209 protein-coding genes, 2 other RNA genes, 4 pseudogenes and 2 riboswitches (2 of these 217 cut by a window edge) are annotated in these 225069 nt (G+C 67.7%); of the genes and pseudogenes, 96 read left to right on the forward strand and 119 right to left on the reverse strand.

Annotation, left to right across the window (positions count from 1 at the left end; translation table 11 throughout):
* The 3 genes and pseudogenes from ACSQ19_RS03535 to ACSQ19_RS03545 all read left to right on the forward strand — a co-directional run.
* Positions 1-542, forward strand: partial view of a YceI family protein gene (locus tag ACSQ19_RS03535; protein WP_436000063.1) — the 3' portion only. It extends 121 nt beyond the left edge of the window; the window shows 542 of its 663 coding nt (coding positions 122-663); its start codon lies beyond the left edge, outside the window; it ends in the stop codon at positions 540-542.
* A pseudogene (locus tag ACSQ19_RS03540) lies at positions 539-1105 on the forward strand (cytochrome b); the annotation flags it as partial. The gene ACSQ19_RS03535 and the pseudogene ACSQ19_RS03540, both read left to right, overlap by 4 nt.
* Positions 1106-1151: 46 nt before the next feature.
* Positions 1152-1712, forward strand: a complete 561-nt coding sequence (locus ACSQ19_RS03545; RefSeq protein WP_299346029.1) for a YceI family protein — start codon at positions 1152-1154, stop codon at positions 1710-1712.
* Here the strand turns inward: ACSQ19_RS03545 and ACSQ19_RS03550 are convergent.
* Both ACSQ19_RS03550 and ACSQ19_RS03555 read right to left on the reverse strand, forming a co-directional pair.
* Positions 1681-2304 (reverse strand): hypothetical protein, encoded by a 624-nt coding sequence (locus ACSQ19_RS03550; protein ID WP_436000065.1) that lies wholly within the window; start codon positions 2302-2304, stop codon positions 1681-1683. The genes ACSQ19_RS03545 and ACSQ19_RS03550 overlap by 32 nt on opposite strands.
* 91 nt (positions 2305-2395) lie before the next feature.
* Positions 2396-2623, reverse strand: coding sequence for a glutaredoxin family protein (locus tag ACSQ19_RS03555; RefSeq protein WP_436000067.1), 228 nt, complete (start codon positions 2621-2623; stop codon positions 2396-2398).
* A 71-nt stretch (positions 2624-2694) separates the two neighbouring features.
* Between ACSQ19_RS03555 and ACSQ19_RS03560 the strand changes: the two genes are divergently transcribed.
* The 4 genes from ACSQ19_RS03560 (at position 2695) to ACSQ19_RS03575 (ending at position 9081) form a co-directional block, all read left to right on the forward strand.
* Positions 2695-4077: an L-serine ammonia-lyase gene (locus ACSQ19_RS03560; protein WP_436000069.1), complete on the forward strand. Its 1383-nt coding sequence runs from the start codon at positions 2695-2697 to the stop codon at positions 4075-4077.
* A gap of 5 nt (positions 4078-4082) precedes the next feature.
* Positions 4083-4490 (forward strand): DUF4279 domain-containing protein, encoded by a 408-nt coding sequence (locus tag ACSQ19_RS03565; RefSeq protein ID WP_296278440.1) that lies wholly within the window; start codon positions 4083-4085, stop codon positions 4488-4490.
* Between the two features lie 450 nt (positions 4491-4940).
* Positions 4941-8027 (forward strand): two-component regulator propeller domain-containing protein, encoded by a 3087-nt coding sequence (locus tag ACSQ19_RS03570; RefSeq protein WP_436000072.1) that lies wholly within the window; start codon positions 4941-4943, stop codon positions 8025-8027.
* A 91-nt stretch (positions 8028-8118) separates the two neighbouring features.
* Positions 8119-9081, forward strand: coding sequence for an alpha/beta fold hydrolase (locus tag ACSQ19_RS03575; protein WP_436001081.1), 963 nt, complete (start codon positions 8119-8121; stop codon positions 9079-9081).
* A 110-nt stretch (positions 9082-9191) separates the two neighbouring features.
* Here ACSQ19_RS03575 and ACSQ19_RS03580 read toward each other — a convergent pair whose 3' ends face one another.
* The 3 genes from ACSQ19_RS03580 to metX are packed head-to-tail and all read right to left on the reverse strand — an operon-like array spanning position 9192 to position 12531.
* Positions 9192-10268 (reverse strand): homoserine dehydrogenase, encoded by a 1077-nt coding sequence (locus ACSQ19_RS03580; RefSeq protein WP_436000074.1) that lies wholly within the window; start codon positions 10266-10268, stop codon positions 9192-9194.
* Positions 10265-11488, reverse strand: a complete 1224-nt coding sequence (locus ACSQ19_RS03585) for an O-succinylhomoserine (thiol)-lyase (protein ID WP_436000076.1) — start codon at positions 11486-11488, stop codon at positions 10265-10267. The genes ACSQ19_RS03580 and ACSQ19_RS03585 overlap by 4 nt, the downstream gene beginning before the upstream one ends.
* Positions 11485-12531 (reverse strand): homoserine O-succinyltransferase MetX, encoded by a 1047-nt coding sequence (gene metX / locus ACSQ19_RS03590; RefSeq protein ID WP_436000078.1) that lies wholly within the window; start codon positions 12529-12531, stop codon positions 11485-11487. Before metX ends, ACSQ19_RS03585 begins: the two co-directional genes overlap by 4 nt.
* Positions 12532-12618: 87 nt before the next feature.
* A riboswitch (SAM riboswitch) is annotated at positions 12619-12735 on the reverse strand.
* A 114-nt stretch (positions 12736-12849) separates the two neighbouring features.
* Between metX and ACSQ19_RS03595 the strand changes: the two genes are divergently transcribed.
* The 6 genes from ACSQ19_RS03595 to ACSQ19_RS03620 all read left to right on the forward strand — a co-directional run bounded on the left by ACSQ19_RS03595 (position 12850) and on the right by ACSQ19_RS03620 (position 19776).
* Positions 12850-13944, forward strand: a complete 1095-nt coding sequence (locus ACSQ19_RS03595; RefSeq protein WP_436000080.1) for a phytase — start codon at positions 12850-12852, stop codon at positions 13942-13944.
* A gap of 2 nt (positions 13945-13946) precedes the next feature.
* Positions 13947-14867, forward strand: coding sequence for a peptidoglycan DD-metalloendopeptidase family protein (locus tag ACSQ19_RS03600; protein ID WP_436000082.1), 921 nt, complete (start codon positions 13947-13949; stop codon positions 14865-14867).
* A gap of 73 nt (positions 14868-14940) precedes the next feature.
* Complete coding sequence (locus tag ACSQ19_RS03605) at positions 14941-16557, forward strand: peptide chain release factor 3 (RefSeq protein WP_436000084.1); 1617 nt, start codon at positions 14941-14943, stop codon at positions 16555-16557.
* Positions 16558-16745: 188 nt separating this feature from the next.
* Positions 16746-16943, forward strand: a complete 198-nt coding sequence (locus tag ACSQ19_RS03610) for a hypothetical protein (RefSeq protein WP_296278447.1) — start codon at positions 16746-16748, stop codon at positions 16941-16943.
* Between the two features lie 103 nt (positions 16944-17046).
* The gene (gene trhA / locus ACSQ19_RS03615) at positions 17047-17739 is read left to right on the forward strand and encodes a PAQR family membrane homeostasis protein TrhA (protein ID WP_296278448.1); all 693 of its coding nucleotides are present in this window, start codon (positions 17047-17049) and stop codon (positions 17737-17739) included.
* 87 nt (positions 17740-17826) lie between these two features.
* Positions 17827-19776 carry an AsmA family protein gene (locus tag ACSQ19_RS03620; protein WP_436000087.1) on the forward strand — a complete coding sequence of 650 codons (1950 nt, stop codon included), beginning with the start codon at positions 17827-17829 and terminating at the stop codon, positions 19774-19776.
* 6 nt (positions 19777-19782) lie between these two features.
* Here the strand turns inward: ACSQ19_RS03620 and ACSQ19_RS03625 are convergent, their stop codons facing one another.
* The 3 genes from ACSQ19_RS03625 to mtgA are packed head-to-tail and all read right to left on the reverse strand — an operon-like array spanning position 19783 to position 21984.
* On the reverse strand, positions 19783-20211 hold the full coding sequence (locus tag ACSQ19_RS03625; RefSeq protein ID WP_296278450.1) for a CBS domain-containing protein: 429 nt from the start codon (positions 20209-20211) through the stop codon (positions 19783-19785).
* Positions 20171-21208 carry a glycosyltransferase family 2 protein gene (locus ACSQ19_RS03630; RefSeq protein ID WP_296278451.1) on the reverse strand — a complete coding sequence of 346 codons (1038 nt, stop codon included), beginning with the start codon at positions 21206-21208 and terminating at the stop codon, positions 20171-20173. Before ACSQ19_RS03630 ends, ACSQ19_RS03625 begins: the two co-directional genes overlap by 41 nt.
* Positions 21205-21984 (reverse strand): monofunctional biosynthetic peptidoglycan transglycosylase, encoded by a 780-nt coding sequence (mtgA, locus tag ACSQ19_RS03635; protein ID WP_296278452.1) that lies wholly within the window; start codon positions 21982-21984, stop codon positions 21205-21207. Before mtgA ends, ACSQ19_RS03630 begins: the two co-directional genes overlap by 4 nt.
* A gap of 51 nt (positions 21985-22035) precedes the next feature.
* Between mtgA and ACSQ19_RS03640 the strand changes: the two genes are divergently transcribed.
* The 4 genes from ACSQ19_RS03640 to ACSQ19_RS03655 all read left to right on the forward strand — a co-directional run bounded on the left by ACSQ19_RS03640 (position 22036) and on the right by ACSQ19_RS03655 (position 26801).
* Positions 22036-23328 carry an aspartyl/asparaginyl beta-hydroxylase domain-containing protein gene (locus tag ACSQ19_RS03640; RefSeq protein ID WP_436000090.1) on the forward strand — a complete coding sequence of 431 codons (1293 nt, stop codon included), beginning with the start codon at positions 22036-22038 and terminating at the stop codon, positions 23326-23328.
* Positions 23325-24206, forward strand: coding sequence for an Hsp33 family molecular chaperone HslO (locus ACSQ19_RS03645; protein ID WP_436000092.1), 882 nt, complete (start codon positions 23325-23327; stop codon positions 24204-24206). The genes ACSQ19_RS03640 and ACSQ19_RS03645 overlap by 4 nt, the downstream gene beginning before the upstream one ends.
* A 149-nt stretch (positions 24207-24355) precedes the next feature.
* Positions 24356-25189 (forward strand): hypothetical protein, encoded by an 834-nt coding sequence (locus tag ACSQ19_RS03650; protein ID WP_436001083.1) that lies wholly within the window; start codon positions 24356-24358, stop codon positions 25187-25189.
* A 1-nt stretch (position 25190) separates the two neighbouring features.
* Positions 25191-26801: a sulfotransferase gene (locus ACSQ19_RS03655; protein WP_436000094.1), complete on the forward strand. Its 1611-nt coding sequence runs from the start codon at positions 25191-25193 to the stop codon at positions 26799-26801.
* Here the strand turns inward: ACSQ19_RS03655 and ACSQ19_RS03660 are convergent.
* From ACSQ19_RS03660 to sucC, 8 genes are all read right to left on the reverse strand, one after another.
* Complete coding sequence (locus ACSQ19_RS03660) at positions 26795-28351, reverse strand: methyltransferase regulatory domain-containing protein (RefSeq protein ID WP_436040763.1); 1557 nt, start codon at positions 28349-28351, stop codon at positions 26795-26797. The two genes, ACSQ19_RS03655 and ACSQ19_RS03660, sit on opposite strands and share 7 nt — an antisense overlap.
* Positions 28352-28415: 64 nt before the next feature.
* Entirely contained in the window at positions 28416-29960 is a 1545-nt protein-coding gene (locus ACSQ19_RS03665; RefSeq protein ID WP_436001085.1) for a tetratricopeptide repeat-containing sulfotransferase family protein, read from the reverse strand.
* 100 nt (positions 29961-30060) lie between these two features.
* The gene (locus ACSQ19_RS03670) at positions 30061-32682 is read right to left on the reverse strand and encodes a TonB-dependent receptor plug domain-containing protein (RefSeq protein ID WP_436000098.1); all 2622 of its coding nucleotides are present in this window, start codon (positions 32680-32682) and stop codon (positions 30061-30063) included.
* 313 nt (positions 32683-32995) lie between these two features.
* Positions 32996-33889, reverse strand: a complete 894-nt coding sequence (locus ACSQ19_RS03675; protein ID WP_436000100.1) for a DUF4097 family beta strand repeat-containing protein — start codon at positions 33887-33889, stop codon at positions 32996-32998.
* A gap of 10 nt (positions 33890-33899) precedes the next feature.
* The gene (locus tag ACSQ19_RS03680) at positions 33900-34382 is read right to left on the reverse strand and encodes a hypothetical protein (RefSeq protein WP_436000102.1); all 483 of its coding nucleotides are present in this window, start codon (positions 34380-34382) and stop codon (positions 33900-33902) included.
* Entirely contained in the window at positions 34379-34969 is a 591-nt protein-coding gene (locus tag ACSQ19_RS03685; RefSeq protein WP_436000104.1) for an RNA polymerase sigma factor, read from the reverse strand. The genes ACSQ19_RS03680 and ACSQ19_RS03685 overlap by 4 nt, the downstream gene beginning before the upstream one ends.
* A gap of 97 nt (positions 34970-35066) precedes the next feature.
* A complete protein-coding gene (gene sucD / locus ACSQ19_RS03690) occupies positions 35067-35945 on the reverse strand; it encodes a succinate--CoA ligase subunit alpha (RefSeq protein ID WP_056878046.1) in 879 nt (292 codons plus the stop codon).
* A gap of 27 nt (positions 35946-35972) precedes the next feature.
* On the reverse strand, positions 35973-37142 hold the full coding sequence (sucC, locus tag ACSQ19_RS03695; RefSeq protein WP_296278461.1) for an ADP-forming succinate--CoA ligase subunit beta: 1170 nt from the start codon (positions 37140-37142) through the stop codon (positions 35973-35975).
* 200 nt (positions 37143-37342) lie between these two features.
* On the opposite strand from sucC, the gene ACSQ19_RS03700 reads away from it, so the two are divergent.
* The 10 genes and pseudogenes from ACSQ19_RS03700 (at position 37343) to coaE (ending at position 49370) form a co-directional block, all read left to right on the forward strand.
* A complete protein-coding gene (locus ACSQ19_RS03700) occupies positions 37343-38965 on the forward strand; it encodes a sensor histidine kinase (RefSeq protein WP_296278462.1) in 1623 nt (540 codons plus the stop codon).
* Between the two features lie 201 nt (positions 38966-39166).
* Positions 39167-40570 carry a sigma-54-dependent transcriptional regulator gene (locus tag ACSQ19_RS03705; protein WP_299346382.1) on the forward strand — a complete coding sequence of 468 codons (1404 nt, stop codon included), beginning with the start codon at positions 39167-39169 and terminating at the stop codon, positions 40568-40570.
* Positions 40571-41247: 677 nt separating this feature from the next.
* Positions 41248-41619, forward strand: coding sequence for a prepilin-type N-terminal cleavage/methylation domain-containing protein (locus ACSQ19_RS03710; protein ID WP_436000108.1), 372 nt, complete (start codon positions 41248-41250; stop codon positions 41617-41619).
* 222 nt (positions 41620-41841) lie between these two features.
* Positions 41842-42885: an isoprenylcysteine carboxylmethyltransferase family protein gene (locus ACSQ19_RS03715; protein WP_436000110.1), complete on the forward strand. Its 1044-nt coding sequence runs from the start codon at positions 41842-41844 to the stop codon at positions 42883-42885.
* The gene (locus ACSQ19_RS03720; protein WP_436000112.1) at positions 42882-43955 is read left to right on the forward strand and encodes a serine hydrolase domain-containing protein; all 1074 of its coding nucleotides are present in this window, start codon (positions 42882-42884) and stop codon (positions 43953-43955) included. The genes ACSQ19_RS03715 and ACSQ19_RS03720 overlap by 4 nt, the downstream gene beginning before the upstream one ends.
* Before the next feature lie 112 nt (positions 43956-44067).
* Positions 44068-44170: pseudogene (locus tag ACSQ19_RS03725) on the forward strand (prepilin-type N-terminal cleavage/methylation domain-containing protein); the annotation flags it as partial.
* Between the two features lie 354 nt (positions 44171-44524).
* On the forward strand, positions 44525-46258 hold the full coding sequence (pilB, locus tag ACSQ19_RS03730) for a type IV-A pilus assembly ATPase PilB (RefSeq protein WP_436000114.1): 1734 nt from the start codon (positions 44525-44527) through the stop codon (positions 46256-46258).
* A gap of 311 nt (positions 46259-46569) precedes the next feature.
* Positions 46570-47835: a type II secretion system F family protein gene (locus ACSQ19_RS03735; protein WP_436000116.1), complete on the forward strand. Its 1266-nt coding sequence runs from the start codon at positions 46570-46572 to the stop codon at positions 47833-47835.
* Between the two features lie 3 nt (positions 47836-47838).
* Positions 47839-48702, forward strand: a complete 864-nt coding sequence (locus tag ACSQ19_RS03740; RefSeq protein ID WP_436000118.1) for a prepilin peptidase — start codon at positions 47839-47841, stop codon at positions 48700-48702.
* A 50-nt stretch (positions 48703-48752) separates the two neighbouring features.
* Positions 48753-49370: a dephospho-CoA kinase gene (gene coaE / locus ACSQ19_RS03745; protein ID WP_436000120.1), complete on the forward strand. Its 618-nt coding sequence runs from the start codon at positions 48753-48755 to the stop codon at positions 49368-49370.
* Between the two features lie 46 nt (positions 49371-49416).
* Here coaE and ACSQ19_RS03750 read toward each other — a convergent pair whose 3' ends face one another.
* The 3 genes from ACSQ19_RS03750 to ACSQ19_RS03760 all read right to left on the reverse strand — a co-directional run bounded on the left by ACSQ19_RS03750 (position 49417) and on the right by ACSQ19_RS03760 (position 54355).
* Complete coding sequence (locus ACSQ19_RS03750; protein ID WP_436000122.1) at positions 49417-50367, reverse strand: Nudix family hydrolase; 951 nt, start codon at positions 50365-50367, stop codon at positions 49417-49419.
* A gap of 115 nt (positions 50368-50482) precedes the next feature.
* Positions 50483-53233, reverse strand: coding sequence for a preprotein translocase subunit SecA (gene secA, locus ACSQ19_RS03755; RefSeq protein WP_436000124.1), 2751 nt, complete (start codon positions 53231-53233; stop codon positions 50483-50485).
* 171 nt (positions 53234-53404) lie between these two features.
* Positions 53405-54355, reverse strand: coding sequence for a M23 family metallopeptidase (locus tag ACSQ19_RS03760; RefSeq protein ID WP_296278471.1), 951 nt, complete (start codon positions 54353-54355; stop codon positions 53405-53407).
* An 8-nt stretch (positions 54356-54363) separates the two neighbouring features.
* Here ACSQ19_RS03760 and ACSQ19_RS03765 point away from each other — a divergent pair, with 8 nt between their 5' ends.
* A complete protein-coding gene (locus tag ACSQ19_RS03765) occupies positions 54364-54831 on the forward strand; it encodes a DUF721 domain-containing protein (protein ID WP_296278472.1) in 468 nt (155 codons plus the stop codon).
* A gap of 201 nt (positions 54832-55032) precedes the next feature.
* Here the strand turns inward: ACSQ19_RS03765 and lpxC are convergent, their stop codons facing one another.
* The 15 genes from lpxC to mraZ all read right to left on the reverse strand — a co-directional run bounded on the left by lpxC (position 55033) and on the right by mraZ (position 71750).
* On the reverse strand, positions 55033-55947 hold the full coding sequence (lpxC, locus tag ACSQ19_RS03770; protein ID WP_296278473.1) for a UDP-3-O-acyl-N-acetylglucosamine deacetylase: 915 nt from the start codon (positions 55945-55947) through the stop codon (positions 55033-55035).
* Between the two features lie 215 nt (positions 55948-56162).
* Positions 56163-57389 carry a cell division protein FtsZ gene (gene ftsZ / locus ACSQ19_RS03775; RefSeq protein WP_296278474.1) on the reverse strand — a complete coding sequence of 409 codons (1227 nt, stop codon included), beginning with the start codon at positions 57387-57389 and terminating at the stop codon, positions 56163-56165.
* A gap of 85 nt (positions 57390-57474) precedes the next feature.
* Positions 57475-58710 carry a cell division protein FtsA gene (ftsA, locus tag ACSQ19_RS03780; RefSeq protein ID WP_055940270.1) on the reverse strand — a complete coding sequence of 412 codons (1236 nt, stop codon included), beginning with the start codon at positions 58708-58710 and terminating at the stop codon, positions 57475-57477.
* Positions 58707-59489 (reverse strand): cell division protein FtsQ/DivIB, encoded by a 783-nt coding sequence (locus ACSQ19_RS03785; protein WP_436000128.1) that lies wholly within the window; start codon positions 59487-59489, stop codon positions 58707-58709. Before ACSQ19_RS03785 ends, ftsA begins: the two co-directional genes overlap by 4 nt.
* Complete coding sequence (locus tag ACSQ19_RS03790) at positions 59486-60448, reverse strand: D-alanine--D-alanine ligase (protein ID WP_436000130.1); 963 nt, start codon at positions 60446-60448, stop codon at positions 59486-59488. Before ACSQ19_RS03790 ends, ACSQ19_RS03785 begins: the two co-directional genes overlap by 4 nt.
* Positions 60445-61896, reverse strand: coding sequence for a UDP-N-acetylmuramate--L-alanine ligase (gene murC / locus ACSQ19_RS03795; protein WP_296278571.1), 1452 nt, complete (start codon positions 61894-61896; stop codon positions 60445-60447). Before murC ends, ACSQ19_RS03790 begins: the two co-directional genes overlap by 4 nt.
* A complete protein-coding gene (murG, locus tag ACSQ19_RS03800) occupies positions 61896-62981 on the reverse strand; it encodes an undecaprenyldiphospho-muramoylpentapeptide beta-N-acetylglucosaminyltransferase (RefSeq protein ID WP_436001087.1) in 1086 nt (361 codons plus the stop codon). The genes murC and murG overlap by 1 nt, the downstream gene beginning before the upstream one ends.
* A gap of 8 nt (positions 62982-62989) precedes the next feature.
* Positions 62990-64303: a putative lipid II flippase FtsW gene (gene ftsW / locus ACSQ19_RS03805; RefSeq protein WP_436000132.1), complete on the reverse strand. Its 1314-nt coding sequence runs from the start codon at positions 64301-64303 to the stop codon at positions 62990-62992.
* Positions 64303-65388: a phospho-N-acetylmuramoyl-pentapeptide-transferase gene (gene mraY, locus ACSQ19_RS03810; protein WP_296278478.1), complete on the reverse strand. Its 1086-nt coding sequence runs from the start codon at positions 65386-65388 to the stop codon at positions 64303-64305. The genes ftsW and mraY overlap by 1 nt, the downstream gene beginning before the upstream one ends.
* A complete protein-coding gene (locus tag ACSQ19_RS03815; RefSeq protein WP_296278479.1) occupies positions 65378-66757 on the reverse strand; it encodes a UDP-N-acetylmuramoyl-tripeptide--D-alanyl-D-alanine ligase in 1380 nt (459 codons plus the stop codon). Before ACSQ19_RS03815 ends, mraY begins: the two co-directional genes overlap by 11 nt.
* A complete protein-coding gene (locus ACSQ19_RS03820) occupies positions 66754-68226 on the reverse strand; it encodes a UDP-N-acetylmuramoyl-L-alanyl-D-glutamate--2,6-diaminopimelate ligase (RefSeq protein ID WP_436000135.1) in 1473 nt (490 codons plus the stop codon). The genes ACSQ19_RS03815 and ACSQ19_RS03820 overlap by 4 nt, the downstream gene beginning before the upstream one ends.
* Before the next feature lie 8 nt (positions 68227-68234).
* Complete coding sequence (locus ACSQ19_RS03825) at positions 68235-70082, reverse strand: peptidoglycan D,D-transpeptidase FtsI family protein (RefSeq protein WP_296278481.1); 1848 nt, start codon at positions 70080-70082, stop codon at positions 68235-68237.
* Positions 70079-70342 carry a cell division protein FtsL gene (gene ftsL / locus ACSQ19_RS03830; RefSeq protein WP_296278482.1) on the reverse strand — a complete coding sequence of 88 codons (264 nt, stop codon included), beginning with the start codon at positions 70340-70342 and terminating at the stop codon, positions 70079-70081. Before ftsL ends, ACSQ19_RS03825 begins: the two co-directional genes overlap by 4 nt.
* On the reverse strand, positions 70339-71307 hold the full coding sequence (rsmH, locus tag ACSQ19_RS03835; RefSeq protein WP_436000138.1) for a 16S rRNA (cytosine(1402)-N(4))-methyltransferase RsmH: 969 nt from the start codon (positions 71305-71307) through the stop codon (positions 70339-70341). Before rsmH ends, ftsL begins: the two co-directional genes overlap by 4 nt.
* Positions 71304-71750 carry a division/cell wall cluster transcriptional repressor MraZ gene (gene mraZ, locus ACSQ19_RS03840; protein ID WP_296278484.1) on the reverse strand — a complete coding sequence of 149 codons (447 nt, stop codon included), beginning with the start codon at positions 71748-71750 and terminating at the stop codon, positions 71304-71306. Before mraZ ends, rsmH begins: the two co-directional genes overlap by 4 nt.
* 320 nt (positions 71751-72070) lie before the next feature.
* On the opposite strand from mraZ, the gene ACSQ19_RS03845 reads away from it, so the two are divergent.
* Positions 72071-72841 (forward strand): NRDE family protein, encoded by a 771-nt coding sequence (locus ACSQ19_RS03845; RefSeq protein ID WP_436000140.1) that lies wholly within the window; start codon positions 72071-72073, stop codon positions 72839-72841.
* A gap of 204 nt (positions 72842-73045) precedes the next feature.
* Here ACSQ19_RS03845 and rnpB read toward each other — a convergent pair.
* The 5 genes from rnpB to rsmI all read right to left on the reverse strand — a co-directional run bounded on the left by rnpB (position 73046) and on the right by rsmI (position 79224).
* Positions 73046-73394: RNase P RNA component class A (gene rnpB, locus ACSQ19_RS03850), an RNA gene on the reverse strand.
* A gap of 32 nt (positions 73395-73426) precedes the next feature.
* On the reverse strand, positions 73427-74656 hold the full coding sequence (gene chrA, locus ACSQ19_RS03855) for a chromate efflux transporter (RefSeq protein ID WP_436000142.1): 1230 nt from the start codon (positions 74654-74656) through the stop codon (positions 73427-73429).
* 41 nt (positions 74657-74697) lie between these two features.
* Complete coding sequence (locus tag ACSQ19_RS03860) at positions 74698-76479, reverse strand: DUF885 domain-containing protein (protein ID WP_436000144.1); 1782 nt, start codon at positions 76477-76479, stop codon at positions 74698-74700.
* Positions 76480-76582: 103 nt separating this feature from the next.
* Positions 76583-78388, reverse strand: coding sequence for a DUF885 domain-containing protein (locus ACSQ19_RS03865; RefSeq protein ID WP_436000146.1), 1806 nt, complete (start codon positions 78386-78388; stop codon positions 76583-76585).
* The gene (gene rsmI, locus ACSQ19_RS03870; RefSeq protein WP_436000148.1) at positions 78385-79224 is read right to left on the reverse strand and encodes a 16S rRNA (cytidine(1402)-2'-O)-methyltransferase; all 840 of its coding nucleotides are present in this window, start codon (positions 79222-79224) and stop codon (positions 78385-78387) included. The genes ACSQ19_RS03865 and rsmI overlap by 4 nt, the downstream gene beginning before the upstream one ends.
* Before the next feature lie 216 nt (positions 79225-79440).
* Between rsmI and ACSQ19_RS03875 the strand changes: the two are divergent.
* The 3 genes and pseudogenes from ACSQ19_RS03875 to ACSQ19_RS03885 form a co-directional block, all read left to right on the forward strand.
* Positions 79441-80706: pseudogene (locus ACSQ19_RS03875) on the forward strand (penicillin-binding protein activator); the annotation flags it as partial.
* Positions 80696-81085 (forward strand): YraN family protein, encoded by a 390-nt coding sequence (locus ACSQ19_RS03880; RefSeq protein WP_299346440.1) that lies wholly within the window; start codon positions 80696-80698, stop codon positions 81083-81085. The pseudogene ACSQ19_RS03875 and the gene ACSQ19_RS03880, both read left to right, overlap by 11 nt.
* Before the next feature lie 12 nt (positions 81086-81097).
* Positions 81098-82477 carry an FAD-binding oxidoreductase gene (locus ACSQ19_RS03885; RefSeq protein ID WP_436000150.1) on the forward strand — a complete coding sequence of 460 codons (1380 nt, stop codon included), beginning with the start codon at positions 81098-81100 and terminating at the stop codon, positions 82475-82477.
* A 150-nt stretch (positions 82478-82627) separates the two neighbouring features.
* Here the strand turns inward: ACSQ19_RS03885 and thiL are convergent, their stop codons facing one another.
* The 12 genes from thiL to ACSQ19_RS03945 all read right to left on the reverse strand — a co-directional run bounded on the left by thiL (position 82628) and on the right by ACSQ19_RS03945 (position 91807).
* On the reverse strand, positions 82628-83581 hold the full coding sequence (gene thiL, locus ACSQ19_RS03890) for a thiamine-phosphate kinase (protein ID WP_436040765.1): 954 nt from the start codon (positions 83579-83581) through the stop codon (positions 82628-82630).
* 7 nt (positions 83582-83588) lie between these two features.
* Positions 83589-83840, reverse strand: a complete 252-nt coding sequence (locus ACSQ19_RS03895) for a helix-hairpin-helix domain-containing protein (protein ID WP_436000152.1) — start codon at positions 83838-83840, stop codon at positions 83589-83591.
* 1 nt (position 83841) lies between these two features.
* Positions 83842-84309, reverse strand: coding sequence for a transcription antitermination factor NusB (gene nusB / locus ACSQ19_RS03900; protein ID WP_299346448.1), 468 nt, complete (start codon positions 84307-84309; stop codon positions 83842-83844).
* A 22-nt stretch (positions 84310-84331) separates the two neighbouring features.
* Positions 84332-84799: a 6,7-dimethyl-8-ribityllumazine synthase gene (gene ribH / locus ACSQ19_RS03905; protein WP_296278494.1), complete on the reverse strand. Its 468-nt coding sequence runs from the start codon at positions 84797-84799 to the stop codon at positions 84332-84334.
* A 64-nt stretch (positions 84800-84863) separates the two neighbouring features.
* Positions 84864-85958: a 3,4-dihydroxy-2-butanone-4-phosphate synthase gene (gene ribB / locus ACSQ19_RS03910; RefSeq protein ID WP_299346451.1), complete on the reverse strand. Its 1095-nt coding sequence runs from the start codon at positions 85956-85958 to the stop codon at positions 84864-84866.
* Positions 85955-86557 carry a riboflavin synthase gene (locus ACSQ19_RS03915; protein ID WP_436000155.1) on the reverse strand — a complete coding sequence of 201 codons (603 nt, stop codon included), beginning with the start codon at positions 86555-86557 and terminating at the stop codon, positions 85955-85957. Before ACSQ19_RS03915 ends, ribB begins: the two co-directional genes overlap by 4 nt.
* A 138-nt stretch (positions 86558-86695) precedes the next feature.
* Positions 86696-86894: riboswitch (FMN riboswitch) on the reverse strand.
* A gap of 83 nt (positions 86895-86977) precedes the next feature.
* Entirely contained in the window at positions 86978-87739 is a 762-nt protein-coding gene (locus tag ACSQ19_RS03920; RefSeq protein ID WP_436000157.1) for a class I SAM-dependent methyltransferase, read from the reverse strand.
* An 8-nt stretch (positions 87740-87747) separates the two neighbouring features.
* Positions 87748-88854: a bifunctional diaminohydroxyphosphoribosylaminopyrimidine deaminase/5-amino-6-(5-phosphoribosylamino)uracil reductase RibD gene (gene ribD, locus ACSQ19_RS03925; RefSeq protein WP_436000159.1), complete on the reverse strand. Its 1107-nt coding sequence runs from the start codon at positions 88852-88854 to the stop codon at positions 87748-87750.
* 6 nt (positions 88855-88860) lie between these two features.
* Entirely contained in the window at positions 88861-89364 is a 504-nt protein-coding gene (locus ACSQ19_RS03930; RefSeq protein ID WP_436000161.1) for a GNAT family N-acetyltransferase, read from the reverse strand.
* A gap of 2 nt (positions 89365-89366) precedes the next feature.
* Positions 89367-89900, reverse strand: coding sequence for a transcriptional regulator NrdR (gene nrdR / locus ACSQ19_RS03935; protein ID WP_296278500.1), 534 nt, complete (start codon positions 89898-89900; stop codon positions 89367-89369).
* Positions 89901-89909: 9 nt separating this feature from the next.
* Positions 89910-91178: a serine hydroxymethyltransferase gene (glyA, locus tag ACSQ19_RS03940; protein ID WP_296278501.1), complete on the reverse strand. Its 1269-nt coding sequence runs from the start codon at positions 91176-91178 to the stop codon at positions 89910-89912.
* A gap of 122 nt (positions 91179-91300) precedes the next feature.
* Positions 91301-91807 (reverse strand): RcnB family protein, encoded by a 507-nt coding sequence (locus tag ACSQ19_RS03945; protein WP_436000164.1) that lies wholly within the window; start codon positions 91805-91807, stop codon positions 91301-91303.
* Positions 91808-92023: 216 nt separating this feature from the next.
* On the opposite strand from ACSQ19_RS03945, the gene ettA reads away from it, so the two are divergent.
* Positions 92024-93691 carry an energy-dependent translational throttle protein EttA gene (gene ettA, locus ACSQ19_RS03950; RefSeq protein ID WP_296278503.1) on the forward strand — a complete coding sequence of 556 codons (1668 nt, stop codon included), beginning with the start codon at positions 92024-92026 and terminating at the stop codon, positions 93689-93691.
* Between the two features lie 53 nt (positions 93692-93744).
* Here the strand turns inward: ettA and ACSQ19_RS03955 are convergent, their stop codons facing one another.
* Entirely contained in the window at positions 93745-94542 is a 798-nt protein-coding gene (locus ACSQ19_RS03955; RefSeq protein ID WP_436000166.1) for a DUF3667 domain-containing protein, read from the reverse strand.
* 195 nt (positions 94543-94737) lie between these two features.
* On the opposite strand from ACSQ19_RS03955, the gene ACSQ19_RS03960 reads away from it, so the two are divergent.
* On the forward strand, positions 94738-95823 hold the full coding sequence (locus tag ACSQ19_RS03960; protein WP_436000168.1) for a methyl-accepting chemotaxis protein: 1086 nt from the start codon (positions 94738-94740) through the stop codon (positions 95821-95823).
* Positions 95824-95835: 12 nt separating this feature from the next.
* On the opposite strand, the gene ACSQ19_RS03965 is transcribed toward ACSQ19_RS03960, so the two are convergent.
* Complete coding sequence (locus ACSQ19_RS03965; protein ID WP_436000170.1) at positions 95836-96159, reverse strand: Rieske (2Fe-2S) protein; 324 nt, start codon at positions 96157-96159, stop codon at positions 95836-95838.
* A 90-nt stretch (positions 96160-96249) separates the two neighbouring features.
* On the opposite strand from ACSQ19_RS03965, the gene ACSQ19_RS03970 reads away from it, so the two are divergent.
* From ACSQ19_RS03970 to ACSQ19_RS03985, 4 genes are all read left to right on the forward strand, one after another.
* The gene (locus ACSQ19_RS03970) at positions 96250-96525 is read left to right on the forward strand and encodes a hypothetical protein (protein ID WP_296278509.1); all 276 of its coding nucleotides are present in this window, start codon (positions 96250-96252) and stop codon (positions 96523-96525) included.
* A gap of 64 nt (positions 96526-96589) precedes the next feature.
* A complete protein-coding gene (locus ACSQ19_RS03975; RefSeq protein WP_436000173.1) occupies positions 96590-97297 on the forward strand; it encodes a fumarylacetoacetate hydrolase family protein in 708 nt (235 codons plus the stop codon).
* 77 nt (positions 97298-97374) lie between these two features.
* Entirely contained in the window at positions 97375-97779 is a 405-nt protein-coding gene (gene mscL, locus ACSQ19_RS03980) for a large-conductance mechanosensitive channel protein MscL (RefSeq protein WP_296278511.1), read from the forward strand.
* A gap of 92 nt (positions 97780-97871) precedes the next feature.
* A complete protein-coding gene (locus tag ACSQ19_RS03985) occupies positions 97872-99275 on the forward strand; it encodes a M28 family peptidase (protein ID WP_299346486.1) in 1404 nt (467 codons plus the stop codon).
* A 3-nt stretch (positions 99276-99278) separates the two neighbouring features.
* Here the strand turns inward: ACSQ19_RS03985 and ACSQ19_RS03990 are convergent, their stop codons facing one another.
* The 7 genes from ACSQ19_RS03990 to cysD form a co-directional block, all read right to left on the reverse strand.
* On the reverse strand, positions 99279-100121 hold the full coding sequence (locus tag ACSQ19_RS03990) for a TrmH family RNA methyltransferase (protein WP_299346489.1): 843 nt from the start codon (positions 100119-100121) through the stop codon (positions 99279-99281).
* Position 100122: 1 nt separating this feature from the next.
* Positions 100123-101622 carry an alanine/glycine:cation symporter family protein gene (locus ACSQ19_RS03995; protein ID WP_299346491.1) on the reverse strand — a complete coding sequence of 500 codons (1500 nt, stop codon included), beginning with the start codon at positions 101620-101622 and terminating at the stop codon, positions 100123-100125.
* A gap of 117 nt (positions 101623-101739) precedes the next feature.
* Positions 101740-102291, reverse strand: a complete 552-nt coding sequence (locus ACSQ19_RS04000) for a GNAT family N-acetyltransferase (RefSeq protein ID WP_436000176.1) — start codon at positions 102289-102291, stop codon at positions 101740-101742.
* The gene (locus ACSQ19_RS04005; protein WP_436000178.1) at positions 102284-105418 is read right to left on the reverse strand and encodes an efflux RND transporter permease subunit; all 3135 of its coding nucleotides are present in this window, start codon (positions 105416-105418) and stop codon (positions 102284-102286) included. Before ACSQ19_RS04005 ends, ACSQ19_RS04000 begins: the two co-directional genes overlap by 8 nt.
* Positions 105419-105423: 5 nt before the next feature.
* Positions 105424-106524, reverse strand: a complete 1101-nt coding sequence (locus ACSQ19_RS04010) for an efflux RND transporter periplasmic adaptor subunit (protein ID WP_436000180.1) — start codon at positions 106522-106524, stop codon at positions 105424-105426.
* 165 nt (positions 106525-106689) lie between these two features.
* A complete protein-coding gene (gene cysN / locus ACSQ19_RS04015) occupies positions 106690-108564 on the reverse strand; it encodes a sulfate adenylyltransferase subunit CysN (RefSeq protein WP_436000182.1) in 1875 nt (624 codons plus the stop codon).
* Entirely contained in the window at positions 108564-109475 is a 912-nt protein-coding gene (gene cysD / locus ACSQ19_RS04020; RefSeq protein ID WP_436000184.1) for a sulfate adenylyltransferase subunit CysD, read from the reverse strand. Before cysD ends, cysN begins: the two co-directional genes overlap by 1 nt.
* A gap of 202 nt (positions 109476-109677) precedes the next feature.
* Here cysD and ACSQ19_RS04025 point away from each other — a divergent pair, with 202 nt between their 5' ends.
* From ACSQ19_RS04025 to ACSQ19_RS04050, 6 genes are all read left to right on the forward strand, one after another.
* Entirely contained in the window at positions 109678-111543 is a 1866-nt protein-coding gene (locus tag ACSQ19_RS04025; RefSeq protein ID WP_436000186.1) for an assimilatory sulfite reductase (NADPH) flavoprotein subunit, read from the forward strand.
* Between the two features lie 94 nt (positions 111544-111637).
* On the forward strand, positions 111638-113341 hold the full coding sequence (gene cysI, locus ACSQ19_RS04030; protein WP_436000188.1) for an assimilatory sulfite reductase (NADPH) hemoprotein subunit: 1704 nt from the start codon (positions 111638-111640) through the stop codon (positions 113339-113341).
* Positions 113338-114051 carry a phosphoadenylyl-sulfate reductase gene (locus ACSQ19_RS04035; protein WP_436000190.1) on the forward strand — a complete coding sequence of 238 codons (714 nt, stop codon included), beginning with the start codon at positions 113338-113340 and terminating at the stop codon, positions 114049-114051. The genes cysI and ACSQ19_RS04035 overlap by 4 nt, the downstream gene beginning before the upstream one ends.
* A 140-nt stretch (positions 114052-114191) precedes the next feature.
* Positions 114192-115454, forward strand: coding sequence for a sensor histidine kinase (locus ACSQ19_RS04040; RefSeq protein WP_436001091.1), 1263 nt, complete (start codon positions 114192-114194; stop codon positions 115452-115454).
* Positions 115451-116221 carry a LytR/AlgR family response regulator transcription factor gene (locus tag ACSQ19_RS04045; RefSeq protein ID WP_296278522.1) on the forward strand — a complete coding sequence of 257 codons (771 nt, stop codon included), beginning with the start codon at positions 115451-115453 and terminating at the stop codon, positions 116219-116221. The genes ACSQ19_RS04040 and ACSQ19_RS04045 overlap by 4 nt, the downstream gene beginning before the upstream one ends.
* Positions 116222-116334: 113 nt before the next feature.
* Positions 116335-116703: a hypothetical protein gene (locus tag ACSQ19_RS04050; protein WP_299346515.1), complete on the forward strand. Its 369-nt coding sequence runs from the start codon at positions 116335-116337 to the stop codon at positions 116701-116703.
* 6 nt (positions 116704-116709) lie between these two features.
* Here ACSQ19_RS04050 and ACSQ19_RS04055 read toward each other — a convergent pair whose 3' ends face one another.
* From ACSQ19_RS04055 to ACSQ19_RS04065, 3 genes are all read right to left on the reverse strand, one after another.
* Complete coding sequence (locus tag ACSQ19_RS04055) at positions 116710-117093, reverse strand: DUF2809 domain-containing protein (protein ID WP_299346517.1); 384 nt, start codon at positions 117091-117093, stop codon at positions 116710-116712.
* Complete coding sequence (locus ACSQ19_RS04060) at positions 117090-117407, reverse strand: hypothetical protein (protein ID WP_296278525.1); 318 nt, start codon at positions 117405-117407, stop codon at positions 117090-117092. Before ACSQ19_RS04060 ends, ACSQ19_RS04055 begins: the two co-directional genes overlap by 4 nt.
* A gap of 108 nt (positions 117408-117515) precedes the next feature.
* Positions 117516-118499 carry a LysR family transcriptional regulator gene (locus ACSQ19_RS04065; RefSeq protein ID WP_296278526.1) on the reverse strand — a complete coding sequence of 328 codons (984 nt, stop codon included), beginning with the start codon at positions 118497-118499 and terminating at the stop codon, positions 117516-117518.
* Between the two features lie 172 nt (positions 118500-118671).
* Between ACSQ19_RS04065 and cysG the strand changes: the two genes are divergently transcribed.
* Positions 118672-120126 (forward strand): siroheme synthase CysG, encoded by a 1455-nt coding sequence (gene cysG / locus ACSQ19_RS04070; protein WP_436000194.1) that lies wholly within the window; start codon positions 118672-118674, stop codon positions 120124-120126.
* Positions 120127-120144: 18 nt separating this feature from the next.
* Positions 120145-121119, forward strand: a complete 975-nt coding sequence (gene cysK / locus ACSQ19_RS04075; protein ID WP_296278528.1) for a cysteine synthase A — start codon at positions 120145-120147, stop codon at positions 121117-121119.
* A 6-nt stretch (positions 121120-121125) separates the two neighbouring features.
* On the opposite strand, the gene ACSQ19_RS04080 is transcribed toward cysK, so the two are convergent.
* The 12 genes from ACSQ19_RS04080 to gap all read right to left on the reverse strand — a co-directional run bounded on the left by ACSQ19_RS04080 (position 121126) and on the right by gap (position 135771).
* Complete coding sequence (locus ACSQ19_RS04080) at positions 121126-121563, reverse strand: DUF6265 family protein (RefSeq protein ID WP_436000197.1); 438 nt, start codon at positions 121561-121563, stop codon at positions 121126-121128.
* 254 nt (positions 121564-121817) lie between these two features.
* Entirely contained in the window at positions 121818-122204 is a 387-nt protein-coding gene (gene gloA2, locus ACSQ19_RS04085) for an SMU1112c/YaeR family gloxylase I-like metalloprotein (RefSeq protein WP_436001093.1), read from the reverse strand.
* Between the two features lies 1 nt (position 122205).
* On the reverse strand, positions 122206-123759 hold the full coding sequence (locus tag ACSQ19_RS04090; RefSeq protein WP_436000199.1) for a DHA2 family efflux MFS transporter permease subunit: 1554 nt from the start codon (positions 123757-123759) through the stop codon (positions 122206-122208).
* A gap of 140 nt (positions 123760-123899) precedes the next feature.
* Entirely contained in the window at positions 123900-124991 is a 1092-nt protein-coding gene (locus ACSQ19_RS04095; protein ID WP_436000201.1) for an HlyD family secretion protein, read from the reverse strand.
* A gap of 8 nt (positions 124992-124999) precedes the next feature.
* Entirely contained in the window at positions 125000-125473 is a 474-nt protein-coding gene (locus tag ACSQ19_RS04100) for a MarR family winged helix-turn-helix transcriptional regulator (RefSeq protein WP_296278533.1), read from the reverse strand.
* 202 nt (positions 125474-125675) lie between these two features.
* Entirely contained in the window at positions 125676-126680 is a 1005-nt protein-coding gene (locus ACSQ19_RS04105; RefSeq protein ID WP_296278534.1) for a class I fructose-bisphosphate aldolase, read from the reverse strand.
* A gap of 137 nt (positions 126681-126817) precedes the next feature.
* Positions 126818-128287 carry a pyruvate kinase gene (gene pyk, locus ACSQ19_RS04110; protein WP_296278535.1) on the reverse strand — a complete coding sequence of 490 codons (1470 nt, stop codon included), beginning with the start codon at positions 128285-128287 and terminating at the stop codon, positions 126818-126820.
* 276 nt (positions 128288-128563) lie between these two features.
* Positions 128564-129205 (reverse strand): HAD hydrolase-like protein, encoded by a 642-nt coding sequence (locus ACSQ19_RS04115; RefSeq protein WP_299346537.1) that lies wholly within the window; start codon positions 129203-129205, stop codon positions 128564-128566.
* Entirely contained in the window at positions 129202-130377 is a 1176-nt protein-coding gene (locus ACSQ19_RS04120) for a phosphoglycerate kinase (RefSeq protein WP_296278537.1), read from the reverse strand. Before ACSQ19_RS04120 ends, ACSQ19_RS04115 begins: the two co-directional genes overlap by 4 nt.
* Positions 130378-130446: 69 nt before the next feature.
* Positions 130447-131799, reverse strand: a complete 1353-nt coding sequence (locus ACSQ19_RS04125; RefSeq protein ID WP_436000205.1) for a DUF3999 family protein — start codon at positions 131797-131799, stop codon at positions 130447-130449.
* Complete coding sequence (locus ACSQ19_RS04130; protein ID WP_436000207.1) at positions 131796-134546, reverse strand: DUF2339 domain-containing protein; 2751 nt, start codon at positions 134544-134546, stop codon at positions 131796-131798. The genes ACSQ19_RS04125 and ACSQ19_RS04130 overlap by 4 nt, the downstream gene beginning before the upstream one ends.
* Positions 134547-134766: 220 nt before the next feature.
* Positions 134767-135771 (reverse strand): type I glyceraldehyde-3-phosphate dehydrogenase, encoded by a 1005-nt coding sequence (gene gap / locus ACSQ19_RS04135; RefSeq protein ID WP_299346545.1) that lies wholly within the window; start codon positions 135769-135771, stop codon positions 134767-134769.
* Positions 135772-135936: 165 nt separating this feature from the next.
* On the opposite strand from gap, the gene ACSQ19_RS04140 reads away from it, so the two are divergent.
* From ACSQ19_RS04140 to ACSQ19_RS04165, 6 genes are all read left to right on the forward strand, one after another.
* Entirely contained in the window at positions 135937-136557 is a 621-nt protein-coding gene (locus ACSQ19_RS04140) for an OmpW/AlkL family protein (RefSeq protein ID WP_296278540.1), read from the forward strand.
* A 59-nt stretch (positions 136558-136616) separates the two neighbouring features.
* The gene (locus tag ACSQ19_RS04145; RefSeq protein WP_436000210.1) at positions 136617-137432 is read left to right on the forward strand and encodes a S1/P1 nuclease; all 816 of its coding nucleotides are present in this window, start codon (positions 136617-136619) and stop codon (positions 137430-137432) included.
* Between the two features lie 61 nt (positions 137433-137493).
* Positions 137494-138279, forward strand: a complete 786-nt coding sequence (gene modA, locus ACSQ19_RS04150; RefSeq protein ID WP_436000212.1) for a molybdate ABC transporter substrate-binding protein — start codon at positions 137494-137496, stop codon at positions 138277-138279.
* 7 nt (positions 138280-138286) lie between these two features.
* Complete coding sequence (gene modB, locus ACSQ19_RS04155; protein WP_436000214.1) at positions 138287-138988, forward strand: molybdate ABC transporter permease subunit; 702 nt, start codon at positions 138287-138289, stop codon at positions 138986-138988.
* Positions 138988-139605 (forward strand): molybdenum ABC transporter ATP-binding protein, encoded by a 618-nt coding sequence (gene modC, locus ACSQ19_RS04160; RefSeq protein ID WP_436000216.1) that lies wholly within the window; start codon positions 138988-138990, stop codon positions 139603-139605. Before modB ends, modC begins: the two co-directional genes overlap by 1 nt.
* A 40-nt stretch (positions 139606-139645) precedes the next feature.
* Positions 139646-140206, forward strand: coding sequence for a flavin reductase family protein (locus tag ACSQ19_RS04165; RefSeq protein WP_436000218.1), 561 nt, complete (start codon positions 139646-139648; stop codon positions 140204-140206).
* A 3-nt stretch (positions 140207-140209) separates the two neighbouring features.
* Here ACSQ19_RS04165 and ACSQ19_RS04170 read toward each other — a convergent pair whose 3' ends face one another.
* Genes ACSQ19_RS04170 through ACSQ19_RS04180 form a run of 3 tightly spaced genes read right to left on the reverse strand, consistent with a single transcriptional unit; the run spans position 140210 to position 142762 of the window.
* Entirely contained in the window at positions 140210-140731 is a 522-nt protein-coding gene (locus tag ACSQ19_RS04170; RefSeq protein WP_436000220.1) for an energy transducer TonB, read from the reverse strand.
* Entirely contained in the window at positions 140731-142404 is a 1674-nt protein-coding gene (locus ACSQ19_RS04175; protein WP_436000222.1) for a TonB family protein, read from the reverse strand. The genes ACSQ19_RS04170 and ACSQ19_RS04175 overlap by 1 nt, the downstream gene beginning before the upstream one ends.
* Complete coding sequence (locus ACSQ19_RS04180) at positions 142394-142762, reverse strand: BlaI/MecI/CopY family transcriptional regulator (protein WP_436000224.1); 369 nt, start codon at positions 142760-142762, stop codon at positions 142394-142396. Before ACSQ19_RS04180 ends, ACSQ19_RS04175 begins: the two co-directional genes overlap by 11 nt.
* A 110-nt stretch (positions 142763-142872) precedes the next feature.
* Here ACSQ19_RS04180 and ACSQ19_RS04185 point away from each other — a divergent pair, with 110 nt between their 5' ends.
* The gene (locus ACSQ19_RS04185) at positions 142873-144825 is read left to right on the forward strand and encodes an acetyl-CoA hydrolase/transferase C-terminal domain-containing protein (protein WP_436000226.1); all 1953 of its coding nucleotides are present in this window, start codon (positions 142873-142875) and stop codon (positions 144823-144825) included.
* A gap of 119 nt (positions 144826-144944) precedes the next feature.
* Here the strand turns inward: ACSQ19_RS04185 and ACSQ19_RS04190 are convergent, their stop codons facing one another.
* The 16 genes from ACSQ19_RS04190 to ACSQ19_RS04265 form a co-directional block, all read right to left on the reverse strand.
* Positions 144945-145448, reverse strand: a complete 504-nt coding sequence (locus ACSQ19_RS04190) for a hypothetical protein (RefSeq protein WP_436000228.1) — start codon at positions 145446-145448, stop codon at positions 144945-144947.
* A gap of 14 nt (positions 145449-145462) precedes the next feature.
* Entirely contained in the window at positions 145463-147418 is a 1956-nt protein-coding gene (locus ACSQ19_RS04195; RefSeq protein ID WP_436000230.1) for an XVIPCD domain-containing protein, read from the reverse strand.
* A gap of 15 nt (positions 147419-147433) precedes the next feature.
* On the reverse strand, positions 147434-147949 hold the full coding sequence (locus ACSQ19_RS04200; RefSeq protein WP_436000232.1) for a hypothetical protein: 516 nt from the start codon (positions 147947-147949) through the stop codon (positions 147434-147436).
* A 516-nt stretch (positions 147950-148465) separates the two neighbouring features.
* On the reverse strand, positions 148466-150463 hold the full coding sequence (gene tkt / locus ACSQ19_RS04205) for a transketolase (protein WP_436000234.1): 1998 nt from the start codon (positions 150461-150463) through the stop codon (positions 148466-148468).
* 99 nt (positions 150464-150562) lie between these two features.
* Positions 150563-151876 (reverse strand): dicarboxylate/amino acid:cation symporter, encoded by a 1314-nt coding sequence (locus tag ACSQ19_RS04210; RefSeq protein ID WP_436000236.1) that lies wholly within the window; start codon positions 151874-151876, stop codon positions 150563-150565.
* Positions 151877-152015: 139 nt separating this feature from the next.
* Positions 152016-153680, reverse strand: a complete 1665-nt coding sequence (locus ACSQ19_RS04215; RefSeq protein WP_436000238.1) for a BatD family protein — start codon at positions 153678-153680, stop codon at positions 152016-152018.
* Positions 153677-155425: a VWA domain-containing protein gene (locus ACSQ19_RS04220; protein ID WP_436000240.1), complete on the reverse strand. Its 1749-nt coding sequence runs from the start codon at positions 155423-155425 to the stop codon at positions 153677-153679. The genes ACSQ19_RS04215 and ACSQ19_RS04220 overlap by 4 nt, the downstream gene beginning before the upstream one ends.
* Complete coding sequence (locus ACSQ19_RS04225; RefSeq protein ID WP_296278557.1) at positions 155422-156444, reverse strand: vWA domain-containing protein; 1023 nt, start codon at positions 156442-156444, stop codon at positions 155422-155424. Before ACSQ19_RS04225 ends, ACSQ19_RS04220 begins: the two co-directional genes overlap by 4 nt.
* Positions 156441-156893 carry a DUF4381 domain-containing protein gene (locus tag ACSQ19_RS04230; protein WP_436001095.1) on the reverse strand — a complete coding sequence of 151 codons (453 nt, stop codon included), beginning with the start codon at positions 156891-156893 and terminating at the stop codon, positions 156441-156443. The genes ACSQ19_RS04225 and ACSQ19_RS04230 overlap by 4 nt, the downstream gene beginning before the upstream one ends.
* 2 nt (positions 156894-156895) lie before the next feature.
* On the reverse strand, positions 156896-157792 hold the full coding sequence (locus tag ACSQ19_RS04235; RefSeq protein ID WP_436000243.1) for a DUF58 domain-containing protein: 897 nt from the start codon (positions 157790-157792) through the stop codon (positions 156896-156898).
* A 31-nt stretch (positions 157793-157823) separates the two neighbouring features.
* Positions 157824-158810, reverse strand: coding sequence for an AAA family ATPase (locus ACSQ19_RS04240; RefSeq protein WP_436000245.1), 987 nt, complete (start codon positions 158808-158810; stop codon positions 157824-157826).
* A 170-nt stretch (positions 158811-158980) separates the two neighbouring features.
* Positions 158981-160906, reverse strand: a complete 1926-nt coding sequence (locus tag ACSQ19_RS04245) for a type IV pilus secretin PilQ (RefSeq protein WP_299346606.1) — start codon at positions 160904-160906, stop codon at positions 158981-158983.
* Positions 160907-160920: 14 nt separating this feature from the next.
* Positions 160921-161448, reverse strand: coding sequence for a pilus assembly protein PilP (locus ACSQ19_RS04250; protein ID WP_436000246.1), 528 nt, complete (start codon positions 161446-161448; stop codon positions 160921-160923).
* A complete protein-coding gene (locus tag ACSQ19_RS04255; RefSeq protein WP_299346609.1) occupies positions 161445-162134 on the reverse strand; it encodes a type 4a pilus biogenesis protein PilO in 690 nt (229 codons plus the stop codon). Before ACSQ19_RS04255 ends, ACSQ19_RS04250 begins: the two co-directional genes overlap by 4 nt.
* Entirely contained in the window at positions 162131-162895 is a 765-nt protein-coding gene (locus ACSQ19_RS04260) for a PilN domain-containing protein (protein ID WP_436000248.1), read from the reverse strand. Before ACSQ19_RS04260 ends, ACSQ19_RS04255 begins: the two co-directional genes overlap by 4 nt.
* On the reverse strand, positions 162895-163953 hold the full coding sequence (locus ACSQ19_RS04265; protein ID WP_436000250.1) for a pilus assembly protein PilM: 1059 nt from the start codon (positions 163951-163953) through the stop codon (positions 162895-162897). Before ACSQ19_RS04265 ends, ACSQ19_RS04260 begins: the two co-directional genes overlap by 1 nt.
* Before the next feature lie 214 nt (positions 163954-164167).
* Here ACSQ19_RS04265 and ACSQ19_RS04270 point away from each other — a divergent pair, with 214 nt between their 5' ends.
* Both ACSQ19_RS04270 and ACSQ19_RS04275 read left to right on the forward strand, forming a co-directional pair.
* Positions 164168-166591, forward strand: coding sequence for a penicillin-binding protein 1A (locus ACSQ19_RS04270; RefSeq protein WP_436000252.1), 2424 nt, complete (start codon positions 164168-164170; stop codon positions 166589-166591).
* A 99-nt stretch (positions 166592-166690) separates the two neighbouring features.
* Positions 166691-167347: a hypothetical protein gene (locus ACSQ19_RS04275; RefSeq protein ID WP_436000254.1), complete on the forward strand. Its 657-nt coding sequence runs from the start codon at positions 166691-166693 to the stop codon at positions 167345-167347.
* Positions 167348-167414: 67 nt separating this feature from the next.
* Here the strand turns inward: ACSQ19_RS04275 and ACSQ19_RS04280 are convergent, their stop codons facing one another.
* The 7 genes from ACSQ19_RS04280 to ACSQ19_RS04310 all read right to left on the reverse strand — a co-directional run bounded on the left by ACSQ19_RS04280 (position 167415) and on the right by ACSQ19_RS04310 (position 177455).
* Positions 167415-168704: a citrate synthase gene (locus ACSQ19_RS04280; RefSeq protein WP_299346621.1), complete on the reverse strand. Its 1290-nt coding sequence runs from the start codon at positions 168702-168704 to the stop codon at positions 167415-167417.
* A 260-nt stretch (positions 168705-168964) separates the two neighbouring features.
* Positions 168965-169207: a type B 50S ribosomal protein L31 gene (locus ACSQ19_RS04285; RefSeq protein ID WP_162336762.1), complete on the reverse strand. Its 243-nt coding sequence runs from the start codon at positions 169205-169207 to the stop codon at positions 168965-168967.
* 74 nt (positions 169208-169281) lie between these two features.
* A complete protein-coding gene (locus tag ACSQ19_RS04290; RefSeq protein ID WP_436001097.1) occupies positions 169282-170220 on the reverse strand; it encodes a nucleoside hydrolase in 939 nt (312 codons plus the stop codon).
* Between the two features lie 137 nt (positions 170221-170357).
* Positions 170358-172463: an ATP-dependent DNA helicase RecG gene (gene recG, locus ACSQ19_RS04295; RefSeq protein ID WP_436000258.1), complete on the reverse strand. Its 2106-nt coding sequence runs from the start codon at positions 172461-172463 to the stop codon at positions 170358-170360.
* 86 nt (positions 172464-172549) lie between these two features.
* The gene (locus ACSQ19_RS04300; RefSeq protein WP_436000260.1) at positions 172550-175000 is read right to left on the reverse strand and encodes a TonB-dependent receptor; all 2451 of its coding nucleotides are present in this window, start codon (positions 174998-175000) and stop codon (positions 172550-172552) included.
* 35 nt (positions 175001-175035) lie between these two features.
* Positions 175036-176211 carry an SO2930 family diheme c-type cytochrome gene (locus tag ACSQ19_RS04305; protein ID WP_436000262.1) on the reverse strand — a complete coding sequence of 392 codons (1176 nt, stop codon included), beginning with the start codon at positions 176209-176211 and terminating at the stop codon, positions 175036-175038.
* An 8-nt stretch (positions 176212-176219) separates the two neighbouring features.
* On the reverse strand, positions 176220-177455 hold the full coding sequence (locus ACSQ19_RS04310) for a parallel beta-helix domain-containing protein (protein ID WP_436000264.1): 1236 nt from the start codon (positions 177453-177455) through the stop codon (positions 176220-176222).
* A gap of 119 nt (positions 177456-177574) precedes the next feature.
* Here ACSQ19_RS04310 and ACSQ19_RS04315 point away from each other — a divergent pair, with 119 nt between their 5' ends.
* Complete coding sequence (locus ACSQ19_RS04315) at positions 177575-178627, forward strand: AraC family transcriptional regulator (RefSeq protein ID WP_436000266.1); 1053 nt, start codon at positions 177575-177577, stop codon at positions 178625-178627.
* A gap of 21 nt (positions 178628-178648) precedes the next feature.
* On the opposite strand, the gene ACSQ19_RS04320 is transcribed toward ACSQ19_RS04315, so the two are convergent.
* The 5 genes from ACSQ19_RS04320 to ACSQ19_RS04340 form a co-directional block, all read right to left on the reverse strand.
* Entirely contained in the window at positions 178649-179032 is a 384-nt protein-coding gene (locus ACSQ19_RS04320) for a RidA family protein (RefSeq protein WP_436000268.1), read from the reverse strand.
* Between the two features lie 160 nt (positions 179033-179192).
* Entirely contained in the window at positions 179193-181364 is a 2172-nt protein-coding gene (locus tag ACSQ19_RS04325) for a RelA/SpoT family protein (RefSeq protein WP_296278198.1), read from the reverse strand.
* A 125-nt stretch (positions 181365-181489) separates the two neighbouring features.
* Positions 181490-181789: a DNA-directed RNA polymerase subunit omega gene (gene rpoZ / locus ACSQ19_RS04330; protein WP_296278197.1), complete on the reverse strand. Its 300-nt coding sequence runs from the start codon at positions 181787-181789 to the stop codon at positions 181490-181492.
* Positions 181790-182014: 225 nt separating this feature from the next.
* Positions 182015-182632, reverse strand: coding sequence for a guanylate kinase (gene gmk / locus ACSQ19_RS04335; RefSeq protein WP_296278196.1), 618 nt, complete (start codon positions 182630-182632; stop codon positions 182015-182017).
* Complete coding sequence (locus tag ACSQ19_RS04340) at positions 182629-183489, reverse strand: YicC/YloC family endoribonuclease (RefSeq protein WP_299346888.1); 861 nt, start codon at positions 183487-183489, stop codon at positions 182629-182631. Before ACSQ19_RS04340 ends, gmk begins: the two co-directional genes overlap by 4 nt.
* 111 nt (positions 183490-183600) lie before the next feature.
* Between ACSQ19_RS04340 and rph the strand changes: the two genes are divergently transcribed.
* From rph to ACSQ19_RS04405, 13 genes are all read left to right on the forward strand, one after another.
* Positions 183601-184326 (forward strand): ribonuclease PH, encoded by a 726-nt coding sequence (gene rph, locus ACSQ19_RS04345; protein WP_296278195.1) that lies wholly within the window; start codon positions 183601-183603, stop codon positions 184324-184326.
* Positions 184327-184364: 38 nt separating this feature from the next.
* Positions 184365-184757 carry a VOC family protein gene (locus tag ACSQ19_RS04350; protein WP_296278194.1) on the forward strand — a complete coding sequence of 131 codons (393 nt, stop codon included), beginning with the start codon at positions 184365-184367 and terminating at the stop codon, positions 184755-184757.
* A gap of 6 nt (positions 184758-184763) precedes the next feature.
* Positions 184764-185357, forward strand: a complete 594-nt coding sequence (gene rdgB / locus ACSQ19_RS04355; protein ID WP_299346755.1) for an RdgB/HAM1 family non-canonical purine NTP pyrophosphatase — start codon at positions 184764-184766, stop codon at positions 185355-185357.
* A gap of 110 nt (positions 185358-185467) precedes the next feature.
* The gene (hemW, locus tag ACSQ19_RS04360; RefSeq protein WP_436000273.1) at positions 185468-186622 is read left to right on the forward strand and encodes a radical SAM family heme chaperone HemW; all 1155 of its coding nucleotides are present in this window, start codon (positions 185468-185470) and stop codon (positions 186620-186622) included.
* A 90-nt stretch (positions 186623-186712) separates the two neighbouring features.
* Positions 186713-189241, forward strand: coding sequence for a DUF1631 domain-containing protein (locus tag ACSQ19_RS04365; RefSeq protein ID WP_436000275.1), 2529 nt, complete (start codon positions 186713-186715; stop codon positions 189239-189241).
* Positions 189238-189585: a PilZ domain-containing protein gene (locus tag ACSQ19_RS04370; RefSeq protein ID WP_296278190.1), complete on the forward strand. Its 348-nt coding sequence runs from the start codon at positions 189238-189240 to the stop codon at positions 189583-189585. Before ACSQ19_RS04365 ends, ACSQ19_RS04370 begins: the two co-directional genes overlap by 4 nt.
* A 68-nt stretch (positions 189586-189653) precedes the next feature.
* Positions 189654-190994, forward strand: coding sequence for a Xaa-Pro dipeptidase (gene pepQ / locus ACSQ19_RS04375; protein ID WP_436000278.1), 1341 nt, complete (start codon positions 189654-189656; stop codon positions 190992-190994).
* Between the two features lie 58 nt (positions 190995-191052).
* Positions 191053-191490, forward strand: a complete 438-nt coding sequence (locus ACSQ19_RS04380; RefSeq protein ID WP_436000280.1) for a hypothetical protein — start codon at positions 191053-191055, stop codon at positions 191488-191490.
* 144 nt (positions 191491-191634) lie between these two features.
* Positions 191635-192189 (forward strand): hypothetical protein, encoded by a 555-nt coding sequence (locus ACSQ19_RS04385; RefSeq protein ID WP_436000282.1) that lies wholly within the window; start codon positions 191635-191637, stop codon positions 192187-192189.
* 78 nt (positions 192190-192267) lie between these two features.
* Positions 192268-192600 carry a hypothetical protein gene (locus ACSQ19_RS04390; RefSeq protein WP_436000284.1) on the forward strand — a complete coding sequence of 111 codons (333 nt, stop codon included), beginning with the start codon at positions 192268-192270 and terminating at the stop codon, positions 192598-192600.
* On the forward strand, positions 192597-193019 hold the full coding sequence (locus ACSQ19_RS04395) for an MAPEG family protein (protein WP_436000286.1): 423 nt from the start codon (positions 192597-192599) through the stop codon (positions 193017-193019). The genes ACSQ19_RS04390 and ACSQ19_RS04395 overlap by 4 nt, the downstream gene beginning before the upstream one ends.
* A gap of 24 nt (positions 193020-193043) precedes the next feature.
* Positions 193044-193439 (forward strand): YciI family protein, encoded by a 396-nt coding sequence (locus ACSQ19_RS04400; protein ID WP_299346767.1) that lies wholly within the window; start codon positions 193044-193046, stop codon positions 193437-193439.
* Positions 193440-193448: 9 nt separating this feature from the next.
* Complete coding sequence (locus ACSQ19_RS04405) at positions 193449-193886, forward strand: GFA family protein (RefSeq protein ID WP_436000288.1); 438 nt, start codon at positions 193449-193451, stop codon at positions 193884-193886.
* A gap of 7 nt (positions 193887-193893) precedes the next feature.
* Here ACSQ19_RS04405 and ACSQ19_RS04410 read toward each other — a convergent pair whose 3' ends face one another.
* The gene (locus ACSQ19_RS04410) at positions 193894-195219 is read right to left on the reverse strand and encodes an aminopeptidase P N-terminal domain-containing protein (protein WP_296278183.1); all 1326 of its coding nucleotides are present in this window, start codon (positions 195217-195219) and stop codon (positions 193894-193896) included.
* Complete coding sequence (locus ACSQ19_RS04415) at positions 195219-195761, reverse strand: UPF0149 family protein (protein ID WP_436000291.1); 543 nt, start codon at positions 195759-195761, stop codon at positions 195219-195221. The genes ACSQ19_RS04410 and ACSQ19_RS04415 overlap by 1 nt, the downstream gene beginning before the upstream one ends.
* 134 nt (positions 195762-195895) lie before the next feature.
* On the opposite strand from ACSQ19_RS04415, the gene ACSQ19_RS04420 reads away from it, so the two are divergent.
* From ACSQ19_RS04420 to ACSQ19_RS04455, 8 genes are all read left to right on the forward strand, one after another.
* Positions 195896-198154 (forward strand): putative bifunctional diguanylate cyclase/phosphodiesterase, encoded by a 2259-nt coding sequence (locus tag ACSQ19_RS04420; RefSeq protein WP_436000293.1) that lies wholly within the window; start codon positions 195896-195898, stop codon positions 198152-198154.
* Between the two features lie 158 nt (positions 198155-198312).
* Positions 198313-198534: a TIGR02449 family protein gene (locus ACSQ19_RS04425; protein WP_436000295.1), complete on the forward strand. Its 222-nt coding sequence runs from the start codon at positions 198313-198315 to the stop codon at positions 198532-198534.
* A complete protein-coding gene (locus tag ACSQ19_RS04430) occupies positions 198531-198827 on the forward strand; it encodes a cell division protein ZapA (protein ID WP_296278179.1) in 297 nt (98 codons plus the stop codon). Before ACSQ19_RS04425 ends, ACSQ19_RS04430 begins: the two co-directional genes overlap by 4 nt.
* 84 nt (positions 198828-198911) lie before the next feature.
* Positions 198912-199098, forward strand: a non-coding RNA gene (ssrS, locus tag ACSQ19_RS04435) — 6S RNA.
* A gap of 204 nt (positions 199099-199302) precedes the next feature.
* Complete coding sequence (locus ACSQ19_RS04440) at positions 199303-199902, forward strand: 5-formyltetrahydrofolate cyclo-ligase (protein ID WP_299346775.1); 600 nt, start codon at positions 199303-199305, stop codon at positions 199900-199902.
* Complete coding sequence (locus tag ACSQ19_RS04445) at positions 199899-200366, forward strand: EVE domain-containing protein (RefSeq protein WP_296278177.1); 468 nt, start codon at positions 199899-199901, stop codon at positions 200364-200366. The genes ACSQ19_RS04440 and ACSQ19_RS04445 overlap by 4 nt, the downstream gene beginning before the upstream one ends.
* A gap of 67 nt (positions 200367-200433) precedes the next feature.
* A complete protein-coding gene (rpiA, locus tag ACSQ19_RS04450) occupies positions 200434-201084 on the forward strand; it encodes a ribose-5-phosphate isomerase RpiA (protein ID WP_296278176.1) in 651 nt (216 codons plus the stop codon).
* Positions 201085-201098: 14 nt separating this feature from the next.
* Positions 201099-201767: an SH3 domain-containing protein gene (locus ACSQ19_RS04455; RefSeq protein ID WP_436000299.1), complete on the forward strand. Its 669-nt coding sequence runs from the start codon at positions 201099-201101 to the stop codon at positions 201765-201767.
* A 14-nt stretch (positions 201768-201781) separates the two neighbouring features.
* Here the strand turns inward: ACSQ19_RS04455 and ACSQ19_RS04460 are convergent, their stop codons facing one another.
* Complete coding sequence (locus ACSQ19_RS04460; protein WP_436000301.1) at positions 201782-202171, reverse strand: hypothetical protein; 390 nt, start codon at positions 202169-202171, stop codon at positions 201782-201784.
* A gap of 148 nt (positions 202172-202319) precedes the next feature.
* Between ACSQ19_RS04460 and ACSQ19_RS04465 the strand changes: the two genes are divergently transcribed.
* From ACSQ19_RS04465 to ACSQ19_RS04475, 3 genes are read left to right on the forward strand one after another with little or no spacing between them, the layout of a single operon-like run.
* Complete coding sequence (locus tag ACSQ19_RS04465) at positions 202320-202754, forward strand: hypothetical protein (RefSeq protein ID WP_436000303.1); 435 nt, start codon at positions 202320-202322, stop codon at positions 202752-202754.
* A 60-nt stretch (positions 202755-202814) separates the two neighbouring features.
* Entirely contained in the window at positions 202815-203261 is a 447-nt protein-coding gene (locus ACSQ19_RS04470) for a DUF192 domain-containing protein (RefSeq protein ID WP_299346782.1), read from the forward strand.
* A 38-nt stretch (positions 203262-203299) separates the two neighbouring features.
* The gene (locus ACSQ19_RS04475) at positions 203300-204148 is read left to right on the forward strand and encodes a SirB1 family protein (RefSeq protein WP_296278171.1); all 849 of its coding nucleotides are present in this window, start codon (positions 203300-203302) and stop codon (positions 204146-204148) included.
* Positions 204149-204232: 84 nt separating this feature from the next.
* Here ACSQ19_RS04475 and ACSQ19_RS04480 read toward each other — a convergent pair whose 3' ends face one another.
* Complete coding sequence (locus tag ACSQ19_RS04480) at positions 204233-204454, reverse strand: rubredoxin (RefSeq protein WP_436000306.1); 222 nt, start codon at positions 204452-204454, stop codon at positions 204233-204235.
* Positions 204455-204489: 35 nt separating this feature from the next.
* Here ACSQ19_RS04480 and thiE point away from each other — a divergent pair, with 35 nt between their 5' ends.
* The 6 genes from thiE (at position 204490) to ACSQ19_RS04510 (ending at position 210321) form a co-directional block, all read left to right on the forward strand.
* Positions 204490-205128 carry a thiamine phosphate synthase gene (gene thiE / locus ACSQ19_RS04485; RefSeq protein ID WP_436000308.1) on the forward strand — a complete coding sequence of 213 codons (639 nt, stop codon included), beginning with the start codon at positions 204490-204492 and terminating at the stop codon, positions 205126-205128.
* A 101-nt stretch (positions 205129-205229) separates the two neighbouring features.
* Positions 205230-206522 carry a glutamate-1-semialdehyde 2,1-aminomutase gene (gene hemL / locus ACSQ19_RS04490; RefSeq protein WP_436000310.1) on the forward strand — a complete coding sequence of 431 codons (1293 nt, stop codon included), beginning with the start codon at positions 205230-205232 and terminating at the stop codon, positions 206520-206522.
* Positions 206519-207148, forward strand: a complete 630-nt coding sequence (locus ACSQ19_RS04495) for an HAD-IA family hydrolase (RefSeq protein WP_436000312.1) — start codon at positions 206519-206521, stop codon at positions 207146-207148. Before hemL ends, ACSQ19_RS04495 begins: the two co-directional genes overlap by 4 nt.
* 66 nt (positions 207149-207214) lie before the next feature.
* Positions 207215-208339, forward strand: coding sequence for a type 1 glutamine amidotransferase domain-containing protein (locus ACSQ19_RS04500; RefSeq protein ID WP_436000314.1), 1125 nt, complete (start codon positions 207215-207217; stop codon positions 208337-208339).
* Positions 208340-208342: 3 nt separating this feature from the next.
* Positions 208343-209032 (forward strand): response regulator transcription factor, encoded by a 690-nt coding sequence (locus tag ACSQ19_RS04505; protein WP_436000316.1) that lies wholly within the window; start codon positions 208343-208345, stop codon positions 209030-209032.
* Positions 209029-210321 carry a sensor histidine kinase gene (locus ACSQ19_RS04510; RefSeq protein ID WP_436000318.1) on the forward strand — a complete coding sequence of 431 codons (1293 nt, stop codon included), beginning with the start codon at positions 209029-209031 and terminating at the stop codon, positions 210319-210321. Before ACSQ19_RS04505 ends, ACSQ19_RS04510 begins: the two co-directional genes overlap by 4 nt.
* Before the next feature lies 1 nt (position 210322).
* Here the strand turns inward: ACSQ19_RS04510 and ACSQ19_RS04515 are convergent, their stop codons facing one another.
* Positions 210323-211552 carry an acetylornithine transaminase gene (locus ACSQ19_RS04515; protein ID WP_436000320.1) on the reverse strand — a complete coding sequence of 410 codons (1230 nt, stop codon included), beginning with the start codon at positions 211550-211552 and terminating at the stop codon, positions 210323-210325.
* A gap of 105 nt (positions 211553-211657) precedes the next feature.
* Between ACSQ19_RS04515 and ACSQ19_RS04520 the strand changes: the two genes are divergently transcribed.
* Complete coding sequence (locus ACSQ19_RS04520; RefSeq protein ID WP_436000322.1) at positions 211658-212542, forward strand: ion transporter; 885 nt, start codon at positions 211658-211660, stop codon at positions 212540-212542.
* Between the two features lie 8 nt (positions 212543-212550).
* Here the strand turns inward: ACSQ19_RS04520 and ACSQ19_RS04525 are convergent, their stop codons facing one another.
* The 4 genes from ACSQ19_RS04525 to ACSQ19_RS04540 all read right to left on the reverse strand — a co-directional run bounded on the left by ACSQ19_RS04525 (position 212551) and on the right by ACSQ19_RS04540 (position 215117).
* The gene (locus tag ACSQ19_RS04525; protein WP_296282896.1) at positions 212551-213087 is read right to left on the reverse strand and encodes an isochorismatase family protein; all 537 of its coding nucleotides are present in this window, start codon (positions 213085-213087) and stop codon (positions 212551-212553) included.
* A 24-nt stretch (positions 213088-213111) separates the two neighbouring features.
* Entirely contained in the window at positions 213112-213549 is a 438-nt protein-coding gene (locus tag ACSQ19_RS04530; protein ID WP_436000325.1) for a VOC family protein, read from the reverse strand.
* 17 nt (positions 213550-213566) lie between these two features.
* A complete protein-coding gene (locus ACSQ19_RS04535) occupies positions 213567-214382 on the reverse strand; it encodes an SDR family oxidoreductase (protein ID WP_436000327.1) in 816 nt (271 codons plus the stop codon).
* 138 nt (positions 214383-214520) lie between these two features.
* Positions 214521-215117 carry a phosphotransferase gene (locus ACSQ19_RS04540; protein WP_296282907.1) on the reverse strand — a complete coding sequence of 199 codons (597 nt, stop codon included), beginning with the start codon at positions 215115-215117 and terminating at the stop codon, positions 214521-214523.
* A gap of 128 nt (positions 215118-215245) precedes the next feature.
* Between ACSQ19_RS04540 and ACSQ19_RS04545 the strand changes: the two genes are divergently transcribed.
* The gene (locus ACSQ19_RS04545) at positions 215246-217255 is read left to right on the forward strand and encodes a bifunctional DedA family/phosphatase PAP2 family protein (protein ID WP_296282893.1); all 2010 of its coding nucleotides are present in this window, start codon (positions 215246-215248) and stop codon (positions 217253-217255) included.
* Positions 217256-217363: 108 nt separating this feature from the next.
* On the opposite strand, the gene ACSQ19_RS04550 is transcribed toward ACSQ19_RS04545, so the two are convergent.
* From ACSQ19_RS04550 to ACSQ19_RS04560, 3 genes are all read right to left on the reverse strand, one after another.
* Entirely contained in the window at positions 217364-217942 is a 579-nt protein-coding gene (locus ACSQ19_RS04550; RefSeq protein ID WP_296282906.1) for an LON peptidase substrate-binding domain-containing protein, read from the reverse strand.
* 7 nt (positions 217943-217949) lie between these two features.
* Positions 217950-219308, reverse strand: coding sequence for a UDP-N-acetylmuramate:L-alanyl-gamma-D-glutamyl-meso-diaminopimelate ligase (gene mpl, locus ACSQ19_RS04555; protein ID WP_436000330.1), 1359 nt, complete (start codon positions 219306-219308; stop codon positions 217950-217952).
* A 145-nt stretch (positions 219309-219453) separates the two neighbouring features.
* Positions 219454-220032, reverse strand: coding sequence for an adenylate kinase (locus ACSQ19_RS04560; protein WP_192310496.1), 579 nt, complete (start codon positions 220030-220032; stop codon positions 219454-219456).
* A gap of 121 nt (positions 220033-220153) precedes the next feature.
* On the opposite strand from ACSQ19_RS04560, the gene ACSQ19_RS04565 reads away from it, so the two are divergent.
* The 7 genes from ACSQ19_RS04565 to ACSQ19_RS04595 all read left to right on the forward strand — a co-directional run bounded on the left by ACSQ19_RS04565 (position 220154) and on the right by ACSQ19_RS04595 (position 223836).
* The gene (locus ACSQ19_RS04565) at positions 220154-221410 is read left to right on the forward strand and encodes a 6-phosphofructokinase (RefSeq protein WP_436000332.1); all 1257 of its coding nucleotides are present in this window, start codon (positions 220154-220156) and stop codon (positions 221408-221410) included.
* A gap of 34 nt (positions 221411-221444) precedes the next feature.
* Positions 221445-221594, forward strand: coding sequence for a hypothetical protein (locus tag ACSQ19_RS04570; protein WP_436000334.1), 150 nt, complete (start codon positions 221445-221447; stop codon positions 221592-221594).
* The gene (locus ACSQ19_RS04575) at positions 221591-221980 is read left to right on the forward strand and encodes a DUF488 domain-containing protein (RefSeq protein ID WP_296282890.1); all 390 of its coding nucleotides are present in this window, start codon (positions 221591-221593) and stop codon (positions 221978-221980) included. Before ACSQ19_RS04570 ends, ACSQ19_RS04575 begins: the two co-directional genes overlap by 4 nt.
* A 69-nt stretch (positions 221981-222049) precedes the next feature.
* Positions 222050-222181: a hypothetical protein gene (locus tag ACSQ19_RS04580; RefSeq protein ID WP_296282889.1), complete on the forward strand. Its 132-nt coding sequence runs from the start codon at positions 222050-222052 to the stop codon at positions 222179-222181.
* 31 nt (positions 222182-222212) lie between these two features.
* Positions 222213-222581 (forward strand): DUF4440 domain-containing protein, encoded by a 369-nt coding sequence (locus ACSQ19_RS04585; protein WP_436000337.1) that lies wholly within the window; start codon positions 222213-222215, stop codon positions 222579-222581.
* A 148-nt stretch (positions 222582-222729) separates the two neighbouring features.
* Positions 222730-223341, forward strand: coding sequence for a hypothetical protein (locus tag ACSQ19_RS04590; protein WP_436000339.1), 612 nt, complete (start codon positions 222730-222732; stop codon positions 223339-223341).
* Positions 223342-223347: 6 nt separating this feature from the next.
* Positions 223348-223836, forward strand: a complete 489-nt coding sequence (locus tag ACSQ19_RS04595) for a DUF2846 domain-containing protein (protein WP_296282886.1) — start codon at positions 223348-223350, stop codon at positions 223834-223836.
* 51 nt (positions 223837-223887) lie between these two features.
* Here ACSQ19_RS04595 and ACSQ19_RS04600 read toward each other — a convergent pair whose 3' ends face one another.
* Complete coding sequence (locus tag ACSQ19_RS04600) at positions 223888-224409, reverse strand: hypothetical protein (protein ID WP_296282885.1); 522 nt, start codon at positions 224407-224409, stop codon at positions 223888-223890.
* 260 nt (positions 224410-224669) lie between these two features.
* On the opposite strand from ACSQ19_RS04600, the pseudogene ACSQ19_RS04605 reads away from it, so the two are divergent.
* A pseudogene (locus tag ACSQ19_RS04605) lies at positions 224670-225069 on the forward strand (sodium-translocating pyrophosphatase); its annotated part runs 1628 nt beyond the window's last position; the annotation flags it as partial.

The following is a 225069-nucleotide window of genomic DNA, read 5'->3' on the forward strand; positions in this document are numbered from 1 at the left end:
GGGTGATGTTCGCGATTTCGCATGCCGGCTTCTCCCATGCGCTCGGCACCGTGTCGGGGAGCACCGGCACGGTGGTGTTCGACCCCGATGACTGGACGCACGCGCGTGTCGATGTGCGCGTGCCGATCGCGCGCATCGACCTGGGCGATGCCGACTGGAACAAGGCGACGCTGGCGAAGTCGTTGCTGGACGCGGAAGCGCACCCCGACGCGCGCTTCGTCTCCACGCGCATCGAACCCGTCGATGCGACGCATGCGAAGGTGCATGGCGACCTCAGCCTGCGCGGCGTGACGCGCGAGATCGTCCTCGACGTCACCCTCAACGCCGCCAAGCGCCATCCGATGCCGCCGTTCCGCCGCACGGTCGGCTTCTCCGCCACCACCACGCTCAGCCGCGCCGATTTCGGCATCACCGCGTGGAAGTCGGTGATCGGCGACGAAGTGACGCTGCGCATCGAAGCGGAAGCGACCTACGATGGCAAGGCCGACGACGCCGATGCCGCGCCGCCCCCTTCCCCCTCGCCACCGGAGCCGACGCCATGACCCTCAAGAACACCGACGAGCGCTGGGGCGCCGTCAGCCAACTGTTCCATTGGGTGATCGTGGTGCTGATCCTGGTGATGGCCTACCTGGGCCTGACCATGGGCGACCTGCCCAACGGGCCGCGCAAGATCGACATCTATGCGCTGCACAAGTCGATCGGCCTGACCATCCTGGCGCTGGTCGTGCTGCGCGTGCTGTGGCGCATGTATGCCGGCGCGCCCTCCCCGGTCGCCGGCACGCCGACGTGGCAGCAGCGCGTGGCATCGGTGACGCACTTCCTGTTGTACGCGCTGCTGTTCGCCATCCCGCTGTCGGGCTGGGTGCTGAACTCGTCCGCAGGCTATCCGCTGCAGTGGTTCAAGCTCTTCAACCTGCCGGCGATCACGGGCCGCAACGATGGCGTGCACGAAGCGGCCGAAGGCGCGCACGAGCTGCTGTTCTGGGTGCTCGTGGCGCTGGTGCTGGCGCACGCCGGCGCCGCGCTGTACCACCACCTGTTCCAGGGCGATGCCACGCTCACCCGCATGCTGCCGGGGCGCCGCAGGGCCCTTGCGCCGGCACCGGCGGCAGTGCCTTCTCCCTCTTCCCCCACTCCGCAGGATTCTCCCGATGAAAACCCCTGATCGCGCACGCCTCGCGCTCGTCTCCCTGTTGCTCGCCACCGCAGGACACGCGGCAGCGGCCGACTACGTACAGGCCCCCGGCTCGACGCTGGTGTTCGCCAGCAACTACCAGGGCGAAACCTTCACCGGCAAGTTCGGCAGCTTCGCCACCACGATGAGCTTCGACCCCAAGCAGCTGGCCACCAGCAAGCTAGACGTCGCCATCCAGCTGGCCGGCACGCAGACCGGAAACAAGGACCGCGACGACACGCTGGTGTCGAGCGATTTCTTCAACGTGGGCAAGTTCGCGCAGGCGCGCTACACGGCGACCAAGTTCCGCGCGCTGGGCGGCAACCAGTACGCGGCCGACGGCACCCTCACGCTGCGCGGCGCCAGCAAGCCGGTGACGCTGACGTTCACCTGGACCCCCGGTGCGCAGCCGGTGCTGACCGGAAAGGCGACGGTGAAGCGGCTCGACTTCGGCGTCGGCGGCGGCGACTGGGCGGACACCTCGACCATCCCGAACGACGTCGCGATCAGTACGAAGGTCGTGCTGAAGCCGCGTTGATCCCTTGGGGCCGGCAGTCGCGCCGGTCCGTCGCATCCGGCGCCAAGGTGATGCGGCCCAGCCCGTAACTGAGGGCGCCCAATACATCGCCCTCGCGATGGTAGCGATGGCACGCCAGGCAATCCGGGCGGGCGCGGATGGGTCCCATCGCGCGCTCGCCGCCTGGTCCTGCCTGCACCACGATATCGGTGCCACCGATCAACCGGGCCAGGGCCTCGCGTTCCCATGCCTGCAGCGTACGGGTCGATGTGGGTAATGCGGGCATTGCGGCATCGTCGTCGCGATGCTGGAAGCCCATGAATCCCGCGCGATGGACGACGGGGGGATCGTGCCGGGCGACGCCCACCAGTTCGACGTCGAACACGCAGCGCCCTTTCTCGCCTACACCTTCGAACTGGTAGTGGCGCATGCGCGCCATCATCGGCGTGACCCGCCGCTTGCCGAATCCCTGGCTGTCGATGAAGGCCTCGACGAAGGCGTCGTGCATGCGGCGCAAGGCCGCGTCGTCTTCGCCCGGGGTTTGGCCGCGGGCGTTCTGCGCGCAGATCGCGACTACGGCCAGCGCCAGCAACGCCCATCGCATCCGACCCATCGGGAACCCCCGTGCACAGACGACGCCAGCCTAGCCCGCCACGCTCACGCCGGGATGTCGCGTGCAGCGACCGTTTCGCGGACTGACAGCTTCAGCGCTGCACAAATGCCACCAAGGCCTCGATGCCGAAAGGCCAGTCCAACTCCGCACCCGTGTCGCTGCGATGCAGCACGGGCACGCGGATGCCGTAGCGCACTTCCAGCGCGTCGTCACCGTCGATGAAAACGCTTTCGAACTCGGGAATGCGTGCATGGGCGAGCGTATCGAGTGCAAGGTCGCACAGGTGGCAATCGTCGCGCTGGTAGAGGATCAGGGACATCGTGGCCGGGAATGACGGGCGGCGCGCGTCTACCCGCTTAGAATAGCTGCCTTTCCGAAGCGGCCCGCAACATGGCAGTCAGCACGTTCGACCTGTTCAAAATCGGCATTGGTCCGAGTTCCTCGCATACGGTCGGGCCGATGCGCGCCGCGGCGCGCTTCGTCGCGCGCTGGCTGGTCGACGCCGGGCGCCTGCAGGACGTGGTGCGGATCCGTGCCGAAGTGTTCGGCTCACTCGCCCTGACCGGTCGCGGGCACGGCACCGACAAGGCGGTGCTGATGGGCCTGGAAGGCCACTATCCCAACGAGATCGATCCGGACATCATCCCGCCGGCGCTGGAGCGCATCCGCACCGGCAAGCGCATCCTGCTGGGCGGTATGCACGAGGTCGCCTTCGACGAGAAGCGCGACCTGCTGATGAACAAGCGGCAGAAGCTGCCGTACCACACCAACGGCATGCGTTTCACTGCCTTCGATGCGAACGACGAGGTGATCGCCACGCGCGACTACTACTCGGTCGGCGGCGGTTTCGTCGTCAACCAGGACGACGCGGCGGTGGACCGCATCGTCGCTGACGAGACGCCACTGCCGTACCCGTTCAAGAGTGGCGACGAGTTGCTGGCGCAGTGCCAGCGCAGCGGTCTGAGCATCGCCGCGCTGATGTTCGAGAACGAGAAGGCCTGGCGCAGCGAGGACGAGATCCGCGACGGCCTGCGCGCGATCTGGAACGCGATGCAGTCGTGCATGGCGCGCGGCATCCGCGAGGAAGGCACGCTGCCCGGCGGCCTGCACGTGTCACGCCGTGCACCGACGCTGCATCGCGAGTTGTCCAGCAAGCCGGAAGCCGCGATGCGCGATCCGCTGACCGTGCTGGACTGGGTCAACCTGTATGCGCTGGCGGTGAACGAGGAGAACGCCGCCGGCGGCCGCGTGGTCACCGCGCCCACCAACGGTGCGGCCGGCATCATCCCGGCGGTGCTGCACTACTACGACCGCTTCTGCCCGGGCAACAGCGAGCAGCGGGTGTTCGACTTCCTGCTCACCGCCGCGGCCATCGGCATCCTCTACAAGGAGAACGCCAGCATCAGCGGCGCCGAAGTCGGCTGCCAGGGTGAGGTGGGCGTGGCCTGTTCGATGGCGGCCGGCGGATTGGTCGCGGCACTGGGCGGCAGCCCGAGCCAGGTCGAGAACGCGGCGGAGATCGGCATGGAGCACAATCTGGGCCTGACCTGCGACCCGATCGGCGGCCTGGTGCAGATCCCGTGCATCGAGCGCAACGCGATGGGCGCGGTGAAGGCGATCAACGCCAGCCGCATGGCGATGCGCGGCGACGGCAAGCACAAGGTCTCGCTCGACAAGGTGATCAAGACCATGCGCGACACCGGGCGCGACATGCAGGACAAGTACAAGGAAACCAGCCGCGGCGGGCTGGCGGTGAACGTCATCGAGTGCTAGATCCGATGGGCACGCTCCACCACTCGGAGGCGACGCTTCGATTCTTCGGGGAAGATCTCGTACCCGAGGAAATCACCGCACTGCTGGGCGTCGCCCCAACCGAGTCCTGCCGCAAGGGCGATGACATCAGTCGCAGAGCCGGTGTCGTGCGCCTAGCCAAGCGAGGAAGCTGGAGACTCCACGCCGAGCGTCGCGAACCCGAGAATCTCGAGGCGCAGATCGTCGAACTCTTGGAGCAGCTCCCCTCCGATTCAGGCATTTGGGCGTCTTTGTCCCGCTACAAGCCAGACGTGTTCTGCGGCATCTTCATGGAGAGTTTCAATGATGGCTTGCCGCTTTCGGCGAAAGTGCTCCTCGCCCTGGGAGAGAGGGGTATTTCATTGGATTTCGACATCTACAACCCGAATGGATGAGAGGTTGGCCGGCACGCAGGCGATCCATTCGCGCTCACGCCAGGGTAGTCCAAGCAAGCGGAGCGCATCCGGGGTCCGATAGACCCGCGAACGTGCGGGGCATGGCCTTCCGAATTGCAGTTCACGTGGCTCACCGGGTCGGGCCTTCGGCCTTACCCGGGCCACGACGTCCCTGCCAACTCCTCACAAAGAGGTTGGTTCGACAGGCTCACCACGAACGGATCCGGCTCCCATGCAGTCCGGGTAGGACACAGCGCGACCGGGGTACTGGATCTCGGCCAGGCTGGCCACACAGCGGCACCCACCGCGTTTTCACGACCGCGAGGCGACCCTGGGTGGGCGGGGATTCCCGGCCCTTTAGCGCGGCCGCCCCGCGCCGATACCGTTCTTGGTAAACCCACTTACCGGAGACGCGTCCTGTCCGACCCCGTCGACAAGACCCGCCGCGGCATGCCCTCGTGGCGGCGCCGACTGGCGGCCTGGTGCCTGCCCCTGCTGGGCGGGATGGCCGCGCTTTGTCCGACGGCGCACGCGCTGGACCCGTCCAAGTCGTTCCATCACTACGTCCGCAACCACTGGAGCCTGGAACAGGGCCTGCCCCAGCTCAGCGTGCTGGCCATCGCCCAGGACAAGCCCGGCTACCTCTGGTTCGGCACGCAGGCGGGCCTGAGCCGTTTCGATGGCGTGCGCTTCACCAATTTCGACCTGGACAACACGCCCGAACTGCCCAGCACCTGGATCCAGGCGCTGCAGACCGACCGCGAGGGCCGGCTGTGGATCGGCACGCCGCAGGGTCTGGCGGTGCGCGAAGGCAACCGCATCCGCACGATCGCGCTGGCTCCCGGCGAGGCGCCGGGCGTGGTCGACGTACGCGCACTGGCGCGCGATGGCCGCGGCCGCCTGATCGTCGCCACGAACCGCGGCGTCATGACGGTGGCGGCCGATCGGCTGCGGATGCTCCATCCGCTCGATGATGGCGGCGCGTTGGCCTTGCACGTGGATGACGACGACGCGCTCTGGGTCGGCGGCCGCGGCCGGGTGCACGTATTCGACGGCGCGGGCGAGCGGATCCTCGCCTTGCCTGCGCGTGCGGCGCTGGCCACCGTCACGTCGCTGGCGCGCCACGATGGCCGACTGTGGGCCGGCTGCGATGCCGGCCTGTTCGCGCTCGTGGGCCAGCACTGGCAGCCGCAGCGCGACGTGGCACCGGCCAGCGGAGGCGTACAGGCGCTCTACGGGGACCGCGACGGCATCCTGTGGGCGAGCACTCGTGACACGCTCTACCGCCTGCAGGCAGGACGGCTGCTGGAACGTATCGCGGCCGAGGGTCCGTTGGCGGAAATCCGGGCGTTCTACGAGGACCGCGAGTCCAACCTGTGGCTCGGCAGCAACAACGAAGGTGCCAGCCGCGCGTGGAATGGCTGGACGCGCAGATACAGCCGCGCCGAGGGCCTGCACCAGCCGTTGCTGTGGTCGGCTGCGCAGGCCCCCGATGGCCGCGTGTGGGTCGGTAGCGACGACGGCGTGAGCGTGCTGGACGCCGGGCGCTTCCGCACGGTGGTACCCGGCCGGGCGCTTCCCCATCCCGCCGCTTACAGCCTGCTGCCCGAGAACGGGCAGACGTGGATCGGTACCCGCGACGGCGCGGCGCTGTATCGCGATGGCCGGGTGCAACGGCCGGCAATGCTGGCCGCCATGGATGCCGCCCAAGTCAACGGCATCGTGCGCGACCGCCGCGGTCGCCTGTGGTTCGCCACCAGCACGGGCCTGTACCGCGAACAGGATGGACGCCTGAAGCACTACGGCGAATCCGCGGGCCTGCGCGACGTGCGCGTGCGCGTGCTGATGGAGACGCGCGACGAACGCCTGCTGGTCGGCACGCAGAGCGGCCTTTACGAATTCGTGGACGACCGCCTGATCGCCGTGCCGTTCACCGGCACCGGTCTGGACGCGCCGCACGTCGTTTCGCTGCACGAACTCGCCGGCGGCCAGTGGCTGGTGGGGGCGCTGTCGGAAGAACTGCTGCTGCTGTTCGACGGCCAGCGCTGGACGCGCCTCGACAAGAAGCGCGGCATCCCGGCGAACGCGCCGTTCTTCTTCGCCGAAGACGCCCGCGGATTCCTCTGGGCGGCGGGCCTGCGCGGCATCTACCGCGTGCCGGTGGCGGACCTGCTGACCGCCGCCGACGACCCGGCCTTCCGCGTGACGGCGCGGACATTGCTCAACGAACGCGGCGATCGCCATGGTGGACAGAAGGGCGACTGCTGCAACGGCGCCGGCAACAGCCGCGGTTTCATGGTCGACAACACACTGTGGCTGCCGACGCGCGACGGCGTGGTGGTGATGGCGACCGACCAGTCGCTCGCGAACGACTACGTACCCGAATCGGTGATCGAGCGCGTACAGGTCCAGGGCGAGTGGCGGCCGGCGGAACGCGCCACCGAATGGTCTTTGCCGAGTGGCGCGCGCGACCTGCGCTTCGAGTTCACCACCCTCAGTTTCCAGGCCTCGGACCATATCGACATCCGGTACCGCCTGAAGGGCTACGATGACGCGTGGAAGCTGCTCGACGATCCGCACCAGCGCAGCGCCACCTACACCAACCTGCCGGCGGGGCGCTACGTCTTCGAAGTGCTCGGCACCAACAACAGTGGCGTGTCGGGGCGAGCCGCCGCCACCCAGGCGTTCTCCATCGCCCCGTACTTCTACGAAAGCCCGTGGTTCTACTTGCTGCTCGCGCTCGCACTCGCGATCCTCGTGCTGCTGTCCAACCGCTGGGTGCTGCGGCGCCACCACAACCGGCGCGTCGCGCTGGAACGCCTCGTGCAGCAGCGCACGCGCGACCTGCAGCAGGCGAACCGCCAGCTGGAAGCGATCAGCCTGACCGATCCGCTGACCGGCCTGCACAACCGTCGCTACCTGACCCGCCAGTTGCCGGCCGACATCGCCTATTACCAGCGCATGCCCGGCTTCGCGGCGGGCGTGGACGTGCTGGCGTTCGCGCTGCTCGACATCGACCATTTCAAGTCGATCAACGATGGCCACGGCCACCAGGCGGGCGACCACGTACTGCAGACCGTCGCGCACCGGCTGCGCACGCTGTCGCGCGACGGCGACTACGTCATCCGCTGGGGCGGCGAGGAATTCCTCATGGTCTTCCGCCCCATGCCACGCCACGAACTGCATGCGCTGGGGCGCCGCATCTGCCTGGCGATCGCCGCAGAGCCCGTCGACGTGGCGGGCGCGCGCCTCCAGGTGACGGCATCGCTCGGCGTGATCGGTTACCCGCCGTTCGCCAGCGCGCCGGACCTGCTGGGGTGGGAGCAACTCGTCTCGCTGGCGGACCGTGCGCTGTACGAGGTGAAGGCGCATGGGCGCAACGGCTGGGCACTGTACGAAGCCACGCCGCTGGCGCTGCCCGCGCTCGATGCCGACCAGGTCCGGCGCGATCCCGCCGAACTCGTTCGCCGCGGCCACCTCGCCCTGCGCGGACCGCATCACCCGGACAGGCTGCCGTCGCACACGCGGCAGCCTTGACGCCTCTCCACGCCGTGCGCGCTACGCTGGCCCGCCATGTCGCGGAAGATCCAGCATGAAGACCCTCCACGCCCTGCTCGCCACGGTCGCGATGTCGCTAGCCGCCGTCGCCCAGGCCGAGCCCCTGCCCCGCCATGGCGCGCGCCTGGAGGGCTTCGCCTATCCGCATCCCGTCAAGATCTTCGCCTTTACCTCGCAGGCGCAACCGCTGGAGATGGCCTACCTCGACATCGCGCCGGCCACGCCGAACGGCCGTACCGTCGTGCTGTTGCACGGAAAGAACTTCTGCGCGGCCACCTGGGAATCGGCGATCGACGCCCTGACCGGCGCCGGATATCGCGTCGTCGTGCCGGACCAGGTCGGCTTCTGCAAATCCAGCAAGCCGCCGCACTACCACTACTCGTTCGGCCAGCTGGCGGCCAACACGCATGCATTGCTTGCGGCTCTGGGTATCGAACGTGCGTCGGTGGTCGGACATTCCATGGGCGGGATGCTCGCGGCGCGCTATGCGCTGCAGTATCCCGAGGACACGGAGCGCCTGCTGCTGGTGAACCCGATCGGCCTTGAGGACTGGAAGGCCGAAGGCGTGCCGTGGCGCGGCATCGATGGCTGGTATGCGCGGGAGTCTAAAACGACTTTCGACAGCATCCGCGACTACCAGCGCACCGTGTATTACTCCGGCCAATGGAGGCCGGATTACGAACGCTGGGTGCGCATGCTGGGCGGCATGTATGCCGGCGACGGGCGCGAGGCCGTGGCGTGGAGCCAGGCACTGACGTCGGACATGGTCTTCAACCAACCGGTGGTCTACGAGTTCCCGAAGATCGCGGTGCCAACCGCGCTCTTCATCGGCCAGAAGGATCGCACCGCCATCGGCAAGGATCTTGCCCCGCCGGACGTCGCGAAGCGACTCGGCGACTATCCGGTGCTGGGCAGGCGCGTAGCAGCAGCGATCCCTGGCGCGACGCTCGTGGAGTTCGCCGAGCTTGGCCACTCGCCGCAGGTGGAGGATCCGGCGCGTTTCAACGCCGCCCTGCTTGACGCGTTGAGGTGAGCCGGCGCATCGCCTTGAAGCAGCAGTGAGCGGAGTGGGGTGCGCGAAGGCGCTTGCTCATGATCTCCCGCCCTGCCGGCTTTGCCGCGCACTCCTCACTCCCCACTCCTCTAGACTGACGCGCTGATCGCCAGCACGTCGTCCAGCAAGGCCGCCGCGGTGACATCGGCACCGGCCCCCGGTCCCTGGATGACGAGCGGCTGTTCGGGATAGCGATCGCTGTAGATCGCGACGCGGTTGTCGGTGCCGCCGCCGCCACACAGCGGATGATCCAGCGGCAGCGCTTGCAGACCCACGCTGGCGCGCGCATGGTCGAAACGGCCGAGGAAGCGCAGCCGCGCGCCATGGCGGTAGGCCTCCTTGAAGCGCGCTGCCAGCGGCGCATCCAGCTGGCTGAGCGCGGCATCGAGCGCGGGCAGCCGCAGGGCGGCGAGTCCCGTGGGTACCAGCGAATCCACGCGGACGTCGTCGGACTGCAGCGGAAGTCCTGCCGCCCGCGCGAGGATCAGCAGCTTGCGGCGGACGTCTTCGCCGGACAGGTCGAGTCGCGGATCGGGTTCGGTGTAGCCGGCCTGGCGCGCCTGGCGCACGAAACCGGAAAAGGGGCGCATGCCGTCGTACTGGTTGAACAGCCATGCCAGCGAGCCCGACAGCACGCCTTCGACGCGATGGATGCGGTCGCCTCCGTCCACCAGCGCGCGCAGGCTGCGCAGCAGTGGCAACCCCGCACCGACAGTGGCGGCGTCGCCGTACCGCGCACCGGAACCCGCCCGTGCGCGAGCGATCGCGTCGGCGCGCAGCCATGCGCCCCCGAGGCCGAGCTTGTTGGCGGTCACCACGTGCACGCCGCGCGACAGCCATTCGACGTGCCAGTCGGCCACCGAATCGCTGGCCGTAGCATCGACCACGATGTCGCCTGGTCGCAGTGCTTCGCCCTCGGCCCACGGCGGAATGGCGTCCTCGCGGGATGCCGCTTGGTTCGCCTCCTGCAGGGCGCGCGGTGCCGAAGTCCCGCACGCATGCAGGGCGCGGGAATTGGCCAGCCAGGCCAAGGCCGGCACCGGCAGTGCGCGCTCCTGCAGGCGCTGGTAACGCGCGACGAAGGCGCTGCCGACGACGCCGGTGCCGAGCAGCGCCAGCTTCGGCGCGGTACGCGGTGCCGTCGCAAGCCGGACGACCGTGCTCATGCGTCGGCGAGCTTGCGCTTGGATTCGGCGGCGACGGCTTCGGCGCGCGCGAGTGCGGCAGTGATGTCCGCCAGCAGGTCGTCGGTCGCTTCGATGCCGACCGACAGGCGCAGCAGGCCGTCGGAGATGCCGGCCTTGGCGCGCGCTTCCGGCGTCATCGCGGCGTGCGTCATCGTGGCCGGATGCGCCACCAGGCTTTCCACGCCGCCCAGTGATTCGGCCAGGGTGAAGTAGCGCAGGCCCTCGACGAAGGCACGCACGGCTTCTTCGCCACCTTCTAGCTCCAGGCTCAGCATCGCGCCGAAGCCCCTCTGCTGTCGCGCCGCTACCGCATGGCCGGGATGCGTGGCCAGACCCGGGAAGTAGACCTTCGACACCGCAGGGTGCGTCTCCAGCAACGCGGCGATGGCGTCGGCGTTCTCCTGGTGCGCGCGCAGGCGTGCGTCCAGCGTGCGCAGGCCGCGCAGCGTCAGGAAGCTGTCGAACGGCGAGCCGGTCAGGCCCAGCGCATTCGCCCACCACACCAGCTGCTGATGGGTCTCCGCATCGCGCGCGATCACCGCGCCACCGACCACGTCGCTGTGGCCGTTGATGTACTTGGTGGTGGAGTGCAGCACGAGGTCGGCACCGAACGCGATCGGCGTCTGCAGCGCCGGCGACAGGAAGGTGTTGTCCACCACCGTGCGCGCTCCCGCCTTGTGCGCGGCCTCGATGACGAAGCGCAGGTCGGTGATCCGCAGCAGCGGGTTGGACGGGGTTTCGATCAGCACCAGCTTCGGCGACTGCGCCAGCGCATCGGCCAGCGAACGCGGATCGGTCAGGTCGGCGGTGATGAGTTCGAAATGCCCCTTCTTCGCCAGCGCGTTGAACAGGCGCCAGCTGCCGCCGTACGCGTCGTGCGGCACGACCAGGCGGTCGCCCGGTTCCAGCAGCGCATTCAACACCAGCGTGATGGCGCCCATGCCGGTCGCGGTGACGACGGCGCCGGCGCCGCCTTCCAGGTCGGCCAGCGCTTCGGCCAGCAGGTCGCGCGTGGGATTGCCGCTGCGGGTGTAGTCGTATTCGCGCTTCTGCGCGAAGCCGGCGAAGCTGAAGTTGGACGACAACACGATCGGCGGCGTCACCGCGCCATAGGCGGTGTCGCGGTCGATGCCGGCGCGCACGGCGGCGGTGGCGGGACGACAGGGCGCGTCGCCATCGGTAGGGACGTAGCTGCTCATGCGGAATCTCCGGCGGCGCGCAGGGCCGAGGTCAGGATGGAATCGATTCGGTCGGTTTCTTTCAGGAAGGCGTCGTGGCCGTAGGGCGAGCGCAGCACGCGCAACTGGCCCAGCGTGCCGAGGCCTTCCACCAGCGCCACGGAATCGGACAGCGGCACCAGGCGGTCGCCTTCCACCGCGACCACCAGGGTGGCCACGCGCACATCGGCGGGGTCGACGCGGTGCAGGTCGATGGATTCAGACAGGCGCACATAAGCGGTCACCGGCGTGCGCGCGACGTACTGCGCGCCGGCGGCGTCCAGATAGTCCTCGGCAGCCACGCGCACGCGGCCATTGACGATCTCGGGCGCCGCGTCGAAACGCTCGCCGAATTCCTCCGGTGTGCGGTAGCTCAGCATCGCGAACTGGCGTGCCAGCGACAGGCCCTGCGCATCGGCGCACTGCAGCTGGCCCAGCGTCACCGCGCGACGCTGCAGCGCGCGCCAGGCAGCGGCATAGGGATGGGCGCGGTGCGCGCCGCTGACGGCGATGAGCTTCTCCAGCCGTTCCGGATGGCGCACGGCGAACTGCAGGCCCACCAGCGCACCGTAGGAATAGCCGACGAAGGCCTGCAGGCGCGCGATGCCCAGCGCCGACAGCAGCTTGGCGATGGCGTCGGCCTGGTCAGCGGTATCGATGGGCGCGTCGAGGCGCCCGTCGGCGCCGACGAAGTCGAACGCGAGCAGCTGGCGTTGCGAAGGATCCAGCGCGCGGTCGGCGCCGACCAGTTCGTTCAACCACCCGCTTTCGGCGAACACGTCGCTGGCGGCGAGGTGGCGATGCGCAGAGATGCCGCCGGCGACGAACACGACCGGGGCGCCCGTCGCGCCCTGGAGTTCGTAGCGCAAGGTCACCGCCCGCGTGCCGGCATGGCGCATGGCCAGCTCGACCACCACTTCACCCCGCAGCGCGCGCGGACCTGCGTCCTGCGGGGAAGACAGCGGAAACGCCTCGATCGGCGAGGGTTCGGGCAAGCGGTTCAGCGCGGGACTGGCGTAACTCATGGCGGCTTCCGGTGGGCATCCCTCGCGGGACGGGACTGCACCACCGAGCTTCGCGGAGCTCGCGTTCGCCGTGCGAGGGCACGGTACGAACCATCTTCCGGCAGACGCTGAGGTCCCCGCAGGATTTGGCACCACCACGGCGCTTGCGCGTCGCTGGCTGCCCCGGCTTCTTCGGGCCTGTCCCTCTGCCGGTCTCGATGGTGGAGCTACTTTGCCCCCGGCTCCGACCAATGTCAATCGCTTTATTCGGATGAAGCGATGGATTCTCGACCGCGATCCCGCTGCCGGCGGGTGCGGCAATGCCGCATAATCCCTGACATGACCTTGAAACCCCTTCTGGGCGGCCTGTTCGCGGCCTTGCTGGCCGGCTGTTCCACCGCCCCCCTGCACACCTCGACCCCGCCTGCGCCGCCGCCGAAGACCGCCGCCGACGCCATCCTTCCGGAAGCGTGGGTGTCCGCGCCGGTCGCCGGCGACGAACTGGATTCGCTGGTGGCGTGGCCGACCGAAGACGGCCCGGTGTGGCTGATCGCCACCGCCAAGGCGACCCACCACCTGGCCATCTACGATGCCGACACCGGTCAGCGACTGCGTACGGTCGGCACCCCGGGCGACGCGGTGGGCCAGTTCAACCGGCCGAACGGCATCGCCGTGTTCGGCGACCTGTTGTTCGTCGCCGAACGCGACAACCACCGCGTGCAGGCCTTCCGCCTGCCGGACTTCGCGCCACTGGGCGCGTTCGGGGCCGATGTGCTGAGCTCGCCCTACGGCTTGTGGGTGCACGAGACCGCGCCGGGCGAGCTGGAGCTGTTCGTCACCGACAGCTTCATGGCCGATTTCCGCACGATGACCCTGCCACCGATGGCCGACCTGGATGGTCGCGTGAAGCGGTTCCAGGTGCGCGTCGAGGAGGGCGGGAAGCTGGAAACCCGACTGCTCGGGCAATTCGGCGATACCGGCGCGGCCGGCGCGCTGCGCATGGTCGAATCCATCGCCGGAGATCCGGCGCACGACCGCTTGCTGATCGCCGAGGAAGACCGCCGCGTCGGATCCACCCTGCGGGACTATCGGCTGGCGACCGGCGCCTACCGCGGCCACAGCCTGCCAACATTCGACGCCGATGCCGAAGGCATCGCGCTATGGTCGTGCACCACCGAGGCCGGTTACTGGATCGCCGTGGACCAGCTGACCCCGACGCGCTTCCGCGTCTTCGACCGCGCCACGCTGGCGCCGTCCGGTGTGTTCTCAGGCAAGGTGACGTCCAACACCGACGGCGAGACCGTCTACGCCATGCCGACCAAGCGGTTCCCGGCCGGCGCGCTGTTCGCGCTCCACAACGACGTCTCGCTGGCCGCCTTCGACCTGCGCGACATCGCCCGCGCGCTCGACCTGCAGGGCGATTGCCCGCGGTGAGCATGCGCGGGCTGGCCCTGGCCTGCGGCATCATCATGCTGGTCGGCAGCGTGGGCGACCTCGCGGCTGCCCGCCTGTATCGATGGAAGGACAAGCAGGGCTATACGCAGTACGGCGACCAGCCGCCTCCGCCGGAGCAGTTGGCCGGCAGCGGCCTGGACGTCATGCGGTTCCGCAATCCGCCCAGCGCGCTGGTGCGGCTGCGGCTTGAGAAGCAGGGCACGCGCTACCAGGCGTGGGCCGACAACCTCATGCACGGGCCGGTGCAGGTGCAGCTGGGGTTCCGTCGGCAGCGCGACGTGCGCAGCGCGCCCGCCCTGCCCGCCCGTGCGGTGGTGCCGGCGCGCAGCAGCGTGCTGGTGGCCGACATCAGCGTGACCGATCCGCTGCGCGGCGGCGATTTCGAACTGACCCTCGACGGCATGCCGGGTGACCCCGCCAGCCAACCGCAGGATTACGAGTACCGCCTGCCGTTCGACTACGGCCGCGTGCGCGTGGACCAGGGCCCCGGCGGTCGCTTCAGCCACAGCGATGCGCAGAACCTGAACGCGGTGGATTTCGCGGTGCCGGAGGGCACCCGGATCGTCGCCGCGCGCGAGGGCCTGGTGATGCAGGTCGAGTCGGACTTCGACAAGGCCGGCCTGAACCGCGAGAAGTACGGTGGCCGCGCCAACTTCATCCGCATCCTGCATCCCGACGGCACCATGGCGCTGTACGCGCACCTGAAGGCGGAGGGCGCGCAGGTGCGCGTAGGCCAGTACGTGCGCAAGGGGCAGTACATCGGGCTGTCCGGCAACACCGGCTTCTCCACCGCCCCCCACCTGCACTTCGTGGTTCAGGCCAACCGCGGCATGCGGCTGGAGTCGGTGCCGTTCCGTATGTTCGGCCCGCTTGGCCAGCTGCAGTTCCCCTCGGGCCGCTGAGACGGCTGACCCGCCGCGGCCGGTATAATCGCCGCCTTCCCGCTCCTTCAGCGCCCGTCCGGGCGCCCGCCCCATGTCCAATCCGACCAGCGCCGTGGCCGATGAAGCCGCGCGCCGCCGCACTTTCGCCATCATTTCCCACCCCGACGCGGGCAAGACCACGCTGACGGAGAAGCTGCTGCTGTTCGGCGGCGCGATCCAGATGGCCGGCTCGGTGAAGGGCCGCAAGGCGGCGCGCCATGCGACCTCCGACTGGATGGCGCTGGAAAAGGAGCGCGGCATCTCGGTCACCTCGTCGGTCATGCAGTTCCCGTACGAAGGCAAGATCGTCAACCTGCTCGATACCCCGGGCCACGCCGACTTCGGCGAGGACACCTACCGGGTGCTGACCGCGGTCGACAGCGCGCTGATGGTCATCGACGTGGCCAAGGGCGTGGAAGAGCGGACCATCAAGCTGATGGAAGTCTGCCGCCTGCGCGACACGCCCATCATGACCTTCATCAACAAGCTGGACCGCGAGGGCAAGGACCCGATCGAGCTGCTGGACGAGGTCGAAAGCGTGCTGGGCATCCAGTGCGCCCCCGTCACCTGGCCGATCGGCATGGGCCAGCGCCTGAAGGGCGTGGTGCACCTGCTGACGGGCGAAGTGCACCTGTACGAACCGGGCCGCAACTTCACCCGCCAGGACTCGACGATTTTCCCGTCGCTCGACGCGCCCGGCCTTGCCGACAAGATCGGCGCCGAAATGCTGGCGCAACTGCGCGACGAACTGGAACTGGTGCAGGGCGCCAGCCATCCCTTCGACAAGCAGGCCTACCTCGACGGCAAGCAGACGCCGGTATTCTTCGGCTCCGGCGTCAACAACTTCGGCGTGCAGCCGCTGCTCGATTTCTTCGTCGAGCACGCGCCATCGCCCCAGCCGCGCGAAACCACCGGCCGCGAAGTGCAGCCTGCGGAGAACAAGCTGACCGGCTTCGTCTTCAAGATCCAGGCCAACATGGACCCGCAGCACCGCGACCGCGTGGCGTTCATGCGCGTGTGCTCGGGCCGCTTCGAGGCCGGCATGAAGACCTTCCACGTGCGCAGCGGCAAGGAGATGAAGCTGGCCAACGCGCTGACCTTCATGGCCAGCGACCGCGAGATCGCCGCCGAGGCCTATCCCGGCGACGTGATCGGCATCCACAACCACGGCACGATCTCCATCGGCGACACCTTCACCGAGGGCGAGGCGCTGTCGTTCACCGGCATCCCGAACTTCGCGCCGGAGCTGTTCCGCCGCGCCCGCCTGCGCGACCCGCTCAAGCTCAAGCAGTTGCAGAAGGGTTTGGCGCAGCTGTCCGAGGAAGGCGCCACCCAGTTCTTCCGGCCGCTGATGAGCAACGACCTGATCCTCGGCGCGGTCGGCGTGCTGCAGTTCGACGTGGTGGCCTACCGCCTGAAGGACGAGTACGGCGTGGACGCGTCGTTCGAGAACGTCAGCGTGGCCACGGCGCGCTGGATCCGCTGCGACAACGCGAAGAAGCTCGAGGAATTCCGCGACAAGAACGCCATGAACCTGGCGGTGGACGCGGCCGGCGAGCTGGTCTACCTGGCCCCGACGCGGGTGAACCTGCAGCTCGCCCAGGAACGCGCGCCCGACGTGCAGTTCCTCGCCACGCGTGAGCACGCGCACAGCGTCGATCCGGGATGAGCCCATCTCGCCACGGCACGACGGTGAGGCCGTGTCTTGCAGGTTACGTTCGGCGGACACGGGCCGCCCCGGGATGCCGACCGGCGCGTTGATCCATTAGGCTTTCCCTGGCCGCCATCCGGCGGCGTCATGGGGAGATGTCGATGTATTTTCTCGGGATAGTCCTGCTGTTGGCAGGGGCGATCTGGATGACGGTGAACGCTGCGAAGAAAGACGGCGCGCTGGCTGCCGTCTTCTGCTTCATCTGCGGTATCTACACGATCTACTACGGCATCAAGAACTTCGCCGAGAACAAGATTCCGCTGATCCTGTTCCTGGCCGGATTCGCGCTGTGCCTGGTCTTCCGCCCCGACATGGCGGCACTGAGCGGCGCGGCAGTGATCTGATCCGCCTCGAGGCGGGCTGCCGGACCCTTCGGCAGCCCGCCGCAGGCTGACTGGACGGCCGCGGAGGCATGCACCTCATGCTGCATTGCGGTAACGTTGCGACATGAACGAGCCGACCTCTTTCGAAACCCTCCGTGCACGGAAACGCGCCGACCATCTGGTCGATCTGCGCGACGAGATCGCAAGCGCGCTGACGCACGGCCTCGGCGCCGTGGCGGCACTGGCGGGAGGCGCGGTGCTGATCACGCTCGCCGCCATCTACGGGGACGGCTGGCAGCTAGGCGCGTCGATCGTCTTCGGCATCACGCTGCTCCTGCTCTATACCGCGTCCACGCTCTATCACGCCATCCAGCATCCGGTCGCCAAGGGCCGCCTGAAGGTTTTCGATCACTGCGCGATCTACCTGCTGATCGCGGGCACCTACACGCCCTTCACGCTGATCGGCCTGCGCGGGCCGTGGGGCTGGGGACTGTTCACCGCGATCTGGACGATCGCCATCGCCGGCGTGATCTTCAAGCTGTTCTATACCGGCCGCTTCAAGCTGCTGTCGACGATCCTCTACATCGCGATGGGCTGGCTGGTGGTGGTGGCGATCAAGCCGTTGCTGACCTCGGTGGATCCGTGGACGCTCGGCTGGCTGCTGGCCGGCGGCCTGTTCTATACGCTGGGCACCTTCTTCTACCATCGCGAATCGATCCGCTATTCGCATGCGATCTGGCACCTGTTCGTGATCGCCGGCAGTGTGTGTCACTTCGTCGCCGTCACCCAGCAGGTGCTGATGCCGCGGCTGGCGTGAAACGCGCGTCGACGTTCGTGTCCCGCACATGAACCGCCTGGCCTGCGTTTCGCAACCCGTGAACACGCGGTTGCCAACCATGGGCCCATGACCGCGGCTTCCACTCCTCGTCGTCGTTTCGCCTTGCGCCCCCTGTCGCGTACCGGCGCGATCGTGATCGGCGTGCTGGCGGCGATCATCGTGGTCATCGCCGTGCTGTTCGAATGGAACTGGCTGCGTCGCCCCATCGAACGCATCGTCGAATGGCAGACCGGCCGCAGCTTCCACATCGCCGGCAATCTCGACGTGGATCTCGGGCGTGTGACCACGGCGCGCGCGGAGGGGCTGACGTTCGGCAATGCCTCGTGGTCCCGTGTGCCGACCATGGCGGCAGCGGATCGCGCCGAAGTGAGCGTGGAAGTCTTCCCGTTTCTCTTCAGGCGCGAGACACGCATCCCGCGCGTGCGCCTGACCCATCCCCGGCTGCGCCTGGAGACAGGGCCCGAAGGCGTGGGCAACTGGGTCTTCGGTGACCGCTCTGGCGAGAGCCGGACGCGCTTTCGCGAGCTGTGGATCGATGACGGTCGCTTGCTGTTTCTCGACCCCTCACGCAAGACCGACTTGGACATCCAGCTTTCCAGCATCCGCCAGGCGACACCGGATGCACCGGCGGCAGTCGACCTGAAGGGCAAGGGCCGCTGGGCAGGCAATGCGCTCACGCTGCAGGGCCAGGTGGCCTCACCGCTCGCGCTGCGCGACACCGACAAGCACTACCGTATCGACCTGCGCGCCAGGGCCGGGGCGACACGCGCGCATGCACGCGGCACGCTGCTCGATCCGTTCCGCTTGCGCGACTTCGACCTGCGCTTGATGCTTGCGGGGCAGGACATGGAGGATCTGTTCCCCCTGATCGGCATCGCGACCCCTCCCACGCCCCCCTATCGCCTGGACGGGCGATTCACGCGCGACGGCAACACATGGCGCTACGACGATTTCACCGGCGTGGTCGGCGACAGCGACCTTGCCGGTACGGCCAGCGTCACCGTGGGGCGCGAACGCCCGCTGTTCAAGGCGAACCTGGTGTCCAAGCGCCTGGATTTCGACGACCTGGCCGGGTTCGTCGGCGCGCCTCCGCAGACCGACGCCCGCGAAGCCAGCAACGCAGAGCAGCGTGCGGAAGCGGCGGCGTTGGCGGCGGATGCACGCGTGCTGCCGGACACGCCCTACAACCTCGCCAAGCTGCGCGCGATGGATGCCGACGTCCGCTGGAAGGCGCATCGCATCAACGCGCCGGGCCTTCCCATCGACGACATGGACGCGCACCTGCTGCTGGATGCCGGCCTGTTGCGGCTGGAGCCGTTGAACTTCGGCGTCGCGCAGGGCGATATCCGGTCGCAGATCCGCATGGATGCCCGCAGCGACACCATCCGGACAGAGGCGACGATCGCCGCGCGCCGGCTGGACCTGGGTGAGCTGTTTCCGCAGGCCGAACTGACGAAGACCGCCATCGGCCGTATCGGCGGCGACATCAAGATCACCGGGACCGGCAACTCGGTCGCCGGCATCCTGGGCACGGCCGATGGCGACATCGCGCTCGGCATGGGCCGTGGGCAGATCAGCAACCTGCTGATGGAACTCGCCGGCCTGGACATCGCGGAGTCATTGAAGTTCCTGGTCACCCGGGACAAGACTGTGCCGGTACGCTGTGCCTTCGGCGACTTCGCGGTCAAGGACGGCGTGATGGACGCCCGGTCGCTCGCCTTCGATACCAGCGACACGATCATCGTCGGCACCGGCCGCATCAGCCTGAAGGACGAAACACTGGATCTGGAAATGAGGCCGCGCCCGAAGGATCGCAGCATCCTCGCGTTGCGCTCGCCGCTGGTCGTCGGCGGCACGTTCAAGGACCCTTCGTTCCGTCCCGACTTCAAGCGCCTGGGCCTGCGCGGCGCGGTCGCGGTGGCGCTGGGCAGCATCGCCCCGCCTGCGGCGCTGCTGGCGACGATCGAGGTGGGGCCGGGCGAAGACAGCGCGTGCGGCGGCCAGTACGCGAAGTGATGCGGCTCAGCTGGCGATGTAGCGCTGCAGCTGGTCCAGTTCCACCTGCTGGTCTTCGATCACCGCCTTCACCAGATCGCCGATCGAGATGACGCCGACGATGGCGTCCCCGTCGGCCACCGGCAGGTGGCGGATCCGGTGCTCGGTGACGACCTTCATGCAATGGTCGACGCTGTCGTCGGGCCGAACGGTGACGACTTTCGCCGTCATGATGTCGCGCACCGGCGTGTTGGAAGACGAGCGCCCCTGCAACACCACCTTGCGGGCGTAATCGCGCTCCGACACGATGCCGCACAACCGTGGCCCCTGCATGGCGAGCACGGCGCCGACGCCTTTTTCGGCCATCAGCCTGATGGCGTCGAGGACGGAGGCGTCGGGGGATACGGCGAAGACTTCAGGGGCCTTGGCCCCCAGCAACTGACGAACCGTGCGCATGGCGATCTCCGGGATAGGGAGCGGGTCGATCTGGCCCGGCCAAGGATACTCCTGCCGACGCGGGTTGCCACGCATCCACCAGGTACAGGGGTCGCTGCTTGGATTCCTCGTACAGGCGCCCCAGGTACTCGCCGATCAGTCCCAGTGCCACCAGCTGCGTGCCGCCGAGGAACAGGATCACCGTCATCATCGTCGGCCAGCCGGCCACCGGATCGCCGAACAGCAGCGCCTTCCCGACGATGTAGATCGCAAAGGCGAAGGCGAGCAGCGCGGTCAGCACGCCGATGTAGGTCGCCACGCGCAACGGCGCGGTGCTGAAGCTGGTGATACCCTCCAGCGCGAAGTTCCACAGCTTCCAGAAGCCGAAACTGCTGCTCCCCGCCACGCGCGCATCGCGATGGTACGGCACCGATTTCTGGTTGAAGCCCACCCAGCCGAACAACCCCTTCATGAAACGGTGGCGCTCGCGCAGTTCGCGCAGCGCCGCCAGGGCACGCGGCGACAGCAGGCGGAAGTCGCCGGTGTCGGCAGGGATGGGCGTCTTCGACAGGCGACCGATCACGCGATAGAACGCATGCGCGGTGGCGCGCTTCAGCCAGCTTTCGCCCTCCCGCTCGACGCGCGTGCCATGCACGTTGTCGTAGCCGGCCTGCCAGGCGCGCACGAAGTCCAGGATCAACTCCGGCGGGTCCTGCCCGTCCGCATCGAGGATCACGGCCGCACCGGTGTCCACACGGTCCAGGCCGGCGGTCAGCGCCGCTTCCTTGCCGAAGTTCCGCGACAGCCGCAACAGCGACACCCGCGGATCGTCCGCCGCCAGCGCGCGCATCACCGCCCATGTGTCGTCGCGGCTGCCGTCATCGACGTAGAGCACGCGACCCTGCACGCCCTCCAGCGCGTCCAGCGACGCCAGGATGCGCGGGTGCAGCAGCGGCAGCGCTTGCGCTTCGTTGTACGCGGCCACCACGACGGTGACCTGAGGCGCCGCGCCGATCATGGCAGCGCCTCGAGATAGGTGGTGCCGCCGATCTGCCGCACCTGGCGTTCGATGCGTGTCGCGCGCCGCTGCACGTACGGCCCGGGACGAGGGGCGCTGTAGCGGCGGGGGGACGGCAGCACGGCGGCCAGACGCGCACTTTCGTTGGACGTCAGGCGCGCGGCGTCCTTGCCCCAGTAACGTCGTGCCGCCGCCTGCCCGCCATAGACGCCGTCGCCGAACTCGGCGACGTTGGCGTAGACCTCCAGGATGCGGCGCTTCGACCACAGGGTTTCGATCAGCAGCGTGTACCAGGCCTCCAGCCCCTTGCGCGTCCATCGGCTCACGCGGTTGCTGCCCTGCCAGAGGAAGAGGTTCTTCGCGACCTGCTGGCTGATCGTGCTGGCGCCGCGCAGGCGCGTCACCGGCCTGCCGCGCTTCTCCGCGCGCTCGACCATCTTGCGGTTGTGCACGCGCGCCTTCTCGATCGCCGCCAGGTCGAAGCCGCGGTGCGTGGCGAAGTTCTGGTCCTCCGCCGCGACCATCGACAACGGCAGGCTGGGCGCCATCTCGTCCAGATCGCGCCAGTCGTAGGCCAGCCGGAAACCGACGTCTCCCTTGCCCCAGGCCTCGACCAGGCGCGCCGCCATGAAGGCGGTGAACGGCGGGTCGACGAAACGCAGCACGACGACCTGCAGCACGCTGGCCGCGGCGAACAGGAAAGGCAGGGCGAGCAGCCAGCGGAGCCAGCGGCGACGGGCTACGCGGGGAATGGAACCGTCCGATTTTGAGCGCATGGCATCCAAATGCGAGAATGGGGTCTCAACAGTCCGCTGGTCATCCGCCTTATGAACGCACGCACCGAGACGCTGGTAGCCGACTTGATGAGAGAGGGCGACCAGCTGGCCCAAAGCGGCCAGTCCGTCTCCGCAGCGGTCCGTTGGCACAAGGTGCTCGAGCTCGAGCCGGAGTTTCCGCCAGCGCTCAACCACCTGGCCATGCAGGCCATGCAGCGGGGCGATCTGTCCGTCGCGCGCGACCTGTTGCAACGCGCCGTGGCAGCGGCTCCGGACTATACGATGGCGCACGCCAATCTGTCCCGGGTCTACTCCGCCATGGGCGACGCGGATGCCGCCCTGGCCCAGATCAATGCCGCCCTCAAGGCAGAACCGGTCGCATGGGGCGTGCACATCGAAAAGGCACGCCTGCTCGAGGAACGAGGCAAGGACCGCGCGGCCGCGTCCTCCTACGGCGCAGCGATGGCCTACATGCCCGAGGCGCTCCAGCAGGAGCCCGAACTGCAGCCGTTGATCCAGCATGCTCGCCGCAAGGTGGCGGAGAACCAAGCGCAGATGCGCGAGTTCCTGCTCGCCCGGATGGGGGACCAGTTGCGCACCGGTTCGCCGCGCCAGCTCGAGCGTTTCCAGCACAGCCTGGATGTGGTGACCGGACGTCGCGACATGGCGCTGTCCCGGCCGCTGACGCTGCCGTTCCCTCGCTTGCCTTCGATACCGATCTTCCATCGCGAGGATTTCGACTGGGCGCCCGCCGTCGAAGCCGCTTTCCCCGACATGCTCCGTGAGCTCCAGTCATTGCTGGAGGAAAACGCAGAGTTCGTCCCCTACGTGGAAATGTCGGACTACGAGCCCAAGGGACAGTTCGCGCCGCTCGATCGCAATCTGGACTGGGGCGCCTACTATTTCTGGAAAAGCGGCAAACTGGACGAAGACCACGCCAGGCGCTGTCCCAAGACCGTTGCCGCATTGTCCGACCACGCCCCCATGTGCAGGGTGCCGGACCGCGCGCCAGTGACGTTCTTCTCCGCGCTCAAGCCGGGCACGCATATCGCGCCCCATCACGGGGCAACGAACACCCGCCTGACCGTCCACATGCCGCTGATCATCCCCCCCGACTGCGCACTTCGCGTCGGCGGCGAAACGCATGTCTGGAAGCCCGGCGAGTTGGTGATGTTCGACGACACCATCCTGCACGAAGCCTGGAACAACAGCGATCGCCTGCGCGTAGTGCTCATCTTCGACGTATGGCATCCCATGTTGACGCCAGTCGAACGGGAACTGGTCTGCACGACCATCCAGGGAATGCTGGATTACAACGGCCACGACGCCATGGGTGAACTGTGAACGACGGGGTGACCCGCTTCCTGCTGCCCGCCGCCGGCGTCCGCGGCGTGGCGGTGCGTCTCGAAGACACCTGGCAGACCGTCGGTGGCCGCGCCGACTACCCGCCGTCGGCCCGAGAGCTGCTCGGCGAAGCCATTGCGGCGGCGGTGCTGTTCACGGGTCATACCAAGGTCGACGGGCGCCTGTCGATCCAGCTCCGCAGCCAGGGCACCTTGCGGAGCCTGTTCGCCGAATGCACCGCGGCGGGTACGGTGCGCGGCATAGCGCAGTTGTCCACGGCCGGAGACGCGCCGCGCGACCTCCGCGACCTGGGCGAGGACGCCCTGCTGGCGATCACCATCGAAAACCCCGGTCTGGACCCGCGCGAGCCGCAGCGCTACCAGAGCCTGGTCGGCCTGCAGGCCAGCCGCCTGGCCGAAGCCTTCGAAGACTACTTCCGCCAGTCCGAGCAGCTGCCGACGCGCCTGCTGCTGGCCGCCGACGGTGACCGGGCCTGCGGCCTGATGCTGCAGAAGCTGCCGGGCGACGAGGGCGATGACGATGGCTGGAGCCGGGCCGGCGCCCTGTTCGATACGCTGGGCGAGGCCGAGCTGCTGGCCACGCCCGTGCCGGTGGTGCTGCACCGCCTGTTCCATGAGGAAACCCCGCAAATCCTGACGGAGCGCGCAGTTCGCTTCGGCTGCTCTTGTTCGCGGGAACGGGTCGAGAGCATGCTGCAGTCGTTGGGAGAAGAGGAAGCGACCGCGGCGCTGGCCGATGGGGTGGCGGAAGTGCGTTGCGAGTTCTGTGGGCAGGAGTATCGATTCTCCGCCCCGCAGATCGCGGAACTATTCAGCCAGCTGCGGGTCGACATGGAAGCGCCCAGCCGCCTTCAGTAGTTCCGGCGGTCGGCGGACAGCGTCGGGGACTTGTTAAAGAAACATAAACGGCATAGCATCGGTTCCCCTTCGGGAGGGGAACTCCGGGTCGACCCAGGAGTCTGAAGCCAGCCATGAATCTGCGTAGCCTTTCACTGCCGCTCGCCCTGCTGCTCGCCCTTGGCGGGGCGGCGGATGCGCATGCGCAGAAAAGCACGCGCAAGCCGGCCGCGGACCCGCAGGCGACCGCCCTTCCCATCTGGAACAATGACGGCAAGGTCGAGGCCGTGCTGCTGCTCGAGCCGACCGGCCAGGCCGAGGCCGGCGCGCGCTGGCGCCTGGGGCGCAACTCACTGACCACCGCATTCGGCCTGGACAGCGGCGACGCCCTGGGCCTGGTGTGCAACCGCAAGGCGGGGGTCGTCGGCAACATCGGCAACCTGGCGAGCCACTGCATGCTGGCCACGCTCGGCGACGACGATCAGGACACGGCAAGCCAGCGCGTGAGCGCATCCGCCGTCCTGAGCCGTCCCGGCGGCAAGCTGGGACTGTCGGCCGGCACCGGCCGCGACACCCTGCCGGCCTGGCTGTCCTCGGGCCGCGGCGGAAGCCGGGTCGAACAGAACGACCTGGCCGTGTTCGGGCAGAAGAACATAGGACGCGAAGGGTTCGTGTCGATCGGCGGCGCCGTGGCCAAGGCCACGCTGGTGCCCGTCTCCGACCTGCCGGCTCTCGCCGATCGCTGGAACAGCCGCAGCCTGACCGTCGGCGGTGGCTACGGCCCCTTCAGCGCCAATATCGTCGGCCGCGTCATCGACGTGCCCGGCCAGCCTGGCAAGTTCGAAGGCCTGGGCCTCGGCCTGACTTGGCGCACTCCCTGGAGTGGGCAGCTGACGGTCGGGGCCGAAAACGTCATCACCCGCGGCAAGAATCCCTTCTCGTTGACCAACGAGAACGCCGACGAAGGCACCGTGCCGTACGTGCGTTACGAGCAGGACCTCTAGTTTGTCCAGCAGCAGTGACCGTTCGTCCGCCGCGCGCGGACCTCGTCTCGATGTCGAAAACAAGCTCCTCAGGGTGCGGAGCCTGATCACGGCAGGCGATCTGGTGGGGGCGCGCAGCATCAGCGACGCCATCCTGGCCGAGCATCCGACCGATGCCGGTGCCCTCATCCAGCGGTCGCGCCTGGAGTCCATCGACGACAACTACCGGCGCGCACGCGAGTACGCGCTTTCCGCCTATCGCGTCGGCGTGCAGAACAAGCGCCAATGCATGTTCCTGTTGCGCCGCCTGAAGACGTTCAACCTCATTCCGGAGTTGCACGGATTCATTCCGCGCATTCCCGAGGGATTGCGGCACGATGTGGATGTCGCCCAGCTGGTGGCCTTGTTCCTGCAGACCTTGAACCACCCCCAGCAGGCTCTCCAGCATCTGCAACTGGCGGCGGCGCACCATCCCTCCTCTGCGCCCTTGACGTCGGATATCGGTCTGGCGCTGCTCAACCTCGGAAGGTTCGAAGAGGCGGAACAGCATTTCCGCGAATCCCTGGTGCTCCAGCCGGACCACGCCCCCGCCTGGTGGCACCTCTCCCGCTTGCGCTCGGAAAGCGGCACCGACGCGGGCCACGTCGACGCACTGAAACGCGCGGTGGCGCGCGCCGCGGAACCGGGCAATGCGGCGCTGCTGGCCTACGCGCTGCATCGTGAGCTCGACCGCCTCGAGGACTATGCAGCCGCAACGGACGCGCTCGAACTGGCCTGCACCTCCATGCGGAAGGTGGTCGCCTATTCCGGCGAAGAAGACGAGCGGCTGTTCGGACTGCTGAAATCGCTGGACGTCGGCGCCGCCGAGCGCCCGTCGTCGATGGACGCGCCGTTCACGCCCGTCTTCATCGTCGGCATGCATCGCTCCGGTACGACGCTGCTGGAACAACTGCTTTCGGCACACACCGACATCTGCTCGGGGGGCGAACTCTACGACTTCACCAGCCAGCTACGACTGGCCGCCGATCACCACTGCAGCACCGAGCTCGATGCGGCCATCGTCCAGGCTTCGGCGGACTTCGACTATGGCGCCATCGGCAGGGGCTACCTGGAATCGGTGGACTGGCGTCGCGCGGGGCAGCGATTCGTCACCGACAAGTTGCCGTCCAACTTCCTCAACCTCGGTTTCATCCTCACCGCGTTGCCTGGCGCGAAGATCCTGCACATGTCGCGCGATCCGATGGAAACCTGCTTCTCCAACCTGAGGGAGCCGTTCTCGGCCACCACCTGCCGCTATTCGTACGACCAGGCCGAACTCGCCAACCACTATCGCCACTACTTCAGCCTGATGCAGCACTGGCGCCAGCGCTTCCCGGGGCGCATCCATGACGTGACCTACGCTGCGCTCGCCACCGATCCGGCGGCGGAACTGAAGCGCGTGACCACGTTCCTGGGCACGGGCTTCCAGCCGACGATGCTGGATCCGGCGTCCGCCACTGGCAGCGTCAACACCGCGAGCGCGGTGCAGGTACGGCAGAAGCCGGGCCTGCCCCTGCGGCCCAAGTGGCACGCATACCGCGACTACCTTACGCCGCTGGCGTGGCGCCTCTCGGAACTCGGCCAGCGTTACTGACCCGCTGGTCGCACCAGTATCGCGGCGCCGGCAAGACGCTGCAGCATCTCCGCCACGCGTGCCTCCGCCTGCGACTCCGTGTCATCCGCTGCCGCCTGCGGCAGGGCAGGTAGCCGTCCCTCGCGCAGGGCGGCGGCGGCGGCGGCCACCAGACCGTCTCTGTCCAGCGAACCGTCCATCAACGGGATCAGCAACCGGTCGATATCCCCCATTTCGATGCTGTCGTGCCAGAGATTGGCCACGTGCCTGCGCGGCGGCACGAGCGCGACGACCTGGCGCCTGACCGCCGGATCCACGACCGGACGATCACCTACGCCCGTGGCCTCCACGGCTGCCAGACGAACCTGCGCCATGCCGCGCAGGGTCAGGCGCTCGCATAGTTCATCCACGGCCTCGCTCAGGATCTCCGGCGAAACCGCGTCCTTGTCGCCCTGCGTGAGCATCGCGTGGCGGAGCATATCGTCTCGCGTCACCGTGCCCGGCCACGCTCGCGCGAGTGCATCGATCGCCTGCTTGATACCGCTCAGGCTGGCGCCGATGCTCGCCGTATTCGGGAGCGCGACGAACTCCTGGTGCTGTCCGTCCAGGCGGATCGGTCCGTCGGTGGCGGACAGGTTCGCCGCGAAATGCATCCGATGCAGGGTCGCGCGATCCAGCTCCCAGCGGAGGTCTTCGGCGCGTTTCGCGTGCACCAGCAGGGTCTGGCGGAAGACACGGCTCACGGCGAAGTCCAGATACTGTTCGACGCGCACCTGATCGCCACCGAGCGCGCCGTACAGCTGCTGCGAGAGCTCCTGGCTGTAGTTGGACGGCAGCATGGTCGACGGCTGCGCTTCGCCCAGGTAAGCCAGGCCATGGCGACCTGTCCGCTCAACGAATTCATGGAAGTAGCAGGGCCGGTTGTTCGGGGCGAGATACTCGTGCGCCACGTAATCGGTGGGGCCGTTCATGATCGACGGCATGCACTCGTCGACCGCGGCGGCGGTCAGCCCCCCCGGCAGCGCCGTCTGCTTGAGGAAGTTGAGCATGGAGCGGCCGTAGCCCACCTGCTCGTCGACGGTCGGTCGCGCACCGCCATGCATCAGCATCGCATCGCGGACGATCTCCTTGGTCTTCCAGCCCGGATAGGTGTTGTAGCTGACGTAGGCGACGCCGTCCGCCGCAAGACAGCGGGCGATCAGACGCAGGACAGCGTCCTGCACCTCGGCGGGCACCCAGCTGTAGACGCCATGGGCGATGATGTAATCGAACTCGCCGAGCGAATCCGCATCGAGATCGAGCAGGTCCGCTTCGATGAGGGAGGCATTGCCGATGCCCAGGCGATCGATGGACGCCTTCCCCTCGGCGATCTGGACTCCCGAGATATCCACGCCCACCACCCTCGCTTGCGGATAGCGCAACGCGATGGGGATCAGATTGCCGCCCGACCCGCATCCGAGCTCCAGGACGCGCGCCGTCGATACCTGTCCCGACGGCAACCCGAACAGGCTCGCAACGGCGGCCAGCTGTTCCGGGGCGCTGTACTGGTAGGCGTATGAGCTGTACGGCATGTCGTCGTAACGAGCCCGCGTATCTTGGTTGACGGGATTCATGGCTCTCCGGGATACGTTGGCGTCAGCGCAGCTCGTTGAGGAGCGGCTGCAGATAGGTTTCGTAGGGCGCCCACTTGGGCACGTCGCGCGCGATCACTTTGTCGCGCACCTGCACGGCACTGGCCGTTGCCACACTCTTGCCCTGCGAATTGGGCTGCAGCAGCTTGTCGGTGAACGGGAAGCCGCAGAAGGCCGCCACCTCGCGCATGGTGGCTTCCGTGTTCCGCGTCAGGTCCGTATAGGTGATGTCCAGGATCCGGCCAGGGAACGCCTGGTGCCAGTGCTGCATGAGGTCGCGATACTGGTTGCTGTAGTCCGCCAGCTCCACCTGGTCGTAGGAATACGGCGCGGCGTGGGCAAACAATTCGCGCAGGTTGGAGAAGCAGGTCTCCCGGGGGTCGCGCGACATGTGGATGATCTTCGCGTGCGGCATCGCTTGGCAGATGAAACCCACGTTCATGTGGTTGGGCGGCCACTTATCCGTGATGTGGGTGTGCCCGTTCAGGCGCCAGGCAACGCCTTCCATGTAGTTCCGGCCCAACTCGGTGTAATCGATCCCCGACGCACGCGCCACCGCGACCGGATCCGTAGCGCTGGGAAAATAATGATCGGTCGCATAGCGGACGCGCGCCGCCATGTCGTGGAGTTCGCCTGCGTTGAACACGCCGGGATCACCACCCATCAGCTGCTCCAGCAGCGTCGTGCCGGAGCGGTACATGCCGACGACGAAGATCGGCGTGATGTCCGACGCGTAGCCCGATGCGTCGACCTTCAAGGGCATCTGCTTCAACTGCGCGAACAGGCGACGCGTCGACTCGCGGTCGTACTTGTTCGCCGCGCGGTGGATGCGGTTGGCCGTGTCGAGCGCCTGGAAAGCACCCGCGACATCGCCGATGTCGTCGAGCTCCTTGTGCAGGGCGTAGTAGAGCCTCGTCTTGTCGACCAGGCCAAGGGAAGGCTTCTGCAGCGCGCGCCGGATGCCATCGACATGGTGCGTGTCCGCACTCCACTTGCGCATCCACGCGAGAACCCAGTAGGCGTTCGCGAACCCCGGATCCATGCGCAGGCATTCCATGATGTCCGCTTCAGCATCGTCGAAACGGCCCAGGAACAACTCCATCGTCGCTCGCGCCAGGCGAAGCGACGGCATCTGCGGCTGCAGCTGCATGGCACGGGTGACGAACTCAATCGCCTGCGCCTGGTCGCCCAGCCAGCTGAGCTGTGCGGACACCAGATGCAGCGTCTTGGGGTCGGCCATGCTGCGGAGGAACGGCGAGGCATCGATGTAGCGGCGCATGGCGGCCGACTCTTCGAAATGCCTCAGGCAAAGCAGGACGCTGGGCACCAGCGCCGGGTTGCCTACCGCGGAAGACAGCGCGCGTATCGCGTACTCACGTCCCTTCCGGTAGTTGTCGTTCGCCCGCGCCTCGAAACTGGACAGGTGCAGCAATGCTTCCGCGTTGTCGCCTGCGTCCAGGACCTTGCGGTAGTGCACGGTGGCGCCGGCCATGTCCTTCGCTGCGACCGCACGCCGCGCATGCGACAGCGCTTCCTCGATTTGCGGCATACCCACGTGTGTCTTGCCCTGCTCAATTCGTCACACATTCTACACGCAAAAAAAAGGGGCCCCTTGCGGGGCCCCTCCAAGACTTACTGCAAGCTGTGGATTACCAGCTCTGGGTGTAGCGGAAGTAGATCTCGCGACCGATACCGTAGTACAGGGCGCTCTGGTAGTACGGCGGGGTGAAGCCCAGCTGGTCCAGACGCGGCTTCTTGTCGGTCACGTTGATCGCACCGATGGTGAAGCGGCCGTTCCAGGGCGTCTTGTAGCTCGCCGCCAGGTCGTGGGTGATGTACGGCTTGTTGTCGCCGCAGTTCGAGACCAGGTAACCGAAGTCGACCACGTCCTGGCAGGTGTAGCCCAGGTCGTTGACCAGGTAGTCCTCGGTATACGACACGGTCTGGTCCATCGCGTTGATGGTCCACGCCAGCGAGAAGTCGCCCTTCTCCCACTCGTTCACCAGGTTCGCACGCCACTGCGGGTTATCGGTGGTGTTGACTTGGTCCGTCGTGTCCGAGTTCGGGCCACCGGTTTCGAACTTGTTGATCCAGCTCAGGCTGAGATTGTTGCGCAGCGAACCGAAGCTGCCCAGGTCGAAGCGGGTGGTCGCGTTGAAGTCGAAACCGTCGGTCTTGATGAAACCTTCGTTGGCGTAGCCAGCGCGGACCTGCAGCAGGGCACCGTTGGCCGGGTCACGAACGCTGTACAGGCTCGACGGCAGGTAGGTGCCGTTGCGTTCGCGGTTGATGACCGTCTGTGCCGAGAAGAACCGGATCGAATTGGTCAACTCGATGTTGTAGTAATCCAGCTTCATGCTGGCCCAGTCAGTCGGGTCCCACACCACGCCGGCGCTCCACTGCTTGGAGTCTTCCGCCTGCAGGTCGGGGGTGGCGACGCGCAGACCGTCGATCTGCAGGGTCGATCCCGGCGGCTGGCCGTAGGCGATCGCGGTGGGCGCGTCGACGACGCTGTCGGCCGAGAACGCATCCTTGGAGTTCAGGATGGTCAGCGGCGGCGCACGGAAACCTTCACCGTAGCTGGCGCGCAGGGTCAGGCTGTCGATGGGGTGGTAGCGGAACGAGATCTTCGGCACGAACGAGGTGCCGAAGTCGGAGTACGTGTCGTAACGCGCCGCCAGGTCGACCTCGAAGCTGCTGGTGAACGGCATCAGCCACTCGAAGTAGGCCGACGAGAAGTTGCGGCTGCCCGAGCTCGAGTTGCCCGACGAACCACCGATGTTGCCGGCTTCGGACTGCGCGTCGTACAGATCGGCGAATTCCTGCTTGTGGTGCTCGGCACCGACGACCAGGCCCGAGGTACCGCCCGACAGTTCGAACAGGTCGAACGTGGCGCTGCCGTAGACTTCTTCTTCCTTGAAGATGCCATCGCGGCCGATGGTGGCGCGAACGGCATTCAGCACTTCCGGATCGTTTGCGAGCGGATCGAAGATGCTGTACTCGCCGCTCTGGATCAGCGCGGTCGCGATCGGGATGTTGACGTAGTTGCGACCCAGCGAGATGTACTTCGATTCGGCGCGACGCAGGCCGAAGTCCACCGCCACCGTGTCGCTGACCTGCCAGTTGAAGCCCAGGTTGGTGTCGTAGGTGTTGGTGTCGTCGAAGTTGTCGCGCGGACCGACGGCGGCGAAGCGGTGCTTCAGCACGACGTCCTGGGCGGTGGTGTTGTTCGGGGTGCCGACCGGGATGAAGATGCCGGAATCCGCGAGCGTCGGCGCGAAGCGGCCGAAGCTGCTGACGCGGGTGACGCTGGAGTTCAGGTAGACGGTCCAGTCATCGTTGATCTGGTAGTCGCCACGCAGGAACAGGCCCTTCTGTTCCAGCGACGCGGTGTCCGCCGCGACCAGGTTGTAGTCGTAACGGCAAACCGCGCCGTCCTGCCAGAAGCCCGGGTTGGTGCAGCCGCCGGGGACGGACTGGATGAACTTGCCGGGCGAGACGCGGCCGGTGATCGGGTTGGTCGCCGGGACATAGTAGTTGTTCGCGTTGGACGACGGACCACGACGGCCTTCCATCCACGGCAGGTCGCGGATGTAGGAGATGTCGCGGTTCGCGTACGACACGCCACCCAGCATGCGGCCACGGTCGCCGGAGATGCCGAACACGACGGAACCGGACTCGGTGTCGCCGCCGTTCTGGGCCTGGCCCACGCCGATGCTGGCTTCAACGCCGTTGAAGTCCTTGCGGGTGATGATGTTGACCACGCCGCCGATCGCGTCGGCACCGTAGATGGCCGACGCGCCGTCGGTCAGGATTTCGACGCGCTCGACCGAAGCCAGCGGGATCGAGTTGAGGTCGGAGCCGGCTTCGCTGAACTGCGGCGACAGCGGCAGACGGCGACCGTCGATCAGGATCAGGCTGCGACCGCCGCCGAGGCCACGCAGGCTGAGCTCGGACATCGACTGGGCCGAGGAGCCGGACGCCGGCTTGTTCGAACCGAACGAGTTGAAGGTGGAGTTCTGCAGCAGGTCCGCGACCGTGGTCTTGCCGCTGACCTCGATGGCCTCACGGGAAATGACGGTGACGGGCAGCGCGCCTTCGATTTCCGCACGCTTGATGCGCGAACCCGTGACTTCGATGCGGTCGAGGGTCTTGGCTTCCGAATCGGGGCTCGCGGCTTCCTGGGCGAATGCATTGCCCGCTGCCAGCGATGTTGCGCTGGCGAACAACGCAAACTGGATTGCGTTGGGCAGCTTCTTGAGGTTGGTCATTAGAGGCTCTCTCTCCAAATGTTCACTGAAAAGCCAAAGCCTCGCGGCCCGGGCCAATGGTTCAGACGCATGAATGCTGCGCGACTGGTGCCCAGAGCATAACGTAAATTTTACGGCGATGAAAAGAACCCGATGATTTATCGGAAGAATTTCGTTTTTTTCAGCCTCATCAGTTACTTACGAAACCTTTTTCTTGCGCACGTGCGACCATCCGTCGGATTGCGGCGCAACGAAGAAGGGCGCCCGATGGCGCCCTCCCTGTTCAGCTTTGACAACACGACGCCGCCGCGTGGGTCGCGTCAGACGCCCGCGGCTATTCGACGCGGACCTCTGCACTGCCGGAAAACGTCTCGACGGTGACGCGACCGCTGCCGCTGCCGTAGCGGGTACTGAAGCTGCTGCCGGGGCCACGCCGTTTCTCGATGCTCACGCCGGTCGCCTTCAGCGAACCACTGAAACTTTCGCCGCTGACCTGCGCGGACACGTCCTGGGGAAGGCGCAGCATCAGATTGCCGCTGACCGATTCCATGCTGATTTCGCCGCCCGGCGCCAGGCCGGTGCGCACGTCCACGCGACCGCTGACGGTGCTGGCGCTCAAGTCACGCACCTGCTGCTCGTTGACGATCACCTCGATGCGGCCGGACACCGTTTCCGCATCGATCTCGCCGCCGAGGCGCCCCCGCAACGTGATCGCACCGCTGACGGTGGCCACGCCCACGTCATCGCTGTTGAGCGTCAGGTTGGCGTTGCCGCTGACGGTTTCGACATCCGCCTTGCGGGGCGCCGCCGCGGCTGAAACGCTGCCGCTCACGGTGCTGATGGACAGCTCGCCGGACGCGACCCCCGTGACGTCCACGTCGGCGGCGACCGATTCGATGTCGAGGTCGGCGCGCAGCGGCACCATCACCACCAGCCGGGTGGGCCCGCTGTCGTCGCTTCCCCAGCCACGCTTGGGATAGCGCACCTCGATGTTCACCTGCGATCCCGATCCATCCACCTCCAGCCGCTCCACGCCCTTGCCCAGCGTGCCGGTGATCTGCACCTCGTTGCGCTCCCAGCCACGCACGTCGATGCGGCCCTTGAGATTACTGATGTCGACGCGCCCGCGGGCATCGAGCGGTCGGGTTTCGTTGATGGCGGTCTGCGCCAGGACGGCGGGCGCCCACAGGGCGGTGGCCAGCAACAGGGAAAGGGAAGCGATGCGCATGGGGAACTCCTCAGGTCATGGCCGCGCGCTGGGTCAGCTCCAGGCGGCGGGCGTAGGTACGGCGCAACTGGTCGAGCAGAAAGTGCGCATTGGGTTCGGTCGCGATGGCATGGCGGATCTGGGCGGCACTCACATCCAGCGTATGCAACGCCGGCGCGATCTCCGGCGACGCGGTCACCTGGCGGTCGAGCTGCGCCAGCGCGCCGGTGTAGTCGCGGGTCAGTGCGGCCGCTTCGCGCTGGATGAGCGCATCCCCGGTCGGCGCGCGCTGCAGCTGCCACGTCACCGTCACCGCAAGCAGCACCGACGCCGCCAGTGCGAACGGCGCGAGCCGCGTGCGGCGCGGACGGGCGGCCGCGTGCTGCGGCACGGTGGCGATCCGGGCAGCGATGTCCGGCCACAGGTCGCGCGACGGCGGCAGGTCCTGGCGCATCGCGCGCAGCTGCCAACGCAGCGCGTCGTCGGTCGACGGGGGAAGATCATGCGGGTTCATGCGGCAACTCCTAGACGCTCGCGCAGCAACTGGCGCGCTCGGTGCAACTGGGCTTTAGAACTGCCGACCGCCATGCCCAGCTCGGCGGCGATCTCTTCGTGCTTGAAGCCTTCCACGTCGTACAGCACCAGCACGGCGCGTGCGCGCGGCGGTAGCGTGGCGACGGCGCGCTCCAGGTCCATCGACAACGCCGTGCCATGGCCCGCACTGTCGGCCAGCCCCAGGCTGTCCAGCGCTTCATCATCGTCGTCGAAGCGCGGACCGTTGCGACGGCTGCGCAGTTCCATCAGTGCCGTGTTGACGGCCAGGCGGTGCAACCAGGTGCCGACGGCACTTTCGAAACGGAAACCCGGCAGCGCCTGCCACGCCCGTACGAACGCCTCCTGCGCAAGATCCTCGGCACGCACGCCATGGCTGCCCACCAGCCGGGCGATGACGCCATGCACGCGGCCGGCGTGGCGGCGGTACAGCGCTTCGAATGCCTTGGCGTCGCCTCCGGCGGCGGCCCGCGCCAGCGCAGTGTCCAGCGCGGCACCGTCATCGGCGGCGTTTGTCTCGGCGAGGGGTTCGATCACGGCGGTCAGCATACGGAATGGGATGCCGGGGGAAGCGAAAGGGTTTAGGCGGCACCAAAAAAGAAAGCCGCCCCCAGGGCGGCTTTCCGATCGGCCCGGAGGGCGCGATTTACTTCTTCAGGCGGGCCGCGATGGCGGCACCCAGGTCACCCGGCGAACGGACGGTGGTGACGCCGGCGGCTTCCATGGCTGCGAACTTGCCTTCCGCCGTGCCCTTGCCACCGCTGGCGATCGCACCGGCATGGCCCATGCGCTTGCCGGCCGGGGCCGACGCGCCGGCGATGAAGCCCACGACCGGCTTCTTGACGAATTGCTTGATGTACTCGGCGCCGGCTTCCTCGGCGTCGCCGCCGATCTCGCCGACCATGATGATGCCTTCGGTCTGCGGGTCTTCGTTGAACAGCTTCAGGCAGTCGACGAAGTTCAGGCCATTGATCGGGTCGCCGCCGATGCCGATGCAGGTCGACTGGCCCAGGCCCACTTCGGTGGTCTGCTTGACCGCTTCATAGGTCAGCGTGCCCGAGCGCGAGACGATACCGATCTTGCCCGGCATGTGGATGTGGCCCGGCATGATGCCGATCTTGCACTCGCCCGGCGTGATCACGCCGGGGCAGTTCGGGCCGACCAGCACGGTGTCCGGATGGGCACGGGTCAGTACGTTCTTGACGCGCAGCATGTCCAGCACCGGGATGCCCTCGGTGATGCAGACGATGACCTTGATGCCGGCCGCGGCCGCTTCGAGGATCGCATCGGCCGCGAACGGCGGCGGCACGTAGATGACAGACGCATCGGCGCCGGTGCTCTTGACGGCATCGGCGACGGTGTCGAACACCGGCAGGTCGATGTGGGTCGTGCCGCCCTTGCCCGGGGTCACGCCGCCGACCACCTGGGTGCCGTACTCGATCATCTGGGTGGCGTGGAAGGTGCCCTGCTGGCCGGTGAAGCCCTGCACGATCACCTTCGTGTTCTTGTTGATCAAAACGCTCATGGAAGATTCCTGGTTCGGTGACGTGGATTAGGCGGCGGCCTTGACCGCTTCAACGACCTTCTTGGCGCCGTCGTTGATGTTGTCGGCCGGGATGATGGCCATGCCGCTGTCGCGCAGCAGCTGCTTGCCTTCTTCCACGTTCGTGCCTTCCAGGCGGACCACCACGGGCACCTTGACGCCCACTTCCTTCACCGCGGCGATGATGCCCTCGGCGATCATGTCGCAGCGGACGATGCCGCCGAAGATGTTCACGAAGATGCCCTCGACCTTGTCCGAGGACAGGATCAGCTTGAAGGCCTCGATCACGCGCTGCTTGTTGGCGCCGCCGCCCACGTCGAGGAAGTTCGCCGGCTCGCCGCCGTTGAGCTTGATGACGTCCATGGTGGCCATGGCCAGGCCCGCGCCGTTGACCATGCAGCCGATGTTGCCGTCCATGGTCACGTAGTTGATGTCCATCTCGGACGCCAGCACTTCGGTCTCGTCTTCCTGGCTCTTGTCGCGCATGGCGACCAGGTCCTTGTGGCGGAACGCGGCGTTGTCGTCGCTGTTGAACTTGCCGTCCAGCGCGTACAGGTTGCCGTCGTCCAGGATCGCCAGCGGGTTGATCTCAACCAGCGCCAGGTCCTTCTCGTTGAAGATGCGGTACAGGTTCACCATGATGTTGGCGAACTGGCCCGCCTGCTTGGCGGTCAGGCCCATCTTGAAGCCGAACTCGCGGCCCTGGTACGGCTGCACGCCTTCGACGAAGTCGACGTTGAGCGTGTGGATCTTCTCCGGCGTCTCGGCCGCGACCTGTTCGATCTCCACACCGCCCTCCGACGAGGCGATGTAGGTGATGGTGCGCGTGCCGCGGTCGACCAGCACCGACAGGTACAGCTCCTTGACGATCTCGCCGGCGGTGGTCACCAGCACCAGGTTGACCGGCAGTTCCACGCCGGCGGTCTGGTAGGTGGCCATCTTGGTGCCCAGCATCTTGCCGGCGGCCGCCTTCACGTCATCGACGGTCTTGCAGAACTTGACGCCGCCGGCCTTGCCGCGACCGCCCGCGTGGATCTGGGCCTTGACCATCCAGGGGCCGTTGCCGAGGGACTGTGCGGCGGCGACCGCTTCGTCCGCCGTGGCGGCGACTTTGCCGGCCGGGACCGGGATGCCGTACTCGGCCAGCAGCTGCTTGGCCTGATATTCGTGGAAATTCATGCGTCACCGTGGGTAGGGAACAGAAGACACCGCCCGGGCCGGGGCCGTGACGGCGGCGGCTGGGCGAGCCCCCTATTGTCGCTGACCGGAGCGGGGGGCGCAAAACCTCGGGCCTAAGCCTTTGGTGGAAAAGGACTCGCTGGGCCACGCGGGGGCCGTCATGCCTATACTGTGGGCCTCGCTACAGGGGAAGTACGCGTTTGCGCCAGGCCCAGTCGCTCCTGTCCCGCATCGAATCGGTTCCGCGCCGCGAACTGTATTTCTTCGCCCTCTACCGCGTGCTGGAAGCCGGCATCCTGGCCGCGCTGATGTTCAGCCCGCTGGGCGAAGTGCTTGGCCAGCCCCGCCACGAAGTGCTGGGCATGGGCGTCGCGATTGCCTATCTGGTGCTGGCCCTGGTGTTGCTTTTCATCGGCCGCAGCGTGCGCTGGCTGGTGTGGATCGTCTTCGCGAGCGTCTGCGTGGACATCGCGGTCGCCGCGCTCATCACCCATGCCCTGCCCACCGCCACGGCCGGCGTGGCGATGATGCTGCTGTTCAACGTGTCGGCCGCGGCCCTGCTGCTGCCCAACACCCGGATGGCGCTGGTAGTGGCGCTGATGGCCATCGCCGGGCTGTTCGGCGAGTACCTTTTCACCCTGTTCCACGACCAGAATGCCAGCCGCTCGCTGGCGGAAGTCATCATGTTCGCGGTGAGCTACCTGGCACTGGCCTACCTGGCACACCAGGCCGGCCAGAAGGCGCGCAACAGCCAGGCGCTGGCCGACAAGCGCGGCGAAGAGGTCGCGAACCTGTTCGAAGTCAACGAACTGATCATCCGCCGCATGCGCACCGGCGTGCTGGTGGTCGATGCCGAAAACCACATCAAGCTGGCCAACGAAGCCGCCAGCCTGCTGCTCGGCGATGGCGGCGACGGCGCAGGCGCCGATGGCAAGGGCGTGTCGCTGCTGCACGCGGCGCCGGAGCTGGCCCGCCGCCTGCAGCGCTGGCGCAACGGCTGGCAGACCGACGAAACCCCGATGCAGCTGACCCCCGACCAGCCGGAAGTGCAGCCGCGCTTCGCCCGCCTGCTGGCCGACAGCGAGACCTCGCTGATTTTCCTGGACGACGCCACGGTGGTGTCGCGCCGCGCCGAATCGCTGACGCTGGCCGCGCTGGGCCGCTTCTCCGCCAGCCTGGCGCACGAGATCCGCAACCCGCTGGCCGCGATCAACTACGCGGTGCAGCTGCTGGAGGAATCCCCGCACGTCAACGACGGCGATCGCCGCCTGCTGCAGATCATCCACCAGCAATGCCAGCGCACCAACGGCATCGTCGAGAGCGTGCTGGGCCTGGCCCGGCGTGAGCGCGCCACGCCCGAGCACGTGGACCTCAACACCTTCGTCCGCCGCTTCGTCGACGACTACCAGCAGACCCTTTCCATCGAGACCGACACGCTGGAAACCATCATAGGCGCCAAGCCGGTGCCTGCGCTGGTCGACCCGCGCCACCTGCAGCAGGTGGTGACGGTCCTGGTGCAGAACGCGCTGAACTACGGCCGCCTGCCGGGCGAATCCGCGCGCATCCGCGTGCGCGTGTTCAATGCCGAAGGCCGCCCGACGCTGGACGTGATGGACCGCGGCCCGGGCATCCCGGACGCCGTGGCGGCGCAGCTCTTCCGACCGTTCTTCACCACGTCCGAGCACGGCACCGGCCTGGGCCTCTACATCGCCCGCGAACTGTGCCGCGCCAACCAGGCCACGCTGGAATATGTCCCGGTCCCCGGCGGCGGCGCCTGCTTCCGCGTCACCCTGCCCGGTCCGCACGCCCTGTTGCCCGCCTAGCCGAGAGGACGCGGGGCTTTGTAGGAGTGGGTCATGCCCGCGATGCTTTTGCTTGTTGGGGCCATCCGTGAAAAGCATCGCGGGCATGGCCCGCTCCTACAAAGACAAGCGCTCATGTGGCGGGCATCCTGTAGGGGTCTCGCCTACCATGTTTAACATTCACTCGGTACACTGCCGGCACAGGGGCATGAGGGGGAATGCATGAATCAAAGCCGTAGCGCCCTGATCGTCGATGACGAACGCGACATCCGAGAACTGCTGACACTGACGCTGGGCCGCATGGGCCTGCGCATCGATACCGCCGCCAATCTCGGCGAGGCCCGCGAGCTGCTGGGCCGCAACACCTACGACCTCTGCTTCACCGACATGCGGCTGCCCGACGGCAACGGCATCGACCTGGTGGGCGAGATCTCGCGCAACTACCCCGCCACGCCGGTCGCCATGATCACCGCGTTCGGCAACATCGAACTGGCGGTGGAGGCCCTGAAGGCCGGCGCATTCGACTTCGTCAGCAAGCCGGTCGACCTGACCGTACTGCGCGGGCTGGTAAAGCATGCGCTGGAATTGAACAACAGCGAACGCGCCCCGCCGCCCCCGCCACCGCCGGAACAGGCCAGCCGCCTGCTCGGGGGGTCGGCCGCGATGGATGGCCTGCGCGAGACCATCGGCAAGGTCGCCCGCAGCCAGGCGCCGGTCTACATCATGGGCGAGTCCGGCACGGGCAAGGAGCTGGTCGCCCGCACCATCCACGAACAGGGCGCGCGCGCGGCCGGTCCCTTCATCCCGGTCAACTGCGGCGCCATCCCGGCCGAGCTGATGGAAAGCGAGTTCTTCGGCCACAAGAAGGGCAGTTTCACCGGGGCCCACGCCGACAAGCAGGGCCTGTTCCAGGCTGCAAACGGCGGCACGCTGTTCCTCGACGAAGTGGCCGAACTGCCGCTGCCGATGCAGGTGAAGCTGCTCCGCGCGATCCAGGAAAAGGCGGTGCGCCCGGTGGGTGCGTCCGGTGAGGTGCTGGTCGACGTGCGCATCCTGTCGGCCACCCACAAGGACCTGGGCGAACTGGCCGCGGACGGCCGCTTCCGCCACGACCTGTACTACCGCATCAATGTCATCGAGCTGCGCGTGCCGCCGCTGCGCGAACGCACCGGCGACCTGGCGCAGCTGACCAGCGCCATCCTCGATCGGCTGGCCGCCCAGCATGGCCGCATGGCGCCATCGGTGTCACCGGAAGCGATGGAGGCCCTGGGCCGTTACCCGTTCCCGGGCAACGTGCGCGAACTGGAGAACATCCTGGAACGCGCGCTGGCCATGTCCGAGGGCCACAGCATCGAGATCGACGACCTGTACCTGCCGCAGGCTCCCGCCGGCAAGAAGTTCGGCGGCGAGTTCAGTCCGGGCGAGGTGATCGGTGACGCGCCCGGCGCGATGGACGTGGACCCGGCCGCCGGTGGCGCCCTGCCCGACTACATCGAGCAGCTGGAGCGCGCGGCCATCCAGAAGGCGCTGGAAGAGAACCGCTGGAACAAGACCAAGGCCGCAGCCCAGTTGGGCATCACTTTCCGCGCCCTGCGCTACAAGCTGAAGAAGCTGGGGATGGAGTAGGCCGCGCCGGGCGACAGCCCGGGCCATGCGCGCCCTCGGACGATGACATCAGTCGATCACCGACGCCCCTGCGGGAGCGGGCCATGCACGCTGCTTTCCAGCACGGACCGGAAAGCATCGCGCCCCGAGGGCGCTCCTGCAGAGCACTTCCGTCTGGCTTCATAGGAGCGGCCATGCCCGCGATGCGCTTGCCCGATAGCGCCAGAAAAGCATCGCGGGCATGGCCCGCTCTTGCAGGGCATGGAGCGACACTGGCAGCGGTCACACGCTATATATATGTATGTACCCTCAAATGTGCGCCGCATCCCACAGTGACCCGGGTGACGCAACGCGTCACTTGCTGACGCAGCAGGTCATCTCACCAAGGGGGCGTCAGCTATTTGGCGGTCACCCCCTTTTTCCGGCCAATCGCGCAATCTGTGACCCGGGCCGGCATTGGCCGCACTTCCCGATACACAACGCAAAGGAATGATGCGATAGTCCCGCCCGACTTCGGTGTCAGGGGTTTCCTCCCGGGGAAGTGTGGGGGAATCACTGGGGGTATCAGAAGTTGGCACGCATCCTGCTCTACATCCCTGCACGCGTCGTAAGCAGTTGTACGCGGCGCCCACGGTCCATGTAGGGACACGGGGCTTGTGTCCCTAAACCATCAAGCCAATCCTGAAAGGGGAAATACCATGAAGAAGAACGCCCAGGGCTTCACCCTGATCGAACTGATGATCGTCGTCGCCATCATCGCCATCCTGGCCGCAATTGCGCTGCCGGCGTACAACAACTATCGCATCCGTTCGGCCGAAGGCGCCTGCCAGGCTGAAGCGAAGGCTTTCGTGAACTCGTACATTGCTGCCAACCACTCGCAGATGACCCTGCCGCCGGTTCCCACGGCCAGCTGCACCACCACTTACGCTTTCACCACCGGCACCGGTACCGGCACCGCTCTGACCGGCGACGCCGTGTTCACCCCGGTCGCACCTGGCGTGCGCACCACGACCTGCGCGATGGACAGCGGCACCTGCCGTCTGGCTGCTGCTGGCGCCACTGGCGGCTGATCAGGCTCTAACTCAGCGCGACAAAGGGAGGGGCTTCGGCCCCTCTTTCTTTTGGAGTTTTTGGTGTCTACCCCTCATCCCGCCCCTCCAGCGACGGACGTGCCATGGCGTGTGGGGGTTGCCGGCCTCCTTGGACTGCTGGTGGGCGCTGGAGGGGCGCTACTGCTCAGGCAACAACCCACCTGGGCTCTCATCACTCTGATAAGTTTTACCGCTGCGCCAATGTGGTGGATCGAAGCCCGCCGCCACTCTTACCTGATTGACACATCACCCAAGGGCACCAAGCCAAGATCGAGCAGGGCGTGGCGTCTGTATGGGCTGGCAATCGGCGCCGTGATGTGGATTGCAACGCTGCAATTGCTTCCTCTCGCTCATGGTCCAGTGATCTACGGCTTCTTCCAGCTACTCGAGGTGTGCTGGCCGTTGCTGACGGCGGGGCTGTTGGTTTATCTCTTCCGCCCCACTGACTCGCCTCCTCGTGGACTGGAGCTCGTAGGCCGCTGGATCAGCCTGCGTCCTGAAAACGAGCGGTTTCCATGGCCTGCCTTGCGCGATCACTTGGTAAAAGCCTTTTTCCTGCCACTGATGCTCGGCTTCGCCTACGACTGGGCAACAGACGCAAGCCCTTGGGGTTCATCGCAAGCGCCCCGTTGGTACTTCGTTTCAATGGCCGTGCTGTACCTGATCGATACGGTATTCGCTACGGTGGGATATCTCTCCACCTCGCATCGGTTAGGGGCTGAGATTCGCTCCAGCAATCCATACTGGCTGGGCTGGGTGGCTGCATTGATCTGCTACCCCCCTTTCTTCACCTGGCTGCAGCAGAGTGGCTTCAACTACCGTGACGGCCAGACGTGGGTCGAATGGCTCAATCCCACTATGCCGCTCTACTACGCGTGGGGCGGCAGCATCCTCATCCTCACTGGCGTCTATGCCTTGTCCACCGTGGTGTTTGGCATCCGGTTCAGCAACCTCACGCACCGCGGCATCATTACCCACGGCCCGTACCGGCTGACCAAGCATCCCGCATACATCAGCAAGAATCTCTCCTGGTGGCTGATCTCGGTGCCATTCGTTTCAGGCGCCAGCGCGACGGCCGCGCTGGCTCATTGTGGGATCCTGCTTTGCATCAACTTTGTCTACTGGGTGCGCGCCAAGACTGAGGAGCAACATCTTCTGGCGGACCCAAAGTATCGTGAGTACGCAGCATGGATCGAAGAGCATGGTCTCTTCGCCAGACTGGTGCGAAAGGCGAGAGAGATGTGAACCTGCGCATGGGAACTGGCACCCGCTGGCTCGCGTTCCTGCTATTGACGGGATGTGCCATGCTTTTGTGGGGCCAACGTTACCGGGAGTCTCGACCGCCGGAATCGCTTGAAGCCCTGATGGACTCCGAGGGGATAGGGATTGCGATCCTGTCGGTCAGAACCGCCAAGGACTCAGGCCAAACGCGCGTGCTCAACCGGACGCCATGGTGGCACAGGGAGTCCATTGATCCGTCGACACGATTGCCCATTGCCAGTTTATCCAAGCCAATCACCGCCTCGGTGGTCCGTCGTCTTGTCGTACAGGGCAGACTGCATCTGGATACTGCTGCAATCTCGCTCTTGCCAGAGCTTCGGACATTGCCGGACCCCCGCGCGTCACGAATCACTGTCCGTCATCTGCTGCAGCACACGTCCGGCCTGGATCAATCCGCGGGCGACCCAATGTTCCACGCCGGGGCGCCGATCGGATGCAGGGGTGCCATTGCCGCCAGCTTGTCCCGACGACTGGAAACACCTCCCGGTACCCGCATGCGGTATTCCAACACGGGGTACTGCCTGCTGGGGGAAATCATCAGTCGGGCAACCGGAGAAAGCTACGAGATCGCGACACGGCGCCTACTCGGCGAGCTGGCAAGCGACGGGCTGGAAATGGGCACCGCAGCAGGAGCTCCCCCCGCACGTGATGGCCTGTCCAGCGACCTTGTGCGAGCGCTTGGGGCAGCAGGCGGTTGGTCGGGAGATGCGGCCACCTTGGCAACCCTCTATGGACGAGATGCGCTGGATCCCACCATACCCATGCCCACGGACGCACCCCGTGGCGACTGGTTCTACGGACTGGGGTGGCGGGTGTGGCGGCAAGGAAATGGCTATCGGCTTACGCACTTCGGCAATTTTCCCGGCACGTTCTCTGCTGCAATGGCGTATCCCGACGGCTCGTCCGCGGTCGTACTCATGAACGGACAGCCGGCGAATCCCGAGAAATTTGCGGCGCTTGTTTACCCCCTGCTTGACCAGGAGCTCGTCGTGACGCGGCGCAAGACCCGAATCTCAGCTAGAAGGGGACCTTAACTTGCCAGCCGTCACGCTTTTGCAGCCTCAGCCGCGGACATCCCCCTCCTCCGAGTCAACTGGCGCGTTCCTTGCTTATGTTTCCGCCGGGGACCCTCATTTGGTAGCTGCCATGAATCGCAACGCCCACGGCTTCACGCTGATCGAACTGATGATCGTCGTAGCCATCATCGCCATTCTTTCCGCCATTGCCCTTCCGGCTTACAACAACTACCGGATCCGCGCGGCGGAAGGTGCTTGCCAAGCTGAGATGAAGCAGTACGCGGGCTTTTCACTCGCGGTTTTACAGAATCAGGACACACCCACTGCCCCGCCACTGGCAGCATGCAGCGCCGCGGATACCGCCACAGCGGTGGGTGTCAATATCACGGGAACACCTCGTAGCCCCGGAACTCGCCTGACCCTGTGCAACATGAGTACTGGCAACTGCGCTCTGCAGTGACCCGCCGCGTCAGAAAGTCGACGATGCGGTCCGGCCAGGCCAGGCCCCAGGATTTTTACTCCATGCAAGCAATGCATGGGCAGCGACGTATTAAAGTGAAGCGGCGCCCAATCGGATTCAATGTGCTATGAACGCAGTTGCAGCTCCCAATCTCGTTGGCATTACTGGCATCGCGAGGCGCCTCGTACAGGATGGCGCCCTCGAGGAAACGGCTGCTCGAGCTGCGATGGCAAGCGCAACCGAAGCGAAAGTGCCGCTGCCACAGTGGATTTCCGAAAAGCGACTGGTTTCGGCTCCGCAACTCGCGGCCGCAAATGCCATGGAATTCGGCATGCCGCTGCTAGACGCGCAATCCTTCGATCCCTCCCACAGTGCGATCAAACTCGTCAGCGAGGAACTGCTGCAAAAGCACCAGGTGCTGCCTCTGTTCAGGCGCGGCAACAAACTTTTCGTCGGCGTGGCCGATCCGACCCGCAGCCATGGCGCACTGGACGAAATCAAGTTCCACACCAATCTGATCATCGAGCCGGTGCTGGTGGACGAGGACCAGCTGCGCCGCACGCTGGACCAGTGGCAGAACGCCGCCAATGCCCTTTCCGGCAGCTTCGGCGATGACGAAGACGGGCTAGACAGCCTGGATGTCGACGCCGGTGACGACGAGGGCGGCAGTGAGAGCGCCGTCGACGCAAAGGGCGACGACACCCCGGTGGTGAAGTTCGTGAACAAGGTGCTGGTGGACGCGATCAAGCGCGGCGCCTCGGACATCCACTTCGAGCCTTACGAAACCGACTATCGCGTCCGCCTGCGCGTGGACGGCATCCTGAAACAGGTCGCCAAGGCGCCGACCAAGCTCAAGGACCGCATCGCCGCGCGTATCAAGGTGATGGCGCAGCTCGACATTGCCGAAAAGCGCGTTCCCCAGGACGGACGCATCAAGCTGAACCTGTCCAAGAGCAAGCAGATGGACTTCCGCGTCAGCACGCTGCCCACGCTGTTCGGTGAGAAGGTGGTGCTGCGTATCCTGGACGGCAGCGCGGCCAAGCTGGGCATCGACAAGCTGGGCTACGAACCGGACCAGCAGAAGCTGTTCGAGGACGCCATCCAGAAGCCTTACGGCATGGTGCTGGTCACCGGCCCCACCGGTTCGGGCAAGACGGTCAGCCTTTACACCGCGCTGGGCATCCTCAACGACGAGACCCGCAACATCTCTACGGCGGAAGACCCGGTGGAAATCCGCCTGCCGGGCGTGAACCAGGTACAGCAGAACAACAAGCGCGGCATGACCTTCGCCGCCGCCCTGCGCAGCTTCCTGCGCCAGGATCCGGACATCATCATGGTCGGCGAAATCCGCGACCTGGAGACCGCCGAGATCGCCATCAAGGCCGCCCAGACCGGCCACATGGTGCTGTCCACCCTGCATACCAACGACGCGCCGCAGACCATCGCGCGCCTGATGAACATGGGCATCGCGCCGTACAACATCACCAGCTCGGTGACACTGATCATCGCCCAGCGTCTGGCCCGCCGTCTGTGCACCAAGTGCAAGCGCCCGGTCCAATTGCCGCCGCAGGCACTGCAGGCCGAAGGCTTCAGCGAGGCCGAGATCGCCTCGGGCTTCACCGTTTACGAGGCCGTGGGGTGTGACGAGTGCACCAGCGGCTACAAGGGCCGGACCGGCATCTACCAGGTCATGCCGATGAACGAAGCGATCCAGGAGATCGTGCTGGAAGGCGGCAACGCCTTGCAGATCGCGGAAGCGGCGCAGCGCGTCGGCATCCGCGACCTGCGCCAGTCGGCGCTGCTGAAGGTCCGCAACGGCATCACCAGCCTGGCCGAGATCAATCGCGTCACCAAGGACTGATATCGCGACCTCTCCCGAAGCGCCTGTAGGAGCGGGCCATGCCCGCGATGCCTTTGGATCAAGGACGACGGTAGTGCATCGCGGCCATGGGGCGATCCTACGGCCGCGGCGGCGCTGGATTTACGGCGCGCGCGCCTCACGGGCCTGGCACGGATAGCGCCCACTCCCGGAGCACGGGAAGGGGAAGGCCCTGCATCCCCATATCACCGAAACCCGGCCGCCGTCACAGGCGCGGCGCTTCCATTGGGCCGATTACCGGCTACCATGCGGCATTGACGTCCGGGTGGGGAAATCCGGACAGGGGACTACCGATGGCCGTGACCCGCTCCGCTGCGAAGAAGACCGTGACCGCGCCCGTGCGCGAGAACCCGCTGAACCTGTTCGTCTGGGAGGGCACCGACAAGCGCGGTGTCAAGATGAAGGGCGAGCAGCAGTCGAAGAACGCCAATTTCCTGCGCGCCGAACTGCGCAAGCAGGGCATCACCCCCAGCGTGGTGAAGGTGAAGCCGAAGCCGCTGTTCGGTTCAGCCGGCAAGCCGGTCAGCGCGAAGGACATTGCCTTCTTTAGTCGCCAGATGGCCACCATGATGAAGGCTGGTGTGCCGATGGTTTCGTCGCTTGAGATCATCGAGAGCGGACAGAAAAATGTCCGCATGAAGAAGATGGTCGAGCAGATCCGCTTCGATATCGAAGGGGGCTCTTCGCTGTATGAGGCCATCAGCAAGCATCCCGTGCAGTTCGACGAGCTCTATCGCAACTTGGTGCGTGCGGGCGAGGGCGCTGGTGTGCTTGAGACCGTCTTGGAGACCGTCGCCAACTACAAAGAAAACCTCGAAGCGCTGAAGGGTAAGATCAAAAAGGCATTGTTCTATCCCGCAGCAGTGATCGCGGTCGCTATATTGGTGACCTCTGTGATCCTGATGTTCGTGATTCCCGAGTTCGAGAAGACCTTCGCGAGTTTCGGGACGGAGCTCCCAGCGTTCACGCAGATGATCATGGGTGCTTCGCGCTTCATGGTGAGTTATTGGTGGATGCTCCTGCTCATCGTGATCGTGGGCAGCTTCAGCTTCATGTTCTTTTACAAGCGCTCACCGGCGCTACAACACACGATGGATCGGTTGATATTGAAGGTGCCGGTCATCGGCCAAATCATGCATAACTCGTCGATTGCACGCTTCGCGCGCACTACTGCGGTGACGTTCAAGGCGGGCGTGCCTTTGGTGGAAGCGCTGGATACTGTCGCGGGTGCAACGGGCAATCTGGTTTATGAAAAGGCCGTATTTCGCATGCGCGACGACGTTTCTGTCGGCTATCCCTTGAACATGGCGATGAAGCAGACGCAGCTTTTTCCGCACATGGTGGTCCAGATGACGGCGATCGGCGAAGAGGCCGGCGCACTCGACACTATGCTGTTCAAGGTGGCGGAATATTTCGAGCAGGAGGTCAACAACGCGGTGGATGCGCTGTCCAGCCTGCTGGAACCCTTCATCATGGTCATCATCGGCGTGCTGGTAGGCGGCCTGGTCATCGGCATGTACCTGCCGATCTTCAAGATCGCATCCGCAGTCGTCGGCTGATTCGTGGCATTCCTGGATCAACACCCCGAACTGGGGTATCCCGTGGTGGCAGGCCTCGGCCTGCTGGTGGGCAGCTTCCTCAACGTGGTCATCCTTCGGCTGCCCAGGCGGCTGGAGTGGGAGTGGAAGCGCGACGCGCGCGAGGTGCTGGAGGAGCCGGAGCTGTACGACCCGCCTCCCCCCGGCATTGTGGTGGAGCGCTCGCACTGCCCGCACTGCAAGACCCCGCTGTCGTGGTTCGAGAACATCCCGCTCTTCAGCTGGCTGGCCCTGCGCGGCAAGTGCCGGCACTGCAAGGCGCCGATCTCGCCGCAATACCCCATCGTCGAACTGCTGACCGCCGTGCTGGCGGTGGCGTCGGTGTGGCGCTTCGGCTTCGGCTGGCAGGGCTTCGGTGCCGCGCTGCTGAGTTGCTACCTGGTGGCCCTGAGCGGCATCGACCTGCGCACGCGGCTGCTGCCCGACCAGCTGACGCTGCCATTGATGTGGCTGGGCCTGATCGGCAGCCTCGACAACCTCTACATGCCCGCCAAGCCCGCCCTGCTGGGCGCGATTGCCGGTTATGTCTCGCTGTGGCTGGTGTGGTGGCTGTTCAAGCAGATCACCGGCAAGGAAGGCATGGGACGGGGCGACTTCAAGCTGCTCGCGGCGCTGGGCGCATGGGTGGGGCTGAGCGGCGTGCTGCCGATCATCCTGATTTCTTCACTGGTGGGCGCCGTGGTCGGCTCGGTCTGGCTGGCCATGAAGGGCCGCGACCGCGCCACGCCGATCCCGTTCGGCCCGTATCTGGCCATCGCAGGCTGGATCGTCTTCTTCTGGGGCCAGCAGATCGTCGACGCGTACCTGCGCTTCGCCGGACTGAAGTGAGCCACCGGCCCTAGGGCACGCGTCGGCGTGCCCTGCCCCATACTTCGCGCATGAGCGATTACTTCATCGGAATGACCGGCGGCATCGCCTCGGGCAAGAGCGCGCTGGAAAAAGCCTTCGCCACCCACGGCATCGTGGTGGCCGACGCCGACCTGCTGGCGCGCGAGGTGGTGCAGCCGGGGGCGCCCGCCCTTGCGGCGGTGGTGGAGCGGTTCGGCCCCGACGTACTGCGGGCCGATGGCCAGCTCGACCGCGCAGCCCTGCGTGCGCGCGTCTTCGGCAACAAGGAAGAGCGCCGTGCGCTGGAAGCGATCCTCCACCCTGCCATCCGGATCCGCCTGCAGGCGATCTGCCAGCAGGCCACCAGCCCGTACGCCATCGCCGTGATTCCCCTGCTCACCGAAGGCGGCGGCCGCGCCAGCTACCCGTGGCTGCACCGCATCCTGGTGGTCGACACCCCCGCCGCCGTGCAGAAGGCGCGCCTGATGCAGCGCGATGGCATCGATGCCGTCCTGGCCGACAGGATGATGGCGGCCCAGGCCACCCGCGCCGACCGCCTGGCCCTCGCCGACGACATCGTCGTCAACGATGGCGACCTGCACCACCTGCAACATGCCGCCGACGCCCTGCATCGGCGCTACCTCGCCCTGGCCAACGCCACCCCGTAGTCTCGCGCCGCACAGCTTTTTAGGAGCGGGCCATGCCCGCGATGCGCTATGTCGTGGGCCACAGTCCGCGGATGGCCGCGATGCCTTGTGCGCCATGCCGCCGGGCTTCGGTGATGTCGGCGGTTCCCATGCCGCCGATGGCATAGATCGGCAACGACACGCGTTCGCGCCGGTGGACGAACCCCTGCCACCCGATCGCCTGGCCGCCGGGATGGCTGGGAGTCGGATGCACGCTGCCCACGACGGCGAAATCGCACCCCAGTGCCTGCGCCTTCTGCAGTTCGTCCGGCGTATGGCACGACGCCGCCACCGGCAGACCGTCCGGCAAGGGCCGCGCCGCGAGGGCGTCGAGTTGCGAGGCACGCAGGTGCACGCCGGCCTGCAGTTCCTGCGCCAGCTCTATGTCGCCATTGAGCAGCACCGCCGCTCCGGCATCACGGCAGCGCACGACGGCATCTCGCGCCAGCGTCTTCCACGCCTCGCCCGACAGGCTGCGCGCGCGCACCTGCACGCGACGGATACCGTTCGACAGGGCTTGCTCCAGCGCGGCCAGCCAGCGTGCCGGATCGGCGGGTTCCGGCGTCACGAGATAACGGTCTGGCTGCAGCAGGGCCGCGACCACCGGGCGGTCGGCGGGCGGCATGTCGTAGCGCGCCAGCTTGTCGGGCGCGACCCAGGCCAGGGCCTGCCCCTCGTGCCCGCGCGGGGTGCCGGTCCAGCCGGTCAGGTGCCGCACGTCCAGGCACAGGCGCTTGTCGGGGTACTGCTGCGGCACGCTGATGATGGGCTCGCCCACGCGTGCCTCGATGCCGAGTTCCTCGCGCAATTCGCGCACCAGCGCCTCCTCCGGGCTCTCGCCGGGCTCCTGCTTGCCGCCGGGGAATTCCCAGCGTCCCGCCAGATCGCGCCCCTCGGTCCGGCGGGCGAGCAGGATGCGGCCGCGCGCGTCGGTGATGACGGCGGCCATGACATGGATGGAGCGCAACGGGGTGGGCATGGAGGAAGCTTGCCGGGAACCGGCAGGTAGACGCAAATAGGCGCGCAGATGCCCGGACCCGCAAAAAGAAAAGCCGCGCAGTGCGCGGCTTTTCCGACAGGCGATAGGCGATGCCTCAGTCCAGTTGGCCGTGGCAGTGCTTGTACTTCTTGCCGCTGCCGCAGGGGCACGGGTCGTTGCGGCCCACCTTGGGGGTGTCGCGCTGCGCCGGCATCGGGCCCGACTGCATGTAACCGCCCTGTTCCGCCTGGCGCTGTGCTTGCTCAGCTTCCTCGTCGGCGCTGTACCCGCCCGCGTCCTGGTGCTGGAACTGCATCTGCCGGGCCTGCGCTTCGGCCATCGCGCGTTCCTGGGCTTCCAGCGCGGCGACCTCTTCCTCGCTGCGGATGCGCACGCGCGACAGCAGGGTGACGACTTCGCTCTTCACCCGCTCCAGCATGCTGGAGAAAAGTTCGAAGGCTTCCTTCTTGTATTCCTGCTTCGGCTGCTTCTGCGCGTACCCGCGCAGGTGGATGCCCTGGCGCAGGTAGTCCATCCGCGCAAGGTGTTCCTTCCAGTTCTTGTCGAGCACCGTCAGCATGATGTGCTTCTCCAGCGCACGCATGGTCTCGTCGCCGATCGCCGCTTCCTTGTCGGCGAAATGCTGGTCCATGGCGTCCTGCACGCGGCGCTCGATCATCTCCGCATCGAGTTCCTCGGCCTCTTCGCGCCAGCGGGACACGGGCAGGTCGATGCCCATTTCCTCGCCGAGCTCGCGCTCCAGGCCCTGCAGGTCCCACTGCTCGTCCACCGAGTTCTGCGGCACGAAGCGCCCCACCGTCTCGGCGACCACGTCGCCGCGGATGCCGTCGATGTTGTCCTTCACCGACTCCGCATCGAGCAGTTCGTCGCGCTGGGCGTAGATGACCTTGCGCTGGTCATTGTTGACGTCGTCGAAGTCCAGCAGGTTCTTGCGGATGTCGAAGTTGTGCGCCTCCACCTTGCGCTGCGCCTTCTCGATCTGCCGGCTGACCAGCTTGTCCTCGATGACGTCGTCTTCCTTCATGCCGATCAGCTTCATCGCCTTCTGGACCCAGTCCGAGGCGAAGATGCGCATCAGGTTGTCTTCCAGCGACAGGTAGAAGCGGGACGAACCCGGATCGCCCTGGCGGCCCGAACGGCCGCGCAGCTGGTTGTCGATGCGGCGCGATTCGTGGCGTTCGGTGCCGACAATGTGCAGGCCGCCCGCCGCCTTCACCGCGTCGTGGCGCTTCTGCCACTCGGCCTTCACCGCCGCGCGCGCGGCTTCATCGGCGTCTTCGCCGAGTGCGTCGTATTCGGCTTCCAGCGAACCGCCCAGCACGATGTCGGTACCGCGGCCGGCCATGTTGGTGGCGATGGTGATCGCGCCCGGGCGACCCGCCTGCGCGACGATGTGCGCTTCGCGTTCGTGCTGCTTGGCGTTGAGCACTTCGTGCGGCACGCCGGCCTTGTTGAGGAAGTCGGACAGCATTTCCGACGTCTCGATCGACGTCGTGCCGACGAGCACCGGCTGACCGCGCTGGTAGCAGTCCTGGATGTCGGCCAGCACCGCCTTGAACTTGCCCTGGCGGTTGAGGAACACCTGGTCGGGCGAATCCTTGCGCACGGTCGGGCGGTTGGTCGGGATGACGATGACTTCCAGCCCGTAGATGCTCTGGAACTCGAAGGCTTCCGTATCCGCCGTACCGGTCATGCCGGACAGCTTGTTGTACATGCGGAACAGGTTCTGGAACGTCACGCTGGCCAGAGTCTGGTTCTCGCGCTGCACCGGCACGCCTTCCTTCGCCTCGACCGCCTGGTGCAGGCCGTCGGACCAGCGGCGACCCGCCAGCGTGCGGCCGGTGAACTCGTCGACGATGACCACTTCGCCATCGCGCACGATGTAGTCCACGTCGCGCTGGTAGATGGCATGCGCGCGCAGGGCGGCATTGAGGTGGTGCACGACCGACAGGTTGTTGGCGCCGTACAGCGGCTCTTCCTCGCTGATGATGCCGGCCTGCAGCAGCAGTTCCTCGGCATGCTCCATGCCCGCTTCGGACAGGTGCACCTGCTTGCCCTTCTCGTCGACCCAGTAGTCGCCTTCGGCTTCCTCGTTCTCCTGCTTGATCAGCTGGGGCACGATGCGGTTGACGCGGATGTACAGCTCCGGCGATTCGTCGGCCGGGCCGGAGATGATCAGCGGGGTGCGGGCCTCGTCGATCAGGATGGAGTCGACTTCGTCGACGATGGCGTAGTGCAGGCCACGCTGGAAGCGGTCGGCGCGCGACATCGCCATGTTGTCGCGCAGGTAGTCGAAGCCGAACTCGTTGTTGGTGCCGTAGGTGATGTCCGCGGCGTAGGCGCCCTGCTTGTCGCCGTGCGGCATGCCCGGGTAGACGACGCCCACGCTCAGGCCCAGCCAGTTGTACAGGCGGCCCATCCATGCGGAGTCGCGGCGGGCCAGGTAGTCGTTCACGGTGACGACGTGCACGCCCTTGCCTTCTAGCGCATTGAGGTAGGTGGGCAGCGTGGCGACCAGCGTCTTGCCTTCACCCGTGCGCATTTCCGCGATCTTGCCCAGGTGCAGCACCATGCCACCGATCAGCTGCACGTCGTAGTGGCGCATGCCCAGGACGCGGCGGCTGGCCTCGCGGCAGACGGCGAAGGCTTCCGGCAGGATCTTGTCGAGCGATTCCCCGCCCGCGATGCGCTGCTGGAACTCCGGGGTCTTCGCCTTCAGCTGCTCGTCGGTGAGCTTCTGCAGCTCTGCTTCCAGCGCGTTGATCTTGTCGGCGGTGCGGTGCAGCTGCTTGAGCAGGCGCTCGTTGCGGCTGCCGAAGACACGGGTGAGCAGGTTGTTGATCATGTAGGGAACCGGAAAGGAAAAGGACGCCGGGGCGGCGCAGCGTGTGCGGCCCCAAAACGAAACAGGGCGCAAGGCGCCCTGTCTGGCAACACCGTATTGTAGCTTGGGGCGCCGCCCGGGGAATCAAGGCGGGCCGTCAGACCGCCCCGCCCCCGATTGGTTCCGCGCGGATCAGCCGCGCTTGACCTGCCCGACCGGCGTCGGGCCTTCGCCCAGGAACTTGCGCGGATTGACCACGCGCCCGTTCTCCCACACCTCGAAATGCACGTGCGCGCCGGTGGAGCGGCCCGTCGAGCCGGCCTTGGCCACTTCCTGGCCCACGCGCACCAGGTCGCCCGCACGCACGCTGAGGCGCGAGTTGTGCGCATAGCGGGTCACGTAGCCATTGCCATGGTCCACGTCGATCACGTTGCCGTAGCCACCCTTCACGCCCGCGAAGCTGACCACGCCATCGGCCACCGACAGCACCGGATCGCCCACACGCGCTTTGAAGTCGATGCCCTTGTGGTTCTGGCCGCCGCCGCCAAACGGATCGGCGCGACCGCCGAAACCGGAGGTGATGTAGCTGTTGGCGATCGGCATGCGGCCCGGGGTCGCATTCTTGTCGAGCTCCCGGTTGAACAGCAGCGCTTCCAGCACAGACAACTGGCGACCGGAGGCGGCGAACTGCTGCTCTAGCTTGTCCACGCCGTCCTTCAGGTCGGCAGGCTTCATGTCGAACGACACGTCGTTGCCGCCGACGCCGACCGGCTCGTTGAAGTCGAACTCGCCGTCCTGCAGCTGGCCCACGCGGGTGAGCCGCTCGCCCAGCGCGTTGAGCCGATTGGCCTGCGCCTGCAGTTCGCCCAGGCGCGCGGCCATGGCGTTGATTTCCTGCTGCGCGCCGCGACGGACCTGGTCCAGTTCGGTATCGCGCTGCTCGGCCTTGGCCTGCAGCAGCGACACCTGGGCCATGCCGGCAGCGCTGCGTCCGGCGGCGCCGACCAGCAGGCCGGCGGCGACCAGCACCGCGGCACTGGCCAGCGGACGTGCGTGGAACGCGAGGCGGATGCGATAGGCGCCATGGGCGGACGCATGAGCCCACCAGGTACGCGAATTGTTTACGATGGTCTTAAAGCTCATAGATACCGATGTCTGATTCGAAGTCCAAGCCGCGCCGCGCCGGCATCGCGCAACCTGCCCTGCAGGCTGCCCTGACGGATGCCGCCACCGACCCGGTGCGTCGTGCCATGTGGCTCGACGCCTTGGAACAGCAGCTTCGCCCCTGCCTTCCGCCTGCCCTCGCGCCGCATTGCCGGTTGGCGAACGTGGCGGGCAAGCGGCTCGTTTTTATCGTCGACTCCCCCGTGTGGAACGCCCGGCTTCGCCTGGCGGCACCCGAATTGATCAACGTGGCCCAATCCATCGGACTGGCGGTCACCGAAGTCACCGCCAAGACAAGCCCCGCGTCGGTCATCAAGCCTGCGCAGAACCCGGTCGTACCCGTATCGGAGGCGTCCCGCAAAGGGCTGCAAGCGGCCCTCGACCTCCTGTCCGAACCGGACTCCGCCGGTACGCCTGCCGATCGCGGCAGTCATCGTGGTCGGCGGAAAAATTGACTCGGCCATCACGAGGGACGGGGCATGGTACCGGCCACCGCTGGTCGGAGCGTTAGCCAGAAGTTAAGGCCGCGTTATTTCCGGACCCATTTCCTGACCGAGGTCACAGTTTCGCCAAGGCGTAACGAATCGCGCGCGCACGCGTGACGGGGGTGGGAAACCGGGCGACAACGGATTCACCGTCCCGACGGGACGGAGGTCTCAGACGGCCAGGGCGGGGGCCGCGTACGTGACCGGCGACGGCGCGGTACGGTCTTCGAACGTCACTTCTTCCCACGCCGAGGTCTGGGCAAGCAGGGCGCGGACCAGCTTGTTGTTGAGTGCGTGGCCCGACTTGAAGCCCTCGTAGGCGCCCAGGATGGGGCGGCCGGCGAGGTAGAGGTCGCCGATGGCGTCCAGGATCTTGTGGCGGACGAATTCGTCCGTGTAGCGCAGGCCATCTTCGTTCAGCACGCGGAACTCGTCGAGCACGATGGCGTTGTCCATCGAACCGCCGAGGCCGAGGTTGCGCTCGCGCATGTATTCCAGGTCGCGCATGAAACCGAACGTGCGTGCACGTGCGACTTCCTTGACATACGCGCCGGTGGAGAAATCCACTTCCGCCCGCGACTGCGAGGCCGGAATCATCGGATGATCGAACTTGACCGTGAAGCCCAGCTTGAAGCCGTCGTAAGGCTCGAAGCGCGCCACCTTGTCGCCGTCGGTGACCTCCACCGTATGCAGGATGCGGATGAAGCGCTTCGGCGCGTCCTGCTCGGCGATGCCGGCGGACTGGATCAGGAACACGAACGGACCCGCGGAGCCGTCCATGATCGGCAACTCGGCCGAGGACAGTTCAACGTAGGCATTGTCGACGCCGAGGCCGGCCATCGCCGACATCAGGTGTTCGACGGTCTGCACCTTCGCACCTTCGCAGGTGAGGCCAGTGCACAGCGTGGTCTCGGTGACCAGATCGGCGCTCGCGGGAATCTCCACCACCGGCGACAGGTCGACGCGCCGGAACACGATGCCGGTATCCGCCGGGGCCGGGCGCAGGGTCATGTAGACCTTTTCGCCACTGTGCAGCCCCACGCCCGTCGCGCGGATCACGTTCTTGAGGGTGCGTTGCTGGGCCATCGGAGGGGATCGCAGGTGGGGGGAACCTGAGGGGGCAGCGAGAATATCACGCAGGCCACTGAATCTTAACGGAAGAACCGGTCTGTCCCACGCCTGCAACAACGGCCTGGTAGCGCCGTCGGGAAAGGGCTGCCGGACCGGCGAAGGTCCGGCAGCAAAAGGACAGGGCGATGCAGCAATACGGCCCCTCCCCTTGCGGGGAGGGTGTTGCGTGATCAGTCCGCCTGGCGGCGGAGGAACGCCGGGATGTCCAGGTAGTCGGACGGCAGCTCCGCTGCGACGGGTGCCGACGCGGGGGCCGACGGCGCGGGCGAGGCCGAACCACGGCGCAGGCCCAGGCCGCTGGTGGCGGCGCTGATCGGATCCATCGAGAAGCCGTCGTCGATCGGCATGCCGGTGGTGGCGTCGCGGACCAGCTTGATCGGCGCGCGCATCGGCTCGCGCAGGTCGCCGCCACGGCCGACCGGCTGGCGGGCGGCGTTGCGGTTCAGGCCCGTGGCGACCACGGTCACGCGCACTTCGTCCTGCATGTCCGGATCGAGCACGGTGCCGACCACGACCGTCGCGTCTTCCGAAGCGAAGCCTTCGATGGTGCGGCCGACTTCGTCGAACTCGGCCATCGTGAAGTCCGGGCCGGCGGTGATGTTGACCAGGATGCCGTTGGCACCGTTGAGGTTGACGTCGTCCAGCAGCGGGTTCTGGATCGCGGCCTCGGCGGCCGCCTGCGCTCGGTCGTCGCCGCGGGCGCTGCCGGTGCCCATCATGGCCAGGCCCATCTCGCTCATCACGGTACGAACGTCGGCGAAGTCGACGTTGATCAGGCCCGGGCGGACGATCAGGTCGGCGATGCCCTGCACGGCGCCGAGCAGCACGTCGTTGGCGGCGCGGAAGGCCTGGATCATCGTCGCGTTGCGGCCCAGCACGGTGATCAGCTTTTCGTTCGGGATGGTGATCAGCGAATCGCAGTGGTGGCTCAGTTCCTCGATGCCCTTCAGCGCGACCTGCATGCGGCGGCGGCCTTCGAACGGGAACGGCTTGGTGACCACGGCGACGGTCAGGATGCCCATCTCCTTGGCCAGCTGTGCCACGACGGGCGCGGCGCCGGTACCGGTGCCGCCGCCCATGCCGGCGGTGATGAACACCATGTCGGCGCCGTCCAGCGCGTCGATGATGCGCTCGCGGTCTTCCAGTGCGGCCTGGCGGCCGACTTCCGGATTCGCACCCGCACCCAAGCCCTTGGTGACGTTGCTGCCGAGTTGCAGCTGCAGCTTGGCGCCGCAGTTCTTGATCGCCTGCGAATCGGTGTTGGCGGTGATGAACTCCACGCCATCCACGCTGCCGTTGACCATGTGCGCCACGGCGTTGCCGCCGCCGCCGCCCACGCCCACGACCTTGATCACTGCATTCGGGGCCATCTTTTCAACCAGTTCGAAATGTGCCATGTCCTTGTCCTCGTTTATTTAGTTATGTGGTGCTGGTGGAACGAACGTCGTGACGCCTTCAACTTCGCGGAGGATGTCGCCTCACTCAGAACTCGCCGCGATACCAGTTCTGCAGTTTCTTGAACCAGCTGCCCGCCTTGCCCGTGGGCAACGACGGACGCCGGGGATGTTCGATCTGGCTGCCCATCAGCAGCAGGCCCACGCCGGTGGCATGCACCGGGTTGCCGACCACTTCGCCCAGCCCGGTGACGTGCTGCGGGATGCCGACGCGCACGGGCATCTGCAGCATCTCTTCGGCCAGCTCGACAACGCCTTCCATCTTCGCGGCGCCACCGGTCAACACCATGCCCGCGCGCACGCGCTCCTCGAAGCCCGAGCGGCGCAGTTCGGCCTGCACCATCTCGAAGATCTCCTCGTAGCGCTGCTGTACGGCCTGCGCCAGCGCGTGGCGCGGCAGGCGGCGCGGCGGGCGGTCGCCCACGCTCGGCACCTGGATGCTTTCTTCGGCCGTGGCGAGCTGGGCCAGCGCGCAGGCGTAGCGCACCTTGATCTGTTCGGCTTCCGGTGTCGGCGTGCGCAGCATGTGCGCGATGTCGTTGGTGACCTGGTCGCCGGCGATAGGCAGCGAGGCCGTGTGGCAGATCGCACCCTGCACGAACACCGCGAGGTCGGTGGTGCCCGCGCCCATGTCGACCAGCACCACGCCAAGCTCGCGCTCGTCGCTGGTCAGCACGGCGACGCTGGAGGCCAGCGAGGAGAAGATCAGGTCGTCGATCTGCAGGCCGCAGCGCTGCACGCACTTGCTGATGTTGGCGGCCGCCGACTGCGCGCAGAACACCAGATGCGCGTCCACCTCCAAGCGCACGCCCGTCATGCCGACCGGATTGCGGATGCCTTCCTGCGAGTTGTCCAGCTTGTACTCGCGCGGAATGGCGTGGAGGATCTTCTGATCGGCCGGGATCGCGACCGCCTTGGCTGCCTCCAATACGCGGTCCAGGTCGCCCCAGGTCACTTCGCCGTCGCGGATCGGCACGATGCCCGGTGAGTTGCGGCACTGCACGTGGTTGCCGGAGATCGACGCGTAGACCGAGCGGATCTCGCAGCCGGCCATCAGCTCGGCCTCTTCGATCGCACGCTGGATCGACTGCACCGTGGATTCGATGTCGACGACCACGCCGCGCTTCAGGCCGCGCGATTCGTGCGAGCCGATGCCGATCACCTCGATCGGATTGCCCGGCGCGTACTCGCCGACCAGCGCCGTCACCTTGGAGGTGCCGATGTCCAGCCCGACGATCAGCGATTTGTCACCCTTGCGATTCATGTAATGCCCTGCAGAAGACGACCCGCGACCGCGATCGGCGCAGGCAATGGAGTCGGTGTCGCGGCCGGTGGCGGCGCCTTCGGCGCCTCGCCCCAGCTGAGCGCGAACCCGTTGGTGTAGCGGAGGTCGGCGCGCACCAGCGGCTGCGCCTGGGTGGCGAGCAGCTGCGGCAGCATCCGTGCGAAACGGCCCAGGCGCGGACGCGCGTCGGCGCGGCCGACCACCACTTGCGTGCCGTTGCCCAGCAGCAGCGACCAGCTGCCGCGCGCATCCATCACCAGCGTGGTGACGTCCAGGCCCATCGGCGCGAACAGCTGGCGCGATTCGTTGTACAGCGCGGTCACTTCCTGCACCTGCGACTCGGGGCCGCCGAGCTGCGGCAGGTCCAGGCCGGTGAGCTCCTTCGGCATCGGGAAGAGGCGGCCGTGTTCGGACAGCAGCTTGTCGTCGCCCCAGCGCGCGAACGGCTTGTGTTCGGTGATGCGCACTTCCAGTACGTCGGGCCAGCGCTTGCGGACATCCGCGCGTTCGACCCACGGCAACTGTTCGACAGCGCGCTTGGCGTCTTCCAGCCGCACGGCGAAGAAGCCGCGCCGCGCGTGCGGTAGCACCGCCGCCTGCAGCTGCGCCGCATCGACGCGCGCCAGTTCGCCCTGCACGCGCAGCTTGCTCAGCGGCCACCGGTCGGCGCCGATCCAGCCGTTGACGACGGCGACGACCGGCAGCGCGACCAGCGCCAGCGCGAGCAGCCACGTCAGGATGCGCAGGGCGGCGTTCATCGGCCCGCCACCTCCGGCACCGTCTGCTCAAGGATGCGCCAGCACAGCTCTTCGAAACCGATGCCGACCTGCGCGGCTTCCTTCGGTACCAGCGAATGACTGGTCATGCCGGGCGCGGTGTTCACTTCCATCAGCAGGAAGCGGCCGTCGGCGTGGCGCATGACGTCGACGCGGCCCCAGCCGGTGCAACCCGCGGCGCGGAAGCCGTCCAGCGCCAGCGCACGGATTCGCGCTTCGTCGCCGGCGTCGTCCAGGCCCGGGCACAGGTACTGCGTGTCCTCTGCGATGTACTTGGCGTGGTAGTCGTACCAGCCCTTGGCCGGCGCGATGCGCACCGACGGCAGTGCCAGATCACCGAGGATGGCGACGGTGAATTCGCCACCGGTCAGCATCTGCTCGGCCAGCAGTTCGCCGGAATACGAAGAGGCGAAGGCCACGGCGGGCGCCAGGTGGTCTTCGCCGATGATCTGGAACACGCCGACACTCGACCCTTCGGCCGACGGCTTCACGAACACCGGGAAGCCCAGCGTGCGCACTGCGGCGACCAGATCGCCACCGGCCGGAATACGCACGAACGTCGCAGTGGGCAGACCCGCGGCCTGCCACACCTGCTTGGTGCGGATCTTGTCCATCGTCAGCGCCGAACCCAGCACGCCGGGGCCGGTGTACGGCACGCCGAGCGATTGCAGCAGGCCCTGCAGCACGCCGTTCTCGCCATCGCCGCCGTGCATGATGTTGAAGACGCGGTCGACCTTGCCCGCGCGGATCGCTTCGATCAGCGCAGGCACGCCGTCGACGGCGAATGCCTGCACGCTGCGCGCGAGCAGCGCGTCGAGCACGTTCCGCCCGGAGTTGAGCGACACCTCGCGCTCGCTGGACGCGCCGCCCAGCAGCACGGCCACACGGCCGAAGCGCGAAGCATCGGTGATGCGCAGCGGCGGAACGGTCAGGTCGTTCATGCGGTGTCCTTGCCGGTGAATCCGTGCGCGGCGATGTGCTGCGACATGTGGCCGATGTCGCCGGCACCCATCAGCAGCAGCAGATCACCGTCCTGCAGGACGTCGGGCAGCACGTCGACCAGGTCGCTGACCTGGCTGACCACCACCGGCTCGTTGCGGCCGCGGGCACGGATCGCACGCGCCAGCGACTTCGAATCGGCGCCGGCGATTGGCTGTTCGCCGGCCGGATAGACCTCGCTCAGCACCAGGGCGTCGGCTTCCGACAGCACGGCCGCGAACGCATCGAACTGGTCGCGCGTGCGGCTGTAACGATGCGGCTGGAACGCGACGACCAGGCGCTTGTGCGGCCAGCCACCACGCGCGGCGGCGAATACGGCGGCGAGTTCCTTCGGGTGATGGCCGTAGTCGTCGACCAGTTGCACGCGCGCGCCCTGCGACGTGGTGATTTCGCCGAGGTCGTTGAAGCGGCGGCCGATGCCGGCGAACTTCTCCAGCGCGGCCGCGATGTTCTCCGGCGAAACGCCCAGCTGCCAGCCGATCGCGGCGGCCGCCAGCGCGTTCTGCACGTTGTGGCGGCCGGGCAGCGCCAGGCTGACGCGGATGCTGGCGTCCTCCGGCAGGCGCAGGGTGAAGTGCATGCGACCGCCTTCCTGCTCGACGTCCTCGGCGCGCACGTCGGCGTTCTCGGCGAAGCCATAGCTCATCACGTGGCGCGGCGTGTCCGCCGCGATGGCGGCCACTTCCGGATCGTCGATGCACAGCACGGCCAGGCCATAGAACGGCAGGCGCTGCAGGAACTCGGCGAACGCCGCCTTCACGCGCTCGAAGTCGTTGCCGTAGTTTTCCAGGTGATCGGCGTCGATGTTGGTGACGACGGAGATCAGCGGATTCAGGCGCAGGAAGCTGCCGTCGCTTTCGTCGGCCTCGGCCACCAGCCACTGGCCGTCGCCGAGCTTGGCGTTGGCGCCGGCGGCGAGCAGCTGGCCACCGATGACGAACGTCGGGTCCAGGCCGCCTTCGCTCAGCACGGCGGCGGCGAGGCTGGTGGTGGTGGTCTTGCCGTGCGTGCCCGCGACGGCGATGCCGCGGCGGAAGCGCATCAGTTCCGCGAGCATGGCGGCACGCGGCACGATCGGGATACGCTGGCTGCGCGCCTCCATCAGCTCCGGGTTGTCGTGCTTGATGGCGCTGGACACCACCACGCAGTCGGTGCCCAGCACGTTGGACGCGTTGTGGCCGCGCATGACGCGCGCGCCCAGCGACGCCAGCCGACGGGTCGCGGCGTTGTCGGCGTTGTCCGAACCTGAGACTTCGTAGCCCAGCGTGCACAGCACTTCGGCGATGCCGCTCATGCCGGAGCCGCCGATGCCGACGAAGTGCACCCGGCGGAACTCCTTGGCCAGGTTGCCGGTGTGTTGCAGGCGGCGCTCGCGTGCAGCAGCCATCATCATGCCTGCGTCCTCATTTCAATGGCTTCCTCGAGAATGATGTCGGCGATGCGGTCGGCCGCATCGGTCCTGGCCAGTGCGCGCGCGGCTTGCGCCATCGCCATGCGCTTGCCTGGGTCGGCGATGAGCGGGCGCAGCGCCGCCGTCAGGGTTTCGGCCAAGGTGTCGTCCTGCTTCAGCAGCACGGCCGCACCACGCTCGACCAGGTATTCGGCATTGCGGGTCTGGTGGTCGTCGACGGCCTGCGCGAACGGGACCAGCACGCTGCCCACGCCGACCGCGCACAGCTCGGCGAGCGTGGAAGCGCCGGAGCGGCAGACCACCAGATCGGCCCACGCATACGCCGCCGCCATGTCGGTGATGAAGGCTTCGACGCTGGCCGCCACGCCCGCATCCGCATAGGCCTTTGCGGCTTCGTCGCGCAGCTTTTCGCCGCACTGGTGGCGCACTTCGAGGCTGCCCGGCGGCAACGCCGCGATCGCCTTCGGTACCGCCAGGTTCAAGGCACGCGCGCCCTGGCTTCCACCCAGCACCAGCACGCGCAGCGGACCGCCGCGGCCCGCCAGGCGTTCGGATGGCGTGGGCAATGCCGCGATTTCGTCGCGCACTGGATTGCCGACGACTTCCTCGCGCGCCGGGAAGGCGCCGGGAAAGCCCGTCATCACGCGGCGAGCGACCTTCACCAGCATGCGGTTGGTGAATCCGGCCGCGCGGTTCTGTTCGTGCACCATCAGGGGCACGCCCATCAGGCGCGCAGCGACGCCCCCGGGACCTGCCGCGAAGCCGCCGAAACTCACCACGGCGCGCGGCACCCGGCGACGCAACACGAAACCGGCGGCGCGGATCGCGCGCAGGATGCGGACCGGCGCGCCGAGCAGCGCGAGCTTGCCCTTGCCCCGCAACCCGCTGATGGCCAGCGTATCCAGCGGAATATCGTGCTGCGGCACCAGGCGCGTTTCCATCGCGCCATCGGCGCCCAGCCAGACCACCGGCACGCCGCGCGCGCGCAGCACCTTCGCCACGGCCAGCGCGGGGAAGATGTGGCCGCCGGTTCCGCCGGCCATAATCATCACGGGGGCATGCATCGGCGCGTTCATGCCAGCCTCTCGAACGTCGGCTCGACGCGCGCGTGCAGGCGGCTGGTGCCGCGCAGGGTCTGCGACAGCGAGACGCCGGCAGCGGTCGCCGGTGCGGGGCTGGCGGGACGCGGCTCGGCCGGCGCCCGCGGCGCCTCGCCGGCGCCCTGCGCGGCTTCGCCACGCAAGGCGACCTGGCGCTGCGTGCGTTCCAGTTCGTACGACACGCGCAGCAGCAGGCCCATCGCCACGCAGGTCATCAGGATGCTGGACCCGCCCGACGAGATCAGCGGCAGGGTCAGGCCCTTGGTCGGCAACAGGCCCAGGTTCACGCCCATCGAGACGAAGCTCTGCATGCCGATCCACAGCGCCACGCCGAAGGCGACGTACCCGGCGAAGTGGCGACGCATTTCGACGCAGCGCAGGCCGATCACGAAGGCGCGGCCGACCAGCAGCGCATAGAGCGCGATCACCAGGCACACGCCGACGAAACCGAGCTCCTCGCCGATCACCGAGAAGATGAAGTCGGTATGCACTTCCGGCAGGTAGTTGAGCTTCAGCACCGAACCGCCCAGGCCGATGCCGCTCCATTCGCCGCGCCCGATCGCCATCAGGGCATTGGTCAGCTGGTACCCGCTGCCGAACGGATCGTCCCAGGGATTGGTGAACGAGGTGATGCGGCGCAGGCGGTACGGCGCCGCCACCGCCAGCATCGCCAGCATCATGACCAGGCCGATGCCGGGCAGCACGATGCGCAGGATGTTCACGCCGCCGAGCACCAGCATGCCGGCGGTGATCGCCAGCAGCAGCGTGGATGAGCCGAAGTCGGGCTGCAGCAGCAACAGGGCGACCAGGGTCAGCGCCACGCCGAACGGCTTGAGCATGGCTTTCCAGGTCGCGCTGACGTCGTCGCGGAAACGTACGAGGTAGCTGGCCAGCCAGACGATGAAGAACACCTTCACCACCTCGACCACCTGGAAGTTTGACACCCCCAGGTTGATCCAGCGGTGCGCGCCCTTCACGCTCACGCCCAGGCCCGGCACGAATACCAGCAGCAACAGCACCACGCAGCCAAGCAGCAGCACCTGGTTGCGCGCCTCGATGCTTTTCAGTTCGGTACGCGTCACCCACCATGCCAGGCCCGCGCCCGCCACCAGGAACATGCCGTGGCGGATCAGGTAGTAGAACGGATTGCCGTGCTGGTAGATCGACGCGGACGCGACCATCACCACGCCGAGCGAGGCGAGCGCCAGCATGGCGCCGAGCAACCAGGGATCGAAACGGCCCCCGATGGCGTCCAGTCGCGTGGCCTGGCGTGGCGCGTCGTTCATCAGCGCACCTTCAGCGTGGCCAGGCCGACGAGGACCAGCACGACCGAAATGATCCAGAAGCGCACGATCACGCGCGGCTCGGGCCAGCCCTTCAGTTCGAAGTGGTGGTGGATCGGCGCCATGCGGAACACGCGCTTGCCGGTCAGCTTGAACGACGCCACCTGGATCATCACCGACAGCGTCTCGATGACGAAGATGCCGCCCATGATCACCAGCACCAGTTCCTGGCGGACGATCACCGCGATGGTGCCCAGCACGGCCCCCAGCGCCAGCGCGCCGATGTCGCCCATGAAGACCATGGCGGGATAGGTGTTGAACCACAGGAAGCCGAGCCCGGCCCCGGCAATGGCCGCGCAGATGATGGTCAGCTCGCCCGCCCCCGGCACCGGCGGGATCTGCAGGTAGCTGGAGAAGACCGCATTGCCGGACGCATAGGCGAACACGCCCAGCGCGCACGCCACCAGCACCGTCGGCATGATCGCCAGGCCATCGAGGCCGTCGGTCAGGTTGACCGCATTGGAGAAACCGACGATCCAGAAATAGGCGATGGCCACGAAGCCGATGCCCGCCAGCGGCAGCGCGATCGACTTGAAGAACGGCACGTAGAAGGTCGTCGCCGCCGGCACGTCGGCGTACAGGTACAGGTACAGGCCCGCGGCCAGGCCGAAGATCGACTGGAGCAGGTACTTCCAGCGCGACTTCAGGCCGTTGGGGTCGCGCTTGACGATCTTGATCCAGTCGTCATACCAGCCGATGGCGCCGAAGGTCAGCATCACCAGCAGCACCACCCACACGTACTTGTTGCGCAGGTCGCCCCACAGCAGCACCGACAGCAGCACGGTCATCAGGATCAGCGCACCGCCCATCGTCGGCGTGCCGGCCTTGGAGAAGTGCGACTGCGGACCGTCCGTGCGGATCGGCTGGCCGCCCTTCAGCTGGCCGAGCTTGCGGATCACCGCCGGGCCCAGCCACAGTGACAGCGCCAACGACGTCAGTGCGGCCAGGATGCCGCGGAACGTCAGGTAGCCGAACAGGCCGAAAAAGTTTTCCAGGCTCTGCAGCCAGCGAGCCAGTTCAAGCAGCATGCGGTGTGTCCTCCCCGGTGGACAGCAAGGCGGCGACGATCCGGTCCATCGCGCTGCCGCGCGACCCTTTCACCAGGCAGCGCACGCCCGTCCGCAGATCGGCGCGCAAGGCGGCCGCGAGCGAGGCGTGGTCCTGGAAGGCCTGCGCCCCCTCGCCGAATGCGGCGGCCGCGGCCGCGCTGAGGGGTCCCAGCGCATAGAGACGACGGAGGCCGGCAGCCTTGGCACGACGACCGGCGTCGGCGTGCAGCGCTTCGGCGTCGTCGCCCAGTTCGCGCATGTCGCCCAGCACCAGCCAGCCCTCACCGCCGGCCTGCGCGCTCGCCGCCGCCAGGGTGTCGATGGCGGCCACCAGCGAACCGGGATTGGCGTTGTAGCTGTCGTCGATCACCACTGCGCCGTTCGGCAAGGTGCGCGCGACCTGCCGGCCCGCCACGGGCTGCGCAGCGGACAGGCCCTCGGCGATGATCGCCAGCGATACGCCGCAGGCCATCGCGATGCCGGCGGCGGCCAGTGCGTTGAGCACATTGTGGCGACCGGGCAGGTGCAGTTGCACCGCGACGTCGCCGTGCGGCGCCACCAGCACGAAGTCGGAACCATCATCGGTCGCGCGGATGTCGCGCGCGGTCAGGTCGGCGGTCGCTTCCAGGCCGAAGCGCAGGATGCGGCGGTCCGGCACCCGGCTGGCGAAGTACTCGGCGAACGCATCGTCGGCATTGATCACTGCCGTGCCGTCGGCCGGCAGCGCCTCGTAGATGGCGCCCTTGGTCTCGGCCACGCCCATCAGCGAGCCGAGCCGTTCCAGGTGTGCGGCGGCGATGTTGTTCACCAGCGCCACTTCGGGCGTGACGATGTCGGTCAGATAGGCGATGTCGCCCGGCTTGCCCGCGCCCATCTCGTACACCGAGAAGTCGGCATCGTCCGGCGCGTCGATCACGGCCATCGGCAGGCCGATCTCGTTGTTGCGGTTGCCCGGATTGAAGTAGGTGACGCCGGCGCGCTGCAGGATCGACACAACCAGCGTCTTCACCGACGTCTTGCCGTTGCTGCCGGTGATCGCGACCGTCTTCTCCACGCGGTCGCGCTGCAGGCCGGCCGCGATCCGCGCCAGCGCCAGCAACGTATCCGGCACGACCACCTGCGGCACCTCGACCTTCACTTCGTGGTCCACGAGGACCGCGGCGGCGCCCCGCATGGCCGCGTCGTAGGCGAAATCGTGGCCGTCGAAGCGCTCACCGCGCAGCGCCACATACAGGCTGCCCGGCACCAGCGTGCGGGTATCGTGGGTCAGCGAACCGATCACCAGATCGTCGCCCAGCAATTCGCCGCCCGCCCAGTGCGCCAGCAGGGACAAGGGAAGCCGCTTCATCGACGGTCCTCCAGCGCCTGGCGCGCCACGGCGGTGTCGTCGAACGGATGCTTCACGCCATGGATTTCCTGGTAGGGCTCGTGGCCCTTGCCGGCCACCAGCACGATGTCGTCGGGTCCGGCCAGCGTGACCGCGCGTGCGATCGCCTGCGCGCGGTCGCGCTGCACGAGCACCGCGCCCGGGGTCGCGAAGCCGGCCATGATGTCGGCGACGATGCGGTCGCCGTCTTCGGTACGCGGGTTGTCGTCGGTGACCAGCACCACGTCGGCCAGGCGCTCGGCGATGGCGGCCATCTGCGGGCGCTTGCCGGTGTCGCGGTCGCCCCCGCAGCCGAACACGCAGAACAACCTCCCCTGCACGTGGTCGCGCAGGCTGGCCAGCGCCTGTTCCAGCGCGTCGGGCGTATGCGCGTAGTCGATGACCACCAGCGGGCGACGCTGGCCTGCCGCGTCGCTGTCGCCGCCGAGGCGGTTCATGCGACCGTGGATCGGCGCCAGCCGCGACAGCGTGCGTGCGATGTCGGCGGGGGTATCGCCCAGTGCGTGCAGCGCGCCGGCCACGGCCAGCAGGTTGTCCACGTTGAAGCGCCCCAGCAGCCGCGACTGCACCGCCTGCACGTCGTCGCCGACCATCAGGTCGAATGCGATGCCGTTGCCATCCAGCCGCAGCGCGTCTGCCCGCACGCTCGCGTCCGCCTGGCCGCGCGAGCTGACGCCGATGCGCTGCACGCCATGCGGCAGGCGCGCGAACAGGTCGCGGCCGTAGGCGTCGTCGAGGTTGATGACGCCGGCTTTCAGGCCTTCGCGCGAGAACAGCCGTGCCTTGGCCGCCCCGTAGCGCTCCATGTCGCCGTGGTAGTCCAAGTGGTCGCGCGTCAGGTTGGTGAATACGCCGACATCGAAATGCACCGCGTCCACGCGCCCCTGGTCGAGCGCGTGCGAGCTGACTTCCATCGCCACCGCCTTCGCGCCGGCATCGCGGAACTGCGCGAGCAGCGCATGCATCTGCAACACCAGCGGCGTGGTGAAACCGGTGGGCACCACTTCGCCGTACATGCCGGCGCCGAGGGTGCCGACGGTCGCGCAACGCACGCCCCGCAGGTGCCAGGCCTGCGCCAGCAGCTGTACGGTCGACGTCTTTCCATTGGTGCCGGTGACGCCGACCATCTTCATGTCGTGCGACGGCGCGGCGTGGAAACGGTCGGCCATGGTGCCCATGCGCATGCGCAGCCCGGGAACGGCGATCGCGTCGCGCGGCGCTTCCAGGCCATCGGGTACGGGCGGTTCGAACAGGATCGCGCTCGCGCCGTTCTCCTGCGCCTGCGCGGCGAAGTTCAGGCCATGCGCGCCGAAGCCGGCAATGGCGACGAACGCGTCGCCGGGCTGCACGCTGCGGCTGTCCAGCGTCAGGCCACGCACCACGATGTCGCGCGGCACATCCACGTCGGGCAGCAGTTCGGCGAGCGCCATCATCCGCCTCATCGCGTGGCCCCCGTGGCGGGCGCCGCTGCATGCGGGGTATCGAAAGCGGAGGGATCCATCGTGTCGACGGCATCGTCGGGGACCGGCGCCGGTGCCGGTGCGGGCACGCCGCCGTCCTGCTTGCCCGCGTTCTTCGCCTGCGCGGCGAGCCACGCCTCGATGTCGTCCGGCGGCACGTCCATCAGACGCAGCGTCCCGTCCATCACGTCATGGAAGACCGGCGCGGCCACCAGGCCACCGTAGTAGCCGCCTTCCTGGGAGTCGTTGATCACCACGACGGCGGCGAAGCGCGGATTGCTGGCCGGCACCAGACCGGCGAAGAACGACGCGTAGCGCCCCTTCGCGTACCCGCCACCGGACGCGATGCGCGCCGTGCCGGTCTTTCCGGCCACGCGATAACCGAGCACGCCCGCGCGCTTGGCGCCGCCCTGCGTCACCACGGTTTCCATCATTCCGACGACCTCGTGCGCGATCGCCGGGTCCAGCACCTGCGGCGCCTCGCTGCGCTGGCCCTTCACGAACGTGGGCGTCACCAGCCTGCCGCCGTTGCCCAATGCCGAGTAGGCACGCGCGATCTGCAGGGGCGTCACCGCCAGGCCATAGCCGTAGGACATGGTCGCCTTCTGCAAGCCATTCCAGCGGTCCGGCGGCGCCAGCATGCCGGCGGACTCGCCCGGGAAACCGCTGCCCGGCTTCTGGCCATAGCCGAAGCTGTGGATGCTCTCGTAGAAGTAGGCGTTGGGCAGCTTCTCCGCGATCTTGATCGAGCCGATGTTCGAGCTCTTGGTGATCACGCCGGTGACGGTCAGCACACCGTTGTTCCGCGGCACGTCGCGGATGGTGTACCGGCTGTTCAACGCCATGTAACCGGGGTTGGTGTTGACGAGCGTCGACGGCGTGACCACCCCGGCCTTCAGCGCGGTCGATACGGTCAGCGGCTTCATCGTCGAGCCGGGCTCGATCATGTCCGTCAGCGCACGGTTACGGCGCGCATCCGGCTTCACCCGCTCGATCGCGTTCGGGTTGTAGGTCGGCAGGTTGACCATCGCGAGCACTTCGCCGGTGGCGACGTCCATGATCACGATCGAGCCGCTGCTGGCCTGGTGCTCGAGCAGCGCATTGCGCAGTTCGCGGTGGGCCAGGTACTGGATGCGGCGGTCGATGCTGAGCGTCAGGTCCTTGCCCGGCTGCGCGGAGCGGATCAGGTCCACGTTCTCGACGATGCGGCCGCGGTTGTCGCGGATCACCTTCTGCGCACCCGGCGTACCGCTGAGCCACTCGTCGAAGGCCAGCTCCAGGCCTTCCTGCCCGCGGTCGTCGATGTTGGTGAAGCCCAGCACGTGGGCCATCGCGGGGCCCTGCGGATAGAAACGGCGGAACTCGCGCTGCGAGAACACGCCGGGAATCTTGTGCGCCAGGATCTTCTGCGCCTCGTCCGGATTGATCCGGCGCTTGAGGTACAGGAACTCCTTGTCGGCCTTCTGCGACAGGCGGTTGGTCAGGTGGTCGAGCGGCACGCCCAGCGCCTGCGCGAGTTCCGGCAGGCGGTCGGGCGCCTTCAGCAGTTCCTGCGGGTTGCCCCATACCGATTCCACCGGCGAGGACACCGCCACCGGCTCGCCGTTGCGGTCGGTGATCATGCCGCGCGAGGTCGGGATCGGAATCTCGCGCAGGAAACGCGCATCGCCCTGGCGCTGGTAGAAATCGTGGTTGATCAGCTGCACGTACGCCGCGCGCCCGACCAGGCTGATCGAACACAGGCCCATGGCGCCGAGCACCAGTGCCAGGCGGCCGCGCAGGTTGAAGCGCGCGCGGTTGCGGTTCTTGGCCGGCGCGGCGTTCATGGACGCACCACCACGATATCCGCCGCTTCCGGCGACTTCATGCCCAGGCGCACGCGGGCGATCTGGTCGATCCGGGTCGCTTCGGCGACCGTGGCCTGCTCAAGCTGCAGGCGACCGAATTCGACGTTCAGTTCGTCGCGTGCGCGCTCCAGCCGCGTCACTTCATCGAACAGCACGCGGTGGCGATGGCGTGCATACACCACGCCGATCGCCGAGGCGATATTCGCCAGCACCAGCACGGCGATCAGGAAGCGGCTCATGCGGCCACCTCCAGCTTCTCGGCCACGCGCAGCACGGCGCTGCGGGCGCGCGGGTTCGAGGACACTTCGTCGAGCTCGCCCTTCTGCCCACCGCCGATGGCGCGCAGGGTCGGCGTGAAGTCCAGCGCCACCGGCAGGCGGCGGTTGGCCGGCGGCGCCTTGGCGTGCCGGTTGATGAACTGCTTGACGATGCGGTCTTCCAGCGAATGGAAGCTGATGACAGCCAGCCGGCCGCCGACTTTCAGGCGCATGAGGGCCGCATCGAGACCCGCTTCCAAATCCGCCAGCTCGCGGTTGATGTGGATGCGGATCGCCTGGAAGCTGCGGGTGGCGGGATGGATCTTCTCCCCGCGCGGCATCACGGAGGCGATGACGCCTGCCAGGTCGGCGGTGCGCATGAAGGGCTGCGTGGCGCGACGGGCGACGATGGCGCGCGCGATGCGGCGACTCTGCTTCTCTTCGCCGTAGGTCCACAGCACGTCGGCGATGTCGCGCTCGTCGGCGCGCGCGATCCACTCGGCCGCGCTTTCGCCCGATTCGGGATCCATGCGCATGTCGAGCGGACCGTCCTTGCCGAAGCTGAAGCCGCGCTCGGCCACGTCGAGTTGCGGCGAGGACACGCCCAGGTCCAGCAGCACGCCGTCCAGGCCGGCCGCGGTTTCATTCCACTCGGCCAGCGACGCGAAGCTGCCGCGGAAGATCGACACGCGCGCATCGCCCGCGAACATCCGTTCGGCATGGGCGATCGCTTCGGGATCCTTGTCCATCACCAGCAGCCGGCCTCCCGGGCCGAGGTGTTGCAGCACGCCGCGCGCGTGGCCTCCACGCCCGAAGGTGCCGTCCAGATATGTTCCGTCCTCCTTCACCTGCAGCCCTTCCATGACCTGCGTGTACAACACCGGCAAGTGCAGCGCGGGGAGGTGATCGGCCGGCGCGGACTGCCGCTTGCCGTCACCCTTGCTCACAAGCGCAGCTCGAGCATGTGTGCGCTCAGATCGTCGTCGGTGAGGGACTGACGGATCTGCGCGTGGTGCGCCTGTTCGCTCCAGAGTTCGAACTTCTCGCCCATGCCGAGCAGCACGGCCTTTTTCTCGATTCCCACCGCGCTGCGATGGCTGGCCGGGATGCTGATGCGGCCATTGCCGTCCAGCTCGACCGGCGACGCGGCGCCGATCAGCTTCAACTGCAGGCTGCGGTGCGCCTTCTGGGTGCTGGGCAGCTTGCTGACCTCATCACGGACGCGCTGCCAGACCTTCTCGGGGTACAGGTAGAGGCTGCCGCCCTCGAAGGGGTTGTAGGTGATCACCAGGCGGTTGCCGCACTCGCGCGCGACGAGGTCACGGTACGCGGTGGGCACCGCGAGCCGTCCCTTGTCGTCCACTGTGATGGCGGTCTCACCCTGAAACACTGCCCCTGCCTTCCCGACGCGCGAATGAGCGATCAATTGAACCACGAAAAACCACTGAAAACCCGGTTTTCCCTCTGTTGCCCACATTAGCAGCGCGCACAGGGTTGTCAACAGGAAACGACCGCTTAAATCACTTGGCGGATCAATGGCTTGCAGCAAACTTCAGAGACTTGTTCAAGCCTTATCCACAAGTTGCTGTTTCGTCTCAAATTTTGAGATTGAGGGACGATTCAGTGAGGTGACCGTCGTTTCACATCCCGTCTCGTCCGCGCCGGCGCTCCCGGGTGGAACTGCGCAAACCGGAGGCCCAGAATCGGCCCATGTGCCTCGTCGCCCTCGCCTGGAAGGTCCACCCGCGCTGGCGGCTGCTGCTGGCAGGCAACCGCGACGAGTTCCACGCCCGACCTACGGCGGCGCTGGCGCACTGGGAGGCATCGCCCCACGTGATGGCAGGCCGGGACCTGCAGTCGGGCGGCACCTGGGCCGGGGCGGAGGCCGGCGGGCGGGTGGCGGTGGTCACCAACGTGCGCGATCCGGCCATCCGGATTCCGGGGGCTCCGTCGAGGGGTCAGCTGGCGGCCGGTTTCCTGCAGTCGCCCGACGGTGCGACGCACCGCGCCACCGGCGTGCTGGTGGCCGCCGAAGCCTTTGCCCCGTTCAACCTGCTGCTCGCGGACGCCGCCGATTGCGAATACGTGAGCAACTACCCCACGCCCCGTCGGATCACGCTCGCACCGGGTCTGCACGGCTTGTCCAATGGCGACCTGGACGAGGCTTGGCCAAAGACGATGGCGCTTAAGGAGCGACTTGCCGCATGGGTGTCGGCGGAGAGGGACGAAGTCGATACGCTTTGGAGCGCGCTGGCGGACGAAACCCCCGCGCCCGACGACCGCCATCCCGACACCGGCGTAGGCATCGACGTCGAACGCAGGCTGTCGCCGGCCTTCATCCGTGGCGAACGCTATGGAACCCGCGCCAGCACCCTGATTGCCATCGATCATGCGGGGCATGGGTGGATCAGCGAGCGGAGGTTCGGGCCTGACGGTGTGTTCGAGGGGGAGACGACGTTGCGGATCCAAACTGGCGCGTAGCCAGCGCTATCGAAGCTGGAGGCTCGCGGTTGCGACTTACGTCGCTCCTACAGGGAACCCTGTGATCGCTCGCCTTTAACTGCCCCCTGAGTCAGGGGGCGGCGAGCGCACCGCGCGAGCGGGGGTGTGGCAACGAAGGCCTGGGGCCCAAAGTTCGCAATGCGAACTTTGGGAGCTTCAACGCGCTTCGCGCGTTGAAGCTGGCGGCGGAGCCGGCCGATAAGCCGGGTTCTGTCGTGGACAGTCATTCCTCTAGGCGCAACGTCACCGTTACGCTCAAGCAACCTACCCGGAGACACTGCGGGCCGCAGCATAGCCTCCCTATTTGGTCTTGCTCCCGGTGGGGTTTGCCGTGCCGGTCCGTTGCCGGACTCGCGGTGCGCTCTTACCGCACCATTTCACCCTTGCCTGATCTCCGAAGAGCCATCGGCGGTATCTTTCTGTTGCACTTTCCGTCGGCTCGCGCCGCCCAGGCGTTACCTGGCACCGTGCCCTGTGGAGCCCGGACTTTCCTCGGCATTGTTTCCAATGACGCGACTGTCTGGCCGACTCCGCCGCGCGCATTGTCGCACAACGGCCATGCCGCTAACCCGACAGCCAGGCGGATGCGGCACCGCCGAAGCCCAGCAACAGCACCATCAACCATGGCGGTAGCTTCGCCCACATCAGCATCCCCACGCCCACCGCAATCCACGCCACGTCGCGCCAGTCACGCACGGCCGTGGTCCATAGCGGGTCGTAGAGTGCGGCCAGCAACAGTCCAACCACCACCGCATTGACCCCGGCCACTGCGGCCTGCACGCCTCGCTGTCGGCGTACGCGCGACCAGAAGGGCAACACACCCACGATCAGCAGGAAGGAAGGCAGGAAAATCGCAAGCAGGCACACCGTCGCGCCCAGCCAGCCACCCGGCCCGGCGGACATGGCAGTCCCCAGGAAAGCGGAGAACGCGAACAATGGCCCGGGCAGCGCCTGGGCGAACCCGTAACCGGCAAGGAAATCATCCGCACCGATCCAGCCAGGCGCCACTACTTCCGCCTGCAGCAATGGCAGCACCACGTGGCCGCCACCGAAAACCAGCGCACCGGTGCGGTAGAACGCATCGAATACCTGCACGGCCGGCGCCATGGAATACCGCGCCACCAACGGCAGCAGCAACAGCAGGATCAAGAACGCCACCAGCATCGCCACGCCGGTACGCGCGGACAGCAGCACCGTCATGCCCCCGGCTTCGGCCGCATCGGGCGCACGTCGCAACACCAGACCCGTCATGGCACCCGCCGCGATCAACAGCCACTGCACCCCTGCGTGTGGCCAACACACCACGACCAGCGTCGTTGCCACCGCCATCAGCACGCGCGGTGCATCGATGCAGAACAAACGCCCCATCGCCCATACGGCCTGCGCCACCACGGCGACCGCGACCCACTTCAAACCGTGCAGCGATTCGGCGGGCAATGCGCTGCCCCAATGCACGAGTCCAAGCGCGAACAGCACCATCAACACCGCGGACGGCAAGGTGAACCCGCACCACGCCGCGACGGCGCCGCGGATGCCTGCCTGCGACAAGCCAATGGCCATGCCCACCTGGCTGCTGGCCGGACCGGGCAGGAACTGGCAGAGCGCGACCAGCTCGGCGTACGCACCGTCCGTCAGCCACTGGCGTCGGGCCACGAACTCATCGCGAAAATAGCCGAGATGGGCGATGGGGCCGCCGAATGAAACCAGCCCAAGCCGAAGGAATACGCGGAATACCCGCCAGGCAGTGGCGTGCTGTCGCGGCTCCCGCGCAGTCATCCCTCGCATGAGCATCATCCCTCACCCATTTCCCGCGCCTTCCTCGACACCGGCATGATTCACGCGAGCGCCGCTGCCCCATCGAGGACATCCATGGGAAGCGGCCCGGACGCCAGGATGAAGTCGTTGTAGGCGCGCGTGTCGAACCGCGTGCCCAGGCGCTGCCGGGCCTTCTCGCGCGTCGCCAGAATCTGCTGCTTGCCGACCATGAAGCTGCAGGCCTGCCCCGGGTAGACGCAATAGCGGTCGATCTCGCGCTCGGCGGCATCGCGATGTTCGCCGGCGTTGGCCACCATCCAGTCGATGGCCTGCTGGCGGGTCCAGCGCGCGTGGTGGATGCCGGTGTCGACGACGACACGGCAGGCACGGAACAACTGGCCCTGCAGGTAGCCGATTCGCCCGAACGGATCGCCTTCGAATGCACCGATCTCATCCGCCAGTTGTTCGGCATACAGGGCCCAGCCCTCGGTCCACGCCGAAAAGCGCACCGTGCGCCGGAACAGCGACAGTCCACCCGCCTCGCGCAGCACACTGTCCTGGAAATGGTGACCGGGTATGCCTTCGTGATGCAGCAGCGTCGGGATGCGCCACAGCGCGCTCTCCGCGACCGAGCGCAGGTTGAGGAAGATGGTCGAGGGCTGGGCGGGATCGCTGCTGGCGCTGTAGAACGCGCCTGGCGCGCCGTCCTGGATCGCGGGCGAGATGCGCTGCACTTCGACCGGTCGATCCGGAATCACGCGGAACCCCCGTGGCAGCAGGCCCCTGATCCGATCAAGGTGTGCACTGGCGTAGTCGATGATCGCCTGGCGTCCCGCGTCCGTGTCCGGCTTGAGGAAGCGCGGATCGCGATCGAGGGCGGCCATGCGCTCACCCACCGATCCCCCGGTCAGACCCTCGGCGCGCAGCAGCTGATCGATCTCGGTCGACAGTTCCTCCACCCACGTCAGGCCGAGTCGATGCAGCTCGCCTGGCGCGTAGCGGGCGGTGGTGTTGGAACGCAGCGCCGAGGCGTAGTAAGCCTCGCCGTCCGGCTTGGCCCACACGCCTGCACGATCATCGGCGCGGGGCATCAAGGCTGCGAGCGCGTCGCTCTGGCGTTGCAGGGCAGGCACGATACGCCCAACCAGGATCGCCGAGGCGCGACGGTCCAGATCGGCGATCCCGGCGTCGCGCGCACGCGCGAGTGCCGACGTCGTCAATGGATTGCCGCTCGGCGCGGCATCGCGCAAGGTCGCGAGCTGCTTCAGGGCCTTGGCCAGGATGAAATCCGGGGGGATGACACCCAGGCCCGCGTCGTGGCGGACCTGTTCGGTTTCCTGGTCCAGGGCCGCGGCGAACTGGCCCAGCCTGTCCAGATAGCGGTCGGCATCCGCCGCATCCTTCATGGGTGAGCGCCCGCCGATACTGTCCGGCAGCCAGAAATAGGCACCGTTCATCTGGCTGACGACATAGGGGCTAGGGCGCAGGTTGAGGTCCGAAAATCCGTAGCGCCCGTACTGGTCCGCCATGGCCTCGTAAACGAAGCGGGCAGTGTCGTAGTCCAGGGCCGCGGCGGCCGAAAGTGCGGCGCGGTCGATCCCTTTCAGTTCGTCCAGACGCAGCGCCGTCGCCTGCCGATGACGCGCGCGAGCGGCCAGCGAATAGTCGGCCAGGCGGTCCGGTCCACCCTCCTCTGCCTTGAGGGCCTGGGCATGGCGTTGCAGCAGGTCCGCCAGGCGGACGTCCTCGGCGGGCGCATTCCCCGTCGTGTCGGCGACAGGCTTCGAACCGGCCATGCGCGCGGCCAGGGGCCACGTCAGGCCGAGCGCCGCGGCGCCGACCAGCAGTTCACGACGACGCATCAGGTGCACCTCCAAAGCAAGGCGTCCCGAGCCTCGAGTGCCGGGAGGCCGGAACGCAGAACGAGACCATGCAATCTCTCCGAACAGGACGCATACCCAAGGCCTAATGCGCGGCCCCGCTCGACATCAGCCAGCGGTCGATTTTGGCTTCCAGCACGTCCAGCGGCAGGGCACCGGTGTCCAGCACCTGGTCGTGGAAACGCCGGATGTCGAAATCCGCACCCAGGCGTTCGGTCGCACGCCGCCGGAGTTCCTGCAACTTCAGTTCACCCACCTTGTAGGCGCAGGCCTGGCCCGGATTGGTGATGTAGCGATCGATCTCCACCGCCACGTCGCGCGGGGCCATGGAGGTGTTGGCCAGCATGTAGTCGATCGCGCGTTGACGGTCCCAGTGCATGGCATGGAGACCGGTGTCGACCACCAGGCGCACGGCGCGCAGCATTTCCATGTCCAGGTGGCCGAACCATTGGTAGGGGTCGGTGAACATGCCCAGTTCCTGCCCCAGGGATTCGGCATACAGGCCCCAGCCCTCGGTATAGGCGGTGGCGGGCACCTGCCCGAAACGCAGCAGGTCCGGCAGGCTCTCGTCCTCCTGGACCAGTGAGATCTGGTAGTGGTGGCCCGGCACGCCTTCGTGCAGCTGCAAGGTCTCCAGGGTCGGGATGGGACGCGTGTTCAACATGGCCATGTTGAAGAACAGGACGCCGGGCTCCGACGCGTCCGGCGGACCGGCGCGGTAGTAGCCCGTGCCCCGCTGGTCGCCCAGCGCCGGCAGCGGACGCAGCTCGAATTCGGCACGCGGACGACGCGAGAACAGTTCAGGCATCCGCTCCCAGACCTTTTTTTCGATGCGTTCGAAGTGGTCGATGAGGTCTTCCGGTTTGGAATAGTAGAACTCGGGCCCGGTACGGACGTGTTCGAAGAAGGCCGGCAGGTCGCCGTCGAAGCCCGTCGCCTGGCGCGCCTGTTCCATCGCGGCGCGGATCCTGGCCACTTCCGCCACACCCAACTGGTGGATCTGCTGCGCGCTCATCTTCGTGGTGGTGTGCTGGACCAGCAGGGACGCATAGACCCGCTCGCCGTCCTTCATCGCCCACAGGCCGGCGCCCTCGGTGGCGCCCGGCAGATAGCGTTCGCGCAGGAACGTGCGCCAGCGCGCGTAGGCCGGTGCGGCGCGACCTTCGATGGCCTGGCGATACGCGGCCTCCAGGCGGGTGCGGTCCGCGGTCCCGATGGCGTCAGGGAAACGCGTCACCGGGGAGTAGAAGGGATTCTCCTCGACCGTCAGCTTCAGGAAGGCTTCGACCTGCGCCAGGATGTTGTTCACCACCACCTTGGGCTGGTGGTAGCCCCGGGCCATTCCCTGCTCCAGGCGATCGACCGTGCTGTCCATGTACCCGACGAAGCCTTCCAGCTGGGCCAGCCCCCTTTCGTAGTCTTCGACCGTCTTGAAGCGGACGCCCGACAGATAGTCGGGGAACTCGACGTGCAGGCCGAAGGAGGCGTTCAGCGGCACCAGGTTGCGTATCGCATGGATGCCGCTGTCGATGTCGCCGAGCGCCTGCTCGGCCTGGTAGCGGAACGCGTCGTAGGCGATCTGGTCCTTCTCGGCCAGTGAGGCGCGGTCTATGCCGGCCAGGCCCGACAGTTCGGCACGCTTGTTCGTCGCCAGCTGCAGGGCGAAGGCCTCGCTCTGGGGGTCGACGAAAACGGCCCCGGTCGGGGGCAGGCCGCGCTCGGCGAGACGCAGGGGATGCAGCGTGTCATCGGCCTTCTGGCTCTCCGCCACCAGCTGGCGGAACCGCTCACGGGCGTCCGGCGGGGTCGACGCGATCGCCGCGGGCGATGCCGCCACCATGACCAGCGTCGCGACGGCGGCCTTGAGCCGTTCACGCATTCTCATCTTCATTCCTTTTCCTTCGAGACCAGGCCGCCATACAACGCCTTCCTCGGCGCGCCGGTGATCTCGGCAGCGAGCTTGGCGGCTGCCGACGGCGGCAGGTGGGCGTTGAGCAGCGCGTAGACGCGACGACCCTCTGCGAGCTGCGCCGTCTCGTCGTCCGGCGCGCCCTGCACCATGACGACAAACTCGCCCTTGCGCTGGTTGTCGTCGGCGTCGACCTTCGCCTGCAGCTCGGCCAGGGTGCCGTCGAGGACGGTTTCAAACAGCTTGGTCAGTTCGCGCGCCAGCACCGCGGGACGGTCGTCGCCGAACGCGGCGCGCATGTCCGCCAGCGACTCCGCGATGCGGTGCGAAGACTCGTAGAACACCAGCGTGCGGGCTTCACCTGAAAGGCGCTGCAGCTGCTCGCGTCGCGCGGACGCCTTGGCCGGCAGGAAGCCTTCGAACGCGAAGCGGTCGCTCGGCAATCCGGCCACGCTCAAGGCGGCGATGGCCGCGCAGGCGCCCGGCAGCGGACTGACCTTGATGCCCGCCGCGCGCGCTGCGCGGACCACACGGAACCCGGGGTCGCTGACCAGCGGCGTGCCGGCGTCGCTCACCAGCGCGAGGGAGTCGCCGGCCAGCAGGCGTTCGACCACGCGCAGGGCCAGTGCGTCCTCATTGTGTTCATGCAGGGCCACCAGCGGCGTGGACACGCCGAAGTGCGACATCAGCTGGCCGCTGCGGCGTGTGTCCTCGGCGCAGATCGCCGCCACGTTTCGCAGCGTCTCCAGTGCCCGGGGCGTCAGGTCGCCGAGGTTGCCGATCGGGGTGGCGACGATGAACAGGGTTCCGGCAGGCATTCCAGTGGGGCTCGGTGGCTGGGGGTAGAATCGTAGCCCGGTTCCCCTGCCTGAACATCGACGATGCCCTTGGACCTGCCTGTCGCACGCACGCTTTCCGCACGCCTCCGTCCCGCCCGGGCCCTGGCGGCATTGCTGCTGGTCGCCCTGCTCGCCAGTTGCGCGACCACGCCGGGCACGAGCCCCGTCACATCGTCCGCACGCTTCGCCCCCGCGTTCGCCAACGCCGCCACGCTGGCGCGCCAGGACGGCGCCCTCACCGGTCAGGCGCGCAGCGACAACGCACGCGAAATCGACCGCCTGCTCGCCACGCTCGACGACGCCACCCTCACCCGCGACGCCGCGGCCCTGCCGGTGGGCGATCCGCTCTACAACTTCGCCGGCCGCGCGTTGCAGCGCCGCGGACTGCCGCTGCCGCGCCCGTTCGATCGTGGCGCCCAGTGGCGCTTCGACGCCGGCAACCGTCCGCCCGCCGAGGCGGACGGATACCGCCCGCCGGTGAAGCTGGCCGTGCTGTTGCCCCTGTCCGGCAACCTCGCCACGGCCGCTGCGCCCGTGCGCGATGGCCTGCTGGCCGGCTATTACGGTGAGCGCCGCCGTCGCCCCGACATCCAGTTCTACGACACCACCGGCACCGCCGCGGGCGCGACCGCGGCGTATGCGCGCGCGACCGCCGAGGGCGCGGACTTCGTGGTCGGCCCGCTGGGTCGGGACGAAGTGAGCGCGCTGTTCCAGCAGCCCCAGCTCGCCACCCCGCTGCTGGTGCTCAACCGCGGCACCGTGAGCGTGCCGGAAGGCAATGCCGGCTTCTCGCTGGCGCCCGAAGACGACGGGATCGCGGCCGCCGAGTACCTGTTCGCACGCGAGCGCCGCGCGGCGCTGGTCATCGAGGGCAGCGACGACAATGGCCGTCGTGCATCGCAGGCCTTCGCCACGCGCTTCGCCGAGCGCGGCGGCAAGGTCACCCGCGTGGTCCGCGTGCAGGACGTACCGGGTGATCTGTCGGCCGCGCTGGCCACCGCGTCGCAGGAAGGCGCCGATGCCGTGTTCCTGGCCGTGCGCGGCAGCACGGCCCGCGCGCTGACGCCGCAACTGGCCCTGGCCGGCCTGGGCGGCAAGACGCGCGTGGGGACGTCGCAGCTCACCTCGGGGACGGGCAAGCCGGAAGAAGACATGGCGCTCGATGGCATCGCCTTCCCGACCGAAGCCTGGACCTCGCGCGGCGTGCCGGCCCTGCCTGCCGCCAGCGTCACCGGAGAGCGCGTCCCGACCGCACGCGGTCCTGCCGCGCGCCTGTTCGCGTTCGGCTACGACGCCTGGCTGCTGACGGCCTACCTGGAAAAGCTGGCGACCGGCGCGAATGCCGAGATCCGCGGCGCCACCGGACGCCTGCAACTGGACGGGTTCGGCAACGTGGTGCGTACGCCGTCATGGTCGACCTTCACCGGCGGACGCGCCGCACCGATCGCGGATGGCGGTTGATCGCCGCGCGCGCGGGCAGGCCGTCGAGGCCGCGGCCCGCGCGCTGCTGCGCCGTGCAGGCCTGACCGATATTGCCGCCAATGCGGCGTACCGCGGCGGCGAACTGGACCTGGTGATGCACGACGCCACCCGACCGGGCATGCCGTCGGTGGTGTTCGTGGAGGTGCGCTATCGCCAATCGCAGGCGTTTGGTGGCGGCAGCGCGTCCGTCGATATCGGCAAGCGCCGCCGCCTGGTGCACGCCGCGCAACGCTTCCTGCAGGACCACCCCGCGCTCGCCGATGCACCCTGCCGCTTCGACGTGATCGATGCGCAGGGCGATCCGGCGTCACCGCACCTCGAATGGATCCGCGATGCGTTCCGCGCGGACGAGATCTGACTGCCCGGCACCATGGACCCTCACCTCCCTCCCGCAGTGCACGATGCTCTTGCCGCCCGGCTTGGCGATGGCTGGTTGACCGGCGAGGCGTGTCGCCCCTTCGGCGGCGATGACTCGCGACGTTGGGCCATGCCGGCGGCCGTGGCGTTGCCGCGTACGCAGGAAGATGTCGTCGCGATCGTGCGCGCCTGCCGCGAACATCGCGTGCCGATCATCGCGCGCGGCGCGGGCACCGGCACGACCGGGGCAGCCGTACCGACGCAAGGTGGCGTGGTGGTGTCGTTCGTGCGCATGAACCGCGTGGTCGAAGTGCGCGCAGCCGACCGTTGCGTGGTGGTGCAGCCGGGCGTCCTCAACGGCGACCTTCAGCATGCGCTCGCGCCGCACGGTCTGTTCTGGCCGCCGGACCCCTCCAGTGCCGAGACCTGCAGCGTCGGCGGCAACCTCGCCACGAATGCCGGCGGACCGCGCGCAGTGAAGTACGGCACTGCGCGCGACAACGTGCTGGGGCTGGTCGCGGTCACTGGCACGGGCGAACTGATCCGCTGCGGCGGCGCTTACACCAAGGACGCCACCGGTTACGACCTGACCCACCTGATCGTCGGCAGCGAAGGCACGCTCGCGCTGATCGTCGAAGCGACGCTCAAGCTCGCGCCGCGGCCGCACGCGCAAGCCGGCCTGCGCGTGCTCTATCGCGACCCGGCCACAGCAGCAGCTGCCGTGTCCCGCATCATGGCGCGGCCGACGACGCCCACGATGCTGGAGTTCATGGATGGCAGCGCCATCGCGTTGATCCGCCGCAACGGCAGCGATGTGCCGGACGCCGGCGCGATGCTGCTGGTCGAAGCCGACGGCGACGACGACACGCTGCCCTACGCGCTACAGACGCTGGCCGAAGCGGCGGAGGGTGACGGCATGATCGCGCTGGACGTGGCACAGGACGGTACTGCACGAGACCGGCTGTGGGCCGCGCGCCGTGCGCTTTCGCCGGCACTGCGCACGATCAAGCCCGGCAAGATTAACGAAGACGTGGTGGTACCGGTATCGCGCATCCCCGATCTGGTGGCCGCCATGGAGACGCTGGCGTCGGACGTGGACCTGCCCATCGTCGTGTTCGGCCATGCCGGCAACGGCAACCTGCACGTCAACATCATGTACCACGACGGCGATGCCGCCGAGACGGCGCGTGCGCACGCCGCATTGCCGAAGGTCTTCGCTCAGGTGCTGGCGCTGGGCGGCACGCTGTCGGGCGAACACGGCATCGGCCTGAGCAAGCGCGATTTCATGGCGGATGCGTTCAACGCGGCGACACTCGATGCGATGCGGGCGATCAAGCTCGCGCTGGATCCCGACGGGATCCTCAATCCGGGCAAGGTGCTGCCGCCACCCTGATCCCTTTGTAGGAGCGACGTAAGTCGCGACCGCACGTCGCCAGCGTTCGTCGACCATCAAGGGACGGGGAACCGATAGCCAGCGTGCTGCCGGCGGTTTGCGGGGCACGCAGGGGTCGCGGTCGCGACTTACGTCGCTCCTACAAAGGCATCAGGACTCGGAAAAGTGGTCGTAGCCGCGACGCGGCGGCGTCCATGGCTCGCCATCGGCGCGCATGGGATGCACGCCCTCGCCCGCCCCCATGCGGCCGATCCGGGTGATCCGCAGATCGAGCCGGGATGCCAGCGCCGCGATGTCGGCACGCGCGTCGGCAGGCGCCGTGAAACAGAGCTCGTAGTCGTCGCCACCACTCGCCTGCATCGGCAAGCGCGTGGTCGCATCGAACGCCGCGCACAAGGCGTCGGACGCCGGCAGCGCATCGATCTCGACCCGCGCGCCCAGTCCGCTACGCGCAGCGACATGACCGAGGTCAGCCAGCAATCCGTCCGAAACATCCACGCATGCGCTCGCACGTCCGACGAGCGCGCGACCTGCTTCCATGCGCGGCGTTGGCCTGTCGAGGCGGACCCGCAGTGCATCGACGGGCGTGCGTTCCAGCAGCGCCAGCGCGCCGGCCGCATCGCCCAGCGTTCCGGTCACCCAGATGTCGTCGCCGACACGTGCGCCATCTCGCCGCAGCGCGCGTCCGGGTTCGACGAATCCCATCGCGGTGACCGACACCGACAGCGGACCGCGCGTCGTATCGCCGCCCACCAGCACGATGCCGTGGTGGGTCGCCAGCGCGACGAAGCCATCGAGGAAGCCGTCGATCCATACCGGGTCGGACTGCGGCAACGACAGCGACAGCGTGCACCACGCGGGGTCGGCACCCATCGAAGCGAGATCGGAGAGGTTCACCGCCAGCGCCTTCCAGCCGATATCGGCCGCCCGCGTGCCACGGGGGAAATGGATGCCGTCGTTCAACGTGTCGGCGGTGACCACCAGTTGCCGTCCCGGTGGCGGTGCCAGCACGGCGGCGTCGTCGCCGATGCCCAGCACCACGTCGCCGCGCGCGCCGGCGCGTGCGCGGATGCGGGCGATCAGGTCGAATTCGCCGATACCCATGATGGCGTCAGTCGCGCGACCGCGCGAAATCGACGGCGGACTGGATGGCCGCGCGCGCCTGCGGGCTGTTCTTCCAGCAGGTGGATCCCGTCAGGCCTGCGGCACTGACGATCACCTCCGAGGGTTCGGCGGCGGCCAATTGCCGCAGGGAGGCAATGCCCATCTGTTCCAGCCGTTGCACCACGGTGGGACCGACACCTTTCAGCGCGAGCAAGGCGTCACGTTCGTCTGCAGAGAACCGGGCGTTGCCGCCGTGCACGTCAGCGGCGCGCCTGCGCCTCGGCCGGGCGCCAGTCGACGGCGGCGTGGTCGAGCACGCCGTTGATGTAGGTGTGCCCGTGTTCGGACCCGAACCGCTTGGCGGTCTCGATGGCTTCGTTCAGCACCACGCGGTAGGGCACGTCGAGGCGATGGATCAGCTCGTAGGCGGCGATCCGCAGGACGGCGCGCTCGATGGGATCGACTTCCTCGACCGCACGATCGAGGAAGGGCAGCAGCGCCTCGTCCAGCGACGCACGGTGCCTCACCACGCCGCGCACCAGGTCCTCGAAATATTCGAGGTCGGCGATCTCGTGCGCCTGCTCGTGGGCGAACTGCGCGATGACCTGGCCGACTTCGCCGCCCGACATCTGCCACGCGTACACGGCCTGCAGCGCGCGGCGGCGCGCGCGCGCGCGCGTGACCGGATCGACGCCGTCCTTGCGGTGGGGATGGGGGTGTCGGCTCACGTCGGCTCCTGCGGTTCTTGGGTTACGGCAACTGTTCCAGCAACTGCGCCATCTCGATGGCGGCCAGTGCGGCTTCTTCGCCCTTGTTGCCATGGCTGCCACCGGCACGCGCTTCGGCATCCTCGATGCGCTCGACCGCCAGCACGCCGTTGAGCACAGGCACGCCGGTGTCCAGCTGTACGCGCATCAGGCCTTCGGCACAACGATCGGCGACGTGTTCGTAGTGGCGGGTGTCGCCACGGATCACGCAGCCCAGCGCAATGAGGGCGGCATGGTCGCCCGAGGCGGCCAGCCGCGCGGCGGCAAGCGGGATCTCCCACGCACCGGGCACCCGTACCACGTCGATCATGTCCTCGCCCACGCCGTTGCCGGCCAGGCTCTGGCGCGCGCCGGCCACCAGCACATCGGTGATGCGCGGGTTCCAGCGGCTGGCGATGATCGCGAAGCGGGCGCCGTCGGGCGCGCGCAGATCGCCTTCGTAATGGGACATGGCGGGTTCCTTGGGGGTGGGGAAGTCTACCAGCCGGGGCGGGCGGCCGGTCTGCCGAGGCCGGTCAGGGCTGGACGTACTCGACCACGTCGAGCCCGAAACCGGCCAGGCCGACCTGGCGGCGCGGGGTGCCCAGCACGCGCAGCCGGCCCAGGCCGAGGTCGGCCAGGATCTGCGCACCGGCGCCGTTGCGACGCCACTGCCCCACATCCTTGGCGTTTGCGCGCACCTCGGGTTGCTTGCGCAGGCGGGCCAGCAGCGCCTCGGCGTTGCGGGGCTCGGAGAGCACCACCATCACGCCCTGCCCTTCCGCCGCGATCGCGCGCAGCGCATCGGTCGCATGCACGCCGAAATCGTCGCGGCGCCAGTGCAGCAGGTCGCTCAACGGGTTTTCCACCTGCACGCGTACCAGCGTGGGCGAGTCCTTGCGTGGCGTGCCGCGGACCAGGGCAAAATGCAGGTCATGGGCGATGCGGTCGCGATAGGTCACCAGCCGGAACGGACCGAACTCCGTCTCGATGTCGCGCGCGTCGATGCGCTCCACGGTGTGCTCGGTGGCCAAGCGATAGGCGATCAGGTCGGCGATCGATCCCATCTTCAGGCCGTGCTCGCGCGCGAACACTTCCAGCTGTGGACGTCGCGCCATGGTGCCGTCCGGGTTCAGCACTTCGACCAGCACACCGGCCGGCTCCAGGCCCGCGAGCAGCGGCAGGTCGCTGGCGGCTTCGGTATGGCCGGCGCGGGTGAGCACGCCGCCGGGCTGGGCGATCAGCGGGAAGATGTGGCCAGGCTGGCTGAGGTCGGTGGGCTTCGCATCGGGACGCACGGCAGTGCGCACCGTGTGTGCGCGGTCGTAGGCGGAGATGCCGGTGGTGACGCCCTCGGCGGCCTCGATGCTGACGGTGAAGTTGGTGTGGAACTGCGCCGTGTTCGTCTGCACCATCGGCGCCAGGCCCAGTTGCGTGCAGCGTTCGCGGGTCAGCGACAGGCAGACCAGGCCGCGCGCGTGGGTGACCATGAAGTTGATGTCGGACGGCTTGACCAGCTCGGCCGCCATGATCAGGTCGCCTTCGTTCTCGCGGTCCTCGTCGTCGACGATGACGACCATGCGGCCGTTGCGGATTTCTTCCAGCAATTCGGGAATCGGGGCGAAGTTCATGCGCCGCTCCTCTCGCCCAGCAGGCGCTCGACGTAGCGCGCGACCAGGTCGATTTCCAGGTTCACCGCATCGCCGACGGCGGCCTGCGAGAACGCGGTGTGCGCCACCGTGTGCGGGATCAGCGCGACCTCGAATCCTTCGCCGTCCACTTCGTTGACCGTCAGGCTCACGCCATCGACGCAGATCGAGCCCTTCTTCGCGATGTACTTCAACAGCGGCGCCGGGGCGGCGAATCGCCAGCGCTGCGCGCGCGCATCCTCGTGCACGGACAGCACGCCGCCGACGCCGTCGACATGGCCGCTGACCAGGTGGCCGCCGAGGCGGTCGGTGGGGCGCATCGCCCGCTCCAGGTTCACCAGCGCGCCTGCGGCCAGGCCGCCGAGCGTCGTCAGCGAGAGGGTTTCGGTGGAGGCGTCGGCCTGGAAGCTGGCGGCGTCGAACGCGATCACGGTCAGGCATACACCGTTGACCGCGATGCTCTCGCCCAGCCGCACCGCGTCGAACGGCAGCGTCCCCACAGCCACGGTCAGGCGGACGTCGCCACCGACGGGTTCCAGCGCCGCGATGCGGCCGACGCCTTCGATGATGCCGGTGAACATCAGCAGGCCTCCTGCAGGAGGACGGGGAAAGCGGTGGGAAGCGTGGAAGGCATGCAACGTCTCTCGCGAAAGCAAAGCGGAGACGCCTCCGGGCGCGAAGGCAGGCGCACGACGCCGCGCTTCCGCGCGGTTCGGCGATGCCGTCTTCTTTCATCCGGACTATGACCGTCGGCTCCGGCATCTGACCGGATCTGCTGACCCTTCGGCGGCTTTGGCGAGTCCGCACCGGAACGTGCGGGCTCTTGCGGGGTAATCGCATGCCGCCCAAGGCGCTCGCGGGCTCGTCGCTGGGCGACCTACCGCCGGTGGGGAATCGCACCCCGCCCTGAAGACGTCGTTGGTGGTATGCCGGCGGACCGGCCCGCGCATTCTACACGCCGCACCCGGCACCCGCCGGCGAACGGAGTGTTCCGCGGGATGTCAGGCCGGCTTGCGGCGCAGGTGCAGGATCAGCGGCCAGCGCATGGTGCGCACCCGCTGCGGATCGCCCCAGACCTCGGCCAGGGCGGGCGTGTGCGCGTAGACCGGATCCTCGCCCGTGGCCGCGCGATAACTGCCGGTGGCGGACAGGCTGCCGAAATACCCCAGCAGCGTGGGCAGGTTCCATTCCGCGGTCAGCCACAGGCGGGGCGTCGGGACGAACTCGAACGGCCACACGTAGTCGCCGTAGCCCATGTCCACGTCGGCGCGTTCCGGCGGCCAGTACGGGTCGATGTCGTCGCGGACCTTCTCGGCGACCTCGGCCAGGTCGTCTTCGAAAATGATGTCCTGGTAGGTCCAGGCCGCCAGCACGCCGCCGGGACGCAGCACGCGCTCGCAGGCGGCGAAGAAGCGGTAGCGGTCGAACCAGTGCAGCGCCTGCGCCACGGCGACCAGGTCCACGCTGGCGTCAGGCAACGCGGTCGTCTCCGCCGGTTCGACGGCGAGGCTGACGTTGCCGCCCGCCTGCCCGTGCGCCCAATGGCGCTCGATCTGTGCCGCGCTGGGGTCGGTGGCGTGCACGTGGGCGAAACGCGCGGCGAGCCCGCGCGTGGCCTGTCCACTGCCGGCCCCGGGCTCCCACACACGGGCGCTGGCGGGCACGGCGTCGGCGATCACGTCGTACAACGCATCGGGATACGTGGGGCGGGAAGCGACGTAAACGTCGGCGACCCCGGAAAAATGGTCCTTGAAGGCCACCATGGCGAGCGTCAGCGGGCAGGTTGCAGCAGGAGGCGGTGATCTTCGCCAATCATGCGGCTGTCCACAATCTCCAGCGTCAGCCGCTCCGCCATCGCCTGGATGCCCAGGCCGCCGAACAGCGGCCGGGCCTGATCGCCGAGCAGCATCGGTGCTACGTACAACAGGACCTCGTCGGCCAGCCCCGCCGCCACGAAGGCGCCTGCCAGTGTGGCCCCCGCTTCGGCATGCACTTCGTTGATGCCCCGGCCAGCCAGCAGCTCCAGCACCGCCTTCAGGTCGAAATTGCTGCCGGTGGCCGGGGCGACCACGCGCTGGACATCGACATCGCGCGGCGGTTTGGCCTCGGCCGTATGGACATAGAGCGTCGGCGCGTCGCCCTGGCGTACGTTGCCGCGCGCGACGGTGGCCAGGCCAGGGTCGAGCACCACCCGCAGCGGCGGCTCGAAGGCCGTGTCGTCACCGAAGCGCACGGTGAGCGAAGGGTCGTCGGCCAGCACCGTGCCTGCCCCGGTGAGGATGGCGCCGGCGCGCGCGCGCCAGCGCATCACGTCGCGCCGCGATGCCTCGCCACTGATCCATTTCGAATCGCCATTCGCCATCGCGGTGCGGCCGTCCAGGCTGGTGGCCAGTTTCACCCGCATCCACGGCCTGCCGCGCTCCACCCTCGATAGGAAGCCACGGTTCAGGCGTCGCGCCTGTGCTTCCATCAATCCGGCCTGCACCTCGATGCCCGCCGCGCGCAGGCGATCGAAACCCGCGCCATCCACCTGGGGAAACGGATCGCGCATCGCCGCGACCACGCGCGTCACGCCCGCGGCGACCAGCGCGTCCGCGCAAGGACCGGTGCGGCCGGTATGCGCACACGGCTCCAGCGTGACGTACGCCGTCGCCCCCTTCGCCCCCTTCGCCTGCTCGCCTGCCGCCTGCAGCGCGAACACCTCCGCATGCGGACCGCCGGCCTTCTGGTGCCAGCCTTCTCCGATGACCTGTGCACCCTGCGCGATCACGCAGCCCACCATCGGGTTCGGCCGCGTGGTGTAGGCACCGCGCTCGGCCAACCGCAGCGCCCGCGCCATGCACTGGTGGTCGAACGCGGAAAAGGCGGTATCGGTCATGCGTCGTCACGCTGCATCGGAAGGGGCGACAGTATGCGCCACGCGCTCGGCCGGCCGGATCGACATCACGACGACCGGGGTGCCGTGCAGCGACGTGCGCTCTTCCACTTGCCACCCGAGCGAGGCATAGAAGCTCTCGTGCCACAGGGTGAACAGGCGAAGCAGCGCCACACCCTCACGCGCGGCATGCGCGACCGCCGCGTCGACCAGCACGCGTCCGCCGCCACGGCCCCGCGCTTCGGGCAACACGAACAGGCTGCCCAACCACGGACTGCCACGATCCTGCAGCGCAGGCGCGTCCTCGACCAGCAGGCTGACCGATCCCAGCAGCTCCTTCCCGTCCATCAGCAGCAGCGTGGTCGGTACCGACGTGCGGGTCGCATGATCCACCAACTCGGCCGTGGCGGCATCCAGGGTCCAGTCGTCGTACAGCCCGCCCCACTCCTGATGGTGCCAGCGCGCGAGCGTTTCGATGCACGCGGTGTGCCGCCCGATCGCCTCGATGCGCACGCTCAGCGCTTCTTGTTCTTGTCCGCGTGCTTGTCGAACGGCACCACGTCGCCGCTCAACAGGGACAGTTGGCCGGCGGCGGGAAGATCGCGTTCCAGCTTCTCGATCTCGTCGCGAAAATCGGCGACGTCCTCGAAGCTGCGGTACACCGAAGCGAAGCGCACGTACCCCACATGGTCGAGCTTGCGCAGCTCGCCCATGACGAACTCGCCGATCTTGCGCGAGGCGATTTCGCGCTCACCGCTCATGCGGATGGCATGGATCACCGCCCGCACGGCAGCCTCGATCTGTTCTTCGGATACCGGCCGCTTCTGCAGCGCACGGTCGAAACCGGCGCGCAGCTTGCGCGCATCGAACGTATCGCGACGGCCATCGCCCTTGATGACCGCCGGCAGCTTGATCTCGATGTTCTCCAGCGTGGAGAACCGCTCCCCGCACGCTTCGCACTCCCGACGACGACGGATCGTCGCGCCGTCCTCGGAGACGCGCGAGTCGATCACCCGGGTATCGGTGTGCTGGCAGAAGGGGCAGTGCATCGTCGTCGGTCAGCCGTAAACCGGGTACTTCCGGCACTGCGCGGTGACGTTGTCACGCACCTTCGCCAGCACGGCTTCATCGCTCGGCGCGTCGAGCACATCGCAGATCCAGTTGGCCAGGTCGATGCAGTCCTGTTCGCCATAGCCGCGCGTGGTGACGGCAGGCGTGCCGATGCGCAGGCCCGAGGTCACGAAGGGCTTGCGCGGATCGTTCGGCACGGAATTCTTGTTGACGGTGATGTGCGCCTTGCCGAGGGCTTCTTCCGCGTCCTTGCCGCTGACGTCCTTGCCGATCATGTCGACCAGCATCAGGTGGTTCTCGGTGCCGCCGGAGACGATCTTGTAGCCGCGCGCGATGATCGTCTTCGCCATCGCCTGGGCGTTCTTCACGACCTGCGCCTGGTAGCTCTTGAACTCCGGCTCCAGCGCCTCCTTGAAGGCCACGGCCTTGGCCGCGATGACGTGCATCAGCGGACCACCCTGGATGCCCGGGAAGACGATGCTCTGCAGCTTCTTCTCGATCTCCTCGCCCGCCGGCCCCAAACCAGCACGACTGGCCACGATGATGCCGCCGCGCGGGCCGCGCAGCGTCTTGTGGGTGGTCGAGGTCACCACGTGCGCATGCGGCAGCGGATTCGGATAGACGCCGGCGGCTACCAGGCCCGCCACGTGCGCCATGTCGACGAAGAGGTAGGCGCCGACCTTGTCGGCGATGGCGCGGAAACGTGCCCAGTCCACCACCTGCGAATAGGCGGAGAAGCCGGCCACGACCATCTTCGGCTTGTGCTCCAGCGCCAGCTTCTCGACTTCGTCGTAGTCGATCAGGCCCTGGTCGTTCACGCCGTACTGGACGGCGTTGAAGATCTTGCCCGAGGCGTTGACCTTGGCGCCGTGGGTCAGGTGACCGCCGTGGGCCAGGCTCATGCCCAGGATGGTGTCGCCCGGCTGCAGCAGGGCGAAGTACACGGCCTGGTTGGCCTGCGAGCCGGAATGCGGCTGCACGTTGGCGTAGTCGGCGCCGAACAGCTGCTTCACGCGGTCGATCGCCAGTTGCTCGGCGATGTCGACGTACTCGCAGCCGCCGTAGTAGCGCTTGTGCGGGTAACCCTCGGCGTACTTGTTGGTCAGCACGCTGCCCTGTGCTTCCAGCACGCGGGGGCTGGCGTAGTTCTCGCTGGCGATCAGCTCGACGTGATCCTCCTGCCGGCGCGCCTCATGGGCGATTGCCTGGGCCAGTTCGGGATCGTAGGTTTCGATGCGGGCGTCGCGCGGGAACATCGGGTCTCCGGGGCAGGTCGGGCGGGAGGACCGATTGTAGCCCGCCCCGCCCCTGGCCACCCCGGCCCGGAAAAGGAAAAGCGCGCCGGAGCGCGCTTTTCGGGGGCATCGGGCCCGCTGGCTCAGTGGTGCAGCAGCAGGTCGGCGATGATGCCGGTGGCGATGGCGACCATCAGCAGGTTGCCGCGGTCGTCGCGCACCCAGTGGTAACCGCGGGGAGGATGGCGCACGTGGTAGCGGCTGTAGTCGTTCACCACGTAGACCGGGCCGCGGTAGTAGTCCCGGTAACGCTGGCCCTTGGCCCAGCGGTGGTAGCTGGGCGGTGCCGGGCGGTAGACGACGCGGGGCGGCGCGTAATAGCGACGGTCGTCATAGCGCCGGTCGTCGTAGCGACGGCCATCGTGGTAGCCGTGACGGTAGGCCTGGCGCTGGTCGCGGTAGTCGCGGCGGTCGTCCCGGCGATCCTCACGCCAGTCGCGGCGATCGTCCCGACGGTCGTCGCGGCGATCATGGTGGCTGGAGCGGTCCCGGTCGCGACCGCGATCGTGGTCGCGTGCAAGCACGGGGGCGGTGACGGCAAAGGCGAGGATGGCGCAGGCCATGCTCTGGAAAAGACGCTTGGTATTCATGGAAAGCCCTCTGTGTGGCACGTGGGTCCCATCATGCGGATCACATCTGAACCGATTCCCGCTGGAAAACGGTTACGGCCACGTCAACGCCATGTTGGCGAAACGTATTCAGCCAGCGGTCGGGCGGGCCGGAGCGGCTATAATCGCCGCCTTCCCCTTTGCCTCCCCGCCCGCCGTCGCACGGCTGGGCGACGGGGCCTGCGTACCGGAGCCTGCATGTCCTCGCAATACATCTACACCATGAACCGGGTCAGCAAGGTGGTCCCGCCGAAGCGGCAGATCATCAAGGACATCTCGCTGTCGTTCTATCCGGGCGCGAAGATCGGCCTGCTGGGCCTGAACGGCGCCGGCAAGTCCACCGTGCTGAAGATCATGGCCGGCGTGGACAAGGATTTCGAAGGCGAAGCCCGCCCCCAGCCCGGCATCAAGGTCGGCTACCTGGCGCAGGAGCCGGAGCTGAACCCCGAACACACCGTCCGCCAGGCCGTCGAGGAAGGCGTGGGCGACGTTCTGCAGGCCCAGGCGGCGCTGGAAGCGGTCTACGCCGCGTATGCCGAGGAAGGTGCAGACTTCGACGCCCTCGCCAAGGAGCAGGAGCGCCTGGAAGCCATCCTCGCCGCCGGCGACGCGCACACGCTGGAAAACCAGCTGGACGTGGCCGCCGACGCGCTGCGCCTGCCGCCGTGGGATGCGATCGTCGGCAAGCTGTCCGGCGGAGAGAAGCGTCGCGTCGCCCTGTGCCGCCTGCTGCTGCAGAAGCCGGACATGCTGCTGCTCGACGAACCGACCAACCATCTGGATGCCGAGTCCGTCGAGTGGCTGGAACAGTTCCTCGCCCGCTACACCGGCACCGTGGTGGCGGTCACCCATGACCGCTACTTCCTCGACAACGCCGCCGAGTGGATCCTCGAACTGGACCGCGGCCGCGGCATTCCGTGGAAGGGCAACTACACCGACTGGCTGGTCCAGAAGGATGAGCGCCTGAAGCAGGAAGACAACCAGGAAAAGGCCCGTCAGAAGGCCATCCAGAAGGAACTGGAGTGGTCGCGCCAGAACGCCAAGGGCGGCCGTTCCAAGGGCAAGGCCCGTCTGGCCCGCCTGGAAGAGCTGCAGTCGGTCGACTACCAGCGCCGCAACGAGACCAACGAGATCTTCATCCCGCCGGGCGAGCGCCTGGGCAACTCGGTGATCGAGTTCAAGAACGTCTCCAAGAAGTTCGGCGACCGCCTGCTGATCGACAACCTGAGCTTCCTGGTGCCCGGCGGCGCCATCGTCGGCATCATCGGCCCGAACGGCGCCGGCAAGTCGACGCTGTTCAAGATGATCACCGGGCAGGAGAAGCCGGATTCCGGCGAGATCATCAAGGGCCCGACCGTGCAGCTGGCCTACGTCGACCAGAGCCGCGACAAGCTGGAAGGCAACCACAACGTCTTCCAGGAAATCTCGGGCGGCCTGGACATCCTCAACATCAATGGCGTGGAGATCCAGTCGCGCGCCTACATCGGCCGCTTCAACTTCAAGGGCCAGGACCAGCAGAAGATGGTCGGCTCGCTGTCCGGCGGTGAACGCGGCCGCCTGCACATGGCCAAGACGCTGCTGCAGGGCGGCAACGTGCTGCTGCTCGACGAACCCTCCAACGACCTGGACATCGAAACCCTGCGTGCGCTGGAAGACGCGCTGCTGGAATTCCCCGGCAATACCTTCGTCATTTCGCACGACCGCTGGTTCCTGGACCGCATCGCCACGCACATCCTCGCCTTCGAAGGCGACTCGCACGTGGAGTTCTTCCAGGGCAACTACCGCGAGTACGAGGAAGACAAGAAGCGTCGCCTGGGCGAGGAAGGCGCGCGTCCGCACCGCCTGCGGTTCAAGGCGCTGAAGTAAGCGGTCGGTTTCAAACCTGACGACATGCCCGCCTATCGGCGGGCATGTTCGTTTCAACCGTGGTGGAACAGCAGGAACAGCACGAAGACGGCAGCGCCGACCATCAGGCTCTGGGCCACCATGAACATCCCAAGCCCCACCAGGGCCCGCAGCGCCGACGTCCATCCGGAGTGCCGGTTGAACAGCTGGACGAGCGAGAACACGGTGTACGTCACCACGCAGAGCAGGATCCATGCCTGCGCACTGGGTATCCAACGCTGCAACACGATGGCGATCGCCATGAAGACGAACGACTGCACCGTCAGGAATGCCGAGACGACCAGCCATTCGGGATAGTTCAATCCCCGCCCCTTGAAAGCCAGCCAGAACGCGGCCGCCTCAAGCGGCAGGCAGAGCAGCGTGAATGCCGTCATGTGGCCGTTGAGCCAGTCCTTCGCCGCGGCGAACGTCGCAGCCAGCGCGGCCGGGTCCACGCCCGCGCCCGCCTTGGGACCGGCGCTTCCCGCGAAGCCCAGCTCCATCGCCGAACCGACGATATCCCCGTCCAGCAAGAACTTCCCGAGCAGGATGACGGCGGCTGCGGAGATCATCAGCAACAGCAACGGCTTGACCTGCTTCGCGCGCCTTCCCTCCAGATACGCCCGCATCAGGTGCCCGGGCCTGAGCATCAGCTCCTTGAGCGAATACAGGATGCCGCGATCCATGTGGAGCACGCTGTGCTCCAGCTCGTGGCCGAGGAAATGCCAGTCGATGCGATGCACCGGCGTGGGTTGGCCGCAGGCGGGACAGAACTTCTGCTGGGGATCGGCGACGGCTCGGCCGCAGTTGATGCAGATGCTCGCGTCGCCCATGCCGCTCCCCTTCCCGTGGTCGGCGGATTCTAGGGAAGCGAGGTGCGAACGTCCAACGCGCGTGCGCAGCGCGCCCCACCGAGGGGAAAACCTGCACCGCGAAGGTGCCTGCTAAAGCGGCTGCGAGACGCGCCGATAGCGCCTCAATGACGGCCATGCGCGAACGCACGGCCACCCCGCCACGCAAGGAAACCCATGAACGCACGCGCCACCGACCCCACCGACGACGCCGGCATCGACGACCACATCCAGTCCGTATCGGGACTGTCGGACTCGCTGCTCAAGCAACTGCGGCAATCGCTGCAGAAGATCGACGAGATCAACCGCATCACCCGCATCATTTCGATGAACGCCCGCATCGAAGCCGTGCGCATCGGCACGGCAGGCCGCAGCTTCGGCGTGATCGCCGAAGAAATGGATACCCTCGCGCGCCGGGTCAGCGACACCGCGCAGGACATCGACCGCATGGCCGTCCGCACCAGCCATGACCTGCGGGAGCGGCTGGACCAGCTGCAGACCGACGTGCGCCGCACGCGCCTGACCGACCTCGCCCTGGCCAACATCGACCTGATCGACCGCAACCTCTACGAACGCAGCTGCGACGTGCGCTGGTGGGCCACCGACGCGGCCGTGGTCGCGGCGGCGCAGGATCCGCAACCGGCCGCGCTCGCCCATGCCAGCCAGCGGCTGGGGCAGATCCTGGACTCGTACACGGTCTACTTCGACCTGGTGCTCGCCGACCTGCAGGGCAACATCATCGCCAACGGACGGCCGCGCCAATACCGCTCGACAGGCCAGTCGGCCGCACAGCAGGCATGGTTCCAGTCCGCCATGGCCACGCACAGCGGAGAGCAATTCGGCTTCCAGTCAATGCATGCCAGCCCCCTGGCCGGCGGAGAGCGCGTACTGGTGTACGCCTGCACCGTGCGCGAAGGCGGCCGCGTGGCGGGAAGACCGCTGGGCGTGCTGGGCATCGTGTTCCGCTGGGATGCGCTGGCGCAGACCATCGTGGAACGCACCCCGTTGTCGGACGCCGAATGGCGCCGCAGTCGCGTCTGCATCGTCGACGGACAAGGCCATGTGCTGGCCGACTCCGCGCGCGGAGATGCCGCGTCGCCGCGGCTGGACTTCCCAGGGCGGGCGACCCTGTTCGCACAGGCCCGGGCTGCGACCGATCTGGTCATCGAGGGGCGCGCCTGCTGTCTGGCGCAGGCGGCCTCCCCCGGGTACGAAACCTACCGCACGGGGTGGCACTGCGTGATCCAGCAGGGCGTCGCCTGAAGACCCGCGCTCTCAGGCGAGCCATACCTCGCCATCGCGCACCTGCACCGCGACGGCGTGCAGCGTGTCGCCCCGGCATGGCCCTGCGACACAGGCACCGGCCACGAGCTCGAACGACGCACCGTGGGCCGCACAGACCAGATGACCGTCCTTGCTCTTGAGGAACTGCCCGGGCGCCCAATCGAGGCGCCGGCCCGCGTGGGGACAGACATTCAGCCAGGCGCGCACCTCTCCGCCCGACCGATAGAGGATCAACGACTCGGCATCGTCGCCGATCGTGGCCTCAACCTCGGCGAAAGCCCCGTCGGCGATGTCATTCAGTGCACTTAGTCGCATGGCACTTAACGAAGTCCTCACACGGTCATCTAACCGTCATCCGATACTGCGTGCACCGGCTCCCGCCGCATTCTGTCACGACGCACCGCCATGTACGCACGCCATTTCCAGTTCAATTCCTTCCGCCACATCTTCGCGCCGCGCAAGCCGCGCCATCCGCTCCTGCGGGTGGGACTGGGCCTAGTGGGCGTGGCGCTGCTGGGCGTGCTGGTGTTCTTCAGCGTGTTCGTCGGAGCGGCCATGATCGCGGCCGGCCTGGTCTACAAGCTGGTTCGCCAGCGCGGCAAGCCGCAGGCCCGCGATGCGCGCGTGGTGGACGCGGAATACCACGTGGTGCGCAAGCCGGTGCTCCCGCTGTCGCGTTGATCCCACCGCGGGAACCCGGTTCCCGCCTACACTTTGCGGCCGTTCCACCTGCTGCCCGGCCGCCATGACCGACCTCGTTCCCGCTCCGCCCGTGCCACGCGTCCCCGTACGCGGCGGCGGCACGTTCCCTGTCCGGCGCATCTTCTGCGTCGGCCGCAACTTCGCCGACCATGCGCGTGAAATGGGCGCGGCCGCGCCCGCTTCGAAGGCCGAACGCGGCACGCCGGTGTTCTTCCACAAGCCGGCGGACGCCATCGTCACCGGCAACGGGGACGTACCCTACCCGCCGGGCACGAACGACCTGCACCATGAGGTCGAACTGGTCGCCGCGCTGGGCGCCGACGCACCCGCGGGCACGCTGTCGCGCGAAGCGGCGCAAGACCTGGTCATCGCCTACAGCGTCGGCCTGGACCTGACCCGCCGCGACCTGCAGGGCGCCGCCAAGGCCAAGGGCCTGCCGTGGGACACCGGCAAGGGCTTCGATCATTCGGCACCGATCAGCGACCTGGTCGCCGCCGCCGAGGTCGGCGCGCTCGATAGCCGCACGTTGACCCTGCGCGTGAACGGCGATGTCCGGCAGCACGGCGCACTGCACGACCTGATCTGGGACGTGCCCGACATCCTGCACGAGCTGTCGAAGCTCTATGCACTGAAGGCCGGCGACCTGGTCTTCATGGGCACGCCGGCAGGCGTAGCCGCACTGGTGCCCGGCGACACCTTCGTGGCCTCGCTCGATGGCGTGGTGGAACTGCGCGGGCGCATCGCCGGCTGATCCTGCCTTGCACCGTCGACGCCCGGGGTTATAGTCCATCGCAGTGGCGAGTCGGCGCCGTTCCAGGAGATGACGCAATGGGCATGATCAGCGAGTTCAAGGAATTCATCGCGCGCGGCAACGTGGTCGACCTGGCCGTCGGCGTGGTGATCGGCGCGGCCTTCGGCAAGATCGTCACCACCCTGGTCGACAAGATCATCATGCCGCCCATCGGCTACCTGATCGGTGGCGTCGACTTCTCGAAGTGGGCGTGGACGCTGAAGGAAGCCACCGTCGACGCCGCGGGCAAGGAAGTGCCCGCGATCGTGGTCGGCATCGGCGAGTTCCTCAACACGGTCATCCAGTTCGTCATCGTCGCGTTCGCGATCTTCCTGCTGGTCAAGGCGGTCAACCGCCTGCACCGCAAGCCCGAGGCCGCGCCCGCAGCGCCACCCGAGGACGTGCTGCTGCTGCGCGAGATCCGCGACGCGCTGAAGAAATAACGAACGCGGCGTTCCCGATCGGCAACGCCGTCGACGGAAACACGGGGCCACGGGCTGCTAAGCTCGTGGCCTTCGTTTTTCCGGGACTTTCCATGCGCCTTGCTCCGCTGCTGCTCGCCCTGGCCGTCACCGCTCCCGCTTTCGCCGCGTCGCGCGAAACCCGCATCCCCGACGCCGCACTCGCCACCGCGGCGCAGCTGCGCGAACAGGCGCTCGCCGACCGCACCGGTTGGAACGTCGTCGAATCGCTGACGACGGAGGTGGGCCCGCGCCTGGCCGGCAGCGAGGCCGATGCGAAAGCCGTGGCGTGGGCACAGGCGAAGTTCAAGGCGCTCGGCTTCGACAAGGTGTGGATCGAACCGGTGACGTTTCCGAAGTGGGTGCGTCGCAGCGAGCGGGCCGCCGTACTCGGTGGACACGCGCAACCGCTGACGGTCACCGCACTCGGCGGCAGTCCGAAGGGCAGCGTGGAGGCGGAGATCGTCCGCTTCGCCGACCTGGCTGCACTGGAAGCGGCGCCCGCGGGATCCCTGGCCGGGAAGATCGCCTTCGTCGATTACCAGATGACCTCCGCGCGCGATGGCAGCGACTATCGCAACGGCGGCGCGATCCGCTCGAAGGGCCCGTCGGCCGCGATCCGCAAGGGCGCGATCGCGTTCCTGATGCGCTCGGCCGGCACGGACAACCATCGCGTCGCGCATACCGGCATCACCCGGTTCGACGAAGGCCTGACGCCGGTACCGTCGGCATCGCTGACCATCCCGGATGCCGACCAGTTGGCGCGCCTGCTGCAGCGCGGTCCGGTGCGCGTATCGCTCGCGCTGGATTGCGGCTGGGACGGTGAGTACACCTCGCACAACGTGATCGGCGAGATCACGGGGCGCAGCCTGCCGAAGGAGGTCGTGGTGATCGGCGGCCACCTGGATTCATGGGACCTCGGCACCGGCGCGATCGACGACGGCGCCGGCATCGCCATCACGATGGCCGCCGGCCACCTGATCGGCCAGCTGAAGCAGGCGCCGAAGCGCACCATCCGCGTGATCGCCTTCGCCAACGAGGAGCAGGGCCTGTACGGCGGCAAGGCGTATGCGGAGAAGCACCTGGGCGACATCACGCGCCACCAGATCGGTGCGGAGAGCGATTTCGGCGCCGGTCGCATCTATGCGTTCAACACCGGCGCGCCGGACCACGCGCGCAAGGCCACCGAGCAGATCGCGCAGGCGCTGGCGCCGCTGGGCATCGAGTACGCGCCCGGCAAGGGCAGCGCGGGCCCGGACATCAGCCCGTTCGCGGCAAAGGGCATGGCGTGGGCGTGGCTGGCGCAGGACGGCAGCGACTATTTCGATCTGCACCACAACGCAGACGACACGCTCGACAAGATCGACCCGGCCGCGCTGGCGCAGAACGTGGCGGCTTACACGGTGTTCGCCTACCTGGCGGCGGACGCCGAGGGCGACTTCGGCAGCCAGCTCAAAGAGACCGCGGCTACCGAGTGAGGCTCAGCGGGCGCGCTGCGCCCACTGCGCCAGGAACACCGCCGTCGCGGCGGCCACGTTGAGGCTCTCGACGGCGCCGCTGCCGGGGATCGACAGTCGCGTATCGCAGGCATCGGCGAGGCGTGCATCCATGCCTTCGCCCTCCGCACCCATCACGTAGACGAGGCGCTGCGGCAGCTTGGCGGCGAACAGGTCGTCGCCACCGCGCACGACGGTGGCGGCCAGCGAGAAACCTGCATTGCGCAGCTGGGCGGCGGCGTTGTCCGGCTGTCCCATGCGCACCAGCGGCACCTGCTCGGCACCGCCTTCGGCCACGCGCGCCGCCGCGCCGGAGATCGCCAGCGTCGAATCACGCGGTAGCAGGATGCCGGCCACGCCGAAGTGCGCGGCCGAGCGCAGGATCGCGCCGAAGTTGTGCGGGTTGCCCACGCCATCGAGCCACAACGCGGCGACGGGCTTGCCTTCGGGCAATGCGCGCAGCCAGTCGGACATCGGCAGCGGCTCGACCTTGCGCACGTCGGCCACGATGCCTTCGTGGTGCGTACTGGCCGCGAGCCGGTCGAGATCGCCCTCTTCCACCACGCGGTAGCCGACCCGCTGCTTCACGCACCACGCCAGCAACGGCTTCAGGGCCTGGATACGCGACTCGGTCAGGTAGACCTTGCGGATCGCGTCCGCGCGCCGCGCGAAGACCGCCTGCACCGCATTGAGACCGTACAGGCGGAGTTCGTCGCGCGCGCTGCCCGCGGGGCGCTCTTCGCGCGGCGAGGGCGCTTGCGGCGGCCGCCGCCGATCGGGCGGATTGCCCGGTGGCCGTGGCGGCCGGCTGTTCCAGGGATTACTCACGTCAGGCCTTCGTCTTCCAGAAGTCGGCGTTGCGGATGCCCAGCGCATCCGGATCGAACGTCGGGTCAACGCCCAGCTTCTTCTGCCGCTCGTAGTCGCGCAGCGCGATCAGCGCCGGCTTCTGCAGGATCAGGATCGCGATGACGTTCAACCACGCCATCAGGCCGACGCCGATGTCGCCCAGCGTCCAGGCCATCGCGGCGTTGTGGTACGCACCGAAGATCACCATGCCCACGATGCCCACGCGCAGCAGCAAGGTTGCCAGCGGATGGGTCTTCTTGGTGCCGGCCAGGTAGGTCAGGTTGGTCTCGGCCATGTAGTAATAGGCCATGATCGTGGTGAAGGCGAAGAAGAACAGCGCCAGCGCCACGAACCCCGCACCCCAGCCCGGCAGCACCGATTCCACCGCGGCCTGGGTGAACTGCGCACCTTCCGAGGGTTGCAGGCCCGGAACGCCGGAGAAGATCTCGACCAGCGTGTCCTTGCCGTTCTCGGTGACGGTCTTGAACGTGTTGTACATGCCCGTCGACAGCAGCAGGAACGCCGTCGAGGTGCACACCAGCATGGTGTCGAAGTAGATCGCGAAGGCCTGCACGTAGCCCTGCTTGGCCGGGTGCGAGACCTCGGCGGCCGCGGCGGCGTGCGGGCCGGTGCCCTGGCCGGCTTCGTTCGCGTAGATGCCGCGCTTCACGCCCCAGGCGATCGCCTGGCCGATGATCGCGCCGAACGCCGCATGCGCGCCGAACGCGCTGGAGAAGATGTCGGCGAACATCGCCGGCACCTTGCCGGCGTTGGCGATCATGACGATGACCGCCATCAGGATGAACGCCAGCGCCATGAACGGCACGACGACTTCGGCGAACGTGGCGATGCGCTTGATGCCGCCGAAGATGATCAGCGCCAGCACCGCCGCCACGCCCACGCCCAGCCACAGCTTCAGCGCACCCGCACCACCGACGGCGTCGCAGCCACCGGCGCTGCACAGCACGTTGCTGGCACTGTCGGCGATGGCATTGGCCTGCACGCCCGGCAGCAGGAAGCCGGTGGCGATGACGGTCGCCACGGCGAAGGTGACGGCGTACCACTTCAGGCCCATCGCCTTCTCGATGTAGTAGGCCGGACCGCCGCGATAGCGCCCCTCGCCATCCTTTTCCTTGTAGATCTGCGCCAGCGTGCATTCGATGTACGACGTGGACGCGCCCAGGAAGCCCATCACCCACATCCAGAACACCGCACCGGGGCCGCCGTAGGCGATCGCGGTGGCGACGCCGGCGATGTTGCCGATGCCCATGCGGCCGGCCATCGAAATGGCCAGGGCCTGGAACGAAGATACGCCCGCATCGGATTTCTGCCCGGTGACGGTCAGGCGGCACATCTCGGCGAAGCCGCGGACCTGCATCACGCGGGTGCGGAGGGTGAACCACAGGCCGGCACCCAGGCACAGCGCGATCAGCGCGTTGCTCCAGATGATGCCGTTCAACCAGTTGAAAAAGGCTTCCACGGGGATGCGTCTCCGTCGTTCGTGCGTGCGCTGGGATACGGGAAGGCGGCGCAGGGCGCCGCCGGGTACCTGCAAGATAACCGCAACACGCGCCGCTGCGCAGTCCCCGCCGGCGTTTCAGCCGGGCCAGACCCGCCCGAACAGCCTCAGGTCGTGCAGTCCGTCCGCCTTCCGGATCGCGGCCCGCCGACAGCCTTCCTCGACGAAGCCGTTCTTCACCAGCACCCGCGCGGAAGCCGGGTTGGTGTCCAGCACGTTGGCCTCGATGCGGCGCAGCGACAGCGCAGGCACCACCCAGCCCAGATAGGTGGCCACCACGCGCGTCATGTGACCCCGGCCCCAGTGCGCGCGCCCGAGCCAGTAGCCCAGTTCCGCGGCGTGGCCCCGCTCGCCCGCGTGCGGGCGCACGGCGATGCCTCCGCTGGCTCCGCCATCGATCTCGATCGCGAATACCGGATGCCGGAAGTCCACCACATGGCCGGCCAGGAACGCCTCGCCATCGGCGCGCGTATATGGGTGAGGGAAACGCTCGCTCAGGCCACGCGGCACCTGAGGATCGTCGGCGTTGCGCAGCAGGGCTTCGAGATCGTCCTGCCGCCATGCACGCAGCAGGAAGCCGTCGCCCGCGATGCGTACGTCCGCATGCGGGCGCGCGCCGGTGTCAGCCATGGCCGCCGACGGAGGGTGTCTCGGCTTCCAGTTTGCTCAGCTCGTGCGCCACCGCTTCGGGCGAACGCGTGAACGGCGCCAGCAGCGCGTAGAACGCCGGCACCACGTACAGCGAGAGCAGCGTCGAGAACGTCACGCCGAAGATGACCACCACGCCGATGGTGGCGCGGCTGGCCGAGCCCGGCCCGCCTGCCAGTACCAGCGGCACCGCGCCCATGACGGTGGCGACGGACGTCATGAGGATCGGACGCAGGCGCACGCGTGCGGAGTCGGCGATGGCCTGCGCCACGCTGGCGCCGTCGTCGCGCAGCTGGTTGGCGAATTCCACGATCAGGATGCCGTTCTTCGCCGCCAGGCCGATCAGCATGACGATGCCGATCTGGCTGAAGAGGTTCAGCGTGCCGCCGGTGACCCACAGGCCGATCAGCGCGCCCAGCACCGCCAGCGGCACGGTCAGCATGATGATCAGCGGGTGGATGAAGCTCTCGAACTGCGCCGCCAGCACCAGGTAGACGATCAGCAGCGCTAGCGTGAACGTCAGCAGGATGGCGCCGCCGGCCTCCTGGTACTCGCGCGATTCACCCTTCCAGTCGATCTGTGCGTAGTCCGGCAGCTCCTCCGCCACCGCCTGCCGTGTCCACTCCAGCGCTTCTCCCATCGTGTAGCCCGGCGCGAGCCCGGCGCTGATGGTGATCGCGCGCAGGCGGTTGAAGCGGTTGAACGTGCCCGGCTCGGCGATCTCGCTGAGCGTCACCAGGTTCGACAGGGGAACCAGTGCGCCATCGGTGCCGCGCACGTAGGTATTGGCCAGATCCTCGGTGTTGGCGCGGTTCTCCCGACCGGCCTGCAGCATGACGTCGTATTCCTCGCCGTTGTCCACGTACGTGGTCACCTGGCGCGAACCCATCATCGTTTCCAGCGTGCGGCCGATCTCCTGCACCGGCACGCCCAGATCGGCGGCGCGGTCGCGGTCGATGTTCACGCGCATCTGCGGGCGCGTTTCCTTGTAGTCAGAATCCGGATCCTGGATGCCAGGGTTGGATTCCATCCGCTGCAGGATGCGGTCGCGCCACTGCGCCAGTTCGGCGTAGTCCGGGCCGCCCAGCACCAGCTGGTAGCGCTGGCCGCGACTGCCGACGAGGCCACCGGCGACGTTCGCGCGCGCCTGCACGCCCGGCAGCTTCGAAAGTTCCGCGCGCAGGCCGTTGACGACATCGTCCGTCGTCGCCTCGCGCTCGTGCCAGTCCTGCAGGAAGACGATGACCTGGCCGGTATGCATGTCCTCGCTGCCGCCGAATCCGCGCGGCACGCGCGAGTTGGCCCGCTCGATCGGCTTGTCGCCGCCGACCTGCCCCATCACGATGCGTTCGACCTGCTGCATCTGGTTGACCATGTAGTCGAAGCCGGCGCCTTCCGGCCCATCCACCATCACGAAGAAGCGGCCGCGGTCTTCTGCCGGCGCGAGCTCGCTGGGCACGCGCAGGCCCAGCACCACCACCGCCACGCCGCACAGCGCCATCGCCAGCAGCACCAGGCCGAGGATGCGCTTGCCGCTCATCGCGACAAGCCGCTCCACGTGGCGACCGTAGCCATTGCTGACGCGGGTGAGCGTGCGGTTGGTCCACGCATTCAGGCCGCGCGGCTCGGTGTGGGGCCGAACCAGCTTGGACGACATCATCGGCGTGAGCGTCAGCGCGACGAAAGCGGAAATCGCCACCGCCGCCGCCAACGCCACCGACAGCTCACGGAACAGGCGGCCGGTGTTGCCCTCCATGAAGCCCACCGGCAGGAACACGGCCACCAGCACCGCGGTGGTCGCGATGACCGCGAACGCCACCTGCGCCGTGCCGCGGCGTGCGGCGACCAGCGCAGGCTCGCCCAGGTCGGCGCGCCGCTGCACGTTCTCCAGCACCACGATGGCGTCGTCCACCACCAGGCCGATGCAGAGCACCAGCGCGAGCAGGGTCAGCAGATTGATCGAGAAACCGAACGCATACAGCGCGATGAAGGCGGACACCAGGCAGACCGGCACCGTCACCGCCGGAATCAACGCCGCGCGCAGGCTGCCGAGGAACAGCCAGATGACCAGGAACACCAGCACCATCGCTTCGCCCAGCGTCCAGTACACGCGTTCGATGGACGCTTCGATGAAGGTGGTGCTGTCGAAGGCGATGAAGATTTCCGTGCCTTCCGGCAGCGTCTGCTGGATCACCTCGGCTTCGGCACGGGCCGCGCGGGCCACGTCCAGCGCGTTGGCGGTGGACGTGCGCACGATGCCCAGGCCGACGTTCGGCACCGCATTGCTGCGCAGGTAGGATCGGCGCTCCTCCGCGCCCAGCTCGACCTTCGCCACATCACCGAGCCGGACGACATAACCGTCCGCGCCTTTGCGCAGCGGCAGCTGCGCGAACTGTTCGGGGCGCTGGTAGCCGCGCTCGACGCGCAGGGTGAAGTCGCGCGCCTGCGATTCGATGCGGCCGGCCGGCAGTTCGACGTTCTGCGCACGCAGCGCGGTTTCCACGTCACCGGTGGTGACGCCACGCGCGGCCATCGCTTCGCTATCGAGCCAGATGCGCATCGCATAGCGCTGGCCGCCGCCCAGTTGCACGCGGGCCACGCCATCGAGCGCGGACAGGCGGTCCAGCACGTAGCGGTCGGCGTAGTCGGTCAGCTCCATCGTGTCCATCACGGTGGAACGCATGTTCAACCAGATGATGACGTCGGCGTCGGCTTCCACCTTGGAGATCTGCGGCGGATCGGCCTCCTCCGGCAGGCGGTTCATCACCCGGCTGACGCGGTCTCGCACGTCGTTGGCGGCGGCTTCGATGTCGCGGCTGAGGTTGAACTCGATGGTGACGTCGGCACGGCCGTTGCGGCTGCTCGACTGGATGGTCTTGATGCCCTCGATGCCGGACAGGCCGTCCTCGAGGATCTGGGTGATGCGCGTCTCGACCACAGCGGCCGACGCACCCGGGTAGTTCACTTCCACCGACACGATCGGCGGATCGATGTTGGGCAGTTCGCGCAGGGTCAGGCGCAGGAACGACATCACGCCCAGCACGACCAGCAGCAGGCTGACCACCACTGCGAAGACGGGGCGCTTGATCGACAGATCGGAGAGCTTCATGGCGCTCAGCCCTTGCCGTCGGCGGCGGGCGCGTCCTGCTTCGGCGGCGCGGCCGGCGCGGCATCGGCCACTTTCACGCCGGGGCGCAGCTTGCCGGTGCCGTCGATGACGATGCGGTCACCCGCGGCGACGCCTTTCAGGATCTCGACGCGACCGTCGCGGCGCACGCCGGCGGTGATCGGTGCCTGTTCGACGCTGCCATCCGCCTTGACGCGGTAGACGAACGAGTCGCGTCCCACCTGCACCACCGCGATCTCGGGAATCACCAGCGCCTGCCGCTCGGGACGGAACAGGCGCACGTCGAGCAGCATGCCGGGACGCAGCCTGCGGTCCTCATTGGCGAAGACCGCGCGAACGGTGACGGCGCGGGTGGCCGGATCGATGCGCGCGTCGACGGTCTCGACCTGGCCTTCGAACGACACGCCGGGGTACGCCGTGGCCGTCGCCGTCACTGCATTACCCGGTTCGACCGAGGCCAGCGCGGCTTCCGGCAACTGGAAGTCGACGTACATGCGCGAGAGGTCGTCGAGCGTGGCGATGGTGCTGTTGGCCGTGATCAGCGAACCGGGGCTGACCTGGCGGATACCGAGGACGCCGGCAAACGGTGCGCGCACGCTGCGGTCGCTGATGTCGGCACGCGCCTGGCGCACGCGGGCGGCGGCGGCATCGCGCAGGGCCAGCTGGGTATCGAGTTGCGAGCGCGCGATCAGTTGCTGGTCGGCCAGCTCCTTCTGCCGGCGATACAGGCGGTCCGCTTCGGCGAAGGTCGCCTCGGACTGCACCAGCGCGGCCTGTGCCGCGTCGCCCTTCAGCGTGACCAGCGTCTGCCCGGCCTTGACCTGCTGGCCGCTCTCGAAATGCACGTCCTGCACGATCTCGCTGACCTTCGCGGTCAGGGTGACGGATTCGCGCGCTTTCGCCGTGCCGAGTGCCTGCAGGGTGTCGCTCCAGGCGCCCGATTGCACGACCTGGGTGGTGACCGGGATCGGACGCTCGCCCGCATTGCCCTTGGCCTTCGCCTGTCCGTCCTCGCCACCACCGCACGCGGCAAGCAGCAGCAGGGGCAGCGCGACCAGCAGGGCGCGGGGAGCGGATCGGTTGAGCATGGAACTTCCCGTAATCATCGTTATCTACGCAAGTCTACCGGCCCTACGTGACGCGAGGCGCGACAGATGCGGTAGTCGGTGCGGGAAACGCGCCGAAGGGCGGGCGGTGCACACACCCGACCATGACCAATGACCCTTGCCGGCCACGGAGGGCCGACGGCCGGGCTACTCCAGACCCAGCGTCGCCAGCACCTGCAACGCGAGCGCCTCGGGGTCGTGCTCGCCTGCATGCAGATGTATGTCGGGGCGTTCGGGCGCTTCGTACGGGGAATCGATGCCGGTGAAGTTGGGAATCAGGCCGGCACGCGCCTTCCTGTACAGACCCTTCACATCGCGCGCTTCCGCCAGCGCCAGCGGCACATCGACGAACACCTCGACGAACTCCCCCTCGTCGAACCGCTCGCGCGCCATGCGCCGTTCCGCGCGGAACGGCGAAATGAAGCTGACCAGCACGATCAGCCCGGCGTCGGTCATCAGCTTCGCCACCTCCGACACGCGACGGATGTTCTCCACGCGGTCCTCGTCGGTGAAGCCGAGGTCGCGGTTCAGGCCGTGGCGCACGTTGTCGCCGTCCAGCAGGAAGCTGTGGTAACCCAGCGCATGCAGACGCTTGTCCACCAGGTTGGCGATGGTCGACTTGCCCGCGCCGGACAGGCCGGTGAACCAGAGCACCTTCGGCGCCTGGCCCTTCTGGCGCGCACGCGCGGCCTTGTCCACGTCGACGTGCTGCCAGTGCACGTTGCCGGCGCGGCGCAGTGCGAAGTCCAGCGTGCCGGCACCGGCCGTCGCGTTGTCGTAGCGGTCGATCAGGATGAAGCCGCCGAGTGCGCGGTTGCGCGCGTAGGCCTCGAAGGCGATCGGTTCGTCGAGGCTGAGGTTGCAGTAGCCCACCTCGTTGAGCTCCAGCCGCTTCGCGGCCAGGTGCTCCTGGGTGTTCACGTCGATGCGGTGCTTGATCTCGGTGACCGTGGCCGACACGGTGCGCGCACCGATCTTCAGCAGGTAGGGCCGGCCCGGCAGCAGCGGCGCATCCGACATCCACAGCAGGTGGGCGGCGAACTGATCCGCCACTTCGGGCGGGTCGCCGGCGGCGGCGATCACATCGCCGCGGCTGATGTCGATCTCGTCGGCCAGGGTCAGCGTGACGGCCTGCCCGGCCGATGCCGACGCGACCTCGCCGTTGGCATCCAGCACCTGGGCAACGCGCGTACGGCGCGACGATGGCAGAACGACCACCTCGTCACCGGGCTTCACCTGCCCCGCGGCGATCGTGCCGGCATAGCCGCGGAAATTCTGGTGCGGGCGATTGACCCACTGCACCGGCAGGCGCAGGCCGTCGCCGTTTTCCTGCGCCTCCACCTGCACCTGCTCCAGGTGCTCCAGCAGTGCGGGACCGGCGTACCAGGGCGTGCGCGCCGAACGCGACGACAGGTTGTCGCCTTCCAGCGCCGACAGTGGGATGCAGGTGACCTCCGCGATGCCCAGGCGCTGCGCCAGCGCGCGGTAGTCCGCGGCGATGCGCGCGAACACGGCTTCGTCGAAGCCCACCAGGTCCATCTTGTTCACCGCCAGCACCACGTGGCGGATGCCGAGCAGCGAGACGATGTAGCTGTGCCGGTGGGTCTGGGTCAGCAGACCCTTTCGCGCATCCGCCAGCACCACGGCCAGGTCCGCGGCGGACGCGCCGGTGGCCATGTTGCGGGTGTACTGCTCGTGGCCCGGGCAGTCGGCGACGATGAACTTGCGCTGGTCGGTGTCGAAGTAGCGGTAGGCCACGTCGATGGTGATGCCCTGCTCGCGCTCGGCGGCCAGGCCGTCCAGCAGCAGCGCGTAGTCGATGCGCTCGCCCTGGGTGCCGTGCTTGCGGCTGTCCTTCTCCAGTGCGGCCAATTGGTCGTCGAACAGCCGCTTGCTGTCGTACAGCAGGCGGCCGATCAGGGTGCTCTTGCCGTCGTCCACGCTGCCGCAGGTGATGAAGCGCAGCAGCGGCTTGGACTCGTGCTGCTTGAGGTAGCCGGCGATGTCGGTAGGGGCATTCATCAGAAATAACCCTCCAGCTTCTTCTTCTCCATCGACGCGCCCGGATCGTGGTCGATCACCCGGCCCTGGCGCTCGGAGCTGGTGGTGACGAGCATCTCGGCGATGATCTTCTCCAGCGAGTCAGCCTCGGACTCGATCGCGCCGGTCAGCGGATAGCAGCCCAGGGTGCGGAAGCGCACCCGCCGCTGCTGCGGCACTTCGCCTTCTCGCAGCGGCAGGCGGTCGTCGTCGACCATCAGCAGCGCGCCGTCGCGTTCGACGACCGGTCGCTCGGCGGCGAAGTACAGCGGGACCACCGGGATGTTCTCGCGATAGATGTAGAGCCAGATGTCCAGCTCGGTCCAGTTCGAAAGCGGGAACACGCGCACGCTCTCGCCGGTGTTGATGCGGGCGTTGTAGAGGTTCCACAGCTCCGGTCGCTGGTTCTTCGGGTCCCAGCGGTGCTTGTCGTTGCGGAACGAGAACACGCGTTCCTTGGCGCGCGACTTCTCCTCGTCGCGGCGCGCACCGCCGATGGCCGCGTCGAAGCGGTAGTGGTCCAGCGCCTGTTTCAGGCCCTGGGTCTTCATCACGTCGGTGTGGACGGTGGCGCCGTGGGTGATCGGGCCGATGTCGCGGGCGATGCCATCCGGATTGATGTGCACGCGCAGGTCCACGCCGGTCTCGGCGGCGCGCAGGTCGCGGAAGGCGATCATCTCGCGGAACTTCCAGCGCGTGTCCACGTGCAGCAGCGGGATCGGCGGCCGGGCCGGGGCGAACGCCTTCAGCAGCAGGTGCAGCAGCACCGAGCTGTCCTTGCCCACCGAATACAGCAGCACCGGATTGCGGAACTCGGCGGCGACCTCCCTGAGGATGTGGATGCTTTCCGCTTCCAGGCGGTCGAGGTGGGACAGGTGGTGTACGGCGGTCATCGAGGGGTGCGGCAGGGCTGGAATCCGGACGCGCTAGCCTAGCAGGGCTTCGCGTGATCGCCGGGAGGGCCGCCAGTATTCGGCCGCGGGCTCATGCCGTCGAAATAAGCGGGGGACATAAGCCCATAACCAGGCGTCCTTTCTGCCCGGGGGAACGGGTTCCTAACATCGACCGTCCCAGTCGCGCCCGTGGGCCACGCCGATGTCCGCCACCCAGCCAGTCCTCGCCCCCATCCCCCTCGCGGAGGAGCGGCGGGCGCTGCTGGCCCAGGCGGTAGCCGGCCTGGATGGCGCGAGCCTGTGGTGGATCTCCGGCTATACCGCTGGATTGGCGCAGGCCCAACTGGCGCCGCCGGCCTCGCCGACCACGTTGCCGAAAGCGATCGCCCCGGCCACCGGTGCGCAGGCCGCGCAGCGCCTGACCATCGTGTATGGCAGTCAGACCGGCAACGCCCGCCGTGCCGCCGAGGCGTTGTCCCAACAGGCCGAAGCCGCCGGACTGTCGGTCCGCCTGCTGCGCGCCGACGCTTACCCGCAGCGCGAACTGGCCAGCGAGCGCCTTCTCTATGTCGTCATCAGCACGCAGGGCGAAGGCGACCCGCCGGACGACAGCATCGGCCTGGTCGAATTCCTGCGCGGCAAGCGAGCGCCCAAGCTGCCGGAACTGAAGTACGCCGTGCTCGGCCTGGGCGATTCCAGCTATGCCGACTTCTGCGGCATCGCGTCGCGGCTGGATGCGCGCCTAGCCGAACTCGGCGGCAGCCGGCTGTTCGCCGCGGGCCTGGCCGACCTCGACATCGACACCGTCGCCACGCCATGGCGCGAGCAGGCCCTGGCCCACGCCCGCGACCTGCTGAAGGCACCGGCAACGGCCACGACCCCGTTGGCGACCGTCACCCCGCTGCGCCCGGGTCACGCCGCCGCGTGGTCGCACGAGCACCCGTTCCCGGCCGAGCTGCTGCTCAACCAGCGCATCAGCGGCCGTGATTTCAAGGGACCGCGCTTCGGCCAGCACGGCGTTGCCGACAAGGACGTGCGCCATATCGAACTGTCGCTGGACGGCAGCGGCCTGCAGTACGAGCCCGGCGATGCGCTGGGCATTCGCCATCGCAATACGCCCGCGCTCGTCGATGCGGTGCTCGATGCGCTGCACCTGGACGGCAGCGCCGCCGTCAGCGAAGGCAGCGACACCCTGCCGCTCCGCGAGTGGCTGGCCGCGCGCCGCGAACTGACCCGGCTGTCGCGCTCGTTCCTGGCCACGCATGCGGCGCATGCGCAGGCGCACGAGCTCAATGCGCTGCTCGCACCCGCGCAGAACGCCGCGCTGGCGCAACTGTCCAACACGCACCAGCTGATCGACGTGCTGCGCCGCTGGCCGGCCGGCTGGAGCGCGCAGGAGCTGGTCGCCGCGCTCCGCCCGCTCGCGCCGCGCCTGTACTCGATCGCCTCCAGCCGCAAGCGCGTCGGCGAGGAAGCGCACTTGACCGTCGACGTGCTGGGCTACGAAGCCTTCGGCCACGCGCATGGTGGCGCGGCCAGCGGTTTCCTGGCGGCGCTGGACGAAGGCGACCAGGTCCCGGTGTACATCGAGGCCAACGAGCGCTTCCGCGTGCCGGCCGACGGCAGCCGCGACATCCTGATGATCGGTCCGGGCAGCGGCGTGGCGCCGTTCCGCGGCTTCGTGCAGGAGCGTGCGGAGACCGGCGCGCGCGGCCGCAACTGGCTGTTCTTCGGCGCCCCGCACTTCAACCACGGCTTCTTCTACCAGAGCGAGTGGCAAGACGCGCTGCGCAGCGGCGAACTGCACCGCCTGGACCTGGCGTTCTCGCGCGACCAGGCGCGTAAGATCTACGTGCAGGACCGCCTGCGCGAGCGCGGCCGCGAGGTTTACGCCTGGCTGCAGAACGGCGCGCACCTGTACGTCTGCGGCGCCATCGGCATGGGCAAGGACGTGCATGCCGCGCTGCAGGCCATCGTGGCCGAGCACGGCGGGCTGGACGAGGATTCGGCGCGCGAGTACCTGATGCAGCTGCAGACGGAGGGACGCTATAGCCGCGATGTGTACTAACTCTGATACCGATGTGGGAGCGACGTAAGTCGCGACCCCAGGGTCCCGAGCACAGCCATCGCGACTTACGTCGCTCCCACAGCCAAGAGCACCCATGAGCACCCATTCCGTCGAAGACATCAAATCCGAGAGTCACCGGCTCCGCGGCAGCCTGCTCGACAGCCTGGCCGACCCGGTCACCGGCGCGCTGCGCGAATCGGACCAGACCCTGATCAAGTACCACGGCAGCTACCAGCAGGACGACCGCGACCTGCGCGACGAGCGGCGCCGGCAGAAGCTGGAGCCGGCCTACCAGTTCATGATCCGCACGCGCACGCCAGGCGGCGTGGTCACGCCGGAGCAGTGGCTGAAGCTGGACGCGATCGCCACGCAATACGCCAACCACTCGCTGCGCATCACCACGCGGCAGGCGTTCCAGTTCCACGGCGTCATCAAGCGCGAACTGAAAGCCACGATGCAGGCCATCAACGCCGCGCTGATCGACACGCTGGCCGCCTGCGGCGACGTCAACCGCAACGTGCTTGTCGCGGCCAATCCGCTGGAATCGCGTGCGCATGCCGAGGTGCAGGCCTGGGCAGCGAAGCTGTCGGAACATCTGCTGCCGAACACGCGCGCTTATTACGAGATCTGGCTGGACGAGGAACGCGTGGCCGGCAGCGGCGAGGAAGAGGAGCCCATCTACGGCGCCACCTACCTGCCGCGCAAGTTCAAGATCGGCTTCGCGGTGCCGCCCGTCAACGATGTGGACGTGTTCGCCAACGATCTCGGCTTCATTGCCGTCCTCGAGGACGGCGTGCTGGCCGGTTTCAACCTGGTGATCGGCGGCGGCATGGGCGCGACCCATGGCGATGCGGAGACCTATCCGCGCGTCGGCAACGTGGTCGGCTTCATCACGCCCGACCAGTTGCTCGATGTCGCCACGGCCGTCGTCACCACCCAGCGCGACCTCGGCAACCGCGAGCTGCGCAAGCGCGCGCGCTTCAAGTACACCATCGACGACCATGGCCTGGACAAGGTGGTCGGCGAGATCGAACGCCGCAGTGGCGTGGCCCTGCAGCCCGTACGCGCCTTCCGCTTCGACCACAACGGCGACCGCTACGGCTGGGTGGAAGGCGAGGACGGGCGCTGGCACCTGACCCTGCACCTGTTCGCCGGCCGCATCGCCGACACCGCGCATGCGACCCACCTGACCGGCCTGCGCGAGATCGCCAACGTGCATCGGGGCGAGTTCCGCATGACGGCGAACCAGAACCTGGTGATCGCCGGCGTGCCGGCGGGCGAACGCGAACGCGTCGATGCGCTCGTGAGGGCGCATGGGCTGGACGCTGGCGAACGCCTGGGCACGGCGCTGCAGCGCGCAGCGGTGGCTTGCGTGGCGCTCCCGACCTGCGGCCTGGCGATGGCCGAAGCCGAACGCTACCTGCCCGACTTCACCAACCGCCTGCAGCCGCTGCTGGAAAAGCACGGCCTGCGCGATGCGCCGATCCTGCTGCGCATCTCCGGGTGCCCGAACGGCTGCTCGCGTCCCTACCTCGCCGAGATCGCCCTCGTCGGCAAGGCGCCGGGCCGCTACAACCTGATGCTCGGCGGCGACGCGCGCGGCCAGCGCCTCAACACGCTCTACCGCGAAAACATCGACGAAGCCGCGATCCTCGACACCCTCGACGACCTGTTCGCGCGCTACGCCGGCGAACGCGCCGACGGCGAAGGCTTCGGCGACTTCCTCCACCGCAGCGGCGTGGTCGCCCTGCCGTCGTACCCCACCCACCGACAGATCGCACTGGAACTGCACGCATGAGCGCCCCCGCCCTTTCCCTGGACACCGACCAGATCGCCGAGCACAACGCCTGGCTGGAAACGCAGACGGCCGAACAGCGCGTCGCCTGGGCACTCAAGCACGGCCCGGCGGAAGCGGCGATGTCCTCGAGCTTCGGTGCGCAGGCCGCGGTGCTGCTGCACATGGTGTCGCAGCAGAAGCCGGACGTGCCGGTGATCCTGATCGACACTGGCTACCTGTTCCCTGAGACCTACCGCTTCGCCGACGAACTGGTCGAGCGCCTGAAACTCAACCTGCAGGTCTTCCGTCCGTTGGTCAGCCGCGCCTGGATGGAAGCCCGCCATGGCCGCCTGTGGGAACAGGGCCTGGTAGGCATCGAGCAGTACAACAGCCTGCGCAAGGTGGAACCGATGAAGCGCGCGCTGAAGGATCTGGGCGTGGGCACCTGGTTCACCGGCCTGCGCCGCACGCAGTCGACCAGCCGTGCGAACGCGCCGTCGCTGCAGCAGCGCGAGGCCCGCTGGAAGATCAACCCCATCGTCGACTGGACCGACCGCGATGTCTGGCAGTACATGAAGCAGCATGACCTGCCCTACCACCCGCTGTGGGAACAGGGCTACGTCTCGATCGGCGACTTCCACACCACGCGCCGCTGGGAACCCGGCATGCGCGAGGAAGACACCCGCTTCAACGGCCTGAAGCGCGAGTGCGGCATCCACGTCGAGGTCTGATGGCGACGCCGGTGGCCTGACGCTTTCGCGCCGGGCCAGCCCGGTTTCATCGCCGGATCGCCGGGTCTGTCGCGGCCCCCCTTCCCTCTGCGGATGACCCCGTTATCCTCCACGGCACTCCCAACGCCGTGGTGTCCGACGTGTTCCCCAGCCTGCTCCTGATCGTCCGCATCCTCATCGCCTGGTTCGGCGCCGTGCTCATGGCGGGCTTCATCTGGAACGGCATCTTCGAGCGGACGGTGCTGTCGGGAGCGGCGGAGTGGCTCTTCAATCTCGCCTCGACGCTGGTGATGCTGTCGGTGCTGATCGGCCTGATCAGCCACTTGCGCCGCATCTGGCTGATCACCGGGCGACTGGACAGCACCACCCTGGCGAGCCGACAGCGTCGACAGATCGAAGTGCCGCTGGACACCGCCGCCACCTTCGCCCTGATCGAAGGCGCACTGCGCGAACTGCCCCGCGCCGAAGACGCCGAAAGCGCGCCCGACAGCCTGCAGGTGCGGGTCAAGGTGCGCCGCGCGGACAGTTTCGACGGCCCGAGCCAGCCCTCGCGCTTCAACATCATGGCGCGCTTCGCGGTGAAGCGCGACCTGGTGCAGGCCACGGTCACGCCCGGCAACGGCACCAGCAGCATCACCCTGATGGTGGGTCCGGATGCGAGCGCATGGCTCGACCTGTTCGTACTCGACGACGGCGTCAACGTCGAGAACGTCGAGGCCGTCACGCGCGCGATCACCCGCCGCGTCGCCGACCAGCGCCGGCAGGAGCAGGCCGATGTCGTGAAGACCGTCAGCGAGAAGGAACTGACCGTGGCGCGCCTGAACCTGCTCAATGCGCAGGTCGAACCGCACTTCCTCTACAACACGCTGGCCAGCGCGCAGGTGCTGACCCGCACCGATCCGCCACGCGCCGACATCATGCTTGGCCACCTGATCCAGTACCTGCGCAGTTCGCTGCCGCGCACCGACGATGCACTGTCGACGCTGGGCGAGGAACTGGAGCGGACGCTGGCCTACCTCGAGATCCTGAAGATCCGCATGGGCAGCCGCCTGTCGATGCAGGTCGAGGTACCCGACGCACTGAAGTCCGTGCCCATGCCATCGATGATGCTGCAGACGCTGGTCGAGAACGCAATCAAGCATGGCCTGGAGCCCAAGACCGGCGGCGGCACCATCTGGATCCTCGCGCGCCGGCATGACGACCATGCCACGCTCACCGTCGCCGACGATGGCCAGGGCTTCGGCGGCCAGAGCGCCGGCACCGGCATTGGCCTGAAGAACCTGCGCGAACGCCTGCGCCTGACCTTCGGCAACGATGCCTCGTTCGCCATCGTGTCCAACTTCCCCAGTGGCGTCGCCGCCACGCTGACGCTGCCGCTGGACGGCAAGGCAGGTGCCGCATGAATTTCCGGGGCGTGATCGCCGAAGACGAGGAGCTGCTGCGCACCGCGCTGTCCTCGCTGTTGAAGGAGGCCTGGCCGCAGCTGGAGATCGTGGCCGAATGCGAAGACGGCGCCAGCGCGCTGGAATCGATCGCCGAGCTGCAGCCGGACGTGGCCTTCCTCGATATCCGCATGCCCGGCCTGACCGGCATCGAAGTCGCACGCGGCCTGGCCGATGCGAGCCCGCGCACGCAGGTCGTGTTCGTCACGGCGTACGATCAGTACGCGATCGACGCGTTCGAACAGGGCGCCATCGACTACCTGCTGAAGCCGATCACGCGCGAGCGCTTGCTGGCCACCGTGCAGCGCATCCAGGCGCGTGCAGCGGCGGGGCATCCGGATGGCGCCACGCTGGACGCGCTTCTGCGCCACCTGTCGGCACGCCAGGTCGTTTCATCCAAGCCGCCGCTGGTGTGGATCACCGCCAGCGCAGGCAAGGACACCAGGCTGATCATGGTCGACGACGTGGCCTACTTCCAGGCAGACAACAAATACACCACGGTGATGACGGCCGACGGCGAATCGCTGCTGCGCACGCCGCTGCGCGAACTGCTCGATTCGCTGGATACCACCACGTTCAAGCAGATCCACCGCTCCACCATCGTCAACATGAAGGCGGTCGCGTCGGTCAGTCGCGACGAAACCGGCCGCGGCCGATTGAAACTGAAGACGCGTCCGGAAGTGCTGACGGTCAGCCAGCCCTTCATGACCCTGTTCCGCAACATGTAGCACCGCTTTAAACCCGCCCGCCCTCCGCGGCATCCAACGTGGCAACGCCGGCACGACGCAGCATGCGTCGTGGAGGGCATGCCTTTGCCCATCGAAACATCCGAGGAAACGCCATGCGCATCATCACGTCCCTGGTGTCCTGCCTGCTGGCTTTGGCAGGATGCGATGAAAAGCCCAGCGTCACCACCATCCACCACAGCAGCGCGAACGGTGTCGATACGCTTTTCAGCAAGACCACGCTGAAGGAAGGCGTAGCGACGTTCGAATGCTTCGCCAGCGAAAGCGGCCAGTGCCACTACCTCGTCTACACGGAGACGTGCCCGACGCCCGCGCCGGGCGAGGACCCCGGGGCCTGCGAACGCAGCACGCTGGAGGACTTCGCGCTGGCGCCCGGCAAGGCGCATGAGATTCGCGGCCTGCCCCAGGATTTCAGGCAATGCGTCTCGAAGAACGCCGATGCCGATCCGGCGTGCGGAGGCTGACGCCGCTCAGCGTACGGGGTTGACCATGGAACGACGTTCCAACACGCAGGCAAGCCCGAAGCCGATGACGTAGGCGACCACGTCCAGCCAGTCCGGCGTGCTGCCGAGCACGATGCGCAGCACCGGCGACGTCACCTGCCAGCCCGCTTGCTGGCTGACATACTGCCCCGCTTCGACGGCCAGCCCGACGGAGAGCGCAATCAGCGGACGCACCGGTGGACGCAGCCATACGACGCAGGCGAGCACGCAATGCACCCAGACGACGGCGAGCACGTCGCCAGCGAAGCTGCGCAACCATCCCAGTCCCGCGCCGGCGGTCGCCAGCAACACGAGCAGCACGAACAGGCCCACCGCCCACGATGCCGCCGTGCGGTCGAACCGCCACCTCATGCGCTGCCGCAATGCGCACCCTCGAGGCTCTTGCTGCCGCAGGCCAGGCATTTGCGGTACTTCTGCCGATGCCGGTTGTAGCGCACCCGCGACATCATGCCGCCGCACGCGCAGCGCAGCTCATGGCCCAGCGTCCACCGGTAAAGGCGCCAGCTGGAGTGGAGCGCCCAGGCCGTCCCCAGCAGGATCGCCAGCAGGAACGAAAGCGAGGCCAGCCGCTGCGGCGTGATGTCGCCGAGTGCGCGCCCGCTGCGCGTCACCACTTCGGCCGTGGCGAAGCCGCCCACCGCCAGCACCACGGCGGGGGCGTACATGCGAGCAACCATCCGGGAAATTCGGTTCATCGGACGCAGGAGAGGGGCGACGACGCGCAGACTCGCCCGCGCCGGCATGCCGCGTCAATCACGCGGCCTGGACCGGCCTCAGCTGGTGATCGTCTGCGTCAGCGACTGCCAGGTCGGCGGTTCCGGCCAGTCCGGATCCTGGTTGCCGTCGATCACCCGGCGCAAGTCGCGGCGATCGATCTGCGGCGCCAGCGCCCGCACCAGGTCCAGCGCGTAATCGCGCAGCACGCGCTCGCGCGGCAGCACGGCCCACGCGATGCACTCCTTCACTTCCACCGGTGCGGGCCAGGCGCGCAGGTCGGTGTCGGCCGCGTTCACCGCCATCTCCGCCAGCAGGCCGACGCCGAGCCCGGCCCGCACGTAGGTCTTGATGAGGTCGGCGTCCAGCGCGGTCAGGGCGATGTCGGGTTCCAGTCCCACCTTGGCGAATGCGCGCTGCAACGACGATCCGGGCCGCGTCGACGACTCGTAGCTGATCAGCGGCTGGTCGGCCAGGTCGGCCATGCCGGGCACGCGACCGAGTTGCTCCAGCGCATGCCCGCGCGGCACCAGCACCAGGCGACGCCAGCGGTAAAGCGGCACGGCGATGCCCGCCTGCGGCGCGTCGCCCGCCGTACTGACCACGGCCATGTCGGCGTCGCCCTGCGTCAGCAGGTCCAGCGCCTGGCTTTCCGGCGCCTGCTGCAGGTGCACGCTGACCTGCGGGAAATCCCGCTTGATCTGCGCGATGGCCGGCGGCAACACGAAACGCGCCTGTGTATGCGTGGTCACCAGCACCAGCTGCCCTTGGCTTTCACGGCGCTGGTTGGCGGCGTAGGTCCGGATGTTGTTGGCCTCGGCCAGCACCAGGCGCGCGCGGTCGATCACTTCCTGGCCGGCCGGGGTCACGCTTTCCAGGCTGCGCCCCTTGCGGACGAACAGCAGGAAGCCCAGCTCGTCCTCCAGTTGTTTCAACTGCTTGGACAGGCCGGGCTGGGTGGCATGCACGCGCGCCGCCGCCAGCGTGATGTTGAGGTCGGCATCGGCGATCGCCACCAGGTAGCGGAGTTGGGTCAGCGTCATCGGCGTGGGGCGTGGGGGCCCACCGGAAGGGGCCTTGGACTGTAGAGGATTTGCCGGGACCGTAGCCGCCACTGCTTATAACTGCAAGGCATATGGTGTTGGTGGGATGTCATTTCCGACCGCCATGAGCGGGCAGTACGGTCAGCAGCCCAGCCGACTTCCGCCAACGCCCGTGAGCGCTCCACTGTTTCCGCTGTTTGCCGACCTGCAGGGCCGCCATGTGCTGGTCGTGGGGGGCGGTACGGTGGCGGAGCGGAAGACCGAGGCCCTGCTGCACGCTGGTGCCCGTCCCCGCGTCGGTGCGCCCGACCTGACCCCGCGCCTGCACGCTTGGCACGAGGCAGGCCGTATCGAATGGGTGGAAGGCCGTTTCGACGCGCAGTGGCTGGCGGGCGCCTGGCTGGTGGTCGCCGCCACCGACGACGGTGCGGTCAACCGTGCGGTCGCCACCACCGCCGAAGCCCGCCACGTATTTGCCAATGTCGTGGACGACGGCGAACTGTCCACGTTCCACGTGCCCGCCATCGTTGAACGCGGTCCCTTGCAGCTTGCGATTTCCAGTGGCGGTGGTGCGCCGATGCTGGCGCGGCACCTGCGCCGCCAGCTGGAAACACTGCTCGATGGCTCGTGGGCGTCATTGGCCGAGCTGTTCACGCGCCAGCGCCAGCGCATCCGCCAGCGTTTCCCGCAGCCGGCCGAACGGCGCCGCTTCTTCGAAAGACTGCTGGCGGGGCCGTTGCCGCGCCTGTTCCGCCAACACCTGCACGCGCAGGCCGAACACCATTTCCAGGCGATGCTCGACGAGCATGCTCCGTCCGCGCCCGGCGGCTCGGTCGCCGTGGTGGGTGCCGGCCCCGGCGATGCAGGCCTGCTGACGCTCAATGCGCTGCGCGCGATGAACGAAGCGGACGTGATCCTGCACGACCGCCTGGTCAGCGAAGACGTGCTGCGCCTCGGCCGCCGCGACGCGACCTATATCGAAGTCGGCAAGTCGGCCACCGGCCACAGCACCCGGCAGGACGATATCCACGCCCTGATGCTGGAGCACGCGCGGGCGGGAAGGCGCGTCGTGCGGCTGAAGGGCGGCGACCCGTTTGTCTTCGGCCGCGGCGGCGAAGAGCTGGAATACCTGCGCGCGCACGGCATTCCCTACGAAGTGGTGCCCGGCATCACCGCCGCGGTGGCGTGCGCGGCCTACGCCGGCATTCCGTTGACCCATCGGGACCATGCGCAGTCGGTCAAGCTGGTGACGGCGCACTGCAAGGCATCGTTCGACACGCTCGACTGGCCGGCGCTCGCGCTGGAGCGGCAGACGCTGGCCGTCTACATGGGCGTGGCCGGGCTGGAAGGACTGCGCGACCGGCTCGTCGCCCACGGGCGTGCGGCTTCCACACCGTTCGCGCTGGTCGAGAACGGCTCCCGCCGCGACCAGCGCGTGGTGGCCGGCACGCTGGCCGATCTGCCCGAGATCGCGCGTTCCCACCACGTACGGTCACCCGCCCTGCTGATTTTGGGCGAAGTCGCGGCGCTCGCCGGCACCCTGCACTGGTTCGGCGCGCCGCCCTTGGGCGCCCCGGACTCCACACATTCCCGCAACCTTCCGGCGCCCACACTGCAGGCCGCCTGAGCCCCCTTCGGAGACCCCATGGCCGTTTACGACAGCATCCTGGACACCATCGGCCGCACCCCGGTCGTCAGACTGCACCGCATCGCGCCGGAGCACGTCACCCTCTACGCGAAAGTGGAGTCGTTCAACCCCGGCGGCTCGGTGAAGGACCGGCTCGCGCTGGCGATCATCCTCGACGCCGAAGCCAAGGGCCTGCTGAAGCCGGGCGACACCATCGTCGAAGCGACGTCGGGCAACACCGGCGTCGCGCTGGCGATGGTGGCCGCCGCGCGCGGGTACAAGTTCGTCGCGGTCATGGTGGAAACCTTCTCGATCGAACGCCGCAAGCTCATGCGTGCCTACGGCGCGAAGGTGATCCTGACACCGGCCGCGGAGCGCGGCAGCGGCATGGTGCGGCGCGCCGAGGAACTGGCGAAGCAGCATGGCTGGTTCCTCGCCCGCCAGTTCGCCAATCCCGCCAATCCCGCGTACCACCGGCAGACGACGGCGGCCGAGATCCTGCGCGACTTCGCCGGCCAGCGGCTGGACCATTTCGTCACCGGCTGGGGCACGGGTGGCACGCTGACCGGTGTGGGCGAAGTGCTGAAGGTCGCGCGCCCCGACGTGCGCATCACCGCATCGGAACCCGCGGGCGCGTCGCTGCTCCAGGGCAAGGAGTGGCAGCCGCACAAGATCCAGGGCTGGACGCCGGACTTCGTGCCGGACGTCCTGAACCGTGAGGTCGCCGACGAGATCCTGCCGGTCACGGACGTGGAATCCATCGCCACCGCGCGCCGCCTGGCGGCGGAGGAAGGCATCTTCGTGGGCATTTCCGGCGGCGCCACCGTTGCGGCCGCGCTCCAGGTCGCGCAGAAGGCCAAGCCCGGCGACGTGCTGCTGGCGATGCTGCCGGATACCGGCGAGCGTTATTTCTCGACGCCCCTGTTCGAAGGCGTCAACGAAGGCTCCGACGACGACTGGCTGGCCTCGCTGGGCGACGCAGCGCTGCCGTAATTGATGTCAGGACGACGGCGGCGCAACGCAATCGCGCCGCCACGTCCATTCCATCGCCTTGCCGTCGTCACGCCCATCGTCGACACGCGCGTGCAGCGTATCGGCGTCGGGGCGCGAGTAGATGACGCGCTTCGGGAAGTCATGCGCGGGATTGGCGAACACCACGCGATCCGGCGCCACGCTATGCACGGGAAATTCGGTCACCGCGCCGCCGCTCGGCTGCGCGAGGAATACCCAGCGTCCGTCCCGTTGCGCGATCCGCATGAACTCGAAGCCGATCGCTTTGCCGTCACGCGTATCACGGTGCATGCCGACCATCAGGCCACCGCGCGGCGCCATCCAGGTTTCTTCGCTGAAGGTCTTGCCGCTCGCGCCGCACCAGTGGCCGGCGAGCCAGTCGAGATCACCGGCGGATGCGGGGACTGCCAGCAGTGCCGTGGACATGGACAGGAAAAACGTCGCCCGGCGTTTCATGTGTATCCCCATTGCAGCCGATCAAGTGTCGCGCGACCTTAACAGGTGCGTGGGCGGACACGCGATCCGAAAGTCGGTGTGGGAGCGACGTAAGTCGCGATCGTGAACTCCACATTACGGGAATCCTGCTGAAACCCCATACCTGCCGGTGTAAGAGCCAGACAGGAATCACGGCCGCTGATGGCGTGCGATCGCGACTTACGTCGCTCCCACAGCGAGCACCCTTATTGCTCGTAGAGTTCCAACGGCAGGTCATCCGGATCCGCGAAAAAGGTGAAGCGGCGGTCGGTGTACTCGTCCACACGCACCGGTTCACTGGCCACGCCGTGCGCGTGCAGGTGGGCGATGGCGGCATCCAGGTCGGCGACACGCAGCGCGAGGTGACGCAGACCGCAGGCTTCCGGACGCGAGACGCGCGGCGGCGGCGACGGGAACGAGAACAGCTCGACCTGCGTGCCGTCAGGCAGGGCAAGGTCGAGCTTCCAGGAATCGCGTTCCGCCCGGTAGTGCTCGGCGACGACGCGCAGACCGAGCACCTCTGTATAGAAGCGCTTCGACCGCGCGTAATCCGACGCGATGATCGCCACGTGGTGCAGGCCGTCGATGCGCATGTCAGTGCGCTGCCGCGGCATCAGCGCCGGCATTGCCGCCCGACCGCGCCTTGCCGCCCCGCATCAGCAGCACCAGCGGCATCGAGACCAGCGTCAGCAGCATCATCAGCTTGAAGTCGTTGAGGTAGCCGATGGCCGCGGCCTGGCGGTTGACCTCGGCGTTGAGCAAGGCCAGGCCCGTGGCCGTGGACGGATTCATCGCCGCCGGCAGCAGCGTGGTCTCCGCACCGAACGCCGGGATGCGCGCACCGATCTCGGCATGGTTCACCTGCATGGCGCGCGACAGCATCGTCATCACGACCGAGATTCCCACCGACGAGCCGATGTTGCGCACCAGGCTGAAAAGGCCAGCGGCCTCGGTGCGCTGGTGCGGTTCCAGCGTGGCGTAGGCGACGGTGGAGATGGGCACGAACACCAGGCCCAGGCCCATGCCCTGGATGACACCGAGCCAGACGATGGAATGCATCGACGCATTCGGCCCGAACTGGGTCATGCCGTGCAGCGAGAACACCATCAATCCCATGCCGACCAGGATCGGCCAGCGCGCGTCGATGCGGCCCAACAGGCGTCCGACGACCATCATGCTGAACATCGTGCCGACGCCACGCGGCGCCAGCACCAGGCCGATCGTCAGCACCGGATAGTTCATCAGCGTGCTGAGGTACGGCGGCAGCAGCGCCAGCGTGGCGAACAGCACGATGCCCACGACGAAGATCAGCGCGCAGCCGACGGCGAAGTTGGCGTTCTTCAACAGGCCCAGGTCGAGCAGTGCATGGTCGCGCTTGCGCCACCACCACAGGCCGTACATGTAAAGCGCGAGGAAGGCGAGCGCGGCCTCGATCTGGATCTCGACGCTGCCGAACCAGTCCTCGCTCTGCCCACGGTCCAGGAACAGCTGCAGTGCGCCGATGCCCAGCGCCAGCAGCGCGAGCCCGATGCCGTCCAGCGGCCGCTCGTGCGGCACGTCCTTCTTGACGCTGGCCATGATGCCGACCAACGCGAGGATGCCGATCGGCAGGTTGATCAGGAACACCCAGTGCCAGCTGTAGTTCTGGGTCAGGAAACCGCCGAGCGGCGGGCCGAGGATCGGACCCACCATGATGCCCATGCCCCACATCGCCATCGCCGCGCCGTGCTTCTCCTTCGGGAAGGCATCGAGCAACAACGATTGCGAGATCGGCACGAGCGAAGCGCCGAACACGCCCTGCAACACGCGGAACAGCACCATTTCGCCGATGCCGCTGGCGATGCCGCACAGCAGCGAAGCGACGGTGAAACCACTGACCGCGATGATCAGCAGGCGGCGACGGCCGAGGCGCCCGGCCAGCCAGCCCGTCACCGGCGTCAGGATCGCGGCGGCGACGATGTAGCTCGTCAGCACCCACGACACCTGGTCCTGGGTAGCCGACAGCGAGCCCTGCATGTCCGGCAGCGCGACGTTGGCGATGGTGGTGTCGAGCGCCTGCATCAGCGTGGCCAGCATCACCGAACCGACCAGCAGCGTGCGCTTGCCGGTGTCGTCCTGCGCGGGGGCGGTAGCGGTGGAAGTGCTCATGGGAAATTCCGGAGGGGATCGACGCATCCGCGACGCGACGATCCAGAGGTCACCCGGGGCGCGGCGTCAGCGGGGCCGGGCCCCACCACAGTGCCCTCGCCCGCATCCGCGCACGCCCGGGATGACATGGAAATCGAACCTCAGCGCGCGGCAGTGGCGCGGCTGGAGGCGGTACCGCCGTCGCGCAGCTCGACATGCACGTCGGCACTCATGCCGGCGCGCAGCTGCGGCGCATCGGTGGCGGCGCCATCGATCTCGAGGCGCACGGGAATGCGCTGCACGATCTTCACCCAGTTGCCGGTGGCGTTCTGCGGCGGCAGCACGCTGAACTCGGCGCCCGATGCCGGCGCAATGGAAGCGACGTGCGCCTTCCACTTCACGCCCGGATAGCTGTCCACTTCGATCGTCGCGTGCTGGCCGACCTTCATCTTTTCCAGCTCGGTTTCCTTGAAGTTGGCTTCCACCCAGATCGGCGAGGTCGCCACCAGCGGCATCGCCGTCTGGCCGACGTTGATGTACTCGCCCACCTGCAGGTCGTGCAGGCCGACGATGCCGTCGACCGGCGCGCGTACTTCGGCGTGGTCCAGGTCGAGGCGGGCCTTCGCCAGCATCGCCATCGCGGCGCGGTACTCGGGCAGGTCCTGCGTGGGCGTGCCCGGACTGCCGCTCAGCGAAGCGGTCGCTTCGGACTGGCTGGCGATGGCGTCGGCCAGGTCGGTGCGCGCTTCGGCGACCGCGTGGCGCGCGTCGTCCAGCATCTTGCGCGAGACCAGCTGCTGGCTGGCGAGCTGCTGCATGCGCTGCAGGTCGCGCTGCGCCCAGGTCAACGTTTCGCGCGCGGCCTGGATCGACGTACCGGTGCCGACCACCTTGGCGCGGCTCGCGCTGGCGGAGTTCGCCATGCGCGCGACCAGCGCTTCGTTCTGTGCGACCGCGATCGTCAGCGGATCGGCATCGATGCGGAACAGCAGATCACCCTTCCTGACCGGCTGGTTCTGCTGCACGGCCACTTCGACCACGCGGCCGCCGACCTGCGGCGCGATCAGGATGCGTTCGGCCTTGATGTAGGCGTTGTCCGTGCTGACTTCGCGCTGCGAGGCGACGTATTCCCAGCCGAAGAAGCCGGCGACGGCGAGCGGGCCGGCGATCCACAGCCATACGGGCACGCGGCGGCGCTTGGGAGCGGGGGCTTTGGCCGCGTTCTCGGCGGCCTCGTTGATCTTGCTGGTCATGGTGGGGGTCAGCTCTTGCGGAGGGAGGACTCGGCGCGACTGGCGCGATCGAGCAGGGAGAGGTTTTCGCGGACCTGGCCGAGCACCTTCATCGCCGTCGCCAGTTCATCCGGGTCGATGCCCGCCAGGCAGTCCTCGCGGACGGAGGTGGCGACGGCCTCGATGTCGTGCATCACCGCATCGGACTGCGGTAGCAGGTGCAGGCGCCATACCCGTCGGTCATCCGGATCGCTGCGGCGCTCGACGAAGCCGGCCTTCTGCAGGCGGTCGATGACGCGGCCGACGGCGATGGGCTCCATGTCGAGCAGGTCCGCGAGTTCGGACTGGGTGATGCCTTCGCTCTGGTGGATGCGCTTGAGCGCGCGCCATTGCACGCGGGTGAGGCCGAGATGCGCCGCCCGGCGGTCGAAGACCCGGCCGAACAACCGGCTCAGGTCCGCAATGAGGTAACCGATGGTGCTCTGGCCGGCGGGTGTCTTCATGGGTGCCTATGATATAGATGCTTAGGCAATTATATTCAAGGCGAAGAATTTGTGTTCAGCCCCGCTTTCGTTACGGGCAGACGGCCACCTCGGCTGGATCGAGGCGGTGCCGGGTCCCGCACGGCAGGCCGGGATTCCGAAGCCGGAAACGACGACGCCGGCACAAGGCCGGCGTCGGAATCACTTCAACGGGCGGAGGCGATCAGCCTTCCCACTTGCCCAGTGCGGCGAGGCCGTTTTCCTTCGCACGCTCGTACACCACGGCCTGGGCCTTGGCGAAATTGCCCACCAGGTCCTGCGACCACAGCTTCAGCGCAGCCTGCTGCATGGCGCGGCCATAGGAGAAGCTCAGCGGCCATGGCAGGCTGCCCAGCTGGTTCATGGCATTCAGGTGCGCGGTGGACTGTTCGTCGGTCTGGCCGCCGGACAGGAACACCACGCCCGGCAGGATCGCCGGCACCGTGCTCTTCAGGCACATGACGGTGGACTCGGCCACTTCGTCGACATCGGCCTGCTCTTCGCAGTCCTTGCCGGCGATGACCATCGAGGCCTTGAGGATGGTGCCTTCCAGCAGCACGTTCTGCTCGTACAGCGCGCCGAACAGCGAACGCAGCACGGCTTCGGTCACCTCGTAGCAGACCTCGATGTTGTGGTCGCCGTCCATCAGCACTTCCGGCTCCACCATCGGGACCAGGCCGCATTCCTGGCACAGCGCGGCATACCGGGCCAGCGCGTGGGCGTTGGCTTCGATGCAGGTGCCGGACGGGATGTCCTCCCCGATGGTGATCACCGCGCGCCACTTGGCGAAGCGGGCGCCGAGCTTGTAGTACTCCTTAAGGCGGTCGCGCAGGCCGTCCAGGCCTTCGGTGACCACTTCACCCGGGCAGCCGGCCAGCGCATGCGTGCCCTTGTCGACCTTGATACCGGGGATGATGCCGTGGTCGCTCATGTACTTGGCGAACGGCACGCCGTCCTTGGTGGACTGGCGCAGGGTCTCGTCGAACAGGATCGCGCCGGAAATGTAGTCCGACAGCTTCGGCGTGGTGAGCAGCAGCTCGCGGTAGGCGCGACGGTTCTCTTCCGTGTTCTCGATGCCCACGCCCTGGAACCGCTTGGCGATGGTGGTGGTGGACTCGTCGATCGCGATGATGCCCTTGCCTGCGGCCACCATGGCCTGGGCGGTTTCGGCAAGCTGTTCGATGCTCATGGGGTTCCTGGGGAAGCGGCGGGAAAGATACCAATTGTAGCCCGCACCGCGCCGGCAGCGGGCGACATCGGGCCATAGGCGCGCCAAGGCACGCATCCGGGGACGATCGCGGGGCACGAGGCCCCGGGCGAAACCGGTTACAGCTCGCCCACGCCCTCGGCCTTGCCGCGCTCGCCCATCTGCAGCAGGCGCAGCGTATTGGTGGCGCCGTGCTTCTCCATGTGGTCGCCGCTGGTGAAGATGACGCGATCACCCTCTGCCAGCAGTTCACGGTCGTGAAGCACGCGCATCGCATCGCGCGCGGCCTCGCGCGGCGCCAGGCCGCGGCTGTCGAAGGCGATCGGGAACACGTCGCGGATCATCGCCATCTTGCGGCGGGCGCCGTCGTGGCGCGAGAACGCGTAGATGGGCGCATTGGAACGGAAGCGCGACAGGAAGCGCGCGGTGCCGCCGGATTCGGTCATCGCCACGATCGCGCGCACGCCGATGTGCTCGGAGAGGAACATCGTCGCCATCGCGATCGCCTGGTCGGCGCGCTCAAGGTTGCGCGGTGCCTTCTCGAAATCGGTGTCCATCTCGAACTGTTTCTCGGCGCCGAGGCAGATGCGCGCCATCGCTTCCACCGCGCGGACCGGATAGCTGCCGGCCGCGGTCTCGGCAGACAGCATCACGGCGTCGGTACCGTCGATGACGGCATTCGCCACGTCAAGCACTTCGGCGCGCGTGGGAATCGGACTGTCGACCATCGACTGCAGCATCTGGGTGGCGGTGATCACCACCTTGTTGCGTGCCAGCGACTCCCTGATGATCTTCTTCTGCAGGCCGGGCAGCTCGGCATCGCCGATCTCCACGCCCAGGTCGCCGCGCGCCACCATCACCACGTCGCTGGCATCGACGATCTCGGCTAGGTTCTCGATGGCCTCGGTGCGCTCGATCTTGGAGACCAGCGCGGCGTCGCAGCCGTGTTCGCGCGCGATGCGACGGGCCTCGTTCATGTCGTCTGCATTGCGGCAGAACGACACGGCGATGAAGTCCACGCCGATGTTTTCCGCCACGTAGGCGATCAGCTCGCGGTCGCGCTCGGTCAGCGCGCCCAGCGACAGGCCGCCGCCCTGCTTGTTCAGTCCCTTGCGGTCGGACAGCACGCCGTCGTTGAGCACGGTGCAGACGATGCGCTCGCCTTCGACCGACACCACCTTCAGCTGCATCAGGCCGTCGTCGAGCAGCAGCACGTCGCCCGCTTCCACATCGCCCGGCAGGCCCAGGTAGCTGACACCCACCTGCGAGGTATCGCCGGGAGGCGCGCTGACGCTGGCCACCAGGTCGAAGCGGTCGCCGGTCTTCAGCACCACCTTGCCTTCGGCGAAGCGCTCGACGCGGATCTTCGGTCCCGGCAGGTCGGCCAGGATGCCGACTTCCGCACCGACACGCTGCGCGGCCAGACGCACCGCCGCCGCGCGCTTGGCCTGTCCGGACGGATCGCCGTGCGAGAAGTTCAGTCGCACCACGTTGACGCCGGCGCGGAACAGGTCCTCCAGCACGCCGGGCGGGTCGGTCGCCGGTCCGAGGGTGGCGAGGATCTTGGTGCGGCGCTGGCGTTCGGTCATGGTGCGGATTCCCTGTGATCGCGCAAACGCTACCACAGCGAAACGGCACCGTATCGGCCGCTGTGCGTGGACGCGCGATGCTGTCCCGGGACAGGTTGCAGCACATGCTTCGCGAAGCCGGAAACGCGCTGTTTTCAAGCGGTTTCGCGTAGGCGGCCGACATCGCACGACTGGTATTTTTTTGGTCTCTGCACGTGCACCGGATGCTGCGCACGCACACCCGAGTGCGCAAAAAGAGCGAAGATGAAACGCGCGTTTGATCGCATGCGTTTCCGCTCAGGCGAGCACTGCCCGCAATTGTCCGGGCGTCGCGGCGAGACGCGTCGCGCCTGCCCCGCGCAACTCCTCTTCGCCACCGAATCCCCACAGCACGCCGACGTTGCGCATCCGGTGGTGGTTCGCGCCGTCGATGTCCATGTGGCGGTCACCGATCATCCAGCATGCATCGGGCGCCACGGCGAGCCGCCGCAGGGCTTCGCCGATCAGATCCTTCTTGTGGCTGAGTCGCCCGTCCGCGGTCGCGCCGATGATGTCCTCGAAACGATGACCGAACGGAAGATGCGCCAGGATCTTGCGCGCGTGCGGCTCGTTCTTCGCCGTGACCACGGCGAGACGGTGACCGTCCGCATCCAGCGCCTCGATCGTCTCGCCGATGCCGGGGTACACCTGGTGCTCCCGCCAGCCGTGGGACTCGAAGCGCTCCCGGTAGTGGTCGACGGCGGCCTCCACCTTCGCCGGATCGCCCAGCAGCGGCAGGAAGCTCGTGCGCAACGAGGGCCCGATCCACTGGCGCAGCTCGGCGTCCGAAGGGATCGGGTGATCGAGCTGCGTCAGCGCATGCGCGATGCAGCGGGTGATGCCGACGGCGGAGTCGATCAGCGTGCCGTCGAGATCGAAGAACAGGGTGGCGCGGCTCACTGGCCGCGCGCCTCCAGGGCCGCGACGGCCGGCAGGGTTTTGCCTTCCAGGAATTCCAGGAACGCGCCGCCGCCGGTGGAAATGTAGCTGACGTCATCGGCGATGCCGTACTTGTCCACCGCCGCGAGCGTATCCCCGCCGCCGGCGATCGAGAACGCCTTCGACTGCGCGATCGCGCGCGCCAGCGTTTCGGTGCCCTTGCCGAACGCGTCGAACTCGAACACGCCCACCGGGCCGTTCCACACCACCGTCCCGGCCGACGCGATCAGCTCGGCGTAGCGACGCGCGGTCTGCGGGCCGATGTCGAGGATCAGTTCGTCTTCCGCCACGGCATCGACGGCCTTCACCGTCGCCGGCGCATCGGCCGCGAACGCCGTGGCGACCACCACGTCGGTCGGCAGCGGGATCTCGGCACCGCGCGCCTTCGCGTCGGCATCGATCTTCTTCGCGGTATCGATCAGGTCCGCTTCGTACAGCGACTTGCCGACGGCATGGCCTTCCGCCGCGATGAACGTGTTGGCGATGCCGCCGCCGACGATCAGCTGGTCGACCTTGCCGACCAGGCTGGTGAGCAGCTCCAGCTTGGTGGACACCTTGCTGCCGGCCACGATGGCCAGCAGCGGGCGCGCCGGCTTCGCCAGCGCCTTGTCCAGGGCATCCAGTTCCGCCATCAGCAGCGGACCGCCGGCGGCGACCGGCGCGAAGCGGATCACGCCATGCGTCGACGCCTGCGCGCGGTGAGCGGTACCGAACGCGTCCATCACGAAGACGTCGCAGAGCGCGGCGTACTTCTTCGAGAGCGCTTCGTCGTCCTTGCCCTCACCGACATTCATGCGGCAGTTCTCGAGCAGGACGATCCGGCCGGGCGATACGTCCACGCCATCCACCCAGTCCTTCACCAGCGGCACGTCGATGCCCAGCAGTTCGGACAGGCGCGCGGCGACGGGCGCCAGCGAATCGGCCTCGCTCCAGACGCCTTCCTTCGGTCGGCCCAGGTGCGAGGTGACCATGACCGCCGCGCCCTTCTGCAGCGCCAGCTTCAACGTAGGCAGCGACGCGGTGATGCGCTGCTCGGACGTGATGCGTCCACCGTCGATGGGCACGTTCAGATCCTGGCGGATCAACACGCGCTTGCCGGCGAGGTCGAGGTCGGTCATGCGGACGATGGGCATGGGAAGTCCTGGCAACGGGAGAGACACGTATTGTCCGGCCTGCCCTTTCCTGCCGCAAACCCGCGCGACTCAGGCCGGGGGACGCGCGCGCAGCAAGCTGAAGGCAAAGGCGGCGACCAATGCGGCGCCGAGCACCAGCAGGCCCCACAGCAGCCAGGTCTTCCAGTCGCGCGGCGTCGGCGGCGGCACCAGGGCGGCGTCGCCTGCGAGCGCCGATGACGGCGACAGATAGGCGGGTGCGGGCTGCCAATCCTCGCCACGGTCACGGCGCAGCGCGTCCACCAGTTCCGGCATCGGCACGGTCGCGCGGCGGGCGCTCGCGCTGCCCGCCACCAGGGCGTAAGGCGGCGTCCCCTGCGCCAGGAAGACCACCACCTCCGGCCGATAGCCCAGCCGCAACGTCGGCGCCTGGTCCGGCAATGCGCCCCGGTTGCGCAGTCGCCAATAGCGGTCGCGCGCCGGACCGCTGGACAACGGCTGCGGCGGTGACGCGCTGGGTCGATCGCCCGCCACGCGGTAGGCCACCCAGGGACCCGCGCGCAGGCGCCACGGCGCATCCAGCGCATCCCGGCTTTCCAGCGTCCACTCCCCGACCGCGTAGTCGTCCATCGCCAGATCGGCCAACGCGACGGGATAGCGACCGTCGGTTTCGTAAGTGAACGCGTCGACGCCCTGTTCCGATACACGACGCCCGGTCCGTTCCGACCATTCCACGACCTGCCGCTGGTGGGCAGCGTCCAGTCGCACGCGCACTTCCCGGATCGGCAACGCCGGCGAGGCATCGAGCGGCACGAAACGGACATAGCGCAGTCCGCTGCGGATCGGCGCCTCGTCGCGCAGCAGGCGCTGCGGGCCGCGCTGCAGTTCCACCAGCGTCACCCGGTCCTGCACCACGTCCCAGGTCTGCAGGTCCTGGCTGCCTTCCACGCGATAGCGGGACTCGCGCGGCGTACCGGCGTCCCAACTGAATTCCAGCGCTTCTGCGTTGTCGCGGATGCCGCTGAGGTCGACCAGGAAGGCGCGCGCCGGTCGGCTGGTGCCGGGGCTGCCGCTCTCGGCCTCGATGCGGACGATGCGCCCGTTCTCGCCGAACTGCGCCGAAACGCGCGACGACGCCTCCGTCCCCTGTTCCGTTTCGGGCAGCGGGAACCACGGCACCACGATGCGTCGCGCAGGCAACGCCGTCGGTTGCTCCGGCCCGAACAGGGCCGCGGCCACTGGCTTGCCGCGCGCATCCAGTACGTCGATGTCGCGCAGGTCGGGCCATGCCGTGGTGGCATAGACCCCGCGATCCAGCACCACCCGATACGCGCCGGCCTGCTCGGCCGACAGCACCAGCGGCCATCGCTTCGCATACGGCGCAGGCGCTTGCGCAGCGGCGATCGCCGGCAGCAGGCAGAGCGCGAGCAGGAACTTCTTCATGCGGAGGCTTCCTCGTTGTCGATGCGGCGCGGCGGGGCCGGCGCCAGATATCCCACGACCGTGCACAGCAAGCCATAGCCGATGAAGGATCCGATGCCGAGCAGGTTGCCCAGGTGCTGCCGGTCGATCGTCATCAGTTTGACCAGCACCACGCCCATCAGCACGGCACCGCCCAGCCACAGCATGCGCTGGCCGCGCCGCGAGCCGATCACCCAGCCCAGCACGCCCAGCACGCTCCACGTGATGGTCAGGCTGGTCTGCGCCAGGCTCCCGGACACCAGGCCCTCGCTCCACGGCACGCCGCCCCAGTGGTGCACGGCATGCAGCACGACGGACGTGATCCAGACAAAGGCCAGCGACGACAGCAGCACGATGCGTGACGGGGGCAGGACGCGCGTGGCCGGCATCCACCAGCGCAACAGCAGGACCAGCGCGGCGAGCTGCGCCAGTTCCATAGGATTCAGCACCGGCATCCACGGCAGCGGCCGCGCGCCACCCGGCAGGAACAGCGACACCAGCCACCACAGGCCCAGCGCGGCAAACAGCACGCCCAAGAGCGGCGTGCGCCAGCCATCGAAGCGCTCGCCCAGCGGCGCCGCCAGCCAGCCCCAGCGGAACAACGCCAGCGCCACGACGACCAGCCACGGCAGCGCCACGAGGCCGGCCTGCCAGCCGCCGCCCATGCCCTGCAGATGTCCCGGCAACCATGCCAGCAGCAGGCTGCCTACCAGCGGCCACACCAGCCACCACACGAACTGCGCCGCACCGGCCAACCGGTGCGCGCTGTCGCGCAGGCACATCAGGCTGCGAACACCCATCACCGCATACGCCAGCCAGGCCCACACGCCGTATCCGGCGAACGGCTGCTGGTGCACGTCGGACTGCCACAGCGCGAACAGGCCGGCCGACGCCAATCCGGCCAGGGTGGTCCACGCCAGCGCAGCAGCAGGACGCCGGCGATGCACTTCGGCCGCCAGCCAACCGGTCAACGCGATGAAGGCCAGCATGGCATCCGGCTCGCTGCGCGCGTCGATGTGGGCGTCGATCTCCGTCATGCCATTGCCCAGCCACCAGGCAAGCGCCCATACGTAATAGACCACGCCCACCGCGGCGCTACGTCCGCGATACGCCCACGCACTGGCGAATCCGCCGACGGCGATCAACAGCGCGCTCATGAACGCGGCATTGGCGAACATCGGTGCCGTCGCGTGCGGATCGCGCCACGCGGTCACGTCGGACTGCGCGATCAGGAACGCCACCGCCGCCGCCATCTGCAGCCCGGCGCCAGTCAGCTGTGGCAGCAGCCGCGACTGACGGAGGCCCAGCCACGCCAACGCCGCGCCCTCCAGTGCGAACACGCACGCCGTCGCCTCTGCCGACAACGCCAGCGGCACGGCCAACGTGGCGAAGCCGACCGCAAGCAGCGCGTAAGACTGCGCCAGCACGTCGTAACCGTCGCGATGCCGCAGCCGCCACGACAGCCCGGCGTATAGCATGCCCAGCCCCAGCGCGCAGAACGCCAGCGGCAGGCGGCTGTCGTCGAACGTGCCGCCCTGCATCAGGCCGGCCTGCAGCGAGAAAGCCACCAGCGGCATGCCGAACACCAGGCAGCCATCGATGAAGTCCCGACGGCCGGCCGGCTGGCGGCGCGCGAACAACAGCGGGATGAGCAGGTAGAACACGAAGAACAGCGCCAGGAACGGTTGCGCGGTGCCGTATTTCTCCGGCGCGTAATCGAACACGCCCCAGGCCGTCCCGATACCGAAGGTGAAGACGAATCCCAGCAGGTTGAGCAGCCGCCAGGACTTGTACCAGGCGATGCCGACGATGGCCGCGTTGAGCACGGCGTAGTACGAGAACAGGGCGACATGGTTGCCGCTGCCGGTGGACAACCAGATCGGCGCGAGGAAGCCGGCCAGCAGCGCGAACACGGCCAACGACCTGGCATCCTGCAGCACCGCCAGCATGCCGGCGCCGGCCACCAGCACGATGCTGAGCGCGAAGGCGGCACCCGCCGGCATCACGCCGAAGATCTTGAACGCAGCGAACACCACCAGCAGCAGCACGCCGATGGCGCCGCCTTGCAGGCTCAGCGCGAACGTGCGGTTGCTTTCGCGCTTGCGCCAGGCGAACACGAGCGCCCCCATTGCCGCAGCGGCAATGCCGGCGAGGCGCAATTCGGGCGGCAGCGAGAACCAACCCTGGTCGGCGCCGTATTTCAACAACGCGGCCACGCCGGCGAACAGCACCAGCACACCGATCTTCACCGGCACGTTGCCCACCGTGAACCAGCGTTGCACCGCGCGCAGCGCCACGCTGACCACGTCCGGGGTGGCCGGTCGCGAGGGCGCGTCGGCACGCGGCGGACGCGGCGGCATCGGCGATGCAGCGGACGGGGATGCCGGCGCGGTGGCCGGGGGGATCGGTGGCGGTCCGGCGGGGCGGCTCGGAGGGGGTGAGGCGGGTTCGGGCGCCGGCCGCGGCGGTGCGACCGGCGCGGCGTCGCGCATCAGGTCCGACAGGGTGGGACCGTCATCCACGGAAGTTGACGCAGGCGCGGCGACCGTGCGCGCAGGCGCAGGCGAGGCATCGGCAGCGCGTGCGGCACGCAGCTGCGTGACCTGTGCCTCCAGCGCCGCGACGCGGCGCTTCAGGCCGCCGACCGACACCAACGCGACGATGAGCAGGACCGGCATGGCCAACACGGCCAGCCCCGCCAGGACCAACAACCCGACCACGTCATCCATTCCCCGACCTCGCCTGTGCGTGTTTCCGGTGCAAGGACGCGGAATGCCGCGTCCTCCGGCCGTCCGTGCAGCCGCGTCCGCAGCCTCGGGCATGGCCCGGGGATTTGCAAGATTCCGATCCGCGGGTGGCCGCGTACGGCGCACCGGGTATTGCTTGGCGATACCTGGAAACGACACGGGCGCCCCGAGGCGCCCGTGCTTCAAGTCCCGGTGACGGGGCTTACTTGCCGGCGACCACGCGGACCATTTCCAGGCACTTGTTGGAGTAGCCCCACTCGTTGTCGTACCAGCTGACGATCTTGACGAAGGTCGGGTCCAGCGCAATGCCGGCCTCGGCGTCGAAGATCGACGTGCGGGTGTCGCCGCGGAAATCGGTGGCGACCACCTTGTCCTCGGTGTAGCCCAGGATGCCCTTCAGCGCTCCCTGGCTCTGCGCCTTCATCTCGGCCTTGATCTCTTCGTACGTGGCCGGGTTCTCGAGTTCGGCGGTCAGGTCGACCACCGACACGTCGCTGGTCGGCACGCGGAACGACATGCCGGTGAGCTTCTTGTTGAGCGACGGGATCACCACGCCGACGGCCTTCGCCGCGCCGGTGCTGGACGGAATGATGTTCTCGAGGATGCCGCGGCCACCGCGCCAGTCCTTGTTGCTCGGGCCGTCGACGGTCTTCTGCGTCGCGGTCGCCGCGTGCACGGTGGTCATCAGGCCGCGCTTGATGCCCCACTTGTCGTGCAGCACCTTGGCGATCGGCGCCAGGCAGTTGGTCGTGCACGACGCGTTGGAGATGATCGCTTCGCCGTTGTAGGTCTTGTCGTTGACGCCATAGACGAACATCGGCGTGTCGTCCTTCGACGGGGCCGACAGGATGACCTTCTTCGCGCCGGCATCGAGGTGCTTCTGCGCAGTGGCCTTGTCGAGGAACAGGCCGGTGGACTCGATGACGACCTCTGCACCGACGTCGTCCCACTTCAGGTTGGCCGGATCGCGCTCCTGTGTCAGGCGGATCTTCTTGCCGTTGACGAACAGCGCGCCGTCCTCGACCTTCACGTCGCCGTCGAACCGACCGTGCACGGAGTCGTACTGCAGCATGTACGCCAGGTAGTCCGGCTCCAGCAGATCGTTGATGGCGACGATCTCGATGTCGCTGCCGAAGTTCTGCACGGCGGAACGCAGCACGTTGCGCCCGATGCGGCCGAAGCCGTTGATACCCACCTTGATCGACATTGCTCAGGACTCCTGCGGCCACGCGCGCGGCGCGGCGGGGTTGACGGGGGCCGTCATTCTAACAGGCCGCCCTCTCGGCACGTCCGTACGGGTATTGATCAGGATCAAGGCGGCAGGGAAACGGCGGGCAGAGACTGGCGCCACATTCCAACGAGCGTCTCCCTCATGAAAAAGACCCTGATCCCGATTGCCATCGCCCTCGCCTTCGGCGCCGCCGTGCCCGCCTTCGCCCAGTCCAAGGGCGACTGGACCCTGGGCGTCGGCGCACACCAGGTGAACCCGAAGTCCGACAACGGCACCCTGGCCGGGGGGACGCTGCCGCTCGACATCGACAGCGACGTCAAGCCGACCATCACCTTCGAGTACTTCCTGCGCGACAACCTGGGCCTGGAAGTGCTGGCCGCGCTGCCGTTCAAGCACGACATCGCCATCGACGGCGTCGGCACCGTGGGCAGCACCAAGCACCTGCCGCCGACTTTCTCGCTGCAGTACCACTTCAACAGCAAGGGCAAGGTCTCGCCCTTCCTCGGCGCCGGCCTGAACTACACCACGTTCTTCAGCGAAGACACCCAGGGCGCGCTGGAAGGCACCGATCTGAAGCTGGACGATTCCTGGGGCCTGGCCGCGCATGCGGGCATCGACATCAAGGTGAGCGAGCGCGGCGCCGTGCGCGTGGATGCGCGCTGGATCGACATCGATACCGAGGTCAAGGTGGATGGCGCCAAGCTGGGTACCGCGAACATCGACCCGCTGGTGTACGGCGTGGCTTATGTCCTGACGTTCTGAGCACTGCATAACGTCGCCAACGCGCAATGGGGACGGCCCGTGTCGGTTAAAGTACCGGCATGGTCCGTCCCTTCCTCTTCGTGCTCGCCCTCGCCAGTGCCTGTGCACTTGCGCTGCTACCGGTCCCCGCGCAGGCATGGGGCCTGCTGGGGCATCGCCTGGTCGCATTGCTCGCCTGGGACGACCTGACCCCCGTGACACGCCTGCAGATCGACGCCCTGCTGACGGGCGAAGCCGATCCCACACTGGCCGGTATCGCAGGCTGGGCAGACGACCTGCGCAAGAACGATCCCGTGCTCGGCCGCCAGACCGCGAACTGGCACTTCGTCAACATCGGCGAACACGACTGCGTCTATCTGCAGAGACGTGACTGTCCGGATGGCAACTGCGTGATCGAAGCGATCCGCAAACAGACCGCGATTCTGGCCGACACGCGGCGGACACGCGCCGAACGATTGCAGGCGTTGAAGTTCGTCGTGCATTTCGTCGGCGACGCCCACCAGCCCCTGCATGCCGGATATGCGCGCGACAAGGGTGGCAACGACGCGCAGATCAACTGGAACGGGCGGGGCACGAACATGCACACGCTGTGGGACAGCCGCATGCTGGTATCCACCGGGCGCAGCGAGCAGGCCTATCTGCAGCACCTGCGTACCCTGCCGCGCCCCGCGCTCGCCGCCATGACCCTGCCCCCGCCTGCCGCCACCTGGGCAGAGCAGTCATGCCGGGTGGTCACCCAGCCGGGCTTCTATCCGCGTCGCGCGAAGCTGGAACAGGCGTATGTCGATACGCATCTGCCGATCGCCGAACGCCAGTTGCGCGCTGGCGGCGTGGCGCTGGCGGCGGTGCTGAACAAGGCGCTGGGTGGCCGCTGACGCCGGCAGCCCCCTCCCCGCCCTCGATACGCTCGTGGCATCCCCCAGAGGAGTCGTCCGCATGAAGCTTCCTTCGTTGCTCCGCCACTTCTCGGCCCTCTTGCTGATCGTCGCTTTGCTGGTGCCGCCGGTCGCGCGCGCGCAGGACGACGCAGGCCTCACTGTCTTCGCCGCGGCCAGTCTGAAGGAGTCGCTGGATGCGGCAGCGTCGGCCTACCAGAAGCAGACCGGCGTTCCAGTGCGCGTGTCGTATGCCGCGAGCTCGGCGCTGGCGCGCCAGATCGAACAGGGTGCGCCGGCGGACGTGTTCTTCTCAGCCGATCTGGAGTGGATGGACTATCTGCAACAACGCGGCAAGCTCGACGCGACCACGCGGCGCAATCTGCTGAGCAACCAGTTGGTGCTGGTCGCACCGAAGGCGAGCAAGGTGCGCGTCGAGTTGAAGCGGCCCGCGACCTTTCTCGCCGCGCTCGGCGATGGTCGCCTGGCGGTAGGCCAGACCCAGACCGTGCCCGCGGGCAAGTACGCCAAGGCCTCGCTGGAATCGCTGTCGCTGTGGAACGGTGTCAAGGCACGGCTCGCCGAATCCGAGAGCGTGCGCGCGGCGCTGATGCTGGTGGCGCGCGGCGAAGCACCGTTGGGTATCGTGTACGCCTCCGATGCGAAAGCGGAACCGGCCGTGCGCGTGGTGGCGACGTTCCCCGAAGAAAGCCATCCGCCGATCATCTATCCGGTCGCCGCCCTGCGAAGCCCGCGATCGGCGCAGGCGACGCAGTTCGTGCAATGGCTGGCCTCCCCGGCCGCCGATGCAATCTTCACGCGGCGCGGATTCGCGGTGAAGGACTGACGCCTTCATGCTCGATGCGTTCACCGCGGAAGAACTCACCGCGATCCGGCTCAGCCTGAAGGTGGCGCTGGTGGCCGCGATCGCCAGCCTGCCGTTCGGCGTGCTGGTCGGCTGGGTGCTGGCGCGCACGCGCTTCCCGGGCAAGGCGCTGCTGGATGCCGTGGTGCACCTGCCGCTGGTATTGCCGCCGGTGGTGATGGGTTACGGATTGCTGGTAACGTTGGGCACGCAGGGCGCCATCGGCGCTTTCCTGAAGGAGCACCTGGGCCTCGTGTTCGCGTTCCGCTGGACCGGCGCGGCGCTGGCGTGCGCGGTGATGGGCTTCCCGCTGATGGTGCGCGCGATCCGCTTGTCGCTCGAAGCCACCGACCGTCGTCTGGAACAGGCCGCGTCCACCCTGGGCGCCGGCCCGTGGCGCGTCTTCTTCACCGTCACCTTGCCGCTGGCCTGGCCCGGCCTGGTGGCTGGCAGCGTGCTGGCATTCGCGAAAGCGCTCGGCGAATTCGGCGCTACCATCACCTTCGTCTCCAACATCCCCGGCGAGACGCAGACGCTGTCCTCCGCGATCTATGGCCTGATGCAGGTGCCCGGTGGCGAAGCCGGCATCTGGCGCCTCGCCGCGGTCGCCGTGGCTATCTCGCTGGCCGCGCTGCTGTTCTCGGAGTGGCTGGTGCGCCGGCACCACACGCGCCAGGGCGAGGACAGCTGATGCTGCACCTGGACATCGAAATGCGGCGCGGACACTTTCATCGCCACGTGCGCATCCAGGACGACGCGCGCGTGATCGCCCTGGTGGGGCCGTCCGGCGCGGGCAAGACTTCCGTCCTCAATGCCATCGCCGGACTGGTGACGCCCGTGGCCGGGCGCATCGACGTGGACGGCCATTGCCTGTTCGACAGTGCGCAGCGCATCGACGTGCCGGTGCACCAGCGCCGCATCGGTTATGTCTTCCAGGATGCGCGGTTGTTCCCGCACCTGGACGTGCGCCGCAACCTGCTCTACGGGCGCCACGGCGGGCGGGGCGCGCCCCGCTTCGGATTCGATGCCGTGGTGGAGTTGCTCGGCATCGCGCCGCTGCTCGGTCGCCGCACGCGCAATCTGTCCGGGGGCGAAGCGCAGCGCGTCGCGATCGGTCGCGCGTTGCTGTCGCAGCCCTCGTTGCTGCTGTTCGACGAGCCGCTGTCGTCGCTTGACCAGGCCCGGCGCGAGGAACTCATCCCCTACCTGCAGCGTGTGCGCGACGAGATCCGCCTGCCCATCGTCTACGTCAGCCATCATCCGGACGAAGTACGCCGCGTGGCCGACTCCACACACGTTCTCGACTGACGTCGTCGTAGGATGCGGCGAGGCCCCAGGAGCGCCCCGCATGACACACCCCAAGCGCTGGAAGTCCCTGCCCGTTGACCGGACCCGTCACTACCTGGAGCCGGGGCCCGTCGTGCTGGTGAGCACCGCGCACAACGGCGAACGCGCGATCATGACGCTGGGCTGGCACATGATGCTGGGTTACGACCTGGTCGGCACCTATATCTGGGACGCGAACCGCAGCCACGCACTGGCGCGCGCGAGCCGCGCCTGCGTGATCAACTTGCCGACCGAGGGCCTGCTGGACACCGTCGTACGCATCGGCAACTGCAGCAGCACCGAGCAGGACAAGTTCGAGCGCTTCGGCCTGACCGCGTTGCGCTCGCGCGAAGTGGACGCGCCGCGGATCGCCGAATGCCACGCGCAGTTCGAGTGTCGCTTGCACGAAACCCGCATCACCGCCGACTACCCGCTATTCGTATGGCGCGTGGTGGCAGCACACGTCGCGCCCTCGCCGCGCGTGCCCCGCACGGTGCATTACCGAGGCGAAGGCCGCTTCATGGTCGCCGGCCACGAGATTTCCCGACGCCGCCTGTTCCGACCGGACATGCTGGCGCAGTGAGCGTCAGCGTTTTCGCGCTGCCACGCGCTGCCTGCCTTCGCGGATTTCGAAAGTGAAGGCATAGGCCAGCGTGACCGGCACGACACGCGCCTGCACGCGTTCGCCGGCGCAGCCGTATCCGTTCCAGTCCCGATCACGACTCGTGGCGTCCGGATAGTCGCAGAACATCGCGGGTTCGAAGGTCCATCCCGACACCGCGGAGAGCGCCGCATCGCGCAACAGTGGCTGCGCGGCGCCATCCGCGCAGCCTGCCTGACGCAGCGGCACGACTTGCGTCGCCTTGCCCTTGTCATCCACCACGAACGCCACGCACAACGTGAACGCCGGCAGTTCGCGCGGCATGCCCGCCGACGGGAACGCGGGGCTGGCCGTATCGATGGGTACCGGGTAGACGAAGGCCTGGTGTGCCGCCATTTCGTAACGCCCGGCCGCTTCAGGCAGCAACAGGCGCTGCCCGATGCTGTCGATACGGTGCGCGCAGCCGCTGACCAGCCACACTGCGATGGCACATGCGAAGAAACGCATTAGGGCTTGTTGGCAACGCGCTGCCCGCAGGACACCTTGCGACCGTCTTCGCCATCGAACTTCATCTCATCGCATTCCAACGTCCTGAGGGATGTCGACTGCGACATGTCGAGCGTACTCCAGGCCGTGGGCGGATCAATCTCCGACGATCCTTCGCGTCCGTCCGGATCGCCGTCGACGTCGTAGCGAATCGGCACGCGTACCCAGCCTTCGCCGCGCATGCCATTCTCCATGGGCGGCTCGAACGTCCACTGCCGGGCGGCGGCGAGCGACGCTTCATCGAACAGTCCGGCGGGCTCGGAGGATTCCACGATCGCCTCGCGAACGCGGCCGTCCGGTCCCACGCGCAGTTTCAGCACCACCAGCCCGCTCTGGCCGCGCGCCTTCGCGTCTTCCGGGTAGGCGGGCGCGGGCTGTTTCGGCACGCTGGCCTCGTCCGGCCCGGGCGCGCCGTCGTGCCGGCTGACGATCATCGACAGCGCGAACGTCGAGCTGCCATCCGGCGGGGTAACCTCGATACGCATCGCCTTGTCGAGCAGACCCATCAGTACCGGTTTGGACACAGGCTTGCCGTCCACGCTGATGTCCCCGGCGAGCCTCACCTGGCCTTCTGCCGCAGGATCGACGACCAGCTCGATGCGCCACGCGCGGCCGGCTTTCGTCGTCGATGCGAAACCCACCTTCTGGCCCGGCCAGTCGCGCAGGACAACGTCCTGGCGTTCGCCATCGACCTCCAGCGTCGCACCAATCCGGTAGTGGAAGTCGTGTGCGCCCTGCGCCTGTGCAGCGGGCTGCGCAGCCCACGCGGCGATGCCGGTGCCAGCGACCAGCAGCATGACCAGGGCGGCGGCGGCGAACCGTCGGGTGCGGCTGCGCAAAGGGTGCTTCAGCATGGCGATCCTCTCCTTGAGGGGGTGGTGGTGCGTCCAGTGGCAGCCCACGGGCAGCGGGATGCCAGCCAGATGCGCCTTCAGCATCGCTTCGCCGTAGGTGCGGCGCTCGCCGGGATGGCGTGCGACCACGGCCGCGTCGCAGGTGAACTCCTGGTCCAGGCGGTGCAGGCGCGACGCGAGGTGCATCAGCGGGTTGAACCAGAACACGCTGCGCAGCAGCGCGGCGAGCAGGTTGCCGAACAAGTCGCCGCGGCGGATGTGCAGGCGCTCGTGGCACAGCACCAGCGCGCGCTCAGCGTCCGTGTAGCGTTTGTCGAAGTCCGCCGGCAGCAGGATTTTGGGCCGCAGCACGCCGTAAGCCGCCGGAAGGCCCGCGCTGTCGCTCGCTCGCAGCACGCCCGGCGCGACTTCCGTCATCGGCCCCACGGCACGGATGAAGCGCCGCTGTTGCGCGGCCAATCGCGCAACCATGATGAAGGCGCCGGCGCCCCAGAACGCAAGCAGCAACGCCGGCAGCGCGGGCCATGACGCGTTTGCTTCGACGGCCGCCACCGATGCAGGCTGCAGTACGACAGCCTGCGGCAGCACCCACTGCGTCTCGGCGTGACGGGCCGGCACCAGGACCGCCACGCAGGCCAGTGGTACGCAGATCCACAGCGCGTGCGCAGTCGCGGCGCCGAGATGACGACGCAGCGGGACACGGAGGATCATCACCAGCAGGATGGCCAGCGTGCTGGCGATGGTCGCTTCGAGCAGGGCCATCATCGCGTCATTCGCCATCGTCGAGCTCCGCGATCAGGCGTTTCAGTTCGGCGATATCGGCCGAGGAGAGTTTGCGCTGCTCGCTGAAATGCGCGACCAGCGGCGCCACACGCCCCCCGAACAGGCGGTCCACCAGCCCCGCGCTCTGCTCCGCCAGCCAGGCATCGCGGCTGAGCACGGGCGAATACAGATAGCGACGCCCCTCCTTCTCGGCCTGGATCGCGCCCTTGTTGAGCAGGCGGTTGAGCAGGGTCTTCACCGTCGGCTCCGCCCATTCCGCGCGGCCGGCCAAGGCCGCGACCACGTCTTCCGCACTGGCGGGATGGCGCCGCCACAACACGTCCATCACCACAGCTTCCGCATCGCTGATCGACATACGTTTACGCCTGTAATTTTTATTGATTACGCACGTAAACAAAGACCGTGTCAAGCCCTTCCGTGCTCCCATTCGTCGGCGGATCACTTGGCTTCGCCTAAGCTGCGCACATGACCCCACGCCACCTGACCGATCTCGACGAAGCCGTCGACCTGATCCTGGCCCACACCTACGGGCCGCTGCGCATGGGCGCGCCGCTCGGCATCGGCAAGCCGCACCGCCTGCTCAATGCGCTTTACCGGCGCGGCGTAGCGGACCCGTCGCGCCCGTGGTCGCTCTACACCGCGCTGTCGCTCGATCCGCCTGCGGGTGGCAGCGGACTGGAGGGACGATTCGTGAAGCCGTTCGCCGCGCGGCATTTCGGCGAGGACTTCCCGCGGCTGGACTACGTGCAGGCGATGAAGCGCGACGCGCTGCCCGCGCACATGGAGGTGGAGGAGTTCTACATGCAGGGCGGAGCGCTGCTCCGCTCCACCACCGCGCAGCGCCTGTACGCCAGCCTCAACTACACACACGTTGCCCGGGCACTCGCCGACCGCGCGCTCAACGTGATCGTGCAGAAGGTCGCGCGCGAACCGGGCGGCACGCGGCTGTCGTTCTCGTGCAACAACGACCTGACCCAGGATGCCGTCGATGCCATCGTGGCGCGCGGCCTGCCGCGCCCCTTGCTGGTGGCCGAGATCGATCCGCACCTGCCGTGGATCGGTGGCACCGCGGCGGTGGAAGAGGCCTACTTCGACATCGTCATCACCCCGCCTGGCCCTTATCCGCCCCTGTTCGGGTTGCCGCGCCAGCCGGTATCCGACGTCGATTACGCCATCGGCCTGTATGCCAGTGCGCTGGTCCGCGATGGCGGCACGCTGCAGATCGGCATCGGCGCGCTCGCCGATGCGCTGTGCCACGCACTGGTGCTGCGCCACACCGACAACGCCACCTACCGGCGCATCCTGGCCGCCCTCGATCCCGCGCTGGAGCAACATCCTGCCGTGCTCGCCAGCGGTGGCCTCGACCCGTTCGCCATCGGCCTGTACGGCTGCAGCGAGATGGTCAACGAGGGCTTCAAGCGACTGGTCGAGACCGGCGTGATCCGGCGCAAGGTGGTGGATGACGAAGCACTGATGCGGCGCGTCGCCGACGGCACGGCCAATCTCGGCGACCTGGCGCGTCTGGAGCGCGATGGCGAGTACCTGCATGGCGCGTTCTACCTGGGGTCGCCCGCGTTCTACCAGTGGCTGCGCGACCTGCCGGACGACCAGCGCCGTGCCATCGGCATGCGCCGCATCAGCCTGATCAACGAACTTCAGCGCGACCATGAGCCACTCGCCCGCCTGCAGCGCCACGACGCCCGCTTCTTCAACTCCTGCATGATGGTCACCGCGCTCGGTGCCGCCGTCTCGGACGGACTGGAAGACGGCCGCGTGGTGTCCGGCGTGGGCGGACAGTACAACTTCGTCGACATGTCCAACACCCTGGATAACGCACGCAGCGCGTTGATGTTCCGCGCCGTGCGAGACGATGCCGGCGCGCCCGCCTCCAACGTCCGCTGGAATTACGGCCACACCACCATTCCCCGCCACCTGCGCGACCTCTACGTCAACGAATACGGTATCGCGGACCTGCGCGGCAAGAACGACGAGGATTGCGTGATCGCGATGGGCGGAATCACCGATGCGCGCTTCCAGCCGGCACTTGTCGAGCGCGCGAAGCACGAAGGCAAGCTGCGCAGCGGCTTCCATGCGCCCGGCCACTGGATCGACAACACGCCGGTGCACCTGTCCGCGCGCCTGCACGCCTTCCGTCACGACGGCACGCTGCCGGACTATCCGCTCGGCAGCGACTTCACCGAGGTCGAACAGCGCATCGTCAAAGCCCTGGGTTGGCTGAAGGCCAACACGGCGACGCCCTGGAAGAAGATCGGCACGGTCATGCGTGCGCTAAGTGCCACGTCAAACGATGCCGAGGCGATGGCGCGCATGGCGCTGGCGACGCCCGGGACGTTGGGCGAACGCCTGGAAGCGAAGCTGCTGGCACTCGGCTTGCGGGAAACGCGGCAGTCTTCATGACCACGCCAAGCAATCCGTAACGGCGTCATTCCGGCAGAAGCCGGGACGACGGGCTGGGTCAAGACAGGGACTTGCACGGCGACATGGCAAGGCGGAGCTGCCACTCCTTGCCGCTTCTGCTACTTGCCTGACCTGCCGTCCACCAGGAAGTATTCCTTGCCGCGACTCTTCCACGTTGCCGACTCCGGATCGATGGCGATGCACGGACGACCTCCGCAGGAGGTGATTTCGACATGCTGGGAGGCGTGCCGGACTTCAGCCGACACCTCGGCCGCATCTGCGCGCAGTTGGGCATCCTTCAGCCGTTGGTACTCGTGACGAAGCAGCAGAAGCAGGCCGGCGTACAACAACGCGAAGCCCGCTGCGACGGCGATCAGGCCCCGCCAAGCTTTGCCGGTCACCGGCCGCAGCGCTATTTCGGTCTTCTGCTGCTGCTCCTGGAACAGACGAACCATCGCATGCTTCAGCTTGGCCTCCTCGGCCTCGCGCGTGGCCGCCAGTTCGGCACTGACTACATGCGCCTTCTGCAGGCTCTCGGCCACCTGTCGCGCCTGCTTGTCGGCGGCATCCTCGAGCCGCCCTACCGCCAACATCAAACGGCGGATGGCATCCGTGTCGTTCATTGCGTTCCCCTCGGCTACCTTGCCATTCCCTGCTGCTGTTCCTGCACTTGCCGTTGCTGCGCGTCGATGATGGTCTGCTGTTCCTGCCGCTGCGTTTCCTCGTTGAACGCCTGCATGCTCTGCCCCAGCGGTTGCTCAGACGCCTGCGCTGGGTTGATCGTATCCGTCCGCCGATCCAGGATCGGATTGTGTGGGTGGTTCCACACAGCCATCAGGCCACCGTCGCGGGTCTGGACGAGAGCGCTGATTTCCGGCAGGTGATCGCGCCGCGCCTCCAGTGCGATCGTGCCGGCGAGTTGTTCGCGCTGTCGCTGCGTCCAGTGGGCATCCATCTGCGGCTCCAACCGTTCCAGGTGATCCATCGCCTGATTGAACAGCGGAGTATCCCGGGCTTGCGCTAGCCATGGCTTCTGCCGGGCCTCCCAGGCCTGAGCATCGGCCAGTGACTCGACCCACAAACGTCGACCATCAGGCGATTCGGTGAACTCCTTCTGCAGGACTTTGGCAGCGGCCTGGTCACCCACCTGCAGCGCATCGATCCAGCGATCGACCACCGGGTCGCCACTGGCGCGGATCCGCCCTGCAGCCACGATCGGCACGTGCTGATGGTCGTGCCCCATGCTGGCATCCTGGGTGTGGTGGAAATGGCCGGGCTTCGCCGGGATCTGGCTCGTGTCCAGATAAGGGCGCGGCGCTTTGTTAGCGCCAAGGTCCAGCCCTTCCATTTCGATCAGATTTTCCTTCAAGCCGAGGACCGCCATGTCGATGGCGATCTGCGGGCGCGCGCCTTTGTATGACACATTGGCCCGGTCTTCTGCGGCGACGATCTGCTCAAGCGCCCAGGTACCGTAGTAGTTGGGATAGTCGGCGGTGGGGTTGGGTTTGTGTTCGCCGATGCCCACGGGGCGTTGGCCGGGCTGCGCATGCACATGGGATGGGCGATCGAAGTAGTGCTGGCCCATCGCCGCGATGTTGGCGGGGTTCTGCGACAGGCTGCCGTCTTGGTTGAAGGTGAGGCCCTGGTTGATACTGAGCGCCTTGGTAACAGGGTCGCGCTGGACAAAGTCCAACGTCCTGTCATTACCTGCGTCTGCCATCATGTCCAAGCCTGGCATGGAAGGATTAAGCTGTCGCTCGCGACTCAACAGCGCGTTCCAGCCTGCGATCTCTGCTTTCGCCTCATCCTCTCGCCCTGCTTGGATGTAAGCCCGCAACTCGTCCGTATAGTCGTGTATGTGCCCTTGCGCCTTAGCTTGGACGGTTATGCTCCGGACGAATATCCCAGTCGCATTATCCTTAGCGGCATTGTTAAAGCCATGCCGGATCTCGTGACCTAATACGAAAGTCATATCTCGAACATCGTATCTGCCAAGGGGATTTGCGGGTGTATTGGTTTGCAAACCCGACGGAGACAGATTGATGCCTTTCGGCGTGCCGTCCTGTCGCACCGTATTTCCGTCATAAGTGGCTCCTGCCGCCATTCCGTTGCCCAACAGACTGAAATGCTGCACGTGCCCCTGTCTTATCGCGTCTTTCATCTGATCCGCCAGCACGGGCGATCCGTTAAGTGCAGACTGCAGGTTGGTCACCATGTCCTGATCAACGGCGTGGATCTTCCCGGCATGGTCCTGCCAAGTCTTGTAGGCGAAATCGACGGTGATCGCCTGTAGCCCGATCACTGCCTTCAAGTCATCGCTTGCCGTCGTGCCGACGGGCCGAAAGCTAGTCGCCGGCAACGTGATCACACCGGCCTGCTTGTCGTAGGTGCCGATCAAACTGGGTGATGTACTCGACATCTCCAAGGCAAAGCCCTGAAGCTGACGGGTGACGGCCTGCTGGTTGAGCACGTTTAGCCGGTTGGGATCGGCGAGGACCGCTGCCCGCAATTGGGCCTCCTGGACCGGCGTGGCACCGGGCTGAGCGGCAAACCGCGAAAGTGCGGCCTCAAGTTGCGGATTTGGCTTGACCATCCTCTTGCTCCTGCGTCAGTTCAATGTACCGATGGACTTGACGCACAGTCTGCCCGGCGTTCCTGCTACCACGTTTTGCGGAATGATCGAAAGCGTGATATCGCCCTTGTAATAGCGCCAGCTCCGCAACTCACCAATCTCTCCGTAGATCGGAGCATCACGAAAACCCACCGCTAGCAACGCATTGTGGTAATCCTCGAAATCCAAGTTGCACGCGAAAGCAGGGAAATCGGGAAAACGCTCACCTGGCTTCCCGAACGCCAAGCTCATTCCACGGAGCAAGGAAGGCGAACCGGCGATGTAGTCGAGGCTGAAGTACCACCCTTCACCTAATGGCTGGCTATACCCGTACAGGTATTCTGGCGTGCCATCAAAGCGCTTCAGCGGGACGCCCAACACTCTCTGGACGCGCTCAAGATTCAGATCTTCCCGTGACTCTAAGCCCTCGATCAGCTTCAGGAACCGCCTGCCGATTTCTTCGGCAGAAAGTGCTGGACTCTCAGTCGCAGGGCTGGTGTCTGACGCGGCCATGGCAGCTATCTCCTTGGCAAGTACGGATGTCTCGGATGAGGTGGCGCAACCGGCAGAAATCACGGTAACAGTCGCTAGAAGCAGTGATGCGACACGGCGGAAATGTGCACTTCGCAGAGGTGGCATCATCATGGCGTTCCATCGCATGGGCTTCCCGCCAAACCTATCACCGCGCATCAGGAATTGGAAATCCGCCTTGCCGCAAAACGCGGGAGCCCGCTGCAACGCACTTGTATGCGATGAAGTCACACTGGGCAGCGGCCCAGGTTGTGACACGACGCAATCTGCCCGCGAAGTCATTCCGATGCGGTGGCAACAGGAGTGGGGCCCTTCAGTCCAGCAGCCAGCACAGGCCCACAGAAACGAAGCGACGACGGCTTTTAATGGATATACGGGTAGCAACACCGGCATCGGAAAGCGACGTTGAAGCAATATCGTCTTGCCTGAACTTTTCATTGGGTCCAAAAGAAAAGCCGGGCAATGCCCGGCTTTTCTCGGTCTTGCGGTACGTCCCGCTCAGAGCGACTTCGCCGCCTCGACCACTGCGTCCGCGGTGATGCCGAAGTGCTTGTACAGCGCGTCGGCCGGCGCGGAGGCGCCGAACGTGGTCATGCCGATGACCGCACCATCCAGACCCACGTACTTGCCCCAGAAATCGCTGATCGCGGCTTCGACGGCGACGCGCTTGCGCACGGCCTTGGGCAGCACGGCCTCGCGGTAAGCCGCGTCTTGGCGATCGAACACGTCGGTCGACGGCATCGACACCACGCGCGTCTTGATGCCCTGCGCATCCAGCATGGCCTTGGCCTGCGTGGCCAGGCCGACTTCAGAACCGGTTGCTATCAGGATGACGTCCGGCGTGCCATCGGCATCGGCCAGCACGTAGCCGCCGCGCGCGATATCGCCCACCTGCGCCTCGGTGCGCGGCTGGTGCGGCAGGTTCTGGCGCGAGAACACCAGGCAGCTCGGGCCGTCCTGGCGGACGATGGCCTGCTTCCACGCCACTGCCGATTCCACCGCGTCGCACGGACGCCACACGTCGTTGTTCGGGATGTAGCGCAGCGAGGCCAAGTGCTCCACCGGCTGGTGCGTGGGGCCGTCTTCGCCCAGGCCGATGGAGTCGTGCGTGTACACGTGGATGGCGTGCGCCGGGATCAGCGCGCTCATGCGCACGCCGTTGCGCGCGTAGTCGCTGAACACCAGGAAGGTGGCGTCGAACGGCACGAAGCCGCCGTGCAGCGCCAGGCCGTTCGCGATCGCGGTCATGCCGAACTCGCGCACGCCGTAGTACACGTAGTTGGCGTTCGGATCGGTGGTGGAGACCGACTTGCTGGCCTTCCACAGCGTGAGGTTGGAGTGCGCCAGATCGGCCGAGCCGCCGACCAGTTCCGGCAGCAGCGGCGCGAACGCTTCGATGGCGTTCTGCGAAGCCTTGCGCGAGGCGATCACCGGGCCCTCGGCCTGCACCTTGGCGATGTAGGCATCGGCCTGGGCGACGAAGTCGGCGGGCAGTTCGCCCGAGGCACGGCGCTTGAGTTCGGCGGCCTGCTCCGGGTACTGCGCGGTATAGGCGTCGAGCAGGGCGTTCCAGTCGGCTTCCAGCGCCCTGCCGGCCTCGACCTTGTTCCAGCCTGCGTAAATATCTGCCGGAACCTCGAACGGACCGTACGGCCATTCCAGCGCGACGCGCGTGGCTTCCAGCTCGTCCTTGCCCAGCGGTGCGCCGTGACTGGATTCCTTGCCGGCCTTGTTCGGCGAACCGAAACCGATCGTGGTGCGGCAGCAGATCAGCGTGGGCTTGTCGGTGGCCTTCAGCGCGGTATCGATCGCGGTCTTGATCTCGACCGGGTCATGGCCGTTGACGTTGCGCACGACCTGCCAGCCATAGGCTTCGAAGCGGGCCGGCGTGTCGTCGGTGAACCAGCCATCGGTGTTGCCGTCGATGGAAATCTTGTTGTCGTCCCAGAAGCAGACCAGCTTGCCCAGGCCCCAGGTGCCGGCGAGCGAAGCGGCTTCATGCGACACGCCTTCCATCAGGCAGCCGTCGCCCATGAAGACGAAGGTGCGGTGATCGATGAGGTCGTGGCCTTCGCGGTTGAAGCGCTGCGCGAGCAGCTTCTCGGCCAGCGCGAAACCGACCGCGTTGGCGAAGCCCTGGCCGAGCGGACCGGTGGTGGTTTCCACGCCCGGCGTTTCGTGGCGCTCCGGGTGGCCGGCGGTCTTGCTGTGCAGTTGGCGGAAGTTCTTGAGTTCCTGCAGCGGCAGGTCGTAACCGGCCAGGTGCAGCAGCGCGTAGTGCAGCATCGAGCCGTGGCCGTTGGACAGCACGAAACGGTCGCGGTTGAACCAGTGCGGGTTCGACGGGCTGTGGCGGTAGTAGTCGTTCCACAGTACTTCGGCGATGTCGGCCATGCCCATGGGCATGCCGGGGTGACCGGAGTTGGCGGCCTGCACCGCGTCGGCGGCGAGGAAACGGATGGCGTTGGCGAGCTGGCGGCGGGTGGGCGTCGTCATGGGGAGTCGGAACAGGGGGCGGCGCCCGGCGGGCTGCGGGCCGCTCATTGTCCCACCCCCTGCCCGCCCTGTCGCGGTTGCAGCGTGCTTTCCGGGGTGTTAGCCCGGCTGCCCCGGCAGTTTCACGTCGGCGCGCTCGCCCTTGGCCACCAGCGAGGCCAGGGTCAGGTCGCCGGTGACGTTCAGCGTGGTGCGGCACATGTCGAGGAAGTGGTTCACGCCCAGGATCAAGCCGATGCCGATGGGATTGACGCCCACCATGGCGCAGATCAGCGCCACCACCGGCAGCGAACCGGAGGGCACGCCGGCCGTGCCGATGCCGCCCAGGATGCACACCAGCATCACCATGAACTGCTGCCCCAGCGACAGGTCCACGCCGAAGAACTGGGCCAGGAAGATCACCGTCACGCCCTCGAACAGCGCGGTGCCGTTCTGGTTGGCGGTGGCGCCCACGGTCAGCACGAAGCGCGACACCGTGCGCGGCAGGCCCAGTTTCTCGTCGGCCACGCGCAGTGCGGTGGGCAGGGTGGCGTTGCTCGACGCGGTGGAGAACGCCATCACCATCGCTTCCTGCGCGCCGCGGAAGAACTTCAGCGGCGAGTAGCCGGCGAGCTTCAATGCGACGGAGTAGCTGACCAGCAGGTGTAGTGCCAGCGCGAGCACGACCACGAACACGTACTGCCCCAACCTCAGCAGCAGGTCGAACCCGAAGATCGCGGCCAGGTTGAACATGAAGCAGGCCACCGCGTACGGAGCGAGGCGGATCACCAGGCCGATCAGCGTCATCGAGATCTCGAACACACCCTCGATGCCGCGCTTCAGGATGCCGGTGTTCTCCGACGGGGTCAGCACCAGGCCAATGCCGAACATCACCGCGAAGAACATCAGCGACAGGATCGCCGCGTTGCTCGACGCCGCACCGATCACGTTGTCGGGCACGATCGACAGCAGCATGTCCATGCCGGTCGGCTGACTGCCGACGCTGGCGACGATTTCCTTGGTGCGCTCGGCGTTCTCGGCGATCAGCTGCTGCGCCAGCGCAGGATCGACGCCGACGCCAGGCTTGAACACATTGACCAGCAGCAGGCCCAGCAGCACGGCGACCGCCGACAGCACGATGGTATAGGCGAGCGTCTTCCAGCCGATCCGGCCCAGCGCGCGGATATCGCCCATCTCGGCGATACCGCAGACCAGGGCCGAGAAAAGCAAGGGCACGATCAGCATGAAGATCAGGTTGAGGAAGATCTTGCTGAAGGGCGTGGTGACGTACTTCGTCACGTCCTGCACCCAGCCGGCATCGCCCTGGCCGGTGGCATGCACGATGAGTCCGACGATCAGGCCGACGCCGAAGCCGATGGCCATCTTCCAGTGCAGAGGGAGTCTGGCGCGCTTGGCGGGCGTAGCGTCGGTCATCGGCAGTTCCTGCAGGGGCAAAGGCGGGAGCTTAGCAAACCCGGTGCAAGGCCCCGGCGCGCCTCGTGTGCAACGTCGGGCGTGGCGGCGTGAGTCGTCTCCCTTCTCCTGACGATGACGAACATGGGCACGATGTCCCCTATCTTGGATACAGGGGCGGCAACGGCTCTTCCTCCGCGCGCATGAGCGGCGCAGACCACTGCGGACCTCCGCGGAACGCTTCGCGCAATGCGGCACGCGCCTGCGCGGCATCGCCCCCCGCCCAGCGGGCACGCCGCAGCAGATCCACCGCGTTCCGCTGCGCCGGTGCGACGAGGCGACGCTGCAGCTCGTCGAGGTCGCCCGCGACGGGATGCGCCATGCCACAGAGCACGTGTTCGATGTCGTCCAGATCGCCGGCGTCGAGCACGCGCTTCAAGTCGGCGGCGGTGTGGGTGGCGCGCGAAGCCGCTGCGTGGGGCAGGTCCAGTGGCGCGGCGGGGAACTCGCGCACGACGCGCGCACCCGGCTGGCGACGCGACAGTGCCCATACCAGCGTCGCGAGCCACAGCAGCGCGAAGCCGGCAGCCAGCCATGGCCACAGATGCGGGGGCATGCGCCGTTCACCACCGGTGGCGACCAGCCCCCCTTCTTCCCCGCCCTGCGAGGCCAGAGCAGGGTTGCCTGCTGCGGCCGGCGCGATTCCCGCGGCAACCGGCAGGGTCAGGTCGGGAAGCGTCGCGCGCTTCGCCGTTCCCGCGCGCACGTCCCACCACGCCATCGCCATTCCCGGCACGGCGAGCGCACCGGGCCGGGCCGGGACGAGGGAGTAGCGCCGCGTCAGCTTCACCTGCGGCGTTCCACCGACGAAGGTCTCGTCGTACTGCGGCGGCTCGGCAAGGACCTGTGCGCCCGGCACCGCCGGTGCGGGGAATTCCGGCAGCTGCGCCTGCGTGGCGCCGACGACCGTGGCTTCGATCGCCAGCGTCGCGGCCTCGCCGGCGCGCAGCTGCTCGGGCACCGCGGTATAGCGCAGGCGCACGTCGCGCACGGGCAGCCAGGGTTGCGGCGCGGTGGCAGGTTGCGGCCGTACCTGCAGCGTGCGCGGCGATCCTGTGATGTTGACGTCGCGGCCGCTGCCGCCGAACAGGTCGTCCATCCAGCCGCCCGCCGTCCTTCCGCGAAAGCGCGCGCCAGGCAGGGTCAGGGGGCCGCTGCGCTCGGGCACGAGCAAGTACCTGCGCTCGGCCGTGCTGTAGCGCCGCCCATCGATCTCGCGGCTGGATTGCACGATCTCGCCCACGCGTTGCAGCAGGGCGCCGTCGGGAGGATCGAGATCCAGCTCGCCGGACAGCGGCGTGGCGTAGAACAGCCGCACCGTGATGCCGACCGACTGCTGCACGTAGGGATCCGCGTCGTCGATCTCGGTTTCGACGAACACCAGCCCGTTGGCGGCGGCACTCGCGGTCGGCGTAGCCGTCACCTCCAGCACCAGCGGTGCGGTACGGTCGTTGCCCACCTGAAGGGCGGGAATCGCGAGCGAGCCCGCGCGGCGCGGTCGCAGGGTGAGCGCGAAGGTGGTGCTGCTGCCCATGCGTCCGTTCACCCAGCGCACGCTGCGACTGTCCGACTGGCCTTCCACGTTGAAGTCGCGCATCAGTGGCGTCAGGTCCGGCGTGGCGGACACCGCATCGGTCTCCACGTTCAAGGTCACCGTTTGCCCCAACGCCACTTGCGACTGTTCCAGCCACGCGCGCGTGGCCGCCAGCGAGGACAGCGGCCACGCCACCAACAGGCACATCCACAACCACGCCCGGTATCTCATCGTCCTTCTCTCTGGCGGCGTTCCTGTTCGAGCCGGAACTTCGCCTTCAGCAGCGAGCCGGGTTCGTCCGGCACGCGTTTCAACCATGCGTCGACCGCTTGCCGGCGTTCGCGCGCTTCCGCGGATTCGACCTGCGCGGCGGGCGTGTCCCCACCGGGCGGTCCGGCGCGCTGTGCCGCCGCTTGCGACATCGCCTGGCGCATGCGCTCGCGTTGTGCCGCATCAGCGGCGGACTGCGTGGCGGCATCGGGAGGCGATGCGGGAGGTGCTTCGGAAGAGGGGCGTCCAGCCGGTGGCGCCTTTGCTTGCTGCGTCGACGTCGCCCCCGAAGAGGAAGAGCGCGAGGGCTTGTCGGGCGCATCCGCACCTGCGTTGGCCGGGCCTTGCGATCCTTGGGAGCCCTGCTGGCCCGCACCCTGCTGCCCAGACTTCCCGTCGTTGTCTCGAGGGGACGGCGGGCGCTTGCGGGCCGCATCGACCGCGGCCCGGTTCGCCACCGCATCGGGCATGCCCGGCCTCGCGCGCAGCGCACGATCGTAGGCGGCGATGGCGTCGTCGTACCGTTGCTGCTTCGCCAACGCATTGCCGAGGTTGTACCAACCCTCCGCCGAGGAGATGCCGCTGAACGCCTTTTCAGCGGCGACGTAATCGCCTTTCCGATAGGCGTCGGCGCCGTGCACCAGGCGCGCGTGTTCGGCCTGGTCGCTGCGCTGCCACCAGTCCAGGCCGGCGGCCGATGCGGGTTGCGCCATCGGCAGCCACAACGCACCCAACAAGACCAGGGGCGCGCCGCGGCGGAACCCCAGCAACGCGAGCGCCATCAGCGGAACCAGCAACCAGTAGCCTTCGTCACGCCACGCCTTGCCGACGCCGGACGACGCGCCGCCTTGCTCCGCCATGCGCGGGGACCGCAGTGCCAGCGCGGCGATGTCGGCCTCGTCGGTGGTGAGCGTCGCGTAACGACCGCCGCCATCGCGGGCGAGGCGACGCAGCGATGTCGCATCCAGCGCCGCGCGCCCGATCACACCGTCGCCGCCGCGGTAGGCGGCGCCGGATGCCGTGCCCAATCCCAGTACGGAGACGGTGTGGCCCTGCGCGTGCGCGGCGGCGGCGGCGGCCGTCGCTTCTGCGTCCGCGCGATCGGTAAGCACCAGGATGTCGCCGCCCCGGACATCCGCCTGCGTCATCAAGCGGGCGGCCCACGCGATGCCACGGTCGGTGCGCTGCCCATCCACCGGCATGATGTCCGGCGACAGGTCGTCGAGGAACAGGCCGATGTTGGCCACGTCGTCGGTCAGCGGCGCTACGGTGAACGCGTCGTCGGCATAGGCGACCAGCGCGACGGGGCTTCCCGCGCGCGCAGCCAGGATCTGTCCGAGCTTTGCCCGCGCCTGCAACACTCGCGATGGCGGCAGATCGCTCGCGGTGGTACGGCTGGAAAGATCGAGCACGACCACCAGAGGCCGCTGCACCTGCCAGAGGGGTTGGTCGACCTGGCGCCAACTCGGGCCCGCCAGCGCCAGTACCGCCAGTACGTAGGCGATGCTTGCCACCGCCAGGCCAGCGCGTACCCGCACGCTGCCCTGCACCAGCAGGTGCGGCAGGAGGTGCGCATCGACATGCCCCCGCCATGCACTGCGGCGCTGTCGCTGCACGCGCCAGGCCCACATCAACACGGGCAATGCCGTCAGTGCCCACAACCAGTGGGGACGGAGGAAGTGCAACGCCGTCCAGTCCATGCTCATGCATGCCTCCGCGGCAGCACGAACGCGAGCAGCGACACCAGCAACGCCGCGGCGAGCGGCCACGCGTAGCGCTCGATGCGTGGGCGCACCGCCCTGCCCGGCTGCTCCACCGGCTCCAGCCGGTCCAGTTCGGCGTAGATGCCTGCCAGCTCGCGCGTATCGCGCGCGCGGAAGAAGCGCCCGCCGGTCTGCGAGGCGACATCGCGCAGGGTGGCTTCATCGATGGCCTCGGCCGAACTCGCCGGCATCGGCAAGGGGATGCCGAACACGCTGATGCCGCCATCGCCACCAAAGGCGATGGTATGGATGCGCACGCGCTCTTCCTTTGCCAGTTCCGCGGCTTTGGCGGGCGTCAGCACGCCGGCGGAGTTGACGCCGTCGGTGAGCAGGATCAGCACGCGCTGGCCATCCTGCTGCGTGCGCAGGCGGCGCACGGCGAGTGCGATGGCATCGCCGATGGCGGTTTCGCGACCGGCGAGGCCCGCGACGGCATCGCGCAATTGGTCGCGCACCGTCTGCAGGTCGCGCGTCAGCGGCGTCATGGCATACGCCCGCTGGCCGAAGACCAGCAGGCCGACGCGGTCGCCGTCGCGTCGATCGAGGAAATCCGCAAGCACGGCCTTGGCAGCCGTCAGGCGATCGACGACGGCGCCGCCCAGCTCCATGTCCGGCTCGGTCATGCTGCCGGACAAATCGACCGCGAGCATCAGGTCGCGTCCACTCACCGGGGGCGTCACGGCGTCGCCGAACTGCTGGGGTCGTGCAGCGGCGGCGCACAGCAGGAACCACGCCAGCCACGCCAGCGCAGCCGCGCGCTTTGGCAGACCACGCCCTCCCTGCCGGGCGATCGCCTGCACCGCGGGCCCGTACGGCACCTTCAGCCCATCGGTCTGGGTCTGCCGCGCCGGCAGCAGCCAGCGCACCAGCCACGGCAACGGAAACGCCAGCCACAGCCACGGCCACGCGAAGCCCGCGTACCCATCCTGCAGCCACTGCAGCACCGGCAGAGACGCGCTCATCGCCGGCCCGCCATCAAATCGAGGAATCGCTTGCGCGCCACGTCCGTCGCGGCCGACAGTTCCGCAGGCGCCACCTCGCGACGGAAGCCCCCCTCGAGCAGCAGGCGACCCGGCCCCTGCGAAAACGCACGGCCCTGCGTACCGTCGAGGAACGCCAGCCACGCATCACCCTGCAGGCGATCGGCAGACGGATCACACCGTCGTGCGGCCCGGCGCAGCCGCTCGGACATGGCGGCGACCTGCTCTGCGGGCGAGCCGCCTGCGATCGCGGCGTCGAACCAGCGCAGCCAAGCCTGCCGCGTGCGACGTCGATGCCAACGCCATGCAACAACACCCGCCACCAGCAAGGCGACGACGCCCGCGACCAGCCACCATCCCGGCGCCAGCGGCCACCACGGCGGCGAAGCCGGTACATGGACATCACGCAGCACCAGCGTTGCCAATCCCATGGTCATGCCACCTGCGGCTGGGCGCGGCCCAGCGCCGCCAGCCAGGCGTCGCTGGGTGCATCGGTCGACAGCGTGCGCACCTGGACGCCACGTGCAGGCAGGCGATCCAGCGCGCGCTCCAGAGGCTGCTGGAACTCCATGCGCCAAGCCTCGCGTTGCGACGGGCTGGCCAGGTCGAGCTCCACGCGCTGGTGGCCCACGACGAACGGCAGGCGCCGGGAAGGCGGCGCCGTTTCGAGCGGATCGGTCAGCAACAGGACGACGACATCGTGGTGAGCGGCCAGCGCAGGCCAGCGCGATTCCGGAATGGACGCCAGGCTGTGCGGATCGGCCAGCACCAGTAACCGTGAGCCGGGCCGCAGCAGCCGTGCGGCGTGGTCCAGCGCGAAGGCGAGCCCGAGATCATCGGGCGGCGGCGCGGCATACCAGCGCACCAACGCATCGAGCACGCGCAGCGCACCGCGCGTGCCGGACGCCGGCGGAACGGGCGCTTCCGCCAGGCTGCCGCGGAGGATGGCGAGGCGATCCCCGTCGCGCGCAGCCTGCCACGCCGCGACTGCGCCAGCGCGCGCCGCCTGCACGGACTTGAAGCGTGTTCGCGTACCGAAATAGAGCAGCGGCGAGGTATCGGCCACGATCAGCGTCAGCCGTTCGCGTTCGGCCTGGAACAGCTTGGTGTGGGTACGGCCGCTGCGCGCGGTCAAGCGCCAGTCGATGTGGCGCACGTCGTCGCCCGCGACATACTCGCGCGACTCCGCATACTCCATGCCACGACCCCGCATCGGCGAGGCCGACGGGCCACTCACCGAATGCCGGCCCCGCCGGGCGGGCGGGCGACGCTGCGCGCTCGCACGCAGCGCGATCAACTCGGCCAGGGTGGGCAGGATGCCTTCGTTCATCGGCAGGACACGCGCGAGTGGAATCCCGGGCTCAGGGCAACGGAACCGCGTCGAGCAACGCCTTCACCAGGCGATCGCCGTCCCAGCCCTCCGCGGTCGCCTCGTAGCTCGGCAGCACGCGATGACGCAGCACGTCCGGTGCGATCGCACGGATGTCGTCGGGCGTGACGTAGTCGCGACCCGACAACCACGCGCGCGCGCGCGCGCACCGTTCGAGCGCGATGGAACCGCGGGGACTCGCGCCCCAGGCGATGCGCCGCGCCAGCGTAGCGTCGTAGCGGGAGGCGTCGCGCGAGGCGAGCACCAGTTCGATCAGATAGCGCTCGAGCGCCGGCGCCAGATGCAGGTCGAGTACCTGCGCGCGCGCTTGGAAGACATCATCCAGCGGCATGCGCTCGACCGCCGCGTGCACCGACTGCATCTGCTCACGCGCCCGGTCACGCGCCAAGCGCAGGATTTCCGCTTCGGCCGCGGCCTCGGGATATCCGATCTTCACGTGCATCAGGAACCGGTCAAGCTGCGCCTCCGGCAACGGGAAGGTGCCCTCCTGCTCGATCGGGTTCTGGGTCGCCATCACCAGGAACAGGGCCGGCAGCGGGTACGTGTGCCGACCCACGGTCACCTGGCGCTCGCCCATCGCCTCAAGCAGCGCGGACTGCACCTTCGCGGGCGCGCGGTTGATCTCATCGGCCAGCAGGAGGGGATGGAAGATCGGCCCGGCCTGGAATTCGAAGCGCGCCTCCTGCGGCCGCCACACTTCCGTCCCCGTCAGGTCCGCCGGCAGCAGATCCGGGGTGAACTGCACGCGGGCGAAGTCCGCATGCAACCGCGACGCCAGCGCGCGGATCGCGGTGGTCTTCGCCAGTCCCGGGGCGCCCTCGACCAGCAGGTGACCGTCCGCCAACAAGGCGATCAGCAGGCGCTCCACCAGCGCGGCCTGGCCGACGATGGCCTGCGAGAGGTCGTCGCGCAGGGTAACGAAGCGATCGAACAATCCGGGGGGAGACGGGAGGTCCATGAGCGTTGGATGGCGGAGGGTGCGTGTGGGACCCACAGTCTGCCACGCGGGTTCCCCGACCCCGCTGCCGGTACCGAAGCGGATTCAGCGGAAGTTCGCGGCGGTTCGACGGATCAGAACGAAGAAGGGCCGCTTCCGCGGCCCTTTTCCGATCCGTGCAGAACGAGGGATCAGCGCTTGTTGACCGACAACACCTTCGGGGTGATGAAGATCAGCAACTCTGCCTTCTGCTTGCTGCGGCCCTTCTTCTTGAACAGGTTGCCCAGGAAGGGGATGTCGCCCAGGAACGGCACCTTGGAGACGCTGCTGCGATCGGTGAACTCGTACACGCCGCCGATCACCACGGTCTGGCCATCTTCCACCAGGACCGCCGTGTTGATCTCGCGCTTGTCCAACTCCGGCACGCTGCCGTAGCCTTCCAGCGTGATGTAGCGGTTCACTTCGTCCTTCTTGACGTTGAGATTAAGGAAGACGCGGTTGTCGTTGGTGATGGTGGGCATCACCTTCATCTCCAGCAACGCCTCCTTGAACTGCACGTTCGGCGTGGCTACGCCACCCTGGCCGGCCGTGATCGTGACATAACCGACCTCCTTGCCTTGGCGGATGACGCCCTCGCGCTGGTTGGCGGTCACCAGGCGCGGGTTCGAGATGACTTCGCCGCGACCTTCTTCCTGCATGGCGGACAGTTCGAGGTCCAGGTCGAAGTTGCGACCCAGAAGCGTGTACGCGATCGCTCCGGCGGCCGACTGGGTGAATCCGCCCGCCGGCAGATTGACATTCAGATCACGCGGCAGGATGCGGTCATCACCGTTGCCCACGTTCACATTGTCGGTGATGTTGCCGCCGATGATCTGCGTGCGATCGCCAGTACGGCGGGCATTGATACCGAAGCGTGCGCCCAGGTCGCGGGCAAACGTGTCGGTTGCGATCACGATGCGACCTTCGATCAGAACCTGATCGACGGGACGGTCGATCGTCGAAATCAGCTCGCGCATCTGCGCGACCTTCTTCGGAATGTCGCTGATCATCAGCATGTTGGTGCGTTCGTCAGCGACGATGCGACCGCGCGGCGACAGGAAGCCGTTCTCCTGGTCGCGCCCGCCATTGCCACCCCCGCCACTGCCGCTGTTGCCCTGGTTGCCGATGCCCTTGGCCTCGGTCAGTGCCTTGAAGATCGCGGCGGCGCTGTGGTAGTTGATCTGGACGTAATCCGTGACCATGTCCTCGCGATTCTCGATCGCGATGCGGGCGTCTTCCTTGTCCTGCTCGAACTTGGCCAGCTCGGGCTGCGGCGCAACCCAGACGACCGCGCCGTCACGGCGTTTGTCCAGGCCTTTCGCCCGCAGGACGATGTCCAACGCCTGGTCCCACGGTACGTTGACCAAGCGCAGCGTGACGTTGCCCTGTACGGTATCCGACGCAACGATGTTGAGGTTGGACTCTTCCGCGATCAGCTGCAGTACCGTCCGCACCGGGACGTCCTGGAAGTTGAAGGTGACGGGGCGACCGCTGTAACGACGGGCCTCGGCTGCCACCCGCTGCGCCGCTGCGACAACCGCCGAGGCACTGGTACCGCCGACAGCGCCCGGGGCTCCCATTGCCTTCTGACCCGCGCTGGGCACGATCTCGACGACGTATTCGTTGCCGGTCTGGTAAGCCAGGGACTCGAAGTTGCCGCGCGTGCTGAGCACCAGCTGCGTGCCCGCTCCCTTGCTCTGCGCATCGACGCGCTGCACGGGCGTGGCGAAGTCGGTGACGTTCAGCGCTCGCTGCAGGGATGCAGGCAGCGTCGCGTTGCCGACGTTCACGACTACGCTATCGCCCTGGTTGCGAAGGTCGGGCGTCGCCCCCTGGCCATCGAACTTGATGACAAGGCGACCGGCCCCGTCCTCACCCCGGCGGAAATCGATGTTCGACACCGACACCGCAGACGCGGGCTGGGTAACGGCGACGGGGGACGTGGCCTGCGCCGTCGGCGAGACGGCACCCGCCGCACTTGCCGCGGCAAGCAGGCCGATGGCCAGCCCCAAAGAGCAGACCCGGAAGGTAGCCAGGCGCCGGGACGGCCGCAGGCGGTGGGCATTCGTAGCGGTCATCGTGTATCCCCCAATCATTGATCTTCAAGCGCGATGGACGCCGGCCGTTCCAGCCAACCGCCCGCGCCATCCGGCACTAGTTCGACAAGTTCCACGCCATCTTCGCGGACCGAGGTGACCCGGCCATCGCTCTGGCCCAGGTAGTTCCCCGGACGTACCCGGTAGGTGACCTTGTCGGGCCCCATCACCAGTGCCACCAGACCCGCCCCCTTGCCGATCGTACCGACCATGTCCAGGCTGTCCAGCGGGTACTGCTCCAGTGTTTCCTTGCGCCGGTTGGGGTCGGGACGCAGCCCGCCCCCATCGGTGTTGCTCCACGCATTGCTGAAAGGATCCCGCAACGTCTGCGCGGCATACTCGAACGTCTCGAACTGCTGCATCACAGGCAGCGGGTCGAGCGGGGGCGCGGGACGCGCACGCACGTCTTCGACCCATTTCTGCAGGTTGGGCGCGTCGCCGGGGGTGCTGGTGACCCCCCGCGCGCAACCCGACGCCGTCAGGACGGCCGCGAGGACCATGAAATGCCAGGTGCCGCGCATCATGGTGACCCTCCTGCCTTGGCCGCCTTGTTCTTTCCATCCGCCTTGGCTGCCTCAGCCGCCGCAGCCTCCTGTTCCGCCACCTCGGTCTCGTCGAGGTAACGATATGTCTTGACCGTGCCCGACAGTTCGAGCGCGCCGCGATTGATCCCGTCCTTGCCTTCCTTCGGCTGCAGCGAAATGTCGTGCATCGTCAGGATGACGACGCGCGGCAACGAAGCGACGCCGCTGACGAAGGCACCGAACTGGTGGTAGTTGCCCACCATGCGCAACTGGATCGGCTTCTCGGCGTAGAACTCCTTAAGCGTCTCCGGCTCCGGCTGAAACAGCTCGTTGGTGAGGCCACTGGACAGCGCCGTCTGCGAGATGTCGATGATGAGGTCCGGCATTTCCGTCTTGCTGGGCAACTGGCGGAGCATCTGCTGCAGCACCTGCTCCATCTGCGCCAGTTGCTGCTTCAGCGGCTCCAGGTTCGCGGCCTTGGCCTGCTCCTTCTCGAAATCCTGCCGCAGGCGTACTTCTTCCTGTTCCAGCGAATCCAGGGTTTGCGCCTTGCCCCTGACGAAGAGGAAGTAGGAGAGCGCAAGGATGAAGATCGCCAGCACCACGCAGAAGCCCATCTTGGCGTTCTGCGGCCAGGCACCGATGTTGTTGATGTCCAGGTTCTTGAGCGATGTCTTCTGGCTCATGCGTTGCTCCCGGAAGCCGGAGGGGTATCGCCTGCAGGAGCGGAGGGTGCCGGCGCTGCGGGTGCAGGTGGCGCCGCGGGTGAAGGGGCGGCAGGCTGGCCTTCAAGCGGCGCGGTGGTCGGTGCCGGCGTGGTAGTCGGGGCGGCCGGCGATGCGCCGCCGGCGGCGGTCTCGGCTTCCTGCTCGGCGGTCGGGTTGGCGAGCCGCACCTGCAGCGTGAACACGTAAGGCAGCGCGCTGCCGGCTCCCGGGTTGGTCAGCGTCTTGGACTCTTCCGGCTTGGCTTCGATGATCGACAGCTCGGGCTTGGTCATCCAGCCGGAGGTCTCGAGGTTGCGCATGTAGGCGCTGACCCGCGCGTTGGATTGCGCGCGACCTTCCAGCGTCAGCACTTCGCCTTCCTGCTTGATGTTGGACAACATCACGCCATCGGGAATGGTGCGGACCAGCGAGTCGAACAGGTGGACCATCTGCGAGCGGTTGGCCTGCAGCTTCTCGATGACGTCCTTGCGGGCCAGCAGGCGGCGCTTCTGCTCGTCGAGCTTTTCGATTTCCTTGTTCTGTGCCTGGACCTTCGCTATCTCGTCCTTGAGGAAATCGTTGCGCGCGGTCTGTCCGGACACCTGGCGGTCGTAGTGGAACCACAACAGGAAGGAGAGCAGCAGGCCGGCGATCGCGGCGGCGCCCAGCATGACGTAGAACTCGCGCTGGCGCTGCACACGACGTTCGGCACGCCATGGAAGTAGGTTGATTCTTGCCATCAGTCGAAGCTCCTCAAAGCCAGGCCGGTGGCGATCATCAGCGCGGGCGCATCCTGCGCCAGCGCATGCGCCTGCACGCGCGGGCCGAGGGTCATCTGCGCCAGCGGGTTGGCGACCACGGTCGGCACGCCCAGTTGCTCCTCGACCATCTCCGGCAGGCCGGGCAGCGCGGCGCAACCGCCGGCCAGCACGATCTGGTCGACGCGGTTGAACTCGCTACCGGCATAGAAGAACTGCAACAGGCGGCTGATCTGCTGGACGGTCGCCTCCTTGAAGGGTTCCAGCACTTCGACTTCGTAGCTTTCCGGCAGGCCACCCTGGCGCTTGGCCAGGCCCGCCTCTTCGTACGTCAGGCCGTAGCGACGCATGACCTCATCGGTCAGCTGCTTGCCGCCGAAGACCTGCTCGCGGCTGTAGAGGCTGCGTCCGCGCCGGAGCACGTTGAGGGTGGTCATGGTGGCGCCGATGTCGACCAGCGCCACGACACCGTCCTGCGGGATCGGCAGGTCGGACGCCATCAGCGCGAACGCGTTCTCGACAGCGAAGGCTTCCACATCCATGACGCGCGCCGTCAGTCCGCCCAGTTCGAGCGCGGACTGGCGCAGCTCGACGTTCTCGGAGCGCGAGGCGGCGAGGAGGACCTGCACCATCTCCGGGTTGTTGGGCATCGGGCCCAGCACCTCGAAGTCGATGTTCACTTCCTCGATCGGATACGGGATGTAGTTGACGGCCTCGAGCTCCACCTGGGCTTCCAGGTCGCTCTCGTCCAGGTCGGCCGGCATCGGGATGATCTTGGTGATCACCGCGGAACCGGACACCGCGGCCGCGGCGTGCTTGGCCTTGCTGCCGGCACGGTTCACGGCACGGCGGATGGCCTCGCCGACCGCCTCGACTTCGACGATGTTCTTCTCGACCACGGCGTTCGGCGGCAGCGGCTCGACGGCATAGTGTTCAACCCGGAAACGGTTGCCCACGCGCGCGAGCTGCAGCAGCTTTACCGCAGTCGAACTGATGTCGACGCCGATGAGCGGCGACTGGCTTTTTGGGATTAGCCCCACGGTCTTTCCCCTTCCGACGGGCACTGGGCGCAACTTGCGCCGACATTAATAACCAAGTTTTTACGCTTGGCAACCGACGATCACGTGGCTGTGCGGCTTGTCACGTTTCACGAGGGTTGTTCCCCAAGTCCCTGTTCCCCATGGGATCACCTGTGGCGATCCCGGCGGTCATCTATACTCTGCCGCTACGAATTCTGCAATCGGAAAGCACTGGATGTCCCGTTTCCGTCGTCTTCTCCGTTGGACCCTCATCACGTTCCTGATACTTGGCCTGGCCGGCGCGGTCGGGCTGGGGGTCCTGTACTACACGGTCTCGTCGAAGGTGCCGGACGTCCAGTCCCTCCGGAACGTCGAACTGCAGGAGCCGCTCTACATCTACGCCAACGACGGCCGCCTGATCGGCCTGTACGGCGAGATCCGCCGCTATCCCGTGCAGATCGGCCAAGTCCCGGCCCGGGTGAAGCACGCGTTCATCGCTGCGGAAGACAGCAAGTTCTATGAGCACCGGGGCGTGGACCCGACCGGCGTGGCCCGCGCGGTCTGGCAGATCGTCAGCCGCAAGGAAGGCCGCGTGGCCGGCGGCAGCACCATCACCCAGCAGGTCGCCCGGCAGTTCTTCCTGAGCTCTGAGGTGAGCTACAGCCGCAAGATCCGGGAAATGATGCTGGCGTTCCGCATCGAGGAGATGCTGACCAAGGACGAGATCCTGGAGCTGTACCTCAACAAGAGCTTCTTCGGGAACCGCTCCTACGGTGTCGCCGCGGCCGCCGAGTACTACTACGGCAAGACCCTGGACCAGCTCACCCTGGCCGAGACCGCCACCCTGGTCAGCGCACTCAAGTTCCCGTCCAGCGGCAATCCGATCAGCAACCCCGGCCGCAACCAGCAGCGCAGCGCCTACGTGGTCGAGCGCATGCGCGAGGACGGCTACGTGACCGCCGCCGAGGCCGCGCAGGCGAAGGCCGAGCCGATGCACGCCAAGCCGCACGAGCGGCCGATCGAGGTCAATGCCCCCTACGTGGCCGAGATGGTGCGCCAGGAAATGATCGCGCGCTTCGGACCCGAGGCGTTGACGAAGGGTTACCACGTCACCACCACGCTCGATGCCGCGCTGCAGACCGCCGCCAACGAGGCCGTCCGCGATGGCTTGGGCCTGTACGACCGCCGTCATGGCTGGAACGGCGTCGAACAGCATGTCGACGTGGCCGCCGACGCGGACGCCGCGACGCTGGCTACCCATCTGCGCGGCATTCCCGCACAGAACGGCCTCATTCCTGTTGTGGTCGCCCGCACCGCGGATGACGGCAGTGCGACCGTGGTCATGGCCGATGGCCGCGAGATCACCCTGCCCGTCGCCGCCAGCAAGTGGACCGGCCGCTCGCCCGCCAGACTGCTGAAGCGCGGTGACCTGACGCGCATCAAGGCCGGCAAGGAAGAGGGCAGCTACGCGCTCGAGCAGATCCCGCGTGCGCAGGCCGCGCTCGTCTCGCTCGACGCCAACACGGGTGCATTGCGTGCACTCGTGGGCGGTTACAGCTTCGCCGGCAACAAGTTCAACCGCGCCACGCAGGCACGCCGCCAGCCGGGCTCCAGCTTCAAGCCGTTCCTCTACGCCGCCGCGTTCGAAAAGGGCTTCAATCCGGCCTCCATCGTGCTGGATGCGCCGGTGGTGTTCCGCGACCGCCGCGGCCACATGTGGCGGCCCCAGAACGACGGCGGCGGCTTCCGCGGCCCGATGCGGCTGCGCGAGGCGCTCGTGCAGTCGCGCAACCTCGTGTCGGTGCGCCTGCTGGACGGCATCGGTGTACCGTTCGCACGTACCTACATCAGCCAGTTCGGCTTCGAAGAGGCAGAACTGCCGCCCAACCTGTCAATGTCGCTGGGCACCGCCTCGCTGACGCCCCTGTCCGTGGCGCGCGGCTACGCGGTGTTCGCGAACGGCGGTTCGCGGGTGACGCCATGGTTCATCGATCAGGTCAAGGATCGCGAAGGCAACGTGGTGTTCAAGGAGAACCCCGCCGTCGCGTGCCGCGGATGCGGCAGCGGCCAGCACGGCGCCAGCGCGGCGGCCGCCCAAGTGGTGGATGGCTTCAACTTCGGCCCTGCCGATGCCCCCAAGCCGGCAGCGGTCGAAGCGCAGAAGGCCAAGCCCGAACCGAAACCGGCCGACCCGAACATGGTCACCGCACCGCGTGCGATCGATGAGCGCACCGCCTACCAGCTGGTGTCCATGATGCGCGACGTGGTCCAGCGCGGGACCGGCACCGCAGCCAAGGTGCTGGGGCGCGAGGACGTGGGCGGCAAGACCGGCTCGACCAACGATCACCGCGACGCCTGGTTCGGCGGTTTCGGCGGTACGTACGCCACCGTGGTATGGGTGGGCCGCGACAACTTCCAGTCGCTCGGCTACCGCGAGTACGGCGGCAAGGCGGCGCTGCCGATCTGGATCGAATACATGCGCGCGGCGCTGAAGGACACACCGGTCGCATCGAACGACCCGCCCGAGGGCATGGTGCAGGCCACGCTCAATGGCGTGACCGAATGGGTCAAGGTCGAGGACATGGAGCGCATCCAGGACTACGACCTGTACGGCCCGGAAGACGCCGTGCCGGATGAAGAGGCGTTCGACATCTTCTGACGCCATGGCGTGAAGGCTCCCTGACGGCGCGCATGCGCCGTCATCGCCAACGCGGGAGCATGGTGTACATTCGGCTCTGTTTCGACGCGGAGGCCTGTCATGCACCACGCCCGTCAACACGCCGAAACCCGCACTCGCGAACGCCGCCAGCGACTGGCGCACGAGGCCGCCCGGCTGATGGCCGAGGGCGGCATCCGCGACTACCACCAGGCCAAGCTCAAGGCCGCCAGCCGGCTGGGCATCCACGACGATGCTTCCCTGCCCCGCAATCGCGAAATCGAAGACGCACTGCGCGAGTACCAGCGCCTGTTTGCTGGCGAAGCGCATGTGGCGGGACTGCGGCGGCGGCGCGAAGCTGCGTTGCGCGCGATGGCGTTCCTCGCCGACTTCTCGCCCCGCCTCGTCGGCCCCGTGCTGGAGGGCACGGCGGACGGGAACACGCCCGTGCACATGCATCTCCACAGCGACGATCCGGATGCCGTCACGCGTTTCCTGGAGGAGCATCGCATCCCCGCCGAGCCGCGCGAACGTCGGCTGCGCATCGACCGGGAACGCGTGGCCGACCTGCCGGTCTGGGTGTTCAGCGCCGAGGAACTGGGCTTCGACCTGACGGTGCTGCCCCACGACGCGCTACGCCAGGCGCCGCTCTCCAGCATCGACGAGAAGCCCATGCGACGTGCATCCGCGGCGCAACTGCGCCAGATGCTCATCGAAGAAGACATCGCCGGCTACGAACGGGATGCCACGCGTCGCTGAGCCGACGCCCTGCGTCCCCATGCCAAAAGAAAAGGCCCCTTGCGGGGCCTTTTTGCTTCTTGCGCGATCAGCGCTTGCCGGTCGGCACGTAGTCGCGCGGCGCGTAGCCGGTGTATATCTGGCGCGGACGGCCGATCTTGGCTTCCGGATCGATCTGCTGTTCCAGCCAGTGCGACACCCAGCCCGCGGTGCGGCCGATGGCGAACATGACGGTGAACATCTCGGTCGGGATCTTCAGCGCCTTGTAGATGATGCCGCTGTAGAAGTCAACGTTCGGGTAGAGCTTGCGCTGGATGAAGTACTCGTCCTTCAGCGCGGCCTCTTCCAGCTTCATCGCCACTTCGAGCAGCGGATCGTCGACGCCCAGCTCGCCCAGCACCTTGTGGGTCATCTCGCGGATGATCTTGGCGCGCGGGTCGAAGTTCTTGTACACGCGGTGGCCGAAGCCCATCAGGCGGAAGCCCGATTCCTTGTCCTTGGCCTTCGCCACGGCGGTCTCGACCTTGTCCGGCGTGCCGATCTCTTCCAGCATCTTCAGCACGGCTTCGTTGGCGCCGCCGTGCGCCGGGCCCCAGAGGGCGGTGATGCCGGCGGCGACCGACGCATACGGATTGGCGCCGGTCGAACCGACCAGGCGCACCGTCGAGGTCGAGGCGTTCTGCTCGTGGTCGGCGTGCAGGATGAACAGCAGGTCCAGCGCCTTGGCGACGACCGGGTTCAGTTCCAGCGGCTCGCTCGGCACCTCGAACATCATGTGCAGGAAGCGATCGACGTACTCGAGGTTGTTGCGCGGATAGCGGATCGGCCAGCCGATCGAGTAGCGATAGGCAGCGGCGGCCAGGGTCGGCATCTTCGCCAGCAGGCGGATCGCGGCCAGGCGACGCTGCTCCGGGTCTTCCAGGTCCAGCGTGTCGTGGTAGAACGCCGACAGCGAGGCAACCGTGCCGGCCAGCATGGCCATCGGGTGCGCGTCGTAATGGAAGCCGTGCAGGAAGTTCTTCAGCGACTCATGCATCATCGTGTGATGCGTGACCTCGTGTTCGAACTTGGCGAACTCCTGAGGGGTCGGCAGTTCGCCGTTCATCAGCAGGTACGAGACTTCCAGGAAGCTCGAATGCTTGGCCAGCTGCTCGATGGGGTAGCCGCGGTACAGCAGTACGCCGTTGTCGCCATCGATGTAGGTGATGGCCGACTTGCAGCTGGCGGTGGCGGTGAAACCGGAGTCGTAGGTGAAAAGACCCGTTTCCTTGGTCAGCTTGGAAATGTCGACGCAGTCGTTGCCCAGCGTGGGCTTCAGGACGGGCAGGACAACGGATTTGTCGCCGGCATTCAGCGTGACCTGGTCAAGTTCGGACACAGTGTGCGCTCCTTCGTGGGGTAACGCCGGCCAGGGGTCCGGACGGCGCGTGACGGGAGTCCAGGGAGTGAACCTTGGATGACCCGAATTATCGCACACGCCCTCTGGAGCCGTCGCTCGATACCGCACCAAAGTCAGACCAAAGACTAAGGCGGCGGACGCAACCGAACATTCCGGAATGGCGCCGTATGCAGTGCGCGCAAACGCGAACGGCCGCGCACGAGGCGCGGCCGCAGCGGGTCAGGCGAACGACGTTTCGATCAGCGCGCGTAGCGCTTCTGGAACTTGTCGATACGGCCGCTGGTGTCGATGACCTTGTGCTTGCCCGTGTAGAACGGATGCGAAGCCGAGGAGATTTCGACCTTGATGAGCGGGTACTCGTTGCCGTCTTCCCACTTCGTCGTTTCCTTGCTTCCCAGCGTGGAGCGGGTAAGGAACTTGAAATCGGAGGTCACGTCGTGGAAGACGACTTCGCGGTAATTCGGGTGGATGTCGGCCTTCATGGCGGTAACACCGTGTCACGGGAATGGAAGAGCGGCATTTTAGCCCGCCCTCCCTGCCCGGCGCAACCCGCCCCTCAGCCGGCCGCCAGTGCCGCCTCGATCAGGGCCTCGAAGCGGTCCTGGTCGTAGCGCAGCAGGATATTGGCCTTGTCGGGCTGCCCGCCCTCCCGGCGCCAATCCACGATCGAGGCGCCCCGGGCGTGGGCACCCTGCAGCTCGATGGCGAGCGGCCGTTGGGCCAGCTCCCGCGCGCCCTCCGGCGCCAGCACGAAAGCCATGGCGAGGGCATCGGCGGCGAACCAGTGGTCGCCGCGGCGGTCGGCGGACCACGAGCGCGTCTTCTCCGAGATGCGGTCGTAGAACCGGGCGCGCGCGGAATCGGCGCGCAGCCAGGCGGCCACGCGCTCGTGGTGCAGGCCATGGGCGATGGTCGCCTCCCAGTCGGCCAGGTCGTAGCGGTCGAACGCCTCCAGCACTAGGTGCGCAGCTTCGGGGTCGAAATAGAAGTTGAACTCCGCGGCCGGCGTAATGTTGCCGTGGCAGGTCACCGCCCCTCCCATCACCACGAACCGGGCGATCCGCTGCGGCAGCGTCGGGTCCAGCTTGAGCGCGAGCGCGACATTGGTCAGCGGCCCGAGTGCGACCAGCACCAGTCGGCCCGCGTGCTCATGCGACAGCCGCAGGATGGCCAGCGCCGCGTGCTCGGCTTCTGCCTGGCGCGCTGCGGGCGGGAAACCCACATCGCCGAAGCCGTCCTGTCCGTGCACGTAACCGGCATCCGGCGACGGGTGCAGCAGCGGCGCAGGCGCGCCCGCGAACACGGGGATATCGTCGCGACCCGCGACTTCGCACAGCTTCAGCGCATTGCGCACGGTGTGCTGCAGGCCCACGTTGCCGGCCGCGATGGTCAGGCCGACGATGTCGTGGCGCGCATCGTTGAACGCCATCAACAAGGCCAGCGCGTCGTCGACGCCGGGATCGGTGTCGATCAGCAGGGGGATCTTTTCGCTCATCTTCTGCTCTTCGTCTTTCAGGTCGCCGAGTCTCGCATTGCAGGCGACGCCATGGAAGCGCACGGCGGGTCCTGTAGGGCGGAGCTCGCTCCGCTGCGACGAACATGTTCAGCCGAGCAAGCTCGGCTCTACGCAAGTCACGCGGAGGCGTATCGCGCCGCGCCACCCACCCAGCGCTGGATCACGCGGTCTGCCGCCGCAGGATCATCCGACAGAAGACGTTCCGCCAGTGCGTGCACCTGCGGCAGCAGGCTCGCATCGCGCGCGAGGTCGGCGACGCGGAACGCGGCAAGCCCGGTCTGCCGCGTTCCCAGCAACTCACCCGGGCCGCGCAGCTCCAGGTCCTTTTCGGCGATGACGAAGCCATCGTTGGTGGCCCGCATCGTCGCCAGCCGGTGCTTGGCCATCATCGACAGTGGCGGCTGGTACATCAGCACGCAGGTCGATGCCGTCGCGCCACGACCAACCCGCCCACGCAGCTGGTGCAGCTGCGCGAGACCCAGCCGCTCCGCGTTCTCGATGATCATCAGCGAGGCATTGGGCACGTCGACGCCGACTTCGATCACTGTCGTGGCGACCAGCAGGTCGATCTCGCCTTGCTTGAAGCGCCGCATCGTCGTCTGCTTGTCCGACGCCTTCATGCGTCCGTGCACCAGGGCGACGCGGGCCTCCGACAAGGAGGAGGACAACGCCTCGAAGGTCGTCTGCGCCGCCTGCGCGACCACCTCGTCACTGTCGTCGATCAGAGTGCAGACCCAGTAGGCCTGTCGTCCTTCCGCACACGCCGTGCGGATGCGGTCGACCAGCTCGGGCCTGCGCTCGGCACTCAAGGCCACGGTCTGCACCGGCGTGCGTCCCGGGGGCAGTTCGTCGATGGCGGATACATCCAGATCGGCATAGGCCGCCATCGCCAGCGTGCGCGGAATTGGCGTAGCGGTCATCACCAGCTGGTGCGGTACGCGGTCGTGTCCCGCACCCTTGTCGCGAAGTGCCAGACGCTGGTGTACACCGAACCGGTGCTGCTCGTCGACGATGGCCAGGCCGAGGTCGTGGAAGGTCACGGCTTCCTGCATCAAGGCGTGGGTGCCGACCACCACCTGCGCCTCGCCCGACGCCACCTGTGCCAGCACGGTCGCGCGGGCCTTGCCGGTGACCTTGCCGGCCAGCCAGGCCACGCGCACGCCGAGCGGTTCCAGCCACGCGCGCAGGTTGGCGAGGTGTTGCTCGGCCAGCAGCTCGGTGGGCGCGGCCAGCGCCACCTGCTTGCCCGACTCCACTGCCAGCATGCCGGCCAGCGCGGCGACCACGGTCTTTCCGCTGCCTACGTCACCCTGCACCAGCCGCAGCATCGGCGACGGTTTGGCGATGTCGTCGCGGATCTGCGCGAATACCCGCTGTTGTGCGCCGGTCAGCGTGAAGGGCAGCGCCTTCAGCAGTGCTTTCACCAGCCGGCCCTTGCCCTTCAGCGCCGGTGCTCCGTGCCGCTGCAGGGCCAGCCGCTGCCGGCGCAGGCTCAGGTGGTGAGCCAGCAGCTCCTCGAGCGCCAAGCGTCGCTGCGCCGGATGCGTACCGAGGGCGAGCGCGGCGACGTCCGCATCGCGCGGCGGCCGATGCATGGTGAGCAGCGCCTCGCGCAGCGACGGCAACCCGAGCCCGTCGAGCAGCGTGGCCGGCAACAGCTCCAGGCGCGCGTTGTCCGGCAGCCGCTCCAGCGCCTGCCCGACCAGCTTGCGGATGCTCGCCGGTCCGAGCCCTTCGATGGCCGGATAGACCGGATCCAGAGCGTCGCCGAGCGCCGCGTCATCGTCGTCGCCCAGGATCCGATAGCTCGGGTGGACGATCTCCAACCCGTGCTGGCCGGGCTTCGGCGTGCCGTAGCACCGGATGCGCGCACCCACGGCGAACTGCGTGACCTGGGCGGCGCGGAAGTGGAAGAAACGCAGCACCAGCGACCCGGTCGATGCATCGCCCACCGCCACCCTCAGCACCGGGCGATACCGGAATCCACGTTCGACGGCCTCGACGCGTCCTTCCACCTGCGCCGGCACGCCCGGTTGCAGCAGGCGTATCGGGGTGATTGCCGTGCGGTCTTCATAGCGCAGCGGCAGGTGCAGCCACAGATCCTGCATCGTCTGCAGCCCGCGCGCGGCGAGCTTCTCCGCCACGCGCGGACCGACGCCGGGCAGGCGACTGAGGGGTTCGGCGGAGAGATCGATGGACGGCGTGTCGCGACGTGCGGGCATCGCACAAGGATGCCGGGAACCACGCAAAACAAAAACCCCGGCATCGCGCGATGCCGGGGATCGTGCCCGCCGCGTCTTCGCGTGGATCAGAACTTCACGGCGACTTCCATGCCGTACGTGCGTGGCTCGGTGATGGTGGCACCTACCACCCCCAGCGGACCGCGACCATAGGTATTCAGCCCTTTCACATACTGGTTGTCGAAGACGTTGTTGCCGTAGATCGCCCAACTCCAGTGACCCTGTGGCGCGGTCCAGCCGATGCGCACGTCGGTACGATCACGCGCCTCGCCGATGTCGAGCAGCGCGTTGACGCCGCAATCGCCCTGCAGGTCCGAGCCCGCGTTGCAGCGGCTGCGTCCGCGGTAGGCATGCCGCGCGGAGACGCGCAGCGCGCCATGGCCGGCCAGATCGACCTGGTAAGCCGCGCCCAGTGACGCGGTGAAGCGCGGCTCGCCCGTCGGCTCACCGTCCAGGTCCACGCCCTCCGGGGTCACGTAATCCTTGTACTTGGAATCGATCCATTCCGCCTGCGCATCCAGTGTCAGGCCATCGGTCACCTTCCAGCGCAGGTCCACGTCGAGGCCGGTGGCTTCCAGGTCGCCGGTGTCGAACACGAAGCGCGGGATGTCGACGGGATTGTTCGGGTCAGGATCGATCAGGCGCACCGACTGGCGGTTGTCGTAGCGGTAGTGGAACAGCGACGCGTTCCAGGCGAAGCGCCCGAACGACTGCTTGATGCCGGCTTCCAAGTTCCAGACGTCCTCGTTCTCGAACGCGGGCCCGATCTGCAGCGCGTTGAAGCCGCCCGCCTTGTAGCCCTTCGCCAGCGAACCGAACACCATGGTGCGGTCATCCAGGTGGTAGTCGACGACGAAGCGCGGGCTGACGTCGCTCCAGCTGCGCTTGTCGCGTACCAGCACGCCCTTGTTCACCATCGCCGGCGGATCGATGAAGGCCATGTCGAACGTGAGGGTCTCTCGACTGATCGGGATGCCCATCTGGCCCAGCGCGGCGAAGAAGCCCAGGGATTCCAGCAAGGCCAGCTTGGCTTCCAGCTCGGGCGCGTTGCGGGGCGTATTGAGCCAGGTGAAGTCCTTCTCGTCGCGCGTGTAGCGCAGGCCGAAGGTGAGGTTGAGCCTGTCGGTCGCGCGCCAGATGACGTCGCCGAATGCCGCGTACGCCGTGGTCGACAAGGTGTTGTTGAAGCGCTCGTTCCAGCGGTCGCCCACCAGCGACACCGGTATACCGCTCATCTGCGCCAGCAGAGAGGTGAAACCGAACAGGCTGCCGTCCGGCGTCGGCGCGATGCCGAGATTGCGCACGATATTGTCGACCGCTTCGGTATTGGTGTTCACTTCGCTGGTCTGCCGCGCATCCTCCTTGAAGAAGCTGGCCCCGGCCACCCAGTCCAGCCGCGCATTGCTGCCGGCGAACTTGAACTCCTGGTAGAAGGTCTCGTTGCTCTCGGTGTTCACCGAATCGATGTACAGGTCGGCGCGGTTGGTGCCGTCCTCTTCGGTCTGGTTGAGCGCATCGTACTGTCGCCATGACGAGGTCGAAGTGAGGTTGCCCCAGGTGAAGGCGTGGTCGACGATCAGGGTGACGCCATCGAACGTGCGCCACTCGGCGTTGTCCGCGTCGCTGTAGGTCGGCACGTCGCGGGGATCGAGGTAGTCGTCCGGATCCACGGGTACGGGCGGCCGCAGCGGGTACGCGGGTAACGGCACGATGCCGGTAGTGACGCGGCCATTCTGGTCCAGGCTTTCGTGGTCCCAGCTCAGCAGGGCCGTGGTGTTGTCGCCAACGCGCACCTGCCATGCCGCGCGCGCCGCCCAGACGTTCTCGCCCCCCAGGTCCTTGCCGGTGGTGCCATCCTGGAACCAGCCGTCGCTGTGGTTGAACAGCGCGTTGACCCGCAGCGCCGAGGTGTCGCCGGTCGGGATGTTCCACATCGCGTCGGCGTACTGCTTGCCGTAGTTGCCCAGCCGCAAGCGCAGCCTCGCCTCAGTTTCGTCCTGCGGCCGCCGCGTGACCAGCGAGATCGCGCCTGCCGCGGTATTGCGCCCGAACAGCGTGCCCTGCGGCCCCTTCAGCACTTCGATGCGCTCGACATCCAGGAATGGCAGCAGCACGCCGCCGCCCCGGCCGCCGTAGACACCGTCGACGAAGATGCCCACCGCCGGATCGGTACCGATGCCGAAATCGTTGGTCTCCACGCCGCGCAGGCGGAACGAAGGCTGCGTGGGCTGGGCGGCGTCCACCACTAGGCCGGGCACGAACGCATCGATGTCGCCCAGGTTCTCCGCCGCGACGTCATCCAGGAGCTGCTGGTCCACGACCTGCAGCGCGATCGGCACGTCCTGCAGCTCCTGCTGTCGGCTTTGCGCGGTGACGGTGATGGTGTCGAGATTGGTGGCCTGCTGTTCGCCCTCGGGCGTCGCCTGCCCCCACGCCGTCCCGCTGGCACCCAGTGCCACGCAGCCGCCGAACAGCGCGCGCCGAAGCCCCACCACCAGATTCCGTTGCATCACTTTCATCACGCCCTCCCGGAAACGTTGTGCGGATACCGGCCTCAGATGGCCGGCGGTGTTTCATTGCCCGTAGTCATCCCCGTATCGCAACTGCCGGACTGCGCATCGATCCAGGCGCGGATCAGCGCCACGCCTTCGCGATGGACGACCGAGCGCCCGACCTCCGGCATCATGATCGCGGGGTCGTCGCTGTCCAGCCTGTAGTCGAAGATGGAATCGGCGGCGTGGCCCGGCACGATGTCGTATCGCCGGTTGCCCGTGCCCTTGCCCGCCGCGATCGGCTGCTTGCAGAAGCCCAGTTTCAACCGGTCCTGCGTGTGCGCGTCCAGCCACAGGCCGGACGTGATCGCCGGGCCGGTGGCGCTGTGGCAGTGACCGCAATTGATGTCCAGGTAGGCGCGCGCACGCGCATCCAGCGATGCCTGCGGATCCATCGCATCGGCCAGCCGGGGGGGAGCGGCCGGTACGCCGGTCAGATAGCCCACACGCACGAGATGCGCCAACTGGTTCTCCGTGCCGCCCGCGTAGTCGAAATCCCGGTTCAGGTGTCGTGCCTTCGGCCCGATCGGCAACAGCTTGCGCGACCTGTTGTCGGTGATGTGGCAACCGCCGCACTGGTTCTGGTCGGGGACCTGGTAGTCGGCGGCTTCGCGCATACCCTGCGCATCCACCAGCGCAAGCGGCACCAGGTCGCCCGTGCGCTTGAGCGTGGCCTGGGTCTGCGCCGCATTCCAGACATAGGGCAGCGCCACCCATCCTTCGGCCCGATGGACCAGCAGGCGCGTTTCGATCAGGCGCACCTTGGCCAGGTCCAGCGCCTCGCCCTGCAGGGACGACTGTGCAGGCGGCGTGCGCGCCACCGAGGTGCCGTCCCATGTCGTTCCCTCCGGCAACGGATAGTAGAACGTCTTGCTGAGGATGGTGCCGACGGGGAAGTCGAAGGTCCGCTCGGCCTGGTAGGTGGCCGACGTGCCTGCCGGCATCCAGACGGTGCGCAGCTTGTGGGCGTAGTCGCTGAACAACGGCGTGCTGAGGTCGTAAGGCACCACGCCCTCGTTGAGGCGCAGGCGTCCGTCCTCGATGCGCACCACGCCCCATTCCTCCAGCGTCGCCGGCTGCCCTGTGGCGAAGAAGTGCACGCGATGCGCCGGCCGGCACGCGGCGACCGCCATGCAGGCCACCAGCACGATCATCCCTGCCGCCGTGCGCGACCGCATGCGTCGTCTCAGCCGCGTTTCAGGTCGACGGCCGGCAAGCGCGGCAGTTCGCACTCGTGGATCTTCGCGTCCTTGCTGGGTGCCTTGTATCCGCCGGGACCGTCCGCGTTGACCACGCCATTGACGTCGCGCAGGCAGATCTGCGGACCCACCTTCTTCCCGTCCACCACGCGCTCCTTGTTGAAGTACCCATCCCACAGCACGTCAGGGAAGTTGCCGCGCAGGCCGTACGTGGCCACCTTCAGCGCCTTCAGGTCGAAGCCGTCCGGCGAGTCGCCGCCACCCGACAGGGTGTTGCCATGGACATGGATGCGCTCCGGATAAGGATCGAAGTTCGGCGACGCGCTGCTGTCCTTGTAGCCGGTGGAGTACACGCTGGAGACGATGATGTTGGCGGTCGCGTTGTCGCGGATCTCGTTGCCGAACACTTCAATGTCGTCGTTGGAATTGATGACGATGCCGGATCCCGCCGGCACGCTGGCCACGGGGGTGCCCTTGGCACCAAAGTTCTCGTGGTTGTTGGCGATCACCTTGTTGGCGTAGACGCGGATGTTGCCGCCCTGTTGCGACAGGCCCGGCATGTTGAACACCAGGATGCCGCCGGTGTTGCCAGTGGCGACGTTCTCGTAGACGTCGGCGTTGATGGTGTTCTCGATCTCGATGCCCGCGACGTTCTGCTCCGCGCGGCTGCGGCGCACGATCACGCCGTCCGACTGGCCCACGTAGATGCCGGCATCGGATGCACCGATGGAGACCGTGTCTTCGATCAGCACGTTCTTCGTCAGCACCGGATAGATGCCGTAGGCGCCGTTCTTCGTGCTGGGTCCGCCCGTCCATTGCACCTTGACGCCGCGGATGGTGATGTTGGACGACTCGCTGATCTTCAGGCCGTCGCCCCTGGAGTCCTCGATGGTGAGGTTCTCGATGGTGAAGTCGTCGCCGTTGACCAGCAGGCCCTCGGCACCGGCTTTCTGTCCCTTGAAGCTGAGCACCGTCTTGTCCATGCCGGCCCCGCGGATCGTCACCTCGTCCGCGCGCAGGCTGAGGCTGCGATCAAACGCATGTCGGCCGGCCGGGATCTCGATGACATCGCCCGGCTTGGCGTCCAGCAGGCGCTCCTGCAGGGTGGCAGCGAACGCGGTATCGGCCGCCGCCACGGCGGCAGCGTCGGGTGCCTTCTGCTGGCAGGCTCCCGCCAGGAGCGCCAGCGCGCCCGCCACTGCCACGGAAATGGTGCGCTGCATGAGTCTCCCCTCCCATACGCCTGCGTAGTACCGGCCAGTCTGGTGCGCCGGCCTATGTGACGCGGAGGGCGGGAGCGGCATACTACGGGGGGCAAAGCGGACAAGCTGGAGGAGCTCCGATGCGCTGGAAAACCGGACTGGGCAATCGCCTGTCGATCGCCAATCTGCCCACCAACATGCTGTGCGGCCTGGTGCTGCTGGCCGGCGAATTCGGCGTGAAAGCGGAAAGCTGGTTCGCCGGCATGCGGTTGAACGTGCAGGAGATCCACGACCCGCAGGCGCGCGTGTCCTACCGCCAGGCCAGCGAGATCATCCGCCGCGCGCTGCCGACCCTGCCCATCGACGGCGTGGGGCTGGCCATGGGCGAGAAGCAGAACGGCGGCAACTTCGGCCTGCTGGGCCTGGCGATGAAGACGGCACCCACGTTCGGCGACGCCGTGCAGATCGGCCTGGAGTACCAGCGCAACCTCGGCCCCCTGATGGACCTGGACATGCAGGACCGCAACGACGGCAGCCTGGCCGTGGTCGCGACCGCGCCGGAGGAGGCCGCGGACCTGCTGCCGTTCCTGTGCGAGGAGATGTTCGCCAGCACGCTGATGCTGGCCCGTGAACTGGTCGGGCCGGAGTTCCGGCCATTGCGTCTCGAACTCGGTTATCCGGCGCCGCGCTATGCCGCGCGTTACACCGACCTGTTCGGGTGCGACGTCCGCTTCAACCAAGCGCAGCACGCGATGGTGGTCGACCGGCGCTGGCTGGAGCTGCCCTTCACCAGCTACAACCCGGTGACCTCGGGCCAGGCGCTGGCCCTGTGCCGTGCACAACTGACGGCGATGTCGCTGCGCGGCGAGACCACCGCCGCCGTCGAACGGCAACTGCGTCCACGGCTGCGCGACAACCCGCAGATGACCGACGTGGCGGCTGCACTCCACCTCAGCGAGCGCACGCTGCGTCGGCAGCTCGCCGAGGAAGGCACCAGCTTCAGCGCCGTGCACGACCGTGTGCGCACGGAGCGCGCACTGGAACTGCTGCAGGACGCGGAAATGACCATCGCCACGGTGGGCACCCAGATCGGGTTCAACGACGTGCGCGAGTTCCGGCGCGCGTTCAAACGCTGGACCGGGCATACGCCCAGCGAAACCCGGCGGCCGCCCTCATCCCGCGGCACGGCCTGAAGCACGCACGCCCGGCAGGACTCAGTCGAGCACCATCACGGCATCGACCTCGAACGCCGCGCCCTTCGGCAGGCCGGATACTTCGATCGTCGAGCGTGCCGGATACGGCGCGGCGAAATAATCCTGCATCACCGCATTGACTGCAGCGAACTGCGACAGGTCGGTCAGGTACAGACCGAGGCGCACGATGCGATCGAGCGAACCGCCTGCCGCTTCCGCCACCGCCTTGAGGTTGTCGAACGCGCGGCGCGCCTGCGCGGTGATGTCGCCATCCACCAGATTGCCGGTCGCCGGATCCAGCGGGATCTGGCCGGAGAAGTACACCGTGTTGCCCGCGCGAACCGCCTGCGAATACGGGCCGATGGCGGCGGGTGCCTGTTCGGTGTGGATGATCTGCCTGGTCATGCGCGACTCCTGTGTGGATACCCGGATTCTACGTAGGGCGGGCCCCGGCCCGCCATCGTGGCCGATCGGATCGCGATGGCTTTAAGCGACCAGGGAACCCTGCCGAACTACAGCGCCGCAAGCACAAGCATCAGCACGCCGGGCCTGCGCCCGACCTACGTCACTGGCGACGGACGCCGTGCACGACATTGAGGCGCCGCAACCGGCGCATCACTTCCGCCAGGTGGTTACGGTCGCGCACCTGAATCGAGAAGCGCAGCACGGCGACGTTGATGTCGCGCTCGAGGTATTCGACGCGCTCGATGTTGGATTGGCTCTTGGCCACCGCGGCGGCGACCTGCGCCAGCACGCCGGGACGGTTCTCCACGTCGATGAGCAACGCGGCGTCGTAGTCGCCGGTGACCTTCGCGTCCCATGCGATCGGCACCCAGCGCTCCGGCGACTTGCGGAATTCGGTGACGTTGGGGCAGTCGAGCCGATGCACCACGATGCCTTTGCCGGCGGTGTGGTAGCCCATGATCTCGTCGCCCGGAATCGGCTGGCAGCACTGCGCGAAGCTGACCACGCCGCGTTCGCCGCCGGTGATCAGGATCTTTTCCTGCGAATGCTTGGAATGCCCGCCACCGCGCAGTTCGGCGAACGCGGTCAGCGCCTGCGCCGCCTGCGACGGCATCCAGTTGCCCAGCGCGACATCGGCCAGGAAGGCCTCCAGGCGTGGGTACTTGTGCTCGCTGAGGAAGGCCTCGAGGCGCTGCTGCGGCAGCCGCTCCAGCGAGCTGTCGAGGTCCTCCAGCGCGCGGTCGAGCATCCGGTGGCCCAGCTGCACGGCGTCCTCGTGTTCGAGCTGCTTCAGCTGGTGGCGGATCGCGGTCCGCGCCTTGCTGGTGACGACGAACTCGAGCCACTGCGGCTTCGGCGCCGCGGACTTGGCGGTGATGATCTCCACGCTCTGTCCGCTGGCCAGCTTCGTACGCAAGGGCACCAGCTTCTTGTCCACGCGCGAGGCGACCGCCTGGTTGCCGACATCGGTGTGCACCGCGTAGGCGAAGTCGAGCGCGGTGGCATTGCGCGGCAGCGACAGGATCTTGCCCTTCGGCGTGAACAGATAGACCTCGTCCGGGAACAGGTCCACCTTCACGTTGTCGAGGAACTCCAGCGACGAGCCCGCCGCGCGCTGGTTGTCGATCAGCTCCACGATCCACGCATGCGCACGGTTCTGCGCGCTGTTCGGGGCATCGGTGCCGAACTTGTAGGTCCAGTGGGCCGCGATGCCGCGCTCGGCGACCAGGTCCATCTCGGTGGTGCGGATCTGTACCTCGATCGGCGACCCGTAGGGACCGAACAGCACCGTATGCAGCGACTGGTAGCCGTTGGCCTTGGGAATGGCGATGAAATCGCGGAACCGGCCGTCCAGCGGCTTGTACTGCGCATGCACCGCACCCAGTGCGTGGTAGCACGACGGCACGGAATCCACGACGACGCGGAAGCCGAACACATCCATCACCCGATCGAAGCTTTTGCCTTCGCCGCGCATCTTCTGGTAGATGCTCCAGGGCGTCTTCACCCTGCTGACCAGGCGATGCTCGATGCCTTCCTTCGCCAGGCGCTGCGAGAGGTGCGCCTCGATCTGGGCCATCGATTCGCGACGCATCACCGGCTGGCTGCGGATGTGCTTCTCGATCACCGCGTGCCGCCACGGATGCAGCGCGCGGAACCCCAGGTCCTGCAGTTCCGACTTGACCAGGTTCATGCCCAGCCGCTGCGCGATGGGCGCGTAGATCTCCAGCGTTTCGCGCGCGATGCGCCCGCGCGCCTCGGCACTCTGCGCGCCCAGTGTCCGCATGTTGTGCAGGCGGTCGGCCAGCTTGATCATGATGACGCGCAGGTCGCGCGACATCGCCAGCAGCATCTTGCGGAAACTCTCGGCCGCCGCTTCCTGGCGATCGCGGAACTTCAGCTTGTCCAGCTTGGTGACGCCTTCCACCAGCTCGGCGACCGATTCGCCGAACTCGGCGGCGATGTCGGCGCCGGTCAGCGGCGTATCCTCGATGGTGTCATGCAGGATCGCGGCGATCAGCGTTTCGGCATCCATCCCCAGCTCGGCCAGCACGCCGGCCACCGCCACGGGATGGGTGATGTAGGGCTCGCCGGACTTGCGGGTCTGTCCGGCATGCGCGGCCGCACCGACTTCCCACGCGCGCCGCAGCAACGGCAGCTGCGCCTTCGGCAGGTATGCCACCAACTTCTCGAACTGGGCGACATACTCCGGCACGCTTTCGTCACGGGACGAAGCAGGGCTGCGGAGCGCCTTGGCGGTACGGCCGGAATTCATGCCGCCAGACTATGCCAGTCGCGTCTCCACGGCAACGCGAAACCGGACCCCGGAAACGCGGAAAGCCCGCTTGCGCGGGCTTTCCGGTGATCGTCCGTTCCGATGGGAACGTCAGACGCCGTCGATCAGTCGTCGCCCTTCGACAGGTCGTCGTCGGCCACCACTTCGGCTGCGGCCCATTCCAGCGCTTCGCGTTCGGCGCGCTCGCGCTCGGCCTTCTCGACGCGGTCGATCAGCTCGTTGTCGATCTTGCGCGCGGCGATCTCGCGCAGCGCCAGCACGGTGGGCTTGTCCTGTGCTTCGTTGTTGTCGATCTGCGGTTCCACGCCGTTCGCGAGCTGACGGGCGCGCTTGGCGGCCATCGTGACCAGATCGAAACGGTTATCTACGACTTCCAGGCAATCTTCGACGGTGATGCGGGCCATGCGGGCTCCCGGCGACCGGCTGGCCGCCCAGTGAATACGGAAAGGGGCCGGGATTGTAGGCAGCCAGGCCTGGCAATGCAAGCCTTTCCTTGAAAATCAATGATTTAAGGCGCCGCTACGGATCCCTGCCGTCATAGAGCCGAGCTGGCTCCGCTGGCTGTACGCATCCCACCGGACCTCGGGACGCGCGGAGCCTGGCAAGCGAGGCTCTGCGAAAGCCTGGCGCTACTCCGCCAGCAACGCGGCGATCAGATCGGCGTGGCGCACGTCCTGCGCCTCCCGGCGCAGGCGGCTGGCGGTGAAGATGGTGTGCATCTGCTCGACCGCGGTGTCGAACACGTCGTTGACGATGACATAGTCGAACTCGTCGTAGTGCGACATCTCCTCGCGGGCCGCCGCCAGACGACGCTGGATCACTTCTTCGCTGTCCTGCCCGCGGTTGCGCATGCGCTGCTCCAGCGCGGCGCGCGACGGGGGCAGGATGAACACGCTCACCGCGTCCGGCACTTTCTCCCGTACCTGGCGGGCACCCTGCCAGTCGATCTCCAGCAGCACGTCCTTGCCGGCGTCGAGCTGCGGCTCGACGGACTGGCGCGCCGTCCCCTTCCAGTCACCGTGCACTTCGGCGTACTCGAAGAAATCGCCGGCCCGGATCATCGCCTTGAATTCGTCGGCGCTGATGAAGTGGTAGTGCTGCGCATGCCGTTCGCCCGGTCGCGCCGCGCGCGAGGTGAACGAGATGGACAGCGCGATGTCGGCATCGCGCGCCAGCACGGCGTTGACGATGCTGCTCTTGCCCGCGCCCGACGGCGCCGCGACGATATAGAGGGTTCCGCGCTTCATTCGATGTTCTGCGCCTGTTCGCGGATCTGGTCGATCAGCACCTTCAGTTCCACCGCGATGTTGGTGGTGCGGATGTCGACGGACTTGGAGCCCAGCGTGTTCGCCTCGCGGTTGAACTCCTGCAGCAGGAAGTCCAGCCGGCGGCCCTGCGGCTCCTTCTGGGTGAAGACGCGGCGGATTTCCTTGACGTGGCTGTCGAGGCGGTCGAGCTCCTCGTCCACGTCGAGCTTCTGCAGCCACAGCACCAGTTCCTGTTCCAGCCGTCCCTGCTCCATGTTCTGCGCCACGTCGGCCAGCCGGGCTTCCAGCTTCTGCCGCTGGCCGGCGCGGATCTGCGGGATCAGCGTGCGCACTTCCGCGGCCAGCGAGGCGATGCCGTCCACGCGCTCCAGGATCGCGGCCACCAGCTTGCCGCCCTCGCGCTCGCGCGCGGCGACGAACTGGTCGAGTACCGCATCCAGCAGCGACAGCGCCTCGGCCTGCAGCGCCTCCATGTCCACACCCCTGGTCTGCAGCACGCCCGGGAACTGCAACAGGTCGGTGAGCTGGGTGCGCAGGTTGGGCATCCGGTCGGACAGGTCCGAGGCCAGGTCCGCCAACTGCGCGACGACGCGCGGATTGAGCTGCAGCGCGCCACCGCCTTCAGGCGCACGCAGGCGCAGGGTCAGGTCGAGCTTGCCGCGCGACACGCGCGACGCCACGCGCTCGCGCAGCGCGGGTTCCAGCGCGCGCAGTTCGTCCGGCAGACGCACGCCCAGTTCCAGGAAACGGTGGTTAACCGCGCGCAGTTCAGCCGCCAGCGTGCCGCCGTCGGTGGCGCGTTCGGCGGTGGCGAACGCCGTCATGCTGCGGATCATGCGGTTGCCCATCGGACCAGTGAGCGGCGCATCTTAGCAGCCCGCACGGCGGCCGCCGGGGCGGGCGGAACGCGACTGCTAAACTTCACCCCCCTCATCGCGGATGTCCCCATGTCCTTCTCCCGCCCCAGCGGCCGCCTGCCCGACCAGATGCGCGACGTCGGCATCCTGCGCAACTACACCCGCCATGCGGAGGGCTCGGTGCTGGTGAGCTTCGGCCACACCCGCGTGCTGTGCACCGCGACGGTGGAAAACAAGGTGCCGGGCTTCCTGCGCGGCAAGGGCGAGGGCTGGGTGACGGCGGAGTACGGCATGCTGCCGCGTTCCACGCATACCCGCAGCGATCGTGAGGCCTCGCGCGGCAAGCAGGGCGGTCGCACGCTGGAGATCCAGCGGCTGATCGGACGCACGCTGCGAGCCTGCGTCGACCGCGGCGCGCTGGGCGAGCGCACCATCACCCTGGATTGCGACGTGCTGCAGGCCGACGGCGGCACGCGCACCGCGGCGATCACGGGTGCCTACGTCGCGCTTGTGGATGCGGTGAACTGGCTGAAATCGCGCAACGAGATCAAGCGCGACGTGGTGCACGGCGCGGTGGCCGCCGTGTCGGTCGGGATCTACCGCGGCGTGCCGGTACTGGACCTGGACTACCCCGAAGACAGCGACTGCGACACCGACATGAACCTGGTGATGAACGACGGCGGCGGTTTCATCGAACTGCAGGGCACCGCCGAAGGCCATGCGTTCCGCCGCGATGAACTGGATGCGCTGTTGGCGCTGGGCGAGAAGGGCATCGGCGAGCTGTTCGCCGCCCAGCGTGCGGCGCTGGCGGGCTGACCCCTACCCTGGTCGGTCCCTTTCGACGGATTCCCCGCATGTCCCAGACCCTCAGCCTGGTCACCCTGGTCGTCGACGACTACGACCACGCCATCGCTCACTACCGCGATGCGCTGGGCTTCGAGGTGCGCGAGGACACCGACCTCGGCGGCGGCAAGCGCTGGGTGCGCGTGGCACCGGCCGGCGATGGCGGCACCGGCCTGCTGCTCGCCGTGGCCAGCACCGCCGAACAGCGCGCGCGCATCGGCGACCAGACCGGCGGCCGCGTGGCTTTTTTCCTTCAGACGGACGACTTCTGGCGCGACCATGCGCGCATGGTCGCCGCCGGGGTCGAATTCCTGGAGACGCCGCGCGAGGAAGGCTACGCCACCGTCGTCGTGTTCCGCGATGCCTACGGCAATCGCTGGGACCTGCTGCAACCCAAGGGCTGATCCGCCATGAAACTCGTCCTCGCCTCCTCCAACCACGGCAAGCTGGAAGAACTCCATGGCCTGCTGGCCGATACCGGCATCGAACTGGTCGCGCAGTCCGACCTGGGCGTGGATGACGCCGAGGAAACCGGCACCACGTTCGTGGAGAACGCGCTGATCAAGGCACGCCACGCCAGCCTGCAGACCGGCCTGCCCGCACTGGCCGACGATTCCGGCATCTGCGTGGATGCGTTGGACGGCGCACCGGGCCTGTATTCGGCGCGCTACGCCGGCGAACACGGCAACGCCGAGCGCAACATCGACAAGCTGCTGGAAGCGCTGGACGACGTCGACGGCGAACGTCGCGGCGCGCACTTCTACTGCGTGCTGGTGCTGCTTCGCCACGCGGACGATCCGCAGCCCCTGATCGTCGAGGGCGAGTGGCGCGGCGAGATCCTGCGCGAGCGTCGCGGCAACGGGGGCCACGGCTACGATCCGGTGTTCTTCGATCCGCAGCGCGGACAATCCGCCGCGGAAATGCCGCTCGAAGACAAGAACCGCATCAGCCATCGCGGCAAGGCGCTGGCCGGCCTGAAGCAGCGCCTGCTCGAGACCTGGTAGGCGCGGGCCATGCCCGCGATGCTTTTCCGCAGACCCCGCGAGACGAAGCATCGCGCCCACCGGGCGCTCCTGCCGATGCTTGAACGGACGACAAGACTGGCTTACCCGACATGCTGATTCCCCCGCCCCTCTCGCTCTACGTGCACCTGCCGTGGTGCGTGCGCAAATGTCCGTACTGCGACTTCAATTCGCACCAGGGCAACGGCGCACTGCCGTTCGACGACTACGTGGATGCGCTGCTGCGCGACCTGGACCACGACCTGCCGCTCGTATGGGGCCGTACCGTGCACAGCGTGTTCTTCGGCGGCGGGACGCCGAGCCTGTTCCCGCCGGATGCGATCGACCGCTTCCTGCAGGGTGCGAGCAGCCGGCTGCGTTTCGCGCCGGGGCTGGAGATCACGCTGGAGACCAACCCGGGCACGGCCGAGCACGGGCGTTTCGACCGCTACCGGGCGGCGGGCGTCAACCGGATCAGCTTTGGCATCCAGAGCTTCGATGACGCGAGCCTGGAAAAACTCGGCCGCATCCACGACAGCCGCGAGGCCGAGCACGCGGTCAGGCTGGCGCAGGATGCCGGCTTCGACAACCTCAACCTCGACCTGATGTACGCCCTGCCCGGCCAGACCCTGGCCATGGCCGAGCACGACCTGCAGCGCGCGTTCGCCTTGCAGCCCGCACACATCTCGCATTACCAGCTGACGCTGGAACCGAACACCGTGTTCTTCGCGCGGCCACCACAGGGCATCCCCGACGACGATCACGCATGGGACATGCAGGAGCATTGCCAGGCGCTGTTGGCCGACGCGGGGTACGCGCACTACGAGGTCAGTGCATACGCCCGTCCGCAACGCCGCTGTGCGCACAACCTCAATTATTGGCGTTACGGCGATTACATCGGGATCGGCGCCGGCGCGCACGGCAAGATCACCGCGGGGGCGACGCAGCGGATCCTGCGCCGCTGGAAGATCAAGCATCCTGCCGCCTATCTCGCCGCCGCGGGCACGCCGGCGGCGATCGGCGGTGACGACGACATCACGCCGGATCGCCGACCGTTCGAGTTCATGCTGAACGCGTTGAGGCTGCAGGATGGCTTCGCACTGGCGGACTTCACCGCCACCACCGGCCTGCCGGTATCGAACATCGCCGGTCCGCTGGAACACGCCTTGCAACGGGGCTGGCTGGACGTCTCGCAGACCCATGTGAGCCCCACGGCGCTGGGACGCCGGTTCACCAACGATGTGGTCGAACTGTTCCTGGACAGCTAGGCACCCGGCTGCCGTGAGATGGCGATGGATGGGTGCGCAGGCGACACAGGGTGTGATAATGATGCCGCCACGGGGGAGCCCACTGCACCGATGACCGCGACACGACCGCCGACGTCCGCTGCCGCGCCGACCACGATTGCATCGTCGGCGCTGCCGCCGCGCGTGCGGCGACTGCTGCAGAACCTGTTCGACCACATCGCGCCGGATTTCGTGTCCGCGCTGAACGGCATGCTGGTGGAGTTCGAGCAGCAGCTCTTCAAGCAGGCCGAGCAGGCCCGCAGCAACCACATGCAGACGCAGATCTTCGTCGACCTGCGGTCGCTGCAGAAGAACCGCGTGGACCTGGTGCCGCAGTATATGTTCGCACTGGAGTCCGAGCTGGCCGCGATCCGCAGCACGCGCAGTGGCGGCGAACAGCCCCCCGCCCGCCTGGATTTCCAGACCATGACCCTGGTCGAAGACGCGGTGATGGACCAGGAAATCGTGCTGCGCGAAGTCGCGCGCCGGCATGAGCAGCGCGGCAACGCGCAGATCCTGATGCTGGGCCAGCGGATGGGCGTCATCGCCGGCCAACCGGCCTACGAGGCCGAGACGCTGCCGCTGGGCCCTTACCGCCTGTGCCAGCTGCTGAAGGAAGCCGCCGCCTGCCTCGAGTTGTCCATCGATGCGCAGCTCGTGCTGTACCGCAGCTTCGACCACAAGGTGATGCTGAACTACACCGAGTGGGCGAACACGGTGAACCAGTTCCTGGCGCGCGAGGGCATCCTGCCCGGCCTGGTCTACATGCCGCGGCGCGCACGCAATCTCGAGATCGTGCGGCCGCCCCGCGACGAAGCTGGCGGCGGCGCCCGGCCCATGACCGGCTGGCAGGGCCAGCCGGCCGGATCGCATTGGGCCACGCTGACGCCGGAGCAACTGCACGCGGTGGCGGGTGCGCTGACCGGTGGCAAGGGGAGTGGAGACGCCTTCCCGCCGGCGGCCACGTCTGCGCCTGCCGCAGCCGATGCCGCGACCGCTGCGGACGCGCCGAAGGAGACGGCGGGCTCATTCGACGTCCTGCAGAAGCTGCTGGCCATCCGCCGCGGCGGACTCCAGGCCGATGCACTGGCGCAGGCCGCTGACATCGCGTCGCTCGGGGGACAGGCGGGCGACGGCGCAGCGATGACCCCCGACGGGGGTGCCGGCGCGCACCCTGCATCCATCGGCGACGGCGGCGGTCTGCCCCAGGCACAGGGAGGCACGGGCGGTGCTGCCGCAATGCCCTCGACCACCGGGGGCAGCGCGACGCGCGATGCGGCGCCACGCCGCCTGCTGCCGACGCCGGACGTCCTCGACACGCTGCGGATGCTGCAGAGCGCACCGCTGCCCGCACGGACACCGGACCAGCCGCGCCGCACCGTGGCGGACCTCCAGCAGACCATGCTCGCCGAAGTCCGCGCCAAGCACGGCCCCGGCGCCACGCTGGCCAGCGCCGATTCCGACACGTTCGAGCTGCTCGACCTGCTCTACAACGAGATCGAGCGCGAAGTGCAGCACGACGCGCCGGCCGCCGACATGCTGGTGCGCCTGCAGGTACCCGTGGTGCAGGCGGCCCTGCGCGACCGCAATTTCTTCCTGCGGCCGCAGCACCCGGCGCGCGACCTCCTCAACACGGTCGCCGAGTCCGGCGCCACCTGGCTCGGTGACGACGATGTCGATCCCCACCTGGTGCAACGCTTGCACAAGGCGGTGGAGACCGTCGTCGAGACCTACGAGGGCGATGAGGCTGTCTTCGAAGACGCCAACCGCGACGTGCAGCAGCACCTGCAGGCGGCCGCGCGCAAGGCGGAGCTGGCCGAGCGTCGGCAGATCGAAGCCGCACGCGGCAAGGACCGGCTGGAGGTGGCCAAGCAGCGCGCCGCCGACACCATCGAGTCGGCGATGGCCGATGCGAAACCGCAGAAGTTCGTGCAGGCGCTGCTCAGCCAGGCGTGGGCGGACGTGCTGACGCTCACCCAGCTGCGCAATGGCGAATCGTCCACCGAGTGGGCCGACCAGCTGCAGACCACGCTGGAGATCGTGGCCGCCACGACCTCGGCGCAGCCCGCCGATCCGGCGCTGGCGACGAAGATCGAGAAGTCGCTGGTGCAGGTGGGCTACCACGAGGACGAGGCCGCCGCGATCTCGCGCCGGCTCTCCAGTGCGGAGGAAGACGAGACCACGTCGCGCACCGAGCTGACCGCGCGACTGAAGGCGCGCGCGCGGCTGGGCGGACAGGGCGAGGTCAAGAAGAAGCCGGTGCAGCCGCGTACGCCGCAGGAGCAGGAGTGCTACGACTACCTGCGCACGCTCCCGTTCGGCACCTGGTTCGAATTCACCCGCAACCAGCAGGGCGACGTGCAGCGCCAGCGCCTGTCGTGGTTCAGTCCGGTGACCGGCAACGCCCTGTTCGTCAACCAGCGCGGCCAGCGCGTGGGCGAGCATTCGCTGGATACGCTGGCGCACCTGATGGCCAAGGGCCAGGCGCAGGTGGTCACCGAAGATCGCGGCCGCCTGATCGACCGTGCCTGGAACGCCACCCTCAGCGCGCTGCGCAGCCTGACGGGGCGTGGCGGCGAACCCGCAGGAGACATCGCATGATGCGCGAGTTCCGCCGCGCCCGCCGGCGCAACGTCCCGAAGCCGGTGCCGGTCTTCGACCTGATGACGGAACAGGTGATCGGCCGGCTCGGCAACCTCTCTGAATCGGGCATGCTGCTGGTCGCCACCGAACCGATGGTCGACGATGCGCTGTACCAGCTGCGTTTCCACTTGCAGGACGCGCGCGGCCAGGATCAGCCGATCGATGTGGGCGCGCACCTGATCTGGTCCGCCGCCGCGAACACGCCCGGGCAGGCCTTCGCCGGCCTGCGCTTCCTCACCATCGACCGCGAGCCGCTGGAACGGCTGCGCCAGTGGGTCAACGCCGGCCCCGAAGCCGATTGATCGCACCGCTGCGGCCGGGGTCCGGTCGATTGCGGCAGAATGGCGGCTCTTCAGTAAGAGCCGACGCCATGAATGCCCCCGCTTCCTTCGATACCGACCTCGTCCCGCTGTACGCCGATCATCTGGCCACGATGAAGCGGCGGGCGGACGAAGCGTTGGCGCGCGGCGGCTTCGACCACCTGGTCGTGCCCAGTGGGACCCAGCATTGGCAGGTCTTCGACGACCGCGACTATCCGTACGCGGTGAACCCGCAGTTCAAGGCCTGGCTCCCGCTCACGCGGCTGCCCTACAGCTGGCTGGTGTACACGCCCGGCAAGCGGCCGCAGGTGATCTTCTACCAGCCGTTCGACTACTGGCATGTCGTGCCAGGTGCACCGAGTGGCTGGTGGGTGGACCACGTCGATGTCCACATCATCCGCAAGCCGGACGAAGCGGCGGCGCTGCTGCCGCCTGCGGCCCGCAGTGCGATCCTCGGCGAGCCGCAGAGCACGCTCGGCGACTACGCGCCGAACAATCCCGAGCCGGTGATCCAGTACCTGGAATACCAGCGCTCGTACAAGACGCCGTACGAGATCGCGCTGATGCGGCAGGCGCAGCGCCTGGCCGTGCGCGGACACCGCGCCGCCGAAGCTGCCTTCCGCGCGGGGGAGAGCGAGTTCGGCATCCACATGGCCTACTGCACGGCGGTGGGCCAGGACGCCAATGACCTGCCCTACGGCAACATCATCGGCCTCAACGAACACGCGGCGATCCTGCACTACATGGAACTGCAGCGCGTGGCGCCCGATCCGCTGCGCAGCTTCCTGATCGACGCCGGCGCCAGTTTCCATGGCTACGCCAGCGACATCACCCGCACTTACGCCTTCGACACCGGTGGCGACTTCCAGGCGCTGATCGACGCGGTGGATGCCGCGCAGCAGCGCATGTGCGCCGGGGTGCGGGCGGACGTGGATTACCGGCAGTTGCACGTGGATGCGCACCACACGCTGATGGGCATCCTGAAGGACTTCGGCGTGATCACGGTCTCGCCCGAAGCCGCGGTCGCTACCGGCGTGAGCGCGGCGTTCTTCCCGCACGGGCTGGGCCATCCGATTGGCCTGCAGGTGCACGACGTGGCCGGCTTCGCCGCGAGCGATCGTGGCGGCCGCATCGAACGACCCGCCGGCCATCCCTACCTGCGCATGACCCGCGTGCTGGAACCGGGCATGGTGGTGACCATCGAACCCGGCCTGTACTTCATCGACCTGCTGCTGGACGAGGTCAAGAAGAACGACCACGCCGCCAGCGTCGACTGGACGCGCGTCGACGCATTCCGCCCGTACGGCGGCATCCGCATCGAGGACGAAGTGCTGTGCACCGAAGGCGATGCGGACAACCTGACGAGGCCGGCGTTCGCGGAAGCGGGCTGACGCGGCGATTCGCAACGCGATCCCGTCCACCCACCGCTCGACGTCATCAGGTATCTCCATGGATAGCGACCTGATCGTGATGGCAACGATAGTCCTGCTGACGGCCGCGGGCCTGGTGGCCACCGTACTGCTGCCGGCGTGGATCGCATGGGCGATTGCTTGGCGGTCCGGCATGCCACGGTCCTGCAGACGGTCGTTCGCTTTCGCATGCCTGCTGCTGAGCTATGGCGTGATGGTGTTCGCGGCCGCGTTGCTGCTGCCGCTGGAAGTCCTCAAGACATTCATCGCCTCCGACCTGCACGCACGCGGCTACCTGGCGCTCGCCAATGGAATCTTCGTGGCCGCCGAACACGGTACGCCTATCGTTTCCTGTACCGCAGCCTTGGTCGCCGCTGTTGTCATTCCTCTCAGGCTGCGCAGGCATTGGCCCGCGATCACGTCCGCTGTCGCGGACGGCCCCGCCTCACCCGCGCTCCAGCGCGACGCGGATGCGTAGCAGCGGACGCTTGGCGCGCTGTGCGACAGCGTCGTAGTCCGGAACGGATCGAAGGCCGCAAGCGGGGACGTGCCGCGTAACGCATCCCGGGTGCGTTACGCTTACCCGGGCTACGGTCGCTAGACGTGCGCAACGGGGTTATTCATGGTCGGACAGCGCGTGAAATTCGGGTTATACGCCTTTTTGTTCGCGTCCTGCGCGCGTCAGGACATAGGCGTGCAGGCACACGACGCCTTTATGGAGGCGATGCGCACGATGTCCACTTCGCCTCACTACGTCAAGATAAGACTGGTGGACCCTACACGCGGGATCACCAGAGATACCTGCGTGACAGCCAATCTCCTCAGGGGCGCTCTGCACCTCGAGACGGGAGTCGCTCACGACCGCGCCGGCACGACTGCCATTGATGCATCGCTTTCGGCGAACCGCGCTCACGAGTTCGTTTTCACTAATCCCGCTGCCTTCGCCAATATGCCCTCGCTCCCTGAGCTACAGGAAATCAACGAGGCCTCGCAACTTGTCTCGGGCCTCTCAGGCCCGGATATCGCCGAGTCTTTAAGCGAAGGTGCATTGGCGAACTTCACCGGACAGGGCGCTCGCCAAGAGGAGCGCTTAGCAGCGCTAGCCTGCGCACTGATCGACCGTGGCTACCGACCTCGCCAAGCCGATCTTACTGGCGCGATCACCCTCGATACATAATCCGTCGAGCGGGCGCCACGCCTTTCATCCACTCTGACGCCTACGGAGAATTCGCATGCATGCAAGCGGACGGCACGCATGATGTTCATGATCGGCCAAGGCGAACGCGTGGTGCCGGTGGGCGAACCGGAGCCGCAGCATTGCCCGCGTTGCGATCAGGAGCGCGACTTCCAGCCGCAGCTGGCCTACAAGTATGGTGAGTTCGACCTGCTGTTCGGCTTCGTCTACGGTCGGCGCTACCAGCTGGCCTGTCCGGAATGCCACCAAGGCTGGCGACTGGATCGGTGGCAGGCCGAACGGCGTTATGGCAAGCCGGATATCCCGTTCCGCCTGCGTTACGGTCTTTTCGTCCTCCTCGGCCTGGTCGCCGCCTTGGGTGCGGCCTACCTGGCGAATCCGTCGCTGCCATGACCGCGCTCACGCCCCTCGATACCGCCCTGCTGCTACCGATGACGGCGCATGTCGCGCTCGCCGCGTGCCTCTACGTGCTGCTGACGATCGCGCGGGCGCCGGCGATCTGGGGCATCGGCCGCCGCGCGGATGGCAGCAATCCGTGGGCGAAGGTCGAGCCGCGGATCAGCGCCAACCTGTCCAACCAGTTCGAGTGGCCGCTGTTCTTCCATGTCGCCTGCGTCGTGCTGATGTTGCTGGGCGCGAGCCACGCTGCCATCGCCCTCGCGTGGCTGTTCGTCGCCGGTCGTGTCCTGCATAGCGTCGTGCAGGTCGCGACCACGAACGTGCGCCTGCGGGGGCTCGTCTTCACCGCGAATTTTATGGCCGTGCTGGGCCTGTGGGGCCTGCTGCTGCAGGCAGCGCTGGCGCACGCGTAATCCGCCCTTCCTCCTGGACCCCTCATGACGACCTCCGACTACCTCCTCATCTCCCGCGGCCAATGGGACGAAAGCGCATCGAAAGAAGACGTGCAGGACGCCATCGATCGCTTCTACACCTGGTACGAAAAAGGCGTGGCCGACGGCGTGCTCAAGCCCGGCAGCCGCCTTGAGAACCGAGGCAGACAGGTATCTCGCACCGGCATCACCGACGGACCGTTCGCCGAAGCCAAGGAGCTGGTCGGCGGCTACTGGTTCATCGTCGCCGAGTCGCTGGACCACGCCGCGCGGATCGCGTCCGAGAACCCCTGCCTGGCCTTCGGGCTGACGCTGGAAATCCGGCCACTGGAGGCGGCGCGCGCACGTGTTGATGTCGTGGCCAACGAAACACCGTCGGCGTGGCGTTCCGGCGAAGGCTGAGGTCTGCCGATGCATGCGCTTCCCTCGGTGCTGGATGGCGGCTGCCACTGCGGCGCGCTGACGCTTGCCTTCTCCACGCGTATGGTGCCGGCCGCGACGGCGCCCCGCGCGTGCGACTGCAGCTTCTGCCGCGCGCACCGCGCCGCATGGCTTTCCGATACCGACGCGCAGCTGGTCGTCCGCGTGCAACGGCCGGACCGCCTGCGCCGTTATCGGCAGGGATCGGAGGCCGCGCAGTTCCTGCTGTGCGGCGACTGCGGCGTGCTGGTGGCGGTCGTGTTCGAAGAGGGCGACCAGCGCCACGCCGCGGTCAACGCCGGATGCCTGGATGCACGCGACGGCTTCGCGCCGCCCGTGCCCGCCTCACCGCAACGGTTGGCGCCCGAGGAGAAAGCCGCACGATGGCGGCAGCTGTGGATCCGCGACGTGCGGGTGGATAGCCCCTGAGGCGTGGTCAGCCCGCCGCCATCACCGCTTCGATCTCGTCCGCGCTGCGCGCCAGCGCATCGGTGAGCACGCGCGGCTCGCCGTCGGTGACCAGCACGTCGTCCTCCGTGCGGATGCCGATGCCGCGCCACTTGGGGTCGACCGTCTCGTCATCGTGGCCCACGTACAGGCCCGGCTCGATGGTGAACGCCATGCCGGCTTCCAGCAGGCGCGATTCGCCGTCGATGCGGTAGTCGCCCACGTCGTGCACGTCCAGGCCCAGCCAGTGGCCGGTCTTGTGGCGGTAGAAGCGGCGGTACGTGCCTTCGGCGAGGTTCTTCTCGAGCTTGCCTTTCAACAGGCCGAGCTTCAGCAGGCCTTCGGTCAGCGTCTCGACCGCGGCCACGTGCCCGGCCTCGTACGGCACGCCGACGCGGGCGCAGTCCAACGCGGCACGCTGGGCCTCGCCGACAAGGTCGTGCAGCGCGCGCTGCGCGGGGGTGAAGCGGCCGTTGACCGGGAACGTGCGGGTGATGTCGGCGGCGTAGCCGCGGTATTCGGCACCCGCATCGATCAGCACCAGGTCGCCGTCGCGCGCCTGCGCGGTATTCGCTCGGTAGTGCAGCACGCAGGCGTTGCGGCCGGCGCCGACGATGCTGTTGTAGGCGGGCCATGCATCATTGGCACGGAACACGCGCTCCACGTCGGCCTGCAGCTCGTACTCGCGGATGCCGGGGCGCGCCGCGCGCATCGCAGCGAGGTGGGCCTGGACGCTGATGTCGGCGGCGCGCTGCATCAGCTTCACTTCGTCCTTCGACTTGAACAGCCGCAGGTCGTGCAGCAGGTGACCGAGTTCAAGGAACTCGTGCGGCGGCTGCGCGCCCTGCTTCACGTGAGCGCGCACGTGGCGCACCCAGCCGATCAGCTTGAGATCGAAGTCGGCGTCGCGCCCGAAGTGGTAGTAGACGCGGGAACGCCCTTCCAGCAAGCCCGGCAGGATCTCGTCGAGATCGTCGATCGGATAGGCATCGTCCATGCCGTAGTCGTTGACCGCGCCGTCCTGGCCGGCGCGCGGGCCGTCCCAGCCTTCGCGCTCGGGATCGCGCTCGCGGCAGAACAGGATGGTTTCGCCGTGCTTGCGACCGGGTACCAGTACCAGCACCGCCTCCGGCTCCGGAAAGCCGCTGAGATACCAGAAGTCAGAGTCCTGCCGGAACGGATAATGCGTATCGTGGCTGCGCACGCGCTCGGCGGCGGCGGGCAGCACCAGGATCGCGTCGTTGCCGGCCAGCCGCATCATCTGCTTGCGCCGGCGGGCGAACTCCGCCGCGCCGATGCCGGCGACGGCCTTCATCAGTTCAGGCTCCGGCGATGCCGGGGCCCGAGCACGCAGTCGCCATGCAGCAGCAGGACGGCCACCCGGACGAACTCCTCCAGTTCCGCCAGCGCATCCTCGTCTTCCTCGTCGTCGCTGCTCTCGGGCGATGCCTGGGCCAGTCGCGCGAGGTCCTGCAACGCCTCCTGCCCCTCTTCGGACAGCGGCGGCGCGGCGCCCGCGGCCAGTCCGAAGGCGCCCAGGAATCCCTGGCACCAGGCAAACAGCGCTTCCGCGCGCTCGTCGAGCGGACGGTCGGCGGGGGGCAGCAACAGGTCGAAGGCGAAGCTGCGGTCTTCCAGCTGGGCGACGGCGCACTCGCGCAACTGGTCAAGCGCGCTGCCGGTCGCAGGCGCCGGCAACTGGTCGTCGGCCAGCGCGCGGGCCAGCCAGGTGTCGTCGGCCGTGCCGCCGCCGGCGAGCCAGCCGCACAGCGCACCGTGCAGTTCCGACGCGTCCATGGCCAGGCCGGACTGGCGGGAAGCGGCCGCCACGTCGGCGATATCGGGAAGGTCGGGCATAGAAGAACGCAATCCGTCAGGGGTTTCGGACAACCTTGCAAGTGTAGCAATCAAAAGCCGCTTACCTCCTTGTTGTGCGTGTGTACGCATGCCTACACTCACATATTGCCTACGCATTGGCCCCTCGCCCCTCCATGCACGCCTCCCCTGTCGCTGCAGTCCTGGCAACGGCTTCCCCCCTGTCGTCCCGGCTGGCCATGGGCCTGGCGGGTCTGGTGTTGCTGGGCGTCGTGCTGATCGGGACGCGGCGCTGGTGGCAGGCATGGCTGGCGAGCCGGCAGGTTCCGCAGGAGCCGCTGCGCAGCGAGTCCCTGCGCAACCGCGATGAGCGACTGAAGCTGGCGCTGTGGGCCTCGGGCGAGCAGTTCTGGGATTACGACCTGGTGCAGCGCCGGCTCTACCGGATGCGGGCGGACGAAACCGCCGTGCAGACCGCCGACATCACCGTGCTGACGCGGCAGGGCGAAGTCCCGACCATCCACGAGGAAGACATGCCGCTGGTGCAGGAGCGCCTGCGCCTGCACCTGCAGGGCAAGACCCCGCTCTTCATGTCGGAACACCGGATGGACATGCTGGGCAACGGCACTTGGGTATGGGTGCGCGCCCGTGGCCGCGTCGTCGAGCGCGACGGTGAGGGACAACCCATCCGGATCGCCGGCACCGCCCGCGACATCACCGCCAGCCGCAATGCCGAGTACGAGCACCGCATCGCCGGCGAGGTGATGCGCAGCATGAACGAAGCGGTGGCCGTGCTGGACTGGGCGCACCAGTTCATCACCATCAATCCCGCCTTCACCCGCATCACCGGCTATGCGGAAGAGGAAATCATCGGCCAGCCGATGACGATGCTGGACAGCGACCAGCACGAGGATGCCTTCTTCGAACGGATGAACCGCGAATTGCGCCTGACCGGGCGCTGGTCCGGTGAGATCTGGAAGGTCCGCAAGGATGGCGAGGAAATCCTCTGCCGCATCGAGACCAACGTGGTGCCGGACGCCACCGGCGAGCGTCCGTTGTACGTGCAGGTATTGACCGACATCACCGAGCAGAAGCGCGCCGAGCAGGAACTGCGCTACCTGGCCAACTACGACACCCTGACCAGCCTGCCCAACCGCTCGCTGCTGTCCGAGCGGCTGTCGCGCGCCATCGTGCGGGCGCGCCGCGAACACGGCCACGTCGCCGTGCTGTTCATCGACCTGGACCGCTTCAAGGACATCAACGATTCGCTCGGCCACGCCACCGGCGACCGCATCCTGCGCTCGGCGGCCGCGCGCGTGCAGCAGACAGTCGGGACGCAGCACACGGTCGCGCGCCTGAGTGGCGACGAATTCACCGTGGTACTGGAGGACATCAACGGCATGCCCGATGCCGAAGAGGTGGCCCAGCGCATCATCCATGCCTTCCGTACGCCGCTGAACTTCGGCGAACGGCTGGAACTGGCGGTATCGCCCTCGATCGGCATCAGCCTGTACCCGGAGCACGCCCAGGTGCCGACGGAGCTGCTGAAGCACGCCGACACCGCCATGTACCAGGCCAAGGCGATGGGGCGGCACACCTACCAGGTGTACTCGGAATCGATGGACGAGAAGAACCGCCATCGCGCCATCCTCGCCAGCGCCCTGCGCCGCGCGATCGACCGCAACGAACTGTCGCTGGTGTTCCAGCCGCGCCTGTCGATCTCGCGGCAGCGGATCACCGGCGTCGAGGCCCTGCTGCGGTGGGAGAGCAAGGAATTCGGCACCGTGTCGCCGGGCCAGTTCATCCCGCTGGCGGAAGAGTCGGGGATGATCCTCGAACTCGGCGCCTGGGCACTGCGCCACGCCTGCCTGACCCTGCGCGACTGGCACGACGCCGGCCTGGAAGAACTCAGTGTGGCGGTGAATGTGTCCGCCACCCAGTTGCAGCGCGGCGACCTGCAGACGGTGGTCGCGCGCACGCTGCAGGAAACCGGCGTCCCCGCCAACCGCTTGGAGCTGGAACTGACCGAGAGCGTGGTGATGGCCAGCCCGGAGCAGAACGCCGACACGCTGCGCGCCTGCCGGCGCCTCGGCATATCGCTGGCGATCGACGACTTCGGCACCGGCTATTCATCGCTGGCGTACCTGAAGCGCCTGCCGTTGACCACGCTGAAGATCGACCGCGAATTCATCAGCGACCTCACCCACGACACCGATGACGAGGCCATCACCAGCACCATCATCACGATGGGACAGTCGCTGGCGCTGAAAGTCGTCGCCGAGGGCGTGGAGACGTGGGACCAGTACGAGTTCCTGCGCAACCACGGCTGCGACGAAGTGCAGGGCCACTGGGTCTCGCAGGCGCTGGTCGCGGACCAGTGCCTGCGCTTCATCCGGGACTACTACCCCGGGTCGGGCATGCGCGTGGCCTCCTGACCCCGGCGACCCTGGCGGGAAACCCTGCGGGAGTGGGCCATGCCCGCGATGCTTTTCGATCGGACCACGCAAGAGCAACGGAGGCATGGCCCGCTCCTGCGGACATCCGGCGTTCGGCCGCTTGACCGCCCGGCAAGCGCACGCCTATCGTGACCGGCATGGACACCGCCGACCTCCTCGACCAGCTCCGCGCGCTCAGTACGCGCATCCAGGACGTGGCCGACCGGTGCCAGCGCCTGGCGGACGAAAACCGCAGCCTGCGCCAGCAACAGGAGCAACTGGTCGGCGAGCGCTCGCAGTTGCTGGCCAAGAACGAGCAGGCGCGGTCGCGCGTCGAAGCGATGATCAGCCGCCTCAAGTCCCTGGAGCAGCACACGTGAGCGCCAACGAACCGGTCAGCGTGCATCTGCTGGATCGCGAATACACCGTGGGCGTGGCCCCGGACGAACGTTCCAGCCTGATGGCAGCCGCCAAGCTGCTCGACAGCCGCATGCGCGAAGTACGCGGCAGCAATCGCATGGCGGCGGTAGACCGCATCGCCGTGCTGGCGGCGCTCAATCTGGCACACGAATTGCAGCAGTTGCGCGACGAGCAGCATGCGCGCAACCGTGACGTCGAGCGCACGCTGCAGGATCTGCACCGCAAGCTGGACAGCGCGCTGGGCACGTCGTAACAGCACTGCGACGTCGCCGACTGCGGACTGAATCCGCCGACGAACGGGCTAGGCAAAAAATCTTCGCTCGCTATACTGGCCTCGCGTCCTCTGCTGTACTCGACAGTGAGCGCAAACATTCGCCTTGTCCCTTAATGACGACCACGGGGGGGTGACGGTTACCGGGAGTGCAAGTCTGCCTCGCAGCGGAAAGCCCGATGGTTGCCCAACCTTCCCACTTGAACCCCGGGTTCAAGGTCGTTTCGCGAACATCGTGCATGGCGGAGGACGTATTTTTCCCGCGGCAGCGGCATCAGCCGCGACCCGGCCGGTCCTGTTGCACCCGCCCTTGAGCGGGATGACTTCGAAACGAAGCCGACTGCACGAGGGATCCGACGCACAGGGCCGTGACTGAGGCCGCTCCCGCGGTCCCACCGGCAACGCTGGTGCGCATGTCGTAAAATTCGCGCATGCCTGTACCGCCCCCTTCCTTGCCATGACCGTCGAGCGCGATGCGCTGCGACGCGACCTGCGTGCGCGACGTCGCGCCCTGCCCGCTGCCGAGCGCATCGCCGGTGCGGATGCGCTCGCCGCGCGCCTGTTCGCGTTGCCGTTCTTCCCGACGACCGGCTATGTCGCCGGTTACTGGGCGATGGATGGCGAAATCGGGCTGCACAGCTGGCAGATGCGGCTGCCGAAGGGGCTGGTCTACTGCCTGCCCATGCTGTCGGACGATGCGACACTGCGTTTCGCGCCCTGGCGACCGGGCGATGCCCTGGTGACCAACCGTTATGGCATTCCGGAGCCGGACGTCGATCCGCGCTCGGGCTTGCCCGCGACGGACATGTCGCTGATCGTCGTGCCGCTGGTCGGTTTCGACAAGGCGGGGCATCGCCTGGGCATGGGCGGCGGCTGGTACGACCGCACGCTGGCGCCGCGCCTGGAACGCCCTGCGCCGCCCTGGCTGGTCGGCGTCGGCTTCGAGGCGCAGCGGATCGACACGCTGGGCGCGCAGCCCTGGGACGTGCCGCTGGACGCCGTCTGCACCGAACGCGACACGCTGTTCCCCTCTCCCCTGCCGGACCCTTCGCCATGACCTCCCGCAAGCACTATTGGCTGATGAAGTCCGAGCCGGACACGTTCTCCATCGACGACCTGAAGAAGGTCGGCATCGAGCCGTGGAACGGCGTGCGCAACTACCAGGCGCGCAACTTCATGCGCGCAATGAAAGTCGGCGACGGGGTGCTGTTCTACCACTCCAACTGCAAGGAACCGGGCATCGTCGGCACGGCGACCATCGCGACGACGGCGTATCCGGACGACACCCAGTTCGATCCCACGTCCGACTACTACGACCCCAAGAGCACGCGCGAGGAACCGCGCTGGTCGTTGGTGGACGTGAAGTTCGATCGTGCGTTGAAGCGCACCATCACGCTGGACGAAATCAAGCGGCATGCCGACGACCTCGGCGAAGGTTTCGCGCTGATCCAGCGCGGCAGCCGACTCTCCGTGCTGCCGGTGACCGCCGCGCAGTGGAAGTTCCTGCTGGCGCTGGAGTAATGCGCATACCCTCGGGCGTGGTCCGCGTGCGCTCCCGCAGACATCATTTTCCTGTTGAGAAGACACCATGAGCGAAGCAAAGCGCCTGGCTGGCGAAAAGGCCATCGAGTTCGTCGAGGACGGCATGATCGTCGGTGTCGGCACCGGCTCCACCGTGGCCTACTTCATCGATGCGCTGGCCGGCATCAAGGACCGCATCAAGGGCGCCGTCTCCAGCTCGGAGCAGAGCACGGCACGCCTGAAGCAGCATGGCATCGATGTGCTCGACCTCAACCACACCGGCACGCTGTCGCTGTATGTCGACGGTGCCGATGAGTGCGATCCGCACAAGCGGCTGATCAAGGGCGGCGGCGCGGCGCTAACGCGCGAGAAGATCATCGCCGAAGCCAGCAAGCAGTTCGTCTGCATCATCGACCCCAGCAAGCAGGTGCCCGTCCTCGGCCGTTTCCCGCTGCCGGTGGAAGTCATCCCGATGGCACGCAGCCTGGTCGCGCGCGAAATCCTGGCGATGACCGGCGGCCAGCCCGTATGGCGCGATGGCGTGACCACCGACAACGGCAACGTGGTGCTCGACATCCACAATCTGTCGATCACCGATCCGGTGGCGATGGAGCGCGAGATCAACCAGATTCCCGGCGTGGTCAGCGTGGGGCTGTTCGCCCGCCGCCCCGCGGACATCGTGATCGTCGGTGGCGAACCACCGATCGTGCTGGGCTGAGGAAGAGGACCGCCGTGTCCGTCGCGCGCACCCTGTCGTTAGCCGGCCTGATGGTCGCGGCCGGCATGGCGACGGCCCGTGATCCCGTGCTTGCGCCACCGAGCCAGGCCTTGCCGCCCTCGGTACAGGCGATGCGCGACGATCTGCAACGCATCGTCGCGGCGCGCGACGTGCAGGCATTGCGCGCCCGCGTCCGCGATGCCACCACGCTGAGCTTCGGTGGCGATACCGGGCCCCAGGGCTTCGATGCCTTGTGGTTGCGCGATGCCGATGCCACGCGCGAGCTGTGGCGGATACTCGAGGAGGTCCTCGCCCTGCCCGGAGTGGCCAGGCAGGAGGATGGCGAGGCGGTGTACTGCGCGCCGTATGTGTACTGCCTGCCCTACCCGGGCGATCCGGACGTCTTCGAAGCGCAGGTCGTGCTCGGCCGCGATGTCGCCGTACGGGCGAAACCCGATCTCGCGGCACCCGTCGTCACGCGCGTCAGTCATGCCGTGCTGACGCGCGTCGACGACGCGGTCGACGGCGCCGGCGATTCCGCGTGGACGCGTGTTCGCCTGGCATCGGGCCAGGAGGGCTACATCGCCACTCGGCTGCTGCGTAGCCCGATCGACTACCGCATCTCCCTGGTCCGCGAAGGCGCGCGCGGGTGGGCGTTCCAGTATTTCGTCGCCGGCGACTGAGCGCGCCGGGGTCTTCAGCTGTTGTCGGATAGCGCCCTGACCAGATCGCCGACGAGGTCGCGCTTCTTCGGCGACAACTTCAGGAACGTATCGATGACCTGGCGCTCGCGACTGCCGACACCGGACGGCCATGGCGATCGCGTCTCCGCCACCCGCGAACGCGAGGGTGAGCCGAAGCGAAGCGCATGCGGCTCCACTCCCAGCAGGTCCGCGATCACCTGGAGCTTGTCCTGCGCCGGGATCGCGCCCGCCCTCAGCCAAGGTGACACCGTCTGGAATGTGACGGAACGACCTCGGTAGTGGCTGTTGAAGAGATGGAACAACACTTTCGGCCGCGCTTCGTACCCCGCCTGCTGCATGGCGTTCGCCAGTCGTTGCGAGAATTTTTCGCGCTCGTTGCCCATGCCGGCCACGTTAGCGGCGTGAAGTCACACATATTCACTATCCACGTGAATTGACGCGCACTTTTTGAGTTCATACAGTGCGGCGCACCGCGCACGTCGGATGACAGTCACGACACGCATGCGCGACAACGGACACAAGGAGCTTCCGATGACACCGAAGGATCGCAACACGCACGACATCCCACCGCGCGCCGAGACCAGCGACGTTCCGCACACGATGTTCGAAGCCGCAGCACCACCGCTCGACGATGCCCTGTACGTTCTGCAGGCCGCACCGGGCCACAGCCTGGCCGACCCCGGTCTCGCACGGCTGACACCCGGCGGTCTCGATCGCCTGTTCCTCGCCGCGCGTCGCCAGGCCGAACGCAACCACGACAGCATCCTGTTGCTGCTCGACCTGCTGCAGCTCTCCCAGCCGGCGGACGCCACGACGCATCGACGACTGATGCCCCGGGTCGTCCGCCAGCTGCGACACCACGTGGAGGACCAGCACCGCTGGCAGGCGCTCGCCGACAACGCCGCCTACTACCGCGACAACCGTCGGGTCGCGGAGCGCGTGGCCGAGCGGCTGGCGTGCGGGTGACGCGGTCCCCGCGGCGGTCGGCGCTACACTGGCGGCTCCCTGATGACGCCGGATGTCGACATGCGCCTGCCCCCGTGGTCCGTTCTCGCCCCCGCCCTGCTGCTCAGCGCCTGTGCCAACGGCGGCCCCTGGGTCGAAGTCGGCGGCGAACGCTTCACGGTGGAGATCGCCGACGATGACGCCGAGCGCGCACGCGGCCTGATGTTCCGCGACGAGCTGGCCGCCGGCACCGGCATGCTCTTCATCCACGACGCCGAAGAACCGCAGGCCTACTGGATGAAGAACACGCGCATCCCGCTGGACATCCTGTACTTCGACGATGCCCGCAAGCTGGTCACCCAGCAACGCAACGTCCCGCCCTGCTCCGGCGGCGACAGCTGCCCCTCCTATCCCAGCGACCAGCCCGCCCGCTACGTGCTGGAACTGAATGCCGGCGAAGCCGAGCGGCTGAAGCTCAGGGACGGTGCGGAAATGGAGTTGGGCAAAGGCATTCCGCCTGTCCGCTGAGGCTTGATTGTCGCGACGATTGGCCGCAGTCTGTGGCCATGGGGGATCGACTGACATTGCCGGAATGGAATGCGTTGGCCAGCCAGGCGGACGACACCGTACCGCTGCTGGAAACCGCGCTTCTGATTGCGCGCGACGAGTACCCCGACCTGGACGCCGATCTCTACGACACGCTCGTCCAGAGCCATGCCGAACACCTGCGCCACGAGATCGACACGATCGAGCCGTGGCCGCTGAAGATGGCGGCCATCAACCGGCACCTGTTCGACGAGCTGGGCTACACCGGCAACCACGACGAGTATTACGACCCCCGCAACAGCTACCTCAACCAGGTGTTCGAACGCCGGCTGGGCAATCCGGTGTCGCTGGCGATGGTGCAGATCGAAGTCGCCCGCCGGCTCGGCGTGCCGCTGGATGGTGTGTCCTTCCCTGGTCATTTCCTGGTCCGCCTGCCGGTGGACGACGGCCTGCTGGTGATGGACCCGTTCAATGGCGGGCGGCCGCTCGGTGTGGACGAGCTGCGCGAACGCGCCAAACCCCACCTGGGCGGCGACGTTCCGGACGATGCCGCGCTGCTGCACATCCTCAATCCCGCCTCGCCGCGCGCCATCCTCGTGCGCACGCTGCGTAACCTGCATGGACTGTATGCCGAGCGGGAGGAATGGGACCGCGCCGCCCGCAGCGCCGACCGCGTGCTGAAACTCACGCCCGACCAGCCCGACGCCCTGCGCGACCGCGGCCTCGCCTACCTGAAGATGGACTACAAGGCCGGCGCGCAGCGCGACCTGGCCCGCTACCTGCACCTGTCGCCGGAAGCGAACGATGCCGCGGCGATGCGCGAACAGCTGATCGAGCTCAACGCGGCGCGTACATCGCGGATGCATTGATGTTGCCGGCGTGGGAGCGACGTAAGTCGCGATGAACCATCATCGCCCCATCATCGCGACTTACGTCGCTCCCACAAGGACTCCTCAGTCCCGCTCCACCATCTCGAAATCCTCCTTGCCCACGCCGCAGTCCGGGCAGGTCCAGTCGTCCGGGATGTCTTCCCAGCGCGTGCCGGGGGCGATGCCCTCTTCGGGCAGACCATCAGCCTCGTCGTAGATGAAGCCGCAGACCACGCACATCCAGGTGCGGTAGATGGTGGCGGTGGCGTCGGTCACGGGATAATGCCGGCTTGGAGGAGCGGCCATTGTCCCATCGCCGCCCGCGCACCGGAAGTTCGCCGATGACATCCCAGACACCGTCCGTCCGCCACGCACGCGGGCTGTACCTGATCACGCCGGAAGACGCGGACACCGCCCGCCTGCTGGCGCGCGTGGGCGCCGTGCTTCCGCATGCGACCTGGCTGCAGTATCGCCAGAAGACGGCCGACGCCGGTCTGCGTCTCTCGCAGGCGAAATCCATGCAGGCCCTGTGCCTGCAGGCCGGCGTGCCGCTGATCATCAACGATGACATCGCCCTGGCGGAGGCCGTCGGCGCCGCCGGCGTCCATCTCGGTGAAGACGACGGTGACATCGCGGCCGCCCGCCATCGCCTGGGCCCGCACGCCATTGTCGGCGCCTCCTGCTACGACGAGCACGCCCTCGCCGAACGCGCGGTGGCGGCAGGCGCCAATTACGTGGCGTTCGGGGCCTTCTTCCCGACCACCAGCAAGGTCACCACGCGCCGCGCCACACCGGCATTGCTGGCCGATGCCGCCTCGCTGGGTGTCCCGCGGGTGGCGATAGGCGGCATTACCCCGGACAATATGGGCCCGCTGGTGGCGGCCGGCGCCGACCTGGTCGCCGTGATCGGCGGCGTGTTCGAGGCCGCCGATCCGGTGGCCGCGGCGCAGGCCTACCGAGCAGGATTTGACCGAGCCTGATGCTCCCCGTGGGAGCGACGTAAGTCGCGATGAGGCATCACGACTCTTCCATCGCGACCTACGTCGCTCCCACAAGACGCCCCTCTACTCCCTGGAATCCCATGAATCACGACCAGTCCCACGCCCTCTTCGCCCGCGCCCAGCAGTTGCTGCCCGGCGGCGTCAATTCGCCGGTGCGCGCGTTCAAGTCGGTCGGGGGCGAACCGTTCTTCGTGCAGCGCGCCGATGGCGCGTACCTGCACGACGTCGATGGCAACCGCTACATCGACTACGTCGGCTCGTGGGGCCCGATGATCGTCGGCCACAACCATCCGACGGTACGCGAGGCGGTGCAGGCAGCGATCCAGGCTGGCCTGTCGTACGGCGCACCCTGTCCGGCGGAAGTGACGATGGCCGAAACGATCACGCGCCTGGTGCCATCGTGCGAGATGGTGCGCATGGTCAACTCCGGCACCGAAGCCACGCTGTCGGCGATCCGCCTGGCGCGCGGCGCGACCGGGCGCAACCGCATCGTCAAGTTCGAAGGCTGCTACCACGGCCACGGCGATTCGTTCCTGGTGAAGGCCGGCAGCGGCATGCTGACGCTGGGCGTGCCGACCTCGCCCGGCGTGCCGGTGGGGCTTAGCGAACTGACGCTGACGCTGAGCTACAACGACGTCGAAGGCGCCACGCAGCTGTTCGAACAGTACGGCAGCGAGATCGCCTGCCTGATCATCGAACCCGTCGTCGGCAATGCCAACTGCCTGCCGCCGCGCGAAGGCTACCTGCAGCACCTGCGCGCCCTGTGCACGCAGCATGGCACGCTGCTGATCTTCGACGAAGTGATGACCGGCTTCCGCGTGGCGCTGGGCGGCGCGCAGGCGCACTACGGCATCACGCCGGACCTGACCACCTTCGGCAAGATCATCGGCGGTGGCATGCCGGTGGGCGCCTATGGTGGCCGTCGCGACCTGATGCAGCAGATCGCACCGGCCGGCCCGATTTACCAGGCCGGCACGCTGAGCGGCAATCCGGTGGCGATGGCCGCGGGTCTGGCAATGCTGGAGCTCATCCAGGCGCCGGGTTTCCACGACCGCCTCGCCGCGGCGACAGCGACGCTCTGCGATGGCCTGGAAGCCGCCGCACGCGATGCCGGCGTGCCGCTGACCACCACGCGCGTCGGCGCGATGTTCGGGCTGTTCTTCACCGACCAGCAAGTGGACACGTATGCGCAGGCAGTGGCCTGCGACACGGCGGCGTTCAACCGTTTCTTCCACGCGATGCTGGAACGCGGCGTGTACCTGGCGCCGTCGGCGTTCGAAGCCGGCTTCATGTCCAGCGCGCACACGCCCGACGTCATTGACGCGACGATCGCCGCTGCCCGCGAGGCCTTCAAGGTCGTCGCCGCGGGATGAAGCCCCGCATCCACCAGGTGCTGTTTGATTTCGACGGCGTCCTGGCCCACTACCGGCACGACGTGCGCATCGCGCACCTCGCCGCGCATGCGGGTTGCGCCTCCGAACGGGTGCGCGAGGTGTTGTTCGTCTCGGGCCTGGAAACCGAGTACGACAGCGGCACGATCGACACCGCCGCCTATCTCGGCCGACTGGGCGAGGGCTTGGGCGCGGTGGTGGATGAAGACGCCTGGCTGGCTTCACGCATGGCGGGCAGCACGGCCATCGACGGCGTGCTGGAGCGCATCGCGGCGCTGCACCCCGCTCTCTCCCTGGGCGTACTGACCAACAACGGCGTCATGATGACGCGCGCGATCCCCCGCATCGTCGCGCCGATGGCGGCCCGCATCGAAGGCCGGGTGCTGACCAGCGGCGGACTGCAGATGCGGAAGCCGGCGACGGCGACGTTCACGCGTGCGCTCGACGTGCTGGGCTGGGACGCCGGCAGCACGCTGTTCGTCGACGACAAGTTCACCAACGTGCAGGGCGCACGCGACGCCGGCCTGCATGCCGAGACCGTCACCGATGCGCGCAGCTTCGGCAAGGCACTGAAGCGTTACGTGTTCGGCCCGCAGACGGGTTGGTAGCGCGCGTTTGAAGCTTGGTTGATCCGGGCGCGGGACACTGGCGGCCTTCCCTCGGAGATCCGTCCCATGTCCCTGATTCCCAACGCCCTGCGCCGGCTGGGCGCACTGATTTGCTTCGTCGTGGTACTGCCAGCGCACGCCGCCGTGCCGGACAAGGTGCTGATCGTCGTCAGCGGTGAGGGACGCGACCAGGGCAAGACCCGTCCCGGCTACGAGTTCGACGAACTGTCGCAAGCCTGGCTGATCTTCAGGGCCAATGGACTGAAGGTGGACGTCGCCAGTCCGCAGGGCGGTGCCGTGGAAGCCGACAAGTACAACGCGCAGGAACCCTTCAACGCGGCGTTGCTCGGTGATGCAGAGGCCATGCGTACGCTGGGGGCGACGCGTTCGACGCGCGACGTGAAAGCGGCGGACTACGCGGCGATCTACGTCGTCGGCGGCAAGGGCGCGATGTTCGATCTGCCGCGCGACAACGCGCTGGCGTCGCTGCTGGCCGAAGCCTACATGCAGGGCGCCGTGATCGGCGCGGTCTGCCATGGGCCGGCCGCGCTGGTGGACGTGAAGCTCGGCGATGGAACGATGTTGGTTGCAGGCAAGGCGATGACGGGCTTCACGAATGAAGAGGAAGCGGTGTTCGGCAAGCGCTGGGCGAAGGAGTTCCCGTGGCAGCTCGAGGACGCGTTGCGCGGACGCGGGGCGCGGTGGCAGGAAGCACCACTGATGATGGCGAAGGTCGTCGTGGACGGGCGCCTGGTCACCGGGCAGAACCCTTACTCCACGCCCGGCGTCGCCGACGCCATCGTGCGCGCGACCGGCCGCACGCCCGTGGCGCGTTCACCGTGGCGCGACGAACTGACGATGGCGCTCGCCGGCCGGGCCCGCAGCGGCGATGTACGTGGCGCAGCGGATGCGCTGGCGCAGGATCGCGAGCGCTACCACGTGGACCTGCTGGGCATGCTGGGCTACTACCAGGCGCAGGCGGCGGGTGGCGACGACGACCTGCGGCATGCACTGACCCTGATGCAGTTGGCGATGCCCTATATGGCGCAGCCGCAGCTGAAGCTCGGTGCCGCCGAGGCGCATCTCCGCCTGGGCGAACGGGAACAGGCGAAATCGCTGGTGCAGCAGGTGCTGGCGGGAAAGCCGGACATGGCCGAAGCTAAGGCGCTCCTGCAACGCATCGATGGTTGAATGATGACGGCACCTGCGGCCCGCATCCTGGTGATTGAAGACAACGCGCTGCTGCGGGTGCAGTTGCAACACCTTTTCACCGATGCTGGCATGACCGTCGAGTTCGCTTCGGATGGCCTCAGCGGATTGCAGATGGCGCTCGACGCGCCGCCCGACGTGCTGGTGCTCGACGTGGGCTTGCCCGCACTCGATGGCCTGCGCTTGTGCGAGCGCCTGCGGGCGCAGGCCGATCGCCACGTCCCGGTACTGATGCTGACCGCGCGCGACGCGCTGGAGGACAAGCTGCAAGGCTTCCGCGCTGGCGCCGACGACTATCTGGTCAAGCCGTTCGCGGGCGCGGAACTGATCGCGCGCTGCCTGGCGCTCACGCAGCGACACCGCAGTGGCGAGACCCATGTCGTGCGGATCGGCACGCTGCGCATCGATCGCCGGCACGCGCTGGCGACGCGACACGAGCTTCCGCTCGACCTGCACCAGACCGCGTACCAGATCCTGCTCGCCCTGGCCGAGGCGTGGCCACGCACTCTGACGCGCAGCGAATTGATCCAGCGCCTGTGGGGCGATGCGCCGCCGGAGTCGGATCCGCTGCGCACGCATCTCTACCTGCTCCGCCAGGCGCTGGACAAGCCGTTTGCCACGCCGATGCTGAAAACCGTGCATGGCGTGGGCTTCCGGCTGGAAGCCGACGCATGAGCGCATCGATCGTGCCGCGCCGGCGGCTGCGCAACCGCATGATGCTGGTGTTCGCGGCATTCACGCTGGTGCTGGCCGCGCTGTTCGGTCTTTACACGCTGCTCTTCGTCTACACGGTCGAGGACCAGCTGTTCGACACGCTGCTCGAGCGCGAGGCCGCGACGCAACAGGATCACTACGCCGCGCACGGACGCTGGTCTCCGCCGCGGAACGGCTTCATGAGCGTGGTCGAGCGGCGCGATGATCTGCCCGACGGGATCGGCCGCGTGCTGCGCGAGGAGCCCGCACGAAGGGAGTTCGCCGGCGCGGACGGGCGCCACTACCACCTGCTTGCGCTGGATCCACCCGCACCGGCCACGCGCGCCTGGCTGGTCGCCGAAGTCAGCGGCCTGCTCGCGGTGCGGCCGGTGCGTGGGGAAATGCTGCAGTTGCTGGCATGGACCGGCGCCATCGCCGTGGTGCTCGCGCTGCTCCTCGGCGGCTGGCTGGCGCGACGGACGACGGCACCGCTCTCGCGATTGGCGGACGCCGTCGGCGAAGCGACGCCGGAACGACTGCCGCCGCACTTCGCTGCAGGCTTTCCCGATGACGAGGTCGGGCTGCTCGCACGCCGCCTTGATGATCTGATCGGCCGCGTCCGCGCTTTTATCGATCGGGAGCGCGAATTCACCCGCGACGCGAGCCATGAACTGCGCACGCCGTTGACCGTCATCCGTGCCGCCAGCGAACGCCTTTCCGCAGACACGGCGTTGAGTGCCGACGCGCGCGCCAGCGTCGAACATATCGGGCAATCCGCTTCGCACCTGGAGCAGACCGTCGCCCTGCTGCTGGCGCTGGCGCGCGAACAGCCCGCGCCTCCAACGGCATCGACACCGGTGACGCGTGTAATCCCGGTGCTGGAGCGCGTCGTGGTAGAGCAGTCGCCCTTGCTGGAAGGCAAGCACGTACAGGTGGCGGTCGAGGTGCCCGCGGACCTCACCAGTACGTTGACGGCGCCCGTGCTGCAGGTGCTGTTGTCCAACCTGATCGGGAACGCGTTCGCGCACACCCGCGAAGGCGACGTCGTCATCATGGCCGACGAAGACACCCTCTGCGTCAGCAATCCCGGGCACGCGGTCCGCGAGGGCGATTTCGCGCCATTCGTGAAAGGCGAGGACAGCACAGGCTTCGGGCTCGGTCTGTCGATCGTGCGACGGCTGTGCGAACGGCACGCCATCGACCTGCGCTTCGAAAGCAGTGCGGACGGCAGCTCCGCCCGCCTTCGTCTCCGCCAGGACGCTTCCGGATAGCTCAGCCCGGCATCGCGAACGCCCTGAGCGCGGCGTTCAGGCGCTTAAGGCCTTCTCCGACTTCCTCGTCGGTGATGTTCAGCGCCGGCACGAAACGCAGCACGTCCGGACCGGCCTGCAGCATCAGCAGGCCCTGCGCGGCAGCGAGGTCCAGTACCTCGCCTGCACGGCCTGCGTACTTAGCGTTGAGCACCGCCCCCAGCATCAGGCCGCGACCGCGCACCTGGGCGAACAGCCCGAGTTCTGCGTTGATCGTGTCCAGGCCTTTGCGCAGGACGGCGGACTGGCGCGCCACGTTGTTGGCGATCTGCGGCGATGCCAGCTTGCGCAGCGCGACGCGCGCGACGGCGGCTGCCAGCGGGTTGCCGCCGAAGGTGGTGCCATGCGCACCGAACTGCATCACCTCGGCCACTTGCGGTCCGGCCAGCATCGCGCCGACCGGGAAGCCGCCGCCCAGCGCCTTGGCCAGGGTGACGATGTCCGGCACCACGCCATCCTGCCAGTGGGCGAACAGCGTGCCGGTGCGGCCCATGCCGGCCTGGATCTCGTCCAGCACCAGCAGCGCGCCGTGGTGGTCGCACAGTTCGCGCACGCCGCGGAGGAAGCCGGAGGCAGCCGGCATCACTCCGCCCTCGCCCTGCACCGGCTCCAGCATCACGGCCGCCACATCGCCGCACGACATCGCGATCTCGAGCTGGGTCAGGTCGTTGAAGTCCACATAGCGGAAACCCCCCGGCAGCGGTTCGTAGCCTTCCTGGTACTTCGGCTGCGCCGTCGCGGTGACCGCGGCGAGCGTGCGGCCGTGGAAGCTGCCGCGGAAGGTCACGATGACGCGCTGGTCGGGTGCACGTCCTTTCGAAGCCGCCCACTTGCGCACCAGCTTGATCGCGGCCTCGTTCGCTTCCGCGCCGGAGTTGCACAGGAACACGCGTTCGGCGAAGCGCGAGGCGGTGACCAGTTCTTCGGCCAACCGCAGCGGCGGTTCGCTGTAGAACACATTGCTGGTATGCCACAGCTTGCCGGCCTGCTCGGTCAGCGCCGCGACCAGATCGGGGTCGTTGTGGCCCAGGCCGCAGACCGCGATGCCCGCGGACAGGTCCAGGTACTCGCGTCCTTCGCTGTCCCATACGCGTGCGCCCTGGCCGCGCGCCAGGATGACGTCGCGCGGACGATAGACGGGCAAGTAATAGCGCTGTCCGTTCGACAGCAGGTCGGGGGTCGTGGCGCTCATGGGCAGGCGGCATGCGGGACGGAGGCACATATTGTCACCCATGCAGACCCGTGCGACAGGTCGGCAGGGGCGCCAACGGCTTGCGTTGGTGCATCATGGCCTCCCATGAAGTTCCAGCCACGCTTTTTCTCCGATCCCCAGCTCAATCCCGCCACGGAGGACGGCTGGCGACGTCGCTGGTTCGACATCATCTACCGGCACGACACGCCGCCGTCGCGCAACTTCGACCTGGCGCTGGTGCTGGCGATCCTCGCCAGTGTCATCGTCATCATGCTCGACAGCGTGCAATCGTTCCACGCGCGCCACGCGGGAGTCCTCTACGCCCTGGAATGGGCGTTCACCCTGCTGTTCACGGCCGAATACGCGTTGAGGCTGGCGACCGTGCGTCGACCCCTGCGCTACGCCGTCAGCATCTGGGGCATCATCGACCTGCTGTCCATCCTGCCGACGTACCTGTCGGTGCTGGTGCCGGGCGCGCAAAGCCTGCTGGTGGTACGCATCCTGCGCATCCTGCGCCTGTTCCGCATCCTGAAACTGACCCAGTACATCGAAGAGAGCGGGCAACTGGTGGGCGCGCTATGGCGAAGCCGCCGCAAGATCTTCGTCTTCGTCTGCGCGGTGCTGACGCTGGTCGTCATCTTCGGCGCGCTGATGTACGTGGTGGAAGGCCCGGACAATGGCTTCACCAGCATTCCCACCAGCATGTACTGGGCCATCGTGACCATGGCCACCGTCGGCTTCGGCGACATCGCACCGCAAACCACGGCAGGCAGGGCGATCACCTCGGTGCTGATCCTGATCGGCTACAGCATCATCGCGGTGCCCACCGGCATCTACACGGCGGAGCTCGCCAGCAGCCTGCGCGAAGCCTCGCACGAGCGCGGCCACCTGGATCGCCGCGGATGCACGGAATGCGGACTGGAGGGGCACGACCCCGACGCTCTTCACTGCCGCCATTGCGGCTCGCAACTTCCGGTGCCCATGGGGTGATGCGGGGTTCAGCCGGTGAACGCGATCTCGTCCGCCTGCAGCGCGCGGATGCCGACACCAAAGCTGCGGATCGCCGGCAACGTGGCGTTGTGGTGGGCGCGGATCTGCGCAGCGTCGGCATGCGCCTTGTCGTGGGTGGTGTGCGCGTCGGCGGCCAGCACGACGTGGTAGCCGTGCGCGGCGGCGCTGCGGGCCGTGGTGTCCACGCAGAACTCGGTGGCGTAACCGCACAGCACCACGCCTTCCACGCCGCAGAACGACAGCACTTCGTCGAGCCCCGTGCGAAGGAAGGCATCCGGCGTGGCCTTGCGGATGCGATGATCGCCTTCCACCACGCGCAGCGCCGGATGCAGGTCCCAACCCGGCGATCCGGCCTCCAGGTCGCCCGCGCGCTCGTGCTGCACGAAGATCACCGGCGCGGCGGCGTCGCGTGCCCTGTCGGCCAACGCATTGATGCGCCCGATCACCGCGTCGGCCTCGGCCGGGGCTGGCTGCGGCTCGAACAGGCCACGCTGCACATCGATCACCACCAGGGCGAGATTCATCTTGCGGACTCCGGGCTCGGCGGGTTACCAGCTTCCCGTATTCGGCATCGAAAGCCAAGGTTCCTGCGGCGGCAGCGCTACTCCCTTCTGCAGCAGTTCGATGGAGATCAGGTCCGGCGTGCGCACGAAGGCCATGCGGCCGTCGCGCGGCGGGCGGTTGATGGTGACGCCGCGCGACTGCAGGTGCGCACAGAGCGCATAGATGTCCTCGACCTCGAAGGCGAGATGCCCGAAGTTGCGCGCGCTGCCGTAGTCCTCCGGCGGCGTGCCGTCTTCCGGCGGCCAGTTGTAGGTCAGCTCGATTTCCGCCTCCGGATTGGCCGGTGCGCCGAAATACACCAGCGTGAAGCGGCCCTGCGGGCTGTCCATGCGGCGGGTTTCGCGCAGGCCCAGACCGTCGGTGAGGAAGCGGCCGGTGGCTTCCAGGTCGTGGACACGGATCATGGCGTGCAGGTATTTCATGGGGACGTCTCGCGGGATCAGTCGAGGAAGAGATCGGGAAGCGGCGACAACGACGCATCGACGGCATAGCCGGAGAAATCGGTCGTACCCGCCTCGCGCAGCACGTCCTCGTCGATGAGGAAGTGGCCATGGAAGCCCCGCGCCTCGCGCACCAGCACGGCATGCGCGGCATCGGCCACGATCCGTGGCGTGCGGCAGCGCGGGATTTCGACGCCGGGGATCATGTTCAGCGCATCGGTGGCGATGATGGTGCGTGGCCACAGGGCATTGACGGCGATCCCCCGGGGACCGAATTCCCCGGCAAGCCCCAGCGTCACGAAACTCATGCCCATCTTCGCCAGAGTGTAGCCGGTATGCGGCGCCCACCATTTCGGATCGAGCGACGGCGGCGGCGCCAGCGTCAGGATGTGCGGATTCGCCGCCTGCGTCAGATACGGCAGGCAGGCCTGCGCGCAGAGGAAACTGCCGCGCGCATTCACTTGCTGCATCAGGTCGAAGCGCTTCATCGGCGTGTCCAGCGCGCCGGCCAGCCAGATGGCGCTGGCATTGTTGACCAGGATGTCGATGCCGCCGAAGGCATCGGCGGTCGCCGCCATCGCCGCCTTCACGTCGTCCTCTTCGCGGATGTCGCACTTCAGCGCCAGTCCGCGCCCCCCCGCTTCATTGACCGCCTGCGCGGCGGTGTGGATGGTGCCAGGCAGCTTCGGGTTAGGTACCGAGGATTTGGCTGCGATCGCCACGTTGGCGCCATCGCGCGCGGCGCGCAGCGCGATGGCCAGGCCGATGCCACGCGAGGCACCGGTGATGAAGAGGGTCTTGCCGGCGAGTGTCATGGCATGTCCTTGTGGCGTGTGTCGTGCGCGGTCAATGCTCACTGCGGGAGCGCCCCATGGACGCGATGGTGTCCGTTCCGCACGGAGAGGGAGCATTGCGCCCGCGGGGCGCTCCTGCAGATCGGGACAGGGCAGACATCACGGCTTCGGCCCCTGCCCTTCGTTGTCTTCCCACTTCAGCAGCCGGCGCGTGATGAAGCGATAGACCGGCTTGCCGGTACGGAACCACAGGTCGCGCACCCAGGAGGTGCGCTTGAGCACGCGCCGCTCGACCGGCGTGATCGAGGCCGGGCAATACATGCGCTTGTGCTTGAGCAGGTGGCGCAGGTCCTGCCGTGCCAGCAGGCGCATCCAGCGCGAGCGCGGCTGTCCGCGCGTGGCGAGCTGGAAATCGATGATGCCCGGACGGCCATCGGCCAGCACCAGCCAGTTGGCTTCCTTGGCCAGGTCGTTGTGCGCGATGCCGCGGCGATGCAGTTGTTGCAGCAGCCTGCGTGCGCGCCGGAAATAGGCGACGTCGCCGCGTGGCGGGCGCTGGTACATCGCCGCGCCGTCCATGTAGCTGCGATCCAGCCGCCCCCCGGTCCAGTCGAGCAGTTGCGGGACATCGGCCATGCCGGCGACCCGCCGAAGCGCGAGCGCCTCGCGTCGCGCCAGCCACCACGCCGGCAAGCGCAGCCAGAGCGGGACGTGCGCGAGGTCGCGGCGCACGAAGGGCCCCTCCGCTCCCTGCATCAACGAGATGCGGCCGAAGCTGTCGGCCTTGAGGGCGGCGATTTCGGAAGGCGAGTGCAAGTCCACACCGTCATTCTACGTCCATAGGTCGCAGACGCGGGTCATGTAGCGCCGCCTATAATCCGCCGATGGAAGCCTCCTGGTTCGACAACCTGCTGGCCTGGATCAGCGCGCATCCCGTGGCCGCGGGGCTGGTGATTTTCGCGATCGCGTTCTGCGATGCGGTCATCATCCTGGGCGCCATCGTGCCGGCCCTGCCGTTGCTGTTCGCGGTGGGCGTGCTGATCGGCCTGGGCGAGATTTCCGGCCCTTATGCCGTTGCCTGCGCCACGCTGGGCGCGCTCATCGGTGATGCGACCAGCTATTGGGTCGGCCATCGCTGGGGCCAGCAGCTGCGCACCGTGTGGCCATTCCGCCGGTATCCGCAGCTCCTGGACCGGGGCGAACTGCTGTTCCGCCGCAATGCGTGGAAGAGCCTCTTCATCGCGCGCTTCGTCGGCCCGATCCGGCCGTTCGTGCCGGCCGTCGCCGGCATCTCGCGCATGCCGATGCGCCGCTACCTCGTGGCCAGTGGCGCGGCGTGCGTCGCGTGGGCCGTCGGATTCCTGCTGCCGGGCTGGGTGCTGGGGCATGCCTACGATGCCGTGGCCGCCGTGGCCGGCCGACTGGCGCTGGTGCTCGGGCTGCTGGTGCTGGTGATCGCGCTGGCATGGGCGCTGGTGCTGTACACCTATCGATGGTTCGCCGCGCATGCCGACGCATTGTTGGCACGCGCGCTGGCGTGGTCGCACGCGCATCCGGTGCTGGGGCGGTATACCGCGGCCGTGTTCGAGCCGACACGGCGCGAATCGGTGCCGCTGGCGCTGCTCGCGATCCTGCTATTGGCGATCGTCTGGGTGTGGTTTGCCTTCCTGGTGATCGTGATCGGCCACGGCGAACCGTTGGCGATCGACCTGTGGGTGTACGAGCTGATGCGCGCCCTGCGCAACCCGCTCGCGGACTATCCGCTGGCGGCCATCGCGTCCCTGGGCGACGAGCAGGTGCTGGCGCCGGCATCGTTGCTGGTGCTCGGTTACCTGTGCTGGCGCAAGCGCTGGATGGCGGCCGCGCATTGGCTGGCGGCCATCGCCTTCGGCCTGGCACTGACGGCGTGGCTGGGCGCGTCGGTGGATATTCCGAAGCCGCCGAGCGTCAGCAGCGGGTTCGGTTTCCCGTCCATCGCGGTCACGATGTCGACCATCACCTTCGGCTTCTTCGCCGTGCTGATCGCACGCGAGCTGCCGGGCCGCACGCGCGTGTGGCCCTATCTGGTCTCGGGCATCGTGGTGGCGCTCATCGGGTTCGCGCGCATCTACCTGGGTGCGCACTGGATCAGCGACATCATCGGCGGCATGTTGTTCGGCCTGGTGTGGCTGCTGGTACTGGGCATCGCCTACCGGCGCCGCATGGTCCGCTCGTTCTGGATCAAGCCGATCGCGTGGCTGTTCTACGGCAGCTTCGTGCTGGCCGGGCTGTGGCATGCGCCGCGCAACGTCGAGCACATGCTGGCGCAGTTCCAGGCGCCGGTGATCGAACGCAGCGTCGCCTTGCAGGCCTGGTGGGCCGAGGGATGGCAATCGCTGCCTGCGCGCCGCAACGAATTCGACGACGAACAGCGCTGGCCGCTGGACGTGCAGGTCGCCGGTCCGCTGGCACCGCTGAAAGCGAGCCTGGTGGCCGACGGCTGGCGCGAGCAGCCGCAGGCAGGTTGGGAAGAGGCGCTGAACCTGCTGGACAGCGACCTGCCGGACGACGCGCAGCCCGTCCTGCCCGCCACACTCGATACGCGTGCAGAGAGCCTGCTGATGCTGCGCCAGGGCGCGCAGCCGGGCGAGGTGTTCGTGCTGCGCCTGTGGCCGGCGGACACCCGCTTGCAGCCCGGCGACGTGCCGCTTTGGATCGGCAGTGCGCAGGTACTGCGGCAGCACCGCGCATTCAACCTTGTGCGCGTGTGGCGTCCGCTGTCCGAGGCCCAGACGGCACTGGAGGCGGTGACGCAGGCCACCACCGGACTCGACCACGCGATCGCGCCGCACCCGGAATCCGGACTGCCGGTAGTGCGGTTGCGCACCGACGACGGGCAGGCCACGCCTCGCTGAGTCTTGCAGGGGAAACGCAGAGCGCCGCTTGCTCCGGAGGTCCCCGCCAGCAGTCCGCCGTGAAGAAGGCTCGCAGAGCCGAGCACGCTCGACCCTGCGGCGACAGGGTCAGTCGATCCACTCCAGCAGCCGCTGCAGGCGCGCATGCACATCGTCTTCCTGCAGGATCGATACCCGCTGTTCGGCGGTGATCGGCAACACCTGCGCCAGTCGCCATCCGACCCACGCCGCCTGTTCGAAGATGCGCGGCGGCAGGCCTGCCAGGTCGCTGCCGGCCTTTTCCATCATGGTCTGCAGCAGGGTGCCCAGCAGCGCATGTTCGGGACGCAGCGCGTCGGCGCTGTCGGCGGCGAGCCAGTCGACATCCGCCATCACCAGCCCGTTGTCGCGTACGCGCGTACGCACCACATGGAACCGCCGGTGGCCGCGTACCCGCAGCGCCAGCAATCCGTCGCTGCCGGTGTCGAAGTCCTCGATACGCGCCTCGACGCCGTAGGCGGCCGGCGTGGCGGGCGCACCCGCTTCGCTGCCCTCCAGGATCAGGCACACACCGAAACCGCTCCCGGAGCGTCCGCAGTCGCGTACCAGATCCAGATAGCGTCGCTCGAAGATGCGCAGGTCCAGCCCCGCACCCGGCAGCAGCACGTTGTGCAACGGGAACAGCGGCAACGATTCGTGCGCCACGATCGCTGCCTCAGCCCTGCAGGGCCGCCAGGAAGCGGCGCGGCGCCCCGTCGAAGCCACCGTTCGACATGAACACCACGTGGTCGCCGGGACGTGCCTGCGCCTTCAACGCGGCGATCAGCGCATCGACGTCGGGCACGGTCCGTGCCTCGCCCCGGATCGCGGCCACCACCTTGCCCGCATCCCACGCCAGTTCGGGACGATGCAGGAACACCACCGCATCGGCGATGTCGAGCGAGGGCGCCAGCGCATCGGCATGCGCGCCGGAACGCATCGAATTGCTGCGCGGCTCCATGGCCACCAGGATGCGCGCCTCGCCGACGCGCGCGCGCAGGCCTTCGAGCGTCGTATGGATCGCGGTGGGGTGATGGGCGAAGTCGTCGTAGAGGGTGATGCCGTCGTGCTGGCCGATCACCTCGAGCCGGCGCTTCACGCTGCGGAAAGCCGCCAGCGCCTGCAGCACGGTGGACACGTCCACGCCAACGGCATTGCAGGCGGCGAGCGCGGCCAGGCCGTTGAGCACGTTGTGGCGACCCAGCATCGGCCAGTGCACCTCGCCGATCTCGATGCCATGGTGGCGCACCGCGAACGCGCTGCCGTCGTCGCGGATCAGGCGCGCACTCCATTCCAGCGTCGCGTCGAAGCCGAAGCGTTCGACGGGCGTCCAGCATCCCATCGCCAGCACCTCGGCCAGGCGTGCGTCCTCGCCATTGACGATCAGGCGGCCACGGCGCGGCACGGTACGCACGAGATGGTGGAACTGGCGCTGGATCGCGGCCACGTCCGGGAAGATGTCGGCGTGGTCGTATTCCAGGTTGTTGAGGATGGCCACCAGCGGCCGGTAGTGGACGAACTTGCTGCGCTTGTCGAAGAACGCGGTGTCGTACTCGTCCGCCTCGACGACGAACTCTCGCCCCCCCCCGATGCGCGCGGATGCGCCGAAATCCTCTGCCACGCCGCCGATCAGGAAGCCCGGCGAGCGGCCGGCGGCTTCCAGCAGGTAAGTCAGGATGGTCGTGGTGGTGGTCTTGCCGTGCGTGCCGGCGACCGCAAGCGTGTCGCGGCCGGGCAGCACGCGTTCGGACAGCCATTGCGCACCGGAGATGTAGCGACGTCCCTGATCGAGGACGGCTTCCACTGCAGGGTTGCCGCGCGACAGCGCGTTGCCGATGACGATCTCGTCGCAGTCCGGCGCGATGTTCTGCGGCTGGTAGCCCTGCGCCAGTGCGATGCCGAGCGTCTCGAGCTGCGTCGACATGGGTGGATAGATGGCCTGGTCGCTGCCTTCGACCGTATGGCCGAGTTCGCGCGCCAACGCGGCGACGCCGCCCATGAAGGTGCCGGCGATGCCGAGGATGTGGATCTTCAAGACAGGAATTCCGTGGAAACTCCGCAGACTTTAGCCGAGCGGACGGGGTTCGGCACGAGGGCGGCGGGAGGTGCCGCCGCGCCATCGAAAAGGCCCCGACGATGCGGGGCCTTTCCAGACGCGTGCCGGTGCGGAGAGGTGGACCTCAGCCCACTTCCTTGGCCGGCGCCAGCGCCTCGGTGATGCGGGTGAACACCTCGTCCAGCGAGCCGACGCCGTCGACGACGGTCAGCTCGCCCTGCTGGCGATAGAAGTCGATGACGGGCGCGGTCTGGTCGGTGTAGACCTGCAGGCGCTTGCGCACCGATTCCGGATTGTCGTCGGCGCGGCCTTCGGCCTTGGCGCGGCCGGCGATGCGCTCCACCAGCAGTTCGGTAGGCACCTCCAGCTGCACGGCGAAGTCGAACTTCTGCCCCAGCTTGGCCAGCAGCTGGCCCAGTGCGGCGGCCTGCACCAGGTTGCGCGGGTAGCCGTCGAGGATGAAGCCGGCTTTCGTGTCATCGCGGGAGAAGCGGTCTTCCAGCATGCCGAGCAGGATGTCGTCGCTGACCAGTTCGCCGCGCGCCATCACTTCCTTCGCCTGCAGACCCAGCGGGCTACCAGCGGCGACTTCGGCGCGCAGCAGGTCGCCGGTGGAAATATGCGGCACCTGCAGGTAGTCCTTCAGGCGCGCCGCCTGAGTGCCCTTGCCCGACCCGGGTGGGCCCAGTAGAACCAATCGCATGCTGTCACTCCCGAAACTGGAATCCTGCGGGCGGTGGACCGCGCCGGGCGCCGGGCGCCGCGCTGCACCGCGTCATCTGTGTGAAGCTTACCGCATCCCCGCACCCCGGAACGAACCCTACATGGCGTCTGGCACCCTACTTTATGCGCAGTCCGGCGGTGTCACCGCCGTCATCAATGCCTCTGCCTCAGCGGTCATCACCGAAGCGCGGGCCCGCAAAATCAAGGTCTTGGCCGCGCGCAACGGCATCCTCGGTGCGCTGCGCGAAGAGCTGATCGATACCAGCAAGGAGTCGGCCGCGGCCATCCGCGCCCTCGCCCATACACCCGGCGGCGCCTTCGGCAGCTGCCGGGTCAAGCTGAAGTCGCTGGAGGCCGACCGCGCCAAGTACGAGCGCCTGCTCGCTGTGCTGAAAGCGCACGACGTGCGCTACTTCCTCTACAACGGCGGCAACGACTCCGCTGACACCGCCTGGAAAGTCTCGCAGCTGGCCCAGGCATTCGATTACCCGCTGACCTGCATCGGCGTACCGAAGACGGTGGACAACGACCTCGCCGTCACCGACACCTGCCCCGGCTTCGGCTCGGCGGCGAAGTACACCGCCGTCTCCGTGCGCGAAGCCGCGCTGGACGTGGCCGCAATGGCGGAAACCTCCACCAAGGTGTTCGTCTACGAGGCCATGGGTCGCCACGCCGGCTGGCTGGCCGCCGCCGCGGGCCTGGCCGGGCAGTCGCCTGACGAGGCGCCGCACATCATCCTTTTCCCCGAGCGCGCTTACGACGAGACGCAGTTCCTCGCGCAGGTGAAGAAGGTCGTCGACCGCGTTGGTTGGTGCGTGGTGGTGGCCAGCGAAGGCATCCAGCACGCTGATGGGCGCTTCGTCGCCGATGCCGGCGGCGGCAAGGACTCGTTCGGCCACACCCAGCTGGGTGGCGTCGCGTCGTACCTGGCCGGACGCGTGAAGGACCAGCTAGGCCTGAAGGTGCACTGGACCCTGCCGGACTACCTGCAGCGCTCGGCACGCCACATCGCCTCGAAGACCGATTGGGAACAGGCGCAGGCCGTCGGCAAGGCCGCAGTGCAGTTCGCCCTGAAGGGACAGAACGCGGTGATGCCGGTGATCGTGCGCACGTCCGATGCGCCGTTCCGGTGGAAGATCGAGGCCGCGCCGTTGTCGAAGGTGGCGAACCACGAGAAGAAGTTCCCGCCCAACTTCATCCGCAAGGACGGCTACGGCATCACCGACAAGGCGCGCGCCTATCTGCAGCCGCTGATCCGTGGTGAAGCCTATCCGCCCTACGGCAACGATGGCCTGCCCAAGTACGTCGCGCTGAAGAATGTGGCGGTGAAGAAGAAGCTGCCTGCATGGGAAGGATGAACCCTCTGGCTACCCCGCTGCTCGGAGTCACGCGATGAAGCAGGCATTGCCGCGCCGCGCCTGGCTCTTCCTGGCGATGGTCGCATGCGCTGCCGTCTGGGAAGCGCGTGCCGATCTGTTCGAGATCCACGACGCCGCCCTCGCGCGTCATGCGTCCCTGGACGCCGCGCACCGGGCGCCATGATCCGCATCGTCCGCCTTGGCGCGCCGCGCGCGAAGGACGAAGGCCTGCGCATCGGCACGGTGCGCCGGCCGCCGCGTGGCGTGCCGAAGGCGGCGTTCGCGTCGCAGGACTGGTACGACGTGTGGTATCCCAATCTCGCGCCCAGCGCCGGGCTGGTGAAGGAAGCACAGGGTGCCGCCACGCCACAGGCGTGGGCCGCCTTCGTGAAGAAGTACCGCGCGGAGATGGCCACGCCGGAGAACGCCCATACGTTGGACCTGCTTGCTGCGCTGTCGCAGGCCAGTGCGTTTTCGGTGGGCTGCTATTGCGAAGACGAGGCACGCTGCCATCGGTCGGTGCTGCGCGGGCTGCTGGCCGAACGTGGCGCGGCCATCGCAGGGGAATGACTTCAGGCACCGTCGCGGCGACTTCGGCGGTGCTAGCGTGCGCCCACCATCAAGCGAGGGGAGACTGCCATGTTCCGCAAAGTGCTGATCGGCTTGCTGGCCGTCGCCATCGGCCTCGCCATCGCAGGTGCGGGCTACCGCTTCGGGCAGTACCTGGCGCAGAAGGACGATGCGGCTTCACCGGCACCCGCAACGTCCTGAGCGCGCACGTCCACCGCGCTAGCATGGCGCCATGGATGACCTGCTCGCCACACTGACGGCCCTCGAAACCGAGCTCCACCACCCCGGCGCGACCTGCACGCGCGAGCGGCTGGAGCGCCTGCTGCATCCGGAGTTCCACGAAGTCGGTCGCTCCGGCACGCGCTACACCCGCCAGAGGGTGATCGACTTCCTGGCGGATCGTGCTCCGTTGCCGCCCGTGGTCGCATGCGACCACCGCGTCGAACGGCTTGCCGACGACGTCGCGCTGCTGCACTTCGCGTCGCAGGAAGTGGCCGTGGACGGCACGCACCGCCACGCGGCGTTGCGGATGTCCGTCTGGCGGCGAACACCGCTGGGCTGGCAGCTTCACTACCACCAGGGCACCCCGGCCGACACCTGATCCGCAGGCATCGTCGGCGCCCGGACCCGACTCCATTCCCTTGCGACGCCCCGCTTGGCGGCGCGCCCGCGCTGCGTTAGCGTAGCCGCCCAGGGGAGGGAGCATGGCGACAGCAAGGAAACGCGCGGGCATCGGCCTGCTGGCTGGCATGTGGGTCCTGGCCTGCGGTGCACAGGATGTACCGTCCCCGACAGACGCGCCGACGACGGAAACGAGTTCCTTCATCACGCCCACGCCGCTCGCGTGCTGCGAGCTGCCGGAGGGCACTCCCGTGCGGCTCGAAATCCTCGACCCCATCAGCTCTGCCCGCGCCAAGCGCGGCGATGCCTTCCGGGTGCGCGTGCAGGAGGACGTCGGCATCGAGGGCATCGTCGTGCTGCCTGCAGGGACGGAGGGCGTCGGCGAGATCGTCCACGCGGAGCCATCGCGCGGTGGGGGCAAGCCTGGGGAACTGATCCTCGCTGCACGGCGGCTGCAGCTGGGCGACCGCGAGGTGAGGCTGCGCGGCCTCAAGCTCGGCGGTGCCGGCAAGGACACGAGCGGCGTAGCGTTGGGCGTCGCGGTCGGCATCGGCCCGTTCGCACACTTCATCCACGGCAAGGAAATCGAGATTCCTGCCCTGACCACCGGCACGGTCAAGTTGGCCGAGCCCTTGCAGGCGGCACCCACGTCCGATGCATCCGGGGCGACAGCCGACCCTGCGGCGCCGGAACGCGCGACCCTACCCCCCAGCACCATCCCATCCCATCAACCGGAGTGATCCCGCATGCGTTATCCGCTCAACCGTGCCCTGCTGTGCTTGACCCTCTTGCTGCTGCCGGCCGTCGCCGTCCATGCCCAATCGCAGGACGCCCCGGCTGCCGCAGAGACTGCCGCTCCTGCCGCCGAAGCACCCGCAGCGCCCACGGGCGGCCTGGTGGGTGCTCCTGCGGATGGGATGGGCCAGGTCGTGTTCTTCCGCGAGAAAAAATTCGCGGGTGCGGCCGTCAAGTACAAAGTGCGTGAAGGCGAGACCGAGTTGGGCAAGCTGAGCAGTGGTACCTACTTCATCGCTTCCGTGGCACCGGGTACCCACCAGTACACCGTGCACTCCGAGGCCAAGGACGTGCTGACGCTGGAAGTGGAGGCGGGCGAAACCTACTACGTGCTGGGTTCGATCACGATGGGCTTCATGGCGGGCCGCCCGAACCTGTCGCCCTCCGACGAGGCCGCCTTCAACGGCATGGCGAAAGACCTGAAGCCCGCCAAGAAGTAAGAGAAAGCAACGGTCCCGCGGTGACGGCCTCGCAAGAGGCCGTCACCGTTTTCATTTGCAGCCTTTGCCTTCGATGTCGAGACGGGCCGCGAACAGCGTGAGCGACGGCGCCTGCGCGGCTCCCGCGGCCTGCTGCTTCGCCTCCTGCAGGTAGATGCGCGACTGGCCCTGGCCATCGGCGGCCGGCGGCGTCGCACTGCCCGGCTTGCGCCAAACGCGCACGACGGCCTGCCGCGACGGGCAGGCCGCGTCCGGGACGCGGATGATGTCGTTGAGTTTCCAGCCTGCGGCCAGGGAAGGCTTTGCCTTCTCGATATCGACGAAGCGCGCGCGGGGCTGGCACTGCGGACTGGTGCGCACGGGCGCGAAGCGATAAGGCTGCGCGGCATCGCCCGTGAAGGCGCCCTCCAGGCGCGCGCAGGCCTCGGGAATCTGTCGCAGCGTGTGCACGGTGCCGACGGCCTGCGGCGTGCCCGCCGGGCGCTGGATCTCGGGTGCGGGATCGGCGGCGCGGGCCGGCGTTGCGATCGCCAGGCAAGCGGCGAGCAGCGGAAGTGCGACGGTCTGGCGCATGGCAACTCCTTGGAGCCGGTACGAAAACGGGATGCGGGCCGCAAGGCTGGCACGGAGCGGCTGAACCGCCGCGTCACCGCTGGCGGCCCGCAGCGCATCCGGTCATACTCGGGCCAGCTCCAGGGATGTCTGAACAAGGGTTTCGTGCTGCAGTCCATCGCAGCGGTCGAGTGCGCTCAATCGTTCAACAGGCTCCACCGGGATTGGGTTGCGTGTTCAAGCGTTCTGCTGGACGACATCCATCAACCTTGGGAGGGGTCATGCTGGAACAACACGGTTTGACGCTGGCGCTGATCTGCGCCGGCGTGGCGATCATCTACGGCGTGGTGGCAGCGCGCTGGATCCTGAAACAGCCTGCGGGCAACGCCCGCATGCAGGAAATCGCGGCGGCCGTGCAGGAAGGCGCCAGCGCCTACCTCAACCGCCAGTACACCACCATCGGCATCGCCGGCATCGTGCTGCTCGCACTGATCGGCTTCTTCGTGTCGTGGGCCAGCGCCATCGGCTTCCTGATCGGCGCGGTGCTGTCCGGCGCCGCCGGCTACATCGGCATGAATGTCTCGGTCCGCGCCAACGTGCGCACGGCAGAGGCCGCCACCAAGGGCATGAGCGCGGCGATGGACGTGGCCTTCAAGGGCGGCGCCATCACCGGCATGCTGG

The organism is Pseudoxanthomonas sp. LjRoot127 (assembly GCF_964253495.1).
In the GTDB taxonomy this organism is placed as follows: domain Bacteria; phylum Pseudomonadota; class Gammaproteobacteria; order Xanthomonadales; family Xanthomonadaceae; genus Pseudoxanthomonas_A.

Excerpts from the sequence above, each read along its gene's own strand:
- ACSQ19_RS03625 (WP_296278450.1), bottom strand. The coding sequence starts at position 20,211 with ATGCGCACGGTTCGTCAGTTGCTGGGGGCCAAGGCCCCTGAAGTCTTC.
- ACSQ19_RS03585 (WP_436000076.1), bottom strand. The coding sequence starts at position 11,488 with ATGAGCAGCTACGTCCCTACCGATGGCGACGCGCCCTGTCGTCCCGCC.
- ACSQ19_RS04305 (WP_436000262.1), bottom strand. The coding sequence starts at position 176,211 with ATGCGGTCGCGCACGGCGGCAGGGATGATCGTGCTGGTGGCCTGCATG.
- ACSQ19_RS03660 (WP_436040763.1), bottom strand. The coding sequence starts at position 28,351 with ATGCCGTACAGCTCATACGCCTACCAGTACAGCGCCCCGGAACAGCTG.
- ACSQ19_RS03815 (WP_296278479.1), bottom strand. The coding sequence starts at position 66,757 with ATGAAGCGGCTTCCCTTGTCCCTGCTGGCGCACTGGGCGGGCGGCGAA.
- ACSQ19_RS04095 (WP_436000201.1), bottom strand. The coding sequence starts at position 124,991 with ATGACCAGCAAGATCAACGAGGCCGCCGAGAACGCGGCCAAAGCCCCC.
- ACSQ19_RS04025 (WP_436000186.1), top strand. The coding sequence starts at position 109,678 with ATGTCCGCCACCCAGCCAGTCCTCGCCCCCATCCCCCTCGCGGAGGAG.
- ACSQ19_RS04125 (WP_436000205.1), bottom strand. The coding sequence starts at position 131,799 with ATGAAGAAGTTCCTGCTCGCGCTCTGCCTGCTGCCGGCGATCGCCGCT.
- ACSQ19_RS04575 (WP_296282890.1), top strand. The coding sequence starts at position 221,591 with ATGATCCGCATCGTCCGCCTTGGCGCGCCGCGCGCGAAGGACGAAGGC.
- ACSQ19_RS03790 (WP_436000130.1), bottom strand. The coding sequence starts at position 60,448 with ATGAACGACCTGACCGTTCCGCCGCTGCGCATCACCGATGCTTCGCGC.
- ACSQ19_RS03665 (WP_436001085.1), bottom strand. The coding sequence starts at position 29,960 with ATGCCGCAAATCGAGGAAGCGCTGTCGCATGCGCGGCGTGCGGTCGCA.
- modB (WP_436000214.1), top strand. The coding sequence starts at position 138,287 with ATGCTCGATGCGTTCACCGCGGAAGAACTCACCGCGATCCGGCTCAGC.
- ACSQ19_RS04060 (WP_296278525.1), bottom strand. The coding sequence starts at position 117,407 with ATGTACGCCCCCGCCGTGGTGCTGGCGGTGGGCGGCTTCGCCACGGCC.
- nrdR (WP_296278500.1), bottom strand. The coding sequence starts at position 89,900 with ATGCACTGCCCCTTCTGCCAGCACACCGATACCCGGGTGATCGACTCG.
- ACSQ19_RS03595 (WP_436000080.1), top strand. The coding sequence starts at position 12,850 with ATGACCTTGAAACCCCTTCTGGGCGGCCTGTTCGCGGCCTTGCTGGCC.
- rph (WP_296278195.1), top strand. The coding sequence starts at position 183,601 with ATGTCCTTCTCCCGCCCCAGCGGCCGCCTGCCCGACCAGATGCGCGAC.
- ACSQ19_RS04510 (WP_436000318.1), top strand. The coding sequence starts at position 209,029 with ATGAGCGCATCGATCGTGCCGCGCCGGCGGCTGCGCAACCGCATGATG.
- ACSQ19_RS04260 (WP_436000248.1), bottom strand. The coding sequence starts at position 162,895 with ATGGCAAGAATCAACCTACTTCCATGGCGTGCCGAACGTCGTGTGCAG.
- cysK (WP_296278528.1), top strand. The coding sequence starts at position 120,145 with ATGGCCGTTTACGACAGCATCCTGGACACCATCGGCCGCACCCCGGTC.
- ACSQ19_RS03960 (WP_436000168.1), top strand. The coding sequence starts at position 94,738 with ATGAACGCACGCGCCACCGACCCCACCGACGACGCCGGCATCGACGAC.
- ACSQ19_RS03685 (WP_436000104.1), bottom strand. The coding sequence starts at position 34,969 with ATGCTGACCGCCGTGATCGAACCCCTCGCCGAGACAAACGCCGCCGAT.
- sucC (WP_296278461.1), bottom strand. The coding sequence starts at position 37,142 with ATGAATTTCCACGAATATCAGGCCAAGCAGCTGCTGGCCGAGTACGGC.
- ACSQ19_RS04220 (WP_436000240.1), bottom strand. The coding sequence starts at position 155,425 with ATGAGCATGGACTGGACGGCGTTGCACTTCCTCCGTCCCCACTGGTTG.
- ACSQ19_RS03580 (WP_436000074.1), bottom strand. The coding sequence starts at position 10,268 with ATGAGCACGGTCGTCCGGCTTGCGACGGCACCGCGTACCGCGCCGAAG.
- ACSQ19_RS04540 (WP_296282907.1), bottom strand. The coding sequence starts at position 215,117 with ATGCAGGGAGCGGAGGGGCCCTTCGTGCGCCGCGACCTCGCGCACGTC.
- thiL (WP_436040765.1), bottom strand. The coding sequence starts at position 83,581 with ATGGGTATCGGCGAATTCGACCTGATCGCCCGCATCCGCGCACGCGCC.
- cysD (WP_436000184.1), bottom strand. The coding sequence starts at position 109,475 with ATGACCGCCGTACACCACCTGTCCCACCTCGACCGCCTGGAAGCGGAA.
- ACSQ19_RS04340 (WP_299346888.1), bottom strand. The coding sequence starts at position 183,489 with ATGATCCGCAGCATGACGGCGTTCGCCACCGCCGAACGCGCCACCGAC.
- ACSQ19_RS04065 (WP_296278526.1), bottom strand. The coding sequence starts at position 118,499 with ATGACGCTGACCCAACTCCGCTACCTGGTGGCGATCGCCGATGCCGAC.
- gmk (WP_296278196.1), bottom strand. The coding sequence starts at position 182,632 with ATGAAGCGCGGAACCCTCTATATCGTCGCGGCGCCGTCGGGCGCGGGC.
- mraY (WP_296278478.1), bottom strand. The coding sequence starts at position 65,388 with ATGCTGCTTGAACTGGCTCGCTGGCTGCAGAGCCTGGAAAACTTTTTC.
- ACSQ19_RS04585 (WP_436000337.1), top strand. The coding sequence starts at position 222,213 with ATGGATGACCTGCTCGCCACACTGACGGCCCTCGAAACCGAGCTCCAC.
- ACSQ19_RS04410 (WP_296278183.1), bottom strand. The coding sequence starts at position 195,219 with ATGAAGGCCGTCGCCGGCATCGGCGCGGCGGAGTTCGCCCGCCGGCGC.
- ftsW (WP_436000132.1), bottom strand. The coding sequence starts at position 64,303 with ATGAACGACGCGCCACGCCAGGCCACGCGACTGGACGCCATCGGGGGC.
- ACSQ19_RS04240 (WP_436000245.1), bottom strand. The coding sequence starts at position 158,810 with ATGGACCTCCCGTCTCCCCCCGGATTGTTCGATCGCTTCGTTACCCTG.
- ACSQ19_RS04440 (WP_299346775.1), top strand. The coding sequence starts at position 199,303 with ATGACCGTCGAGCGCGATGCGCTGCGACGCGACCTGCGTGCGCGACGT.
- trhA (WP_296278448.1), top strand. The coding sequence starts at position 17,047 with ATGAACGAGCCGACCTCTTTCGAAACCCTCCGTGCACGGAAACGCGCC.
- ACSQ19_RS03600 (WP_436000082.1), top strand. The coding sequence starts at position 13,947 with ATGCGCGGGCTGGCCCTGGCCTGCGGCATCATCATGCTGGTCGGCAGC.
- ACSQ19_RS03765 (WP_296278472.1), top strand. The coding sequence starts at position 54,364 with ATGTCTGATTCGAAGTCCAAGCCGCGCCGCGCCGGCATCGCGCAACCT.
- modA (WP_436000212.1), top strand. The coding sequence starts at position 137,494 with ATGAAGCTTCCTTCGTTGCTCCGCCACTTCTCGGCCCTCTTGCTGATC.
- ftsA (WP_055940270.1), bottom strand. The coding sequence starts at position 58,710 with ATGAATCGCAAGGGTGACAAATCGCTGATCGTCGGGCTGGACATCGGC.
- ACSQ19_RS04445 (WP_296278177.1), top strand. The coding sequence starts at position 199,899 with ATGACCTCCCGCAAGCACTATTGGCTGATGAAGTCCGAGCCGGACACG.
- ribB (WP_299346451.1), bottom strand. The coding sequence starts at position 85,958 with ATGAACTTCGCCCCGATTCCCGAATTGCTGGAAGAAATCCGCAACGGC.
- ACSQ19_RS04250 (WP_436000246.1), bottom strand. The coding sequence starts at position 161,448 with ATGATGCGCGGCACCTGGCATTTCATGGTCCTCGCGGCCGTCCTGACG.
- ACSQ19_RS03710 (WP_436000108.1), top strand. The coding sequence starts at position 41,248 with ATGAAGAAGAACGCCCAGGGCTTCACCCTGATCGAACTGATGATCGTC.
- ACSQ19_RS03640 (WP_436000090.1), top strand. The coding sequence starts at position 22,036 with ATGAACGCACGCACCGAGACGCTGGTAGCCGACTTGATGAGAGAGGGC.
- ACSQ19_RS03715 (WP_436000110.1), top strand. The coding sequence starts at position 41,842 with ATGTGGTGGATCGAAGCCCGCCGCCACTCTTACCTGATTGACACATCA.
- ACSQ19_RS03670 (WP_436000098.1), bottom strand. The coding sequence starts at position 32,682 with ATGACCAACCTCAAGAAGCTGCCCAACGCAATCCAGTTTGCGTTGTTC.
- ACSQ19_RS03705 (WP_299346382.1), top strand. The coding sequence starts at position 39,167 with ATGAATCAAAGCCGTAGCGCCCTGATCGTCGATGACGAACGCGACATC.
- ACSQ19_RS04500 (WP_436000314.1), top strand. The coding sequence starts at position 207,215 with ATGTCCCTGATTCCCAACGCCCTGCGCCGGCTGGGCGCACTGATTTGC.
- ACSQ19_RS04215 (WP_436000238.1), bottom strand. The coding sequence starts at position 153,680 with ATGAGATACCGGGCGTGGTTGTGGATGTGCCTGTTGGTGGCGTGGCCG.
- ACSQ19_RS04050 (WP_299346515.1), top strand. The coding sequence starts at position 116,335 with ATGCGCATCATCACGTCCCTGGTGTCCTGCCTGCTGGCTTTGGCAGGA.
- ACSQ19_RS04400 (WP_299346767.1), top strand. The coding sequence starts at position 193,044 with ATGACGACCTCCGACTACCTCCTCATCTCCCGCGGCCAATGGGACGAA.
- ACSQ19_RS03880 (WP_299346440.1), top strand. The coding sequence starts at position 80,696 with ATGGCGGTTGATCGCCGCGCGCGCGGGCAGGCCGTCGAGGCCGCGGCC.
- ACSQ19_RS04495 (WP_436000312.1), top strand. The coding sequence starts at position 206,519 with ATGAAGCCCCGCATCCACCAGGTGCTGTTTGATTTCGACGGCGTCCTG.
- ACSQ19_RS03545 (WP_299346029.1), top strand. The coding sequence starts at position 1,152 with ATGAAAACCCCTGATCGCGCACGCCTCGCGCTCGTCTCCCTGTTGCTC.
- ACSQ19_RS04270 (WP_436000252.1), top strand. The coding sequence starts at position 164,168 with ATGTCCCGTTTCCGTCGTCTTCTCCGTTGGACCCTCATCACGTTCCTG.
- ACSQ19_RS03735 (WP_436000116.1), top strand. The coding sequence starts at position 46,570 with ATGGCCGTGACCCGCTCCGCTGCGAAGAAGACCGTGACCGCGCCCGTG.
- ACSQ19_RS03555 (WP_436000067.1), bottom strand. The coding sequence starts at position 2,623 with ATGTCCCTGATCCTCTACCAGCGCGACGATTGCCACCTGTGCGACCTT.
- ACSQ19_RS04570 (WP_436000334.1), top strand. The coding sequence starts at position 221,445 with ATGAAGCAGGCATTGCCGCGCCGCGCCTGGCTCTTCCTGGCGATGGTC.
- ACSQ19_RS04325 (WP_296278198.1), bottom strand. The coding sequence starts at position 181,364 with ATGAATTCCGGCCGTACCGCCAAGGCGCTCCGCAGCCCTGCTTCGTCC.
- pepQ (WP_436000278.1), top strand. The coding sequence starts at position 189,654 with ATGAATGCCCCCGCTTCCTTCGATACCGACCTCGTCCCGCTGTACGCC.
- ACSQ19_RS03750 (WP_436000122.1), bottom strand. The coding sequence starts at position 50,367 with ATGCCCACCCCGTTGCGCTCCATCCATGTCATGGCCGCCGTCATCACC.
- ACSQ19_RS04505 (WP_436000316.1), top strand. The coding sequence starts at position 208,343 with ATGACGGCACCTGCGGCCCGCATCCTGGTGATTGAAGACAACGCGCTG.
- murC (WP_296278571.1), bottom strand. The coding sequence starts at position 61,896 with ATGATGGCTGCTGCACGCGAGCGCCGCCTGCAACACACCGGCAACCTG.
- ACSQ19_RS04090 (WP_436000199.1), bottom strand. The coding sequence starts at position 123,759 with ATGAGCACTTCCACCGCTACCGCCCCCGCGCAGGACGACACCGGCAAG.
- ftsL (WP_296278482.1), bottom strand. The coding sequence starts at position 70,342 with ATGAGCCGCTTCCTGATCGCCGTGCTGGTGCTGGCGAATATCGCCTCG.
- ACSQ19_RS04195 (WP_436000230.1), bottom strand. The coding sequence starts at position 147,418 with ATGGTCAAGCCAAATCCGCAACTTGAGGCCGCACTTTCGCGGTTTGCC.
- ACSQ19_RS04140 (WP_296278540.1), top strand. The coding sequence starts at position 135,937 with ATGAAAAAGACCCTGATCCCGATTGCCATCGCCCTCGCCTTCGGCGCC.
- ACSQ19_RS04565 (WP_436000332.1), top strand. The coding sequence starts at position 220,154 with ATGGCGTCTGGCACCCTACTTTATGCGCAGTCCGGCGGTGTCACCGCC.
- ACSQ19_RS03605 (WP_436000084.1), top strand. The coding sequence starts at position 14,941 with ATGTCCAATCCGACCAGCGCCGTGGCCGATGAAGCCGCGCGCCGCCGC.
- ACSQ19_RS04275 (WP_436000254.1), top strand. The coding sequence starts at position 166,691 with ATGCACCACGCCCGTCAACACGCCGAAACCCGCACTCGCGAACGCCGC.
- rsmI (WP_436000148.1), bottom strand. The coding sequence starts at position 79,224 with ATGCCTGCCGGAACCCTGTTCATCGTCGCCACCCCGATCGGCAACCTC.
- ACSQ19_RS04370 (WP_296278190.1), top strand. The coding sequence starts at position 189,238 with ATGATGCGCGAGTTCCGCCGCGCCCGCCGGCGCAACGTCCCGAAGCCG.
- ACSQ19_RS03955 (WP_436000166.1), bottom strand. The coding sequence starts at position 94,542 with ATGGGCGACGCGAGCATCTGCATCAACTGCGGCCGAGCCGTCGCCGAT.
- ACSQ19_RS04385 (WP_436000282.1), top strand. The coding sequence starts at position 191,635 with ATGGTCGGACAGCGCGTGAAATTCGGGTTATACGCCTTTTTGTTCGCG.
- ACSQ19_RS03785 (WP_436000128.1), bottom strand. The coding sequence starts at position 59,489 with ATGAACGCCGCCCTGCGCATCCTGACGTGGCTGCTCGCGCTGGCGCTG.
- ACSQ19_RS04405 (WP_436000288.1), top strand. The coding sequence starts at position 193,449 with ATGCATGCGCTTCCCTCGGTGCTGGATGGCGGCTGCCACTGCGGCGCG.
- ACSQ19_RS04535 (WP_436000327.1), bottom strand. The coding sequence starts at position 214,382 with ATGACACTCGCCGGCAAGACCCTCTTCATCACCGGTGCCTCGCGTGGC.
- ftsZ (WP_296278474.1), bottom strand. The coding sequence starts at position 57,389 with ATGGCACATTTCGAACTGGTTGAAAAGATGGCCCCGAATGCAGTGATC.
- ACSQ19_RS04460 (WP_436000301.1), bottom strand. The coding sequence starts at position 202,171 with ATGGGCAACGAGCGCGAAAAATTCTCGCAACGACTGGCGAACGCCATG.
- ACSQ19_RS04320 (WP_436000268.1), bottom strand. The coding sequence starts at position 179,032 with ATGACCAGGCAGATCATCCACACCGAACAGGCACCCGCCGCCATCGGC.
- ACSQ19_RS04100 (WP_296278533.1), bottom strand. The coding sequence starts at position 125,473 with ATGAAGACACCCGCCGGCCAGAGCACCATCGGTTACCTCATTGCGGAC.
- ACSQ19_RS04130 (WP_436000207.1), bottom strand. The coding sequence starts at position 134,546 with ATGGATGACGTGGTCGGGTTGTTGGTCCTGGCGGGGCTGGCCGTGTTG.
- ACSQ19_RS04290 (WP_436001097.1), bottom strand. The coding sequence starts at position 170,220 with ATGAGCGAAAAGATCCCCCTGCTGATCGACACCGATCCCGGCGTCGAC.
- ACSQ19_RS03570 (WP_436000072.1), top strand. The coding sequence starts at position 4,941 with ATGCCCTCGTGGCGGCGCCGACTGGCGGCCTGGTGCCTGCCCCTGCTG.
- secA (WP_436000124.1), bottom strand. The coding sequence starts at position 53,233 with ATGATCAACAACCTGCTCACCCGTGTCTTCGGCAGCCGCAACGAGCGC.
- ACSQ19_RS03610 (WP_296278447.1), top strand. The coding sequence starts at position 16,746 with ATGACGGTGAACGCTGCGAAGAAAGACGGCGCGCTGGCTGCCGTCTTC.
- ACSQ19_RS04005 (WP_436000178.1), bottom strand. The coding sequence starts at position 105,418 with ATGAAGCTCTCCGATCTGTCGATCAAGCGCCCCGTCTTCGCAGTGGTG.
- metX (WP_436000078.1), bottom strand. The coding sequence starts at position 12,531 with ATGAGTTACGCCAGTCCCGCGCTGAACCGCTTGCCCGAACCCTCGCCG.
- ACSQ19_RS03915 (WP_436000155.1), bottom strand. The coding sequence starts at position 86,557 with ATGTTCACCGGCATCATCGAAGGCGTCGGCCGCATCGCGGCGCTGGAA.
- ACSQ19_RS04300 (WP_436000260.1), bottom strand. The coding sequence starts at position 175,000 with ATGAAAGTGATGCAACGGAATCTGGTGGTGGGGCTTCGGCGCGCGCTG.
- ACSQ19_RS04350 (WP_296278194.1), top strand. The coding sequence starts at position 184,365 with ATGTCCCAGACCCTCAGCCTGGTCACCCTGGTCGTCGACGACTACGAC.
- ACSQ19_RS04200 (WP_436000232.1), bottom strand. The coding sequence starts at position 147,949 with ATGGCCGCGTCAGACACCAGCCCTGCGACTGAGAGTCCAGCACTTTCT.
- cysN (WP_436000182.1), bottom strand. The coding sequence starts at position 108,564 with ATGAATGCCCCTACCGACATCGCCGGCTACCTCAAGCAGCACGAGTCC.
- ACSQ19_RS03845 (WP_436000140.1), top strand. The coding sequence starts at position 72,071 with ATGTGCCTCGTCGCCCTCGCCTGGAAGGTCCACCCGCGCTGGCGGCTG.
- ACSQ19_RS04595 (WP_296282886.1), top strand. The coding sequence starts at position 223,348 with ATGCGTTATCCGCTCAACCGTGCCCTGCTGTGCTTGACCCTCTTGCTG.
- ACSQ19_RS03680 (WP_436000102.1), bottom strand. The coding sequence starts at position 34,382 with ATGAACCCGCATGATCTTCCCCCGTCGACCGACGACGCGCTGCGTTGG.
- ACSQ19_RS03970 (WP_296278509.1), top strand. The coding sequence starts at position 96,250 with ATGTACGCACGCCATTTCCAGTTCAATTCCTTCCGCCACATCTTCGCG.
- ACSQ19_RS04470 (WP_299346782.1), top strand. The coding sequence starts at position 202,815 with ATGCGCCTGCCCCCGTGGTCCGTTCTCGCCCCCGCCCTGCTGCTCAGC.
- ACSQ19_RS03630 (WP_296278451.1), bottom strand. The coding sequence starts at position 21,208 with ATGATCGGCGCGGCGCCTCAGGTCACCGTCGTGGTGGCCGCGTACAAC.
- ACSQ19_RS03575 (WP_436001081.1), top strand. The coding sequence starts at position 8,119 with ATGTCGCTAGCCGCCGTCGCCCAGGCCGAGCCCCTGCCCCGCCATGGC.
- ACSQ19_RS03820 (WP_436000135.1), bottom strand. The coding sequence starts at position 68,226 with ATGGCGCTCGCCGAACTGCTGCCCGACGTGGATGTGCCGCGCGACATC.
- ACSQ19_RS04475 (WP_296278171.1), top strand. The coding sequence starts at position 203,300 with ATGGGGGATCGACTGACATTGCCGGAATGGAATGCGTTGGCCAGCCAG.
- ACSQ19_RS03560 (WP_436000069.1), top strand. The coding sequence starts at position 2,695 with ATGGCAGTCAGCACGTTCGACCTGTTCAAAATCGGCATTGGTCCGAGT.
- ribD (WP_436000159.1), bottom strand. The coding sequence starts at position 88,854 with ATGACCGATACCGCCTTTTCCGCGTTCGACCACCAGTGCATGGCGCGG.
- ACSQ19_RS04185 (WP_436000226.1), top strand. The coding sequence starts at position 142,873 with ATGACCCCACGCCACCTGACCGATCTCGACGAAGCCGTCGACCTGATC.
- ACSQ19_RS04545 (WP_296282893.1), top strand. The coding sequence starts at position 215,246 with ATGGAAGCCTCCTGGTTCGACAACCTGCTGGCCTGGATCAGCGCGCAT.
- mscL (WP_296278511.1), top strand. The coding sequence starts at position 97,375 with ATGGGCATGATCAGCGAGTTCAAGGAATTCATCGCGCGCGGCAACGTG.
- ACSQ19_RS04310 (WP_436000264.1), bottom strand. The coding sequence starts at position 177,455 with ATGCAGCGCACCATTTCCGTGGCAGTGGCGGGCGCGCTGGCGCTCCTG.
- ACSQ19_RS04175 (WP_436000222.1), bottom strand. The coding sequence starts at position 142,404 with ATGGCGAATGACGCGATGATGGCCCTGCTCGAAGCGACCATCGCCAGC.
- ACSQ19_RS04365 (WP_436000275.1), top strand. The coding sequence starts at position 186,713 with ATGACCGCGACACGACCGCCGACGTCCGCTGCCGCGCCGACCACGATT.
- ACSQ19_RS03760 (WP_296278471.1), bottom strand. The coding sequence starts at position 54,355 with ATGAGCTTTAAGACCATCGTAAACAATTCGCGTACCTGGTGGGCTCAT.
- ACSQ19_RS04560 (WP_192310496.1), bottom strand. The coding sequence starts at position 220,032 with ATGCGATTGGTTCTACTGGGCCCACCCGGGTCGGGCAAGGGCACTCAG.
- ACSQ19_RS04165 (WP_436000218.1), top strand. The coding sequence starts at position 139,646 with ATGACACACCCCAAGCGCTGGAAGTCCCTGCCCGTTGACCGGACCCGT.
- coaE (WP_436000120.1), top strand. The coding sequence starts at position 48,753 with ATGAGCGATTACTTCATCGGAATGACCGGCGGCATCGCCTCGGGCAAG.
- glyA (WP_296278501.1), bottom strand. The coding sequence starts at position 91,178 with ATGTTCCCGCGCGACGCCCGCATCGAAACCTACGATCCCGAACTGGCC.
- pyk (WP_296278535.1), bottom strand. The coding sequence starts at position 128,287 with ATGACCGAACGCCAGCGCCGCACCAAGATCCTCGCCACCCTCGGACCG.
- ACSQ19_RS03675 (WP_436000100.1), bottom strand. The coding sequence starts at position 33,889 with ATGCGCATCGCTTCCCTTTCCCTGTTGCTGGCCACCGCCCTGTGGGCG.
- ACSQ19_RS03945 (WP_436000164.1), bottom strand. The coding sequence starts at position 91,807 with ATGAATACCAAGCGTCTTTTCCAGAGCATGGCCTGCGCCATCCTCGCC.
- ACSQ19_RS04480 (WP_436000306.1), bottom strand. The coding sequence starts at position 204,454 with ATGGCCGCTCCTCCAAGCCGGCATTATCCCGTGACCGACGCCACCGCC.
- mtgA (WP_296278452.1), bottom strand. The coding sequence starts at position 21,984 with ATGCGCTCAAAATCGGACGGTTCCATTCCCCGCGTAGCCCGTCGCCGC.
- cysI (WP_436000188.1), top strand. The coding sequence starts at position 111,638 with ATGAGCACCCATTCCGTCGAAGACATCAAATCCGAGAGTCACCGGCTC.
- rpiA (WP_296278176.1), top strand. The coding sequence starts at position 200,434 with ATGAGCGAAGCAAAGCGCCTGGCTGGCGAAAAGGCCATCGAGTTCGTC.
- lpxC (WP_296278473.1), bottom strand. The coding sequence starts at position 55,947 with ATGGCCCAGCAACGCACCCTCAAGAACGTGATCCGCGCGACGGGCGTG.
- gap (WP_299346545.1), bottom strand. The coding sequence starts at position 135,771 with ATGTCGATCAAGGTGGGTATCAACGGCTTCGGCCGCATCGGGCGCAAC.
- ACSQ19_RS04255 (WP_299346609.1), bottom strand. The coding sequence starts at position 162,134 with ATGAGCCAGAAGACATCGCTCAAGAACCTGGACATCAACAACATCGGT.
- pilB (WP_436000114.1), top strand. The coding sequence starts at position 44,525 with ATGAACGCAGTTGCAGCTCCCAATCTCGTTGGCATTACTGGCATCGCG.
- ACSQ19_RS04055 (WP_299346517.1), bottom strand. The coding sequence starts at position 117,093 with ATGAGGTGGCGGTTCGACCGCACGGCGGCATCGTGGGCGGTGGGCCTG.
- ACSQ19_RS04465 (WP_436000303.1), top strand. The coding sequence starts at position 202,320 with ATGACACCGAAGGATCGCAACACGCACGACATCCCACCGCGCGCCGAG.
- ACSQ19_RS04395 (WP_436000286.1), top strand. The coding sequence starts at position 192,597 with ATGACCGCGCTCACGCCCCTCGATACCGCCCTGCTGCTACCGATGACG.
- ACSQ19_RS04120 (WP_296278537.1), bottom strand. The coding sequence starts at position 130,377 with ATGCCCATCGTCCGCATGACCGACCTCGACCTCGCCGGCAAGCGCGTG.
- rdgB (WP_299346755.1), top strand. The coding sequence starts at position 184,764 with ATGAAACTCGTCCTCGCCTCCTCCAACCACGGCAAGCTGGAAGAACTC.
- ACSQ19_RS03865 (WP_436000146.1), bottom strand. The coding sequence starts at position 78,388 with ATGAAGATGAGAATGCGTGAACGGCTCAAGGCCGCCGTCGCGACGCTG.
- ACSQ19_RS04035 (WP_436000190.1), top strand. The coding sequence starts at position 113,338 with ATGAGCGCCCCCGCCCTTTCCCTGGACACCGACCAGATCGCCGAGCAC.
- ACSQ19_RS03885 (WP_436000150.1), top strand. The coding sequence starts at position 81,098 with ATGGACCCTCACCTCCCTCCCGCAGTGCACGATGCTCTTGCCGCCCGG.
- ACSQ19_RS04420 (WP_436000293.1), top strand. The coding sequence starts at position 195,896 with ATGCACGCCTCCCCTGTCGCTGCAGTCCTGGCAACGGCTTCCCCCCTG.
- recG (WP_436000258.1), bottom strand. The coding sequence starts at position 172,463 with ATGCCCGCACGTCGCGACACGCCGTCCATCGATCTCTCCGCCGAACCC.
- hemW (WP_436000273.1), top strand. The coding sequence starts at position 185,468 with ATGCTGATTCCCCCGCCCCTCTCGCTCTACGTGCACCTGCCGTGGTGC.
- ACSQ19_RS04520 (WP_436000322.1), top strand. The coding sequence starts at position 211,658 with ATGAAGTTCCAGCCACGCTTTTTCTCCGATCCCCAGCTCAATCCCGCC.
- ACSQ19_RS04080 (WP_436000197.1), bottom strand. The coding sequence starts at position 121,563 with ATGTCCACGGCACTGCTGGCAGTCCCCGCATCCGCCGGTGATCTCGAC.
- ACSQ19_RS04045 (WP_296278522.1), top strand. The coding sequence starts at position 115,451 with ATGAATTTCCGGGGCGTGATCGCCGAAGACGAGGAGCTGCTGCGCACC.
- ACSQ19_RS04210 (WP_436000236.1), bottom strand. The coding sequence starts at position 151,876 with ATGACCGACGCTACGCCCGCCAAGCGCGCCAGACTCCCTCTGCACTGG.
- ACSQ19_RS04225 (WP_296278557.1), bottom strand. The coding sequence starts at position 156,444 with ATGAGCGCGTCTCTGCCGGTGCTGCAGTGGCTGCAGGATGGGTACGCG.
- ACSQ19_RS03565 (WP_296278440.1), top strand. The coding sequence starts at position 4,083 with ATGGGCACGCTCCACCACTCGGAGGCGACGCTTCGATTCTTCGGGGAA.
- ACSQ19_RS04235 (WP_436000243.1), bottom strand. The coding sequence starts at position 157,792 with ATGAACGAAGGCATCCTGCCCACCCTGGCCGAGTTGATCGCGCTGCGT.
- ACSQ19_RS04425 (WP_436000295.1), top strand. The coding sequence starts at position 198,313 with ATGGACACCGCCGACCTCCTCGACCAGCTCCGCGCGCTCAGTACGCGC.
- ACSQ19_RS04590 (WP_436000339.1), top strand. The coding sequence starts at position 222,730 with ATGTGGGTCCTGGCCTGCGGTGCACAGGATGTACCGTCCCCGACAGAC.
- ACSQ19_RS04530 (WP_436000325.1), bottom strand. The coding sequence starts at position 213,549 with ATGAAATACCTGCACGCCATGATCCGTGTCCACGACCTGGAAGCCACC.
- ACSQ19_RS04245 (WP_299346606.1), bottom strand. The coding sequence starts at position 160,906 with ATGACCGCTACGAATGCCCACCGCCTGCGGCCGTCCCGGCGCCTGGCT.
- ACSQ19_RS04415 (WP_436000291.1), bottom strand. The coding sequence starts at position 195,761 with ATGCCCGACCTTCCCGATATCGCCGACGTGGCGGCCGCTTCCCGCCAG.
- ACSQ19_RS04180 (WP_436000224.1), bottom strand. The coding sequence starts at position 142,762 with ATGTCGATCAGCGATGCGGAAGCTGTGGTGATGGACGTGTTGTGGCGG.
- ACSQ19_RS04010 (WP_436000180.1), bottom strand. The coding sequence starts at position 106,524 with ATGCTCAACCGATCCGCTCCCCGCGCCCTGCTGGTCGCGCTGCCCCTG.
- ACSQ19_RS04525 (WP_296282896.1), bottom strand. The coding sequence starts at position 213,087 with ATGAATCTCGCCCTGGTGGTGATCGATGTGCAGCGTGGCCTGTTCGAG.
- ACSQ19_RS04380 (WP_436000280.1), top strand. The coding sequence starts at position 191,053 with ATGGATAGCGACCTGATCGTGATGGCAACGATAGTCCTGCTGACGGCC.
- ACSQ19_RS04515 (WP_436000320.1), bottom strand. The coding sequence starts at position 211,552 with ATGAGCGCCACGACCCCCGACCTGCTGTCGAACGGACAGCGCTATTAC.
- ACSQ19_RS03975 (WP_436000173.1), top strand. The coding sequence starts at position 96,590 with ATGACCGACCTCGTTCCCGCTCCGCCCGTGCCACGCGTCCCCGTACGC.
- ACSQ19_RS04390 (WP_436000284.1), top strand. The coding sequence starts at position 192,268 with ATGATGTTCATGATCGGCCAAGGCGAACGCGTGGTGCCGGTGGGCGAA.
- murG (WP_436001087.1), bottom strand. The coding sequence starts at position 62,981 with ATGCATGCCCCCGTGATGATTATGGCCGGCGGAACCGGCGGCCACATC.
- ACSQ19_RS04600 (WP_296282885.1), bottom strand. The coding sequence starts at position 224,409 with ATGCGCCAGACCGTCGCACTTCCGCTGCTCGCCGCTTGCCTGGCGATC.
- ACSQ19_RS04285 (WP_162336762.1), bottom strand. The coding sequence starts at position 169,207 with ATGAAGGCCGACATCCACCCGAATTACCGCGAAGTCGTCTTCCACGAC.
- ACSQ19_RS03550 (WP_436000065.1), bottom strand. The coding sequence starts at position 2,304 with ATGGGTCGGATGCGATGGGCGTTGCTGGCGCTGGCCGTAGTCGCGATC.
- ACSQ19_RS03985 (WP_299346486.1), top strand. The coding sequence starts at position 97,872 with ATGCGCCTTGCTCCGCTGCTGCTCGCCCTGGCCGTCACCGCTCCCGCT.
- ACSQ19_RS04000 (WP_436000176.1), bottom strand. The coding sequence starts at position 102,291 with ATGGCTGACACCGGCGCGCGCCCGCATGCGGACGTACGCATCGCGGGC.
- ribH (WP_296278494.1), bottom strand. The coding sequence starts at position 84,799 with ATGTCCCATTACGAAGGCGATCTGCGCGCGCCCGACGGCGCCCGCTTC.
- ACSQ19_RS03620 (WP_436000087.1), top strand. The coding sequence starts at position 17,827 with ATGACCGCGGCTTCCACTCCTCGTCGTCGTTTCGCCTTGCGCCCCCTG.
- sucD (WP_056878046.1), bottom strand. The coding sequence starts at position 35,945 with ATGAGCGTTTTGATCAACAAGAACACGAAGGTGATCGTGCAGGGCTTC.
- ACSQ19_RS04315 (WP_436000266.1), top strand. The coding sequence starts at position 177,575 with ATGCGCTGGAAAACCGGACTGGGCAATCGCCTGTCGATCGCCAATCTG.
- ACSQ19_RS03965 (WP_436000170.1), bottom strand. The coding sequence starts at position 96,159 with ATGCGACTAAGTGCACTGAATGACATCGCCGACGGGGCTTTCGCCGAG.
- tkt (WP_436000234.1), bottom strand. The coding sequence starts at position 150,463 with ATGACGACGCCCACCCGCCGCCAGCTCGCCAACGCCATCCGTTTCCTC.
- ACSQ19_RS03920 (WP_436000157.1), bottom strand. The coding sequence starts at position 87,739 with ATGGTGGCCTTCAAGGACCATTTTTCCGGGGTCGCCGACGTTTACGTC.
- ACSQ19_RS04170 (WP_436000220.1), bottom strand. The coding sequence starts at position 140,731 with ATGCGTTTCTTCGCATGTGCCATCGCAGTGTGGCTGGTCAGCGGCTGC.
- ACSQ19_RS04230 (WP_436001095.1), bottom strand. The coding sequence starts at position 156,893 with ATGGGATTGGCAACGCTGGTGCTGCGTGATGTCCATGTACCGGCTTCG.
- gloA2 (WP_436001093.1), bottom strand. The coding sequence starts at position 122,204 with ATGCGCATCGACGGCCTGCACCACGTGGCGATCATCGCGTCGGATTAC.
- ACSQ19_RS03825 (WP_296278481.1), bottom strand. The coding sequence starts at position 70,082 with ATGAACGCCGCGCCGGCCAAGAACCGCAACCGCGCGCGCTTCAACCTG.
- rpoZ (WP_296278197.1), bottom strand. The coding sequence starts at position 181,789 with ATGGCCCGCATCACCGTCGAAGATTGCCTGGAAGTCGTAGATAACCGT.
- modC (WP_436000216.1), top strand. The coding sequence starts at position 138,988 with ATGCTGCACCTGGACATCGAAATGCGGCGCGGACACTTTCATCGCCAC.
- ACSQ19_RS04190 (WP_436000228.1), bottom strand. The coding sequence starts at position 145,448 with ATGAACGACACGGATGCCATCCGCCGTTTGATGTTGGCGGTAGGGCGG.
- chrA (WP_436000142.1), bottom strand. The coding sequence starts at position 74,656 with ATGATGCTCATGCGAGGGATGACTGCGCGGGAGCCGCGACAGCACGCC.
- ACSQ19_RS04580 (WP_296282889.1), top strand. The coding sequence starts at position 222,050 with ATGTTCCGCAAAGTGCTGATCGGCTTGCTGGCCGTCGCCATCGGCCTC.
- ACSQ19_RS04105 (WP_296278534.1), bottom strand. The coding sequence starts at position 126,680 with ATGAGCATCGAACAGCTTGCCGAAACCGCCCAGGCCATGGTGGCCGCA.
- ACSQ19_RS03860 (WP_436000144.1), bottom strand. The coding sequence starts at position 76,479 with ATGCGTCGTCGTGAACTGCTGGTCGGCGCCGCGGCGCTCGGCCTGACG.
- thiE (WP_436000308.1), top strand. The coding sequence starts at position 204,490 with ATGACATCCCAGACACCGTCCGTCCGCCACGCACGCGGGCTGTACCTG.
- hemL (WP_436000310.1), top strand. The coding sequence starts at position 205,230 with ATGAATCACGACCAGTCCCACGCCCTCTTCGCCCGCGCCCAGCAGTTG.
- ettA (WP_296278503.1), top strand. The coding sequence starts at position 92,024 with ATGTCCTCGCAATACATCTACACCATGAACCGGGTCAGCAAGGTGGTC.
- ACSQ19_RS04145 (WP_436000210.1), top strand. The coding sequence starts at position 136,617 with ATGGTCCGTCCCTTCCTCTTCGTGCTCGCCCTCGCCAGTGCCTGTGCA.